Origin of the sequence: Peribacillus frigoritolerans (genome assembly GCF_040250305.1) — a bacterium.
Taxonomy (GTDB): domain Bacteria; phylum Bacillota; class Bacilli; order Bacillales; family DSM-1321; genus Peribacillus.
In genome coordinates, this window is sequence record NZ_CP158190.1 from 227,672 (window position 1) to 458,357 (window position 230,686).

General features: G+C 42.0%; 160 protein-coding genes, 12 tRNA genes, 15 rRNA genes, 3 pseudogenes and 4 riboswitches (2 of these 194 cut by a window edge). Of the genes and pseudogenes, 161 read left to right on the top strand and 29 right to left on the bottom strand.

The features are described from left to right. A protein-coding gene (gene nagE / locus ABOA58_RS01240; protein ID WP_350300920.1) for an N-acetylglucosamine-specific PTS transporter subunit IIBC crosses the window boundary here: on the top strand, positions 1 to 1,055 show its 3' portion. 856 nt of this gene lie to the left of the window's left edge; only the last 1,055 of its 1,911 coding nucleotides appear in the window; its start codon lies off the left edge, out of view; its stop codon occupies positions 1,053 to 1,055. Between the two features lie 56 nt (positions 1,056 to 1,111). On the opposite strand, the gene ABOA58_RS01245 is transcribed toward nagE, so the two are convergent. Genes ABOA58_RS01245 through ABOA58_RS01260 form a run of 4 tightly spaced genes read right to left on the bottom strand, consistent with a single transcriptional unit; the run spans position 1,112 to position 4,968 of the window. Further along, entirely contained in the window at positions 1,112 to 1,933 is an 822-nt protein-coding gene (locus ABOA58_RS01245) for an ABC transporter ATP-binding protein (protein ID WP_350300921.1), read from the bottom strand. Between the two features lie 15 nt (positions 1,934 to 1,948). Further along, positions 1,949 to 2,971, bottom strand: coding sequence for a FecCD family ABC transporter permease (locus ABOA58_RS01250; RefSeq protein ID WP_350300922.1), 1,023 nt, complete (start codon positions 2,969 to 2,971; stop codon positions 1,949 to 1,951). Continuing rightward, entirely contained in the window at positions 2,964 to 3,971 is a 1,008-nt protein-coding gene (locus ABOA58_RS01255) for a FecCD family ABC transporter permease (protein WP_350300923.1), read from the bottom strand. The genes ABOA58_RS01250 and ABOA58_RS01255 overlap by 8 nt, the downstream gene beginning before the upstream one ends. 22 nt (positions 3,972 to 3,993) lie before the next feature. Beyond that, positions 3,994 to 4,968, bottom strand: coding sequence for an iron-hydroxamate ABC transporter substrate-binding protein (locus tag ABOA58_RS01260; RefSeq protein WP_350300924.1), 975 nt, complete (start codon positions 4,966 to 4,968; stop codon positions 3,994 to 3,996). Between the two features lie 449 nt (positions 4,969 to 5,417). On the opposite strand from ABOA58_RS01260, the gene ABOA58_RS01265 reads away from it, so the two are divergent. The 10 genes from ABOA58_RS01265 to ABOA58_RS01310 all read left to right on the top strand — a co-directional run bounded on the left by ABOA58_RS01265 (position 5,418) and on the right by ABOA58_RS01310 (position 22,309). Further along, the gene (locus tag ABOA58_RS01265; RefSeq protein ID WP_350300925.1) at positions 5,418 to 6,287 is read left to right on the top strand and encodes an alpha/beta hydrolase; all 870 of its coding nucleotides are present in this window, start codon (positions 5,418 to 5,420) and stop codon (positions 6,285 to 6,287) included. A 210-nt stretch (positions 6,288 to 6,497) separates the two neighbouring features. Beyond that, complete coding sequence (locus ABOA58_RS01270) at positions 6,498 to 7,283, top strand: 2,3-dihydro-2,3-dihydroxybenzoate dehydrogenase (protein ID WP_350300926.1); 786 nt, start codon at positions 6,498 to 6,500, stop codon at positions 7,281 to 7,283. Positions 7,284 to 7,336: 53 nt separating this feature from the next. Next, positions 7,337 to 8,560, top strand: coding sequence for an isochorismate synthase DhbC (gene dhbC / locus ABOA58_RS01275; protein ID WP_350300927.1), 1,224 nt, complete (start codon positions 7,337 to 7,339; stop codon positions 8,558 to 8,560). Positions 8,561 to 8,582: 22 nt separating this feature from the next. Continuing rightward, positions 8,583 to 10,208 (top strand): (2,3-dihydroxybenzoyl)adenylate synthase, encoded by a 1,626-nt coding sequence (locus ABOA58_RS01280; RefSeq protein WP_350300928.1) that lies wholly within the window; start codon positions 8,583 to 8,585, stop codon positions 10,206 to 10,208. A 28-nt stretch (positions 10,209 to 10,236) separates the two neighbouring features. Further along, positions 10,237 to 11,151, top strand: a complete 915-nt coding sequence (locus ABOA58_RS01285) for an isochorismatase (protein WP_350300929.1) — start codon at positions 10,237 to 10,239, stop codon at positions 11,149 to 11,151. A gap of 30 nt (positions 11,152 to 11,181) precedes the next feature. Further along, the gene (locus tag ABOA58_RS01290; RefSeq protein WP_434547758.1) at positions 11,182 to 18,384 is read left to right on the top strand and encodes an amino acid adenylation domain-containing protein; all 7,203 of its coding nucleotides are present in this window, start codon (positions 11,182 to 11,184) and stop codon (positions 18,382 to 18,384) included. Then, positions 18,384 to 18,605 (top strand): MbtH family protein, encoded by a 222-nt coding sequence (locus ABOA58_RS01295; RefSeq protein ID WP_133352763.1) that lies wholly within the window; start codon positions 18,384 to 18,386, stop codon positions 18,603 to 18,605. The genes ABOA58_RS01290 and ABOA58_RS01295 overlap by 1 nt, the downstream gene beginning before the upstream one ends. Further along, complete coding sequence (locus ABOA58_RS01300) at positions 18,602 to 20,050, top strand: DHA2 family efflux MFS transporter permease subunit (RefSeq protein ID WP_350300930.1); 1,449 nt, start codon at positions 18,602 to 18,604, stop codon at positions 20,048 to 20,050. The genes ABOA58_RS01295 and ABOA58_RS01300 overlap by 4 nt, the downstream gene beginning before the upstream one ends. A gap of 47 nt (positions 20,051 to 20,097) precedes the next feature. Beyond that, positions 20,098 to 20,859 (top strand): 4'-phosphopantetheinyl transferase family protein, encoded by a 762-nt coding sequence (locus ABOA58_RS01305; RefSeq protein ID WP_350302761.1) that lies wholly within the window; start codon positions 20,098 to 20,100, stop codon positions 20,857 to 20,859. 103 nt (positions 20,860 to 20,962) lie between these two features. After that, positions 20,963 to 22,309 (top strand): MFS transporter, encoded by a 1,347-nt coding sequence (locus ABOA58_RS01310; protein WP_350300931.1) that lies wholly within the window; start codon positions 20,963 to 20,965, stop codon positions 22,307 to 22,309. 380 nt (positions 22,310 to 22,689) lie between these two features. Here ABOA58_RS01310 and ABOA58_RS01315 read toward each other — a convergent pair whose 3' ends face one another. Further along, complete coding sequence (locus tag ABOA58_RS01315; RefSeq protein WP_350300932.1) at positions 22,690 to 24,423, bottom strand: AAA family ATPase; 1,734 nt, start codon at positions 24,421 to 24,423, stop codon at positions 22,690 to 22,692. Positions 24,424 to 24,672: 249 nt separating this feature from the next. Here ABOA58_RS01315 and def point away from each other — a divergent pair, with 249 nt between their 5' ends. After that, positions 24,673 to 25,251, top strand: coding sequence for a peptide deformylase (gene def, locus ABOA58_RS01320; RefSeq protein WP_101225705.1), 579 nt, complete (start codon positions 24,673 to 24,675; stop codon positions 25,249 to 25,251). Between the two features lie 281 nt (positions 25,252 to 25,532). Here def and ABOA58_RS01325 read toward each other — a convergent pair whose 3' ends face one another. Then, the gene (locus ABOA58_RS01325; RefSeq protein WP_350300933.1) at positions 25,533 to 27,047 is read right to left on the bottom strand and encodes an MDR family MFS transporter; all 1,515 of its coding nucleotides are present in this window, start codon (positions 27,045 to 27,047) and stop codon (positions 25,533 to 25,535) included. Positions 27,048 to 27,176: 129 nt separating this feature from the next. Between ABOA58_RS01325 and ABOA58_RS01330 the strand changes: the two genes are divergently transcribed. The 4 genes from ABOA58_RS01330 (at position 27,177) to ABOA58_RS01345 (ending at position 31,819) form a co-directional block, all read left to right on the top strand. Beyond that, positions 27,177 to 27,656: a MarR family winged helix-turn-helix transcriptional regulator gene (locus ABOA58_RS01330; RefSeq protein WP_350300934.1), complete on the top strand. Its 480-nt coding sequence runs from the start codon at positions 27,177 to 27,179 to the stop codon at positions 27,654 to 27,656. Between the two features lie 189 nt (positions 27,657 to 27,845). Beyond that, positions 27,846 to 28,691, top strand: coding sequence for an iron uptake system protein EfeO (gene efeO, locus ABOA58_RS01335; protein WP_350300935.1), 846 nt, complete (start codon positions 27,846 to 27,848; stop codon positions 28,689 to 28,691). Beyond that, positions 28,692 to 29,978, top strand: coding sequence for an iron uptake transporter deferrochelatase/peroxidase subunit (gene efeB, locus ABOA58_RS01340; protein WP_350300936.1), 1,287 nt, complete (start codon positions 28,692 to 28,694; stop codon positions 29,976 to 29,978). It begins immediately after the preceding gene. An 86-nt stretch (positions 29,979 to 30,064) separates the two neighbouring features. Further along, positions 30,065 to 31,819 (top strand): FTR1 family protein, encoded by a 1,755-nt coding sequence (locus ABOA58_RS01345; protein WP_350300937.1) that lies wholly within the window; start codon positions 30,065 to 30,067, stop codon positions 31,817 to 31,819. A 42-nt stretch (positions 31,820 to 31,861) separates the two neighbouring features. On the opposite strand, the gene ABOA58_RS01350 is transcribed toward ABOA58_RS01345, so the two are convergent. Then, positions 31,862 to 32,287 carry a DUF4395 domain-containing protein gene (locus ABOA58_RS01350; protein ID WP_350300938.1) on the bottom strand — a complete coding sequence of 142 codons (426 nt, stop codon included), beginning with the start codon at positions 32,285 to 32,287 and terminating at the stop codon, positions 31,862 to 31,864. Between the two features lie 730 nt (positions 32,288 to 33,017). Here ABOA58_RS01350 and ABOA58_RS01355 point away from each other — a divergent pair. From ABOA58_RS01355 to ABOA58_RS01375, 5 genes are all read left to right on the top strand, one after another. Beyond that, a complete protein-coding gene (locus ABOA58_RS01355; protein ID WP_350302762.1) occupies positions 33,018 to 33,449 on the top strand; it encodes a MerR family transcriptional regulator in 432 nt (143 codons plus the stop codon). A gap of 189 nt (positions 33,450 to 33,638) precedes the next feature. Then, on the top strand, positions 33,639 to 34,937 hold the full coding sequence (locus tag ABOA58_RS01360; RefSeq protein ID WP_137019314.1) for a hemolysin family protein: 1,299 nt from the start codon (positions 33,639 to 33,641) through the stop codon (positions 34,935 to 34,937). Positions 34,938 to 35,253: 316 nt separating this feature from the next. Next, the gene (locus ABOA58_RS01365; protein WP_350300939.1) at positions 35,254 to 38,055 is read left to right on the top strand and encodes a response regulator; all 2,802 of its coding nucleotides are present in this window, start codon (positions 35,254 to 35,256) and stop codon (positions 38,053 to 38,055) included. Between the two features lie 28 nt (positions 38,056 to 38,083). Then, complete coding sequence (locus ABOA58_RS01370) at positions 38,084 to 38,917, top strand: CheR family methyltransferase (RefSeq protein WP_101225713.1); 834 nt, start codon at positions 38,084 to 38,086, stop codon at positions 38,915 to 38,917. 280 nt (positions 38,918 to 39,197) lie between these two features. Continuing rightward, positions 39,198 to 40,340 (top strand): PP2C family protein-serine/threonine phosphatase, encoded by a 1,143-nt coding sequence (locus ABOA58_RS01375; protein ID WP_350300940.1) that lies wholly within the window; start codon positions 39,198 to 39,200, stop codon positions 40,338 to 40,340. Between the two features lie 111 nt (positions 40,341 to 40,451). Here the strand turns inward: ABOA58_RS01375 and ABOA58_RS01380 are convergent, their stop codons facing one another. Both ABOA58_RS01380 and ABOA58_RS01385 read right to left on the bottom strand, forming a co-directional pair. Further along, positions 40,452 to 40,622, bottom strand: coding sequence for a CsbD family protein (locus ABOA58_RS01380; RefSeq protein ID WP_098866101.1), 171 nt, complete (start codon positions 40,620 to 40,622; stop codon positions 40,452 to 40,454). Positions 40,623 to 40,702: 80 nt separating this feature from the next. Beyond that, entirely contained in the window at positions 40,703 to 41,461 is a 759-nt protein-coding gene (locus ABOA58_RS01385) for an alpha/beta hydrolase (protein WP_350300941.1), read from the bottom strand. Between the two features lie 627 nt (positions 41,462 to 42,088). Between ABOA58_RS01385 and ABOA58_RS01390 the strand changes: the two genes are divergently transcribed. The 7 genes from ABOA58_RS01390 to ABOA58_RS01420 all read left to right on the top strand — a co-directional run bounded on the left by ABOA58_RS01390 (position 42,089) and on the right by ABOA58_RS01420 (position 53,753). After that, a 16S ribosomal RNA gene (locus tag ABOA58_RS01390) occupies positions 42,089 to 43,639 on the top strand. A gap of 176 nt (positions 43,640 to 43,815) precedes the next feature. Then, positions 43,816 to 46,748, top strand: a 23S ribosomal RNA gene (locus ABOA58_RS01395). Positions 46,749 to 46,812: 64 nt separating this feature from the next. After that, positions 46,813 to 46,928, top strand: a 5S ribosomal RNA gene (rrf, locus tag ABOA58_RS01400). 874 nt (positions 46,929 to 47,802) lie between these two features. After that, positions 47,803 to 49,353 (top strand): 16S ribosomal RNA (locus ABOA58_RS01405). Positions 49,354 to 49,529: 176 nt separating this feature from the next. After that, a 23S ribosomal RNA gene (locus tag ABOA58_RS01410) occupies positions 49,530 to 52,462 on the top strand. A 64-nt stretch (positions 52,463 to 52,526) separates the two neighbouring features. Then, a 5S ribosomal RNA gene (rrf, locus tag ABOA58_RS01415) occupies positions 52,527 to 52,642 on the top strand. Together the 16S, 23S and 5S rRNA genes form the textbook arrangement of a ribosomal RNA operon. Before the next feature lie 271 nt (positions 52,643 to 52,913). Continuing rightward, entirely contained in the window at positions 52,914 to 53,753 is an 840-nt protein-coding gene (locus ABOA58_RS01420; RefSeq protein ID WP_350300942.1) for a tyrosine-type recombinase/integrase, read from the top strand. 198 nt (positions 53,754 to 53,951) lie between these two features. Here ABOA58_RS01420 and ABOA58_RS01425 read toward each other — a convergent pair whose 3' ends face one another. Continuing rightward, entirely contained in the window at positions 53,952 to 57,080 is a 3,129-nt protein-coding gene (locus ABOA58_RS01425) for an efflux RND transporter permease subunit (protein ID WP_350300943.1), read from the bottom strand. 189 nt (positions 57,081 to 57,269) lie between these two features. Between ABOA58_RS01425 and ABOA58_RS01430 the strand changes: the two genes are divergently transcribed. From ABOA58_RS01430 to ABOA58_RS01450, 5 genes are all read left to right on the top strand, one after another. After that, positions 57,270 to 58,148, top strand: coding sequence for a TetR/AcrR family transcriptional regulator (locus tag ABOA58_RS01430; protein ID WP_350300944.1), 879 nt, complete (start codon positions 57,270 to 57,272; stop codon positions 58,146 to 58,148). A 129-nt stretch (positions 58,149 to 58,277) separates the two neighbouring features. After that, the gene (locus ABOA58_RS01435; RefSeq protein ID WP_350300945.1) at positions 58,278 to 59,171 is read left to right on the top strand and encodes a diacylglycerol/lipid kinase family protein; all 894 of its coding nucleotides are present in this window, start codon (positions 58,278 to 58,280) and stop codon (positions 59,169 to 59,171) included. A 128-nt stretch (positions 59,172 to 59,299) separates the two neighbouring features. Further along, positions 59,300 to 59,962, top strand: coding sequence for a hypothetical protein (locus ABOA58_RS01440; protein WP_350300946.1), 663 nt, complete (start codon positions 59,300 to 59,302; stop codon positions 59,960 to 59,962). A gap of 14 nt (positions 59,963 to 59,976) precedes the next feature. Beyond that, a complete protein-coding gene (locus ABOA58_RS01445; RefSeq protein WP_350300947.1) occupies positions 59,977 to 61,236 on the top strand; it encodes an efflux RND transporter periplasmic adaptor subunit in 1,260 nt (419 codons plus the stop codon). Between the two features lie 201 nt (positions 61,237 to 61,437). Next, a riboswitch (cyclic di-AMP (ydaO/yuaA leader) is annotated at positions 61,438 to 61,585 on the top strand. A gap of 173 nt (positions 61,586 to 61,758) precedes the next feature. Beyond that, a complete protein-coding gene (locus ABOA58_RS01450; protein ID WP_350300948.1) occupies positions 61,759 to 63,018 on the top strand; it encodes a cation:dicarboxylate symporter family transporter in 1,260 nt (419 codons plus the stop codon). A gap of 59 nt (positions 63,019 to 63,077) precedes the next feature. Here the strand turns inward: ABOA58_RS01450 and ABOA58_RS01455 are convergent, their stop codons facing one another. Then, a complete protein-coding gene (locus tag ABOA58_RS01455; protein ID WP_350300949.1) occupies positions 63,078 to 63,821 on the bottom strand; it encodes a class I SAM-dependent methyltransferase in 744 nt (247 codons plus the stop codon). Between the two features lie 214 nt (positions 63,822 to 64,035). On the opposite strand from ABOA58_RS01455, the gene ABOA58_RS01460 reads away from it, so the two are divergent. The 3 genes from ABOA58_RS01460 (at position 64,036) to ABOA58_RS01470 (ending at position 67,881) form a co-directional block, all read left to right on the top strand. Next, positions 64,036 to 64,818, top strand: a complete 783-nt coding sequence (locus ABOA58_RS01460) for a hypothetical protein (RefSeq protein ID WP_350300950.1) — start codon at positions 64,036 to 64,038, stop codon at positions 64,816 to 64,818. 445 nt (positions 64,819 to 65,263) lie between these two features. After that, positions 65,264 to 66,346, top strand: a complete 1,083-nt coding sequence (locus ABOA58_RS01465) for a D-alanine--D-alanine ligase (RefSeq protein ID WP_350300951.1) — start codon at positions 65,264 to 65,266, stop codon at positions 66,344 to 66,346. 152 nt (positions 66,347 to 66,498) lie between these two features. Beyond that, entirely contained in the window at positions 66,499 to 67,881 is a 1,383-nt protein-coding gene (locus ABOA58_RS01470; protein ID WP_350300952.1) for a UDP-N-acetylmuramoyl-tripeptide--D-alanyl-D-alanine ligase, read from the top strand. 51 nt (positions 67,882 to 67,932) lie between these two features. Here the strand turns inward: ABOA58_RS01470 and ABOA58_RS01475 are convergent, their stop codons facing one another. Next, a complete protein-coding gene (locus ABOA58_RS01475; protein WP_350300953.1) occupies positions 67,933 to 69,084 on the bottom strand; it encodes a PP2C family protein-serine/threonine phosphatase in 1,152 nt (383 codons plus the stop codon). Positions 69,085 to 70,427: 1,343 nt separating this feature from the next. Here ABOA58_RS01475 and ABOA58_RS01480 point away from each other — a divergent pair. The 3 genes from ABOA58_RS01480 to ABOA58_RS01490 all read left to right on the top strand — a co-directional run bounded on the left by ABOA58_RS01480 (position 70,428) and on the right by ABOA58_RS01490 (position 74,070). Then, positions 70,428 to 71,927 carry a DEAD/DEAH box helicase gene (locus tag ABOA58_RS01480; RefSeq protein ID WP_241594484.1) on the top strand — a complete coding sequence of 500 codons (1,500 nt, stop codon included), beginning with the start codon at positions 70,428 to 70,430 and terminating at the stop codon, positions 71,925 to 71,927. 213 nt (positions 71,928 to 72,140) lie between these two features. Next, on the top strand, positions 72,141 to 72,614 hold the full coding sequence (locus tag ABOA58_RS01485; protein WP_402843700.1) for a PH domain-containing protein: 474 nt from the start codon (positions 72,141 to 72,143) through the stop codon (positions 72,612 to 72,614). Further along, positions 72,607 to 74,070: a PH domain-containing protein gene (locus ABOA58_RS01490; RefSeq protein WP_350300955.1), complete on the top strand. Its 1,464-nt coding sequence runs from the start codon at positions 72,607 to 72,609 to the stop codon at positions 74,068 to 74,070. Before ABOA58_RS01485 ends, ABOA58_RS01490 begins: the two co-directional genes overlap by 8 nt. Positions 74,071 to 74,096: 26 nt before the next feature. Here the strand turns inward: ABOA58_RS01490 and ABOA58_RS01495 are convergent, their stop codons facing one another. After that, positions 74,097 to 74,687, bottom strand: a complete 591-nt coding sequence (locus ABOA58_RS01495) for a rhomboid family intramembrane serine protease (RefSeq protein ID WP_350300956.1) — start codon at positions 74,685 to 74,687, stop codon at positions 74,097 to 74,099. A 108-nt stretch (positions 74,688 to 74,795) separates the two neighbouring features. Here ABOA58_RS01495 and acpS point away from each other — a divergent pair, with 108 nt between their 5' ends. The 14 genes from acpS (at position 74,796) to ABOA58_RS01565 (ending at position 86,136) form a co-directional block, all read left to right on the top strand. Beyond that, on the top strand, positions 74,796 to 75,146 hold the full coding sequence (gene acpS, locus ABOA58_RS01500) for a holo-ACP synthase (protein WP_137020603.1): 351 nt from the start codon (positions 74,796 to 74,798) through the stop codon (positions 75,144 to 75,146). Between the two features lie 243 nt (positions 75,147 to 75,389). Then, entirely contained in the window at positions 75,390 to 76,394 is a 1,005-nt protein-coding gene (locus tag ABOA58_RS01505; RefSeq protein WP_350300957.1) for a LolA family protein, read from the top strand. 242 nt (positions 76,395 to 76,636) lie between these two features. Continuing rightward, positions 76,637 to 77,800 (top strand): alanine racemase, encoded by a 1,164-nt coding sequence (alr, locus tag ABOA58_RS01510; RefSeq protein ID WP_350302763.1) that lies wholly within the window; start codon positions 76,637 to 76,639, stop codon positions 77,798 to 77,800. A gap of 162 nt (positions 77,801 to 77,962) precedes the next feature. Continuing rightward, positions 77,963 to 78,244 carry a CopG family ribbon-helix-helix protein gene (locus ABOA58_RS01515; RefSeq protein ID WP_034306380.1) on the top strand — a complete coding sequence of 94 codons (282 nt, stop codon included), beginning with the start codon at positions 77,963 to 77,965 and terminating at the stop codon, positions 78,242 to 78,244. A 7-nt stretch (positions 78,245 to 78,251) separates the two neighbouring features. Beyond that, entirely contained in the window at positions 78,252 to 78,602 is a 351-nt protein-coding gene (locus ABOA58_RS01520) for a type II toxin-antitoxin system PemK/MazF family toxin (RefSeq protein ID WP_034306610.1), read from the top strand. 410 nt (positions 78,603 to 79,012) lie between these two features. Beyond that, positions 79,013 to 79,840, top strand: a complete 828-nt coding sequence (locus tag ABOA58_RS01525) for an RsbT co-antagonist protein RsbRA (protein ID WP_137020605.1) — start codon at positions 79,013 to 79,015, stop codon at positions 79,838 to 79,840. A gap of 2 nt (positions 79,841 to 79,842) precedes the next feature. Further along, positions 79,843 to 80,199: an STAS domain-containing protein gene (locus ABOA58_RS01530; protein WP_048682053.1), complete on the top strand. Its 357-nt coding sequence runs from the start codon at positions 79,843 to 79,845 to the stop codon at positions 80,197 to 80,199. A gap of 3 nt (positions 80,200 to 80,202) precedes the next feature. Beyond that, on the top strand, positions 80,203 to 80,604 hold the full coding sequence (locus ABOA58_RS01535; RefSeq protein WP_101225983.1) for an anti-sigma regulatory factor: 402 nt from the start codon (positions 80,203 to 80,205) through the stop codon (positions 80,602 to 80,604). A 9-nt stretch (positions 80,605 to 80,613) separates the two neighbouring features. Continuing rightward, positions 80,614 to 81,624, top strand: coding sequence for a PP2C family protein-serine/threonine phosphatase (locus ABOA58_RS01540; RefSeq protein ID WP_350300958.1), 1,011 nt, complete (start codon positions 80,614 to 80,616; stop codon positions 81,622 to 81,624). Positions 81,625 to 81,683: 59 nt separating this feature from the next. After that, a complete protein-coding gene (locus tag ABOA58_RS01545; protein WP_101225981.1) occupies positions 81,684 to 82,016 on the top strand; it encodes an anti-sigma factor antagonist in 333 nt (110 codons plus the stop codon). Continuing rightward, entirely contained in the window at positions 82,013 to 82,486 is a 474-nt protein-coding gene (gene rsbW / locus ABOA58_RS01550; protein WP_034306366.1) for an anti-sigma B factor RsbW, read from the top strand. The genes ABOA58_RS01545 and rsbW overlap by 4 nt, the downstream gene beginning before the upstream one ends. Next, a complete protein-coding gene (gene sigB, locus ABOA58_RS01555; RefSeq protein ID WP_101225980.1) occupies positions 82,464 to 83,252 on the top strand; it encodes an RNA polymerase sigma factor SigB in 789 nt (262 codons plus the stop codon). The genes rsbW and sigB overlap by 23 nt, the downstream gene beginning before the upstream one ends. Beyond that, positions 83,249 to 83,860, top strand: coding sequence for a PP2C family serine/threonine-protein phosphatase (locus tag ABOA58_RS01560; RefSeq protein ID WP_241663201.1), 612 nt, complete (start codon positions 83,249 to 83,251; stop codon positions 83,858 to 83,860). The genes sigB and ABOA58_RS01560 overlap by 4 nt, the downstream gene beginning before the upstream one ends. Positions 83,861 to 83,952: 92 nt before the next feature. Then, positions 83,953 to 86,136 carry a Tex family protein gene (locus ABOA58_RS01565; RefSeq protein WP_350300959.1) on the top strand — a complete coding sequence of 728 codons (2,184 nt, stop codon included), beginning with the start codon at positions 83,953 to 83,955 and terminating at the stop codon, positions 86,134 to 86,136. Positions 86,137 to 86,194: 58 nt separating this feature from the next. Here ABOA58_RS01565 and cmpA read toward each other — a convergent pair whose 3' ends face one another. Continuing rightward, a complete protein-coding gene (cmpA, locus tag ABOA58_RS01570; RefSeq protein ID WP_089364909.1) occupies positions 86,195 to 86,314 on the bottom strand; it encodes a cortex morphogenetic protein CmpA in 120 nt (39 codons plus the stop codon). A gap of 83 nt (positions 86,315 to 86,397) precedes the next feature. On the opposite strand from cmpA, the gene ABOA58_RS01575 reads away from it, so the two are divergent. From ABOA58_RS01575 to tsaD, 20 genes are all read left to right on the top strand, one after another. Beyond that, complete coding sequence (locus tag ABOA58_RS01575; protein ID WP_350300960.1) at positions 86,398 to 86,862, top strand: SprT family protein; 465 nt, start codon at positions 86,398 to 86,400, stop codon at positions 86,860 to 86,862. A gap of 147 nt (positions 86,863 to 87,009) precedes the next feature. Continuing rightward, a tRNA-Asn gene (locus ABOA58_RS01580) sits at positions 87,010 to 87,084 on the top strand. A gap of 7 nt (positions 87,085 to 87,091) precedes the next feature. Next, positions 87,092 to 87,182 (top strand) — tRNA-Ser (locus ABOA58_RS01585). Positions 87,183 to 87,199: 17 nt separating this feature from the next. Beyond that, positions 87,200 to 87,271, top strand: a tRNA-Glu gene (locus tag ABOA58_RS01590). 25 nt (positions 87,272 to 87,296) lie between these two features. Then, a tRNA-Asp gene (locus tag ABOA58_RS01595) sits at positions 87,297 to 87,372 on the top strand. A 78-nt stretch (positions 87,373 to 87,450) separates the two neighbouring features. Next, a tRNA-Gln gene (locus tag ABOA58_RS01600) sits at positions 87,451 to 87,525 on the top strand. Between the two features lie 9 nt (positions 87,526 to 87,534). After that, positions 87,535 to 87,610, top strand: a tRNA-Lys gene (locus ABOA58_RS01605). 9 nt (positions 87,611 to 87,619) lie between these two features. Continuing rightward, a tRNA-Leu gene (locus tag ABOA58_RS01610) sits at positions 87,620 to 87,701 on the top strand. Between the two features lie 59 nt (positions 87,702 to 87,760). Then, positions 87,761 to 87,846, top strand: a tRNA-Leu gene (locus ABOA58_RS01615). An 18-nt stretch (positions 87,847 to 87,864) separates the two neighbouring features. Beyond that, positions 87,865 to 87,941: transfer RNA gene (locus tag ABOA58_RS01620), tRNA-Arg, on the top strand. A 6-nt stretch (positions 87,942 to 87,947) separates the two neighbouring features. Beyond that, positions 87,948 to 88,024: transfer RNA gene (locus ABOA58_RS01625), tRNA-Pro, on the top strand. A 29-nt stretch (positions 88,025 to 88,053) separates the two neighbouring features. Beyond that, positions 88,054 to 88,127: transfer RNA gene (locus tag ABOA58_RS01630), tRNA-Gly, on the top strand. Between the two features lie 95 nt (positions 88,128 to 88,222). Continuing rightward, a 16S ribosomal RNA gene (locus ABOA58_RS01635) occupies positions 88,223 to 89,773 on the top strand. A 176-nt stretch (positions 89,774 to 89,949) separates the two neighbouring features. Continuing rightward, positions 89,950 to 92,882 (top strand): 23S ribosomal RNA (locus tag ABOA58_RS01640). 116 nt (positions 92,883 to 92,998) lie between these two features. Beyond that, positions 92,999 to 93,114, top strand: a 5S ribosomal RNA gene (rrf, locus tag ABOA58_RS01645). A gap of 66 nt (positions 93,115 to 93,180) precedes the next feature. Beyond that, a tRNA-Met gene (locus ABOA58_RS01650) sits at positions 93,181 to 93,254 on the top strand. Between the two features lie 180 nt (positions 93,255 to 93,434). After that, complete coding sequence (tsaE, locus tag ABOA58_RS01655) at positions 93,435 to 93,887, top strand: tRNA (adenosine(37)-N6)-threonylcarbamoyltransferase complex ATPase subunit type 1 TsaE (RefSeq protein ID WP_350300961.1); 453 nt, start codon at positions 93,435 to 93,437, stop codon at positions 93,885 to 93,887. After that, positions 93,887 to 94,579: a tRNA (adenosine(37)-N6)-threonylcarbamoyltransferase complex dimerization subunit type 1 TsaB gene (gene tsaB, locus ABOA58_RS01660; RefSeq protein WP_350300962.1), complete on the top strand. Its 693-nt coding sequence runs from the start codon at positions 93,887 to 93,889 to the stop codon at positions 94,577 to 94,579. Before tsaE ends, tsaB begins: the two co-directional genes overlap by 1 nt. Positions 94,580 to 94,601: 22 nt before the next feature. Further along, the gene (rimI, locus tag ABOA58_RS01665; RefSeq protein WP_101225599.1) at positions 94,602 to 95,054 is read left to right on the top strand and encodes a ribosomal protein S18-alanine N-acetyltransferase; all 453 of its coding nucleotides are present in this window, start codon (positions 94,602 to 94,604) and stop codon (positions 95,052 to 95,054) included. Further along, positions 95,051 to 96,064: a tRNA (adenosine(37)-N6)-threonylcarbamoyltransferase complex transferase subunit TsaD gene (gene tsaD / locus ABOA58_RS01670; protein WP_350300963.1), complete on the top strand. Its 1,014-nt coding sequence runs from the start codon at positions 95,051 to 95,053 to the stop codon at positions 96,062 to 96,064. The genes rimI and tsaD overlap by 4 nt, the downstream gene beginning before the upstream one ends. Positions 96,065 to 96,332: 268 nt before the next feature. On the opposite strand, the gene ABOA58_RS01675 is transcribed toward tsaD, so the two are convergent. Beyond that, positions 96,333 to 98,252 carry an ABC transporter ATP-binding protein gene (locus ABOA58_RS01675; protein ID WP_350300964.1) on the bottom strand — a complete coding sequence of 640 codons (1,920 nt, stop codon included), beginning with the start codon at positions 98,250 to 98,252 and terminating at the stop codon, positions 96,333 to 96,335. A gap of 132 nt (positions 98,253 to 98,384) precedes the next feature. Here ABOA58_RS01675 and moaC point away from each other — a divergent pair, with 132 nt between their 5' ends. Then, positions 98,385 to 98,891 (top strand): cyclic pyranopterin monophosphate synthase MoaC, encoded by a 507-nt coding sequence (gene moaC / locus ABOA58_RS01680; protein WP_350300965.1) that lies wholly within the window; start codon positions 98,385 to 98,387, stop codon positions 98,889 to 98,891. A 33-nt stretch (positions 98,892 to 98,924) separates the two neighbouring features. Beyond that, entirely contained in the window at positions 98,925 to 99,584 is a 660-nt protein-coding gene (locus tag ABOA58_RS01685; RefSeq protein ID WP_034306345.1) for a redox-sensing transcriptional repressor Rex, read from the top strand. 29 nt (positions 99,585 to 99,613) lie between these two features. Here the strand turns inward: ABOA58_RS01685 and ABOA58_RS01690 are convergent, their stop codons facing one another. Further along, entirely contained in the window at positions 99,614 to 99,826 is a 213-nt protein-coding gene (locus ABOA58_RS01690) for a YdiK family protein (RefSeq protein WP_034306342.1), read from the bottom strand. Then, a complete protein-coding gene (locus tag ABOA58_RS01695) occupies positions 99,823 to 100,548 on the bottom strand; it encodes a CPBP family intramembrane glutamic endopeptidase (protein ID WP_350300966.1) in 726 nt (241 codons plus the stop codon). The genes ABOA58_RS01690 and ABOA58_RS01695 overlap by 4 nt, the downstream gene beginning before the upstream one ends. Positions 100,549 to 100,882: 334 nt before the next feature. On the opposite strand from ABOA58_RS01695, the gene groES reads away from it, so the two are divergent. Both groES and groL read left to right on the top strand, forming a co-directional pair. Beyond that, a complete protein-coding gene (groES, locus tag ABOA58_RS01700; protein WP_101225604.1) occupies positions 100,883 to 101,167 on the top strand; it encodes a co-chaperone GroES in 285 nt (94 codons plus the stop codon). Positions 101,168 to 101,226: 59 nt separating this feature from the next. Beyond that, entirely contained in the window at positions 101,227 to 102,864 is a 1,638-nt protein-coding gene (groL, locus tag ABOA58_RS01705; RefSeq protein WP_101225605.1) for a chaperonin GroEL, read from the top strand. Between the two features lie 566 nt (positions 102,865 to 103,430). On the opposite strand, the gene ABOA58_RS01710 is transcribed toward groL, so the two are convergent. Further along, positions 103,431 to 105,890 (bottom strand): SpoIID/LytB domain-containing protein, encoded by a 2,460-nt coding sequence (locus ABOA58_RS01710; protein WP_350300967.1) that lies wholly within the window; start codon positions 105,888 to 105,890, stop codon positions 103,431 to 103,433. A 451-nt stretch (positions 105,891 to 106,341) separates the two neighbouring features. On the opposite strand from ABOA58_RS01710, the gene ABOA58_RS01715 reads away from it, so the two are divergent. Then, positions 106,342 to 106,662 carry a ribonuclease E inhibitor RraB gene (locus ABOA58_RS01715; RefSeq protein ID WP_350300968.1) on the top strand — a complete coding sequence of 107 codons (321 nt, stop codon included), beginning with the start codon at positions 106,342 to 106,344 and terminating at the stop codon, positions 106,660 to 106,662. 85 nt (positions 106,663 to 106,747) lie between these two features. Then, a complete protein-coding gene (locus ABOA58_RS01720; protein WP_350300969.1) occupies positions 106,748 to 106,903 on the top strand; it encodes a hypothetical protein in 156 nt (51 codons plus the stop codon). Between the two features lie 331 nt (positions 106,904 to 107,234). Here ABOA58_RS01720 and ABOA58_RS01725 read toward each other — a convergent pair. Further along, positions 107,235 to 107,312 (bottom strand): annotated as a pseudogene (locus ABOA58_RS01725) (IS6 family transposase); the annotation flags it as partial. Between the two features lie 199 nt (positions 107,313 to 107,511). Between ABOA58_RS01725 and ABOA58_RS01730 the strand changes: the two are divergent. The 9 genes from ABOA58_RS01730 to gnd all read left to right on the top strand — a co-directional run bounded on the left by ABOA58_RS01730 (position 107,512) and on the right by gnd (position 120,260). Beyond that, a complete protein-coding gene (locus ABOA58_RS01730) occupies positions 107,512 to 108,852 on the top strand; it encodes a sensor histidine kinase (protein ID WP_350300970.1) in 1,341 nt (446 codons plus the stop codon). Beyond that, entirely contained in the window at positions 108,849 to 109,484 is a 636-nt protein-coding gene (locus tag ABOA58_RS01735; RefSeq protein WP_350300971.1) for a response regulator, read from the top strand. Before ABOA58_RS01730 ends, ABOA58_RS01735 begins: the two co-directional genes overlap by 4 nt. 432 nt (positions 109,485 to 109,916) lie before the next feature. Next, positions 109,917 to 111,248, top strand: coding sequence for a peptide MFS transporter (locus ABOA58_RS01740; protein ID WP_350300972.1), 1,332 nt, complete (start codon positions 109,917 to 109,919; stop codon positions 111,246 to 111,248). A gap of 373 nt (positions 111,249 to 111,621) precedes the next feature. Continuing rightward, a complete protein-coding gene (locus ABOA58_RS01745) occupies positions 111,622 to 112,329 on the top strand; it encodes a hypothetical protein (protein ID WP_350300973.1) in 708 nt (235 codons plus the stop codon). 2,081 nt (positions 112,330 to 114,410) lie between these two features. Next, positions 114,411 to 114,632: a hypothetical protein gene (locus tag ABOA58_RS01750; RefSeq protein WP_350300974.1), complete on the top strand. Its 222-nt coding sequence runs from the start codon at positions 114,411 to 114,413 to the stop codon at positions 114,630 to 114,632. A 511-nt stretch (positions 114,633 to 115,143) separates the two neighbouring features. Further along, positions 115,144 to 115,875, top strand: a complete 732-nt coding sequence (locus ABOA58_RS01755) for a GntR family transcriptional regulator (protein ID WP_048687535.1) — start codon at positions 115,144 to 115,146, stop codon at positions 115,873 to 115,875. Next, positions 115,868 to 117,412: a gluconokinase gene (gene gntK / locus ABOA58_RS01760; protein ID WP_350300975.1), complete on the top strand. Its 1,545-nt coding sequence runs from the start codon at positions 115,868 to 115,870 to the stop codon at positions 117,410 to 117,412. Before ABOA58_RS01755 ends, gntK begins: the two co-directional genes overlap by 8 nt. Positions 117,413 to 117,430: 18 nt before the next feature. Further along, entirely contained in the window at positions 117,431 to 118,777 is a 1,347-nt protein-coding gene (locus tag ABOA58_RS01765) for a GntP family permease (RefSeq protein ID WP_137020236.1), read from the top strand. A gap of 79 nt (positions 118,778 to 118,856) precedes the next feature. Beyond that, positions 118,857 to 120,260, top strand: coding sequence for a decarboxylating NADP(+)-dependent phosphogluconate dehydrogenase (gnd, locus tag ABOA58_RS01770; RefSeq protein WP_350300976.1), 1,404 nt, complete (start codon positions 118,857 to 118,859; stop codon positions 120,258 to 120,260). A gap of 304 nt (positions 120,261 to 120,564) precedes the next feature. Here the strand turns inward: gnd and ABOA58_RS01775 are convergent, their stop codons facing one another. After that, the gene (locus tag ABOA58_RS01775; RefSeq protein ID WP_350300977.1) at positions 120,565 to 120,912 is read right to left on the bottom strand and encodes a hypothetical protein; all 348 of its coding nucleotides are present in this window, start codon (positions 120,910 to 120,912) and stop codon (positions 120,565 to 120,567) included. A 1,523-nt stretch (positions 120,913 to 122,435) separates the two neighbouring features. Between ABOA58_RS01775 and ABOA58_RS01780 the strand changes: the two genes are divergently transcribed. Next, entirely contained in the window at positions 122,436 to 123,128 is a 693-nt protein-coding gene (locus tag ABOA58_RS01780) for a coiled-coil domain-containing protein (protein WP_350300978.1), read from the top strand. Positions 123,129 to 123,165: 37 nt separating this feature from the next. Continuing rightward, a complete protein-coding gene (locus ABOA58_RS01785) occupies positions 123,166 to 126,351 on the top strand; it encodes a biotin/lipoyl-containing protein (protein WP_350300979.1) in 3,186 nt (1,061 codons plus the stop codon). Positions 126,352 to 126,653: 302 nt separating this feature from the next. On the opposite strand, the gene ABOA58_RS01790 is transcribed toward ABOA58_RS01785, so the two are convergent. Genes ABOA58_RS01790 through ABOA58_RS01800 form a run of 3 tightly spaced genes read right to left on the bottom strand, consistent with a single transcriptional unit; the run spans position 126,654 to position 130,553 of the window. Next, positions 126,654 to 127,868: a Ger(x)C family spore germination protein gene (locus ABOA58_RS01790; protein ID WP_350300980.1), complete on the bottom strand. Its 1,215-nt coding sequence runs from the start codon at positions 127,866 to 127,868 to the stop codon at positions 126,654 to 126,656. After that, positions 127,852 to 128,958, bottom strand: coding sequence for a spore germination protein (locus ABOA58_RS01795; protein ID WP_350300981.1), 1,107 nt, complete (start codon positions 128,956 to 128,958; stop codon positions 127,852 to 127,854). Before ABOA58_RS01795 ends, ABOA58_RS01790 begins: the two co-directional genes overlap by 17 nt. 26 nt (positions 128,959 to 128,984) lie before the next feature. After that, complete coding sequence (locus tag ABOA58_RS01800; RefSeq protein WP_434547780.1) at positions 128,985 to 130,553, bottom strand: spore germination protein; 1,569 nt, start codon at positions 130,551 to 130,553, stop codon at positions 128,985 to 128,987. Between the two features lie 652 nt (positions 130,554 to 131,205). On the opposite strand from ABOA58_RS01800, the gene pbp4b reads away from it, so the two are divergent. The 4 genes from pbp4b to ABOA58_RS01820 all read left to right on the top strand — a co-directional run bounded on the left by pbp4b (position 131,206) and on the right by ABOA58_RS01820 (position 136,746). Then, entirely contained in the window at positions 131,206 to 132,579 is a 1,374-nt protein-coding gene (pbp4b, locus tag ABOA58_RS01805) for a penicillin binding protein PBP4B (protein WP_350302764.1), read from the top strand. Positions 132,580 to 132,942: 363 nt separating this feature from the next. Then, positions 132,943 to 133,392: a hut operon transcriptional regulator HutP gene (gene hutP / locus ABOA58_RS01810; protein ID WP_095392619.1), complete on the top strand. Its 450-nt coding sequence runs from the start codon at positions 132,943 to 132,945 to the stop codon at positions 133,390 to 133,392. A 114-nt stretch (positions 133,393 to 133,506) separates the two neighbouring features. Further along, the gene (gene hutH / locus ABOA58_RS01815; protein ID WP_350300983.1) at positions 133,507 to 135,024 is read left to right on the top strand and encodes a histidine ammonia-lyase; all 1,518 of its coding nucleotides are present in this window, start codon (positions 133,507 to 133,509) and stop codon (positions 135,022 to 135,024) included. A gap of 324 nt (positions 135,025 to 135,348) precedes the next feature. Continuing rightward, positions 135,349 to 136,746: an amino acid permease gene (locus ABOA58_RS01820; RefSeq protein ID WP_350302765.1), complete on the top strand. Its 1,398-nt coding sequence runs from the start codon at positions 135,349 to 135,351 to the stop codon at positions 136,744 to 136,746. 678 nt (positions 136,747 to 137,424) lie between these two features. Here ABOA58_RS01820 and ABOA58_RS01825 read toward each other — a convergent pair. Both ABOA58_RS01825 and accD read right to left on the bottom strand, forming a co-directional pair. After that, positions 137,425 to 138,378, bottom strand: coding sequence for an acetyl-CoA carboxylase carboxyltransferase subunit alpha (locus ABOA58_RS01825; protein ID WP_350300984.1), 954 nt, complete (start codon positions 138,376 to 138,378; stop codon positions 137,425 to 137,427). After that, entirely contained in the window at positions 138,375 to 139,232 is an 858-nt protein-coding gene (accD, locus tag ABOA58_RS01830; protein WP_350300985.1) for an acetyl-CoA carboxylase, carboxyltransferase subunit beta, read from the bottom strand. The genes ABOA58_RS01825 and accD overlap by 4 nt, the downstream gene beginning before the upstream one ends. 720 nt (positions 139,233 to 139,952) lie before the next feature. Here accD and ABOA58_RS01835 point away from each other — a divergent pair. Together ABOA58_RS01835 and ABOA58_RS01840 are read left to right on the top strand one after the other, a co-directional pair. After that, complete coding sequence (locus ABOA58_RS01835; RefSeq protein ID WP_350300986.1) at positions 139,953 to 140,924, top strand: sporulation protein; 972 nt, start codon at positions 139,953 to 139,955, stop codon at positions 140,922 to 140,924. Positions 140,925 to 140,986: 62 nt separating this feature from the next. Continuing rightward, complete coding sequence (locus ABOA58_RS01840; protein WP_350300987.1) at positions 140,987 to 141,382, top strand: sporulation protein; 396 nt, start codon at positions 140,987 to 140,989, stop codon at positions 141,380 to 141,382. Positions 141,383 to 141,545: 163 nt separating this feature from the next. Here ABOA58_RS01840 and aspA read toward each other — a convergent pair. Next, positions 141,546 to 141,796, bottom strand: a pseudogene (gene aspA, locus ABOA58_RS01845) (aspartate ammonia-lyase); the annotation flags it as partial. Positions 141,797 to 143,014: 1,218 nt separating this feature from the next. On the opposite strand from aspA, the gene ABOA58_RS01850 reads away from it, so the two are divergent. From ABOA58_RS01850 to ABOA58_RS01905, 12 genes and pseudogenes are all read left to right on the top strand, one after another. Continuing rightward, the gene (locus ABOA58_RS01850) at positions 143,015 to 144,220 is read left to right on the top strand and encodes a quaternary amine ABC transporter ATP-binding protein (RefSeq protein WP_350300988.1); all 1,206 of its coding nucleotides are present in this window, start codon (positions 143,015 to 143,017) and stop codon (positions 144,218 to 144,220) included. A gap of 4 nt (positions 144,221 to 144,224) precedes the next feature. Further along, on the top strand, positions 144,225 to 145,952 hold the full coding sequence (locus ABOA58_RS01855; RefSeq protein ID WP_350300989.1) for a glycine betaine ABC transporter substrate-binding protein: 1,728 nt from the start codon (positions 144,225 to 144,227) through the stop codon (positions 145,950 to 145,952). 962 nt (positions 145,953 to 146,914) lie between these two features. Further along, positions 146,915 to 147,050: pseudogene (locus ABOA58_RS01860) on the top strand (thioredoxin-disulfide reductase); the annotation flags it as partial. Positions 147,051 to 147,103: 53 nt separating this feature from the next. Next, complete coding sequence (locus ABOA58_RS01865; protein WP_096340872.1) at positions 147,104 to 147,448, top strand: thioredoxin family protein; 345 nt, start codon at positions 147,104 to 147,106, stop codon at positions 147,446 to 147,448. Between the two features lie 289 nt (positions 147,449 to 147,737). Further along, entirely contained in the window at positions 147,738 to 147,902 is a 165-nt protein-coding gene (locus ABOA58_RS01870) for a hypothetical protein (RefSeq protein WP_350300990.1), read from the top strand. 42 nt (positions 147,903 to 147,944) lie between these two features. Then, positions 147,945 to 149,144: an FAD/NAD(P)-binding oxidoreductase gene (locus ABOA58_RS01875; RefSeq protein WP_350302766.1), complete on the top strand. Its 1,200-nt coding sequence runs from the start codon at positions 147,945 to 147,947 to the stop codon at positions 149,142 to 149,144. Between the two features lie 62 nt (positions 149,145 to 149,206). After that, positions 149,207 to 150,640: an MBL fold metallo-hydrolase gene (locus ABOA58_RS01880; protein ID WP_350300991.1), complete on the top strand. Its 1,434-nt coding sequence runs from the start codon at positions 149,207 to 149,209 to the stop codon at positions 150,638 to 150,640. Between the two features lie 220 nt (positions 150,641 to 150,860). After that, the gene (locus tag ABOA58_RS01885; protein WP_350300992.1) at positions 150,861 to 152,036 is read left to right on the top strand and encodes a MalY/PatB family protein; all 1,176 of its coding nucleotides are present in this window, start codon (positions 150,861 to 150,863) and stop codon (positions 152,034 to 152,036) included. Positions 152,037 to 152,099: 63 nt separating this feature from the next. Then, a complete protein-coding gene (locus tag ABOA58_RS01890; protein WP_350300993.1) occupies positions 152,100 to 153,545 on the top strand; it encodes a sigma-54 interaction domain-containing protein in 1,446 nt (481 codons plus the stop codon). Positions 153,546 to 153,769: 224 nt separating this feature from the next. Beyond that, complete coding sequence (locus tag ABOA58_RS01895; RefSeq protein ID WP_095679703.1) at positions 153,770 to 155,248, top strand: amino acid permease; 1,479 nt, start codon at positions 153,770 to 153,772, stop codon at positions 155,246 to 155,248. A gap of 98 nt (positions 155,249 to 155,346) precedes the next feature. Next, a complete protein-coding gene (locus ABOA58_RS01900; RefSeq protein WP_264640119.1) occupies positions 155,347 to 155,724 on the top strand; it encodes a RidA family protein in 378 nt (125 codons plus the stop codon). A gap of 96 nt (positions 155,725 to 155,820) precedes the next feature. Further along, positions 155,821 to 156,813 (top strand): D-cysteine desulfhydrase, encoded by a 993-nt coding sequence (locus tag ABOA58_RS01905; RefSeq protein WP_350300994.1) that lies wholly within the window; start codon positions 155,821 to 155,823, stop codon positions 156,811 to 156,813. Positions 156,814 to 157,864: 1,051 nt separating this feature from the next. Here ABOA58_RS01905 and ABOA58_RS01910 read toward each other — a convergent pair. Then, positions 157,865 to 158,047: a hypothetical protein gene (locus ABOA58_RS01910; protein WP_101225656.1), complete on the bottom strand. Its 183-nt coding sequence runs from the start codon at positions 158,045 to 158,047 to the stop codon at positions 157,865 to 157,867. 365 nt (positions 158,048 to 158,412) lie between these two features. Between ABOA58_RS01910 and ABOA58_RS01915 the strand changes: the two genes are divergently transcribed. The 23 genes from ABOA58_RS01915 to ABOA58_RS02025 all read left to right on the top strand — a co-directional run bounded on the left by ABOA58_RS01915 (position 158,413) and on the right by ABOA58_RS02025 (position 193,789). Next, complete coding sequence (locus ABOA58_RS01915; protein ID WP_350302767.1) at positions 158,413 to 159,327, top strand: nucleoside hydrolase; 915 nt, start codon at positions 158,413 to 158,415, stop codon at positions 159,325 to 159,327. Positions 159,328 to 159,765: 438 nt separating this feature from the next. Beyond that, positions 159,766 to 160,056 carry a WXG100 family type VII secretion target gene (locus tag ABOA58_RS01920; RefSeq protein ID WP_034306171.1) on the top strand — a complete coding sequence of 97 codons (291 nt, stop codon included), beginning with the start codon at positions 159,766 to 159,768 and terminating at the stop codon, positions 160,054 to 160,056. A gap of 95 nt (positions 160,057 to 160,151) precedes the next feature. Then, positions 160,152 to 160,391, top strand: coding sequence for an EsaB/YukD family protein (locus tag ABOA58_RS01925; RefSeq protein WP_053537134.1), 240 nt, complete (start codon positions 160,152 to 160,154; stop codon positions 160,389 to 160,391). Between the two features lie 71 nt (positions 160,392 to 160,462). Next, a complete protein-coding gene (gene essB / locus ABOA58_RS01930; RefSeq protein WP_350300995.1) occupies positions 160,463 to 161,812 on the top strand; it encodes a type VII secretion protein EssB in 1,350 nt (449 codons plus the stop codon). 30 nt (positions 161,813 to 161,842) lie between these two features. After that, a complete protein-coding gene (gene essC, locus ABOA58_RS01935; protein ID WP_350300996.1) occupies positions 161,843 to 166,324 on the top strand; it encodes a type VII secretion protein EssC in 4,482 nt (1,493 codons plus the stop codon). Further along, positions 166,317 to 169,244, top strand: a complete 2,928-nt coding sequence (gene esaA / locus ABOA58_RS01940) for a type VII secretion protein EsaA (RefSeq protein WP_350300997.1) — start codon at positions 166,317 to 166,319, stop codon at positions 169,242 to 169,244. The genes essC and esaA overlap by 8 nt, the downstream gene beginning before the upstream one ends. Continuing rightward, positions 169,231 to 169,713 (top strand): type VII secretion protein EssA, encoded by a 483-nt coding sequence (essA, locus tag ABOA58_RS01945; RefSeq protein WP_350300998.1) that lies wholly within the window; start codon positions 169,231 to 169,233, stop codon positions 169,711 to 169,713. The genes esaA and essA overlap by 14 nt, the downstream gene beginning before the upstream one ends. Positions 169,714 to 170,149: 436 nt before the next feature. Beyond that, the gene (locus ABOA58_RS01950; RefSeq protein ID WP_434547759.1) at positions 170,150 to 170,329 is read left to right on the top strand and encodes a hypothetical protein; all 180 of its coding nucleotides are present in this window, start codon (positions 170,150 to 170,152) and stop codon (positions 170,327 to 170,329) included. Between the two features lie 429 nt (positions 170,330 to 170,758). Next, positions 170,759 to 171,715 (top strand): AAA family ATPase, encoded by a 957-nt coding sequence (locus ABOA58_RS01955; RefSeq protein ID WP_350300999.1) that lies wholly within the window; start codon positions 170,759 to 170,761, stop codon positions 171,713 to 171,715. A 32-nt stretch (positions 171,716 to 171,747) separates the two neighbouring features. Beyond that, complete coding sequence (locus ABOA58_RS01960; protein WP_350301000.1) at positions 171,748 to 172,908, top strand: DUF58 domain-containing protein; 1,161 nt, start codon at positions 171,748 to 171,750, stop codon at positions 172,906 to 172,908. Continuing rightward, positions 172,905 to 175,109, top strand: a complete 2,205-nt coding sequence (locus tag ABOA58_RS01965; protein ID WP_350301001.1) for a DUF4129 domain-containing transglutaminase family protein — start codon at positions 172,905 to 172,907, stop codon at positions 175,107 to 175,109. Before ABOA58_RS01960 ends, ABOA58_RS01965 begins: the two co-directional genes overlap by 4 nt. Before the next feature lie 36 nt (positions 175,110 to 175,145). Next, a riboswitch (purine riboswitch) is annotated at positions 175,146 to 175,247 on the top strand. A 142-nt stretch (positions 175,248 to 175,389) separates the two neighbouring features. Next, entirely contained in the window at positions 175,390 to 176,946 is a 1,557-nt protein-coding gene (gene guaA, locus ABOA58_RS01970; protein ID WP_034306157.1) for a glutamine-hydrolyzing GMP synthase, read from the top strand. A 225-nt stretch (positions 176,947 to 177,171) separates the two neighbouring features. Continuing rightward, positions 177,172 to 177,273, top strand: a riboswitch (purine riboswitch). A 103-nt stretch (positions 177,274 to 177,376) separates the two neighbouring features. After that, positions 177,377 to 178,708: an NCS2 family permease gene (locus ABOA58_RS01975; protein WP_350301002.1), complete on the top strand. Its 1,332-nt coding sequence runs from the start codon at positions 177,377 to 177,379 to the stop codon at positions 178,706 to 178,708. 152 nt (positions 178,709 to 178,860) lie between these two features. Next, positions 178,861 to 179,703: a glucose PTS transporter transcription antiterminator GlcT gene (gene glcT / locus ABOA58_RS01980; protein WP_101225652.1), complete on the top strand. Its 843-nt coding sequence runs from the start codon at positions 178,861 to 178,863 to the stop codon at positions 179,701 to 179,703. Positions 179,704 to 179,916: 213 nt separating this feature from the next. Next, the gene (gene ptsG, locus ABOA58_RS01985; RefSeq protein ID WP_350301003.1) at positions 179,917 to 181,986 is read left to right on the top strand and encodes a glucose-specific PTS transporter subunit IIBC; all 2,070 of its coding nucleotides are present in this window, start codon (positions 179,917 to 179,919) and stop codon (positions 181,984 to 181,986) included. 379 nt (positions 181,987 to 182,365) lie between these two features. Next, positions 182,366 to 183,916, top strand: a 16S ribosomal RNA gene (locus tag ABOA58_RS01990). Positions 183,917 to 184,092: 176 nt separating this feature from the next. Then, positions 184,093 to 187,025 (top strand): 23S ribosomal RNA (locus tag ABOA58_RS01995). A gap of 64 nt (positions 187,026 to 187,089) precedes the next feature. Beyond that, positions 187,090 to 187,205: ribosomal RNA gene (gene rrf, locus ABOA58_RS02000) — 5S ribosomal RNA — on the top strand. Positions 187,206 to 188,101: 896 nt separating this feature from the next. After that, a complete protein-coding gene (locus ABOA58_RS02005) occupies positions 188,102 to 189,304 on the top strand; it encodes an MFS transporter (protein ID WP_350301004.1) in 1,203 nt (400 codons plus the stop codon). Between the two features lie 66 nt (positions 189,305 to 189,370). Continuing rightward, the gene (gene aroD / locus ABOA58_RS02010; RefSeq protein ID WP_350301005.1) at positions 189,371 to 190,132 is read left to right on the top strand and encodes a type I 3-dehydroquinate dehydratase; all 762 of its coding nucleotides are present in this window, start codon (positions 189,371 to 189,373) and stop codon (positions 190,130 to 190,132) included. A gap of 60 nt (positions 190,133 to 190,192) precedes the next feature. After that, complete coding sequence (locus ABOA58_RS02015) at positions 190,193 to 191,077, top strand: shikimate dehydrogenase (RefSeq protein ID WP_350301006.1); 885 nt, start codon at positions 190,193 to 190,195, stop codon at positions 191,075 to 191,077. Positions 191,078 to 191,345: 268 nt separating this feature from the next. After that, complete coding sequence (locus tag ABOA58_RS02020) at positions 191,346 to 192,551, top strand: MFS transporter (protein ID WP_350301007.1); 1,206 nt, start codon at positions 191,346 to 191,348, stop codon at positions 192,549 to 192,551. A 224-nt stretch (positions 192,552 to 192,775) separates the two neighbouring features. Continuing rightward, entirely contained in the window at positions 192,776 to 193,789 is a 1,014-nt protein-coding gene (locus ABOA58_RS02025) for a LacI family DNA-binding transcriptional regulator (protein WP_350301008.1), read from the top strand. A 115-nt stretch (positions 193,790 to 193,904) separates the two neighbouring features. On the opposite strand, the gene ABOA58_RS02030 is transcribed toward ABOA58_RS02025, so the two are convergent. Then, on the bottom strand, positions 193,905 to 194,462 hold the full coding sequence (locus tag ABOA58_RS02030) for a shikimate kinase (RefSeq protein ID WP_053533572.1): 558 nt from the start codon (positions 194,460 to 194,462) through the stop codon (positions 193,905 to 193,907). A gap of 753 nt (positions 194,463 to 195,215) precedes the next feature. Between ABOA58_RS02030 and ABOA58_RS02035 the strand changes: the two genes are divergently transcribed. The 16 genes from ABOA58_RS02035 to purD all read left to right on the top strand — a co-directional run bounded on the left by ABOA58_RS02035 (position 195,216) and on the right by purD (position 213,959). Then, positions 195,216 to 196,766: ribosomal RNA gene (locus ABOA58_RS02035) — 16S ribosomal RNA — on the top strand. Between the two features lie 176 nt (positions 196,767 to 196,942). After that, positions 196,943 to 199,875: ribosomal RNA gene (locus ABOA58_RS02040) — 23S ribosomal RNA — on the top strand. A gap of 64 nt (positions 199,876 to 199,939) precedes the next feature. Next, a 5S ribosomal RNA gene (rrf, locus tag ABOA58_RS02045) occupies positions 199,940 to 200,055 on the top strand. 578 nt (positions 200,056 to 200,633) lie between these two features. Then, positions 200,634 to 200,834, top strand: coding sequence for an NETI motif-containing protein (locus ABOA58_RS02050; protein WP_095390347.1), 201 nt, complete (start codon positions 200,634 to 200,636; stop codon positions 200,832 to 200,834). A 74-nt stretch (positions 200,835 to 200,908) separates the two neighbouring features. Beyond that, positions 200,909 to 201,010, top strand: a riboswitch (purine riboswitch). Positions 201,011 to 201,190: 180 nt separating this feature from the next. Then, the gene (gene purE / locus ABOA58_RS02055; RefSeq protein ID WP_101225050.1) at positions 201,191 to 201,679 is read left to right on the top strand and encodes a 5-(carboxyamino)imidazole ribonucleotide mutase; all 489 of its coding nucleotides are present in this window, start codon (positions 201,191 to 201,193) and stop codon (positions 201,677 to 201,679) included. After that, positions 201,663 to 202,823, top strand: a complete 1,161-nt coding sequence (gene purK / locus ABOA58_RS02060) for a 5-(carboxyamino)imidazole ribonucleotide synthase (protein WP_350301009.1) — start codon at positions 201,663 to 201,665, stop codon at positions 202,821 to 202,823. The genes purE and purK overlap by 17 nt, the downstream gene beginning before the upstream one ends. Next, on the top strand, positions 202,820 to 204,112 hold the full coding sequence (gene purB, locus ABOA58_RS02065) for an adenylosuccinate lyase (RefSeq protein WP_034306123.1): 1,293 nt from the start codon (positions 202,820 to 202,822) through the stop codon (positions 204,110 to 204,112). The genes purK and purB overlap by 4 nt, the downstream gene beginning before the upstream one ends. Positions 204,113 to 204,215: 103 nt before the next feature. Further along, positions 204,216 to 204,935: a phosphoribosylaminoimidazolesuccinocarboxamide synthase gene (gene purC / locus ABOA58_RS02070; protein ID WP_048680630.1), complete on the top strand. Its 720-nt coding sequence runs from the start codon at positions 204,216 to 204,218 to the stop codon at positions 204,933 to 204,935. Continuing rightward, positions 204,928 to 205,182, top strand: a complete 255-nt coding sequence (gene purS / locus ABOA58_RS02075; protein ID WP_034306118.1) for a phosphoribosylformylglycinamidine synthase subunit PurS — start codon at positions 204,928 to 204,930, stop codon at positions 205,180 to 205,182. Before purC ends, purS begins: the two co-directional genes overlap by 8 nt. Further along, positions 205,179 to 205,865, top strand: coding sequence for a phosphoribosylformylglycinamidine synthase subunit PurQ (gene purQ, locus ABOA58_RS02080; protein ID WP_048680628.1), 687 nt, complete (start codon positions 205,179 to 205,181; stop codon positions 205,863 to 205,865). The genes purS and purQ overlap by 4 nt, the downstream gene beginning before the upstream one ends. Further along, positions 205,849 to 208,068, top strand: a complete 2,220-nt coding sequence (gene purL / locus ABOA58_RS02085; protein WP_350301010.1) for a phosphoribosylformylglycinamidine synthase subunit PurL — start codon at positions 205,849 to 205,851, stop codon at positions 208,066 to 208,068. Before purQ ends, purL begins: the two co-directional genes overlap by 17 nt. Next, positions 208,053 to 209,468, top strand: coding sequence for an amidophosphoribosyltransferase (purF, locus tag ABOA58_RS02090; protein ID WP_350301011.1), 1,416 nt, complete (start codon positions 208,053 to 208,055; stop codon positions 209,466 to 209,468). The genes purL and purF overlap by 16 nt, the downstream gene beginning before the upstream one ends. 42 nt (positions 209,469 to 209,510) lie before the next feature. Then, positions 209,511 to 210,536: a phosphoribosylformylglycinamidine cyclo-ligase gene (gene purM / locus ABOA58_RS02095; RefSeq protein WP_241590148.1), complete on the top strand. Its 1,026-nt coding sequence runs from the start codon at positions 209,511 to 209,513 to the stop codon at positions 210,534 to 210,536. Then, positions 210,536 to 211,111, top strand: a complete 576-nt coding sequence (gene purN / locus ABOA58_RS02100) for a phosphoribosylglycinamide formyltransferase (RefSeq protein WP_350301012.1) — start codon at positions 210,536 to 210,538, stop codon at positions 211,109 to 211,111. The genes purM and purN overlap by 1 nt, the downstream gene beginning before the upstream one ends. Before the next feature lie 18 nt (positions 211,112 to 211,129). Continuing rightward, positions 211,130 to 212,665, top strand: coding sequence for a bifunctional phosphoribosylaminoimidazolecarboxamide formyltransferase/IMP cyclohydrolase (gene purH, locus ABOA58_RS02105; RefSeq protein WP_350301013.1), 1,536 nt, complete (start codon positions 211,130 to 211,132; stop codon positions 212,663 to 212,665). Between the two features lie 19 nt (positions 212,666 to 212,684). Next, a complete protein-coding gene (gene purD, locus ABOA58_RS02110; protein WP_350301014.1) occupies positions 212,685 to 213,959 on the top strand; it encodes a phosphoribosylamine--glycine ligase in 1,275 nt (424 codons plus the stop codon). A 49-nt stretch (positions 213,960 to 214,008) separates the two neighbouring features. Here purD and ABOA58_RS02115 read toward each other — a convergent pair whose 3' ends face one another. Beyond that, positions 214,009 to 214,275: a YgaP-like transmembrane domain gene (locus tag ABOA58_RS02115; protein WP_350301015.1), complete on the bottom strand. Its 267-nt coding sequence runs from the start codon at positions 214,273 to 214,275 to the stop codon at positions 214,009 to 214,011. 146 nt (positions 214,276 to 214,421) lie between these two features. On the opposite strand from ABOA58_RS02115, the gene ABOA58_RS02120 reads away from it, so the two are divergent. The 14 genes from ABOA58_RS02120 to ABOA58_RS02185 all read left to right on the top strand — a co-directional run. Then, positions 214,422 to 216,167 carry an adenine deaminase C-terminal domain-containing protein gene (locus tag ABOA58_RS02120; protein ID WP_350301016.1) on the top strand — a complete coding sequence of 582 codons (1,746 nt, stop codon included), beginning with the start codon at positions 214,422 to 214,424 and terminating at the stop codon, positions 216,165 to 216,167. Between the two features lie 43 nt (positions 216,168 to 216,210). Then, on the top strand, positions 216,211 to 217,248 hold the full coding sequence (locus ABOA58_RS02125; RefSeq protein ID WP_350301017.1) for a DUF3048 domain-containing protein: 1,038 nt from the start codon (positions 216,211 to 216,213) through the stop codon (positions 217,246 to 217,248). Positions 217,249 to 217,274: 26 nt separating this feature from the next. Next, positions 217,275 to 217,589: a YerC/YecD family TrpR-related protein gene (locus ABOA58_RS02130; RefSeq protein ID WP_034306094.1), complete on the top strand. Its 315-nt coding sequence runs from the start codon at positions 217,275 to 217,277 to the stop codon at positions 217,587 to 217,589. A gap of 215 nt (positions 217,590 to 217,804) precedes the next feature. Beyond that, positions 217,805 to 218,488, top strand: a complete 684-nt coding sequence (locus ABOA58_RS02135) for a heptaprenylglyceryl phosphate synthase (RefSeq protein WP_063235730.1) — start codon at positions 217,805 to 217,807, stop codon at positions 218,486 to 218,488. 61 nt (positions 218,489 to 218,549) lie between these two features. After that, positions 218,550 to 220,796: a DNA helicase PcrA gene (gene pcrA / locus ABOA58_RS02140; protein ID WP_350301018.1), complete on the top strand. Its 2,247-nt coding sequence runs from the start codon at positions 218,550 to 218,552 to the stop codon at positions 220,794 to 220,796. 101 nt (positions 220,797 to 220,897) lie between these two features. Next, complete coding sequence (gene ligA, locus ABOA58_RS02145; protein WP_350301019.1) at positions 220,898 to 222,904, top strand: NAD-dependent DNA ligase LigA; 2,007 nt, start codon at positions 220,898 to 220,900, stop codon at positions 222,902 to 222,904. 11 nt (positions 222,905 to 222,915) lie between these two features. Next, entirely contained in the window at positions 222,916 to 224,085 is a 1,170-nt protein-coding gene (locus tag ABOA58_RS02150) for a CamS family sex pheromone protein (RefSeq protein WP_350301020.1), read from the top strand. 351 nt (positions 224,086 to 224,436) lie between these two features. After that, positions 224,437 to 224,727 carry an Asp-tRNA(Asn)/Glu-tRNA(Gln) amidotransferase subunit GatC gene (gene gatC / locus ABOA58_RS02155; RefSeq protein WP_350301021.1) on the top strand — a complete coding sequence of 97 codons (291 nt, stop codon included), beginning with the start codon at positions 224,437 to 224,439 and terminating at the stop codon, positions 224,725 to 224,727. Positions 224,728 to 224,739: 12 nt separating this feature from the next. After that, positions 224,740 to 226,200, top strand: a complete 1,461-nt coding sequence (gatA, locus tag ABOA58_RS02160; RefSeq protein ID WP_350302768.1) for an Asp-tRNA(Asn)/Glu-tRNA(Gln) amidotransferase subunit GatA — start codon at positions 224,740 to 224,742, stop codon at positions 226,198 to 226,200. Between the two features lie 12 nt (positions 226,201 to 226,212). Further along, positions 226,213 to 227,640: an Asp-tRNA(Asn)/Glu-tRNA(Gln) amidotransferase subunit GatB gene (gene gatB / locus ABOA58_RS02165; protein WP_076372752.1), complete on the top strand. Its 1,428-nt coding sequence runs from the start codon at positions 226,213 to 226,215 to the stop codon at positions 227,638 to 227,640. Between the two features lie 153 nt (positions 227,641 to 227,793). Continuing rightward, positions 227,794 to 228,336: an RNA polymerase sigma factor gene (locus tag ABOA58_RS02170; protein WP_350301022.1), complete on the top strand. Its 543-nt coding sequence runs from the start codon at positions 227,794 to 227,796 to the stop codon at positions 228,334 to 228,336. After that, positions 228,333 to 228,800: a hypothetical protein gene (locus ABOA58_RS02175; protein ID WP_350301023.1), complete on the top strand. Its 468-nt coding sequence runs from the start codon at positions 228,333 to 228,335 to the stop codon at positions 228,798 to 228,800. Before ABOA58_RS02170 ends, ABOA58_RS02175 begins: the two co-directional genes overlap by 4 nt. Continuing rightward, on the top strand, positions 228,793 to 229,857 hold the full coding sequence (locus tag ABOA58_RS02180) for a hypothetical protein (protein WP_350301024.1): 1,065 nt from the start codon (positions 228,793 to 228,795) through the stop codon (positions 229,855 to 229,857). Before ABOA58_RS02175 ends, ABOA58_RS02180 begins: the two co-directional genes overlap by 8 nt. Then, a protein-coding gene (locus ABOA58_RS02185) for a LiaF transmembrane domain-containing protein (protein ID WP_350301025.1) crosses the window boundary here: on the top strand, positions 229,854 to 230,686 show its 5' portion. The gene runs 94 nt beyond the window's last position; 833 of the gene's 927 nt are visible here — the first part of the coding sequence; it begins with the start codon at positions 229,854 to 229,856; its stop codon lies off the right edge, out of view. The genes ABOA58_RS02180 and ABOA58_RS02185 overlap by 4 nt, the downstream gene beginning before the upstream one ends.

A 230,686-nucleotide genomic window follows, 5' to 3' on the forward strand; every position in this document is an offset into this window, starting at 1 on the left:
TAATACATGCCCTTTTAACAGGGGTCTCGCTGGCACTTGCTGTTATATTGGATATCCATCATGGTTTTGGATTCTCCGCAGGAGCGATTGATTATATCTTGAACTTTGGTATTGCGCAAAAACCGCTATGGTTAATACCGATTGGATTGGTATACGCGGCAGTTTACTTCGTGATTTTCTATTTTGTCATCAAGATCATGGATTTAAAAACACCTGGCCGTGAAGACGATGAGGAAGAAGTGGAAGAAGAAACTATTGTGAAAACAGGGGATAAATATACCGATATGGGATCGCTTTTCATTCAAGATCTTGGCGGTAAAGAGAATATAAAGCTAATTGATAACTGTGCAACACGCTTGCGTTTACAAGTGGCCGATTCAGGTAATGTGAATGAAGCAGCCTTAAAACGGCATGGTGCGCGCGGTGTCATGAAGTTGAATAAATCGAGTGTGCAGGTCATTGTTGGAACGAATGTTGAATTCGTTGCAAATGCAATGAAACAACTTGTCAAGAATGGCGTCGACCCAAGCCAAGTGAAAGCAGCTCCATCTGCACAAGTGGCAGAGGATATAGTAGAGGAAAACCAAGCTTTGGGTGCAAATGACTTTGTCCTTCCAATTGAAGGAACCGTTTTACCGATAGAACAAGTTCCCGATCAAGTGTTTGCCATGAAAATGATGGGGGATGGCTTTGCTATCGAGCCAGTCAACGGAAAACTAGTATCTCCAATCGATGGGGAAGTGCTAAGTATCTTCCCGACAAATCATGCACTGGGATTGAAAATGGATAATGGTCTGGAAATTCTGATCCATGTTGGTTTAGATACAGTTAAATTAAATGGAGAAGGGTTTACATCTCTTGTGCAAGAAGGTCAAAGAATAACAAAAGGAACACCTCTTTTGGAAATTGATTTAGATTTCATAAAACGGAATGCCCCATCAACGGTCACTCCTATTATATTCACTAACTTACCTGAAGGAACGGCAGTGAAATTGCAAAAGTCAGGGATCCAGAAACAAAATACACCAGATATCATCCAGTTGGAAAAACTATAAAACGTGTCAAAAAAGGGATGTCGACAATGTCGACATCCCTTTTTTATGCTGCATCTTTATTTGGATAAAACGGCTTCTTTATATACTTCTTGCTGTGATAAATTGTCATAACCAAAACAAACGGGTGCCCCATTGGCAGGATCTATCATAACCCTTGCATGAATACGAAAGACTTCTTCTAAAACGGGAGGTGTAATGATTTCGCTGGGGGTACCGATTTTAACGATTTCTCCTTCCTTCATCGTTATGATTTCATGTGAAAACCGGGACGCATGGTTAATATCATGCAGCACCATGACAGTCGTTATTTTTTGTTCTTTATTAAGTTTATCAACTATTTGCAAAACCTCTAGTTGATGAGCCATATCAAGGTAGGTGGTCGGCTCATCCAATAATAAAATCTCCGTTTTCTGTGCTAAAGCCATTGCTAGCCAAACTTTTTGTCTTTGACCACCGGAAAGATTTGTGATCTCCCGGTTTCTAAATGAAAGGGTTTTGGTGATATCCATGGCCCATTCAATCGTTTCTTTATCTTCTTTCGTTAATTTATTTACATTATTGCGGTGCGGATACCTTCCATATGAAATAAGCTCCTCTACCTTCAATTGGGCTGGTGCAACCGGGTTTTGGGGAAGTAGTGCCAAGTGCTTGGCAATTTGCTTCGTATGGATCTTATGTAAATCCTGACCTTGTAAAAAAACGCTTCCGCTCTTTTGTTTTAGAATGCGGCCTATCGTTTTCAGTAATGTGGATTTACCACAGCCATTAGGACCAATGATGGTAGTGACCAGGCCTTCTTTTATTTCCAAGTTCAAGTCTTTGAACACCGTGAATTTCTCGTAATTCGTTTCTAGATTTTCCATACGGAGAATACTCACTGATCATCTCTCCTTCTACGCTTTAGCTTTAATTAGTAAATAAAGAAAATATGGGACACCAATAATTGAGATGACGATCCCGACTGGCAATTCAGCGGGTGCAAAAACTGTTTTTGCGATAAAATCGGATGCAATCACCAGCAGTGCACCAATTGCTCCCGATACTGGGATGACCTGATTGTGATGGATACCTACAAGGTGCTTCGCTATGTGGGGAGCCATTAAACCTACGAATCCGATATTTCCCGATACGGAAACGGAGGCGCCCACCAATCCGATGCTGCAGAGTAAAAGGATGATCGTTTCCTTTTCTACAGAAACCCCCAAACTTTTAACACTCGATTCTTCCAACTGATACAAATCTAGTAAATACGCCTTTTTCTTAATAATCGGAATCAGGACCATCATCCATGGTAACATGGATGCGATGTATTTCCAGTTCGCATCATATATCGTTCCTGAGAGCCAAACCGTTGCCATTTCAAAATCGGTTGATTTCATTTTTAATGATAAATATAAGGAAAGGGCACCAAATGCCGAGCCTATGGCGATTCCGGTCAGTAAAAGGCGGCCCATGTCCAGGGTGCCTTTCTTCCAAGAGAAAAGGAAAATCAATAGGGCTGCCAAAAGCCCGCCCACCAAACCGAATAGCGGAAAACTCATAATGGAGAACCAGTCCGAGCCGCTGTTTTGACCTTGATAGAAAAACATGAAAATGACAATGGCTGTCCCAGCACCGGCATTAATACCGAGAATACCGGAATCGGCCAAGCCATTTTTCGTAACCCCTTGAATGACAGTCCCAGCAATTCCTAAGCTCACTCCCACCAAACCGGCGATCACAATGCGGGGGAGCCTGAAATCGAAGATGACCAAATCAAAATCGGAAACTGGATTCACCCTGAATAAGGTCTGAAGGACAGCTTTGACGGTCATGTCGAATGTACCGGATATCAAACTAAAATAACTTGTAATAACGATTAAACATAAAATGATGGTCATCGTGATGGTGAAGCGCCACCGAGTATTCTTATCCATTCTTTTCTCCTCCTCTCGTTCTTATTAAGTACAGGAAGAAAGGAATGCCGATCAGGGAAGTAACGACTCCTATGGGGGTTTCGAATGGATAATTAACAAACCGGCTCAAGACATCGCACAAAGCTAGAAAAACCGCACCGATTACCCCTGCACATGGAACGATCCATTTATAATCGATCCCAATTAAAAACCGGGTGATGTGGGGGATGATAAGTCCAACAAAACCGATTTTCCCTACAAGCGCCACTGCGATTCCCGTTAAGCAAATGACGGAAAGGAGGGCCACAGCTTTTACTATTTTTGTGCGCTGACCTAAATTGATGGAAATTTCTTCGCCTAAAGATAATATCGTAATGGATTTTGAGATGAATAGGGCGAGGATGATTCCCACCATTCCACACGGTATCGCCAATTTTAGTACATTGGGGTCGATCTGGTGCAACCTCGAGTTGTACCAAAAACTTACATTCTGGGAAATTTGGAAATAGGATGCTATGGCAGCAGAAATACTGCTTAAAAATGTCCCGATCACAGTTCCGATTATGGCTAATCGAACTGGTGATAATCCATTAGGAAGCAGCGACCCAAAACCAAAGACAATTCCGGCTCCCAATGCAGAACCTAACATTGAAAAGAGGATCATTTGGAATGAAGACATACCTGGAGTAAATACCATACAAAGTGTAATCACGAACGCAGAGCCATCCGTCACTCCCATGATTGAAGGGGATGCAAGATAATTTCTTGTCATCCCCTGCATGAGTGCTCCTGATATGGCTAAAAATGCCCCGACGAGAAGGGCACCCAAAACTCTAGGCAAGCGAGAAGCCATAATGATCGTATGGTCAACGTTACTAGAGTCATAGTGGAAAATGGCATTCCATACCGTTATGGAATCTATATTTTTGGCACCATATAAAATCGATAATACGATGGAGAAGCAAATCAATAAAGGTGCCATACAAAGAATTATTATTGGTAATGAATTTGTTTTTGCCATATCAATCAACGCACCTTACTGTTTATTTAGCTAATTCTTCCGTTGCAGCCTTCAGGAAAGCTGTTTTACTCCAAGCCGTTCCACCTTGAGCAAGAGGATCAACCGAGTTTACAAACACCTTATTTTCTTTTACTGCCGTGATGCTCTTCCAAATGGAGTTGTTTTCCAAATCTTTTAACGCTTCCGGTTTTTGTGCATTTTCACTTTCCGAGAATTGCAAGAAGACATAATCTGGGTCAAGTTCTGCAAATTTTTCTAATGAAATCATTTCTTGTGCTTTAATTGGCTTGATTTCTTCAGGGACGGTCAAGCCTAGATCTTTATAGATTACTGGGTTGAAATACACATCTTCAGGATATAGGAATAGGCTGCCGTTCCGGATTCTCACCACTAATGCCTTTTTATCCTTCAGCTTTTCACCGAGTTCCAGTTTTGCTTTTGCGGCGTCATCATTATAGGTTGTGATGATTTTTTCGGCTTCATCTTTTTTACCTGTAAGGCTGGCCATTAACCGCAAGTTGTCTTCCCAATTTGTCGAAATATGTGAATATGGGAATGTTGGCGCCACTTTTTCCAATTGTTCCGTCACATTAGCTGGAGATTTAGAAGACCACATGATCACATCAGGTTTCATCCCAAGAAGTGTTTCATAGTTCGGCTGCATTTTTTCACCGATCGATTTAGCACCTTCGAGGTCATTAGCCAAATATTCAGGTATTTCTCCACCTACAGTAACGACACCAGAAGGTTTAATCCCCAATATGGCTGCATCCTCCATTGATTCCAAACTAGCAGTGGCGATACTGGTGACTTTGGCTGGGATTGTATACTCCTTATCCAGATACGTGATGGTTTGGGTCTTTGCTTCTTTTTTCGCCGTATCTGTCACTTTGCTCTTCTGTGAAGCATCCTCGGAAGTCTTTTCGGCATTACCGCAAGCGCCAAGTCCTAAACTGAATACTGTTGCCATTCCAAGTACGAATAATTGCTTTTTCATTAGTTGATTCCCCTTTTTGAATATATTAAATGTCATTTATCGCTGCTTCATAGGATTGAAAAACAAATCCTTATTGGTAGAAAATCTATTTTCACTTCCTTTGCCCGTTGAAATTAACAGTAGCTTAACATAACGATGGGTGATATTGATAACGATTATCATTATCACTTTCGCATGTTATTTAATATAATATTAATTTTCTATTATTTCAAGAATAATTTTCCAAAGTAATGTCTTTGGTATGTCCAAAAGGCTTTGAAAAGCAGGGTAAAAAGGGATGGGAATGCTGCTTTTTGTAAAATGATAGGAAAAAATTATCGGTGTATGGTTGATATATCCATTGAGAAAGATTATCATTATCGATGTTGTGGTAATCTTTCTCAATTATATTCTTTTAAAAATCACCTGAATAAAATTACTAGTATTAGAGGTTGGGGGAATTCATTTAGATGATGCATAAAAAAATGGACAAAAGTGTAATGGACAAAACTGCTGCCAGTACAGAGGTTACGATCAAAGGAACTCAACAGTTTCCCATGCAGTCGAGTGCCGGGAAACGTGAATACCAAATCTTTGTATCAAAACCATTGGAAGAGCCGCCACCCTCGGGATATCCAGTCATTTATTTGCTTGATGCCAATTCGGTATTTGGAACGATGGTCGAGGCGGTACGGTTGCAATCTCGCCGGCCGGAAAAGTCAGGAGTGGTTCCCGCCATTATTGTAGGCATTGGTTATGCCACCAATGGACCATTTTCTTCTGAACGTTATTATGATTACACTCTGCCTGTTGCAGTTAGCGAGTTACCTGTAAGACCGGATGGAAGTCCATGGCCTTCGCATGGAGGAGCGGAAGACTTTCTGAAATTCATAGAAGAAGATTTAAAACCGGAAATCGATAAAAGGTATAAAGTGGATCACAATAGCCAATCGCTTTTCGGGCATTCCCTTGGCGGCCTTTTCGCTTTATATGTTCTTTTTGAAAAACCGTATGCTTTCCAAACATATATAGCTGGAAGCCCATCTCTCCATTGGAACAAAAAGTGGTTCCATGAGGAGGAGGAGAAGTTTCTTTCCCGATTGAATCAAGGAAATGGTGATATTTCCTTATTGCTTGGCGTGGGTGAACTGGAGGGCACCCATAAAAGCGGCATGAACGAAAATGCATTGGAGTTATCAAAACGATTATCCTTAAAGGAAAGCGGAGTTAATGTTCAATTCAAGGAGTTTGAAGAGGAAGGGCATCTTTCAGTTTTGCCGCCTTTGATTAACAGGGCCTTGCGTTTTGCTTTGAAGAGAAATGTGCCGGGTAAGAAATAGGTCTTTCTCAGTAAATCCGTGGAGGGCACTTGACCATTAAGTTATAAATATATATCATTACCTGTAGATTCCAATTGATAATGATTATCATTATTGATTGGTATTTTACTTTTTAAGCATTTGCTAAGGCCATGTACCGCCCCTGTTTGCAAGGGGATTGTATTTGGCTGCTATACATCGAATTCTTTGACTTGGAAAGGGAGTGTCAAGGTGGACTTTTTGGAATGTAAAGGGAAGGTTGCGCTTGTAACGGGAGGTGCTCAAGGTATTGGAGGTGCCGTGGTTCAGGCTTTAGCCAAGCTTGGCCTTATTGTGGCGGCCATTGATTATAATGCCGAAAAGCTTAATGAATACGTAAGTGAATTGAAGTCTCAAGGCTTGGAGGTATATGCCTTTCCAGCGGATGTGAGCGACAGTCATGCAATCGATCGCATTGTTGATGGAATTGAGAATGATATTGGTCCAATAGAGACACTGGTCAATGTTGCCGGAGTGTTGCGCACTGGAATGATCGAGTCATTCAGTGACCAAGATTGGGCTAAGACTTTCGCAGTCAACTCCACTGGTGTGTTTAATGTATCTCGTTCAGTGAGCAAATACATGGTGACAAGAAAAAGAGGGGCGATTGTCACGGTCGGATCGAATGCCGCAAGTGTCCCTCGAATCTCATTGGCTGCCTATGCGGCATCGAAGGCAGCTGCCGTCATGTTTACGAAGTGTTTAGGGTTGGAGCTGGCCCAATATAATATCCGCTGCAATATCGTTTCCCCCGGATCTACGGACACGGAGATGCAATGGTCCTTGTGGAACGACGAGAATGGTGCCGAAGCTGTCATAAATGGTATGCCTGAAGCATTCAAGGTAGGAATCCCACTGAAAAAAATAGCCATGCCTACTGATATAGTAGACGCTATCCTATTTTTCATATCCAATCAATCGAATCACATTACAATGAGTAATTTATGTGTGGATGGTGGCGCCACTTTAGGTGCTTAACACGACCATCCGCATGGAGTCTGAATATTAAGTGAATTTGGAGGGGTTTTAATATGATGAAGTTTAAAGGCGTTACTGCCGTATTGGAGAAACAGCTGTTGGAGGAGTATGAGGTTGGTGACTTTTTTCTTGCATCGCCATACCGAACAATATTGGGAAAAGGTTCCTTCATAACGGTTCCAAGAGATGACGAGAATGCAAATCAAATGAAAAGTCTCTCCGCAAGAGTGGCTGCTGCATTAAACAAGGCAAAAGAGGAAGGGCATGCCAATCCAGTGGTAACCGGTGCTGTACCATTCGATCATCAAAAGGACGCTCAACTTATTGTACCTGAAAACATACGTTCATCAGTCCCTTTGCAAGATAATCACACCAGCCTTTCAATGGAAACCAAGAAGCCAACTTATCAAATGGAATCGGTACCCGAACCTTCCCTGTATAAGGAGGGTGTGGAACGCGGCCTTACGTATATAAAAGGCGGCCATCTTGACAAAATCGTCCTATCAAGAACGTTGCATCTTACTTCATCAGAAACAGTGAATATCAATCCGTTACTTCATAATCTAGCTCAGCATAACAAGAATGGTTATACCTTTGCCGTGGATTTACCTCAAAGCGTAAAGAGGAAAGGTGATGCCCCCTGCTCGAAAACGCTGATTGGGGCTAGCCCAGAATTGCTTGTTTCAAGATCGGGATTACAGGTTTTGGCAAATCCTCTGGCAGGGTCCAGACCAAGGAGTGATGACCCTGTCGAGGATAAGCGGAGAGCGGACGAGTTACTTTCATCCTCTAAGGATCTGCATGAACATGCAGTTGTTGTCCATGCCGTAGCTGATGCACTGAGACCATTTTTCAAAACGATGGATGTGCCGGAAAAACCATCAGTGATACATACCGAAACCATGTGGCATCTGTCGACGGAAGTAAAAGGTGAGCTCAATGATCCCGCAACTTCGTCATTGGAGTTAGCGATTGCGCTTCACCCGACACCTGCTGTATGTGGATCACCGACTGACCTTGCACGAGAAGCCATCCAGGAAATCGAACCATTTGATCGTGGTTTTTTTACAGGAATGGTTGGTTGGTGCGATGCAGAAGGCGATGGGGAATGGGTCGTTACCATCCGGTGCGCGGAGGTAGAGAGACAAGTTCTTCGATTATTCGCTGGGGCTGGGGTGGTTGCAGAATCCAAACCAGAAGAAGAGCTTGCGGAAACATCAGCTAAATTTCAGACTATGCTGCGTGCAATGGGAATAGATGCAAAATCACTAAATTAAAGTGTGTGTGGAGGGATAAAGGATGTTAACAGGGTGTACTTCGTGGCCAAAGGAATTTGCGGATTTATATCGAAAGCAAGGGTGCTGGAAAGGGGAAACCTTCGGGGAAATGTTGCGTGAGCGTGCCAAGGTACATGGGGAGCGCATCGCCATTACAAGCGGGGAAAGAAACATGAGCTATGCGGAATTGGACAATAGTGCAGATCGGCTGGCAGCCGGATTTCAGGAACTGGGAATAAAGAAAAGTGATCGAGTGGTGGTCCAGCTGCCCAATGTAATCGAATTCTTTGAGGTTTGTTTTGCACTATTTAGATTAGGGGCATTGCCTGTATTTGCTTTGCCGTCGCACCGAAGCAGTGAAATTAACTATTTTTGCGAGTTTGCTGAGGCAGTTGCCTACATCATCCCGGACAAGCACGCCGGTTTTGATTATCGTGATCTTGCAAGAGGTGCAAAAAGCAAGAACGATACGTTGTTAAACGTGATTGTCCTGGGGGAAGAAGAAGAATTCGTGAATTTGGCGGATTTATATATCGATCCAACTAAGAATGAAACAAAAGTGGATTCATGTGACATTGCCTTTCTTCAATTATCAGGGGGAAGTACTGGATTATCAAAATTGATCCCAAGAACACATGATGATTATATATACAGTTTGAGGCTTAGCGCGGAAATTTGCCAAGTGGATATGAATAGTGTTTATCTCGCAGTTCTTCCTATTGCCCATAACTATCCACTTAGCTCGCCAGGTATTCTTGGTACCCTTTATGCAGGCGGCAGGGTAGTCCTTTCACCAGGTCCAAGTCCTGATGAGGCATTTCCGCTTATTGAAAAAGAAGGCGTGACGATTACGGCTCTTGTACCGCCTCTTGCTTTAAGGTGGCTTGATGCAGTATCTACCCGTGACCATGATTTATCCAGCCTTCAAGTGATTCAGGTTGGGGGAGCTAAGTTCAGTGCAGAAGCTGCCCGTCGGGTAACTCCCGCCTTCGGCTGCAAGTTACAGCAAGTTTTTGGCATGGCTGAAGGTCTAGTTAACTATACAAGATTAAACGACCCTGACGAAATCATCATCAACACACAAGGCAGACCGATGTCGGAATTTGATGAAATCCGAATTGTCGATGAGGAAGACCGGGATGTTCAACAGGGGCAAGTGGGACATTTATTAACGAGAGGGCCCTATACCATTTGCGGTTATTATAAAGCCGAAGAGCATAATGCGAAGGCATTCACCATAGATGGATTCTATCGAACTGGTGATTTGGTCAGCATGACCGAGTCGGGCTATATAGTTGTGGAAGGCCGTGATAAGGACCAAATCAATCGTGGCGGTGAAAAAATTGCCGCTGAGGAAGTTGAAAATCATCTCCTGGCTCATGATGGAGTACATGATGCAGCCATCGTTTCCATGACGGACGATTATCTAGGGGAGAGATCATGTGCATTCGTGATTCCGCGCGATCAGGCACCGACGGCAAGGGAACTTAAACAATTCTTGAAGGAGCGGGGGATCGCTGTCTTTAAAATTCCTGACCGGGTTGAGTTCATTGATTCCTTCCCAAAAACGCCGTTAGGTAAAGTGAGTAAAAAAGCATTGCGACAAATTATATCAGATAAACTTAACAGTCGAATTACGATGAAGTGAATAAAAAAAATCAAGAAGGAGTGATTTGATGGCTATTCCTGCTATCACACCATATGCAATGCCTGTTGAATCGGAGTTACCAAAAAATAAAGTTGCGTGGAAAGCGGATCCAAGGCGTTCAGTGCTTCTCATTCATGATATGCAACAATATTTCCTTAATTACTATACAGCAAGCGAATCACCGATCACTGAACTGGTAGCACATATTCAGTCCATAAAAAGTCGATGTGTGGAACTGGGGATCCCTGTCGTTTATACAGCACAACCTGGTAATCAAAACCCGGAAGATCGTGCACTGCTCACAGATTTTTGGGGTCCAGGACTTGATGATGATATCAATCAAACGAAAGTGGTAGATGAGGTCGCTCCAAGCGAAGATGACATTGTACTGACTAAATGGCGTTATAGCGCATTTAAAAGGACAAACCTTTTAGAAATGATGAAAGAACAAGGACGTGATCAACTGATCATTTGCGGGGTATATGCCCATATTGGGTGTTTGTTGACGGCAAGTGAAGCCTTCATGCAGGATATAGAACCATTTTTGGTATCTGATGCGGTGGCGGACTTTTCATTGGAAGAACATAAAATGGCGATTAAATATGCAGCTGAACGATGTGCTGTTACAACATCAACATCCCGTTTGCTTGAACAATTGAAAAGTGAAGAGCAATCATTCGCTGATCCCGTTGAGGAAAGTGATGAGCAAGGTTTAACATTGCAAGGCCTAAGGCATCAAATCGCTGATCTTCTGGGTGAATCCCCATCAGATATTGATGATGACGAGAATCTAGTGGATCTAGGAATGGATTCGATTAGAATGATGAGCCTTGTTGAGATCCTAAGGGGAAAAGGGGCAGAGATTAATTTCATGCAGATGGCTGAAAAACCGACAATCGCTGCCTGGTGGGAACTACTGTCTTCACAAAAGGCGTTAGCGTGACTGAGTCCAAAAAGAAGGAGGTAAAACGGAGTGCTTAATATTCAGGACCAAGATGTGCGCTGGCAATTGTCCGGCGCGCAATCAGGTATCTGGTTTGCTCAGCAGCTGGAGCCGGATAATCCGATTTATAACACAGGGGAATACATAGAAATCAATGGACGGATTGATATAGAACATTTTGAAAAGGCGCTGAAACAGGCGGTCATGGAGGCGGAGTTTTTACACGTCCGCTTTGGTGAGGATCATAGTGGACCGTTTCAGGTCAGCGGGAAATCGAGCGAAGTTCCTTTTGAATTCATCGATGTCAGTGGAGAGGAAAACCCACGGGAAAAAGCTATGCAATGGATGAAAAAAGACCTGGCTCAACCGATTGACCTGAAAAATGATCCACTCTTCAATCAAGCCTTGTTCAAAGTGGATTCAGATCACTTTTTCTGGTATCAGCGCATTCACCATATTGTAATGGATGCTTTTGGATTTTCACTTATCTCGCAACGAGTAGCCAAACTATATACGGCTCTTCAGAAGGGTCAGAAATTGGCGGAAGGTGCCTTCGCTCCTTTACATTTACTTCTTGAAGAAGATAAGGCGTACAGAAAATCCGAGAAGTTCGAACTTGATCGCCAGTTTTGGCAAGATCGTTTTGCTGATCAGCCAGAGGTCATGAGCCTGGCTGATCGAGCCCCTCGGACTTCTAAAGGATTCATTAGTCAAACGGGTTATCTATCATCTGCAGCGACAATATCTTTAAAAGCGAATGCAGATAAATATTCAGGAAGCTGGCATGAAGTGGTGATTGCAGTAACGGCCGTTTACGTAAATCGATTGACAGGCTCAAAAGATGTCATCCTGAGCTTACCGATGATGGGCCGGTTGGGATCTTCCTCATTGAACATCCCCAGTATGGTCATGAATCTGCTGCCACTCCGGTTGTCTGTACAGCCTGATATGAGTTTTCAAGAGTTAGTGAAGCAAGTGTCGAAGGAAGTCCGTACCATCCGCCGCCATCAAAATTACAGACATGAAGAATTGCGTCGAGACCTTAAACTGCTGGGTGATAACCAACGATTATTCGGACCTCAAATTAATGTTATGCCGTTTGATTATGGTCTGGACTTTTCAGGAAGTAAAGCAATCACACATAAGCTGGCAACAGGTCCTGTCGATGATTTGTCGGTTAACATTTATGACAAGTCTGATGGAAACGGACTAAGGATAGATTTAGATGCAAACCCAGAGGTATATACAATTGAAGATTTGAGTACTCACCATATGCGTTTCCTGAGTTTTCTTGAAAAGGTTGCTGCTGCAGAGAATGTCCAATCAATTGGGGAAATTGAACTGCTTTTACCTGAGGAACAGCAGCAAGTCCTGCTTGAATGGAATCGAACGGAAACAGAGCTTCCAACTGGACTTTTACCTGGATTGTTCGAGGACCAAGTGTTAAAAACCCCTGATTGGACAGCCGTAATCGATGAAAATACGGTTCTTACATATAAGGATTTAAACAGGCGGGTCAATCAACTGTCACATCTCCTTTTGGAGAAGGGGCTGGGACCTGAGAAATTCGCGGCTATAGCTTTGACCCGTTCGGTGGATATCGTCATTTCCATGTTGGCTGTGTTAAAAACCGGAGCGGCCTATTTACCTATCGATCCTGATTATCCATCAGATCGAATCGAATTCATGCTTGATGATGCCAGGCCAGCAGCAATCATAACTAGTAAAGGGATTTCCTCCAAACTAACTGATGCCAAAGGAACGGAGCGCATCGTGTTGGATGAGGAGAAGACCATTATTGCGCTGGGGAATCAGCCGGATAAAAATGTGGAGGATGAACAAAGGAATGGAACGATGTCCCCGCTTAACCCGGCTTATATGATTTACACTTCGGGTTCTACAGGGAAGCCAAAAGGTGTCGTGATTCAATCGGCAAGCCTTATCAATTTCCTTTATTCGATGCAAAACGAATTTTCATTGGATCATCGCGATCGGCTCCTTGCGGTTACAACCATTGCCTTTGATATATCCGGTTTGGAAATCTTCCTGCCGCTTTTGAACGGGGCAAGCTGTGTCATAGCTGCTAAGGAAACGATTCAAGACCCTAGAACTTTGTCCGAGATGATCGTTCAACATGAGATAAGCATCATGCAGGCCACACCAACGCTTTGGCATTCACTTGTGGCGAATTATCCTGATGTGATAAAGAATTTCAGGGTGCTGCTAGTAGGAGGAGAGGCACTTTCGATCAGCCTGACAAACGCTTTACATGAATTAGGATGTGAAGTGACGAATCTGTACGGGCCGACGGAAACGACAATATGGTCTTCATCAATTACCCTTGATCCGAACGAGAGCGGTATGCCCTCGATCGGCAAGCCCCTTTGGAATACACAGGTATATGTGCTGGATGCAGCTTTGAAGCCCGTTCCTAAAGGGACTGTAGGGGAGTTATATATTGCAGGTTTAGGGCTTGCACGTGGATATTTAGGCCGCCCGAATTTAACGGCTGAGCGGTTTGTCGCTAATCCGTATGGTCCAAAGGGTAGCCGCATGTATCGAACGGGCGATCTAGTTCGTTGGAGAGAAGATGGCTCATTGGATTATATCAGCCGGGCCGATCATCAAATCAAAATTCGGGGTTATCGTATCGAATTGGGGGAAATTGAAGCGAAACTTACCCAGCATCCTGACGTTGACCAGGCTGCAGTCATTGTTCGTGAAGATCAGCCTGGAGATAAACGTATCGTGGCCTATATCGTCCCTTCTTTGGAAGCGACACCGGAATCGGTTGAACTTCGGGAATTTGTAGGCAACGGTCTACCGGAATACATGGTGCCGTCCGCAATCATAACGATGGACGAGTTGCCATTGACCCCAAATGGAAAGCTTAACCGGAAAGAATTGCCTGTGCCTGACCTCACTGCACTTGTATCAGATCGGGCTCCGGGAACACCGCAGGAGGAAATATTGTGCGATCTTTTTGCCGAGGTTCTTGGTCTTTCCCGGGTCGGTATCGATGATAGCTTCTTTAATTTAGGCGGACACTCCCTTCTTGCTTCAACACTGATGGCACGAATCAGAGACACATTCGGAGTCGAAATAGGCATTGGTAAACTCTTTGAGACACCAACAGTTTCGGGACTTGTAAAACAGCTTTCCAATGGAAAAAGTGCAAGGTTACCTGTAAAGAAAGCCGATAGGTCGGAAACGGTGCCCCTTTCCTTTGCACAGAGGCGATTATGGTTCCTTCACCGTCTTGAAGGGCCAAGTCCAACGTACAATATTCCACTGGTTGTTGAATTGTCCGGTGAAATAGATACTAGGTCACTAGAGGCTGCGATCAATGATGTAGTCGAGCGTCATGAAACCTTACGTACGCTTTTCCCTGTTACCTTAGGCACTGCTCATCAATATGTGTTGGATACCTCCGAAGCACAAGTGGAATTGTTGGTATCGCACATCAAAGAGTCCGAACTTGAAGCGGAAATCGCTACAGCTGCGCGATATAGTTTCAATCTTGCAAAAGAACCGGCCATATGTGCCCAGCTTTTCACAATGGCCCCGGACAAGCATGTATTGGTTTTATTATTGCATCATATTGCAGGAGATGGATGGTCCCTGACACCGCTCACTCGCGATTTAACGGCAGCTTATGTGGCGCGATGTAAAGGTGAAGAACCTAACCTGCCTCCGTTGCCTGTACAGTATGCCGATTATGCTCTTTGGCAGGAAAGCCTTTTAGGGAGTGAGGGTGATGAATCCAGTTTAGCCATTGAACAAATGGAATACTGGAAAGAAACATTGGCTAATTTGCCAGATCAATTGGAATTGCCCACTGATTATCCGCGTCCCCTCGAAGCTAGTTATAGAGGTGATACCGTAGACTTTTCTATCAATCCTGAAATGCATCGTCGTTTACTGGATTTGGCCCGTGATAATGGCGTCAGCTTATTCATGGTCTTGCAATCTGGACTGTCGGCACTCCTCACTCGCCTTGGGGCAGGAAACGATATCCCTATCGGAAGTCCGATAGCAGGTCGAAGTGACGATGCTTTAAGCGATCTTGTAGGAATGTTCATCAACACATTGGTGTTACGGACGGATACTTCCGGTGACCCCACTTTCCGTGAACTTCTTGACAGGGTGCGAAGGGTTAATTTAAATGCCTATGAGCATCAAGACTTGCCTTTTGAGCGTTTGGTGGAAGTGATGAATCCAGTTCGCTCTCGATCTAGGCATCCATTATTCCAGATCATGCTGGCGCTGCAGAATACGCCTGATCCGAAATTGGAGCTTCCAGGGATTCAATCCAACCTGAAGTTATATGGCGTAGGCGCATCGAAGTTCGATATGACGATCGAATTACGTGAAGAGCATGCTGAAAATGGCAGTCCGGATGGGATAAACGGCTTCCTTGAATATAGTACAGATCTATTTAAGCGTGAGACCGCCGAGATGCTAATAAGTCGATTAATAAGATTGTTGGACGGCGCCATTTCGGAACCGGACCGGCAAATTGGACTTTTGGAAATAATGTCACCTGAAGAGCGCCAGGAAATCCTTGTGGATTGGAATGGAAGTTCCGAAGAAATACCGCATAAGTGCTTACCTGCATTACTGGAAGAACGGGTAAGCCAGTATCCTCACAATATTGCATTGGTATATGAGGACACTTCCTTGACTTATGAGGAGTTAAACAAAAAAGCGAATCAGCTAGCCCATCTCTTGATTGCTAAAGGTGTAGGGCCAGAGCAATTCGTTGCATTGGCCATGCCTAGATCATTGGAAATGGTTGTAGGATTGCTGGCTGTACTCAAGGCAGGAGCTGCATATTTGCCTTTAGATCCTGAATATCCAAATGATCGGTTAACGTTCATGCTGTCTGATGCTCAGCCTGCTTGTGTTCTAACGAGTTCGGGTGTAGCTTCCAAGCTTCCTGAGATGCATGATATCAGGCAAATCATAATGGATGAAGCCAGTACCATAGAAGAATTGGCAGATCATTCAATTCTCAATCCAACCGATCGTGATCGGATTAACCCGTTATCACCTTTAAATTCGGCATATATCATATATACTTCCGGATCCACCGGTTTACCAAAAGGAGTCGTGGTCCCGCACCAGAATGTAATCAGACTTTTTGGATCGACGGAACATTGGTACCATTTCAATTCCGAAGATGTGTGGACGATGTTCCACTCTTATGCCTTTGACTTTTCGGTTTGGGAGATTTGGGGAGCTTTACTTCACGGAGGCAAGCTTGTGGTCGTCCCTCATTCCATCAGCCGGTCACCGGAAGAATTTTTACAACTGCTTGTTAAAGAAGAAGTAACGGTACTGAACCAGACACCATCAGCATTTTATCAATTGATGCAGGCTGATCGTAAAATGCCGGCACTAGGGCAGGACATTAAATTACGCTTCGTGATTTATGGCGGGGAGGCACTTGAACTGAGCCGTTTGGAGGATTGGTACAGCCGCCATCCGGAAAATGCGCCATATCTCATCAACATGTATGGAATAACGGAAACCACCGTTCATGTCAGCTATCTTGAGCTTAATCGGAATATAACATCCATAAAAGCAAATAGCCTGATTGGCTGTGCCATTCCCGATCTGGGCGTGTATGTGTTAGATGCAGGCTTACAGCCAGTTCCTCCAGGGGTAGTTGGGGAACTTTATGTTTCCGGACCTGGTCTGGCCCGTGGTTATTTAGGCCGGCCAGGTTTGACGGCTGACCGTTTTGTTGCCAACCCATTCAGTTCAACAGGCAGCAGAATGTACCGCACCGGCGACTTGGCCCGTTGGCTTGTAGATGGATCTTTGGATTATATAGGCCGGGCAGATCATCAGATTAAAATCCGTGGATTCCGTATTGAATTGGGTGAAATCGAGGCATTGGTTGCTCAGCATTCCCATGTTGAACAAGTTGCGGTAGTGGTTCGTGAAGACAATCCGGGTGATAAGCGTCTGGTCGCATATGTCGTATCTGCGTCAAATGTCACCTTCGATCCGGCGCATGTACGTCAATTTGTTGCAAGCGGCCTACCGGATTACATGGTGCCATCAGCTTTCGTTGAAATGGGTGAATTGCCTTTGACACAGAATGGTAAGCTGGATCGCAAGGCATTGCCGGCGCCGGAATTCGGTTCCAATCAATCAGGGCGAGGACCGAGAACTCCGCAGGAAGAGATTCTGTGCGACCTTTTTATGGAGGTTCTCGATTTGCCCCATGTCGGAATAGATAATGGATTTTTTGATCTTGGCGGCCACTCGCTGCTTGCCGTCCATTTGATGAGCAAAATACGTGAAGCACTTGGCGTTGAACTGAGTATTGGTAACCTATTCGAGGCTCCGACTGTTGCGGGGCTCGCTGAACGGCTTGAAATGGGCACGAGCAAAAGTGCTTTGGACGTCCTGCTGCCGCTTAGGAAAAATGGGCCGGAACTTCCGCTGTTTTGTGTACATCCGGCTGGAGGACTAAGCTGGTGCTATGCTGGGTTGATGAATGCACTGGGGCCTGACTATCCAATCTATGGGTTACAAGCACGAGGAATATCACAGCGGGAGCAACTTCCGCAAACGCTGACTGAAATGGCGGCAGACTATATCAATCAGTTACGGACAATCCAGCCAGAAGGACCTTATCATCTATTGGGATGGTCTCTCGGAGGCAATGTCGTTCATGCAATGGCCACTCAATTGCAAAATGAGGGAGAGGACGTACGCCTGGTGGCAATCCTCGATTCATATCCAAGTCATTTCTTGCCAATGAAAGAGGCTCCGGATGATGAGGAGGCTTTGATCGCTTTGCTGGCATTGGGAGGTTATGATCCTGATAGTTTAGGAGACCAGCCATTGGATAATGCCAGTGCCATAGAAATTCTCCGTCGAGATGGCAGTGCATTGGCTAGTTTAGAAGAAGAAACGATTCTGAACCTTAAAGAGACATATGTAAATTCTGTTCGAATCATGGGTGAGTATAAACCTAAAACCTTTAAGGGGAATGTGCTGTTCTTCAGGTCGACGATCATTCCGGATTGGTTTGATCCCATTTATCCTGATACATGGAACCCATATATCCACGGAATGATTGAACAGCATAATATTGAATGCCGCCATAAGGATATGTGCCAGCCGGGACCGCTTGCTGAAATTGGCCAGGTTATCGCTAACAAACTATCCACTATGAAGAAGTTGGCAAAAAATAATGAAGGAGGACATATCTGATGACCAACCCTTTCGAAAATGAAAATGGCATCTACCATGTATTGATAAATGAAGAAGGTCAACATTCCCTTTGGCCCGCCTTTTTGGTTATTCCAGAAGGCTGGTCCGTCATATATCGGGAAGAAAGCCGGCAGGATTGCTTGGAATATATCAACAAAAATTGGACGGATTTGCTGCCCAATAGTTTAAAACTAGTTGCCAGCAGTGATGGAACAAAGTGAAATCCCGGATACAGCTAGACCCTAAAATAGTAGTGTGCATCGTTTATGTCATAGCGATGTTCATGGTTTCGATGGACGGGACGATTGTCAATGTGATCCTCCCGACAATCAGTAATGAATTTAACCTAGATCCTTCTTCAACCAGTGGCATTAATATTGGATATTTAGTTAGCCTGGCTGTCTTCCTTCCAGTAGCGGGTTGGCTAGGGGATCGATTTGGGACCAAGAAGATATTCTTGATTGCATTGGGTGTCTTTACGGCTGCCTCCTTTTTATGCGGCTTTGCCAATAATCTGCAAACCTTGAACTTGTTCAGGGTTTTGCAGGGGGCTGGAGGCGGGATCCTGACACCGGTGGGAATGGCGATTTTATTCAGAACGTTCTCTCCGGAGGAACGGCCAAAGGTTTCCCGTTCCCTTGTACTGCCCATTGCATTCGCACCAGCCATTGGTCCGATCGTTGGCGGGTTCTTCACAGAGCAGCTGTCTTGGCGTTGGGCATTTTATATAAATGTTCCTTTCGGAATTATGGTCCTGTTAATCGGTGTACTGTTTTTAAAAGAACATAAAGAGCCCAAGGCTGGCAGGTTGGACCTTCCAGGATTCCTGCTGTCAGCTGCAGGCTTTTCCATGATGATGTATGCAATGAACATAGGTCCATCCAAAGGATGGGAATCCCCCATTATCATGTACACAGGAATTATCGGTGCAGTTCTTGTTCTCTCATTTATTCTATTGGAGCTGCGAGTGGATCAGCCGATGCTTGATTTGCGTTTATTATCCGATCGATTGTTTCGGACATTAGGCATCATCTCATTATTTTCAATGGCCGGCTTATTGGGGATGCTCTTTGTGTTTCCGTTAATGTATCAAAGTGCGCTTCATGCTTCAGCATTGGAAAGCGGTCTGACGACATTCCCGGAAGCCATAGGTTTGATGGTGGCATCCCGGATGATGCCTTTGACTACAAAGAAACTGGGCATACATCAGGTGATCCGGATGGGGCTGCTTTGCACAATCATCATTTATACCTTGATTAGCCTCGTGGGGCCGACAGCCAACCCGTGGTTCCTTCGGGCCCTATTGTTTAGCGTCGGCGTATGCTTGGGACATACAGTTGTGGCCATACAGTACTCCACTTTCACTAATATCAACTCGGCTTCGATGGGGATGGCCGCCACATTGTTCAATGTTCAAAACCGGATTGGCTCTGCGATGGGTGTCGCCATCCTAGCCAGCATCCTGGGGGCAGTGGGCGCTGACACGATGGGAACGAATGGGCATGTTAACCTATCATCCTACCAATTCGCTTTCTTCGGTTCTGCCATTTTGCTCGTCATAGCCTTATTATTTGCGATGAGTTTAAGGAAGGATGATTTCAAGGCCATCATACCGAAACAGGATAGGGCTAATTCCCTTGATGTAAAACCGGTCAAAAGCGGGTAAGTTACTCATTCGGTTATTTTTTGAGGGAGGTCACTGGATTTTTGCCAGTGACCTCCCCTTCATTTTGCTGGCAGTTAGGGGAAGGGGCAGGAGAATTGGTTGAACTATATATATGTAAATTGCCTATAAAGAAAGAGGAGTCCGACTTAAATAAACTGCTTGTCCATGTTTCAACCGAAAGGCAACTTCGGGTGAAAAGGTTCGTCAAGTTGGATGATGCTTACCGCTCTCTAATAGGGGATTTGATGGTGCGGTTTGTTCTTAAAGAACGATACGGTTCGGTTAAGGAAGAACTGCGATGGAGGACAAAGTCATTTGGGAAGCCCTTTCTATCCGATTATCCATCGTTCCATTATAATATTTCCCATTCTGGTGAGTATGTGGTTTGTGCCGTGCATGATGCAGAGGTGGGAGTGGATATAGAGAAAATAGGGCCGTTTGAGTTACAGCTGGCCAAGGGTTTTTTTACGGAAGAAGAGTATAAGCAAGTATTGGAAGCAGAAGACGGACTTTCTTCCTTTTATGATATTTGGACTTTGAAGGAAAGCTATATAAAAGCAATAGGCAAGGGCTTATCCATACCTTTGCACAGCTTTAATGTGAGAAGGCATGGCATGGAAGACATTCACTTAACTGATGTACATGGCAATATACCAATAACGGACTTCACCTGTAGGCAGTATAAGGTAGACAGCGAGTACCGGCTTGCCGTCTGTGCATATCAGGTGAATGCCGAAAGTTTTAAGGATCACCACAGATCAGTCACTTTTCAACAAATATGTGAGGGTCTGAATATCACTCTGGAATGAGTGAACACGGATTAAAGTGGTTCAAAAGAAAATACGGTGGAATTCCACTGGCTTTCTGCGGCTTGGTCTGGCAGTGGAAACCATCGAATACGGAGGTTTGAAATTGCGGAATATTAATATAGCACACGTTATCGAGGATAGTAAATTTAACTCATTTCATCTTTCCGTTTTACTATGGTGCATTTTTCTCATTCTTTTTGATGGCTTTGATCTTGTAGTTTATGGAGCGGTCATACCGAGTTTAGTTGAAAAATGGGGTACGGCGCCAAGTGTTTTGGGCCTGATTGGAAGCTTAACTTTGGTAGGTGGCCTGATAGGTTCACTATTTTGCGGGATTTTAGCAGATAAAGTGGGCAGGAAGAAAGTGATCATTTCTTGTGTCGCACTTTTTGGCACATTTACATTATTGACAGGTTTTGCTCAAGGGCCGGTTGATTTTGCACTTTACCGGTTTACGGCTGGGTTGGGCCTTGGGGGGATTCCTCCATTGTTGGTCGTTCTTACTTCGGAATATTCACCTAAGTCGATTAAAAATATAATGGTGGGCGTCATGTTCAGCGGTTATTCGATCGGAGGCATTTTGGTGTCGCTATTAGGAATGAAAGTGATTCCGGATCTAGGTTGGCAGTGGATGTTTTTCATAGGTGCCATTCCGCTAGTATCGATACCCTTTTTAATTAAATACTTACCCGAATCCCTCTATTACTATGTTGAAAATGGAGAATATAAAAAAGCCAAAGCGATAGTGAAGCGCTTGGACCCATCCTATGTCCCTCATGAACATGATAGTTTCAGAAATGATTTAAAATCAGTGACGGGCGTCCCTGTAGTCAAGCTATTTGAAAACCGGCGAGGAAGAACTACCATCATGTTCTGGATTGCCTGTTTCATGGGATTATTAATGGTCTATGGATTGGGAACCTGGTTGCCTCAATTGATGGTTGAAGCAGGTTATCCACTAAAGTCCAGTTTGCTATTCCTTTTTTCCTTGAATATCGGGGCGATAATTGGGTCGATATGTGGAGGATGGTTAGCGGATCGGATTGGGTCGAAAAGAGTTCTCATCAGTTTATTTACGTTTGGCGCCATTTGTTTAATTATACTTGGTTTTAAACCTGGAACAATCGTTTTATACTTCTTGGTTGCGGTAGCAGGGGCGGCATCCATAGGATCGCAAAATTTAAACAATGCATATATTTCAACTTTCTATCCAACTTATATTAAATCCACCGCACTTGGCTGGGCACTTGGAATCGGCAGGTTCGGTGCTATTCTGGGACCTTCGATTGGCGGAGTATTAATAGAGTTAAAGTTGCCCATTTATATGAATTTCATCAGTTTTGCACTTCCAGCCTTAATTGCAGCAGCGGCAATAATTTTCATTCAGGATAAATACAACAGTTCGAGGATCTCCTTGGAGTTCCAACAACGGTACGAAAACATAGGTTGATAGAAGGCTAATGTTCGTTAGCATGATATGGAGGATATATAATGGCCAATTTCGTTTGCCAGATATGTGGTCGTGGATTTATAAGTTATAACGAAAATGCTAAATACTGTTCCCAGACATGTAAAGGGACAGCCTACATAAAATATGAATTAAAGAAATGTAGTCAATGCGGGAAGAAGTACAAACCAAGAAAGGCAAATAGCAAATATTGTTCTTTGGATTGCAGCAGCAAGGGCAGGAAAAGCCGTAAAGGATCTGGTTAATTTCCCAGCATTCATTTCTGCTTTGCGGATTGCTTCCATATATGGTAAAAAAAAAGAGCCTGTTTTATCGCAAACAGGCTCTGGATATTAGGTCTTAAGTCTCAGCGGAAAAGAGTGTTATGCATTCGAGCATATGCTGGTTATTTCTGCTGCATCAACGATACGCTGAACTTCAGATCCCTCAAGTGTCTCTTTTTTCAATAACTCTTCAACAAGCTCTTCATACTGTAGGCGATTCGAGTCAATCAACATTTCCGTTTCAGAAATCGCTTTCGTGAATAATTCCTGCATCTTTTGCTCCTTCTCGCCTTTATTAAAGGTGAGGGTGAATCCATCTTGAAGCATTCCGGTATCGACCATTTGTTCAAGTAGATGTTTCGCCTGCTGCACATCTCCGCCTACACCGATGCTGTGTTCACCTAAATACATTCTTTCCGCCACGCCGCCTGCTAAAATCATTTTGACTTGATCAAGCAATTCACTGGCTGTTGCCAGATGGAGTTCTTTAGGTATTGGCGCTACATACCCAAGGGCTTCCCCACGCGGAATGATGGTCGCCTTTCGAACGGAACCGGGCTTTGTCAAAGCCGCAATCAGGGCATGTCCACTTTCATGGATGGCCACGCGCCGTTTCGTATCCACATCATTCAAGGTACGTGATGTCGCTCCAAGTATCGTGCGGTCAATGGCGTAATCAAGATCCTGTTTACGAATCATATCCTGTTCATTCCTCAGGGCATGACGTGATGCAGTATCGAACAGGGAGCTTAAGTCAGCACCGGAGAAACCGGATGTACTTTCAGCCAACTCATCCAGGGAAGCAAGGACATCTGTCGCCAGACGCTTACCCTTCGTATGGATATTGATGATTTCCTTTCTTCCTTGTGTATCCGGAAGTGGAACTTGGAAAGAGAAATCGATCCTGCCCGGACGTAGAAATGCCTCATCGAGCATATCTTTCCGGTTGGTCGCTGCAATGAATAAAATCCCTTCATTTGGATGGCCTCCATCCAATTGCACAAGCAGTTCAGTTAACGTTTTTTCGCCTTCTTCCCCTCCATGAGCTTTCCTTTTACCAGCCAACGCGTCGACTTCATCGATAAAAATGACAGCTGGCGATTGCTTACGTGCATTTTGGAAAAGACTGCGGACACGGGCTGCACCGACTCCAACAAACATTTCGTTGAAGGCTGAACCGCTCGTTGAGAAGAAGTTTGCACCAAGCTCTTTTGCGATTGCCTGTGCAAGCAAGGTTTTCCCCGTTCCAGGGGGGCCGTATAATAAAATGCCTTGAGGCGGCTTAATTCCAATTTTAGCTGAACGTTCAGGTTCCTTTAGTGTAGTGAGTGTCTGTAGGATTTCCTGTTTGATTTCGGATTGCAAACCGCCTACATCATCCAAAGTTATCTCTGGCAGGGGCTTTGGGGTGGAAAGGCTTTGTTTTTTACTGCCGATCCGCAATCCGCCCTTTGATTTTTTCTGTATAATGACAGCGGTTGTGACGAGAGCCGCCATTAATCCGCCTAAAATCCATAATGCTGATTTATTAGTTGATGAAAAAGAATATTGAACGTTATAAGTTTCGACAAGTTTATTGATCATTTGACTGTTGGGAGGAATACTGGAAACGTATTCTCCATCTGGCGTGGAGATGTGAAGAGTGCCATTTCTTTTTTCTTCAATGGTGACAAGGGCTCCATTTTGGGCTTTAATCGTCTTTTCCACCGAGGAAAAAGGAATGACCATATCCTTTGACTGAGTAACAACATACCAACTGATTCCAGCAATTATCACAATGAGAGCCGTCAGGAACGGCAGCAATTTCGAAACTAATTTAGAGTTCGAGTTCAATTTTTCATCTCCTTTAAGAATATATATTCAGTATAAAATTTTTAAACATGTAATCTATAGGTCTTTATGCCTTAAATTAAAGGTAAATAATGTTAAAGTCAAGAAATAATGTTTATTACAAAAGTTTAAAGGGCTCGGAATTTAGAAATATTTAATCTAACCGGCATATTAGACTTTTTAAATGCGAAATGCTAAAGTGAAATGGTCTAAGTCATGAAAAAATAAAATGGTAGAAGAGTGTGAAGTTCTATGAGTAAATTTATAAAAGACTATATGATTACGATGAAGGATATCGTTAGAGAAGGTGATCCCATTCTGCGTCAGGTAACGGATGAAGTTAGCCTGCCGATTTCGGATGAAGATCGTGAAACGTTGGAATGCATGATGCAATACCTGAAAAACAGCCAGGACCCAAAACTCCAAAAGAAGTACAACTTACGTGAAGGAGTTGGGTTGTCTGCCAATCAGATAGGCTTGAATAAACGCATGTTCGTCATGTATTTTCCCGACGAAAAAGGGAAGCTGTTTGAATATGCCCTTGTAAATCCGAAAATCATCAGCCATTCTGCCACAATGATCTATTTACCGCAAAGTGAAGGCTGCCTTTCCGTCGACCGTGACATTAAAGGGTATGTACCGCGTTATGAACGGGTTAAAATCAAAGCTTTGGACGGTAATGGTGAGGAAATAGAGATGCGGCTGAAGGGCTTTGCTGCAATCGTGTTTCAACATGAGTTAGATCATTTAAACGGGATGATGTTTTATGACCGGATCAACACCGAAAATCCTTTCAAGCTTCCGGAAAACGTGGAAGTGAAAAGTCTGTAAGGCAAAAAGGCAAAGCGACATGCTTTGCCTTTTTCTGTTTTATGGCTGCAAAAGCATATCCTTTTCCATATGCTTTTGCAAATCACTGAGTATGGCCAGGTTCTGTTAGCTTAGCTAAGAGTTCGGATAATCTTCCCTAATATAAGAAATGCCTCTGGTTTAACTGTCTCCAAAACATACATTCTTCAAACTTGTAACCTCGGTATGATCTTTCAGCAATCTTTACTTCCTATATAGAAGGGAGATAACAAAAAGCGCTGCAAATGCAGCGCTTTTTTTGTTTATTGTAAGTATTCCTTTTTTGAAGGTGTTTCCACTCTTGTTTTTCCCATGAAGAATACAGTGATTGCTGCAAGACCGATCGGAATGAGAGCCAAGGTGAATATCAATGAAATCGAATCGGACATCGCATGAACGATTTTATCCAGGATAAAGTCCGGAATCTCGGCACGTGCGTCCGATTGGAAGAGCTGCCGTGGGTCCTCCATCAACCCGGCTGTATCCGGACTTCCTTGCATCCCTTTAAACGCATCCGTCATTTTACTTGTGAATACATTGTTCTGAATCGCTCCATAAATCGTTACTCCGAGTGTCATCCCAAAAGAACGGAGGAATGAGTTTGTTGAGTTGGCCGACCCCCGGAATCTAGGTTCCAAGTTGTGAATGGATGCTATAGGCAAAAGGGAGAAGGAAAAGCCCATGCCAAATCCAGTCAAAATCATGTACAAAGTTAATAAAGTCCTGCTGGTATCAGGGGTGATGGTTCCTAATAGAAGCATTCCTGCAAAATAACAGATGACAGAAACCGTCATTAAGTTGCGAAAACTTGTCTTTGTATTGAATATCCCGCCAACTGCACTGCCGAATACAGAACCAAGCATCATGGGAGTTAGGATCAATCCGGCATTTGTTGCGGAACCACCGTAAACTGCCTGCACGAAAATCGGGATATAGACGGTTAATATAATGAATGTACCGCCATAAAGAATGGCTAAGATCTGAGAAGTGGCAAATAATCGCCTTTTAAACAGCCATAATGAAATGATTGGATCTTTTGCCCTTTTTTCGAAAAAGAAAAATGAAACGAAGAAAATCACAAAACTGGCAAACAGTCCTATGATGGGAGAAGAACTCCAGCCATACTCCCCGCCCAGTTCGAGAGCGAACATTAAGCTGATAACGGCAATCACGAGTGTTGCTGCGCCACCCCAATCAATTTTTTGCTCTTGGGAGTTGGGTGACTCCTTGTAGTAATTCCAGATGAAAAATAAAGAAATGATCCCAATCGGAACATTGACGTAGAAAATCCAGTGCCAGCTGGAGTATTCAGTAATATAAGCGCCTAAAAGTGGTCCCAATACGCTTGATGCCCCAAACACAGCACCGAAAAGGCCAGTTAATTTTCCCCGTTTTTCAGGTGGGAAAATATCAAAAATGATCGTAAAGGCTATAGGCATCAAAGCGCCTCCGCCGATCCCTTGGATTGCACGGAAGATACTTAACTGGACTATGCTCTGGGCCATGCCACATAATGCGGAGCCGATTAAAAAGACTATAAGTCCAAAAATAAAAAACCTCTTTCTTCCATACATATCGGAAAGCTTACCGAATATCGGCATACTTGCCATCGTGGCGACCATATAGGCAGATGTCACCCATACAAACTTATCGAATCCGCCTAAATCAGAAACGATCGTTCCCATTGCAGTCGCAACAATCGTATTATCCATTGCTGACATCAAGATACCTAATAGTAATCCGGCAACAATGAATTTTTGTTTTTTTTGAGCGTTCATTTATTTTCCTCCTTCGTATCAACCAGCTCATGAATTTCCTTTACATGGTTGAAGGGTAAACGTTAAGATGAAACAAAACATTTATCTTGAAAATCAAGATAAATTTAAGTGTAAAAGGGGTGGCATTTTATGTCAAGTGATAATAGGGTGAATGCAGCTCTGTTAGAGAGTTTAACTCACAGATTGCAGCGGTATGGAATGAGATCCGTATTATTTCAACAAAATATGGCCCAAAAAATAGGGGTATCCCATACGGACTTAAAGAGTGCTGAAATATTGAATGAAACGGGACCGATTACTGCCGGTGAATTATCCAAAATTACAGGATTGAGCACGGGATCGGTTACGGCACTGATCAATCGCCTTGAGAAATCCGGTTATGTTAAAAGAGAACGAGATCAATTGGACGGAAGACGGGTAATGATTGCACCGATACCCGAAAGGCAGGAACAGATTAGATCGCACTATCAATCGCTTTCTATGGCCACCAAGGAGTTATGTTCATCTTATAATGAACAAGAGCTAATATTGATCAATCAATTTGTTGAGGATATCACAAAAATCATGGACAAAGAAAATGACAAATTAATGAGTGAGCGGGAAAGGTAGCCGGTGTATGTAGGCTGCCTTTTTTATTTTTAGCCAGCTGGTAGCTTCTTATCAATAATTAAAGGTGTAGAGTGAAATTTATTTAAAAGAGAATGAACAATGTCACGTTTCCATTAAAATATATATTGATAATGATTTTCATTATCTGCTAATATGAATCTACAAATCATTTCAAAGGGAGAATACACTATGAAAAAAGCAAAGGCGTCATTAGCGGTCTTACTATCAACCAGCCTATTATTTGGCTGTGCGCAGGAAAAGGAAGGAACTGAACCGGCAGATGATAATGCCAAAGAAGTGAGTGCGAGTAAGCTTGATGATGTATCTAGCGAGTACCGGGAATATGCCATTGGTGAAATAGAAGAGTTCGTAAACGCAACGGAAGAATTCACTACGGCCGTATCTGCCGGTGATATTGAAAAGGCGAAGGAATTATATGCACCAGCCCGCATGCATTATGAAAGAGCGGAACCTATTGCAGAAGTTTTTGGCGATCTTGATCCCAAAATCGATGCGCGTGAAGGGGATGTCAAAGATGAAGAATGGGGTGGTTACCACCGGATTGAGATGGGGTTATGGCAAGAAAATACAACGAAGGGCTACGAAAAGTATGCAGAACAATTAATGAGTGACGTCAATTTGCTTCGAGCCAAAGTTGAAACGGTTGAGGTAACACCTGATTTGTTGATCACGGGTGCGGTGGATTTATTGAATGAAGTTTCCACGAGTAAAGTGACAGGAGAAGAAGACCGATACTCCCATACCGACCTGTATGATTTCGTTGCAAATGTTGAAGGTGCAGAAAAGATCTATGAACTGCTTACTCCAGCGCTGAAAGAAAAGGATGCGAAGCTTGCTGGGGAAATCCAACAACGTTTTGACGATGTATACAGCTTGCTTGAAAAGCATAAAGAAGGGGATGGCTACATCTCATATACGGATTTAAAGGAATCTGAAGTCAAAGAGTTAAGTCAAGCAATTGATGCATTAGCTGAACCACTTTCGCAAATAGGAATTGTAACGGAGGAATCTTAATTGAAAGAACATACGCCTAAAGATGAAACCGGACTTTTTACAAAAAAAGTGAGTCGTCGAAATATGTTGAAAACGGCAGGAGTCGGTGGAATCGGAGTCGTGATAGGAGCATCTGGATTTGGCGGGCTGCTGACACTTTCTGAACAAAGGGCAAAGGGACAAACTAAGGATATAGTTCCTTTTTATGGAGAGCATCAAGCCGGTATTACCACTGAGGCGCAAGATAACCTTTACTTTGCATCATTGGAAGTAACCACAGATAAAAGGTCAGACCTAATCCAGTTATTAAAGGATTGGACAGAGGCTGCGGCTCAGATGACTGAGGGGAATTTGATTGGTGAAGCATCACTTAATACGAATATGCCCCCAAAGGATACGGGGGAAGCGAAGGAATTATCACCCTCCAATTTAACGATCACTTTTGGAGTGGGTCCGACCCTGTTTTCGAAGGATGGCAAAGATCGATTTGGTTTGAAATCGAAAAGGCCTGCAGAATTAAAGGATCTGCCTCAATTCCCTTTAGATGCTTTAGAAGAAGAATGGAGCGGTGGGGATATTTGTATTCAAGCATGTGCAGATGATCTCCAAGTGGCTTTTCATGCCGTCCGGAACTTAGTGAGGATCGGAAGAGGGAAAACGATCATTCATTGGGCACAAACAGGTTTCCAACGGACTAAGCAAGCCGATTCACAAAAAACGACACCGCGGAACCTTTTCGGGTTTAAGGATGGGACTGTCAATCCGGATACGAATAATGACAATGAAATGAATGAGCATGTTTGGGTGAAGGGTGAGGACGGTCCTGACTGGCTTGTTGGAGGCAGTTATATGGTGGTGCGCCGAATCCAGATGTACATTGAAGTTTGGGACCGGACAATATTGAAAGAACAAGAAAATACGTTTGGCCGTCATCGTGACAGCGGAGCCCCATTAGGAATGAAGAATGAATTCGATACCGTGGACCTCGAAGCTAAAGACCCAAATGGAAATCGGATCATTCCGGAAGATTCGCATATGAGTCTCTCCAGGGGGGACGGAAAAGCAAAAATATTGCGGCGTCCATATTCATATGCAGATGGAATGGATCCTAAAACAGGGAGCTTCAATGCAGGCTTGCTATTCATTTGTTTTCAGCGAACTCCAAGTAAACAATTCATTCCCATACAAGAGCGACTGGCGAAAAATGATAAGCTCAACGAATATATCGTTCACAGGGGCAGTGCCATATTCGCTTGTTTACCAGGTGTGAAAAAGGGTGGCTATATTGGGGATTCCCTTTTTGGATAAATATAATCACAATTGAGGACGTGAAAATCGCCAGCATGGATATTATCCAGTTGGCGATTTTAGTTCATGAATAAGGAGGGACCAGTATGACCGTTTCTAAATGGAAGAGTGGGATATTGGTTTTAATCGTCAGCCTTTTATTTCTTTCGACTGCTGTAAGGGTTGTTTCGGCGGGTGAAAACCATGATCAGCTTTTTGTTTATATTGGCGATAGTTTAATGAAGGTAAAATCCGGAGACCTTGAGGAAGTATCTAAAAATATCGATCTTTTCGAGAAAGATTGGCAAACGATAAAAACGGACAGCAAGAGTGCGAGGAAAGTCGACGAGAGGCTGTCTGCGGTAAAAAGTGCTGTGAGAGACCAAGCTTCCACAGATGAAATCAAGAAGCGATTATCGGCATTATCCAGTACTCTTGTTATTTATGATACCAACGAAAACCCTGTTGACAAGACGGACTATGAAGAACGGTTAGAAGCAATACTTCCTTTAATAGATAAGTTGGAAGCTTTGATAACTGAAGGTGACTTTGATCAAGCTAAAGTTCAATATACCAGCCTTCTGAGTCAATGGACCGACGCAGAGGTCATTGTCAGGGAGAAAAGTGTTGCTGCATATGGTGAATTTGAAACGAAAATGGCCTTTGTGCGGATAGCGATTACTCAAGACCCTCCTGATTCGGAAAAAGCCCAAAAAAATCTAACTGAATTGAAGGGCCTAATCGAGGATTTCCTTGCTGGTAAAGTTGAAGAAGGAAGCCAGGAGAATACCTATTCCCTTGGGGATGTAACGCAACTTTTACAAGGAAGTGCAACGGATATTGAAAAGGGTGACATCGATTCTGCCGTTGATCAGCTAAATGAAATCTTGACAATTTGGCCTAATGTCGAAGGCGAGGTCTCCACAAGGGACAGCAAGCTTTACAGCGATATGGAAACGAAAGTCCCGACCGCAATCAGCCTATTGCAATCGAAAAAGGTAAAGGCGGAGGAAGCGAAGGGAATCGTTTCCGATTTAAACACAAGGTTACGCCCTTTAATTAATGATACGGGTTATACGACATGGGATGCCGCTTTGATTCTTTTGCGGGAAGGGTTGGAAGCACTCTTGATTGTAGCTACATTGCTGTCTTTCCTAAAGAAAATCGGGCAAGCGGATAAACAAAAATGGATTTGGACAGGGGTTGGTGCTGGTTTAGTTGCCAGTTCCATATTGGCGGTCATAATCAATATCGTTTTCTCTCAGATCACAGCTGCGTCAAGCCGGGAATATATTGAAGGAGTCACTGGGATAATAGCTGTATCGATGATGTTGACAATTGGTCTTTGGCTTCATAGTAAATCGAATGTCCATGCATGGAACCGTTATATCGACAAGCAAATGAACCAAGCCATTGCGACAGGAAGCATCATCTCTTTCGCTTTGATCAGTTTTCTATCCATATTCCGTGAAGGGGCCGAGACGATTATCTTTTATGCCGGTATGGCTCCTTATATGGAATTGAAACAGCTACTGAGCGGGATTTTCCTTGCCTTCCTCATTTTAGTGGTAATTGGTTTCATCATGTTGCGCTATAGTGTGAAATTACCGATGACCCTATTCTTTAAAGTGGCAACGGTACTCATATATGCTTTGGCTTTCAAGATTCTTGGAGTCTCCATTCATTCACTTCAGGTTTCACAGGTGATACAGACAAATACGATCGGTTCCTTTCCGTTTGTAGAAACGATAGGTCTTTATCCAACAATGGAAACGCTGGTGCCGCAAGCTGCATTAATTTTGCTGATTGTATTGGCGACCATTTGGGTCAAAAAGAGTAATTCCTTACGTACAACCGAATAATATAATGGGACTGACGCATGTCAGTCCCATTTGTGTATGGTATTAGCGAATAGATCGGCGATAGGAATATTGCTTCCATTGATAAAGGATAAAGCAGCCGATACAGAATCCAAGGATGGCTATGAGAGAAGCCAATCCGACCATCAAGGTGAATATATAACCGGTAACATTCCAACCCAGTAAAAAAGATATGAATCCGAGTCCTAAGCAAACGACAGCTATGGCCTGGTTGAATTGTTGCTGTGAATGATCTTCAGGAATATAATCGGAGGGTTTCTTTTTAAGAAAGAGCTTGGCGAGACGCATCACTGGATTGAAATTAAAGAGAAGACCTAAAAGTCCTGCAGTTAAAGGAATCACTAATATCGACATTTGTCCCGTTAATAAGGCGGTGGCTACGCTTAACAAAATGACCCATTGATTCGTTCGTACTAAAGGGCGGGGAATGGAACGAATTTCACTCGTCATACTAATACCAACTTTCCTGATGTGTTTTATTTATATTTTATCTTTATTTTAATCACTTGTGAAGCCTAACAAAATAAAGCCAAAACCTTATTTATAATAATTTTAATTTAGTATTGATTATCATTACAAAAGTAGTATAATATGTATAACAAGCAAATAAAGTGAGGAGGACAGTATAAATGGTAGCAAAAGTTTGTGGAACATGCGGAACACCAATAAAAAAGCTCAAGCATTCTGCCCTTTGCCAATGCGGTCCTAAGATATTGAGCAATCAATTCTCAGTTAAAACAAAAAAATAAAATCCCGTGGAATAGATCATAAATTAAACCATTAATCGGTTTGAGTTTGTAGACAAAAGGGGTTCCATCTTAATTTTTAAACAAAGTTGATTGGAGCGGGTGTTCGAGACTCCTGAGGGATAAGCGTGTCCAAGGGAGACCCCGCAGGCGCAAGCCGAGGAGGCTCCCGGACCGCCCGCGGAAAGCGAGTGCCCTACGTTCCAATCAACGTTCATATTTTATACACTCTCAAAAAAATGCAGGCAATCTTAATTAATATCAAGTTTGTCTACAGTCTGAACCGATTATTCAATTAATCGGTTTTTGTTTTTCCAATGATGGGTAAAGAGGATAATAAATATTTTTCATTTCAATTAAATTAATGTACGATTAGGGAATAGAATAAAACGTCATGGAGGAAAAGACATACTTTCAGTTTGTCAAACCATCACGTGACGGTTAGGAGGGGTTATGTTGGGAACGAGACTTTAAAAATTGGCGAGTTGGCGGAAATGGCGAATGTTACGAAACGAACTGTAGATTATTATACGAACCTAGGCTTGCTTAAAGCAGAACGTTCCGCCTCTAATTACCGTTATTATTCAGTCGGTGAACTTGAAAGGCTCCGCCGTATCGAAGGATACAAAAGAGAAAACCTTTCATTGGAAGATATTAAAGAAATACTTAAAAAGGATAAGGAAGCCGCATCAGCAATTGAGGAAAAAGGTCTTCAACTCAAGAATAAAATGGGTGGCCTGAACGAGGAACTTCAGGAATTCATCAGCTTGATTGAAAAGGACGGAAAAAGTGAGCTTCTTTTAAAAAAACAGATATCCCGCGAAAGCATGGCCTTGATCCAATCATTGCTAGTGTTGCTGGCATGATTAATATTTATCCCTATAGTTTTATGCACAAAGGTGCATATTAACGATATAGGCTAAATGGTTTTGATAAGGCAAAAATCGCTTTTTGAAACGAAAATAACCATTTATACAGGAGGTGCTTGGGATTTTGCCGTACTTGTCTAATCCGCAGGTCAGAAGGATGGGCACAATATGGCTAACCCGCACATATTGGAGATATTTATAAAATTATTAGCAGTAGCTGTATTAATAGCATTAACCGCATTTTTCGTTGCATCGGAATTTGCAATCGTGAAAGTCAGAAGTTCCCGAATCAATCAGTTGATTGAGGAAGGGCATAGAAATGCCCTTGCAGCCAAGAAAGTGACATCACATATCGATGAGTACTTATCTGCCTGTCAATTGGGGATTACGGTAACCGCCTTAGGTTTAGGGGTATTGGGTGAACCGACGGTCGAGGCGATCTTAAAACCATTGTTCACTAAATGGGGATTAGAGGAGTCCGTAAGTCACATCATCTCGTTCCTGATCGCCTTCGGTTCTGTAACATTCCTTCATGTTGTTGTCGGCGAACTCGCACCGAAAACTGTTGCGATTCAAAAGGCAGAAGAGGTAACCTTGCTATTTGCAAAGCCGTTAATTCTCTTTTACCGCATTTTGTACCCATTCATTTGGTTACTGAATGGTTCTGCACGTCTCCTGACCGGCATGTTCGGTTTAAAGCCTGCATCCGAGTCCGAAATGGCCCATTCCGAAGAAGAGCTGCGCATCATTTTATCGGAAAGCTATAAAAGCGGTGAGATCAACCAATCGGAATACAAATATGTCAACCAGATATTTGAATTCGATGAGCGCATTGCCAATGAAATCATGGTTCCGCGTACGGAAATGACCGTTATCGAAAAGGGCATGCCATTATTGGAAGTTGTTGAACTGATTCAGGAAGAACAATACACAAGGTATCCGGTCATAGACGGTGATAAAGATAATGTCGTGGGAATGGTCAATATCAAGCGACTTTATACAGCGACGATTACAGAAGATAATGTAACGGCTTTGACGGTGGATTCCTTTGTGACACCCATTATCCGTGTTCTTGAAACGATCGCCATTCATGATTTGCTGCTGAAAATGCAGAAGGAACGGATCCATATGGCTGTTTTGACTGATGAATATGGCGGAACTGCCGGTCTTGTTACGGTTGAAGACATACTTGAAGAAATCGTCGGGGAAATCCGTGATGAATTTGACCAGGATGAACGTCCGCTCATTCAAAAGATTGATGAGGGGCATTATGTATTCGACGCAAAAACATTGGTTGAAGATGTCAATGATACCCTTGCGATCGATTTGCCGGAGGAAGATATCGATACATTGGGAGGATGGTTCCTGACCGGCAGATTCGAGATTGCTGTCGGGGATAAAATCGAATACGCCGGATATGAATTCACTGTAAAGGAAATGGACGGTCACCATGTTTTATATGTTGAAGTGAAGAAGATTAAATAAAACAGGATTACAACAAGAGCCGAAAGTGGAAACTTTCGGCTTTTATTATGTACGAACAAGTTTTTAAAAGTGGTCAAGGCAGACTGTTACTTAAATGGAAAATGAATTCATTTAAAATAACACAGTAGATAACAATTTTAGCTTGGAAAATGTTAAAATTGACTTTGAGCATTGAATCTATCTATATATCATTTTAAAGTTTCAAAGAATATAAGGGAAATTCTTCAAAAGTAATACTAATGATAGTATTAAGATTTATTTTGCAAAGCCGTTTATCGCGAGCTGGTATAAATAAGTATTGAAGGTGGGCGGAAAAATGGGTTTTAAGAAGAAGCAAATGTTAGGATTTGGTTTGATCTTGCTTTTCTTGGCTATTTTACTTTCTTTCATGATGGTCACGCTTAACAATTTAAAAAGCAGCATGACTGAAATAGTTGAAAATCGCTATGAAAAAGTTTCAGCTTCAATGGAAATCCGTCAGCTGTTTTCCAGGTCGGACCGTGAGATCCTGTTTGCAGCTAATGATGCAAACAAAGAAGAAAGAGCAGAGAGCCTCGAAATCATCAGCGAGAATCATAGTTTGATTGAATCAAAAATTGCTGGGTTATCAGGTTCGTTAAATAAGACGAAAGCAAAGCAATTATTGAAAGAGTTCGAGACTCAATATGCTTCTTACTCCATAACGGAGGCTGAGATCATCCAAAAGATAAAATCGGGAAACTCTTCGGATGATCTTTCAAGCCTGATGGAGGACCAAAGGGAAAAACGAACGAAAGTCATCAGTACAATGGATGAATTTAAGGATTACCAAGAAGGTGTCATGAAAGATACCTTAAACAATTCGAAACAAACCTATGAAGATATGATCGGTTTTGTAATCTTTGCGGTTATTCTCAGCATTTTGGTTATTTCCGTAACGGTTGTTTGGATGATTCGCAGTACATCGAAAGATCTGCAATCGATTACGAAGGTCATCAAAAATATCGATTATAAAAACTTATCGGTCATACCAAGAGTTCCGGTTCGGACTACTGATGAAATTGGTGATATAGCGAGATCGTTCAACGAAATGGCGGGATCGCTTGAAATCTATAATCAAAAAGAGAAAGATTTCACCGAAAAGATCAGTGAACAGAACTGGATCCAGACCCGTGTTGCAGATATAGCTACCATGTATCAGCGCATTGTTGATGTGGAAGTTCTGGCTGACCGGTTCATTACAAGACTGGCACCGATGATGGGAGCTTCAATTGGGGCTTTTTACGTCAAACGGGGCGAGGGAGTGGATATGCGTTTTGTGAAGCTTGCCAGCTTTGCGGGAGATGGCGAAGATTCAGGCAGACGTGAATTCCGTCTTGGTGAAGGTTTGATCGGACAATGCGCCCTTGAAAAGAAATCGAAAGTCATTGAAGATATCCCTGAAGATTTTCAAGTGGTTACGACAGGATTAGGGGAAGTCAACCCGAAAAGCATTGTCATTGCGCCGGTCGTTTTTGAGGATGAAGTGGTCGCAATGGTTGAATTGGCGAGTTTGGAGGCATTTACGAAGCTGCAAAAAACTTTCCTGAACCAGGTTCTTGATACTCTTGGCATCACGATTAATAATGTAGAGGGCCGGATGGAAATAGAGCGTTTATTGAAAGAATCACAAGCACAGACCGAAGAGTTACAGGCTCAATCGGAAGAATTGCAATCACAGTCAGAGGAAATGCAAGCCCAATCGGAGGAACTGCAAACACAGGCTGAAGAATTGCGAATGATCAATGAACAATTAGAAGAAAGAAATCGTGAAACTGAAGAAAAGTCGAAAGAGCTTCAAGTCGCAAAACTGAATCTTGAAAAACAAGCGGAAGAATTAAAGTTAAGTTCCAAATATAAATCCGAGTTCATGGCAAATATGTCCCATGAATTGCGGACACCGCTCAATAGTATCCTGATTTTATCAGAAATGCTTTCAGATCCGAATGATAGTAAATTAAATGAAGAGCAACAGGAATTTGCTCGTGTCATTAACTCATCAGGTCAAGATTTATTAACGTTGATCAATGACATTTTGGATTTATCGAAAGTCGAAGTCGGAAAGCTTGAAGTGGTCTTTGACGAAATGAATTTGAGTGAGCTTCCAGAGCAATTGCACCGTAACTTCGATCATGTAGCGAAGAAAAAGAACATTGACTTTATAATAGAAAAAAGTAAAAACGTTCCGGATATTTTCTTTACGGATGAACAGCGCTTCCAGCAAATTTTGAAAAACCTATTATCCAATGCATTTAAATTCACGGAAAAAGGCTCTGTGTCTGTCCAAATCAAAAAAGCTGATGAAGAAAATGTAGCACAATGGATACAGACAAAAGGAGCTAGCAATTGGGTTGAAATTAAGGTGACGGATACGGGCATCGGAATTTCGAAAGAGAAGCAAAAACTTATCTTTGAAGCGTTCCAGCAAGGTGACGGAGCTACAATGAGAAAATATGGCGGTACAGGACTAGGGCTATCGATTTGCCGGGAGTTCGCCAAACTTCTGGGAGGCTGGGTCATTGTTGATAGTGAGGAGGGGCAAGGCAGTACATTTACTTTCTTTATTCCAAGTATGCCAGAGGGCTTCAAAAATGTCGGCGAAGCAATGGCTGCTTCTCCAGAAGTGGCAGCAGCCAACCACGATGATTCTGCTGCGCCTTTTGACGGTCAGGGAGAACCGGATGTAGTTATAGTGGATGAAGAAGATCGGGATAAGGCCAAACCATTCTGCAATAAAACAGTACTGGTCGTCGATGATGATCACCGGAATATATTTGCTCTGAAAAATGCGCTGAAGCATGAGGGGATGGAAATCCTTACAGCTGAAAACGGCTATGAATGTTTGGAACTCCTTGAAAAAGGAAACAATATAGATGTTATTTTGATGGATATCATGATGCCAGGCATGGACGGTTACGAAACGATGACCAGAATTCGCGAGCAAAGTAAGTTCGAGGATCTTCCGATCATCGCGCTAACTGCGAAAGCGATGAAAGGCGACAGGGAAAAGTGCCTGAAGGCCGGAGCTTCTGATTATGTCAGCAAGCCTTTAAAATTGGATCAGCTGCTATCCGTCCTAAGGGTATGGCTGACTAATTGATTGATAGTACGGGTAAGGAAGGTTTTGCATGAAGGATACTTTAACGATTGAAGAAAGAGAAGATTTAGAAATCGAATTATTGTTAGAGGCCGTTTATTCCGTTTCGGGCTTTGACTTTCGCAAATATATGCGTTCTTCAATAAAAAGAAGAGTTGAAAATAGAATGAGACTGGACCATGTTCGCAGGATCAGCGGAATGATTGAAATGGTTTTATATGAAAAAGGGTATGTCGAGAAGCTTTTGAGAGATTTTTCTATAAATGTCACTGAAATGTTTCGCGATCCGGATTTCTTTAAAGCTTTTCGTTTAAATATTGTACCGCTCCTGAAAAAACTTCCTGAAATCAGAATTTGGCATGCGGGATGTTCAACCGGTGAAGAAGCCTTTTCCATGGCGATCATCCTCAAGGAAGAAGGTCTATATGATAAGGCGAGGATTTATGCCACTGATATGAATGATGAAGTCCTCCGTCATGCGGAAAAAGGAATACTGCCTTTAAATAGGATGCAGTCTTATACGAAAAACTATTTGCAAGCTGGAGGCAACCAGGAATTTTCGGAGTATTATACAACCGATTATCAAAATGCTTATCTTGATTCGAATCTCCTTAAAAACATTGTGTTTTTCCAGCATAATTTAGTTACAGATGGTTCGTTCAATGAGTTTCATATCATCATGTGCCGGAATGTGATGATTTACTTTACCGGTGAATTGCAGACCTATGTTAATCAGTTGTTTTATGACAGCCTTTGTAAAGACGGCTTCCTTGCGGTTGGCAGCAAGGAAACACTTCATACATCATCCTTTTCGGAAGATTATGAGGACTTTGACTCAAAGGAACGAATTTATCGGAAACTGTAAAAAGAAAGAGTTCGCATATAAGCGGACTCTTTCTTTTTAATTTAGTGCATTATTTTTTAATTTTTTTTGATTTATATGTTTAATGCATCGGAAGAAGGGGTATAAATAATGAGTTGGTCTCCATGTAGAATTACTGTCGTGGTTTATTATTATTAAAAGAGACTGAACTTCGTTATAATATAATAGGAAAATCCCTATTAAGGGAGCTTTACGAAAGTGCTGGTCCATATAAAAAAGATAAATGTTGCCGCTCGATATAAGCCAAAAGGGGAATGAAAGAATGACGATTTTAATCGTAGATGATAACCAGGTTAACCTTTTCGTTATAGAGAAAATTCTAAAACGAGCTGGCTATACGGATTTTCTATCATTAACTTCAGCTGTTGAGATGTTTGAATATTTACAGGTGGATAGTCCGCAACCTAAAGAGACTTCAGTTGATATCATTCTGCTCGATATCATGATGCCGGAGATCGATGGGATAGAGGCGTGCAGGAGACTTCAAAGCATTCCTCACCTTAGAGATATACCCGTAATTTTTGTGACCGCCCTTGAAGATTCAAACAAGGTTGCCGAGGCACTTGATGTTGGCGGAATTGATTATATAATGAAGCCTATCAATAAAATAGATTTACTTGCGAGGATTCGCGTGGGGTTAAGACTTAAATATGAAAAAGATTGGCATAAAATGCAGGATGAAAAAATCCGCAATGAATTGGATCTTTCCATGCAGGTTCAAAGCGGTTTATTAAGTGAACCCATTATAAATGACCACTTAACCATAAGGGCATCATACTTACCTGCGAATAAATTGGCAGGGGATATGTACTATTGGCACCGCATCGATGAAAATCGGTATGGGATCATCCTGCTGGATATGATGGGGCATGGCATATCCGCCTCACTTGTGTGCATGTTCATTTCCTCCGTATTGAGGGATGCCATCAGGATACATACGGATCCGGTGGCAGTAATAAACGAAATGAATCGCTGGATGAGTACCCTTAATAAAGAAGATAATCCAGTGCATTATTATTTTACCGCGATTTATATGGTCATTGATACAGAGCAAAAGACTGTGGAATATGTGAATGCCGGACATCCTCCGGGCTTTGCTTTAATGGACGATGGAAAAGTGGTCTCACTTTCAAAAGGGACATGTCCTGTTGGGTTCTTCACCGAAATGAAAATAGAGAAGTCCGTCATTCATTATGAAGAGAAGATTCAGCTCATGCTATTTACGGATGGAGTCATGGAAGCGATAGATCGAGAAGGGACGGAAGGGCTCGAACAAATAAAAGAAGCGGTCTCGACGAGATGGTTCGATTGTAAGGAATCTCCCCCTATCGATTTTTTGATGTCCCCGGAAATGCAGCAAGATCAACCTGATGATATGTGTGTTGTTGTTATTCAAGCAAATTGAACAAGGAAGAGGCGGCAGATTATCTGCCGCCTCTTCTCTATAATAGGGGGGTCACTTTTATAAGAATGAGAATGTGTTAAGAGAGTGAATCATGTATTCGGCTATTTGCAATTAACGGTCATTTTTTAATTTACCAATGCCATCTTGGAGATTGCCTTTTAATTTATCGACTTTACCTTCTGCTTGTAAGTGAGGATCATTTTTCGCGTTTCCGACTTGGTCTTTCGTTTCACCTTTAACTTTATTTACAGCACCTTTTACTTTGTCTGATAAACCGCTCATTATGTTACCTCCTTTTTCTTTATATACTGTATATACCCATGAAGTGTACCGATAAACCTGATTTATATGAAGAAAGGAGTTTAAGAAGCGATTATAGCCCTTTTACTTAACCTTTGAATGAACTGATATGACCGTTCAATGATATGATCTTTGTCATGATCCAACGAGGCCACATGATATGAATTTTCAAGGGATGCCATCTCCTTATCCCCGGACATGACTGTATCGTAAATCTGATAGGAACAAGAGTCTGGTACAACGTGATCTTCTGGAGAATGGAAGATAAGTATCGGGCACGAAACGTCTATTAGTTTTTGACTGGCATGTTCCATTATATCAAGCAATTGATTAATCGCTGTTAACGGAACCTGGTCATATGTGATTTCTTTAGTTGTATCGTCTTTTATGTCAGGTTTGCCCTCAGGAATGAAGCGTGGAACCGATTGGTTACGGTATATTTCATATTCAGGAACTTGGAGAGCGGCATTGATGGTGAGAATTCCATCACAAGCCACTTTTGTCGCTAAATCGAGAACAAGGGCGCCTCCCATTGATTGTCCGATGGCGAATACATGGGTGCAGGTTCTTTTTAATTTTGCATAAGCCATTTCAACATCTTGTATCCATTCCTGACAATGACTCGTTTCCATTTCATATTCATCCGTCCCGTGTCCCGCCAGTCGAGGAGCGAAGACAGTAAAGCCTTTGGCGGCGAATTTTTCACCTAAATACCTTACGCTTTGTGGCGTTCCGTTAAAGCCATGGCAAATAAGAATGCCGATAGAATTGCCGGGTAAGAAAAAAGATTCCGCACCTGGTATTACCATTGCTGCTGTCATAATCCCATCTCCTTTAATTAGCTATGTTTTATTGTATGAAAATAAAATTAACTATTCCGATTATTTTACTTGGTTATATAATAGCATAATGAAAAATGTGAAGTCAACTTGGTTATATGCCAAATTTCATCATTAAGAGGCATTAAAAAAGGATACAAGATACGTATTAGGTCTGTCCCTTGTGTGATTGGCATTCTACCATTATATAAGTACTGTCTTGCCATTGATGATAAACAGAAGAAGCTAATACGGTTGCATGGTATAAATAAAAAAAGGAAAAAAAGCGTTGACTTTAAACTGAAATGGGATTAATATAAATAAGCACCAACTAAGACAAACGAAAAACTTCATCGCTTTTGGCTGATTGCTGAAAGAAATAATAACTATTGACTTCTTACTATGAAAATGATAAGATGAAATGGTCGCTGAAAAACACAGCGATTTAAAATAAGTTAAAAACTTCGCAGAAGTTGACAACTAATCAATAAGATGTTATGATGAATAAACAGCCGTTCGTTAAGAACGATTGTGAAATTGCTCTTTGAAAACTGAACAAAACAAAGCGCCAACGTTAAATTTTTAAGTGAGCACACACTATCAAAAAAGCAAATGAGCAAGTCAAACATTTCTTCGGAGAGTTTGATCCTGGCTCAGGACGAACGCTGGCGGCGTGCCTAATACATGCAAGTCGAGCGAATCGATGGGAGCTTGCTCCCTGAGATTAGCGGCGGACGGGTGAGTAACACGTGGGCAACCTGCCTATAAGACTGGGATAACTTCGGGAAACCGGAGCTAATACCGGATACGTTCTTTTCTCGCATGAGAGAAGATGGAAAGACGGTTTACGCTGTCACTTATAGATGGGCCCGCGGCGCATTAGCTAGTTGGTGAGGTAATGGCTCACCAAGGCGACGATGCGTAGCCGACCTGAGAGGGTGATCGGCCACACTGGGACTGAGACACGGCCCAGACTCCTACGGGAGGCAGCAGTAGGGAATCTTCCGCAATGGACGAAAGTCTGACGGAGCAACGCCGCGTGAACGAAGAAGGCCTTCGGGTCGTAAAGTTCTGTTGTTAGGGAAGAACAAGTACCAGAGTAACTGCTGGTACCTTGACGGTACCTAACCAGAAAGCCACGGCTAACTACGTGCCAGCAGCCGCGGTAATACGTAGGTGGCAAGCGTTGTCCGGAATTATTGGGCGTAAAGCGCGCGCAGGTGGTTCCTTAAGTCTGATGTGAAAGCCCACGGCTCAACCGTGGAGGGTCATTGGAAACTGGGGAACTTGAGTGCAGAAGAGGAAAGTGGAATTCCAAGTGTAGCGGTGAAATGCGTAGAGATTTGGAGGAACACCAGTGGCGAAGGCGACTTTCTGGTCTGTAACTGACACTGAGGCGCGAAAGCGTGGGGAGCAAACAGGATTAGATACCCTGGTAGTCCACGCCGTAAACGATGAGTGCTAAGTGTTAGAGGGTTTCCGCCCTTTAGTGCTGCAGCTAACGCATTAAGCACTCCGCCTGGGGAGTACGGCCGCAAGGCTGAAACTCAAAGGAATTGACGGGGGCCCGCACAAGCGGTGGAGCATGTGGTTTAATTCGAAGCAACGCGAAGAACCTTACCAGGTCTTGACATCCTCTGACAACCCTAGAGATAGGGCTTTCCCCTTCGGGGGACAGAGTGACAGGTGGTGCATGGTTGTCGTCAGCTCGTGTCGTGAGATGTTGGGTTAAGTCCCGCAACGAGCGCAACCCTTGATCTTAGTTGCCAGCATTCAGTTGGGCACTCTAAGGTGACTGCCGGTGACAAACCGGAGGAAGGTGGGGATGACGTCAAATCATCATGCCCCTTATGACCTGGGCTACACACGTGCTACAATGGATGGTACAAAGGGCTGCAAACCTGCGAAGGTAAGCGAATCCCATAAAGCCATTCTCAGTTCGGATTGCAGGCTGCAACTCGCCTGCATGAAGCCGGAATCGCTAGTAATCGCGGATCAGCATGCCGCGGTGAATACGTTCCCGGGCCTTGTACACACCGCCCGTCACACCACGAGAGTTTGTAACACCCGAAGTCGGTGAGGTAACCTTCATGGAGCCAGCCGCCTAAGGTGGGACAGATGATTGGGGTGAAGTCGTAACAAGGTAGCCGTATCGGAAGGTGCGGCTGGATCACCTCCTTTCTAAGGATAATTACGAGAGCGCTTTTGTTTTGTTCAGTTTTGAATGAGTAATTCATTCAAATAGGAAAGACAAACATCACGATGTGATGGATTCTTTCTGCTTTGTTCCTTGAAAACTAGATAATAGATAGAAGGCAATTAATTTTTTTCAAAGCATCTGTAAGATCTTTTTTAACGGTTAAGTTAGAAAGGGCGCACGGTGGATGCCTTGGCACTAGGAGCCGATGAAGGACGGGACTAACACCGATATGCTTCGGGGAGCTGTAAGTAAGCTTTGATCCGGAGATTTCCGAATGGGGAAACCCACTGTTCGTAATGGAACAGTATCTTTACCTGAATACATAGGGTACTGAAGGCAGACCCGGGGAACTGAAACATCTAAGTACCCGGAGGAAGAGAAAGCAAACGCGATTTCCTGAGTAGCGGCGAGCGAAACGGAATTAGCCCAAACCAAGAGGCTTGCCTCTTGGGGTTGTAGGACACTCAACATGGAGTTACAAAGGAACGGGGTAAATGAAGCGATCTGGAAAGATCCGTCGAAGAAGGTAAAAACCCTGTAGTTGAAACTTCGTTCCCTCCTGAGTGGATCCTGAGTACGGCGGGACACGAGAAATCCCGTCGGAAGCAGGGAGGACCATCTCCCAAGGCTAAATACTCCCTAGTGACCGATAGTGAACCAGTACCGTGAGGGAAAGGTGAAAAGCACCCCGGAAGGGGAGTGAAATAGATCCTGAAACCGTGTGCCTACAAGTAGTCAAAGCCCGTTAATGGGTAATGGCGTGCCTTTTGTAGAATGAACCGGCGAGTTACGATTTCATGCGAGGTTAAGTTGATGAGACGGAGCCGCAGCGAAAGCGAGTCTGAATAGGGCGAATGAGTATGAGGTCGTAGACCCGAAACCAGGTGATCTACCCATGTCCAGGGTGAAGTTCAGGTAACACTGAATGGAGGCCCGAACCCACGCACGTTGAAAAGTGCGGGGATGAGGTGTGGGTAGCGGAGAAATTCCAATCGAACCTGGAGATAGCTGGTTCTCTCCGAAATAGCTTTAGGGCTAGCCTCAAGATGAGAGTATTGGAGGTAGAGCACTGATTGGACTAGGGGCCCCCAACGGGTTACCGAATTCAGTCAAACTCCGAATGCCAAATACTTATTCTTGGGAGTCAGACTGCGAGTGATAAGATCCGTAGTCGAAAGGGAAACAGCCCAGACCACCAGCTAAGGTCCCAAAGTATACGTTAAGTGGAAAAGGATGTGGAGTTGCTTAGACAACCAGGATGTTGGCTTAGAAGCAGCCACCATTTAAAGAGTGCGTAATAGCTCACTGGTCGAGTGACTCCGCGCCGAAAATGTACCGGGGCTAAACGTATCACCGAAGCTGTGGATTGACACCGTATGGTGTCGATGGTAGGAGAGCGTTCTAAGGGCGTTGAAGTCAGACCGGAAGGACTGGTGGAGCGCTTAGAAGTGAGAATGCCGGTATGAGTAGCGAAAGAAGGGTGAGAATCCCTTCCACCGAATGCCTAAGGTTTCCTGAGGAAGGCTCGTCCGCTCAGGGTTAGTCGGGACCTAAGCCGAGGCCGAAAGGCGTAGGCGATGGACAACAGGTTGATATTCCTGTACCACCTATACATCGTTTGAACGATGGGGGGACGCAGAAGGATAGGGTAAGCGCGCTGTTGGATATGCGCGTCCAAGCAGTTAGGCCGGAAACGAGGCAAATCCCGTTTCCATTAAGGCGGAGCTGTGATGGCGAGGGAAATATAGTACCGAAGTTCCTGATTCCACGCTGCCAAGAAAAGCCTCTAGTGAGATGTAAGGTGCCCGTACCGCAAACCGACACAGGTAGGCGAGGAGAGAATCCTAAGGTGTGCGAGAGAACTCTCGTTAAGGAACTCGGCAAAATGACCCCGTAACTTCGGGAGAAGGGGTGCTTTTTAGGGTGAATAGCCCAGAAAAGCCGCAGTGAATAGGCCCAGGCGACTGTTTAGCAAAAACACAGGTCTCTGCGAAGCCGCAAGGCGAAGTATAGGGGCTGACACCTGCCCGGTGCTGGAAGGTTAAGGGGAGAGGTTAGCGCAAGCGAAGCTTTGAACCGAAGCCCCAGTAAACGGCGGCCGTAACTATAACGGTCCTAAGGTAGCGAAATTCCTTGTCGGGTAAGTTCCGACCCGCACGAAAGGTGTAACGATCTGGGCACTGTCTCAACGAGAGACTCGGTGAAATTATAGTACCTGTGAAGATGCAGGTTACCCGCGACAGGACGGAAAGACCCCGTGGAGCTTTACTGCAGCCTGATATTGAATTTTGGTACAGCTTGTACAGGATAGGTAGGAGCCTGAGAAGCCGGAGCGCCAGCTTCGGTGGAGGCGTTGGTGGGATACTACCCTGGCTGTATTGAAATTCTAACCCGCGCCCCTTATCGGGGTGGGAGACAGTGTCAGGTGGGCAGTTTGACTGGGGCGGTCGCCTCCTAAAGAGTAACGGAGGCGCCCAAAGGTTCCCTCAGAATGGTTGGAAATCATTCGTAGAGTGTAAAGGCACAAGGGAGCTTGACTGCGAGACCTACAAGTCGAGCAGGGACGAAAGTCGGGCTTAGTGATCCGGTGGTTCCGCATGGAAGGGCCATCGCTCAACGGATAAAAGCTACCCCGGGGATAACAGGCTTATCTCCCCCAAGAGTCCACATCGACGGGGAGGTTTGGCACCTCGATGTCGGCTCATCGCATCCTGGGGCTGTAGTCGGTCCCAAGGGTTGGGCTGTTCGCCCATTAAAGCGGTACGCGAGCTGGGTTCAGAACGTCGTGAGACAGTTCGGTCCCTATCCGTCGCGGGCGCAGGAAATTTGAGAGGAGCTGTCCTTAGTACGAGAGGACCGGGATGGACGCACCGCTGGTGTACCAGTTGTCTTGCCAAAGGCATAGCTGGGTAGCTACGTGCGGACGGGATAAGTGCTGAAAGCATCTAAGCATGAAGCCCCCCTCAAGATGAGATTTCCCATGGCGCAAGCTAGTAAGATCCCTGAAAGATGATCAGGTTGATAGGTCAGAGGTGGAAGCATGGTGACATGTGGAGCTGACTGATACTAATAGATCGAGGACTTAACCAACGCTTTTTAAAAAATGAAATACCTTCTTATTATCTAGTTTTGAAGGAACAACGTTCCTCATATGTTTGGTGGCGATAGCGAAGAGGTCACACCCGTTCCCATTCCGAACACGGCAGTTAAGCTCTTCAGCGCCGATGGTAGTTGGGGGGTTCCCCCTGTGAGAGTAGGACGCCGCCAAGCCATTTAAAAAGATCCGCCATCCGGCTGGTCTTTTTTTGTTTTCATAAGGTCACGAAAAAAAGATGGCTGTTTTCGCATACAGTGTTGCTTTCTTGAACACATAACGACAAGACTGCTTGCTTTAAACGCTCTTGTCGTTATTTGATTTCTCTTCATATTGAATGTGATGATTTGTATCCTGTATTGGGTTTATATCGTCATCTTTAATTCCCGTTGTGATGTCATCATAAGGTGTGATCTATTTGAAGGTGCTGATTTCTTTTTAATCAGCCGATAACAAACAAAGCATATTACAGAAATAACAAATAAAGTATAAGCATATGCCATTTAATCACTCCTCAAAAAGATTACTTACTACTTTATCTCACTATATCCCATAATATTCCTTTGTTCAAAACCAACAAACTTTACGAAAACAGCTCAAAAGATAAAAAGCATTAAGGCTTTGTCGGGATGCCTTCAGCTCTGTCCGACTACCTTGAAACCAATCTTGATCTATCTTTGAGAAAAGGAATTATTTATTGTGAAATGTGTTGACTTTATGGTGGGAAAGGATTAATATAAATAAGCACCAATTAAAACAAACGAAAAACTTCATCACTTTTGGCTGATTGCTGAAAGAAATAATAACTATTGACTTCTTACTATGGAAATGATAAGATGAAATGGTCGCTGAAAAACACAGCGATTTAAAATAAGTTAAAAACTTCGCAGAAGTTGACAACTAATCAATAAGATGTTATGATGAATAAACAGCCGTTCGTTAAGGACGATTGTGAAATTGCTCTTTGAAAACTGAACAAAACAAAGCGCCAACGTTAAATTTTTAAGTGAGCACACACTATCAAAAAAGCAAATGAGCAAGTCAAACATTTCTTCGGAGAGTTTGATCCTGGCTCAGGACGAACGCTGGCGGCGTGCCTAATACATGCAAGTCGAGCGAATCGATGGGAGCTTGCTCCCTGAGATTAGCGGCGGACGGGTGAGTAACACGTGGGCAACCTGCCTATAAGACTGGGATAACTTCGGGAAACCGGAGCTAATACCGGATACGTTCTTTTCTCGCATGAGAGAAGATGGAAAGACGGTTTACGCTGTCACTTATAGATGGGCCCGCGGCGCATTAGCTAGTTGGTGAGGTAATGGCTCACCAAGGCGACGATGCGTAGCCGACCTGAGAGGGTGATCGGCCACACTGGGACTGAGACACGGCCCAGACTCCTACGGGAGGCAGCAGTAGGGAATCTTCCGCAATGGACGAAAGTCTGACGGAGCAACGCCGCGTGAACGAAGAAGGCCTTCGGGTCGTAAAGTTCTGTTGTTAGGGAAGAACAAGTACCAGAGTAACTGCTGGTACCTTGACGGTACCTAACCAGAAAGCCACGGCTAACTACGTGCCAGCAGCCGCGGTAATACGTAGGTGGCAAGCGTTGTCCGGAATTATTGGGCGTAAAGCGCGCGCAGGTGGTTCCTTAAGTCTGATGTGAAAGCCCACGGCTCAACCGTGGAGGGTCATTGGAAACTGGGGAACTTGAGTGCAGAAGAGGAAAGTGGAATTCCAAGTGTAGCGGTGAAATGCGTAGAGATTTGGAGGAACACCAGTGGCGAAGGCGACTTTCTGGTCTGTAACTGACACTGAGGCGCGAAAGCGTGGGGAGCAAACAGGATTAGATACCCTGGTAGTCCACGCCGTAAACGATGAGTGCTAAGTGTTAGAGGGTTTCCGCCCTTTAGTGCTGCAGCTAACGCATTAAGCACTCCGCCTGGGGAGTACGGCCGCAAGGCTGAAACTCAAAGGAATTGACGGGGGCCCGCACAAGCGGTGGAGCATGTGGTTTAATTCGAAGCAACGCGAAGAACCTTACCAGGTCTTGACATCCTCTGACAACCCTAGAGATAGGGCTTTCCCCTTCGGGGGACAGAGTGACAGGTGGTGCATGGTTGTCGTCAGCTCGTGTCGTGAGATGTTGGGTTAAGTCCCGCAACGAGCGCAACCCTTGATCTTAGTTGCCAGCATTCAGTTGGGCACTCTAAGGTGACTGCCGGTGACAAACCGGAGGAAGGTGGGGATGACGTCAAATCATCATGCCCCTTATGACCTGGGCTACACACGTGCTACAATGGATGGTACAAAGGGCTGCAAACCTGCGAAGGTAAGCGAATCCCATAAAGCCATTCTCAGTTCGGATTGCAGGCTGCAACTCGCCTGCATGAAGCCGGAATCGCTAGTAATCGCGGATCAGCATGCCGCGGTGAATACGTTCCCGGGCCTTGTACACACCGCCCGTCACACCACGAGAGTTTGTAACACCCGAAGTCGGTGAGGTAACCTTCATGGAGCCAGCCGCCTAAGGTGGGACAGATGATTGGGGTGAAGTCGTAACAAGGTAGCCGTATCGGAAGGTGCGGCTGGATCACCTCCTTTCTAAGGATAATTACGAGAGCGCTTTTGTTTTGTTCAGTTTTGAATGAGTAATTCATTCAAATAGGAAAGACAAACATCACGATGTGATGGATTCTTTCTGCTTTGTTCCTTGAAAACTAGATAATAGATAGAAGGCAATTAATTTTTTTCAAAGCATCTGTAAGATCTTTTTTAACGGTTAAGTTAGAAAGGGCGCACGGTGGATGCCTTGGCACTAGGAGCCGATGAAGGACGGGACTAACACCGATATGCTTCGGGGAGCTGTAAGTAAGCTTTGATCCGGAGATTTCCGAATGGGGAAACCCACTGTTCGTAATGGAACAGTATCTTTACCTGAATACATAGGGTACTGAAGGCAGACCCGGGGAACTGAAACATCTAAGTACCCGGAGGAAGAGAAAGCAAACGCGATTTCCTGAGTAGCGGCGAGCGAAACGGAATTAGCCCAAACCAAGAGGCTTGCCTCTTGGGGTTGTAGGACACTCAACATGGAGTTACAAAGGAACGGGGTAAATGAAGCGATCTGGAAAGATCCGTCGAAGAAGGTAAAAACCCTGTAGTTGAAACTTCGTTCCCTCCTGAGTGGATCCTGAGTACGGCGGGACACGAGAAATCCCGTCGGAAGCAGGGAGGACCATCTCCCAAGGCTAAATACTCCCTAGTGACCGATAGTGAACCAGTACCGTGAGGGAAAGGTGAAAAGCACCCCGGAAGGGGAGTGAAATAGATCCTGAAACCGTGTGCCTACAAGTAGTCAAAGCCCGTTAATGGGTAATGGCGTGCCTTTTGTAGAATGAACCGGCGAGTTACGATTTCATGCGAGGTTAAGTTGATGAGACGGAGCCGCAGCGAAAGCGAGTCTGAATAGGGCGAATGAGTATGAGGTCGTAGACCCGAAACCAGGTGATCTACCCATGTCCAGGGTGAAGTTCAGGTAACACTGAATGGAGGCCCGAACCCACGCACGTTGAAAAGTGCGGGGATGAGGTGTGGGTAGCGGAGAAATTCCAATCGAACCTGGAGATAGCTGGTTCTCTCCGAAATAGCTTTAGGGCTAGCCTCAAGATGAGAGTATTGGAGGTAGAGCACTGATTGGACTAGGGGCCCCCAACGGGTTACCGAATTCAGTCAAACTCCGAATGCCAAATACTTATTCTTGGGAGTCAGACTGCGAGTGATAAGATCCGTAGTCGAAAGGGAAACAGCCCAGACCACCAGCTAAGGTCCCAAAGTATACGTTAAGTGGAAAAGGATGTGGAGTTGCTTAGACAACCAGGATGTTGGCTTAGAAGCAGCCACCATTTAAAGAGTGCGTAATAGCTCACTGGTCGAGTGACTCCGCGCCGAAAATGTACCGGGGCTAAACGTATCACCGAAGCTGTGGATTGACACCGTATGGTGTCGATGGTAGGAGAGCGTTCTAAGGGCGTTGAAGTCAGACCGGAAGGACTGGTGGAGCGCTTAGAAGTGAGAATGCCGGTATGAGTAGCGAAAGAAGGGTGAGAATCCCTTCCACCGAATGCCTAAGGTTTCCTGAGGAAGGCTCGTCCGCTCAGGGTTAGTCGGGACCTAAGCCGAGGCCGAAAGGCGTAGGCGATGGACAACAGGTTGATATTCCTGTACCACCTATACATCGTTTGAACGATGGGGGGACGCAGAAGGATAGGGTAAGCGCGCTGTTGGATATGCGCGTCCAAGCAGTTAGGCCGGAAACGAGGCAAATCCCGTTTCCATTAAGGCGGAGCTGTGATGGCGAGGGAAATATAGTACCGAAGTTCCTGATTCCACGCTGCCAAGAAAAGCCTCTAGTGAGATGTAAGGTGCCCGTACCGCAAACCGACACAGGTAGGCGAGGAGAGAATCCTAAGGTGTGCGAGAGAACTCTCGTTAAGGAACTCGGCAAAATGACCCCGTAACTTCGGGAGAAGGGGTGCTTTTTAGGGTGAATAGCCCAGAAAAGCCGCAGTGAATAGGCCCAGGCGACTGTTTAGCAAAAACACAGGTCTCTGCGAAGCCGCAAGGCGAAGTATAGGGGCTGACACCTGCCCGGTGCTGGAAGGTTAAGGGGAGAGGTTAGCGCAAGCGAAGCTTTGAACCGAAGCCCCAGTAAACGGCGGCCGTAACTATAACGGTCCTAAGGTAGCGAAATTCCTTGTCGGGTAAGTTCCGACCCGCACGAAAGGTGTAACGATCTGGGCACTGTCTCAACGAGAGACTCGGTGAAATTATAGTACCTGTGAAGATGCAGGTTACCCGCGACAGGACGGAAAGACCCCGTGGAGCTTTACTGCAGCCTGATATTGAATTTTGGTACAGCTTGTACAGGATAGGTAGGAGCCTGAGAAGCCGGAGCGCCAGCTTCGGTGGAGGCGTTGGTGGGATACTACCCTGGCTGTATTGAAATTCTAACCCGCGCCCCTTATCGGGGTGGGAGACAGTGTCAGGTGGGCAGTTTGACTGGGGCGGTCGCCTCCTAAAGAGTAACGGAGGCGCCCAAAGGTTCCCTCAGAATGGTTGGAAATCATTCGTAGAGTGTAAAGGCACAAGGGAGCTTGACTGCGAGACCTACAAGTCGAGCAGGGACGAAAGTCGGGCTTAGTGATCCGGTGGTTCCGCATGGAAGGGCCATCGCTCAACGGATAAAAGCTACCCCGGGGATAACAGGCTTATCTCCCCCAAGAGTCCACATCGACGGGGAGGTTTGGCACCTCGATGTCGGCTCATCGCATCCTGGGGCTGTAGTCGGTCCCAAGGGTTGGGCTGTTCGCCCATTAAAGCGGTACGCGAGCTGGGTTCAGAACGTCGTGAGACAGTTCGGTCCCTATCCGTCGCGGGCGCAGGAAATTTGAGAGGAGCTGTCCTTAGTACGAGAGGACCGGGATGGACGCACCGCTGGTGTACCAGTTGTCTTGCCAAAGGCATAGCTGGGTAGCTACGTGCGGACGGGATAAGTGCTGAAAGCATCTAAGCATGAAGCCCCCCTCAAGATGAGATTTCCCATGGCGCAAGCTAGTAAGATCCCTGAAAGATGATCAGGTTGATAGGTCAGAGGTGGAAGCATGGTGACATGTGGAGCTGACTGATACTAATAGATCGAGGACTTAACCAACGCTTTTTAAAAAATGAAATACCTTCTTATTATCTAGTTTTGAAGGAACAATGTTCCTCATATGTTTGGTGGCGATAGCGAAGAGGTCACACCCGTTCCCATTCCGAACACGGCAGTTAAGCTCTTCAGCGCCGATGGTAGTTGGGGGTTTCCCCCTGTGAGAGTAGGACGCCGCCAAGCCATTTCAAAAGATCCGCCATCCGGCTGGTCTTTTTTTGCCGTTGTCAATCCTTAAGTATATTAAATCTGTTAAAAAGTAGAGAAGTAAAAAGGACCATAAGGAAGGTTATATGCAGTATACATGGTAGGGCATACTATGGATGCATATTAATTTTTACTTCTATCTGCATTATCCATATCTGATTAAGACAAAGGGACAGAATTCTTCGTTTCTATAGGGATATATGTTAAACTTAACGTAGTTCTGAAACTGTCATTGGGGGAATAGCCGATGGATACCTCTGCTAAAGATGAAATGATTTTTTCGTTTGCTGAATGGTTGAGAGACCAAGGCAAATCAGCTAATACGATCAAAACGTATACTGGTGTCCTTTCACAGTTTTGTGACCAGACACAAAAGATATTGATGGAGATTCATTCTGAAGATGTTCAGGGTTATCTTGATTATTTGGAAAATTGCAAGAAAAGCCCAGGAACTATCGAAAAACACTATATCGCCTTAAATGTTTTCTTTAAATTTTTAGGTAAACCGCAAGTAATGCTTTCTGTGGAACGTAAGGTTAAGGAGCACAAGCTTGAGGTACCTGAAACTTTAAGCATAAATGAACAGCAGATTTTGTTAAGAGATATAGAAGCAGAAGGAAATCTAAGAAACATTGCCATCGTCTACCTTTTGTTACATACAGGAATCCGTGTCTCCGAATTATGTGACTTAAATGGCCGCGACGTCATCATGGAAACAGAACGAAATTATATACTTGTCAGGAACGCAAAAGGTGAAATCGATAGATCCGTTCCACTTACAATATCGGCTATACAGCATGTACAAAATTATCTTTGTTCTTTAAAAGATAAAGCAGATCCGTTATTCATCTCAAGCTATAATCAAAGGATTACTCCGAGGTCAGTTCAATATATATTAAAAAAATACAATGTGCATCCACATAAACTGAGACATACCTTTTGCCAAAGGTTAGTGGATAATGGAATAGATATACAAACGATATCCAAGCTTGCCGGTCATAAAGATTTAAACGTAACGAAGCGTTATCTAAAAGAAAAATCGCTGGACCTGGCAAATGCGATAGACCAAACTTTCACCAAACATTAATCCATATAAATTAAAAGGGAAAGCGAGCTCTTTCCCTTTTTTGTTAATATAAGATTTTAAAACAAACGAATTTCCTTGGAAATGACGAACAGGACGTGACGTTGGGGCCTGTGCAGTTGTATTTATAAGAGCATATTGCATTGTTGAATCAAGAAAGAGGGGATTCCTAATATTAGGAATCCCCTCTTTTTTAATTCTTTACTTAACTGTTTTTTTCTTCTTTTTACCTATTTTAATTATGACTTCATATACTACCGGTACTATTACAAGTGTTAGCAATGTAGAACTCACAAGTCCGCCAATAACGGTAATTCCCAAACCTTGTGATATTAATCCACTGCCTTCTGCACCGATTGCCAGAGGTATTAAAGCTCCGATTGTGGCAAGGGCAGTCATCAGGATTGGGCGTAGACGGGTGGCTCCTGCCTCGAGTAAAGCTTCCCTGGTAGATAGCCCTGATTCTTCATTCTTGATAACACGGTCCACCAATACGATGGCATTGGTTACAACGATACCAATAAGCATCAGGACACCCATCATTGCCGAAACGCTGATGGTCTCACCTGCAACGAATAGCCCTGCCAATGCCCCGATTACCGTAAATGGTAAGGAGAAGAGAATGGCTATTGGTGCTAAACCACCATGGAAAGTAACGACTAGGACAAAGTATACGATAGCAACGGCCGCTAACATAGCGATACCAAGTTGAGTGAATGATTCTTGGATATCTTCAGTCACTCCGCCATAGTCTATAGTGACACTTGCCGGAAGGTCCAATTTATCAACTTCCTTTTGTACATCTGCTGTTACTGCTGCCACATCATCCGTTTTGATAGTTGCAGACACGTCGGCATAAATTTTTCCATCGCGGCGGCTGATTGTATCGGAAGCTTTGCCTTCTTCGATTTTCACAAGCTCTTTCAATGGGATTTCCATTCCCATTGGAGAAGAAATTTTCGTATTCTCAAGATCTTTTTTGTCTTCGAATGTCGTTTCTTTTGTCTCGACATATACTTTGACTTCTTCTCCATCTTTCTTAATGGTAGTTAAAGCATCATCTTTATTCGTATTGGCAATGGACATGCCGATTTGTGCAGCTGTCAGTCCAAGGTCACTTAGCTTTTCTTGATCTGCAACTAGAGTATATTGCTCATAAGCATCGGAAAGACTTGTATCAACATCTTTTAAATCTTTATTTTTCTTCATGATATTTTGAATATCGTCAATTACCGGTTCAATATCTTTTTGTGTATTTCCGTAAACAAATAGAGTTGTTTCGTTGCTTGATGTTGACGTGAATTCTTGTTGTTTCCATGTTCCAGGTGAATCAAGTTCAGTTAAATCTTTTATGACGGTTTCTTTTTTGTCCCCGAAATTCTCGGTGTCTTCATCATAGAGTACATAGAAGAGAGCCGAGTTACTCGAGCCACCCATCATGCCGCCCATCATGCTTTCACCAAGTGTGTATTGAACGGTCTTCACATCGTTTTTATCCATGAAGTATTTTTCTACTTTTTCTGTTTGCTTTTCAATATCCTCTTTTAACTCTCCAGGTGCGGGAGTGTATGTGACGATAATCGTTTTTTCTTCATCTGCAGGCATGAAGCTGACACCGATGCTTGGGATCAGGAATAAGCTGCCGACCAATAATACAATGGCTGTACCGAAAGTGATTAACTTATGGTTTAACGACCAATCCAGTGCTTTTCGGTAGAATGCCGATAGTTTGCTTGGTTTTTCTTCATGTGATTTTAATTCTTTTTTAGATAGTCCCTTTTTAAATAAAGAGTCTGCCATTGCCGGAACAAGAGTGATGGCGATTATTAATGAAGCGACTAATGCAAACACCATTGTTAAGGCAAATGGCATGAATAGTTCCCCGACAGGTCCTGTAACGCTTGCTAAAGGCAGGTATACGGCTACAGTAACGATTGTCGATGAAAGGATAGGGATGAACATTTCCTTAGTGGCTGATCGTATTAATTCGCCGCCTTTTAATTGTTCGCCTTTTAAGGCCATTCTTCTATAAATATTTTCAATGACGACAATGGAGTCATCGACGACTCGGCCAATGGCAACCGTCATTGCCCCAAGTGTCATGACATTCAAGGAAATATCCATTTGTTTGAGCACCAAAAGCGCTGCTAACAGGGATAATGGAATCGAAATGACGGAAATGAGAGTCGTTTTAAAGTTCCTAAGGAACAGCATGATAACAATGACGGCAAACAGACAGCCGAAGAGTGCCTTGCTGATCATGGTTTCAACAGAATCTTTAATCGGTTTAGCTTGATCGAGCGTAGTGTGTACACTTACGCCTTTAAACTCCTCTTTGAAATTAGATGCTTCTTCGTTTACTTCGTCTACGATTGCAACTGTATCGGCATCAGGCGATCTTGTAACCTGGATTCCAATCGATTCGCTACCGTTTGTTCTTGAAATCGATTCAGCCTTACCGGTGATTTTAACATCGGCAATGTCTGATAATTTGACATTTTGCAGTTGGGCAGGACCTGTTGCCATATCAGGAGTTGATTGATTGGTTTCCGGTCCGGTTTGTGCTGGCGTTCCTGTTTGAGAGCCGCCGGTTAAAGGTATCTTTATATTTTTCAGGTCTTTTAATGTGGAGATGTTTCCATCCACAACGATCGTTTTTTCTTTATCATCAAAGTTATATATGCCAAGCGGCATGTTGACGTTTGCGGCCTGGATAACCTTCTTTACGGTTTCTTCATCGAGCCCGTATTGAGCCATCTTTTCCTCGTCGAATACAAGGCTGCCTTCATTTACTTGTTGTCCGGAAATTGATACGGAAGTCACGCCGTCAATCCCTTCAAGTTTAGGCACCAACACCTCTTCGACGTTTTTTGTAAGAGCTGGTAAATCAGAACCCTTATCTGTTACACTGAGGGCGACGACAGGAAAAGCGTTTAATTCTAATTTTGAGACGCTTGGGGCATCCACACCCTCAGGCAGTTCTAATTTCTCTAAAGCTTCTTTCACTTCTTTTACAGCGTCGTCCATATCCGTATCATAATCATATTGTAATTGGACGGAAGAGGCATTAGCCATGGACGAAGAACTGACTAATTCTACTCCTGGCAAATTTGTTACTTTCTGCTCAATCTGGTCCGTGAGTTTATCTGCTACTTCTTCAGGTGCAGCTCCAGGATATACAGTGGAGATGCTTATTAAAGGAGTCGAGATGCTTGGAATGGTTTCTTGTTTCATGTTTAAACCTGAGTATAAACCAGCTGCAACGATGATGATCGTAAGCAACCAAATTGCCAATTTATTCTTTAATGAAAATTTAATTATTGAATTCAAGCTTGTACCCTCCATACATAAAATTGTGACTAATCGGTCACAAGCTCAAATATATAGTATATGGATTATGATTGCAACAGATAATATTCGTTAGCGTTAACGTTGTGATTTCAAGGGTTTTGGGATACAATTCGGAAGATGTGACCCACTGGTCACCAACGGATAATTTTAAGAGATAGGATGAATTTGATGAAAGAAAAAAATAAGATGATCATAGATAAGTCTGTAGAACTTTTCGCGGAGAAAGGCTATCATGCCACTTCCGTTCAGGAAATTGCTGAAAAATGTGGGATAGCAAAGGGGTCTTTTTATAATCATTTTAAGTCGAAGGAAGAATTACTGGTCTCCATTTTTAAATTTTATTATGAAGCGTTGACGGACTCATTGCTTGATCTTGAACTGGATGCTTCGTTGTCCAGTAAAGACAAGTTCATGAGGCAAATCACTGTTCACATTGAGCATATGACGGGAAATACCAACTTGATTCAAATGATGATGCAGGAACAAATGGTCCATATCAGCAAAGAACTAGATAGATTTTTACATTATATCCATGAAGAGGGCTTGATTTGGTTCAAGCGTAAAATCACTGAGTTATACCCGGGACTTTCGCCTGATCTTTTGCCGGATTGCACCATAATTTTGGATTCCCTTTTCAAAGGATATATCGGAATATTGATCAGGAAACAAAATGCTTTCGATGTGGAATTGTTACCTAGCTTCATATTGAACCGGATGGATTCAATTATCGCAAGCCTGCAGAACATGGAAGATCCATTATTGAAACAATTTCCCCTACCAGGATGCTCGATGCGGGATATGAGCCCAAAAGAGGAAATCCATTCGATCATCGTCAGGATGCTGGAAGTGGAAACACGTAAAGAAGAGGGCATGGATACACGTAAAAATACGGAAGCTTTAAAGGCGATCCAGGAAGAATTTTCAAAAGTTAGGCCAAGCCCCATCATCTTGGAAAGTCTTTTGTTATTTTTGGAAAAAAATGATAAAAGAAGTCCCTTGTCTTCAAAACTTATCTTAATGATGAAGGATTATTTGACAAGTTTATGAAGGCTTATCAGAAAGGGGCGTATAGCCTCTTTTTTTCATGATTCTTAATGAGTTTTAAAAGCGAGGGTTTAGGAAAAGGTAAAAGTGATGGGAAGAAAACAATTCTTTCTATAATATGGAGGCAAAATCATGCGATGGAAAAAGGGAATGCTGATTTATAATGAAAATGCCGGTAATGATAAACTCGAAAGGAATCTTGAGGGTTGTCTTCCAATAATAGCTCCGCATATTGATGAGTTTCTCATTATGAAAACGAAGGAAAAAGGCGATGCATGCCGTTTTTGCTTGGAATATGGTGAAGCCATGGATGTAGTTTTCGTTTTAGGAGGAGATGGAACGGTACATGAGTGTGTAAATGGCCTTTCGCCGCTTCCGAGGCGGCCGCTGTTTGGGATTTTACCTGGAGGGACTTGCAATGACTTCTCCAGAACATTAAAGATTCCTCAAAATGTTCGTCAAGCTGCAGAAGCATTAGTGAATGGCAAGGTTCGTTCAATTGATATTGGCCAGGCCAACAACGATTATTTTTCTAATTTTTGGGGAGTAGGGCTTATTTCAGATGCATCAAGCAATATTGTTGAGCAGGAAAAAAACAGGTTTGGAAAGATAGGATATTTATTAAGTGCTGTAAGGACGATTGGCGAGAATGCTCCCTTTTCCTATAAACTAAAATATGATGGGAATGTTATTGAAGGGGAAGCAGTTATGATTTTGGTTTTGAATGGTTGTTTTATCGGCACCAATTTATTGCCCTTTCCCATGATCAGTCCAGATGATGGACTCTTCGGCGTTGCCATCTTGGAAAATGCAAGCCTTGGTGCATTTTTAGAAATAATAGCGATGAAGCGTTCATGGACGCAAAATATGATCTCTGACTCTGGGGTGAATTATTTACAAGCCGATACCCTGACCATTGAAACCAAGAGGCCGCTTGATGTGGATATGGATGGAGAGAACTATAGACGAACTCCTGCACGCATTAAAGTCCTTGCCCAACATTTGTCAGTATTAACTCCAAATTAATATGGCGGATTAAATTTGAATGGGAATGATTATGTGTTTTTTTGTATATTCATTCCTTATTTCTGCAATTGTTTCCAAAATAAGATAAAATATATGAAGATATATCAATTTTTGCAGGAGGTCCACATATGGTGTACCAGGTCAGATTAATAAAGGGCCTTTTAGAGCCTCATCGGAGTCGTTATCAGCTTCAAAATGCAGAGGCAGTCACAAAGCTTGGATTGAAATTACTATTTTTATATTTTCTTAGTCTTATAGTATTCGCCATTGGGGGATATTTTGGCATTGGTTCAGAATCATTTTCCAAAGAAATCACGAATATGAGTGCCGAAGAATTCGAAGGAGCAAAGTTGCTGATTTTGAGCGGCAACATAATAACAGGCATAATCGACCCTTCCATATACATATTTTTATCAGCTCTATTCTTTTGGATCGTTACAGATATCCCATATATAAAATTAGTTATCGTTCAAATGATTCTTTTTGTCTTGCAATTAGTGGAAAAAATATTTCTGATTCCTCTATTCGTTTTAATGGATATAGGCAGCGATGCCAATCCTTTTTCGTTGGGGATCATCAGTCAGTATTTTCTCAGAAGTGATTATTTCATTCACTTTTTCAGCGAAATCACCATTTTTCAATTTCTTATTATTGCTTTGCAATATTTTTATTTAAAGGAGTTTTCAGAACGAAATAATTATTTGGTCCTTTTAATGATTGTTCTATTCTATCTGGCCACATGGTTTGTTAAAGCCTTTTTAGCATACATCCAAGTTGGCGTATTTGTATAAGGCGGGTGAAATGAATGAGCGGGAAATGGAAAATGGCGGCGGTCTCCATTGCGTCGGTAGTGTTAATAACCGTTAATTTATACCTTATTGAAAAAAAAGAAAGCAAAGTGGAACGAACTGTTTTCGTTGAAAACTGGACAAAGGTAAAAAAAGATACAATTACGGATACTATTCAAACAAATGGGGTAATTAAACCTGTAGAAGAGTATGATATCTATTTTGACACCAAGAAAAATGATTTTAAGAAATTCCTTGTTAAAGAAGGCGATGCGATTACGGCTGGCTCCTCGTTGTTTGAGTATACGACGACTGAACTTGATGCTCTTAAAGCGAATATAGAAGCAGAGAAAACGGAAGCTGAGGGAGAAATTGCAGGGATTGAGGAATACATAGGGAAGTTGAGGTCTTATCAAGGGAACCTGACCAGTAACCCTGAAAAAGCAGCCATTGATGAATCGGTGGAAAAAAACTTGAAAATTGATATAACAACAAGTTCCTCAGATCTTATTAAAAGTAACATTGAGCAAGAAATGTACAAGCAGGAACTGGAAAAAAACAGCTTGAATGAAAAAGTGAAAATGCTTGACGCTAAATTAAGTTCAATTGAGGGTCAGTCCGGTGCGATCATGTCGACGAGTGAGGCTGATGGTGTAGTTAAAAATATCAATAAAAACCTGAATAATCCCATTATATCCATTGTTTCGACAAATATGGCAATTGAAGGGGATTTCACCGAAGAGGAAATGAAAAAGGCTGAAGTGGGCATGACTATAAAAGCAAGTTCCTCTGATTCAAAAACGGCATTGAAAGGGAAGATAGGCCGCATCCATTCCTATCCCGCTGAAGAGCCGTCATTAAAAAAAGATAACAGATTTCCATTTCAGGCACTAATCGAATCGGAAGGTGAAGAAACGGAAGCTTTGTTGGTGGGATCCAAAGTGAACCTTACTGTAATAACCAATGAGAAAGCAGGTGTACCCTCCATTCCTATAGAGGCGGTACAATACCATAAACAGCCTTATGTTTACAAATTGACTAAAAAAGGCTATGTGGATAAACATTACATTACAAAAGGGCTTAAGGCTGAAGGGATGCAAGAAATCATAAAGGGACCGTCGGTGGGTGACGTCATCCTAATGGAGCCGGATGTGGCGAAGAACCATTCTTATTTTATTACCCCAATCCAATTTGAAAAAGTGAAAGCGGCAACTTATAAAAAATTCACCTCTAGGGAAAAAGTAAGATATCTGTTGCTTGGCATTTTGGAAAAATAACCGCTTCTTACATCAAGAGAGGTGATGTCAAATTAGTTCTTAATTATATATCAATATAACTTATATGATTAAAAATCGGGAAGAGTAATTATAGATACAATAGTCTTTAATGCAGAATATTCAGACATATTTAAAGATTTTTTCTAGAACTAATGCGAATTAATATTTACAGATTATCATTTTTAGTATAATATTTTATTATAAGTTAACTCGCTTAATCTTATTCCAAGAACGGGGGACCCATTTTTGTGGATTTTATCCGCTAGGGGTGAATTCAGAAATGAAAGGGCATTTGTGTTTCCAATTCCTAACCCGACAGCTAACCTCGTCAGCGTCTTTAAGGGAACATGTGTGAATATTCACGCCAATAAGAAATCGACACATGAAGTGTCTTTTTTTTCGGCGTAAAGACAGAGTTTTTCAAAAAAAGAAAAATTACTTTCTTTTTATTAGTATCTTGTTTCCCTTACCGAGACAAAAATGTTTTTGCATCAAAGACTTTATGGAAGGTGAGGAAAGTAAATGAAGAAATTCAAATTAAGTTTAGCTAGCCAAATTTTCATTGGTTTAATTCTAGGGATTATCGTTGGTGCCATTTTTTATGGTAATGAGTCGGCCCAAAGCTTTTTACAGCCATTCGGAGACATTTTCCTACGAATGATTAAAATGATCGTAGTGCCGATCATCGTATCCAGCCTTATCGTTGCAGTTGCCGGTGTAGGTGATTTGAAAGCGGTAGGTAAACTAGGTGCTAAATCATTATCATACTTTGTTGTTGTAACTATGATAGCGATTGCTGTTGGTTTAATTTCAGCGAATATTATCCAGCCTGGTGCTGGTGTGAATATGGATAAACTGGAACAAACTGATATCTCCACATATGTTGATACAGCAGAAACTAAGCAGCATGAATCGTTCGTAGATACACTCGTGCACATCGTACCATCCAATCCAGTTAAAGCAATGGTAGAAGGCGATATGCTAGCGATCATTTTCTTCTCCGTGTTGTTTGGACTTAGTATTGCGGCCATCGGTGAAAAAGGTAAACCAGTATTCCGTTTCTTCCAAGGTGTAGCTGAAGGAATGTTCTACCTGACTAACATGGTCATGAAATTCGCTCCTATCGGTGTATTTGCATTAATCGGTGTGACTATCTCCAAGTTCGGTTTGGAATCTTTAATTCCGTTAGGAAAGTTAGCGCTTTCTGTTTACGGAACAATGATTTTCTTTGTAATTGTCATCCTGGGTCTTATTGCAAAATTTGTAGGATTCAATATCTTTACATTGATTAAACTTCTAAAAGAAGAATTGATTCTTGCTTTCTCTACTGCAAGTTCTGAAGCGGTTCTTCCGAAAATCATGGAAAAAATGGAGAAAGCGGGATGTCCGAAACATATTGCTACATTTGTTATCCCGACTGGATACTCTTTTAACCTTGATGGTTCTACATTATACCAAGCGTTAGCAGCTATCTTCATCGCTCAAATGTACGGAATCGATTTAAGCGTGTATGAGCAAATTACGCTGATGCTAGTGTTAATGATCACATCCAAAGGGATTGCTGGTGTACCAGGTGTATCTTTCGTAGTTCTTTTAGCGACATTGGGAACTGTCGGTATTCCTATTGAAGGTCTAGCATTTATTGCCGGTATCGACCGTATTCTTGATATGGGACGTACAGTAGTAAACGTTATCGGTAATTCACTTGCGGCAATCGTTATCTCTAAATGGGAAGGTCAATTCAACCCTCCTTCCAAAAAAGAATTAGAACAAGTTTCTTAATACAAAAAATCCAGAGTGACATTTCACTCTGGATTTTTTTTGAATTAAAAAGTTCTACCTTATTTTTGGACGATCCAGAAGCGGCAATCGGAAGAGAAAGCGATGACATCATCGTTTTCATGGAATAATTCACTTCGATAAAAGCTTTCGATGACTGTAAACCGTGCTTCCTCCAGGCACTCAAGGACTTCAAGTTTAGTTGGGATATGGAGGTAAGTATCTTCCTGAAGCGTCTTTCCGGATGTGAAAATATCCCCAAATTCATAAAGCCTCTCATCTTGTTTACCAACACACCAAATCATTTCCTCTTGCTCCCAGAAGTTCAGGTAATTTTCGTTTTTATCACGGTCATGTGTTGTGAAAATGAAGAGTCCTTCAGGTTTTAAAATACGGTTGATTTCTTTTAAAGCCAATGTGCGGTTTTTTCGCTGGGGAATTTGCATTAAACCATTAAAAGCGAAGATTGCTTTATCGAATGATGTGTCGTTGAAAGGGAGGTCGGTTGCATCGCCAAGGAAAAAGGGTATGTCCAGGTTATATTCATGCCCTATTTTTTCGGCTTCATTAAGCATGGCAGGAGTCAGGTCGATTCCCGTTAGATTTTGGAATCCTTTTTTATATAGAGCGAAGGTGGTTCTTCCTGTACCGCATCCGATATCAAGGATTGCATCTTTCCGATTTAAATATTTTTCGAATGCATAATTCTCTGATTGCCACAGACCTAATTTTTTAGTTGCATCAGCATAAACGGAAGCGGCTCCATGAAAAGAATTAATGATAAAACCTTTTTCAATTTTATCCATGATTTAATCCTCCAAATCTTCATTCTTACTATAATATGGATATTTCTAGTTTGTCGAGTGTGTTCCTTAACATATTGGTTAATATGGAGTACATGTTTCGCATTATTCACATGGTGCTGATGATGATTAATATTGGGGGTTATATAACTTACGTGAAAACCCAAAAGTTTGGTAAAATAACATTATTGATTAAGAGCTCGGAGGGGGTCAGGTTATGAAGAATGATAGCAATGATATCTTATATATGTATATGCAGGCTTCCGAACGGTTTGTCCTTTTCAATGGACTCAATTTTCGTGAATTCGTCTATTCGCTGCCATATACCTTGGATTCCATCTTATTATTGAAACATGAATTCAATGGCGGGGAATACAATTTGAATGTCCTGCTAGAGAGTGCTTCATCTGAAGATATTGCGAAGCTAGTTAAAGAAAATGTCCGGGCATATGGAGATTTCTGTTGGATCGATTTTGAAGAAAGAGAAGGGTTGGATGAATTGGATGGAAGGGAAATAGCGGAACTATTATATTTAGGGCACGCAAAAACTCATCTGGATCCTCCGTTTTTCCGTAAATTGAATAATCAATTTGTGTACCTTGCCCAGGATGATGGCTGGTTCAATAAAATTTATTTTCGTTCTCTTTCGACATATTATAAGATGTTAGGAGGCCTGATTCCACTAAAGCTGGAGCTTTTAAAAGTAGAGAGGACTTGGCTTGGAATCAGAAAGAAAAGAGAGCTGACGGCGATTCCGGCAGAAATCATTTCTTCCTTGGCTCATATCCTGGCAGAGGGGCTCGTTTTTTCCTTTCGGCATGTTAAGTATACAAGAACGAAAATTGAGATACCGGCATGGGTCGTAGGGGATTATTTAAACATGGATGAAATGCATGATGACTTTTCAGGTAAAGATATTAAAGAGCCGGATGCCTTTATTATCTTCAATCGAAAAGAAAGGGTATGGGAAAGCGTTATTAAAAATACATCATTCTCCTGATTATCCAAACTTCCAAAGTTCGTGGAATGGATTATTTGACACCCTTGAATTTTTTTAGGTGTAAGACTTACCATCTCATGCATAAAAGATAAGAGAGGGCGACGCACAGGATGTGGCGGTTTTATCCTATGTTCCCCTGAATAGTAATCATTGGAAAAGCGCCAATGATGGAAGTTTCGCTTTACCCCGCATTAACAGGCTGTAAGGGAAGCGGTGGCAAATGTAATGAAAAAGAAATGTGGTGGGCCAACAGCCTGTAAACGCCCGATTGCGACGCACAGGATGTGCTAGCACAGGAGTTGCCACAGGATGTGGCGGTTTTATCCTGTGTTCCGCTGAATAGTAATCATTGGAAAAGCATCAATGATGGAAGTTTCGCTTTAACCATTTTAGTGTAAAGTGATACAATGAACATGGTTAAAAGAATATTGGAGGGTAATAACTCATGAAAACTAAACTTGGTTTGCTTTATGGTGGAAAATCTGCGGAGCATGAGGTTTCTATGCAGACGGCTTTAGCGGTCATTAAAGCTCTCGATTTAGCAAAGTTTGATATATATCCGATTTACATAACAAAAGAGGGTTCATGGATTAATGGACCGAAGTTAACAGGACCTGCCGAGAGTGTGGATGCATTGACATTTTCATCGGATAAATCGAGCTCACCCCTTGCCTTGCAGGCACATTCAACTGAAGAAAATAGTGAATCAACAGGGTATGACGTAATTTTCCCATTGCTTCACGGACCAAATGGAGAAGATGGGACCGTGCAAGGGATGCTGGAACTATTGAACCTTCCTTATGTAGGGAATGGCGTATTGGCTTCATCAGCAGGAATGGATAAGGTCATCATGAAAAACATTTTTGCCCAGGCGGGACTTCCTCAAGTCAAATACACATGGTTCATTCGTTCTGAATGGGAGAAGAATACTGAAAGTGCCATTAAAAAGGTAGCGGATGAATTGGGTTACCCTTGTTTTGTCAAACCTGCCAATTTAGGCTCCAGTGTCGGTATCAGCAAATGTAATGATGCTGATGAACTGGAAAAAGCGGTAGCGGAAGCTTTCCAATTCGATCGGAAGGTCATCATTGAAGAAGGGGTCGTAGCTCGTGAACTCGAGTTTGGAATACTTGGTAATGATGAACCGTCTTGTTCGGTGGCAGGCGAAATCATCCCTAAGAAAGATTTTGCCTTCTATGATTATTCAGCAAAATATGTTGACGGTAATTCTGCAATGGTCATTCCAGCGGAGATAACGGAAAGCGAGTATGCAGCTTTATCCGAAATGGCCATTACTGCCTTTAAGTCATTGGATTGCTCTGGATTGGTTCGCGCTGATTTCTTCTTAACGAATGAGGGGCAAATCTATATTAATGAAGTGAATACAATGCCTGGGTTTACTCCTTTCAGCATGTTTCCGTTATTGTGGAAGCACACAGGTGTCGACTATCCAGCGTTAATTGAAAAACTCGTGAAACTTGCCTTGGAACGTCATCAGGAAAAACAACAAATCAAATATACAGTTTGATCATGCAAGTAATGTATCAGTAAACTCCACAATCCATCAAGCATTGATTTGATGGATTCCAATCAGCAGGAACCGGTGCGATTTAAACTGGTTTCTGCTTCGTTTGGTTAATGGAGATCGATTAACGGTTCGATGAATGTAGGAGGAACAAAATGATAAAGAGAACGTTAAAACAAGTACATGAAATGGCAGAGGGATTGAATGATATCAGTCCATTCCAGTCCGAAGGAATTAATGGGGTTACCATCGATTCAAGAACGGTTAAGGAAGGATGTTTGTTCATTCCGCTTAAGGGTGAGCAGGTTGACGGCCATCAGTATGTCAAGCAAGCTTTAGAGCAAGGAGCTGCGGCTTCTTTTTGGCAAAGGGATGTTCCGAATCCTCCTGATGAGTTACCGATAATCATTGTCGAAAATACCGAGAAAGCACTTCAGCAATTGGCGCGTTCTTACCGTCAGCAGTTGAATATAAAAGTCATTGGGATAACAGGCAGCAACGGTAAGACGACTACGAAGGATATGACGGCTGCGCTGTTGGCCACTACCTATAAAGTTCATAAAACAAATGGGAACTTCAATAATCATTTAGGGTTGCCACTAACAGTGCTTTCTATGGCAGAGGATACTGAAGCGGCTGTGTTGGAAATGGGAATGAGCAGCCGCGGTGAAATCGAGTTCTTATCCAAAATGGCAAAGCCTGATGTTGCGATCATTACCAATATCGGTGAATCACACCTATTGGATTTAGGATCACGAGAGGAAATCGCGAATGCGAAGTTGGAAATTGTAGAAGGTTTGGCGAAAGATGGAACGCTGATATATCATGGTGATGAACCATTGCTCCGTAATCGGATCAAAAAGGATTTTCCTGATTTAAACGTAATATCTTTTGGACGTACGGAACAAAATGATTTATATCCACAGGCTATTAACCAAGGGGCAGACAGTACCACGTTTACAATCGCAAGCGGTGATAAGGAAACCAATTATGAGATACCCGTTTTAGGCAATCATAATGTTCTTAATGCGTTGGCAGCAATCTTGGTTGCTAAAGAATTCAATGTGGATGATTCAGCGATCCGTAAAGGTCTGTCGACCATTCAATTAACGAATATGAGGATGGAATTGGTCGAGGGCGCGAAAGGGCAGAAAATCATCAATGATGCGTATAATGCCAGCCCAACTTCAGTTAAGGCAGCAGTGGAGTTGGTTGAGGGCTTATCTGGATTCGAAAAAAAGATACTTGTATTGGGAGACATGTTGGAGTTAGGGCCACAGGAAAAAGACTTTCATTTGAAAATTGGTGAATTGATTTCCAGTGAGCGGATCGATAAGATCTTCACATATGGTCCTTTAGCCGAGTTTATTGCCAAGGGAGCGAGCAAGGCGTTTTCATCGGAGCAGGTTCGTCCTTTTCAAGATAAGCAGAAGCTTATAGAGGAACTAAAATCGTCCACACAGGAAAATGACATCATACTTGTTAAAGCTTCTAGGGGCATGAAGCTGGAGGAAGTCGTTCAAGCTCTGCAAAAATAAAAAAAATAGAAAAGGCCGTTTCTTCTTTTGAAACGGCCCTTTTTATCGTGCTTAAAAAAGTGTCCCGGCAATAATGCAGATGTCATCGTTAATGACTGAATGCCTCATCCTTGAGACCAATAGCTCCTGAAGAAGGTCTTGTGTATCGAGATGGACATTTTCGATGAATTCCCTTTCGATATGGTCAGATCGGTCAATGGCGGAAGGTAGGGGCGTTTTAGAGAGTCCATCTGTATAGATGATGAAACGGCTTCCAGGTTCATACTGAAAGACTATTTTTTGAATGGGCAATTCGGGAATCAGTCCGTTTGGGGTGGCTCCTTCGTTCAAATTGAGAATTTGATTGGTGCATGGGGAATACAAAAAAGCTGAAGGAAGTCCGTAATTCACATATTCGATGAGCCGATCCTTTGTATTCACGTATGCGATGAAGGCAGTAATGCGAGCATGGTTTTTGTTTTCCCGATTAACTCCTTGAAATAAATCCTGCATTAGTTTATCCAGTTCCTTTGTTATGAAAATGGGGTCTTTTACACGTTTGATAAGGTCGGGGATCAATGTGCGTATGGACATGTTTATAAGTGCTGTATGAATGCCCTTTTCGAATACATCGATCATTATGAAGCCGTATATCCTGTCATCAACCTCCGTCCAGTAAAATAAATCCCCTGACAGTTCACTTGAAGGCTGGGAAAGGCCTTTGACCTCTATATCTTCATTATTGATCGACAAAGGTAAACCTGAAAGTTGAATGCCCTTTGCAATTCTCAGGCTCCTTGCTGATTTTTGGTGTATCATTTCAAGCTCTTGCCCCTTCATTTTTGCCGAAAACAGTTGCATGCTGATGTTTCGGAGTGACTTTAATTTAATCCTGACTTCCACTGAATCGGCAGGGACCGCCATGGTTTCATAAAAGGTCTTTTCTGGTAAGGCCGGAGGGGTCTCCATTCCTGAAGTGCGTTTGTAAATGAATAAGATAGGGATTTCGTGAGATTCTGCCAAGGCGTACAAAGAAGTTTGCTGCCAAGAGTCTTTTGATATGTGTAAAGGTAAAACAAATAATGATTTCATTAAGTCTGTTGAATTCTTGAATAGATGACTTTGATTGAGTGGATCTTCCAAAAAGGTGACTTTCTTATTCATTTTCTTTAAGATTCGACCAAAATCCTTACATAAAGGAACATCTATTGTGAATATGTTCATATAACCCCCTGTTATTTTGTTGATAGGTCAATCATACTGCATTTAGACTTATTTGCTATAATTTTTAAGCAAAAAGATGGAATTTTCAAAAAAATAAATGCTCCCATATACCTGTAAATTCAATGAGAATTCATGATAAGTCCTTTTCTTTCCAACGGGGGGTAACCGTGGAAGGGTGTTCATCATTAAAACTAATCCTTCCTGAAAAAGGGTTGTTGAAACTATTTGATTTAAACACATATCATATATAAATGGATAATCGTTTTGTGAAAAATTTAAATGGATACAGTAAGCCGACAAGAGGCTGGAATGCTCTCATAACGAACCATGATTTTAACAGGACTAGATACCTGTTTTGTGAAATCCCCCTAACTAGATTTCTGAAACCACTGGAACGTTTTTCAAACTCGCTTTCTTCGAATTTGTCTAAGTTTGAATCCACTTACGATTAAATGGATATAGTAAAATGGTGATCCTATTGATGAAATATTCAGTCCATGTGTTTTTTTAAACGTATTGAATGAACGAGCCATATTCTTACTCAAAAGTGTCACGGCTGCATATTTAACAGGAAGAAATGACTAATTTCTTCATTTTTGAAACGGTCTAAAGTTTTTAGTAACTCTGAATGGGGCGATATCCTTTATTGCATTAACAGTTTGAAAATGGTAATATGAGATATGAGTTTAAATGTCTTATCATTGATGATTATTTAAAATTAATCAGGTTGAGGCAACAAAATTGTATGTTCTTACATGTTTCATGAGTTCATTCTTGAGATTATTTTAGATTTAATAGGCCTCGCGTCTGGTCATATATAAAAGCTGCTTCTCTTGGCGGCTTTAGTAGCTATTAGGGAATCAAGCCGCATTTTAGCGCTTTTCCACTTCTGCAAATCCTCAACGCACCGGGCCTGTTTTGTATAAGAATCTTGGCTCTCGTCAAGTTTTGTTCATACAGCCTTTTTAAGTCTGATGAATAATAGGTGCAGCAGCCCTCACCTGAATAAAACGGTGAAACATCCGTTTATGCTACTTTTAATTTTCCATATTGAATTTAATTTTGGTTACATGTACTTTTAAAAAGATGAGCGTATGTTAATGATAAGTCTACACGTGCGCGAAGTTAAAAATGCCAGTGAATGTCCGTACTGGTATATTTCCTTTTTAAAAAATCATATTGAGTTCATTTGAACTAAAAGGCAGACATACTTTTAGGTGATAATGATAAACTTTCTATAAGAGATAAAGTAGAACATCCGTCATGATGATGAGGATTTGAACTAAACATCTGTGCATGATATGCACGTGTAAATTTACGATATAAAAAGGAGTACGAAAACATTGACATTGTTTAGCGAATTAGGATTAGATAGAACGTCCATGAAATCAATAGAAAAAATGGGATTTGAGGAAGCGAGCCCGATTCAATCCCAAACGATACCTCTAGCACTTGAAGGTAAAGATATCATCGGTCAAGCGCAAACAGGAACAGGTAAAACAGCAGCATTCGGTATTCCATTGATGGAAAACATCGATATTAATAACGAAAACGTGCAAGGGATCGTCATTGCACCTACACGTGAGCTAGCCATTCAAGTTTCCGAGGAGCTTTTCAAGCTTGGTTACGGAAAACGCGCTCGTGTACTTGCGGTTTATGGTGGACAAGATATCGACCGTCAAATCCGTGCATTAAAGAAAAAACCACATATTATCGTTGGTACGCCTGGTCGTCTTTTAGACCATATCAAACGTAAAAATATCAAATTAGGCGGAGTTCATACTGTAGTACTTGATGAAGCTGATGAAATGCTTAACATGGGATTCATTGAGGATATCGAATCGATCCTTTCAACGGTTCCTGATGAAAGGCAAACATTGCTTTTCTCAGCTACAATGCCTGATCCAATCCGTAAAATTGCAGAAAGATTCATGCAGGAACCCGTTCTTGTACGTGTAAAAGCAAAAGAAATGACAGTGGATCGTATCGAACAATATTACTTGGAGTTAAAAGAAAGTGAAAAATTCGATACACTTGCACGCCTTTTCGATATTCAAACACCGGATCTAGCGATCGTCTTCGGACGTACGAAACGCCGTGTAGATGAATTGGCATCTGCATTGAATATCCGCGGTTATATGGCTGAAGGCATTCATGGTGACCTTAGTCAGGCAAAACGCCTTTCTGTATTGAAAAAATTCAAAGACCGCAGCATCGATGTGCTCGTTGCTACTGATGTTGCTGCACGTGGACTTGATATTTCAGGCGTTACTCACGTATACAACTTTGATATCCCTCAAGATCCGGAAAGCTACGTTCACCGTATTGGACGTACAGGACGTGCGGGTAAACATGGTATAGCCATTACGTTTGTAACACCAAGAGAAAGAGGCCAACTGCATGCAGTTGAACATACAACGAAAAAACGCATGGAGAAACTTAAGACTCCTACGTTAACTGAAGCGTTGGAAGGTCAACAAAAAGCAGTAACGGAAAAAATCCTTAATACAATCGAGAATGAGGATTTAACTTTATACCTTGGTCAAGCGGAAGAGTTATTGCAAAAACATAGCGCAGCGGATTTAGTTGCAGCCATGCTTAAATCGATGACAAAAGAACCGGATCAAACGCCTATCAAGTTAACGGAAGAATCTCCATCTCCAATGCGTCGCAATCGCGGAGGAAGCGGATCTTCTGGCAACAGACAGCGCAATGGCCGCAGTTCATCAGGCAGAAAAGATTACGGTAGCGGATCAGGGAAACGCCCGAGCACGAACCGTAAATCGAATGGTTACGGGAACCGTAGCACGAGCCAAAAAAGAGAAAAAACGAATAAAATTTAATTGAATTGGAAATGCCGCTCATTTGAGCGGCATTTTTTTATGTGCATCTCCAATGCTATGGTATCCGAATGGTAAAGGTTTTTTAGTGGAATGCTCAAACCCTTTGTTTGAAAAGGGGTTAATTTCCAGCATCTAATTATAGTATAATGGATGAAAGCAAGGATGGATGATGATGATTCAATTAGCATTACCTGTCCGGAAGAGGAGAAGCACATGGAACCTGAAAATCGTATATCGAATAAGGCCTTGACCGTATGGAAAATCAGTGGTCTTATAAGCTGTTCAATAACCTGGATTATAAGCATCGCTGTACTCGTGCTTACAATCATTTTTGATTGGACATATTGGGTGTTTGGAGCGTTGATCATAATTTCGATAATCCAATCCTATCTGGCCATCTTTCTGATTCCATCGGTGAAATGGAAGAGGTGGCGTTACGAAGTAAGAAATACTGAAATTGATATCCAAAGTGGTATTTTCGTTATTAAAAGAACACTAATACCCATGATAAGGGTCCAGCATGTTGAAACGAAGCAAGGGCCATTATTAAGAAAATACGATTTAGCCTCCGTTGAAATTTCCACTGCAGCGACCCTTCATGTTATTCCTGCCTTGGACCTTGCAGAGGCAGATGAATTGCGGCATTATATTTCGAGAATGGCAAGTGTGGAGGAAGAAGATGTCTGATCCTAAAAGGCTTCACCCCATAGCTGTATTGCTTAACATCATTAAATCGATTAAGGAGTTAGTCATCCCTTTTTTATTAGTGGTCGTCATTCCTGGGAAGAATGAAGGAATTCCTGGATGGATACAACCGCTGGTCATTGCCATTATTATACTTTTACTGATAGGCATTGCATTCCTTCAATGGTTACGTTTTACATATCGCATAGAAGAGGGCGAATTCAGAATTGAGTCCGGGGTATTCGTAAGGAAGAAACGGTATATAAAGTTTGACCGGATCCATAGCATAGATATATCAGAGGGCATCATCCAGAGGATATTCAGCCTGGTGAAGCTGAATATTGAAACGGCAGGCGGGTCTCAGGCCGATGCCGTATTATCAGCCATAAGCAAAAGTGATGCGGAACGAATCAATGCTTTTATAAGTGAGGAAAAAAAAGCGAAACATCCTTTTGATAAGGATAAAGAAGAAGTTGCGAATAAAGAATATGCAGCTAAATCGTCTTCCGTTTTTAAGCAGACTTTGCCGCAGCTATTCGTTATGGCTGCCACTTCGGGAGCGGTAGGTGTCTTCCTATCTGGGGCAATCGCTTTTATTTCACAGTTCGATGAAATGATACCTTTTGAGAGGATATTTAAGGATTATGAAGAGTTTATTGAAATGGGGACCATCATACTGACCTTGTTTGCCCTGGTGGCTTTACTGGTTGTTTATGTACTGGCCACATTAAGTATGGTAATTAAATATGCTTCCTTTACCGTGTTAAAAACGGATGAGGAAATCGTTATTTCCAGAGGGCTTCTCGAGAAAAGGCAGCTGACAATCCCTATCCATAAAATTCAAGGTATCCGGATCATGGAGAATTTGATTCGAAAGCCATTGGGATTGGCGACGGTTTATATTGAGTATGCGGGCGGCAGTTTGGAAGATAAAGATAGTCTATCCATCATGCTGTTCCCTTTAATCAGGAAGAGGCATTTACATGAAAAAATCCTGGAGATTTTACCGGTTTATGAAACAACCACTGAGATGACACCGATACCTAAGCGTGCACTTTCGCGGTATGTGTTTCGTAAGTTTCTGTACCTCATCCCGATCATCGGTGCCTTGGTATGGTTTTTCAGACCTTGGGGCTATCTTTCCCTTTTGCTTGTACCGTTGGCGATTTTTTGGGCTTACATGCAATATAGAGATGCAGGCTGGAGCATAGATGGAAATTTGTTGCTATTGAGCAGCCGTTTTTTCTCGAAGCAAACATTGATCATGCAAAGAAGCAGAATTCAATCAATCACATATAAAAAAAGTTGGTTTCAAAATCGAAAAGAATTAGCAACGATTTCAGCATCGGTCAAATCAGGAATCACCTCCCGGGTCGGCATGGTTGCTGATGTGGAAGAAAAGGATTGCCTAATAATTAAATCATGGTATTTACCTAAAAAAGCAGTCGACTCCCAATGATTGAAAGGAGGAGTCGGCTGTTTGTCCTACCATTTTTTTCTTAAATATAATGGAGCTGTTAAAAAGCCGGTTGCCAGTCCAGCCAAATGACCGATAACGTTGATCTGCGGTTGAATGAAGGTCATGATGACGGCAATTCCGGTCAGTGTATATACTGTATTTCTTTCGTTGTTCGTAAAATTGGTTTTATTGAAAAGTACAAGATATAGAAAGAATCCGAGTAAACCAAAAATTGCTCCGCTAGCACCTACGTGGTTATATGTAAGTGGGTTAATTAGAAATGTTGCGATATTGGCAAGGATACCTGTCGATAAAAAGAATATTGAAAACTTGACGGTTCCAAGTAATTTCTCTAGGAATGGACCGAAGATGGCAAGTGAGAATCCGTTAAACAGTAAATGTGTAAACGTGCTATGTAGAAAGATGGGGGTGATCAAACGCCACCATTGTCCATCAGCGATGTATAAGTTCACACCTGAGCCATAATAAAAGAGTACATTGCCGGGAAATATGGGGAAGAGGACAAGAACGAATACAATCATCATAATGAGAATGAGCACAGTAACAGCTCGATATGAATTTGCGTATTCGCGGAAGCCTTCTGTTCTTGTAAACATAAATTCCTCCTTATTATCGTTTTTAATTAAATACAATATTATCATTTTCAGGTAAAAGAGTCCTCCTAATGATATGCAGCTTATTAAATTAATAGAAGAGGTGTCAAAGTGATTAAAGGTATAGGCGTGGACATTACTGAGTTGGATAGAATGGAAACACTGATTAATCGGCAACCCCGTTTAAAGGAGCGTATATTAACAGAAAGGGAAATCTTGATTTTCGAAAAGTTAAATGGAAGAAGGAAGGTCGAGTATTTTGCAGGGCGTTTTGCGGCAAAGGAGGCTTTTTCAAAAGCAAACGGTACAGGGATCGGTAAGCACTTATCCTTTTTGGATATTGAAATCATATCGGATGATAAAGGAAAGCCGATGATTTCAAAGCCGTTTTCTGAAGGGGTCCATCTTTCGATTAGCCACAGCAGGGATTATGCGGTTGCTCAAGTCGTAATTGAAGGGTGAATGGAGTTTTGTCCAATCGGGTCATAAACCTTTAGGTTGTCTCATATACATTTAGTGCTATAGGGAGACAAGGCCCGGTAAAAGGTACATGGCAGAGTAGGTGCTCTCGAAAAGTTTTTAGCCGGATCGAGAATGGTTCCGTGTCTAAAATACCGAGGAATCTAAGACATCAGTCGAGCCAATGTCCGGATCCTGCCTTTTCCTCTCCCTTTTACGTTCAAATGACAAAAAGGGGTTGAAAAGATGAAGAAGATGGTAATGCTTTTTGCAGGGATCATGCTCTTGCTTGCTCTTTCTGCTTGCGGCCAAAAATCACAGAGTGACGTAGTGAGTGAATTGAATGAGAAGCTTGGCGAAATGAAGGGATATAAGGCTAACGCGAAGATGACATTGAAGATGGGGACGGAACCTCAAGTTTATAATGTGGAGATTTGGCATAAGGACCCTTCTTTTTACCGCGTAAATCTGAAAAATGAAGAGAAGGATCAAAGCCAGATGATTTTGAAAAATGATGACGGTGTATATGTTCTGACGCCAGCTTTGAATAAAAGCTTTAAATTTCAAAGCGAGTGGCCGGAGAACAGCAGTCAGGCCTATTTGTTCGAGTCGTTGGTGAAAGACATTACGGAAGATAAAAGTGCGACATATAAAGAAACGGATAAACATTATGTCTTTGAAACGAAAACACGCTACCAAAACAATAAGATGTTGCCATATCAAGAGATTACTATAAACAAAAAGGATTTATCCCCAGTCAGTGTAAAAGTCATGGACCCTGATAAGACCGCATTGGTACTAGTTGAATTCTCGAAAGTTAAGTTCGATACGACTTTTGATAAAGATTCATTTGATATGAAGAAAAACATGACAAGTGCACAACTTGAAGCACCCGTTATGGCAGAAGTCCAAAATGAAGGATTTGCAGTGAAATACCCTGAGAATATTGGTGATATGAATTTAACGGAAGAAAAAGAAATTACGACTGAAAAGGGAGAACGTGTCGTTTTGACCTATGAGGGTACAAAAAGTTTTACATTAGTTCAGGAAAAAGCTGAGGTAGTTCAAACTTCCGTTTCGACGAATGTGAATGGAGAACCGGTTGATTTAGGTTATACTGTCGGGGCCATGACAGGAAATACGATTGCATGGACTTTTGAAGGTGTCGATTATATGCTTGCATCAAAGGATTTGACACAGGAAGAGATGATAGAAGTCGCCCGTTCGGTTGGGGAAGAACCAGTCAAATAGGATTACATAACAAGCTGATGTTTCCCGTCTCCTTACGAAGGTTTCTTCTGGGTAGGATAGGCGGGGAAGCAGCTTGTTGACATTTTTAATCCTTCCAACTGATTTAGGCTGGCAGCTGGGAAATTAGAATCAAGGTGAAAAAGCACTTTATCTTTCTGTCGGTTGGTTATAGAATGTTCCTATAATGTAACGAAAACTTCGCTACTGGGAAGAATCTTAATGTGAGTGTAGGAAAGAAGGAAATGGTCTTGGAGACGAAAATATTTCATCGAGATACGTGGGCAGAAGTAAATTTGGATAAAATTTTTGAAAATATCTCTTCCATGAAACAAAGACTGGGAAATGGCGTTAGTCTTTTCGCTGTCGTTAAAGCGAATGCATATGGCCATGGGGACTATGAAGTGGCCAAAACGGCGCTTGAAGCGGGGGCGGATTTTTTAAGTGTCGCTTTTTTGGATGAGGCTCTTGCCTTACGAAAAAAGGGAATATTGGCTCCGATCCTTGTACTTGGGGCATCAAGGCCTGAAAGCGCAGCACTTGCTGCCAAGTATGGGATTTCCGTAACGGTTTTTGATGTAGCATGGTTGGAAAAGGCAAAGGATTTGTTGAAACCGGGACAAGTTTTGCAAATCCATGTAAAAGTGGATAGCGGCATGGGTAGAATCGGCATTCGTGATAAAGGTCAACTCATGAAAGTGGAAAATTTGCTTGAGAGGGAAGCTTGTTTCAATTTCCAAGGGATATTCACTCATTTCGCGACGGCGGATGAAATGAAGACCGACTATTATGAAAAGCAGCTTGCTACATTTAAAGGGATGCTTTCCGTAATGACTGGAAAGCCTGAATATATTCATGCAGCCAATAGTGCAGCTTCTTTAAGATTCACCGATCCTGAATGGAATGCAATAAGAATGGGGATTTCCATGTATGGATTGAGTCCTTCCGTGGAAATGAAGCCGATTTTGCCATACCCATTAAAACAGGCTATATCGTTGAGAACGAAGATGGTCGCGGTTAAACAGCTTGCTAAGGGTGAAAGCGTTAGTTATGGAGCGACATATACGGCTGAAGGTGATGAATGGATCGGGACTTTGCCAATCGGTTATGCTGACGGCTGGATCCGTAAGCTGCAAGGTCAGGAAGTTCTTGTGGATGGAAAAAGAGTACCCATAGTCGGGAGGATTTGCATGGATCAATGCATGATCAAGCTGCCTGGACCATACCCTGTAGGAACAGAGGTCACACTGATGGGGAATGATGGGGATGAATCGATTACTGTCGATGAGATAGCGGCAAAACTGGAAACGATCAACTATGAGATAACATGTATGATAGGAGCAAGAGTGCCCCGTGTTTATATAAAAGACAATCAGGTGAAACATGTACGCAACTTCATTTTGGAATGACCGGATTGTAAAAAAATCCTAAGATTGTGAATAAGATTTCCTTTATTATGCTGATAATAGGATTGAGAATAGAATATACTCTTTGCAGATAGGCATTTTAATGGTAATATTGAAAAGGATATATACAATAAAGGTGTGTAGTGATGGTGGAGGTGTATGTTTGTGTCTGAATCCAGCGCAACAAGAGAGATATTAATTCGATTACCTCAAAATTTTTTAACAGAGTTAGATGGGTATGCGAGTGAGGAAAATGTGAATCGCAGTGAATTTATTTATCGTGCCACAAAAATGTATCTTCGCGAACGTAAAAAGAAAGAGTTTCGTGAATCGATGAAACGCGGTTATATTGAAATGGCGGCCATTAACTTAACGATTGCTTCTGAAGCCTTCCAGGCTGAATTCGAGGCTGGTCATTGCGTTGAACGATTAGTTAGCGGAGGCTGAGCCATTGATTGTTGTTAAGCGTGGTGACGTATACTTCGCAGACCTTTCCCCGGTAGTTGGTTCAGAGCAGGGGGGGACCCGTCCGGTACTAATTTTACAAAACGATATTGGTAATCGCTTTAGTCCGACTGTGATCGTGGCAGCCATTACAGCTCAAATTCAAAAAGCGAAATTGCCTACACATGTTGAGATTAATGCAAAAAAGTACGGATTCGAGCGGGATTCCGTCATTTTATTAGAACAGATCCGGACAATTGATAAGCAGCGTTTAACTGATAAAATTACGCATCTTGACGAACCGATGATGCAAAAAGTCAATGAAGCTTTGCAAATTAGTTTAGGCCTCATTGAGTTTTAAAGAAAATTTTTCCCGTTAAACCGGGCGTTATTATAATACAAATCATTCTTGATATTATTTAGATGGCACGATCCCTGCAACTGTGGGGATCGTGTTTTTTTGTCAAATAACATTAACATATCCAAAAAGTATACAGCAGGAAATATGAAAAATTTGACGAATAAAAACATTATACAGTTAGATATTGGGTGGAACGTCATTGTTTTTTATAGTATCTCCCTAACTTTTCAGTAATTGATGTTTTTCTTGCCTGAATTTCGGGTATATAGTTATTTTGTAAATACCTAAAAAAAGCAAAAGTTAGTGGGGAAACTCAAAGGAAATCCAAATGGAAATAACATTACAGTTAGTTAACATCCTTGTGACGTAGACAGGGAAACAAGGCAATTGTGTTAGAATGGGAGGATATTATGAATCAATTGGTTTACGATTTTATTAAGCAAAATCAAGATTACATCCTTACTGAGTGGATGGGCATCATGAAGGAAAGTACGGACGAAAGATTAATTAAAGTCGTTTCAGATCGAATGTTCACGCAAACGAGCAGTGAATTTATAGATATGATCATCACGAACGTTGATAGTAAAAACAAGGAATTCACATTGAAGCTTTCAGATTTTGCCGAGAAAGTCGTCCAATTGGGATGGCCTCTCACTTTCGTCAATGAAGGACTTCATAAATTCACGTTGATTGTCATTAATGGAATGGTGGAAAAGGGTCTGGTTACTCCTGAAAACCAAGTCAATCTTGTTAACCATTTGGATAAATGGGCCACACCGATAAATAATGAAATAGTCAATATATATACTCAAACTTGGGAAAGAACTGTTTCCATGCAAAAAATAGCGTTGCAAGAACTTTCAGCACCGCTCATTCCTGTATTGGAAGGAATAACGGTAATGCCGCTGATTGGTACGATTGATACGGAACGTGCCAAACAGATAATGGAAAACCTGTTGACTGGCGTTGTTAAGCATAGATCTGAAGTTGTTCTTATTGATATAACGGGCGTGCCGGTCGTGGATACCATGGTTGCCCATCATATCATTCAAGCGGCGGAGGCAGTCCGATTAGTGGGCGCAAAATGTATACTCTGCGGCATCCGCCCAGAAATTGCTCAAACCATCGTTAATCTTGGAATTAATTTAAATGAAGTGATTACAAAAAATACATTGAAAAAAGGGATAGAAGTTGCGTTGGAATTAACGAGCCGTAAGATCGTAAAGGTGGAGGGATAAGTATGAGGATTCCGATATTAAAGCTTTATGACTGCTTGTTAGTCTCTATACAGTGGGAATTGGATGATGTGACAGCCCTTCAATTTCAAGAGGATTTACTGCATAAGATTCATGAAACAAGCGCGAATGGCGTTGTTATAGATATTACCTCAATAGATTTTATTGATTCTTTTATCGCAAAGGTTTTAGGCGATGTCTTTAGCATGTCTAAGCTTATGGGGGCCAAAGTTGTAATTACGGGGATCCAGCCTGCTGTTGCAATAACATTAATTGAACTGGGAATTAGTCTCGATGATGTTCTGACAGCATTAGACCTAGAGAAAGGCCTGGAGAAATTACAACAGGAATTGGGGGATTAAAGAATGGAGTTCCAATCCTGCGTAAAAATCATAAATGAATGGGACATCGTAGCTGCAAGGCAGCTCGGAAGAAATGTCGCTAAAGAGTTGGGGTTCGGTACTGTAGACCAGGCCAGGATCACAACGGCCATTAGCGAATTGGCCCGAAACATATACCTATATGCTGGACAAGGCAGTGTTAGCATAGAAAAGCTAAATATAAATGGGAAGTCAGGATTGAAAATCATTGCAGAGGACCAAGGGCCGGGAATTGAGGATATCCGCAGAGTCATGGAAGATGGATATACCACCTCAGGGGGACTGGGTGCAGGTCTTCCTGGAGCCAAACGTTTAATGGATGACTTTGATATTGATTCGATACCAGGTGAAGGGACTAAGATCATCGCTACGAAATGGCTCCGTTAGGGGGGGAATATGGATATTAGGGAGAACATGGAGAAAAAGTATCATGAGGCGCTTTCTACTTATCTTAAAGACCAAAATGAGCAGGCACTCTACCAAGGACAAAAGATTAGCCGCCTACATATCAAATACAATATATCTCCAGAAGAAATCATCAGTATGCATAAAAATAACTTAATGGAACTTTACCCGGACTTACCGGGGAAAGTATTGGATTCTTTCGATTTTCTGCTGGAAGTCATGATGGGCTACGGCATTGCATACCGTGAACATCAAAGCCTTAGACATCAACAGCAGGAACTGAAAACGGAAATCGAGATCGCGGCAAACGTTCAACATACTCTTTTGGAAACGGAAATTCCTGATATCAAAGCTCTTGAAATTGGAGCGATCAGTGTTCCGGCGAGACAGATGAACGGAGATTACTATCACTTCGTCCAAGATGAAAATGATCGTATAGGAGTAGGGATAGCAGATGTCATAGGAAAAGGGATTCCTGCTGCATTGTGCATGTCGATGATCAAATATGCGATGGACAGTCTTCCCGAGCATCGACATGAACCGAATAGTGTGCTTGAGAGTTTGAACCGTGTTGTGGAGCATAATGTGGATCCAAGCATGTTCATAACCATGTTCTATGGTTTATATGATCCGCATGACAGGCAATTTTCCTATGCTTCAGCCGGACATGAACCTGGCTTTTACTATGATGCCGCAACAGGTACTTTCAGCGATTTGGATGCAAAGGGCTTGCTGCTTGGAGTTGATAAAAAAACAAGGTATCGCCAATATGAAAAAACGGTGAATCGTGGAGACATGATCATTTTATTATCCGATGGAGTAACGGAGTGCCGGACGTATGATGGGTTCATAGAAAGGGAAACACTTATCGGTTTCATTAAAAAAAATATGCATTTGCAAGCCCAGGAAATGGTGAATAATATATTTAAACAATTGGAGAAAATGCAGAACTTCCAACTGAGGGATGATTTTACATTAATAATTTTAAAATCAAATGTTTAGTATTGTTTCTGCTGGGTATAGATATAGGAATGAAGAGGATTTGAAGAGGTGGGTCAAGGATGAATATAACTGTAGATGTTAATGAATTAAATACTGAATTTGTTGTAAAACTAAAAGGTGAAATCGATGCCTATACTGCACCGAAATTAAGGGAATCACTATTTCCGATTTCAGAGCAGGATAATGTTTCGATTACGATTGATTTAACTGAAGTCTCTTATATGGATAGTACGGGACTTGGGGTATTTGTCGGTGCTTTCAAAAGCGTAAGGGCACATAATGGCGAATTCACATTAGTTGGCTTATCAGAAAGGTTACGACGTTTATTTGATATAACAGGTCTTGCAGATATCATTGATATAAAAAGTGGTACAGAGGGTGGGTTAGAATGAGTCAAGTATATGATTACATCGAAATGAAAATACCTGCAAAACCAGAATTCATCGGTGTCATTCGTTTAACGCTTTCTGGGATAGGAAGCCGGATGGGATTTGCGTATGATGAAATTGAGGATTTGAAAATCGCTACCAGTGAGGCTTGTACAAATGCGGTACAGCATGCATATAAGGATTCTGAAAAAGGTGAAGTGAAAGTAAGTTTTGGCCTTTATCCTGACCGTCTGGAGGTCATGGTTTCCGATAGTGGCAAGAGCTGTAATTTCGAAGAAGTTCGTCAAGGACTCGGTCCATACGAAAATGGACAAAAAGTCGAACTTTTGAGAGAAGGAGGCTTGGGTCTTTACCTTATTGAAACTTTGATGGATGATGTTAAAATTCATCAGCATGATGGGGTTACAGTATTTATGACTAAGTTTTTAGAAGGAGAGCAGGTGGAGATGGATGCAAAAACAGTCTCAACCTAATCAGGCACAAAGAGAACAGGTAAATGAATGGATTAGAGCTTACCAGCAGAATCAAGATGATGAAGCACAGAGTAATCTAGTCATCCATTATAAAAGTTTAGTTGAAACAATCGCCCGCAAGTATGCGAAAGGGAAATCATTTCAGGAGGATATCTCCCAAGTCGGCATGATTGGTTTATTAGGTGCCATTCGACGATATGATGAATCTTTCGGTAAGAGCTTTGAGGCATTTGCCGTCCCTACTATAATAGGCGAAATCAAAAGGTTCCTTCGTGACAAAACATGGAGTGTCCATGTGCCAAGGAGAATTAAGGAACTTGGTCCGAAAATCAGGGTGACTGTCGAGGAATTGACGACAACTCTGCATCGTTCACCAAGAATAGATGAAATAGCCGATAGTATAGGCGTGACTGAAGAAGAAGTTTTAGAAGCGATGGAAATGGGAAAAAGCTATCAAGCTTTATCTGTGGATCATTCTATTGAGGCGGATTCTGATGGCGGTACTGTCACATTGCTTGATATATTCGGGAATGTCGATGAAGGTTTTGAAAAGGTCAATCAGCGGCTTGTGCTTGAAAAGGTGCTGCATGTTCTGAGTGACCGTGAAAAGATGATCATTCAACATACTTATTTAGAGAATTTAAGCCAGAAAGAAGCTGGCGATAAACTGGGGATTTCCCAAATGCATGTTTCAAGGCTCCAACGCCGTGCGATCAAGAAACTTCAAGAAGCCATTAATGCTGAAAACTCGGAGTTAATTCAGTGATCAAAGATATTCTGAGGGGAGAAAAAATAGAAGTCCTTGTCTCTCAATCGTCTAAAAACGGGATGGTTTATTGTGGTGATGATTACTTCTTTCTTCATACGAAAGAATACTTTGTGTGTGTCCTGGCAGATGGTCTAGGCAGCGGCAAAAATGCTTATGATTCCTCCCATGCCGTCATCGAGGAAGTTAAACGTAATCATGAGTTGGATGTAGAATCATTAATGGCGGTATGTAACCAGGTTTTGGTCGATAAGCGGGGGGCAGCCGTTTCGATTTTGAAGATATTTTATGATAAGAATGAATTTGTATACAGTTCAGTGGGTAACATCCGCTTTTTCCTGTATAATCCAAGCGACGATAAACTCGTTTACCCTTTACCTGTTACAGGGTATTTATCCGGAAGGAAACAAACATACAGGACGCAGAGCTACAAATATGAACCAAATGCAAAATTCATTCTTCATTCCGATGGTTTAGAACTTAAGGGAGCTAAATCTTTTTTAAAAAGGCTGGTCCCTATCGATAAGAACGCACAATGTATATTAAAAAGCAGTCCATTAACTGCAGATGATACAACTTTCATTTTAGGAAGCTTACTTTCGCCATAATTCGGAAGTGAGCTTTTTTGTATTGAATTCGCAACTTCATCACTCATTTGCTAGACTATACTTATTAGATCAAAAGGTTGGAGGTAAACATAATGATCGTTGTAGAAGATACATTGAAAGAACTGATTAAACAAATATCCAATGAGCTAACTTTGAAAAATCATCAAGTCCAAAACGTCATACAGATGCTGCAAGAAGGGAACACTGTCCCTTTTATCGCACGGTATAGAAAAGAAATGACGGGTTCACTTGATGAAGTTCAGATTCGTTCCATCATGGAAAGGTGGAATTATCTTGAAAACCTTGGCCAAAGGAAAGCGGAAGTTACGCGTTCAATTGGTGAACAGGGAAAATTGACGGAAGAATTAACGAAACAAATCGAGAAGGCAACAAAACTGCAGGAAGTCGAGGATTTATACAGGCCATTCAAGCAAAAAAGGAGAACGAAAGCGACAGTCGCTAAAGAAAAGGGTCTTGAACCACTGGCCAATTGGCTTCTGGAATGTCCAATGCATGCCAGTGTCAGTGAAAAAGCTGCAGAATTCATATCGGCAGAAAAAGAAGTTTCTTCTATTGAAGAGGCAATTGCAGGAGCGCAGGATATCATAGCTGAACATATTTCCGATGATGCAGAATTAAGGAAGTGGATAAGGGCTGAAATTTTCAAAGCCGGAAAAATGGTTTCAACTGTGAAAAATGAAGAGAAGGACGAGAAAAAAATCTTCGAAATGTACTATGAATATGAGGAGCCGGTTCAAAGAATCGTACCGCATCGTGTGTTGGCGCTGAATAGAGGTGAAAAGGAAGAGGTTCTGCGAATCTCCATTCAGCCCCGGACTGAAATCATCATTGGTCATCTTGAACGGAAAATCATTAAAAATAACAAATCTGAAGCCCAAGTTGTTCTTAAATCTGCGATTGAGGATGGACTTAAGCGTTTGATCATGCCTTCTGTAGAACGGGAAATCAGAAAAGAGCTGACGGAAAAAGCTGAGGATCAAGCTATCCATATTTTCTCTGAAAACCTGCGGAACCTGCTCTTGCAGCCTCCGCTTAAAGGGAAAGTGGTCCTCGCCCTAGATCCGGCATATCGGACTGGCTGTAAGTTGGCTGTCATTGATGAAACCGGAAAGGTACTCGATATCAGTGTGATCTACCCGCATCCTCCTGCTGCGAAACTTAATGCTGCCCGTGAAAAAACGATCGAAATACTTCAGCGGTTCTCGGTTGAAATCGTGGCAATCGGCAATGGTACGGCATCACGTGAATCAGAGCAATTCATCGCAGATATTTTGAAAGAAGTGAAAGGGAATATATCATATATAATTGTAAATGAAGCGGGTGCCAGTGTGTATTCAGCCTCGGATATTGCCCGTGAAGAGTTTCCAGATCTTCAGGTAGAACAGAGAAGCGCCGTTTCAATAGGAAGAAGGCTTCAGGATCCCCTTGCTGAACTTGTTAAAATTGATCCGCAATCCGTGGGGGTGGGTCAATATCAACATGATGTGTCCCAGAAAAAGTTAACGGAATCCCTCACCTTTGTAGTAGAAACAGCTGTTAACCAAGTGGGGGTGAATGTCAATACCGCTTCATCGTCACTTTTGCAATATGTAGCTGGTTTATCAAAATCGGTTGCTCAAAATATTGTGAAGAAAAGGGAAGTGGAAGGAAAGTTTTCAAGCAGGAAGGAATTAAAGAAGATTCCCCGGCTGGGTGCCAAAACTTATGAACAATGTATAGGGTTCTTACGTATCATTAATGGAGATGAGCCTTTAGATCAAACCGCGATACATCCTGAGAACTACAGTGCCGTGAATAAATTATTAAAGAAAATGGGATTCACATCTGATGATTTAGGCAGTGATGTCCTGAATGAAGAATTAGGCAAACTAAATCCGGCTGATTTGGCCGATGAATTGGCAATTGGGGAAATTACGATTAAAGATATCATAGATGATTTGATGAAACCGGGAAGAGATCCTCGGGATGAATTATCAAAACCACTGCTTAAGCAGGATGTACTAAAAATGGAGGATCTGCAAACTGGGATGGAATTACAAGGTACAGTGAGGAATGTTGTGGATTTCGGTGCGTTTGTGGATATTGGTGTTAAACAGGATGGACTGGTTCATATTTCTAAATTGAGCAACAGGTTTGTAAAACACCCATTGGATGTAGTAGCCGTTGGGGATGTTGTGACGGTTTGGGTCGAACTGGTTGACTCGCAAAAACAAAGGGTATCTTTAACGATGCTCGAGCCAAAGGATCAAAACTAGCCCATGGTAAGCTCCTTCTATAATAGAAGGGGTTTTTTTATATGGAACAAAGTTGAATTTATAACCGGAGGCTTTCTTTCTTTTGATAAAAAAACCAACATTGATTCAACATCTTCACTTGATAATAATCCTTTTCATAAAAGGCTTTGCGGATTTGATTCTGGAACCAATTAGGCATAGCTTTTCCTCCCTTAGTTTCCTATTGTATTATTAGTCTATGTTATAATGGGTTGTCATGTTACCAAGGAAAGGGAGGGGGAAATGGATAATCGGCAATTGCAAAAACTTGTTGAAGAAATATCGTTGAAAGACTTTGAAAAGGCCTTTAGACATCGAGCCAGTTTTAATCCACGTCTCCGAACAACAGGAGGCCGATATTTGCTCCGTTCACACAATATAGAAATCAATAAGAAGTATCTTGATGAACGCGGTGTGGAAGAAATGATTGGAATCATTAAGCATGAATTGTGCCATTATCATCTGCACATCGAGAAAAAAGGGTACCAGCATCGTGATGCGGACTTTAAGCAATTACTCAAAAAAGTGGGGGCGCCGAGATTTTGCGAACCGCTGCCATCTAACCAATTAAAGAAAAAGATGAATACTATCCAATATAAATGTGAAGACTGTCAGCAGGTGTATATAAGAAAAAAGCGAATCGACACTACCCGTTTCGTTTGTGGTAAATGTCGTGGAACATTGATTTACCAAGGGTTTAAGGAGTAAAAAACAAAAATATAAAAAATCATAAAAGAACCCTTGACTTTAAGTTGCAACCTCTTTATAATCATAAGAGTCGACAAGATAACAACTTGTTCTTAACGACAAACACTAAGGTCCTTGAGCGTGAAAAAGGAACCCAATTTTCATTATTCCGCAGTAGCTCAGTGGTAGAGCATTCGGCTGTTAACCGAACGGTCGTAGGTTCGAGTCCTACCTGCGGAGCCATTTTTTTGGGGAAGTACTCAAGAGGCTGAAGAGGCGCCCCTGCTAAGGGTGTAGGTCGCGTAAGCGGCGCGAGGGTTCAAATCCCTCCTTCTCCGCCAGCTGCATATTTTATCAAGGCCCATTGGTCAAGCGGTTAAGACACCGCCCTTTCACGGCGGTAACACGGGTTCGAATCCCGTATGGGTCACTTTCTTATATATAATCATAATACTGGTCCCGTGGTGTAGCGGTTAACATGCCTGCCTGTCACGCAGGAGATCGCGGGTTCGATTCCCGTCGGGACCGCCATTTTTTTTAAAAAACACTTGTTAAAATAATATTATTGTGATATAATATTATCCTGGCTGTTAATTAGTATTCGATTATTGGGCTATAGCCAAGCGGTAAGGCAACGGATTTTGATTCCGTCATGCGAAGGTTCGATCCCTTCTAGCCCAGCCATTTTATTTAGAGCCATTAGCTCAGTTGGTAGAGCATCTGACTTTTAATCAGAGGGTCGAAGGTTCGAATCCTTCATGGCTCACCATTTATTTTCGCGGGTGTGGCGGAATTGGCAGACGCACCAGACTTAGGATCTGGCGCCGCAAGGCGTGGGGGTTCAAGTCCCTTCACCCGCACTGATATTTTTCTTCTTGACATCAAGTTGAAAAGGTGTTAAACTTACAAAGTCGCTTTCGCGGTCGTGGCGGAATGGCAGACGCGCTAGGTTGAGGGCCTAGTGGGGGAAACCCCGTGGAGGTTCGACTCCTCTCGGCCGCACCAATAACATCATAGAAATTAGCGCCCGTAGCTCAATTGGATAGAGCATCTGACTACGAATCAGAAGGTTGTAGGTTCGACTCCCGCCGGGCGCACCATATTTACGGGAAGTAGCTCAGCTTGGTAGAGCACTTGGTTTGGGACCAAGGGGTCGCAGGTTCGAATCCTGTCTTCCCGACCATTCTTTCTGGTAATATTTTAAAATTAAATGCGGGTGTAGTTTAGTGGTAAAACCTCAGCCTTCCAAGCTGATGATGAGAGTTCGATTCTCTTCACCCGCTCCATTATTGCTCTTTGAAAACTGAACAAAACAAAGCGCCAACGTTAAATTTTAAGTGAGCACACACTATCAAAAAAGCAAATGAGCAAGTCAAACATTTCTTCGGAGAGTTTGATCCTGGCTCAGGACGAACGCTGGCGGCGTGCCTAATACATGCAAGTCGAGCGAATCGATGGGAGCTTGCTCCCTGAGATTAGCGGCGGACGGGTGAGTAACACGTGGGCAACCTGCCTATAAGACTGGGATAACTTCGGGAAACCGGAGCTAATACCGGATACGTTCTTTTCTCGCATGAGAGAAGATGGAAAGACGGTTTACGCTGTCACTTATAGATGGGCCCGCGGCGCATTAGCTAGTTGGTGAGGTAATGGCTCACCAAGGCGACGATGCGTAGCCGACCTGAGAGGGTGATCGGCCACACTGGGACTGAGACACGGCCCAGACTCCTACGGGAGGCAGCAGTAGGGAATCTTCCGCAATGGACGAAAGTCTGACGGAGCAACGCCGCGTGAACGAAGAAGGCCTTCGGGTCGTAAAGTTCTGTTGTTAGGGAAGAACAAGTACCAGAGTAACTGCTGGTACCTTGACGGTACCTAACCAGAAAGCCACGGCTAACTACGTGCCAGCAGCCGCGGTAATACGTAGGTGGCAAGCGTTGTCCGGAATTATTGGGCGTAAAGCGCGCGCAGGTGGTTCCTTAAGTCTGATGTGAAAGCCCACGGCTCAACCGTGGAGGGTCATTGGAAACTGGGGAACTTGAGTGCAGAAGAGGAAAGTGGAATTCCAAGTGTAGCGGTGAAATGCGTAGAGATTTGGAGGAACACCAGTGGCGAAGGCGACTTTCTGGTCTGTAACTGACACTGAGGCGCGAAAGCGTGGGGAGCAAACAGGATTAGATACCCTGGTAGTCCACGCCGTAAACGATGAGTGCTAAGTGTTAGAGGGTTTCCGCCCTTTAGTGCTGCAGCTAACGCATTAAGCACTCCGCCTGGGGAGTACGGCCGCAAGGCTGAAACTCAAAGGAATTGACGGGGGCCCGCACAAGCGGTGGAGCATGTGGTTTAATTCGAAGCAACGCGAAGAACCTTACCAGGTCTTGACATCCTCTGACAACCCTAGAGATAGGGCTTTCCCCTTCGGGGGACAGAGTGACAGGTGGTGCATGGTTGTCGTCAGCTCGTGTCGTGAGATGTTGGGTTAAGTCCCGCAACGAGCGCAACCCTTGATCTTAGTTGCCAGCATTCAGTTGGGCACTCTAAGGTGACTGCCGGTGACAAACCGGAGGAAGGTGGGGATGACGTCAAATCATCATGCCCCTTATGACCTGGGCTACACACGTGCTACAATGGATGGTACAAAGGGCTGCAAACCTGCGAAGGTAAGCGAATCCCATAAAGCCATTCTCAGTTCGGATTGCAGGCTGCAACTCGCCTGCATGAAGCCGGAATCGCTAGTAATCGCGGATCAGCATGCCGCGGTGAATACGTTCCCGGGCCTTGTACACACCGCCCGTCACACCACGAGAGTTTGTAACACCCGAAGTCGGTGAGGTAACCTTCATGGAGCCAGCCGCCTAAGGTGGGACAGATGATTGGGGTGAAGTCGTAACAAGGTAGCCGTATCGGAAGGTGCGGCTGGATCACCTCCTTTCTAAGGATAATTACGAGAGCGCTTTTGTTTTGTTCAGTTTTGAATGAGTAATTCATTCAAATAGGAAAGACAAACATCACGATGTGATGGATTCTTTCTGCTTTGTTCCTTGAAAACTAGATAATAGATAGAAGGCAATTAATTTTTTTCAAAGCATCTGTAAGATCTTTTTTAACGGTTAAGTTAGAAAGGGCGCACGGTGGATGCCTTGGCACTAGGAGCCGATGAAGGACGGGACTAACACCGATATGCTTCGGGGAGCTGTAAGTAAGCTTTGATCCGGAGATTTCCGAATGGGGAAACCCACTGTTCGTAATGGAACAGTATCTTTACCTGAATACATAGGGTACTGAAGGCAGACCCGGGGAACTGAAACATCTAAGTACCCGGAGGAAGAGAAAGCAAACGCGATTTCCTGAGTAGCGGCGAGCGAAACGGAATTAGCCCAAACCAAGAGGCTTGCCTCTTGGGGTTGTAGGACACTCAACATGGAGTTACAAAGGAACGGGGTAAATGAAGCGATCTGGAAAGATCCGTCGAAGAAGGTAAAAACCCTGTAGTTGAAACTTCGTTCCCTCCTGAGTGGATCCTGAGTACGGCGGGACACGAGAAATCCCGTCGGAAGCAGGGAGGACCATCTCCCAAGGCTAAATACTCCCTAGTGACCGATAGTGAACCAGTACCGTGAGGGAAAGGTGAAAAGCACCCCGGAAGGGGAGTGAAATAGATCCTGAAACCGTGTGCCTACAAGTAGTCAAAGCCCGTTAATGGGTAATGGCGTGCCTTTTGTAGAATGAACCGGCGAGTTACGATTTCATGCGAGGTTAAGTTGATGAGACGGAGCCGCAGCGAAAGCGAGTCTGAATAGGGCGAATGAGTATGAGGTCGTAGACCCGAAACCAGGTGATCTACCCATGTCCAGGGTGAAGTTCAGGTAACACTGAATGGAGGCCCGAACCCACGCACGTTGAAAAGTGCGGGGATGAGGTGTGGGTAGCGGAGAAATTCCAATCGAACCTGGAGATAGCTGGTTCTCTCCGAAATAGCTTTAGGGCTAGCCTCAAGATGAGAGTATTGGAGGTAGAGCACTGATTGGACTAGGGGCCCCCAACGGGTTACCGAATTCAGTCAAACTCCGAATGCCAAATACTTATTCTTGGGAGTCAGACTGCGAGTGATAAGATCCGTAGTCGAAAGGGAAACAGCCCAGACCACCAGCTAAGGTCCCAAAGTATACGTTAAGTGGAAAAGGATGTGGAGTTGCTTAGACAACCAGGATGTTGGCTTAGAAGCAGCCACCATTTAAAGAGTGCGTAATAGCTCACTGGTCGAGTGACTCCGCGCCGAAAATGTACCGGGGCTAAACGTATCACCGAAGCTGTGGATTGACACCGTATGGTGTCGATGGTAGGAGAGCGTTCTAAGGGCGTTGAAGTCAGACCGGAAGGACTGGTGGAGCGCTTAGAAGTGAGAATGCCGGTATGAGTAGCGAAAGAAGGGTGAGAATCCCTTCCACCGAATGCCTAAGGTTTCCTGAGGAAGGCTCGTCCGCTCAGGGTTAGTCGGGACCTAAGCCGAGGCCGAAAGGCGTAGGCGATGGACAACAGGTTGATATTCCTGTACCACCTATACATCGTTTGAACGATGGGGGGACGCAGAAGGATAGGGTAAGCGCGCTGTTGGATATGCGCGTCCAAGCAGTTAGGCCGGAAACGAGGCAAATCCCGTTTCCATTAAGGCGGAGCTGTGATGGCGAGGGAAATATAGTACCGAAGTTCCTGATTCCACGCTGCCAAGAAAAGCCTCTAGTGAGATGTAAGGTGCCCGTACCGCAAACCGACACAGGTAGGCGAGGAGAGAATCCTAAGGTGTGCGAGAGAACTCTCGTTAAGGAACTCGGCAAAATGACCCCGTAACTTCGGGAGAAGGGGTGCTTTTTAGGGTGAATAGCCCAGAAAAGCCGCAGTGAATAGGCCCAGGCGACTGTTTAGCAAAAACACAGGTCTCTGCGAAGCCGCAAGGCGAAGTATAGGGGCTGACACCTGCCCGGTGCTGGAAGGTTAAGGGGAGAGGTTAGCGCAAGCGAAGCTTTGAACCGAAGCCCCAGTAAACGGCGGCCGTAACTATAACGGTCCTAAGGTAGCGAAATTCCTTGTCGGGTAAGTTCCGACCCGCACGAAAGGTGTAACGATCTGGGCACTGTCTCAACGAGAGACTCGGTGAAATTATAGTACCTGTGAAGATGCAGGTTACCCGCGACAGGACGGAAAGACCCCGTGGAGCTTTACTGCAGCCTGATATTGAATTTTGGTACAGCTTGTACAGGATAGGTAGGAGCCTGAGAAGCCGGAGCGCCAGCTTCGGTGGAGGCGTTGGTGGGATACTACCCTGGCTGTATTGAAATTCTAACCCGCGCCCCTTATCGGGGTGGGAGACAGTGTCAGGTGGGCAGTTTGACTGGGGCGGTCGCCTCCTAAAGAGTAACGGAGGCGCCCAAAGGTTCCCTCAGAATGGTTGGAAATCATTCGTAGAGTGTAAAGGCACAAGGGAGCTTGACTGCGAGACCTACAAGTCGAGCAGGGACGAAAGTCGGGCTTAGTGATCCGGTGGTTCCGCATGGAAGGGCCATCGCTCAACGGATAAAAGCTACCCCGGGGATAACAGGCTTATCTCCCCCAAGAGTCCACATCGACGGGGAGGTTTGGCACCTCGATGTCGGCTCATCGCATCCTGGGGCTGTAGTCGGTCCCAAGGGTTGGGCTGTTCGCCCATTAAAGCGGTACGCGAGCTGGGTTCAGAACGTCGTGAGACAGTTCGGTCCCTATCCGTCGCGGGCGCAGGAAATTTGAGAGGAGCTGTCCTTAGTACGAGAGGACCGGGATGGACGCACCGCTGGTGTACCAGTTGTCTTGCCAAAGGCATAGCTGGGTAGCTACGTGCGGACGGGATAAGTGCTGAAAGCATCTAAGCATGAAGCCCCCCTCAAGATGAGATTTCCCATGGCGCAAGCTAGTAAGATCCCTGAAAGATGATCAGGTTGATAGGTCAGAGGTGGAAGCATGGTGACATGTGGAGCTGACTGATACTAATAGATCGAGGACTTAACCAACGCTTTTTAAAAAATGAAATACCTTCTTATTATCTAGTTTTGAAGGAATGAAAATTTCTTCTTGCATTTTGATTTCATACATGGTATGATAATAAATGTGCTAAAAAGATTAAATGTTTGGTGGCGATAGCGAAGAGGTCACACCCGTTCCCATTCCGAACACGGCAGTTAAGCTCTTCAGCGCCAATGGTAGTTGGGGGTTTCCCCCTGTGAGAGTAGGACGCCGCCAAGCTATAATCATTGTATTCTTTTTGAATAAATGGGAATACTATATTTATAAAAGAAGCATTTATACCGTCGCGGGGTGGAGCAGTCCGGTAGCTCGTCGGGCTCATAACCCGAAGGTCGCAGGTTCAAATCCTGTCCCCGCAATCATGAAAAAAACGAAACTTAGGTTTCGTTTTTTTGTTTTATCTGAAATTCGAATAATTATGTCCCTAACTTATTTGTTTCTTCTTTTGAAACAAGGTAAACTACATATAGAATGGTTTTCGTTCCATAATATTGCGTTTATATAGGACGTTTCCTAATAATGATAAAGGTGATTGATATATGCAACATGTTGAATGGATTTCTCAGAGTGAGGAAGAAACAGCGCAATTTGCGCATAGATTGGCAGAAAAGCTTTCCAGTGGAGATGTGCTGGCTTTAGAAGGTGACTTGGGTGCAGGGAAGACGGCATTCACAAAAGGGCTGGCTAAAGGATTAGGTGTTACCAGAATGGTGAATAGCCCTACCTTCACGATAATAAAGGAATACATGGGTCGCTTGCCTTTATATCATATGGATGTCTATCGGGTAAGTGAATCGGAAGAAGATCTAGGCTTTGATGAATATTTTGATGGTGATGGTGTGACTGTCGTTGAATGGGCCCATTTAATAAAGGATCACCTTCCAGAGGAAATCTTGAATATTTATATCTATCGCCTGGGCGATACCAGCCGGCGTATTGTTTTGGAAGCCAAAGGCGAACGATATGTAAAGTTATGTAAGGAGATTATTTGATGAAGGTTTTAGCTATAGATACATCGAATTTCACATTAGGGATTGCACTGGTAAACGAGAATCAAGTAATTGGTGAGTATACGACGAACCTAAAGAAAAATCATTCGGTGCGGGTAATGCCGGCAATTGAGACACTGCTGAGGGATTGTGATACTAAACCGAAGGAATTGACTAAGATTGTGGTCGCTCAAGGTCCAGGCTCATATACAGGGGTCAGGATCGGAGTAACGATAGCGAAAAGCTTGGCATGGACGCTTCAAATTCCCTTATCAGGTGTTTCCAGCTTAGAGGTTTTAGCAGCTAATGGACGTTATTTTAACGGGATGATCTCTCCCTTGTTCGATGCAAGAAGAGGGCAGATTTATACTGGATTATATGAATTGGAAAAGGATTCTTTAAAGACAGTCATTGAAGATTGTAATATTCTATCCTCTGAGTGGGCGAATCAATTGAAGGAATTAAATCGTCCTGTTTTATTTGTTGGTCAAGATGTGGACATCCATCGGGATGCAATTACGGATGCATTAGGGGAATTGGCTGTATTTGCTCCGGTACAGTCATATAATTCAAGGCCAAGCGAACTGGCCTTCATTGGTCTTGATAAGGCTGAAGTGGATGTTCACCAGTTTGTACCGAATTATATCCGCATGGCTGAAGCAGAAGCTAAGTGGCTTGAACAGCAGGGGAAATAAACAAGGAAAGCGACCGATTATTATGAGTAAAACATTGACGTTCCGAAAGATGAATACGGAAGATATCGACCAAGTGCTAAACGTGGAAAAGCAGTCCTTTACTTTGCCTTGGAGCCGGGAAGCTTTTTTTAATGAATTGAATCATAATCAATATGCTGTATACATGGTGATAGAGGATGAAGGTAAAATCGCCGGTTATTGCGGTGCCTGGATCGTCATTGATGAATCGCACATTACCAATATAGCGATATTGCCAGAATACCGAGGGCAAAAGCTAGGAGAAGCTTTGCTCAGGAAGATGATTGAAATCTCCATTTCGATGGGTGTGGTGAGGATGACGCTTGAGGTCCGTGTCAGTAATGCAGTAGCCATTTCGCTCTATGAAAAACTAGGTTTCCAAAAGGGCGGAATCCGTAAAAATTATTATACAGACAATCAAGAAGATGCTTATGTTATGTGGGTGAATTTTTCATGAAAAAAGATCAATTTATATTAGGTATTGAAACGAGCTGCGATGAAACTGCAGCAGCTGTCATAAAAAATGGTAGGGAGATACTGAGTAATGTCGTGTCTTCACAAATCGAAAGCCATAAACGTTTTGGCGGTGTCGTCCCTGAAATAGCTTCCCGTCATCATGTAGAACAAATTACGATTGTTCTTGAAGAAGCACTGCTGCAAGCAGGTGTGACATATGAAGACTTGGATGCCATTGCCGTTACAGAAGGCCCCGGCCTTGTTGGGGCACTATTAATAGGCGTGAATGCGGCGAAGGCTGTAGCTTTCGCACATGGAATACCGATTGTCGGTACGCATCATATCGCTGGTCATATCTATGCAAATCGGCTTATTCAGGAGATCGAATATCCTGCGCTTTCTTTAGTCGTTTCGGGAGGTCATACGGAATTGGTGCTTTTAGAAGAGCCGGGTTCTTTCAAGGTGATAGGGGAGACGCGGGATGATGCAGCAGGAGAGGCGTATGATAAAGTGGCTCGAACATTGGGGCTCCCTTATCCTGGCGGTCCTCATATCGATAGGCTTGCGCAAGAAGGCTCACCAACTTTAAAACTGCCTAGGGCATGGTTGGATGGCAGCTATGACTTTTCTTTCAGCGGGTTGAAATCGGCTGTGATCAACACTTTGCATAATGCAGAACAGCGCGGGGAAAAAATCGAACCTAAAGATTTAGCGGCAAGTTTCCAAGCAAGCGTGATAGAAGTGCTTGTAATGAAAGCTGTAAAAGCTGCAAAGGAATATAATGTGAAGCAGGTATTGCTTGCTGGAGGAGTTGCGGCAAATAAAGGCCTTAGGGAAGCATTAACTGAAGCTTTTAAGGATTTACCTATGGATATATCCATTCCACCCCTCTATCTTTGTACGGACAATGCCGCCATGATCGGTGCTGCTGGCAGTGTCATGTTTGAAAAAGGAAAACGATCTGGTTTGGATTTGAACGGAAATCCTGGATTGGATATAGAAGCATTTTAATTGACGAGAAGACAGGATCCCACAATTCGGCATCCTGTCTTTTTTATCGTATTATAAAATAATAGAATATTCTGTGGATAAAGTATTTTTGATCATCCTACTGCATGTGTATAAAGTGGTGTTTTTGTGGATAAGTGGATATGTTTCTGTGGATAATGTGTATAACTCAAATTATTGGCTAGTGAACGGTAAGTGGTTTGTTAACAAGTTTGTGGATAACTTTTTGATTTGAAGTGAAAAAGACCGAGTCGATTGACCCGGTCTTTTGTCATTCTTCCAGTTCAGCCCATTCTTCGAGCAGCTGGTCCAATTTTTCCTGTGCATTATCAAGCTTTGTTTGGACTTCCATCACTTTTTCGTGGTCCTGAAAAACATTTGGATCGCAAAGGAGGTCATTATATTCGCTTATTTCGGTTTCAAGACGCTCCATGGCTGCCTCGATTTCCTCAATGCGCCGTTTACGCTGGCGTTCTGCTTTTTTTGCCTCTTTATCAATTTTGTAATTTGTTTTTTCTACAGCTGCATCTAAAGTTTTAGCCTGATCCTGCTGTTCAAGAGCTTGGATTTCCGCTTGCTCCTGTTTCTTCTCTAAATAGTAATCATAATCACCGAGGAATTCTTCGTTGCCGTCTTTGGAGAGCTCTATCACTTTCGTTGCTATCCGATTTATGAAATAACGGTCATGTGAGACGAAAAGAATAGTTCCCGGATAATCGATCAATGCGTTTTCAAGCACCAATTTACTATCGAGGTCCAAATGGTTCGTTGGTTCATCAAGAATTAAAAAATTACCTTTTTGCATCATCATTTTGGCTAGAGCAAGCCGAGCCTTTTCGCCCCCGCTTAGTGTGGAAACGGTTTTCAAAACATCGTCCCCGCTAAATAGGAAATTACCGAGTACGGTGCGGATGTCCTTTTCCGGTTTAAGGGGATAGTCGTCCCATAATTCATTGAGTACCCGTTTATTGGAAACAAGGTTAGCCTGTTCTTGATCGTAGTAGCTGACTTCTACGTTCGTTCCAAAACGGAAATCCCCAGAAAGTGCAGGCAGCTTGGAAATGATCGTTTTCAATAAAGTTGATTTTCCAACTCCATTTGGGCCAACAAGAGCTATGCTCTCTCCTTTTGTCATCCGGGAATTTATATTCCTTGATACCGTTTCCCCTTCGTATCCGATAGCCAAGTCCTGGAGGTGGAGTACTTCATTTCCGCTTTGCCTTTCAATCTGGAAAGAAAAATTCGCGGATTTTTCATCACCTTGCGGCTTGTCCAATACGTCCATCTTTTCGAGCTGTTTGCGTCTGCTTTGTGCTCTTTTCGTGGTGGAGGCCCTTGTGATATTACGTTGGACAAAGTCGCGAAGCTTTTCGATTTCCCCTTGCTGCTTCTCGAACAGTTTCATGTCCCGCTCATAATCTTCGGCTTTTCCCTCTAGGTAAGAACTATAATTACCATGGTATTTTTTCATGTTATTCCGGGAAATCTCATATACCAGGTTTACTACTTTATCTAAAAAATAGCGGTCATGGGAAACAATGAGCACAGCTCCCTGGTACCCTTGTAAATATTGTTCAAGCCAAGATAGGGTTTCGATATCCAAATGGTTCGTCGGCTCATCCAGAATCAATATATCCGGTTTCCTTAAAAGCAGCTTTCCTAAAGCAAGCCTTGTTTTTTGCCCGCCGCTTAAAGTGGAGATTGGGGTAGAATAGTCAAAGTCAGCAAACTGAAGCCCATGCAATACGGAACGGATATCTGCTTCATATTGATAACCGCCCTTCTCTTTGAATGCCACCATCAAAGTGTCGTATTCATTCAGCACTTTTTGGTAAATCGTTTCGTTTTCAAAGACGTCAGGTCTGGCCATATCAGCCTCAAGGCGACGCAGTTCCTTTTCCTGCTCTATAAGGTCCGTGAATACGGTCAGCATCTCATCCCAAATGGTCAGTTCGGATTCCAATCCCGTATCCTGGGCCATATAGCCGATTGTGACGCCTTTTGGTTTGATAATTTCACCGCCATCATGGGAAAGGTGCCCGGCTATGATTTTTAGCAGAGTGGATTTTCCGGCGCCATTTCGGCCGACAAGAGCAATTCGATCTTTATTTTGAACTTCGAGCTTCATATTTGATAAAATAAGTTCAGCTCCATAATATTTCGATAGTTGATTGATTTGTAATAAAATCATAGATTTCACCTCAATTGATTATAGTTAGTGTAACGTATTTTAGTTATTATCGGCAACAGCTTGGTTCCATGGTAAACAAAAGCTGTTACATAAAGTGGAATAATAGTGTATGATTTAGGAGGGGTTACTTAAATGGGAGACTTAACGCATTTTAATGAACAGGGCAGGGCCAAAATGGTCGATGTGAGTGCTAAGCCTGAAACAACCCGGACGGCAGTGGCTCAATCGAGCATTTTATTGAATGATGAAATATATGAATTGGTCACGAATCAGAAAATGAAAAAAGGTGATGTACTGGCTGTTGCACAGGTTGCAGGAATAATGGCCAGCAAAAATACATCCAATATCATTCCGATGTGCCATCCCATTGCTCTGCAAGGGGTCAATATAGCCTTTGAGTGGGAAAAAGAAGAACAAGGATACAGGCTTAGGATTGAAACGGAAGCTAAGACAAAAGGAAGTACAGGTGTGGAAATGGAAGCGTTAACAGCTGCATCCGTGACTGCCTTGACAGTTTATGACATGTGTAAGGCCATTGATAAGGGAATGGTGATCGGGCCTACATTCTTAGTGGAGAAAACAGGCGGAGTTTCCAGTAACGATTATAAAAGACAAGTAAAACAAACAGATAGAGATTAAGTTGAAAAGCATGTGTGAAGGCGGGGAAGAACAATGAACCATGACCCAAAGATACCGCAGGCAACAGCCAAAAGGTTGCCATTGTATTATCGATTTTTAAAGAACTTACATTCCTCAGGCAAACAAAGAGTTTCCTCTGCAGAGCTAAGCGAAGCTGTAAAAGTGGATTCTGCCACCATACGCCGTGATTTTTCCTACTTTGGCGCGCTTGGGAAAAAAGGCTACGGCTACAATGTCAATTATTTATTATCCTTCTTTAGAAAAACACTAGATCAAGATGAATTGACCAAAGTCGCTTTAATCGGGGTAGGAAATTTAGGAACCGCTTTTTTAAATTACAATTTCATGAAAAATAATAATACAAAAATTGAAATGGCTTTCGAAGTTTCTGAAGAAAAAGTCGGCAAGCGAATAGCTGATGTGCCCATCTATCATATGGATCAAATCGATACACTATTGCAGGAAAATAATATCACTGCGGCTATATTGACAGTGCCGGCACAGGTAGCCCAGACGATAACCGATCGTTTAGTCAAAGCTGATATAAAAGGAATATTGAATTTTACACCTGCAAGGCTGACCGTGCCTCCATCAATAAGGGTTCACCACATTGACCTGGCCGTGGAGCTTCAGTCGCTCATCTACTTCCTGAAACATTATCCTGTTGTGGAAGAAGCCGCTTTGGAGGAATGAAAAAAACGCTGCATCTTTGCAGCGTTTTTTTATTTTTTCTTATTTTTTTGTGCGGCTTTAATCTTAAAGTGCAGCATGATCATGCGTAAGCCCGATCCAAAGTCAAGAGTCGCAATAAGGACAAGTATGTAGGCGAAGAGCCCCCATCCAGAAGAATTGACGGTTTGAATCGCGATAGCGGTAAAAAGAGCTCCTAAGCCTGCATAGATGATGCCCATGAATAAGGGTGATTGACGTTTCATAATAAACCTCCGATGAAGGCCTGTGCAGTATCTATCATCTTCTCTATATCCTCCCGATATACCACTTGAAGGATGATAACAAGCGTGTTCATCGCAATATGAGCGCTCATTGATACGAGAATGCGGCCTGTTTTTGCATAAAGGAAAGCAAAAGTGAAGCCCATTGCCGTATATAAAAGAAGATGTTCAAATTCACCATGCGCCAAGCCGAAAATAACTGAGCTGATTAAAGCTGAAATAAAGAAGTTAAAGCGTTTATGAAGTGATCCGAAAATGATTTTCCGGAAAATTAATTCTTCCAATATAGGTCCAATTACTGAAGTGACGAAAATGACCATGGGGACTTTGTAAATGAGTGAAATGAGTTGCTGCGTATTTTCAGATTCAGACTCCACCCCAAGCATCTGTTCAATGCTGCCGGCAATGCTTTGCGCAAAAAGAGCCATGAACACTCCTGCAATTGCCCATAATATGGACATGGAAACGGAAGTTTGATTTCTCGTGTCCAACTTTTCCCTCATATCTTTTCTCATTAAAAAAAGAATCAAGAATAAAGCAGCGAGAAAACTGAAAACTATCCAGTATGCTGCAGATTTCACTTGGAGTTCATCAGCCGGCATTCCGGTATAAGACCCGATCAGCATGAAAATGGGTACCCCAACAATACTGGATAATTGCATGGCAATATAGGTGATGATGACGAACCAATATTCTTTTTTCAAAAATGAAAACTCCTTTTATAGTCACCCATTCCGCTCGGAACGTTCCTGATATGGGGACAAGCTATAAACGCATACTCCAAAATGGTATCAAAAATTGAGGCAGAACACCACTTAAAGGTACCCCTAACGAAACATTTAAATAACTTTGTTAAGGAAATCATTATGCTAAAGTAGTTTACCCGTAATTTATCAGAAATTAATAAAAAATTTTCAATAAGATACTTGCAAAAAAGGCTCGGTTTATTTAATATTATAAATGTGTTAGCACTCGATGATGAAGAGTGCTAATAATCATGTAACAAATTATCAAGAGAATATGAGGAGGTTGTTTCACTTGTTAAAACCATTAGGTGATCGCGTTATTATTGAACTAGTTCAAACTGAAGAAAAAACTGCAAGCGGTATTGTTCTTCCTGATACTGCTAAAGAAAAGCCGCAAGAAGGTAAGGTAGTAGCAGTTGGTACTGGCCGTGTCCTTGAAAATGGCGAACGTGTTGCTTTAGAGGTTGCCCAAGGCGATCTAATTATCTTCTCAAAATATGCAGGTACTGAAGTTAAATACGAAAACACTGAATACTTAATTTTACGTGAAAGCGACATTCTAGCTGTTATCGGCTAATTATACATCATACTTAACTGAACGAAAATTTTCTTAAAATTTTAGGGAGGTACTTATAAATGGCTAAAGAAATTAAATTTAGTGAAGAAGCTCGCCGCTCCATGCTTCGTGGTGTGGACGCACTTGCAGATGCAGTTAAAGTAACGCTTGGACCAAAAGGTCGTAACGTGGTTCTTGAGAAAAAATTCGGTTCACCGCTTATCACTAATGATGGTGTGACGATCGCTAAAGAAATCGAATTGGAAGATGCATTCGAAAACATGGGTGCGAAATTGGTTGCTGAAGTAGCAAGCAAAACAAACGACGTAGCTGGTGACGGTACAACGACTGCAACGGTTCTTGCACAAGCGATGATCCGTGAAGGTCTTAAAAACGTAACAGCTGGTGCTAACCCAATGGGTATCCGTAAAGGAATCGAGAAAGCGGTCAATACTGCAATCGCAGAATTGAAAGCCATTTCCCAACCTGTTGAAAACAAAGAGTCAATCGCACAAGTTGCTGCCATCTCTTCAGCTGATGAAGAAGTGGGCCAACTGATTGCGGAAGCAATGGAGCGCGTTGGTAACGACGGCGTCATCACAATCGAAGAGTCCAAAGGTTTCACAACTGAATTGGACGTAGTAGAAGGTATGCAGTTCGATCGCGGATATGCATCTCCATACATGGTTACTGATTCAGATAAAATGGAAGCTGTACTAGAAAATCCATATATCTTGATCACAGATAAAAAAATCACGAATATCCAAGAAATCCTTCCTGTACTTGAGCAAGTTGTACAACAAGGTAAACCGCTATTATTAATTGCTGAAGATGTAGAAGGCGAAGCGCTTGCAACTCTTGTTGTGAACAAACTTCGTGGAACATTCAACGCTGTTGCGGTTAAAGCTCCTGGATTCGGTGACCGTCGTAAAGCAATGCTTGAAGACATCGCAGCTCTTACAGGCGGCGAAGTAATCACTGAAGAAATCGGACTTGACCTTAAATCTGCAACAATCGATTCATTAGGCCGTGCGTCTAAAGTGGTTGTTACAAAAGAAAATACAACGATCGTTGAAGGAGCTGGAGATACAGCTCAAATTCAAGCTCGTGTAAACCAAATCCGTGTTCAATTAGAAGAAACAACTTCTGAATTCGACCGTGAAAAATTACAAGAACGCCTTGCTAAATTAGCTGGTGGCGTAGCGGTAATCAAAGTCGGTGCAGCTACTGAAACAGAATTGAAAGAACGTAAACTTCGTATTGAAGATGCATTGAACTCCACTCGTGCCGCTGTTGAAGAAGGTATCGTAGCCGGTGGTGGTACAGCACTTCTTAACGTATACAATAAAATCGCTGAAATTCAAGCGGAAGGCGACGTAGCAACAGGCGTGAAAATCGTTCTACGTGCCATCGAAGAGCCTGTTCGTCAAATCGCTCACAATGCTGGACTTGAAGGCTCTGTAATCGTAGAGCGCCTTAAAGGCGAAGCAGTAGGCACTGGCTTCAACGCAGCTACTGGGCAATGGGTGAACATGATCGAATCCGGTATCGTCGATCCTACTAAAGTAACTCGTTCAGCTCTACAAAACGCTGGCTCTGTAGCAGCTATGTTCTTAACTACAGAAGCTGTCGTTGCTGACAAACCAGAACCTGCTGGCGCTGGCGGCATGGGCATGCCTGATATGGGCGGCATGGGCGGCATGGGCGGCATGATGTAATCATCGCTTAAATCCCTTAATATAGGGGTTTAACGAGGATTCATAATGAGTGCTCACCAAACATGTGAATATCTTTAAAGTTGAAGGCCTCCTACAGTTTACTGTGGGAGGCCTTTTCTTCAATATTTTTTGTCATATGAGCGTAATTGTTCATAGTAGTGTTTATCAGAATGCCCTAATCTTCTTGAATCTCATTTACGCCTCCCCCAGCTTCAATGTGAAGGGATGTATCTCCTCATAAAACAACCGCAATTTTTATTCACCTTTAAAATAATTCCCATATTTTTTCAGGTGCACGATTTCTTTTCACTAGCTGGGAAACTAATGTTTACCATGTTAGGGGAATCGCTGAGAACGGGAACTGATGATAAAAGAACGGCTAAAGGACGTGCAAGAGCAAAGGCCCAATGGTATAATAAATCACCAGAAAATTCCCATTTTGATCGATCTTTATTACCACAGTACAGTATCGGAAATAAATTTATAAAAGTAGACCATGACTTTATAGAAAATCATGGTCTTTTCAATGCTCTAAATTTTGATGCCCGTTTCACTGATCGAATTCGTTATCGGACGTTCGTTAGGTATTTTTCGTGCACATAACCTGTTCCCTTACCGTACTGAATTTTGTACCAAGAGTTGCTCTTATTAATTACGGTAACGATTTGGTTTTTCTTCAAAGAGCCAAGAACTTTCCCTGATGTGGATGGCTTGGAACGGACATTCAATTTCGTAGCATTGACCTTACCAGTCATATTCTTCGCTGCCGGTTTGTTTAATTTGTAGGAAGCAGTCGTTGACCGTTTGTTCTTGCTTGGATCTATCGCTGTAATGGTAAACGTATACTTTCCGTTCGATGCCTTTGATACATTCCATGATGCACTTTGGACACCGGAATTTTTATTAATATTATTGGTCAGTGTCGCCACGGTTTTGCCTTTTGCATCTTTTACTTGAACGGTTACCTTCGCCTTTTCGTTAATCTCATACTTCAAATCAACTTTACTCGTTTTTGGATCATATGAGGTTTTTATATTCTTAATGGAAGGTGCCGTTGTATCGGGTTTTGTTAATGTAAATGGAATCGTTGTTGAGCTTTTATTTTTACTGCTGTCAATCGTTGTAATTTCAAATGAGTACTTACCGTTCGAGACCTTCGATACATTCCACGATGTCCATTGGATACCGGCATTTTTCTCTACATTATGGATTGGAGCAGCTAGGATTTTGTCTTTTGCGTCTTTTACTTGAACGGTAACCTTTGATTTTTCATTGATCTCATACTTCAGGAAAACCTTATTCGTTTTTGAGTCATATGAGGTATTTGTATTATTAATAACTGGAGCCATTGTGTCAGGCTTTGTTAATGAAAATGGAACAGATGCTGAACTTGTATTATCACTACTATCAATCGTTGTAATTACAAAGGTGTATGTACCGTTGTTTACCTCTGATGCATCCCAAACAAGTAATTGCGATCCTGGTGGCTTTTCGTCCCCTTTAACAAGAGAAGCGATGATTTGCTCTTTTGCATCCTTAACTTCCACTGTCACATTCGCTTTTTCATTCGTATCAAAGGTTAATTTGACTTGTTTTGTTTTAGTATCGTAATACGTTTTTATATCATTAATTGTTGGTGCTGTTTCATCTTTAGGTGCAGGGTCCGGAACTGGTGTTGGGATTGGCGTTGGAATGACAGGTGCCGGTTCCGGCTTTACTGGTTCTACATCTTCAGGTTCTGGCTCATAAGCTTGTTTTAAGCTTGTCCCTTCATAATAGAAAGCAAGAATCTCACGATACGTTTTTCCCTGTTCGCCAGCCTTTTTCGCACCATACTGACTTAGTCCGACACCATGGCCAAAGCCCTTGCCTGAAACGTTAATCGTATCCCTTGCAGTATCCACTTTGTCTACTAAAAAGCTTTTCATGAAGCTCAAACCGATAATGTCTCTAATTTTCGAAGCCGTTACATCTTCTAATATTACACTTTGCTGTAGCGCTTTCCCCTTTTCTTTCACCATAAATTCAATCGTAATACTTCCTTTACTCACCCTGCCGCCACTTGTTGGTGCGTGAAGGGATAGGAAAGGGACAGCCGTAATTTTAATGTCTTTGCCGGTATATCCATTTTTCTGTAGCCATGCTCTTATATTAGAAATTACTGGTGTTTGTTCAGCTTCCTTCGTATTAGCCCACCATGTATCTGCTTTTGTAAGATCTAAGTTTGTAAGATCTATTTGTTGCTTTTTTACACTAAAACTCCAAACAGCTTGCGGATCATATGGATCGTCTTTGACCATTAAATATGGTAGCTCTGTACCAACCCAAACATTTTTGTTGGACTCGGTTTTCCCTCCATTGCTAGAGGAAAAAAGTGCATCTGAACCTATATGTAGTTTATCACCATAACCAATGACCTGACCTTCTGTTGCTTTGACAGCTTTTGTTGAGTTTTCGTGCCAAGTGTAGCCACCGTATACCTGGTAACTCATTGTGTCATCGGGCGTTCTGTTGATGTAGCTCATCGCATAGGTTCTTGCCGCAACAGCCTGTGCCTTTAGGGCTTCCTGATTCCATAAAGCCGGCATTTCAGCTGGAACAACCCCTTTTATATAATCTTCAAGACCAATTGAGTTATACGGACGGATGAATTTCCCATCTTCCATAATAAAACGGAAACTACCTAAGTATGTACGGCCATTAATAGAAAGTGGACCGTTCCCTGTTTCAGGTTTCACTTCAATCTCAGAAGCTTTGCCTATTTCTTTTGAATCTGTCAGAACAACAATGTCCGTACCGCTGACCCTCAACGTATACTTCTTGTTCGATTCTAGTTTTACATTTGCTAGATTCGTAGTGTACGTGACATCCGGTTCGACGGTAATCTCAGATTTGTTACCAAGATAGTCTTTTAATTTAATCTCAATGATCGGATCGGCTGCCGCCTTAACGGGTATTTCTGGAAGCAAAAATAGCATGAGAACGAGTGTAACAAACATCCATATTCCATTCTGTACCTTTTGCATTGAATAACCTCCTCTGAATTTAGAGAAATATCTAAATAATAGTATAACATCCATAAATATACACTAGAAGATATTTTACTATTGTAGAGGTCCCACCTAATCGCCATTACCAGTACTACCAGTAAAAGATGAAAAGACGGCATTCGAGTTATATTCATATGTTTTTTTAAAAAATCTTTAAATGAGTGAGAAAAGGCATTTTGTAATATTATTCCATATTTTCGTAAATTACTAATTTCTGATTGCGATGATATCCCATCGATTAATTTCGTAGGAGGGTTAAAAAGTTTAAAGCATTTTTCCTTTGATGGGACAACCGTATTAGATGGTGATTTAAGTGCATGCCTTGGAATTGAATATGTTAATTTTACAGATTATTCCCATAATAGAAAAGACTTCATGTATGATTGAATTAATTACAGTATAAATAAGGTATAAGGAGTTGTTACGAGTGAATTTTCCAAAAGATGAAGACGGTGAAGTGTTGGAGTTGCTTTATAAAAGTGGGGTTGATTTTAATCAAAACCATGTTGTAGATTTTTTTGTTGCTGTACCAAATCAAAAACTCGGAGAAGAACTTCTGATACAATTAAAAGGAAAAGAGTTTGATTGTGAACTAGAACAAGATGAAGAAACAAAAGAATGGACATGCTTTTGCTCGAAAGAAATGTTTTTAAAGTATGATGAAATAATAGAAGTGCAAAAACGCCTTGATGAATTAAGTAAGCCATATGGGGGATATACTGATGGTTGGGCAACATTTGGTGATTAAGGTAGATAAATGATTGATAAGAATTGATGTAGAAGCAGCTAAACTGCTTCTTTTTTTATATGCCTGTTTTTTTGGAGTTGTATAAATGAAGAAAAGTTTAGCAAGTGTATATCCGGAATCGGACAATGAATGGGACTATGAATTAAACGGGGATATAAAGCCTAATGATGTTCCACCAAAAGGAAGACAGCATGTAGGTAAAGATGCAAAGAAGAGCATCCAAGTTATTAGGATAAATTAGCATCTAGATCTAATGGAACAGGAGCCCCTGTAATATCAATTGATTTATGAGGCTATTTTATTTCACCTGATATGTGAATATCTTTAAAGTTGAAGGCCTCCCACAATTTACTGTGGGAGACCTTTTCTTTGATATTTGTATTTTGAATGTCCTAATCGTTGTTGAATTTTTTTAATTCCTGCACCATGTATGCGTATGCCTGAATGGATGCAACGTAATTTTCTTGTTGTTTTGCGGTGACTTCTTAAGAAGACGTTGTAACCGTATTGCAGGCAGTTTTTACACTAATAATTTGTTAGAAACAAAGATTCCTGGCATAGAACGGACTCGCTTTCCGGACTCTCTTATCCAACTCAGGAACATATTGATGGACCCAACACATAATGGTTGTGTGAGCTATGGATAAGCCAAAGCGAGAATAATAATTTTTAGAGATTACTTGCAAGTTGTTCGAGCATTAGAACCCATTTTTTATAATTTTCATAATTATGATGAATTGCGTATAATGAGATTATGCAAGGGTATACATAAATTTAAATAAATACGAAATGAAAGAATGGTTATCATTCTATTCTATAAGCAATTAATCTATAAAAGGTGAAATGATTATGATAGCTGGTCTTATGAAGTCTTGGACAATATGGATGAAAATTGGAGTAATTTTATTCGGGGTATTCTTACTGTCGTGGCTGGGTCCTGACGAAATCGGTCTTACGGATTTGCTTATTTCATTAAGAGAAGGTGAAGAAACAGGAAATAAGTTAATGCTTGCCGTTTTTTTGTTAATTTCTTTAAATACAGTTTTAGCTTTGTTTCATTATATTGGCGCACTGCTGTTGGGAGACGAAATCGGTGATCGTTTAAACCGTCCATGGTTAAAAATCATCATTCCTCTTATTGTTATTCCTCTCGACTATATCGTGATAAATGCTTATTATTCTTTAACATACTCATTTAGCGCATATGCGTTGTTATTGTTGTTAGCCATCTTATTATTGCAAGCCTTTGAAAAGGATAGGCTAAAGCCAATTATTAAAACGATTATTTGTTCGCAATTAATCTTTGGGATTGAATGGCTGAATGAGATTCCTTATTTATCCCAATATGGATTTGGCCAAGGGTCGATTTCAAAGGAATTAAAAGATATAGCGGTTCAAATTGGATTTGAGCAATCTTTAACATTGTACAGTTTAACTTTGTGTTTAATTTTTGTTATTAATGCTGTTATTTTAGCTGTGTATTTTTCATTAGCTGAACAAAGGTGGCGGATAAAGCAAGAGCTTCATTATGCGCAGTTAGAAGCAATGCAGTCAAGATCAGGACGAGAAGCACTATATCTGGTCCATGATTTAAAAACTCCTCTCACAGCAATTGAGGGGCTAAATTCTTTAATTAGTTTGAAAGTGGACGATTCTAAAATTAAAGAATATTGTCAAAGGATTTCATCATCGATTCATTCCGTTAGCGACATGATTTCCGAGATTTTATATGATGATAAAAAACATTGGTGCCGTATAAAAGATTTGGTTGAATACGTCGAAGCAAGCAGACTGAGCGGGACAAATCTTAATCTGAAGGTAGACTTTCAAACAGATCCTGAAATTAAAATTTTAATAAATAAAATCCGAATGACAAGGGCATTAGTGAATTTAATTGACAATGCTTACGATGCAGTGAATGGAATAGAAGATGGCCAGATTTTGCTTAAGGTAAAAACCTATGAAAATGAACTTTGGTTGGGCGTATCAGATAATGGGAAAGGGATTTCACCTAAAGAGCAGGAGAAAATATGGAAAGCTGGGTTCAGTACGAAATCGCATCCAGGGATGGGGTTGGCCTTCGTGCGACAAGTTGCTGAAGGACATGGTGCATCTTTAGAAATTGACAGCAAGCTTGGGCATGGGACAACAATTTGGATTAAACTAGCTGAGGGGAGTGTGTCAAGATGAACATTTTAGTCATTGATGATGATGCATCAATTCAATATATGCTAAGTGAAATTTGTGAATTTGCCGGCTGGAATGTAGATACGGCTAACAACGGAAAAGAAGGGTTAAATGTGTTTGCGGAAAAAGGAGCAGATGTTGTTTTAGTTGATTATCATATGCCGGAAATGGACGGAATAAAAACAGTGGGTGAGCTTCGTAAACTTAATGCCGATGTTCCGATTCTTGTATTAACAGTTGATGAACGACAGGAAATTGCTGATCGCTTTCTTGAAGCAGGCGCAACGGATTTTGCGTTAAAGCCTGTAAAAGCGCCTGATTTGATTTCAAGAATTCAACTGCATGCTCGCCTTGCAAAATTAACTCAATCAGCTCCGCAGCAAAAATCCAGTGAAGAAAAGGATGTATTTGTAACAAAGGGAATTAGTAAGAGAACACTTTGTCACGTTAGTGATTTTCTGCATTCTAATCGTGAACCTTTTTCTGTTGATACAATTTCTAAAGAAGTTGGTTTGGCTTATCCGACCGTCTATCGCTATATTATGCATTTACTTGATGAAGGAAAAGTGGAAACTATTGTGAGTTATCAAAAAATAGGAAGACCGAAAAATTTATATCAATGGATTGTTGACTAAGAAACTGCCTTAAAACAAGGTAGTTTTTTTTATTATAATGGGGGTCTCCGTTGCTGCACAGGCCGCTAATGCAATAGGACTTTTTTTCTTTTTTTTCTGTGTTTTTATATTTTCTGATAATATAAAATTATTTTACAACACTAAATATTCTTTGAAATTTAAATGCCTTCATTAAACATCTTCGAATAAAATGAATGAATTTATAAGTTAATGCTCATTTAGATTTTTGCTATTTGATTCTTTTTGCACCAGAATCAAAATAAAAAAATGTAAACGCTTACTGATGGTGGGTTGGATGGCATGCGTCGCCATCATCGTAAAGGCGTAGGTGGAACAAGATCAATCATTTGTAAATAAAAACCATGCAATTATTTGTGAATGTAACGATTGGTGGATGGTTCAATATTTAACCATATTTAGGGGGACTTTATTATGCAGGCACTATTAAAAGATGATGTTCAGCAGCCAAACCAGTCCAGGAAAAAGCATCCTCCAGGACTGTATATGCTGTTCGCGACTGAAGCATGGGAGCGCTTCAGTTATTACGGAATGAGAGCAATCCTTGTTCTTTACTTAACGGCAACTGTTGTAAACGGCGGGCTTGGAGTCGACAAATCTACGGCTATGGGCATATACGGATTCTTTACCGGGGCCGTTTATATTACGCCAATGATTGGCGGATACTTGACTGACCGTTTCATAGGCAGAAGATTGGCGATCACGATTGGCGGTATTTTAATGGCGCTTGGTAACTTTTCGCTATTCGCAAGTCAGAGTTTGACAGCGCTTTACATTGGTCTTGGTTTATTGATTATCGGTAATGGTTTCTTCAAGCCAAACATCTCGACAATTGTTGGTGATCTTTATGAAGACAACGATCCGCGTCGTGATGGAGCTTTCACCATCTTCTATATGGGTATTAATGTTGGGGCTTTCTTCGCACCATTAGTAGTTGGCCTTATGAGCTATAAATATGGGTTCTTGACAGCAGCAATTGGCATGATTGTAGGGCAGTTAGTTTTCAACTTATTAGGCAATCGCTATTTAGGTGATATCGGTAAAGAACCTACTGGCAAACCGGAAGTTACTGCTGGTCAAAAATCAGCTGCACCGTTAACGAAAAGAGAACAAAAACGTACAGCGGCCATCGTTATTTTGGCAGTCTTCGTTATTGCGTTCTGGGCCGCTTTCGAGCAGGCAGGAAGTTCATTGACATTGTATGCCAATGACCAAATTGATCGGAATGTATTTGGTTTTGAGATTCCAACTGCCTGGTTCCAATCATTGAACCCATTATTCATCGTGATTTTAGCGCCAATTATGTCTGCTTTATGGTACAAGCTTGGCAGCTCAAAACGCGGTGACTTAAAAACTCCAACGAAGATGGCTCTTGGTTTAGTCACTGTTGGTTTAGGTTTCTTAGTACTGCTTCCTGCCGTTATGTACACAGGAAACGATACAGCGCTGAAAGTAAACATCCTGTTCATGATTGTAACGTATTTCCTTCATACGTTAGCCGAATTAATGATTTCACCAGTCGGTTTATCAATGGTAAGCAAAATTGCTCCAATCAAGCTTGCCTCTCTTCTAATGGGAGTATGGCTGGCAAGTTCCGCGGTAGCTAATATGGTAGCCGGCCAGTTAGCTGCATATACGCAGTCTTTAGGTTACCTGGAAATCTTCAGTGTAATTGGCTTTGTAACAATTGGTTTAGGTATTGTATTGTTGTTTCTTTCGAAGCCAGTAGCAAAGCTTATGAAATAATGAGAAAAGGAGCTGACCCAAAAGGCATATAATGTGCCGTTTGGGTCGAGCTTTTTTTATTGTAAAAAAATAATAGAATCGGTCCAAACTGGAGGAGTCTCCACAGCGACCCAAACCAGAAAAGAACGATTCTCTGAAGTTTTACCAAGCGTCAGGCCCAACCAGATGTAACATCCACAATGGGTAAGGATAGATAGAGGCTATGAAAGAGAAGGAAGGTAAGCGAATAGATGATCTAATCCTATATGGAAACAGAAGAAAGGAAATCTTATCACTATCCCTAACGACTTCTGGATAGGCTATACTTATCTAGACAGAAAATTTAAGGTCAGGTAGACTACAGATACAACTAGTTATAGAAAAGAGGTCCGATATGCGACGCGATATACAACTGAATGAACGAGCTTTCTCTTCCAAGGAAGTGGCAGAAGAAGTGGGGATTGCAACTCCCACTGTTCGAAAGTATGGACAAATCTTAGAGCGGAATGGATATGAGTTTTTGAAAGATGGAGATCGACGTATCTTTGTTAAATCTGACATCGGAGCACTTATAGCGCTACGCGATACAGACAAGCCCCTAGACGATACAGCTAAAGACCTTGTATATCAACAAAAAGAAAGATTAGAAGGATCCAATGAAACACAGATAGCGATACCCGATACATATGAAAATTCACCCCACGACCCCAATCAATTAAACGAGGTCTTAATGTTTTTAGTCAATGAACTCGCAGCCACACGTGAAATGAATGTCCAACTGACAAACGATATGTCACAGCTTAAAACAAAGGTTTCCCGGCTCCAGCAAGATCATCATGTTATAAGTTCTAGTATTGGAAATTCAGCGCAAAGAACTAATTCTAAAATTGAACAATTAACTGAACAACAAAATACCCATTACGAAACATTGCTGGAACAAGAAAAACAAAAAAGTGAACTCTTACAAAAAGAAATACAAAATATGCGGGACGAACAGAAAAAAGAATGGAATTCACAAAATGAATTTAATAAACGTTTAGAAGAGGCTATACAAAAACGTTCCGAAAAATGGCGGGCGCTTTTCTCCATATTCAGAAAATAAGGTGACTGTTAAGGTTTATTGCCTAGCTGTGTATTGATTTGTGGAAGCAAATTATTGATGAAGAAACATTTGATAAATATTTTTTAAATAAATAATGATGGATAAAAGCATTGAGATACGAATCCATAAAACTTTTAAAAAATCATAGTGCCATATATGATTAGCGTAACTGAAAAACAGAATTAAGAAAGATTATTTCAACTTTACAGGATTTGGCACCTGTTATGTAAATGCTCGGCAATACCAATGTAGCGGACGTTCTACCAAAGGCTCAATTGAAATTCATTGGGGATTTGTTTAAGCGATATGTATCTAAAACAAAATAGGCAAGCAAAAAAGGCATGTTTGATAAAATGGGAGTTGAGGAGGTTGAAAACTTGCATTCAAAAACAAGAGTCATCCTTACTAGAGGTGCTCCAGACAGGGATTGACCGGCTCTTTTTTTGTGTGTTCGTATCGCTGGGCGATATAACTTGCATATAAATTCGACCCTTTAGGTTTAATAGAAAAGCGGCGTTGATGCAAACATGATATACATCCGAATGAACGAGTATTCTTTTCTTAGGAAGTGGAAGAAGAAGTCGGATGCACACCCACTGTTCAAAAGTATGGTCAAAACTTAGAACGAAACGGATATGAGTTTTTTAGATGGTGGTTGCCTATCTTTAATCAATCTGACATCGAAGCGCACATAGCGATACGCGATACGCGATACGGGCAAGTCCCTAGAGGGTACAGCTAAAGACCTTGTGTATCTACAAAAAGATAGATTAGAAGGAACCGATGAAACAGAGATAGCGATACCCGGTATAATGACAACTTAACCCATAATTCCAAACAAATAATGAGATTTTAATTGTTTTAACCAATAACTTGCAGCTACGCTTGTAATGAACGATCCACTGACAAACGATATGTCTCAGCTTAAAACAACGGTTTCCCAGCTCCAGCAAGATCTATGTCCTCAATAGTGTTCCTCAAGAAAGGGCCTTATCGGTTCTTTTTTTTGTATCGTATCGGTGGGCGATATAACGTGAAAATAAATCCACAGAACCTTCATCTTTAATAGAAAGGAAGGTCCGATATGCGACAGGATATACATCCGATTGAATGAGCATCCTCTTCCAAGGAAGTGGCAAAGAAGTGGAGATGCAAAATCATTATTCGAAAGTATGTTTAAAACTTAGAGCGAAGCGGATATCGATTGTTAAAATATGTAAATTATCATACCTTCGTTCAATCCGATATCGAAACGCTTAAAGTGTTACGCGATACGGGCAGCCCCCTAAACGATATAGCTAAAGACCCTTGCATCAAGAAAAAGTAAGATTAGAAGGCACCAATGAAACAGAGATAGCGATACCCGATACATATGACAATTTAACCCATGTTCTCATTCAATTAAAAGAGAGCTTAATTTTTTAACCAATGAATTCACAGCTACACGTGAAATGAACATCTAACTGACAAACGATATGTCACAGCTTAAAACTGAACAACAAAAAAACCATTACGAAGCATTACTTCAATAAGAAAAAGGATTCATTACCTTTATTTTAGTCTCCTTTACGATATTCAGGTGTTAATTTCCGTTAATAACTATTTAAACCTAAGGCAATTAAATCAAAAGTAGAAATTCCTTTGTTCCAACTATTCGGAGTCACTATTTTCAAATTTCAACAATTTCCCGAGAAATATCTACAAATTCTGAGTAGATATCGACAAAATAATACTCCTTATCGGACTTTTGCAAAAAGCTTTCTTTAGCAATAATTACTGCATTTAGCTTCTATATTATTTAGCCCTTACCAAGAGACAGGCCTCTAGAGTAAGAAGTTTTCTTTCCTGCTCCTATGAATTACAAACAAAAAAGCAGTGATCCCAATTTTCGGGATGCACTGCTTTTTTGTTTGTAGATATACTACGCATTCATAATTAGCTCGATAACTTCTTACCATTCCGTAAATCAAAATCAGCAAAATCCTGAACCCTTTCGATTATACCAACCAAGAAAATGTAGGAAGTGCTCCTGCGAAGGTTATACAAGCAATAGGGTAAGTGCAGGAGCAAAATTACCGCCCTTGGCCAGGAAGCCAATCACAATCGGAATAATAATTGATGCAGTACCACCAATGAAATTGAATGTACCTCCAGCAATTCCAATCAGCCGTTTTGGGGCAAACAATGAAACAAACACCCAGGTGATTGAAGCGGAACCGTTTCCAAAAAAGGCGATAATGAAAGCGTATGTGCTTGAGAAGAACACATCTTTCAGGACTAAAGAAATATACAGGGGTGAATGAGGGACAACCTACGATAGTACTGAAGGCAGCTAAATCGCCGCGAGTAGCGACCTGTGCTCGCTCGAACATCACAACAAGACCTAGAAGCAAGTCAAAGAGAACAAGGCAAGGCCGAAGACAAACAAGCGGGTTTATCAGTGATAGCTTTTTTTATAGGTAAATGAGGGCTATCTGGAAGGCAGCTAGATCCCCGCGGGTAGCAACCTATACTAGCCAACCAGTAACGTGCAATCTCTAATAGGGTACTAACCTCATCAACGGGCAAAGTCTGTCCAAAATGACGTTGGATTCATTCATTAGTTGTTCGGAGCAGCAGCTTAATCCCTTGGTTAACAGATATTACCACCCTGTGTTTCTACATTATTTTTGGCCCCAGAACCTTCTAAACTCCCAATAAACTTTGACTATATTAACGAGAATCTAGTTGAATTCAAAAAACTTGCATTACTAATTATTTTAAGATTATAATACTTGTATACAAGTGTACTTGAACTCTAATAGAGGTGAATATATGGCTGAATCAAAGGAATTTCTTTATCCTGTAAAATGGCTTTCAAAAGCTTCAGCTGGTGATCGTGTTACATCCGAGCTTAGAATGCGTATTATTTCGGGGATGATTGAAAGCGGTGCCATCCTTTCTGAAAATAAATTAGCTGCTGATTTTGGTGTAAGCCGCTCACCAGTTCGTGAAGCGTTAAAAATACTGGCCTCTGAAAATATCATCCGATTAGAAAGAATGGGTGCGGTTGTCATTGGTTTAACAGAAAAAAAGTATGCCGAAATTTATGATGTACGTATACTCATCGAAACGTTTGTATTTGAACGTCTAGTGAGGATGAACACGAATGAATTAGTAATGGAACTTAGTAAAATATTGGAAATGATGAAAGTGTCCATAAAATACCTGGATGCGGATGAGTTTTCCTATCAGGATGTCCTATTCCACGAAACGATCATTCGCTCCATCGATCATTCCTACATCCTGATGATCTGGGATAATTTAAAACCTGTAATGGAAAGTTTGATTCTTCTATCCATGCGCAGTCGTTTTAAAGAAAAGTATGAAGACTTTACACGGATCATAAATAATCATCAACTTTATATTGATGCGATCAAAACAAAAGATCGAGACATCATGATTAAGTCTTTACATGAAAACTTTGATGATGTTCAAGGAAAAGTTGAAGACTTATGGATGGCCCAACAGATGCTTTCAAAAGGAGTCGAACAAGAAAATGACTAGCTATATGTTAGGAGTAGACATCGGTACAACAAGTACAAAAGCTGTATTATTCACGAAAAAAGGCGATGTCATCCAGCAAGAGAATATTGGCTATCCTCTTTACACACCGGATATGACAACGGCGGAACAAGACCCTGAGGAGATTTTCCAGGCTGTTCTGAAAGCCTTTTCAAATATAACGAAGCAGCATCCAGATAAAAAACCATCATTTATTTCATTTAGCAGTGCGATGCATAGTGTTATAGCTATGGATGAAAATGACCAGCCGCTAACCGCTTGCATCACTTGGGCAGATAATCGCAGTGAAGCTTGGGCCCATAAAATAAAGGATGAATTAGATGGGCATGAAGTTTACAAGCGAACCGGAACACCGATTCACCCGATGTCACCATTATCCAAGATCACCTGGATCGTGAATGATCGCCCTGAGATCGCAACCAATGTTAAAAAGTATATCGGGATTAAAGAATATATCTTTAAAAAGTTCTTTGATCAATATGTTGTCGATTATTCCCTTGCTTCATCGATGGGGATGTTGAATCTCAAAAATTTGGATTGGGATGAGGAAGCCCTAAGAATTGCTGGAATAAGGCGTGATCAATTATCTGAACTCGTACCGACAACAAAAATCTTTAACAACTGTGACCCGGATTTAGCCAAACAGATCGGGATTGACCCAGAAACTTCTTTTGTCATTGGGGCAAGTGATGGTGTCCTTTCAAATCTAGGTGTAAACGCTATCCGGAAAGGTGAAATCGCTGTCACGATTGGGACGAGCGGTGCGATTCGGACGATTATTGACGAGCCGAAAACAGACGAAAAAGGAAGAATCTTTTGCTATGCCTTAACGGAAAAGCATTGGGTGATTGGCGGGCCGGTAAACAATGGCGGAATGGTCCTTCGCTGGATTCGCGATGAATTTGCTTCTTCCGAGGTGGAAACGGCTAAAAGACTCGGAATCGACGCTTATGAAGTCTTGACCAAGATTGCCGAACGCGTAAGACCAGGCGCTGATGGATTGTTATTCCATCCATATCTTGCAGGAGAGCGTGCACCATTATGGAATCCGGACGTAAGGGGTTCATTTTTCGGATTAACACTGTCGCATAAGAAAGAACATATGATTCGAGCGGCTCTAGAGGGAGTCATTTACAATTTATACACCGTATTTTTGGCCTTAACCGAATGCATGGACGGTCCCGTGACCCGAATTCAAGCTACGGGAGGCTTCGCAAGGTCGGCTGTTTGGCGGCAAATGATGTCAGATATCTTCGAATCGGAAGTCGTGGTTCCAGAAAGCTACGAAAGTTCGTGCCTCGGTGCTTGTATATTAGGGTTATATGCCACTGGTGAAATTGATTCCTTCGAAGTAGTTTCTGAAATGATAGGCAATACCCACAAGCACACACCGAAAGCTGATTCTGTAAAAGAATATAGGCAGCTACTGCCGATTTTCATTAACCTATCAAGGGTATTGGAAAACGAATATACACAGATTGCGGATTATCAAAGAAACTTAATAAATGCTGCAAAGTAAAGACATGGGGGGATTACAATGCCATTAGTTATTGTCGCTTTAGGAATTGTCGCTTTATTAATTTTAATAATGGGCTTAAAATTAAACACCTTTATTTCCTTGATCATTGTATCGTTTGGAGTGGCATTAGCACTTGGGATGCCACTTGACGGAATTGTCAAAACCATTGAAGCTGGATTAGGCGGAACACTTGGCCACTTAGCGTTAATCTTTGGACTTGGAGCGATGTTGGGTAAGTTGATCGCAGATTCAGGCGGAGCGCAACGCATTGCCATGACCCTTGTTAAAAAATTCGGTGAAAAGAATATTCAATGGGCTGTCGTGGCAGCGTCATTTATTATCGGTGTCGCATTATTTTTTGAAGTGGGCTTAGTATTATTGATTCCAATCGTTTTTGCGATTTCAAGAGAATTAAAAGTTTCGATATTGTATCTTGGTATTCCAATGGTAGCGGCATTATCCGTAACACACGGTTTCTTACCGCCGCACCCAGGACCAACCGTTATTGCTGGTGAATATGGTGCAGACATTGGTCAGGTTTTACTTTACGGCTTCATCATTGCGGTTCCAACCGTTATTTTAGCTGGACCAGTATTTACGAAGATAGCCAAAAGATTAGTACCTGAATCATTTACGAAAACAGGCAGCATTGCCTCTTTAGGAGAACAAAAATCATTTAAACTTGAAGATACACCTGGATTTGGGATCAGTGTATTTACCGCCCTACTTCCGGTTATATTAATGTCAATTGCTACGATTATCACTTTGATGCAAAAAACAATGGGATTTGAAGATAATGGTTTATTGGCAGCTATCCGTTTCATTGGCGAAGCAGGTACTTCCATGTTGCTTTCCTTATTATTTGCGGTCTATTCAATGGGATTAGCAAGAAAGATTCCAATGAAAGATATTATGGAATCTTGTACATCAGCGATTCTGCATATCGGAATGATGCTCTTGATCATTGGGGGCGGCGGAGCCTTCAAACAAGTATTGATCGACGGCGGTGTAGGTGACTATGTAGCTGAGTTATTCAAAGGAACATCATTATCACCGATCTTGCTTGCCTGGATCATCGCGGCAATCCTGCGTATTTCATTGGGATCTGCTACCGTTGCAGCCTTAACGACAGCTGGTTTAGTTATTCCGATGTTAGGTCAGACGGACGTTAATCTTGCTCTAGTTGTACTTGCTACCGGAGCGGGAAGTTTAATCGCTTCACACGTTAACGATGCTGGTTTCTGGATGTTTAAAGAGTATTTTGGTTTAAGCATGAAAGAAACATTTGCAACGTGGACTTTGCTTGAGACGATTATTTCAGTAGCTGGATTAGGATTTATTCTATTACTAAGCTTATTTGTATAGGCCTTTCCCGGCAGTAAATCCCCCACTTATGGCAGGGATTTACTGCCTATTATTCTTACATAGAAGGAGCAGAAATAAAATGTATAATACAATTGGTGTCATTGGTTTAGGGGTAATGGGCAGTAATATCGCGTTAAATATGGCTAGTAAAGGGGAAAAAGTAGCTGTCTATAATTACACAAGAGATTTAACCGATCAGCTTGTTGCTGAATTGGACGGTCAGTCAATCCATCCGTATTACGAAATCCAAGAATTTGTTCAGTCACTGGAAACTCCAAGAAAGATTTTTCTGATGGTGACTGCGGGTAAAGCGATCGACTCGGTGATCACTTCATTACTGCCTCATCTTGAATCAGGGGATATTATCATGGACGGCGGTAACTCCCATTACGAAGATACTGAACGCAGGTATGATGAATTGAAATCTAAAGGATTCAGTTATGTAGGAATTGGTATTTCCGGTGGGGAAGTCGGTGCGTTGAAAGGACCTTCAATCATGCCAGGCGGAGATAAGGCCGCCTATGAAAAAGTAGCTCCAATCCTGACAAAAATCGCAGCCAAAGTAAATGATGATCCTTGCTGTACCTATATCGGTCCAAAAGGAGCAGGTCATTTTGTAAAAATGGTACATAACGGGATTGAGTATGCGGATATGCAATTAATCGCCGAAGCTTATACGTTTTTAAGAGAAAAATTGCATTTAGAAGTTAATGAAATTGCTGACATCTTTGAAACATGGAATCAAGGCGAACTGAAAAGTTATTTAATCGAAATCACGGCCGAAATCTTAAGGAAAAAAGATGAAGTAACGGGCTTACCCTTGATCGATGTGATTCTTGATAAAGCAGGACAAAAAGGCACAGGAAAATGGACCAGCATGCAAGCGATTGATAACGGAATACCAGCATCGATCATTACAGAGTCTTTGTTTGCGCGCTACATTTCCGCTCTAAAAGAAGAACGGGTTCATGCGGAAAACATTCTAACAGGACCTGAGAACGTTCAGCAAAAATTAGATAAAAATGAGTGGATTGACTATATTAGGCAAGCATTATATATGGGAAAGGTTTGTGCATACGCGCAAGGTTTCACTCAATATAAAATGAGTTCTGAACTTAACGGCTGGGATTTGCCTTTAAAGGATATTGCGCTTATTTTCCGCGGCGGCTGCATCATTCGGGCTGAATTTTTAAACGTCATTAGCGAAGCCTATCAAGACCAGCCGAATCTGGCCAATTTATTGATTTCACCATATTTCGCTGAAAAGGTTGCAAAATACCAGGTGGGATTGCGAAAGGTAGTCTGTGAGGGAATAAATTCTGGCATCTCGTTTCCATGTTTAGGCTCTTCACTTACTTATTACGATAGTTACCGTACAGGCATCTCAAATGCTAACCTCCTGCAAGCACAACGTGATTATTTTGGGGCACATACCTATGAGCGACGTGATTTAGCAGGGGTCTTTCACACAAACTGGCAGTGATGGAAAGTGACAAAAGGGACAGTCATTTTTCAATGACCGTTCATTAATTGGAGAAGATACCTTGCTTTAAAAAGAGAGCTGCTTTGGCAGCTCTTTTTTTATGTAACAAAAGGGGGCCATCTAAATGTTAAAACAAAGTTGATTGAAATTGGTGTGAGAGACTCCTGCGGGAAAAGCATGTTAAGGGGAGACAACAAAGGCGCAAAGGCGCCGAGGGAGGACCGCCCGCGGAAAGCGAGTTTCTTGAGAGTAAATCAACGTTCCAATTGTACAGTCTGGGACCTCTAATTTAAGAGGCTGGAAGTTATGGAATTTTAATTGGTGTATTTAATTGATAATAATCCCTATATGATCGATAAGATACCATTTTTTTATTCTCATAATACCCATCCATTTGCAAAATTTTGGATTTGTTGGTTTCTAAATAATAATGATACCCTTCTGTTTCTAAACTATAGAAGGCATAGGAAATTCCAAGCATTTGTTTCTTGGTGACTTTTGTATCAGGGTGATGTTGTATAAAATCAGCCAATTGCTGTACAGATGTTGCTGGAATGTCTGCGGTATCAAATAATGTTTCCTTAATATTAGTCTTTATTTTATTCAAAGTAGTTTTTGCTTTATGTTTGATTTTTTTGGAATGTCTTTTCAAAAATATCACTCCTACTCTGTTATAGTTAAATGATTTAGGCTCTTTTCATAAAGATTGTTGTTTTTAAAACGAAACTATTTAAGGTTGATTGGAGCGGAAGTGCGAGACTCCTGCGGGAGCAGCGGGACAGGTGAGACCCTACAGGCGTTTACGCCGAGGAGGCTCACCGCCCGCCCCGCGGAAAGCGAGCATCTGGAGGGGAAATCAACCACACCGCACTACTTGGTAAATAGCAACAAAGTATGCGAAAACAGCCATGATTTATTATGTTATTTCCAATCAGCAAACGGAGTAAACGCAAATTTGAATCCTGGGAGAAATTCTACCAAAAGTGAAAAAATCTTGGTGAAAAGATTGACGGCAACGAATAATGTTTCTGGGGGAGGTTTAATACTCAGGTGAAGTGGTATATAAATGATAGCGGTTTATTCCCCTGCTGTGCCTTTATTAAGGGTCGGAGTTCTTTACGAAGAAAGAGTATCGTTTCATGAATGATGTCGACAGGTAGCACATATTCTTCTTTTGATTTATTACCAATTATTTCTGCATGAAAAAGGAGTGATATATCATGAGGCAAATGTGTATTTACTGTTTTAAATGGGCTGACATAGATACGATGACACCACTTTTTGAAGAAGGTAGAGATTTCGTCAATTATTATTGCGAGGATTGTGTTACTGCTGTTATGGATAATTTGTTTAAGCTCCCATACAAACATGTATGCGAACAATCAAGAACCCACTAGCAACAAAGTTAAGTGATTGCGCTGAAACAGCATAACTAGAGGGCCATCTCAAACGAGAAGGGCTTTTTTTGTTCGCGTTTGTCCTCTTCTTAATCGGAATAATGATATATAGTCCTTTTTAGATGAATGGGCGAAGGGTGTAACCATCGCTTAAATCCGTTAATATAAGGGTTTAACAAGGATTCATAAAATGTCTTTAAAGGTGAAGGCCTCCCATAGTTTATTGATGGGAGGCCTTTTCTTATCCAGTAAGCAGGCGGTTTCCCTAGTTATTCAACCCACTTAAACAATATGATCATACCGAATATTATTAAGTGGTACTCATAAGGTAGTATATCGGATTGAGGAAAATATGAATTCGGATTAGATAGTAACAATAAAACAGATAAAGAAACTAAAGCATTTAAGGGGAAGATTAACCTGTTAAAGGAATTCAACGTTTGTTATACTCTTGACGCAGATGTTAAGTGGGAGAAAATAAAAAAAGGATTGAGCAGTAAAAAAGAGGATGTTTTACAAGACGTCTTGAAAAGGATGGAGCACTGTGAGTATTTTATTGTGAAAAGTGATAGTAAGCATCATATTATCAATACTTCATTAATACGGTATATACGCATTTTTGAAAATAAGTAATCTCACTACTGCTTTCTTGGAATATAAGTTATGGTTGTATTCTCCTAACAGTCTATCTGGGAGGGGATTTTTCTATGGCAAAAAAACCTTTTCATACATATACAGAGCGAGTAGGTTTGGTTAACACTTTGAAAGGAGTGAAGAGATGAATAGAGAATTGGATGATGGTTTTATTGAGTCATTAATGGTTTCCCTTCAAGACGAAAGGGTCATTGAAAAGATAAAAGCAATAGCAGAAGCGGGCTCGTTTAGTCAAATGGGGGAATATAAGGAGCTGCTGAGAGAAAAAGAAAAAGAAATAGCAAGACTCCAACAAGAGATTGAGTCGAAGAAAGAGGAAATTAGTGAGTACCAAATAAAGATCACCCATCTAAATGAGAAGATGGAAGCCTATTTTACTGAATTGCAAAAGAGAAGAGCTGACTATCGGGAAGCGGAAGAACTTTACGAAGCTGTTCAACAATTATCCGAAACCACTAAAAGTTCGTTGAAAGGAATATTCAAGGGCGGGTCGGTGCAGGAATTCATCGTTTGTGGTGTGCAATATGAAAACATTTCATCTTTGTGGGATTTTATTAAAAACGAGATTATGGAAGGACGGGAGCAGGAAAGAGAGATTTTGCTCGCCCTTTTTCTTTATTTCTTTCAAGAATACGGTAAAACATACGATACCCCTTTATATAAAATACAGGAAGTGAAAAAGAATGAGGTCTTCAGGGAAGACTTGTACATAAGGGCCCTCAATAGCAAAATATCCGGGAACATTACGGACATCCTGCTGCCGGGTTATATAAGCATTAATGGTAAAACCATTAAAAAATCCGTTGTGAGAATCTAGCAGGCGAAAAAGAGAATGATATTAAAGGAGAAATACAATGACATCGATTATTATCCCAGAGATTGAAGAAGGCATTGAAAAAATCCTTCTTGTGCAATGGTATAAACAGCCAGGCGATTATATTACGGTGGGCGAAAGCTTAGCCAAATTCAGCTGTGAGGGCATCGAATTTGACCTCTTTTCAGAAAAAGAAGGTACCCTTAAAGAATTGAATGTAGCGGAGGACACTATAGTCAAGATTGGTGATCTGATATGTTATTTGGATTCTGGTGAAGCAATTTCAGAAGAATTATTAAAAGAAGTTGAAAAACAAGAAACGATAGAAGATAAAGAGCCGCTTGAGAACGCAACAAGCTTAGCTGAAAAAAACAACATAGACAGTTCCATATACTTAATGAATAAGAACGAAGAGCAGGTTCTATACTCACCTGATTCCCAAACCGTTCCGGTCTCTGCCATTTCAATGACTTATAAAGAAGTGAGATCTTTAATCAGCCATTTATATCAGAGTGCAGAAGAAACCTTCTTCAAGGATGAAGCGAGCTTCTTTCAAGACATTAAAAAGATGCTCCGTTCCAGATGGGTTTACATGAATAACGGGAATATTATATATGATCACAACATCGCAGCTTTATTTCCTTATAGAAAATACTATGAATTAATGGAAGAGGATTTTGACTACAAAAAGCATCTGGACGTTTCCGGTTTTAAAGGTGATGTCATGACACGGGAAGAAGCTGCGAAAAGTTTCAATACAACCGATCACCCTGTATATAAGAGAATACTAGCTTTAGATGATTACTCCGCGAGTAAAAATCCTTCCATTTCAAGGATATTTGCCAATCAAACGGCTAATTCTTCTAAATCGATAGCGTTTAAATCCAACGGGTACGACATTCAAAGCTTCGATGTAGTAAATCAAAAAAACAATTTGCTGGGAAAAGGATTTTTCGTTCCCGTTTTCCGTTTAAATGGGGAAAATGCCTTTGAAATCAATGACCGAATGGCTCTCCATCTCTGGCTGGAAAATCGATTAGTACCAGGTGGATTAAGTGCAGAACGCCAGAAGGAGTATGATTATTTGCTGGCATTGTATCAATTAAAGGATTTAGATCATGAAAGTTTTCTAAAAGAATTGCCATCGATCGCTATCGATTCCAAGACGTTTTATGAGAAGCTTTTAAAATCTGAAAAAGTAAGAGCTGATATTGATTCATATGATGAAAAGATGTTAACAGATCCAAACCGGGGACATTGGGATCTATGGCCTGTCCACTCTGATGAAAAACCTTTAACGATAAAACTGAACGAAGAAATAATGTCCAGAAACCCTAAAATGGATATCAGGGAGGACGGCATAGTTGGTATTGATTTTGGAACGAAAAGTACAGTGGTCGTCCATCAAGAAGAAAGTGATTTTACTCTTCCCATGCGTATTGGGGTTGGCTATCTTAACACGGAAGTTCAAGACTGGCATTATGAAAATCCAACCGTGATTGAGTTTATCGATTTAGAACATTTCCTGGAGCTTTATCAAGAAAAAGAAGGAAGACCTGATACAAGGTGGCAGGATGTGACGGTTTCCCACAATGCTCTTAACAACTTGATGAATGGAAAGAGTGACCATTATTATTCCATATTGAATAATCTAAAGCAGTGGGCTGGAGAAAAGAGAAACGAACTCCGATTGAAAGACAAGAGGGGATATGCCGTTGTACTGCGTTCCTTTTTGGACTTAACCGATCAGGAAATCAACCCCATCGAGTTATACGCCTACTACCTCGGTTTGTATATCAATAACCAGAACAATGGCATTTACCTCGATTACACCCTTTCTTTCCCGGTGACGTATGAAAAAGAGGTAAGGGAAAAAATTCTAAAGTGTTTTGAACGTGGGTTAAAAAAGACGCTTCCTATGCCGATTCAGCAGGATGAAGAATTAATGAAAAAGTTTCGTGTCACCGCTGGGGCGAGTGAACCTGCAGCCTATGCCGTTTGTGCGTTACAGGAATACGGGTTTGAACCGGAAGAGGATGAAAAAACGTACTATGGTGTGTTTGATTTTGGTGGAGGAACGACAGATTTTGACTTTGGGATTTGGCGTGAAGCGGACTTGAAAGAAAGCAGATATGATTATGTCATCGAACATTTTGCAGCGGGCGGGGACCGGTATTTAGGTGGTGAGAACATGCTGGAGCTTTTGGCGTTCCAAGTGTTTAAAAACAACCAAAGAGCAATGCGTGAGCTAAACATTCCTTTTACTCTCCCAGCAGAATGTGTGAAATTTCCCGGAAGTGAAACACTGATTAATCAGTCACAAGAATCGTATTTAAATACGAAACAATTGGTAGAAAAATTAAGGCCGCTTTGGGAAAGGCATGAACGGTATGAAGAACAGTTTGGAAAAGGCATGATCCGGGCAGACTTGTTTGACAAAGCCGGCCACGCAAAACTCAATGTGGAACTTTTGATCGATCAAGATGAAATGGAACAACTGATTGAGGAAAGAATCGACAAAGGCATTAAAAATTTCTTTGAGTCATTAAGGCGCGCTTTTGCCCGGTCAGAACACAGCAAAATTAATAAAGTGAATATACTGCTTGCGGGTAATTCAAGTAAATCCCCGGTCGTTATGAATCTATTTAATAAATGGATTGAAAGGGAAGTGCAGAACACTCAAAACTGGGGAGAAGTGTCTAATGATCTTTTTGAGATTCTCCCGCCACTGGGGACAGAAGGCGCTTATTTAAAGCAAGAAGAGAAAAACAGAGTGGTTAACCGAGATATAATAACCGCCCCTACAGGAAAAACAGGCGTTGCCTTTGGGCTTGTACAAAGCAGAAAAGGCGGAAGTATAAAAGTTATTGACCGCGATATGGTGAATGGTGAATCAAAGTTCAAGTATTTTCTTGGCATCGGGAGAAAAGGAAAATTAAAAACAATGATTGATCAAGAAGAAGAGTATAACAAATGGCATCTTTTCATTGATGCGTCAGAAGAAGATTTTGAAATTTATTACACAAGCCTGCCGGAAGCTAGTACCAACCAGCTTGATATTAAGCAGGCCCATAGGAAAAAGCTTCGAATTGACCATGTAGATGATTCAGCTTTTGTTTATATTCGAACCATAAGCCCGACTGTCATCGAATATGTTGTTGCAGATGAAGGCTCGATTATAAGTGGGGATTATTTATGTGAAATTACTAAAGTGGAATTAAGCTAATAAGATATGTTGAACGAAAAAAATTCGTAAACACACAACAGATCATTCAATTGTATGGGCTTTGATTGCTTCAATTGAATATATCAAGATTAAAGCTGCTATGTCCATTTGAGTGGTATATAAATAGAAGATCCTCGCTTGGTGCAGCGGTTAAGGTTTTATGCAGGACCTTGAGTGACTTTAAAGTTGAAGGCCTCCCACAGTTTACTGTGGGAGGTCTTTTCATGCTCATCGTATACGTATAAATAGTTTTCATTTCCAACAATTCAATGCTAGAAGCTCTAAGTGTTCATCCTGAGGATTCACTTCTTTGATCCTCCTGTTGTTCCATAATCATTAATAGTTAATTTCACATCGTAATTGATTGTAGCTTCACTAAATGTTTGGTCCCAATCCTTTTTGACCTTATTCCATACTTTGGGGTGCTCAATTCTCAATCGATTTCCGAAGCCAGCAACGTCCACTTGGTATTCTTTTTGCATTTTTTCTAAAACATTCCCCACCAAGCGTTTCACTTCTTTTTCAGATGATTTTTCTGCTTTTTTTAGAAATTCATTTTTAAAAGTATCTCCTGAAACTACCCAGTTTTCAGACAGTCTTCCCACAGATTCAATGTTTACATCAAAAGATATGTTGTTTCCTTTAACTCGTGGTAGGATACTGCTTTTCATGGTCTCTATTTCATATACAATCAGCTGACCGGTTTCTTTATCAAAGCTTTTCACTACCCCGCCTTTTCCCTTACCTGTTATCCATGTTACGCCCTCCAGTTCCTCTTCATTTAAAGTACCAGTCATTTTGTGTGTCTTTCCATCGATTACGGCAGCTCCGGCAAATTTGACTTGCCCTTCTGCTGATAGAACTTTTTGCATCAGAAAACTAGACCCTGATTTGATCTTGCTTTCTACTTTAATATGCGACATGGGGGGCAAAATCCTCGTTGTTCGATATGCATTTTCTACAATGCCAGCCAGACGGAACGCTGGAATTTCTCCTGCTTTCTTTGTTTCCAGTGTTTTGCTTGCTCTTCCTTTACTGATGAGCACAAGGCAGCTTGGTCTAACCTCACTTTCTCGTAGATTTTGATCAAGTAATTGTTCCAACTTATACGATCTTGCAAGATTTTCACCGATAACAACCACTTTCATATGGTGAGCGGTTACGGGTTGTTGACTTCTCAATGATAATTCACGAACCATTTGATGAAAGGAGTCTCCAGTTTCAGAAACATTAACATAAGATTTTTGTTGTGGACCGGATTGTTTCGTTGTCGAACTCGCTACCAGAGGAGTGATAAATTGATAGGTTGCAGTAATCAGGTTCCTTTTTGAATAACCCTCCCCTTGTTCGTTTAACTTTTTCTCAATGGTGGACTGCTTGGCTTTATCGAATGCCAAACCTATACCTAAACTTTGCTCTTCAATTTCATGACTGCTCCAACATCCTGTAAGGGATAAGAACAAAAAAACGGAGAGGGAAATGAAGAGGGGGCGTGTATTGCTATGTGATTGTTTCATATTTTTTCCCTCCCTTTATTCTTGAGATGATAAGCAGTAGAAGGGGGAGTAAACCGAATAAAAACATTGCGATATTGCCGACGAAATCTCCTTGCTTAAATAGGTCATTGATATTTTTCGGAATCATGGCAAGGATGTAGAGAATCGGAAGCAAACCAAACATGTATGGGTGAATGCTTTTTTTCGTAATTTGAGCCAGCCCTAAAGCGGCTGCAAAAAATGTGATCGTAAATGTGGCGAATATTTGCATGATCCAAACAACGAGCAATAAAGATTCAAACCGTTCAAAGATCAAACCGGCGACTTCAAAACTTCGGATAAGATCAAGTGTCGGCCATGTTCTCATGACCACTCCATCAACAGATAATGCCCCGATAACCATTACGACCGTTATCACGTAAAAAATTAATGGAATGGAAACTCCAACAAGCAGGGCTTTTACTGCTTTTTTTGGTGAATTCATAAATGGAATAAGCAGTAGCATGATTTCAGGCCCTGAAAAAGCGAGAGCCGTTGTTTTTACTCCTTTTAGTACAGGGACGATTCCTTCTCCTAATACCGGACGGAGATTATCGATCTCGAATATTTTAAAGCTCATGAAGGTAACAACCAAAAAAAGGATAACTGTCAAAGGTAAAATAATTTCAAAAAGACGGGCGATCGGATTAATGCCGCCGAAGATGAGATAAAGACTTACCCACATGAAAATCATGATAATTGCCCAAGTAGGCGTACCCTCCAGAAGTAAATACCTTATTACTTCCGCCATTGCACGGAGCTGAAAACTGGAAGTTGTAAGAAAGTAACATATTACAACTAAACTTATTAACCCACCCAGCCATTTTCCTACAATTGCATTGATGTATTGATAGAAGGTCTTTTCGGGAAACTGTTGGCTTAATTTGACCATGATCAGCCCCGCGGTTATTGTGATGACTCCGCCTAAAATAACGCTTATCCATACATCTGGTGTTTGTACCTTTTCCGTAGATGATCTGGGTAGGGTGAGTAATCCTGTGCCGAGTATGAAGTTGATGACAATGACAGCTGCTTGTGGAGTTGTAATTTTGTCTTTCGGGCTGAGAATCATTATTTAACCACCCTTTCACCGATAGGTTATCCTTTACGTATGGGGTTTTTTGTATGCAACATCTTTGGACGGCGTTTCATCATCATAAGTGGCATTCGCACTATCAGGTCTTTCCACTCACTTAAGCGATAAGGAACGGCTGGACTCAAGTAAGGCACACCAAAGCTTTTTAATTTCACTAAATGACTGACCATTAAAAGAAAAAAGAGAATGACCCCGTATAATCCAAATGTAGCAGCACAAATCATAGCTGGAAAACGCAGAATCCGTAATGTAATCCCAATACTATAGTGCGGAATGGAAAATGATGAAATGGCGGTTAATGCTACTACAATGACCAAAACAGGGCTAACGATCCCTGCCTGTACAGCAGCTTCCCCAATGATTAAACCGCCGACAATTCCCATTGCGGGACCGATTGGCTTAGGCAATCGCAGTCCTGCTTCCCTCAAAATTTCGATGGCTATTTCCATGAATAATGCTTCGATAAGTGCCGGAAATGGAACCCCGGACCTGGTTCCGATAATGGAGATGGCCAGTTTGGTCGGAATCAACCCTGAATGAAATGAGATGAAAGCTATATACAAAGACGGTGTAAAAAGAGCCAGAATAGCTGCGAGGTAACGAAGCATACGAATGAATGTGCCAGGAATCCACCTTTCATAATAATCTTCCGGTGATTGCAACATCATGCTCAATGTAACCGGAACGATCAAAGCGAATGGCGTCCCATCTAACAAGATGGCCACTCGCCCTTCCATCAAAGCAGCGATCACCCGATCAGGACGCTCTGTATTCTGTACCTGCGGAAAAGGACTAAGGTAATTATCTTCGATAAGTTGCTCTACATAACCTGATTCCGGCACACTATCAATATCAATTTTCTTAATTCGATTTTCCACCTCTTGCACCAATTCGGGATCAACAATATCTTTTATGTAAGCGACAACTAAATCTTTTTTTGAACGCTTTCCTACTTGGAATTTTACTAACGATAAATTCTCAATTTCACCACTGCACCTTAAAAAGGATGTATTATCACTCAATGATTCAGTGAAACCGACCCGTGGACCTCTGACTAATGCCTCTGATACCGGTTCCTCGATCGCCCTTGTTTTATGTTTTGCAGTTCCTAGGATCAGCGCGTCCAATGATCCATCAATTAAAAGGGCGGTAGCACCTGTTAGTACTTTAGATGCTAACTCTTTAATGGAACGGACAGCTTCTATTTCACTAATGGATAACACTTCATTTTTTATGAATTCTTTTGAAATGCTTCCCTTGAGGTAGGGAAGGTTCTGTTTATATTCTGCTGAAAAATCAACCATCAATGATGGCATGATATGCTTATCAATGAGATCTTTATCCGATAGTCCATCCACAAAAATGATAACTGACCGTATACCGGTTCGCCCTAGATTAAATTCCCGAAAATGCACATCCCAATTATGGCCAATTTCTTGCTTAACACATTCAAGATTAAAATTAAGATCATCTGTAAACTGATGTGTTGGATCTTGGGGGGGATATGCTTCTTGTTTGTCTTTTTCGTTACTTTTTCCTTTTTTACCAATCTTTGATATCCACTCTTTCATCATCATCACTCATCCTTTGAGGTGCGAAGCAAATTAAACAATTTGCTGATTAGATACGGAATAACAAACACAATGAAAGCCTGTATAAAAACCTGCCATTCTGGAAGGTAGGAAACAATTGTTTTCCACATTTTCATCACCCTATATTTGTCTCAGATAGCAGCTGAAATTCCTTTATTTCTCAAATAGTATTAATATCTTCTATGTTTCTTATGCAATGAAGTTAAAAAGCCATTAGCTGTATTTGCCATCAATTTATACTTCGCATAGTAGAGGAGAAACTCGACTTATCCGATTGACTCATTGATTATGGTGAACTTTAATAAACATTGGTTTTTCTTCTTTGAACTGGGGATGACTTATGCTCACGATTTGAAATATAATTTTAAAAATATCAATATCAAATTGAAATGATGATCGAAATGACATATACTGAAAATTGAGAATTATTTGTAAATAACATCCGATTTTGGGAAATATCCACATTTATCAACTTGAGAATAATATAACCCAATCGCAACCCGGAACATACACGATTAGTGCTTTATCGGATTGTGAAGCCTGGTGAAAAAGGAACGGAATGAATGAGATTATTATCTTTCGGTAAAGTTGCTCTTTATTTTCTAAAGTGATTTCAAAGGGGTGGAAAATGATGAATATATGGACAAGCTGCACAATTAGTTCAATTCTGGCACTTTCCTTACTAGCACCATCCGTGTCTTTTGCTAATGAAAATTCAAATCATGAAGCCGCTGTGAGTAAGGAGAATGCCGGCCAGTATCCAATATTAAAGAAAGCAAAAAAACCAGAAGAAGCGGGCTTTTCGTCTGAAAAGCTGGAAAAGGTGGATCAGCTTATTGAAATGGAAGTGGCAGCCGGTTTCCCCGGTGCTGCCCTGATTGTCATAAAGGACGGAAAGATCGTTAAAAATGAAAGCTACGGGTACAAACAGAAGTTTAATGAACATACACCTCTTAAGAAGTTTCAGAGAATGGAAAATGACACGTTATTTGACCTTGCTTCAAACACGAAGATGTATGCAACCAATTTTGCCATTCAGAAACTAGTCAGCGAAGGCAAGCTGAATATCCAGGCAAGAGTCCAGCAATACATTCCTGAATTCAAAGACACGGAGGAGGATGTAATCAAAGGAAAGGACAATCTGAGGATTATTGATGTTCTTCATCATACAGCAGGGTTTAGACCCGATCCGCAATACCATAATCCAAAGGTTTCGAAAGAACTTTATTCCCAGGAGCGGGACAAGACCATCGAGTTCATTTCCAAAACACCGCTCACATATGTACCTGGAACACAGAATGTCTACAGTGATGTCGATTATATGCTGCTTGGCGCAATTGTTGAAGAAATAACTGGTCAGCAGCTTGATGCCTATGTTGAAAATGAATTGTACAAGCCGCTTGGTTTGAAAAATACAAAGTTCAATCCTCTTCAAAAGGGCTTTAAGCCAAAGGATTTTGCCGCAACTGAATTGCTTGGCAACACCCGGGATGGCGTGATAGACTTCCCTAACATTCGCACATACACACTTCAAGGGGAAGTACATGATGAAAAAGCCTTTTATTCGATGGGAGGCGTTTCAGGGCATGCCGGTCTTTTCTCCAATACGGAAGATATGGCTGTCCTTCTGCAGGTGATGCTGAATGGCGGGGGATACGGTAAACATATGTTGTTTGATCAAGAAACCATCGATGAATTCGTCGCACCTTCCGAGATGAATCCTACATATGGGCTTGGGTGGAGACGAAATGGCGATGCAAGCATGGAGTGGATGTTCAGTCCTCATGCGAGTGACGGTGCCTACGGCCATACTGGATGGACCGGGACAGTCACGATCATTGATCCGGAGATGGATTTAGGGATTGTGTTACTAACAAATAAAAAGCACTCTCCGCTCGTTAACTCTGTAGCCAATTCCAATCAGTTTTTTGGCGACCTCTTCAAAACAGGAAGCTATGGAAGTGTTGTAACTGCTATTTATGAAGCATTGGAAACGAATGAATGAATGTATATTTCCCATAAAGTTTAAGGCCTCCCATTTGTTCATGTTGGTAGGACTTTTTTCTTGTTATCATTATGGCAGGATGTCTGGATTTCTTTTATCTCCAATCAACATTTAATATTTTGGTGAAGTACAGAAAAATTTCAGAAAAAAAGCCCATTTTCAGGACGTTTATGAGGATGGGCTTTTTTTGCAGTTTTCAAAGAATATTGATGAGAACTGTACGGGCAGAAACCGGCTTTCGGGAGTGATGAATCATCCCCTAAAAGAACTATTTTAAAAAATATATTGACCGAACAGCTTGTATCCGCTTACAATGATATTTAGTTATTAGTGTATTTAGAAAATTGTAAAAGAGGTACCTGCATGACAAAGGAATTCGACAGAAGAATCGGGCGCCATGCAATCATGTACGCGTTTGCGAACGAAGAGGAAGAAGTCATATTGACGAATGACCTTAAGCGGATGGATTGGCTTTATGGAAAAGGTAAAGTCGGTTCAATGGAGCTGCAGAAAATAGTTGCGGCCATTGAGACATCAGCGAAAAGGCTTGGATTAGTCAATCCCGATATGTATCGTGAAATGCATGCGCTGTATCATGCGATCATCGAAGCACTCCAAGGAGTGACACGCGGCCAAGTTGAGCTTGGCGGTCTTTTGAGGACTGCGGGCCTTCGGTTTGCCATCGTTCGGGGCAGGCCGTTTAAAAACGGGGACGAAGGTGAATGGATTGCTGTAGCCGTGTATGGAACGATTGGAGCACCGGTACGGGGATTTGAACATGAAGCCGTTGGCTTGGGAATTAACCACATTTAAATAATTAAAAGCCTATAGTTATTTAGTGAAATAGGGGGCTGTATTGAAAGACTGGATAAGTCTGTCAATACGGCCTCCTTTTGTTTGTTTAAAAAAAGAATAGGGGTGCATGAAATGATTATGTTAACGGGCCAAACTTTAACGATTGAAGAAGCGAAAAAAGTATTGTATGGGGAGGCATTTGTCACGGCTTCTGCCGAGAGTGTCAAGAAAGTGGAAAAGAGCCGGGAAGCGGTTGAAAATATCGTGAAGCAAAAGAAAGTCATCTATGGCATCACAACAGGTTTTGGGAAATTCAGCGATGTATTGATTGATGCAGAGGACGCAGAGCAGCTACAGTGGAATTTGATTCATTCCCATGCTTGCGGAGTCGGGGAGCCGTTTCCTGAGGTCGTTTCGAGAGCTATGGTCCTTCTCCGTGCCAATGCGCTATTAAAAGGTTTTTCCGGCGTCCGTCCTATCGTCATTGAACGTTTGATCGATCTTTTGAATGCCCATATCCACCCGGTCATCCCTCAGCAAGGTTCTCTTGGGGCAAGTGGGGACTTGGCGCCGCTTTCGCATTTGGCGCTAGTATTGATGGGAGAAGGGGAAGTGTTTTATAAAGGAGAGCGAATGGAGGCCATCGCAGCTTTATCGAAAGAAGGCATTCTTCCTCTGACACTTAAAGCAAAAGAAGGTCTGGCATTAATTAACGGAACACAGGCCATGACTGGGATGGGCCTCGTAAATTACATTGAAGCCGAACAGCTGGCACATCAAACTGAAGCGATCGCTTCACTGACGTTAGAAGGTTTACGCGGCATAGAAGATGCCTTTGATGCCGATGTTCATCTAGCACGAGGCTACCGCCAGCAAACAGAGGTCGCGGAACGGATTCGTCGCATGATCAACGGCAGCCAGCTCATCACCAAACAAGGAGAACTGCGGGTACAGGATGCTTATTCGCTCCGCTGCATTCCGCAAGTGCATGGGGCATCATGGCAAACACTTGATTATGTAAAAGAAAAACTGGAAATCGAAATGAATGCTGCGACGGATAATCCGCTTATTTTTGACGATGGGGAAAAGGTTATTTCAGGGGGGAACTTCCATGGCCAGCCGATTGCATTTGCGATGGACTTCATGAAAATCGCTGTTGCCGAGCTTGCGAACATTTCAGAGCGCCGCATTGAGCGACTCGTCAATCCTCAGCTGAATGATTTACCGCCATTCTTAAGTCCGTCACCTGGCTTGCAGTCGGGAGCGATGATCATGCAATATTGTGCCGCTTCACTAGTTTCTGAGAATAAAACACTCGCACATCCTGCAAGTGTTGATTCCATTCCATCTTCAGCGAACCAGGAAGATCATGTAAGCATGGGAACGATTGGGTCCCGACACGCGCATCAAATCATTCAGAACGTACGCCGCGTTTTGGCGATTGAGCTCATTTGTGCCTTGCAGGCGGTGGAATACCGCGGAACAGAAAAGATGGCTCCGTTTACAAAAGAGTTGTATACGGAAGCCAGAAAGCTCATTCCAAGCATTACACAAGATCGTATCTTTTCTAAAGATATTGAAGCAACGGCAAGCTGGTTACATCAAATCGATTGGAATTCATTTATTCATAGGAGTTTACCTACAACATAATATGAAGTGCGGAATATCCGAATGAATGTTAGGCTTATAGCCCTTTGAACTGGGTTTTAAGCCTAACATCGTTATTTAAATGCTACATAGATCCCAGAAATCCAAAAAGGTCTCGGCATTAAAGAAAATGACCTTGAAATAGTAATAAATGCAGGAAGTGACCATTGATGGAATGATCGGCTTTACCTATTCGTGCTAGATTAAAAATGCATTTTTGGAGGGGAATCTAATTTGGAAAATCGGCAATTGCAACCACCTGTCATAAATGAAAAAAACCAGCCGTCAAATACTTTACAAAGGAAGCTGAAAGCGCGCCACCTTACGATGATATCGCTAGGCGGTGCAATTGGTACAGGGCTGTTTCTCGGAAGCGGGCCGGCCATTCACTCTGCAGGACCTGGCGGTGCTTTGGTCGCTTACGCCGTAATTGGTATAATGGTTTATTTTATTATGACAAGCCTTGGGGAACTGGCATCATTTATGCCAGTCAGCGGAGCTTTCAGTACCTATGCTACGCGTTTCATCGACCCAGCATTAGGGTTTGCGCTTGGTTGGAACTATTGGTTCACTTGGGCGATGACACTTGCCGCGGAACTATCTGCCGCAACGATGGTAATGAAGTTTTGGTTTCCTGACAGCTCGTCTTTTTTATGGAGTTCTTTGTTTTTAGTTTTGATATTCTTATTGAATTACGTATCCGTTAAAGGGTATGGCGAAGGGGAATATTGGTTTTCCCTCATTAAAGTGGCAACCATCATCATTTTTATCGTTGTCGGAATATTGATGATATTCGGGATTATGAACGGAGAGGCGATTGGTTTTAAAAACTTCACAGTTGGTGACGCTCCGTTTGCCGGTGGTTTTTTGGCTACATTGGGTATTTTCATTGCTGCTGGATTTTCTTTTCAAGGTACAGAAATAGTCGGTGTGGCAGCCGGTGAAAGTGAAGACCCGGCAAAAAATGTACCTCGTGCAGTTCGCAGCATTTTTTGGAGAATCTTCCTCTTTTACATCCTGGCCATACTTGTTATTGGACTGATCGTTCCTTATACGAATGGCAGTCTGCAAGGACACACGATCATGGTTAGCCCATTTACGATGGTGTTTGAAAAAGTGGGACTGGCATTCGCTGCTTCCGTGATGAATGCCATCATTTTGACAGCCGTATTATCCGCTGGAAATTCGAGTCTTTACGTGACGAGCCGAATGTTGTACTCAATGGCAAAAGAAGGACTGGCACCGCGTATTTTTGGGAAGCTTAACAAGCGCGGCGTTCCCATTTGGGGACTGGTTGTCACTTCACTTGTAGGGATGCTGGCCTTTTTTGCTTCCGTTTTCGGTGATGGAGTTATTTATATTTGGCTAATGAATGCGGTTGGAGTCACTGGATTTATATTTTGGCTAGGTATAGCGGCGAGCCATTACCGGTTTAGAAAAGCTTATATTGCTCAAGGGTATTCACTGGACGATCTTCCCTATAAGTCAAAGTGGTTTCCTTTCGGACCGATATTTTCCTTTGCTCTTTGTTTTTTCGTTTTATCGGCGCAAAACTATCAGGCCTTTATCGGCGCTGAAATTAACTGGGCCAGTGTGTTCGCTGCCTATCTTGGCATCCCATTCTTTCTGGTAATGTGGCTTGGATATAAGTTCATTAAGAAAACAAAAGTAATTCCGCTAAAGGATTGCAAAATTGATTTTGATGAACATAGGAATGCAAAATAGACATAAGACTTCTTTTAATAATTTATTTGGATTAATTATTAATAAATACAACTTTCTATGTTAAGAAAGTTAGCAGCCTTTAAATGACAAGGTTCCTTACCGCCAAGAAACAAAATAAACAATAATTTGAAGTGATGAAAAAATGATCATCTGTTCCAGTCGATTAAGCCGAAGTAACAGTTGGAGATGATTGAATCAATACGCACTATATCAATTTCATTTTAGGGATATTCCTTTTTTAAGAACTGGTAGTATCCCATTATCCCCCTACAAGTAGAGTGACAAAATGTCCTTAATAATCTACCTGGAGGGGATTTTTTTATGGCGGAAAAGGGACAAACATTTAAAACATATACAGTAGAATTAAAGCGTGAAGTCGTTCGATGAAGTTGGAGAGGTTCATTGAATTTATGCTTTGTTTAATAGGAAAGAGACTTACCTAGATATAGATTAATTAACGGTTTTGTAAAACAGAGATAAGCCCTTCCAAAAGGGTTTGGAGGGTTACTTGGCATGGCCATGAATAATGTAACAAAAGGATATATAATGATTCAGGGTAATTGGGGAGGAAAGACATTGATAATATATTTTGTCTTACAAAATATATGAAGGTATTGTTGAGTCTATCGTCTATATGAAATGGTCTATGAACATGTTGGAAAATAATTGTTCATCAACTTATTTAAATGTCCTTTCCTCCATATACTCACCAATTTTGCGGAACTTATCAAAACGTTGTTGGCGTAGAATGCCTTTATCTAATTGACCAAGTTCTTGTAATGCTTTTCGTAATGTTTCTTTGATAAATTGCGATTGAAGTGGGATGTCAATATGTGCTCCTCCAACAGGTTCTTTGATGATCTCATCAATCACCCCTAGCTCCATCAAGTCCTTAGCCGTAATTTTCAATACTTCAGCTGCTCGTTTTGCTTGTGTGGCATCCTTCCATAACACTGCTGCTGCTCCTTCAGGTGAAATAACCGAATAAAATGTGTTTTCTAGCATGTAGATTCGATTGCCAATCCCTAGAGCCAACGCACCACCACTCCCACCTTCACCAACTACAAAGCAAATGATTGGTACTCCAAAACTAGCCATTTCACGAAGATTATGGGCGATAGCTTGAGATTGTCCACGTTCTTCGGCTTCACGTCCTGGGAAGGCTCCTGGCGTGTTAATAAATGTTACGATGGGGCGATTGAACTTATTGGCTTGTTGCATAATTCTTAGGGCTTTTCTGTAGCCTTCAGGTTGCGACATGCCAAAACGGCGATAGATATTGTCTTTTGTATTTTGACCTTTTTGATTTCCTAAAACAGTTATAGGCATTCCTTCGAAGGTAGCTATTCCTGAAACTAATGCAGGGTCTTCCCCATAAAGTCTGTCACCATGAAGTTCAATGAAGTCATCAAAAATATGGTGGATAAAATCTAAAGTAGTAGGGCGTTGTTGAATTCTAGATAATTGAATTTTATCCCAAACTTCCATATTCTCATTAAGATGAGTTTTGATTTCATTGACTTTTTGCTCAAGATTTTTTAATACTTCGTTAAGGTCAAGATTATGCTTTGTAGACACCTCTTTCAGTTCAGCAATTTGATTTTCCAGTTGTTTTAATTCTTGCAAATTCATCGTTTAAAACACTCCCTGAAATTGAGATGATGGATTTTTAAAATGGTTGTTAATGATTGTTTTAATTCACTCCTATTTACAACCATATCCAGTTGCCCATGTTCCAATAAAAATTCAGAGGTTTGAAAATTCTCTGGAAGTTCTTCTCTTATAGTCTGTTCAATTATGCGTCTTCCTGCAAAGCCAATTAAAGCTTGTGGTTCGGCAATATTGATATCACCTAATGAAGCGAAACTAGCAGAAACTCCACCCGTTGTAGGATTGGTTAAAACGGATACGAAAAGAATTTTTTCGTAGTTTAGTTGTTCTAAAGCAACACTTGTTTTTGCCATCTGCATGAGACTAAGAATTCCTTCTTGCATGCGAGCTCCGCCGCTTGCTGAAAACAATATAAATGGTTTTCGTGTTTTTAATGATTCCTCAATGGCTCTTGTGATTTTTTCACCGACTGCTGATCCCATGCTTCCCATACGGAAACGAGAATCCATGACACCAATCACAACCGGATAGCCACCTATGGAAGCTTCCCCAGTAATAACCGCATCATTTAATGCAGTCTTATTCTTATCAGAAATTAATTTATCTTTATATTCAGGGAAGTTCAACGGGTCAACGGAAATTAAACGTTTATTGAATTCCGAAAAAGAACTACTATCTGTAAGCATTGAAATGCGGTCATATGCTGTAACGGGGTAGTGATATTGGCACTTCGGACATACATTCAATTCTATTTTCATAAGAGATTCATCATAGGTTTCCCCACATGATTTACAAGTAAAAGGGATGGGAGTTAAGCTTTTGTCTATTTCAAAAAAAGAGTTCGATTCTATTTTTTCTCTTTTTAATGGATACATCTTCATCAATCCTCCTGTGGTAAGGCCGCTGTATTACAAGTTACGCTCACCATTCTTTAAAATATGGAGCGTGATATTTAGCTTTTCTTAAAAAGTTTTATACAAGCAGAAATCATTCTAGAGAATAAAGATTTTATTTGGTGGGTGCTTCATTATGAAATTATCTATTCCTGTATGAATGCATTTTTACCTGGAAAATCAGAAACTTACGATTTTATTGACGGGAATTACAAAGGCTTGTATACAAACCGAGTATACAAACATTAAAGACTTCTTATTATCTTTCTATAAAGGGGATAAAGGTTACTTAGCTTTAACAGAACGGTTGTTTGAAGTGTATGAGCGTAATCATTATTTATCGCTCACCATTATTCCAATTCTTAGAAAGAACGATTTACCAAATAGCAAATCGTCATTTAATAAAGCTAATACTTCCATTAGTTGGTGTAAGCTCATAATATGCAATTACTAATATAATTGAATGGGCTCATTCTTACTTGGATAATATTTTATTGGTTTATCAGATTGTAAATAGATAAAGATTAATAGTTTTTTTAATCTAAAGGGGCAGTTAGGAACACATAATATTCAAGAGGACAATATTAGAAAAATGGAAGGTGAATGAAACTTTAAGAGCTATATATTCGTATAAACTGATGGGTTCAACCGAAAGTGAAATTATCATAACAGACTAAGCAAATTAAAGGAGGAATGAACCAAATGTTTAAGAAGTTTATGGCTAAGTTAGGGAAAGGTGCAGCAACTGTCGATTTACGCTACGAAAACCGTTCTTATTATGCTGGTGAGACACTAAAAGGGGAAGTAATTTTACATGGCGGAGAAGTGGAACAACAAATTAACCAGTTAGCAGTTGGCTTCATGATTAAAGTGAGGACAAAACACGGGGAAAGTGTCACGAAAAAAGTGTCATCTGTACCTTTAAGCGGTCCGTTTACCATTAAGGAAAAGGAAGAGAAACATTTTGATTTCACTTACAATATCCCCCAAGATCTTCCTCTGACAAGAGGTTCGATTTCTTACTTTTTCGATACTCACTTAGATATTCAAGGTGGATTGGATCACATTGATGTAGATGCATTGGTCCTTAAGGCTCCAAAGGAACTAGAAGCCATTTTCAACTCACTTGGTAAGTTGGGTTTTCGGGAAAAACCTACTTCAGGAAAAGTGGATGCGTATGGACAGGAATTCTCATTCTTTCCTACTGCTCAATTTGCCGGCCAGGTCAATGAATTAGAGATACGGGTTTCTTCGAAAGAAGATGTAGAGCAGGTGTTTATGGAAATCGATTGTCGAAATGGGCATCAAGAAATTGAAGCCAAACGGGAAATTGTTATTGATCATAGACTGTTAGAGGAACATCAAGAGCTTACCCATTTTTTACAAGAGCAAATTTCAGAGGTTGTGGAACAGCCTCAATTGTTCACGCGTCCATTTTCTTACCATGATCAATATTCACATACAGGAAATAAATTCAGTGGTGTTGGGGGCATGGTTGGAGGATTAGCCGCAGGAGTATTGGGTGGAATGCTGCTTAGCGAAATGATAGATGGTTTGGATATGGATGAAATGTTTGAAGGGGCTACTGATGCCCTCGGCGTAGAAGAAGAAATGTTTGATGTGGATGAACAGTTTGAAGATTTTGGTGGTTTTTTCGGTGATGGGGACGAGTAACTTAAATACCAAACATTAATCATTTTTAAGTGTTGTAGTAAAATTCCAGGAGGGAAAACAACTTGTTGTTGAGAAGATATCTGTCACAATTAGGAGTAGGAAAAGCTGTAATCGACCTTAAATTGCCTAAGGTAATGTATGGACTGGGAGAACGGATAACAGGTGAATACTACATAATAGGAGGAATCTGTGAGCAAAAAATAAAACGGTTGGAGTGTGACTTAGTGCAGCTAGACAAGGTGAATAATGTGCAACGGATCTTTGACACCACAACCATACTGACAACAAAATTTATAGAGGAGAAGCAGGAAATCCTTATTCCATTTTCATTCCAGTTGCCGGTTTCCGCTGCCCTGTCATCAGAGCACATATCCTACCGATTTAACACGAGGTTGTTTTTTGATAAAGGAGTAATAAGCGAGGACCAGGACATAATTCAAATAGTAGACCAAATCTAAGTTCCTTAGGATTATAACGGCAACAACTTCACCAGGGGTGAAGTTGAAAAAAAGAATGTACTCATAAATTGTTTGATTAGCCACATAATCTCCAAGTTAACAGGAAATCTCTATTTTATATTTCTTAACAAAACCTAAAGTACTTTCAAATACTTGTTATATCTTATGTTCTCGACAATGGATGCGCACCTGCAATCTCGGGATGAATCATTTCATAAGGATTCAAAATGCCATCCAGTTCCTCTTTTTCAAGAACCCCATGCTTCATACACAACTCACGGACTTTCCTGTAGCCACAGCTTCGCGAGCAAAATGGAAATCTGTCTCGTAGCCGATATGAGGACTGATTGCCGTGATGATACCGACGTTGGTTTCCACATTTTCTCTCAGGTTCTCTTCATTTGCAGCAATACCACAGAAAGAATCTATAAGTAATAGAAATTATGAATTGGTAAGTGAAAATGAGGGTTTTGTTTAACAAGAAATCTAGTGATGTTAGGATATTCATTTGGGGAAATACGGTTGTTACGTGCCGGATTTTAAAATAACAAAAAATAGTGGAAATAAAATCTTGATAATGAACAGTAAAGCAATAGAGGTGTAGCGATTGGTCACACCGGTTTAGTAAAAATACATGTTAGTGATGGACTGTATTTTTTTATTGAATATCTTTTGCAGCATTGAAAGCTTGTACAGCCAAAGAAGCTCTGTGAACGGATTAATTGAAAGAAGGCAATCCACTAACTAAAGTAGCCATATATCGTTTTTTTTTGTACTTCTGGTTTTGTCCTCGAAGAGTATTCGATTGTAAGATTATTTCCCATTTAAAAAAAATGATAAATCGTTTGTCCGAAAATATGTTTCGATGTCCCGGTTTTGCTTTAACCGTTGATAAATCAATGTTTTTAGAGGGGTGGTGCCACTTTCATAAGGTGCACTATCTTACCGTATATACACAACAATTCCGCCCCACATCATTTGAATTTATATTCATTCTTTGTTAAGGTAATGAAGTACTTTAGGGATACAGGTTCATTCCGTGTGCTGGGACTGGACAAAACTCTAAAAAAAAAACCATTATATTTCAGTTGGTATATGCTGTGCCTGTTAGTTTCCTCAGTTGTATTGCACCTCTTTTCCCTGCAAGCTCAAATTAGACACATTGGGAATCCCATAATCATATTTCTATGCGTTTTGGTGTTATACTGCACTGCAAGTATCATTCCACCTGGTTAAGGAAATGAAATACATTAGAGGGTAGTCGTAAGTCCATCTGGACAAAACTCTAAGTGGAAATCGTTTATATTACAGTTGGTATATGTTGTGCCTGCTTGTTTCCTCAGTTGTGATTGCACCTCTTTTTTCCTACTTGAAATGCTCAATTTATCACACATAATATAATCCAAGTAAAGAAGTACTTCTTGGGAATAATAAATATAGATTATTTTTCTATGCACGTTATGCCCTGTGCACTGAATAAGTGTCACTTCCGCTTTTTTTGAAGAAAAAGCATTAGGGTAGAATTTCGGTTATTTCAAGATACTTGTGCATTAATAATCATCACTCGCATAAAACGGGGGAATTCAGCAAAACTGAATATCATATGGGCAACTATTAGAATGAGGTGACTTGATGAAGCCGAATGTAGAAGTCAGAAATGTCTCGAAAATTTTTGGCAAATCTCCAAAAGCAGCAACAGACTTATTGAAGCAAGGCAAAACGAAAAAAGAAATCTTGAAGGAAACGGGACAAACGGTCGGAGTGAATAATGTTAATTTCGAGATTTATCCCGGCGAGATTTTTGTCATCATGGGCCTATCAGGAAGCGGGAAATCCACTTTGATCCGCATGTTCAATCGTTTGATCGATCCCACTTTGGGTGAAATCTTAATTGATGATGAAGATATCGTGAAGATGAACGCGGCCCGGTTAAGGGAAGTCAGACAAAAGAAAATAAGCATGGTCTTTCAGAACTTTGCTTTATTTCCGCATAAAACGATATTGGAAAACGCTGAATTCGGGCTCGAAATTAAAAAAATGGATCCGGCAAAACGTCATGAAAATGCGATGAAGGCTCTTGAGGCCGTTGGATTGAAAGGCTACGAAAATCAGATGCCATCACAGCTTAGCGGCGGTATGCAGCAAAGGGTTGGGTTAGCCCGGGCACTCGCCAGTGATACGGATATCCTACTGATGGATGAAGCCTTCAGTGCCCTTGATCCATTGATTCGTAAGGATATGCAGGATGAACTGATTCAAATCCAAGATCAGTACAAAAAAACGATCATTTTCATTACCCATGATCTTGATGAAGCATTAAGAATCGGGGATAGAATTGCCCTTATGAAAGATGGAAGTGTAATTCAATTGGGTACCCCTGAACAAATCATGATGAATCCGGCCAATGAATTCGTCGAGAAGTTTGTGGAAGATGTTGATCTATCAAAAGTATTGACAGCGTCTCATGTGATGATACGCCCAGAGAAGATTGCGGTGGACAGAGGCCCGAGGGTTGCCTTGGAAATCATGCGCAAACAAGGGTATTCCAGCATTTTCGTTGTGGATAGGAAGCAGAAGTTATTGGGGGCCGTGACTGCTGAACAGGCACGTCAGGCAATGAGTAATAACCAATCGATCTCTGAAGTGATGACAACCGATATCCCAACTGTAAAAGAGGATGAATTACTTGGAAACCTCATGGATGTGATGGCGACTTCAAGCTTGCCAATTTCAGTCATCGATGATCAGAACAGAATTAAAGGAATTCTTCTCCGCGGTGCCGTTATTGGTGCTTTGGCCGGAAATAAAGATTCCTTGAATGAAATGGAGAGTGAATAATTCAATGAATATGCCGAAAATCCCACTAGGAGCATGGGTCGATTCTTTAGTGGATTGGATTACCATTGTATTTGCTGGATTATTTACATTTATAACGAATGTGATTGAGGGTTTATTGAATATCTTGGTCGATGTAATGAGTGCAGGACCTTCGATCATTTTAATCATCGTCCTGACCCTTCTGGTTACCTATACAAGCAAATGGACATTGGGATTATTTACATTAATCAGCTTACTATTGATTGATAATCTTGGTTATTGGGAATCAAGCATCCAAACACTGGCGATCGTTATTTTGTCAGGATTCCTCACCATATTGATTGGGATACCGATCGGAATATGGTGTGCCCAAAATAAAACCGTGCGCAATATCGTAACCCCAATCTTGGATTTCATGCAAACGATGCCTGCCTTCGTTTATTTGATTCCTTCGATTTTATTCTTTGGAATAGGGGTAGTGCCTGGAATCATCGCGTCATTCATTTTCGCGATCGCACCGACAATCCGAATGACCAATCTTGGGATTCAGGAAGTGCCTAATGATTTGATAGAGGCATCTGATGCATTTGGTTCAACCAGCAGCCAAAAGTTATTCAAGGTACAAATACCATTGGCTACTCCAACGATTATGGCGGGAGTTAACCAAAGCATCATGCTGGCATTATCCATGGTTGTTACAGCCTCATTGGTTGGAGCACCCGGACTTGGGGCGGATGTCTACAGGGCTGTCAGCCAAATTAATGTGGGGCAAGGATTTGAAGCAGGATTATCCATCGTAATCATTGCAATCATACTCGATCGTATCACGCAAAACCTTCGTAAGCCAGCTTACGAGCATATCGTTAGCAGGAAAATCATTTTTACGATTTTGGCTTTACTTTTTGTGGGTACTGCACTATTCAGTACTTTTACAAAAGAAAAAGCAGTGGACGGGGATCAAAACAGTCTTGCTGCCAAAGCCAATTATGAAATCATCGGAATTGAACCTGGAGCAGGAATAATGAAGTTGACTAAAACGGCTATAGATGATTATAAGCTGGATGACTGGAATGTGGTTGAAGGGTCATCGGCAGCGATGGTTGCAGAATTGAAAAAAGCAATTGATAAAAAAGAACCGATCGTCGTTACTGGATGGTCACCGCATTGGATGTTCTCGACATATGACTTGAAATATCTCGAAGATCCGAATGGATCCTTCGGCAAGGCTGAAAACATCAATTCCATTGCCAGAAAAGGACTTGAACAGGATGCGCCTGGTGCCTATAAAATTCTTGATCAATTCTACTGGGAAACAAAAGATATGGAAGATGTAATGGTCAAGGTTGCTGATGGGATGTCTCCTTCAGAAGCAGCAGAAGAATGGATAAAGAAAAATCAGGACAAAGTGTCCAAATGGACCCAAGGTGCACAATCAGGAAATGGTGAAAAGATCAAACTGGTTTATGTTGCCTGGGACACTGAAATTGCCAGTACCAATGTGATTAGCAAAGTGCTGGAGCAGAATGGCTATGATGTAACATTAAGTCAGGTTGAAGTGGGGCCGATGTTTGCTGGCGTAGCAAACGGAAGTGCGGACGCAATGGTGGCTGCATGGCTTCCGGGAACACATCTTGAATACTATAATAAGTACAAAGATGAAATGGTTGACCTTGGACCAAACTTAAAAGGAACAAAGCTTGGTCTGGTCGTACCGGATTACGTCGATATTGATTCGATTGAAGACTTAAAATAAGAAAAAAGAAGAAATTTTGTATTATCCCCTACAGGTAGACTGAGGAAAAAGAGGACATGATAAAATGTTCTTAACAGTTTACCTGGGAGGGGATTTTTCTATGGCAAAAAATGGGGCGAAGAATTAATGCGAGAAGTCAATCGTTTGTAGTTGGATGAGGGATAGTCATATTGTCAGCCTCGTGAGCGATTTGGTTTAAAAAGTGATACGCAAAAAGCAGGTGTCCAATAAAGCTTTTTAAAGATAAACGTGGTGTATGGAAGATTAAGAAGTGTCGCTAAAAAATAACAAAAAATGAAGTAAAGGTACGTAATAAATCTTCCGTCAGAGTTAGCCACAAATTCTGTTCATGTAAGACCTATCCAGCTCTCTTTTGAGCCTGGCTTAGGACTGAACTGAAGGACGGCAGTATATACATCCAGTTTTAAATTCTATAATACCAGTAACGTTAAATCGCCTAAATAAATTGAAGGCGATTTTTTTCTTTCATCAGAAGTAACACATTAACATTGTTTATGTATCCTATTTCTGTTAACCGAAGCGAAAATAAAAATTCTTGTTAACCGCTATGTTAAAGAACCATTTTATTTTATTACAGGTGCAAAAATAGTTCCTATTCCTAAGAAGGCTTCAAGCTTGATGAGAAAGTCTTTTTAAGAGGAATGGTGGCAAAATTGAGAATTTATAAAGTGTGGGGGGTGCAAAACAAGCGGTTTTACAGGAGAAATTAGTTGGCATGATTTTTGCTTATATAAATAAGAGTAAATCAAGAAAGGAGGGAGAGCTGAATAGCCAACTATTCAGCTTTGTTGGTAAGAGTCTCAGGAGAGAAAATGACGACTATTGAAGTACTACTCTCCATTGTTTCAGGAACTATTGTCGGATTCGTACTTGGTTTGCTCGGCGGATGTGGATCAATTTACGGGACGATACGGAATATATCATCGTGAATCCTGGTACAAACAAATATTCCTGGTGTATTTTACCTGCGGGGATGTTCAAGATCATAAATACGGCCAAGCAATTACTGCTGCAGGAAGTGGTTGTATGGCTGCTCTGGATTGCGAAAGATATCTTGATGCAAGAGCGATCAAGTAATGGAGAGACAATCAGTATAACATTGAGAACAAAATATAGGGAGGATTGTAATTATGAAAGAGATCAAAACTAAGCAAGAGTTTGACGAGGCAATTTTATCAACAAAACCAGTTGTTGCCAAATTTTATGTTGAATGGTGCCCAGACTGTCAGAATACCAATTTATTCATGCCAATTGTAGAAGAAGCGTATAAAGAAAAAATAGATATGATCGCAGTAAATCGAGACCATTTTCCTGAACTATTAGAGAAGCTAGATGTGTATGGAATCCCAAGCTTTATTGCTTTTCAAGAAGGGAAGGAACTTAATCGCTTTGTAAGTAAAATCGGAAAAAGCCAGGAAGAGGTTGAACAGTTTCTCAATCAAATCGTAGAAGAAAGTGGAAAATTAAAAAGATAATCATTTACTAGTATTTAATTGGGAGGGCGCTATCCAAAAAGATTTCGGTGCCGCCTCCATACAAATCCAATACTGAAACTCAATTAGAGCTGCTCTACTTTGTAACGTTAATCAGAGACCCGCATCAATCTGAAGCCAATAAATATTGATAGTTACTCAATATTTATTGGCAATATATTCAAAATCACCGGTTTTATCAACTTATTTTTTGCATAGGAACTATACAGCGTTTAGGGCTAGAAGAGAAGAATATATAACTTTTAATATAACTTTTTTGCTTTAGGGGATTATGCTCGCATTTGTTGGATGGGGATTTGTCGGCGGAACAGTCAGAACTTGGCTGGCAGTGCTCTTAAGCAAACAGCAGCGTACGCTCCATTATGTATTTTCCGGTGTTGTTATGTTGGTCTCCATTTACATGCAAATCATTAATGCTGGAGTGTTAGATAGGTGAGCTACTTTATAAAATTGAGATGAGGAGATTAGAATGGCAAATATGAAGAATGAGACACATTACAAAATTTTGATTGTAGGAGGGGGCAGTGCCGGAATTACGGTTGCAGCCCGTCTCCTGCGTGAATCTCGCACTCTGAGCGGAAACATTGCCATCATTGACCCTGCGACGAAACATTATTATCAGCCATTATGGACACTTGTGGGAGCTGGCGAAGCTGACAAAACTGTGACACAAAGGGAGGAAGCATCCGTTATTCCGAGCGGAGCCGTGTGGGTACAGGATGCGGTTACCACATTTCAGCCGGATGAAAATGCTGTTGTAACAGCATCCGGAAAGAAACTGCACTACGAATATCTAGTTGTCGCTGCCGGGATTCAAATTAACTGGCATGAAATCAAGGGGTTAAAAGAGAGTATTGGAAAGAATGGGGTATGTAGTAATTACTCTTATGATTATGTTGATAGCACTTGGGAGGCGATCAGAAACTTTAAGGGGGGGACTTCCATTTTTACCAATCCGAACACGCCGGTAAAATGCGGTGGAGCTCCTCAAAAGATTATGTATTTGGCAGAAGATTATTTCAGAAAATCAGGAGTTCGCCCGCAATCTTCGGTTATTTTTGTTTCAGGTAGCCCATCCATATTCAATGTGAAAAAATATGAACAGGCACTAAATAAAATAATTGAACGAAAAGAAATCGAGACATGTTTTATGCATCATCTCATTGAAATTGATGGTGACAAGAAACGAGCGACATTTGAAAATCTGACCACAAAAGAGCATGTGGATATGCATTATGACATGATTCATGTGGTACCACCGATGAGCGCCCCTGATATTATCAAGAATAGTTCGCTCGCAGCTAGTAATGGTTGGCTGAATGTAGATAAATATACGCTGCAGCATGAACACTTTGACAATATATTTGGCATAGGGGATTGCACAAACTTGCCTACGTCAAAAACAGGGGCTGCAATTCGCAAACAAGCGCCCGTGCTTGTGCAAAATTTACTTCATCGGATGCGTGCCAAACAAATGGTTCATAAATATGACGGCTATACATCATGTCCACTTGTTACTGGATACGGGCGGCTTATACTGGCTGAATTCAATTATGATTTAAAGCCGCAAGAAACCTTTCCTATCGATCAATCCCGTGAGAGGTTCAGTATGTATGTATTGAAGAAAAACTTGCTTCCCGTTATGTATTGGAACGGGATGCTTAAAGGTATGATGTAATAACATTTCTAATAGGCATAACAAAACAAAAGTAAGTAAGACCCTTAAAAGGAGGATGATTTATGCTACTCAAGTATTTTTATGATGAGAAACTGGCTCAAGCTTCATACCTTGTGGGATGTCAGGCTACTGGCGAAGCGATCATTGTTGATCCGTCACGTAATATAGAACCTTATATTAAAACGGCTAGAGCACATGGTGTACGGATCGTGGGTGTAACGGAAACGCACATCCACGCGGATTTTTTATCTGGTTCACAGGAGCTAGCTTCAAGGCTTGGGGCCACATTGTATTTGTCTGATGAAGGAGGGGCGGACTGGAAATATGAGTACGCAACTGGGTATGAACACTGCTTTCTAAGAAATGGAGATGTATTTTCTATTGGAAATATGAATTTTGAGGTGGTACATACACCGGGACACACACCTGAACATATATCGTTGCTCGTAACAGATGGGGGTGCATCTACCAAGGATCCGCTCGGCATATTTACCGGAGATTTTGTATTTGTGGGTGATGTGGGGCGTCCCGACTTATTAGAAAAAGCCGTAGGGGTACATGGTTCCTCAGAAAAAATGGCACGCATGATGTTTCGGTCATTGCAACAGTTTAAAAACTTTCCAGACTATCTGCAAGTATGGCCAGGGCATGGAGCGGGCAGTGCCTGTGGAAAAGCGCTAGGTGCAATCCCGTCGTCAACCATCGGATATGAAAAACGGACAAATTGGGCATTGCAATATGATAATGAGGATCGCTTTATAGAAGCGCTGTTGGCTGGACAGCCGGAGGCCCCCCCTTATTTTTCAATGATGAAGCGGTTGAATAAAGAGAGAGCGCAGCAAATTCGTAGGATGGCAACACCACATCATATGGAGGTTTCAATAGATATTGTGCAGGAATGGACGGAACAGGGAATTGTCATTGATACGCGTCCAGCCAGTGAATTTGCCACCAAGCATATACGAGGGGTAATTAATATCCCTTATAACAAATCATTTGTAACTTGGGCGGGATGGTTGTTGGATTATGACCAGCATATATATCTTCTAGCATGCAATGCTGATGTGGCAGATATGATAAATGATCTCCAGTCCATTGGATTGGATCGCGTCATTGCAACAATGGAACCATATATCATTGAGCAGGCTGGCGAATCTGGTTCACGCGTTATGAAATATGAAGAAGTGACAATGGACATGATAGATGACGCAATTCAAACAGAAAGCATATATGTGCTTGATGTCCGAAGCATGGGCGAATGGGAGAAAGGCCATATTCCGCAGGCGAAGCATGTGATGCTTGGTCATTTACAGGAACAGGTACACAAAATTCCGCATGGTAAACCAATTTTGGTTTATTGCAAAACTGGCGGAAGATCCGCCATCGCTGCAAGCCTACTACAAGTTCATGGTTTTAAAGAAGTACAAAGCCTTGCAGGCGGTTATGAAGAATGGAGTAAACAGAAGAAGTTGCCACCCACTAGAGGTGCTAAATGAAATCTTTGAATTTTATCATCCATGCGAAAATTTTACCATGATTGCAAATGTGTAAATACTTATGATGAGAGGGTTTTTAAAAAATGTCCGCGGTATTAGGGGATTCAACCAAGGAATTCTATAAAAATAAGGAGATTTTATAAGAGAAATGGGTTGGCATGACAATTGCATATATAAAGAGGCAAGGTACACAAGCAAACATGAGAAGGAGAGATACTCGATGAAATATAATTTTGACCAAGAAATCCGTCGACTGAACACTGACTGCGAAAAGTGGGATGATCTTGAAAATCATTTTGGCGTAAAGGATGTTATACCGATGTGGGTGGCCGATATGGATTTTCAGTCTCCTCAACCTATCATCGAAGCATTAAAACAACGTGTGGAGCACGGTGTTTATGGCTACACGCTTAGACCGGACTCGTACATGGAATCCATTGTTGGTTGGCTGAAAAGAAGACATCGATGGTCCATTGAGAAAGAATGGATTACCCACAGCCCAGGAGTGATTCCAGCCCTATCGTTGGCGATTCAGTCCTTCACGCAGACAGGGGACAAAATAATTATCCAACCTCCTGTATACCATCATTTTGCTCGTGTAGTCCAAGCGAACGGCCGTGAAATTGTAAACAACCCGCTTAAGCTTGAAAATGGGCGTTATTCCATAGATTTCGAAGATCTAGAGGCAAAGATAGATTCATCGGTAAAAATGTTGATTCTGTGTAGTCCTCATAACCCGATCGGAAGGGTATGGAGCAAAGAAGAATTGACGAGATTGGGACAGATTTGTATGAAGCATAACATTCTCGTTGTCGCAGATGAAATTCATTTTGACTTTGTTTATAAGACACATACTCACATTCCTTTTGCCTCTATATCAGAAGAGTTTGCGAACCATTCTCTTACCTGTATTGCGCCAAGCAAAACTTTTAACCTGATGGGTGTACAGACGTCAAGTATCATTATTCCAAATCAGCAACTGCGCGATAGGTATGATCGAGAACTGAATACATTATCTATTGGTTCGCCGAACATATTTGGCGTTGTTGCGTTAGAGGCTGCTTACCGACACGGAGAAGAATGGCTGGATCAGCTTCTTGAATATTTGCAGGAGAATTTGGAGTTCACTCTGAATTACTTCAGCAAAAACATCCCGCAAATCAAAGTCATCCAGCCTGAAGGCTCATATCTTGTATGGCTTGATTGCCGGGAATTGGGAGTTGAAGAAATGGATCAATTTATGCTGCGCCGAGCAAGGGTTGCAATGAATGAAGGGCAGATTTTCGGTATGGAAGGTGAAGGGTTTATGCGGCTCAATATTGCTTGTCCACGTTCGATGTTGAAAAATGCTCTGGGTGGCATAGAAAAAGCTGTCTCCTCTTTGTGCAAAGCGTAGAAATTTATTTTATAATAAATTTATTTTATTATTTCATAAAGCGCAATAGCAGAGGAGGATAATATGGCAGGCTTTATCGGCATGCAGCAGTTTATTCAAGATTACGCTGAGAACACAGCAGGAATCCTTGGTCTGGATATAACCGTGCTTGATGAAAAGGGCGTTCGTATTAGCGGAACTGGCTACTATAAAGATCTCATTGGCAAAACGGCTCCGGAAGGCTCCTTTTTCAGAATGATATTGGAAACAGGGGAGCCTGGAGTGGTTTACGATGTGAAAAAAGATGAGTCGCAGTGTAGGAGTTGTAAATTCGTAAATCAATGCAAAGAACTCGCTACCATCGGGTTTCCTATTGTAAAGCAAGACAAACCAGTTGGCGTCATCGGCATGATTGGTTTTTCCCATGAACAAAAGGAGAAAATGATTATAGAATCAGAGAATCTGATCCAGTTTCTACGCAATGTTAGTACATTGTTAGTCAATAAATTAGCAATGCTGGACCCTGATAAAGAACCGGGTTGCAAAATTCAGGAAGAGATACCGATCCCCCAAAAAGCTATTTCTTTTGAAAACATTCTTGGTAAAGATTCCGGGCTTCAAGATGTTATTAAAAAAGCTAGACGGATTATAAACAGCCCATCCACTGTTTTGATAAGGGGAGATAGCGGTACGGGAAAGGAATTATTAGCCAAAGCGATTCATTTTGAAAGCAAGCGCCGAATGCATTCATTTGTGGCAGTAAATTGCGCAGCCATACCTGAGAGCTTGTTGGAAAGTGAGTTGTTTGGTTACGAGGGCGGATCATTTACCGGCTCGAGTCGGAATGGGAAAATGGGGAAATTTGAATTAGCGCACAAAGGAACCATTTTTCTTGATGAAATTGGTGATATGCCGCTTTTCTTGCAGCCAAAGTTATTACGGGTTTTACAAGAAAGAGAGATTGAAAGAATCGGTGGAAAAAAAGCAATCGAGATTAATGTACGGGTGATTGCAGCCACTCACCGAAACTTAGAGGAAATGGTGCGAAACGGTACCTTTCGCGAAGATTTATATTATCGTCTCAATGTCCTCCCTCTCCATACCAAACCTTTGAGAGAACGGCGTGATGATATAACTTTGTATCTCGAACATTTCATTCATAAACATTGTAAGGTCATGCAAAGGTATCCACTTAGACTTGACCCCATGCTGGAGCAATGGCTTATACGCTATGATTGGCCGGGGAATATACGTCAGTTGGAAAACGCCGTAGAATATATGGTCAATATGGCTGAATCAGATATAGTCGAATTCCATGATTTACCTGAATATCTGTTTCAACATGATCATCTCTCTGCCGATTGTAGAGGGTTAAGTTTGGAAGAAATGATTTCTGAATATGAAAAAGAAGTAATCCAGAACTATTTTCTGACTGAAAAATACCGAAATGATAAAGAACAAATTGCCCGGGAACTAAAGATTAGCCTGTCTACTCTTTATCGCAAGTTGGAAAAATACCAATTATGTTAACTTCTTAAAAGATTTCTATTTTACTCATTTAAAGTTACTTGAAATGAGAGAGTGCTCATATCAATTTCTCGCCTGAGTTTTTTGTGAGGACAAAAGCAGAAGGTAGAGGTATTTTAATAATTTACTGAAAGTTCTCTAAATAATCAAATAGATTATTCAAAAGAACAGCCAGATGAGCCTTGCATACAAAGTATTTGAACTATGAGTAAAAAGGGGGATACACTATGGGGAAATTAGAAGCAGAGATAAGTAACACCCTAGAAGAGCGAAATTCAAAAGGATCATTACAAAGGAAGCTGCAATCCAGACATTTAACGATGATGGCTATAGGTGGCGCTATTGGAACTGGATTGTTTGTATCCAGCGGATCGACGATTAGCACTGCGGGGCCGGGAGGAGCGCTTGCTGCATATATTCTGGTAGGAATCATGGTCTATTTTGTCATGAATAGTTTAGGAGAGCTATCGGCCTTCTTACCGGTCCCGGGGGCTTTTGACATCTATGCCTCAAAGTATATTGATCCTGCGTTAGGCTTTGCGTTAGGTTGGAACTATTGGTATACAACCGCGATAACGGTTCCTGCAGATTTGGTGGCCTCTACTCTTATTATGAAGTATTGGTTTCCGGACTCACCTTCTATCTTGTGGAGCGCACTTTTTCTGGGTTTGTTGCTAATCTTAAATGTTTTATCAGTCAAGGCATATGGGGAAAGTGAATACTGGTTTGCCGGTATTAAGGTCATCTCGATCATCGTATTTCTCGTTATTGGGGTTGCCATGATTTTTGGAATTATGGGAGGACATACGGTTGGGTTCAGTAACTTTACCCAAGGAGATGCTCCTTTCCATGGCGGGCTTGTATCTATCTTTAGTGTTGTGCTCATCGCGGGCTTTGCATTCCAAGGAACTGAGGTGATAGCGACGGCAGCCGGTGAAACCGAAAATCCATCGAAAAACGTACCGAAAGCAATTCGGTCAATCTTCTGGCGAATCCTTATTTTCTACGTGTTGACGATTTTTGTTATCGGTTTGATTATCCCTTATACGGATTCAAACCTGCTTAAATCCGGCGTTCAAAATGTATCTATCAGCCCCTTCACGCTTGTTCTTCAGAGAGCTGGGTTGGCATTTGCAGCTTCCGTCATGAATGCAGTGCTTCTTACGTCTGTTTTATCAGCAGCAAATTCAGCAATGTATGCTTCTTCACGTATGCTATGGGCACTGGCGAAAGAAGGAAAGGCACCACGAATCTTTGCACGGCTTAACAGGAAGGGAATTCCCATGTGGGCCCTTTGTACAACTGCTTTTATAGGACTTGCCTCTTTTTTGGCTTCCCTTTTTGGAAATGGTTCAGTTTTTATTTGGTTGGTAAATGCTTCAGCCCTTACCGGTTTTATCAAATGGTTCGGGATTGCCGTTAGTCATTACCGCTTCCGTAAGGCCTATGTAGCCCAAGGCAGAGATCTAAATGAATTGCCGTTTAAAGCCAAATGGTACCCGCTGGGCCCGGTTATCACGCTGTTATTTTTTGTGGTTTTCATTTTTGGGCAGACTCTTTTTTATGGAGATCAAATTAGCTGGGCAGAAATTATCGCCACGTATATAGGTCTTCCTATTTTCTTGCTTCTCTGGCTTGGTTATAAAATCATTAAGAAAACAAAAATAGTTCCTCTGATGGAGTGTGATTTTGAGCGCAAAGAATAAGAGGGAAGGCTTGTGATGAATGTAAGCGTTTTATTCAAAGGGGAATTAAATTCTATTCCGTATTAATAGTATTACCAAAAAAAAAAGAGGTGGTTTATATGATAATAGAAGCAATCATAACAAAAGAAGCCCCAAAGGCTATCGGTCCTTATTCACAAGGTATTAAGGCAGGAAATATAGTGTACACTTCAGGGCAGCTCCCAATTGATCCTGAAACTGGAGAAATGCCTGATAATATTGAGGAGCAAACAAGGATGTCATTGGAGAATCTTAAGAAGGTTTTAGAAGCGGCGGGATCAAGCTTACAGCAGGTAATAAAAACAACGGTTTTTTTAAGCGATATGAATCACTTTGCCGTGATGAATCATGTATATGGAGAGTTTTTCTCTGATAATTATCCAGCAAGAAGTGCGATTGAAGTTGCTCGTTTACCTAAAGATGCTTTTATTGAAATAGAAGCGTTGGCTATTATTTAATTATATATAAATGAAAAGGGAAGGCAGATTGATATTCTACTTTCTTTAATGTAAATATGGCCAGTCTTAAACAGAAAATTTCTGAGGAGTTTTAATATGAATTTAGCACAATTTCCTAGACAGCGATATACACCAACAGATACACCCATTGAGAAATTACATCATTTTTCCGAAGTTCTTGGTGGCCCTTCTATTTATCTTAAACGAGATGATTTACTTGGTCTGACGGCTGGGGGAAATAAAACAAGAAAACTAGAGTTCCTTGTTGCAGATGCATTGGATAAAGGTGCGGATACGTTAATTACATGTGGAGGCATTCAGTCAAATCATTGCCGCTTGACACTGGCTGCTGCGGTTAAAGAGAAAATGAAGTGCATACTTGTGTTGGAAGAGGGTCTTTCAAATTCTGAACCAGATTTTAACGGTAACTATTTTCTCTATCATTTATTGGGCGCTGAACAAATCAAAGTCGTGCCTAATGGAGCTGACTTAATGCAAGAAATGCAGAAAATAGCAAAAGAGGTAACAGAGAATGGACATAGTCCTTACATCATTCCGGTTGGGGGATCCAATGTCATTGGTGCAACGGGATATGTTGCTTGCGCCCAGGAGATCTTGGCACAGTCCTTTGACCAAGGAATTGATTTGAAAGCTGTTATTTGTGTAAGCGGAAGTGGAGGAATGCATGCGGGTTTGGTAGCCGGGTTTCATGGAAACCAAAGTGGAATATCAGTAATTGGAATAAACGTAAGCAGAGGAAAAGCTGAACAAGAGGAGAAAGTTTATCAGCTAGTTAAAGAAACTTTAGCACACATCGGCATTCCAAATTCAATTCCTCGTGAGGCCGTTACATGTTTTGATGAGTATGTCGGGCCGGGTTATGCTTTGCCTACACCTGAAATGGTGGAAGCTGTCAAGCTTATGGCAAGAACCGAAGGGATTTTGCTGGATCCGGTATATACGGGTAAAGCGGCAGCGGGGCTCATTGATTTAATACAAAAAGGCACCTTTAAGCCGGAGGATAACATCCTATTTTTACATTCTGGCGGCGCCTCATCGCTATACGCGAATACTTCTCTCTTTTATTGAAATTTGATTATTATATGGTGATAGTGTGAATCAAAAAAACAATAAAAATAGAAGGCAAGGGTAATATCCGGTTCTGGTTCTAAGATTCATTTATTTGAAAGAGGTATTTAGAATCAGTCCCATGCAGCCATAACAAATAGTTGATGAATGAACTTCATCTGATTTGGTATAGACTTGAACAATGTTTTCTCCTGCTGTGGGATAGAATATGATGAAAATTATCCCGTAAAAAGACTATTAAATAAGGTTTGTTTTGGTGCATTCGTCAAAAATGAGCTGGATGAAAATTTCCGGCTCATTAGAATCACAGTTTTCAAGAAAACATTCACCATAATGTACATGTCCTTTCCTTCCACATATTCAGTTTTCAGTCATTGGTTCAATCCCATCGTCTTCCAATAGAAAAGCTCCATTTGGCTAAGCTGCTTAAAGCTTAACCAAATGGAGCTTTTAAAGGGTATGTGGGATATCCTTTTTTTTTGTAAATGTAGTATATCTCTTGTTAAAATTTAATTCTATAATCGATATACGTTTTTTCTTTGTTTGGCATTTTATCGACAACTGGAGATTACATACGGAAAAACAGTTGTTTTTTTCTTTTCTTTTCATCAAATGCTAAAAGTCTCATCCAATAATTGATAAATGACAAGCATTAGAATGACATCGTTCCCTGTTGCTTTGTATTTAACTTGCTGTTCTATTCCAAATTAATGGCCATTAACCGTCATCAACATCTGATTGTAATCACTTACAAGTTCATCCCATAACAGTGGACCGCTAGTAGACCCTACAGCAATAGATTTATTCTTTTGAACCTAAGGATAAATAATATGAGAAGCGATAAAATGGGTTATCCTATAGCGATTTAAAAATTCTTTTGACCATTATGTCCGTTTGAAGATTTTCCATGTCATCTATTAAAAATAAGTATTCATAGCTTCCTGCCTTAACAGTTGCGAAAGAGCCAATCCATTAGGAGAAGCTCCCTTATAGTATTAGTATATTCAGTCAGAAATGAAATTCCCTCGTTTTTTAAATAGGCCGTTGGGGATCAATGGATGGAAACGAATTTATTCCTCAATTCCTCTTCCGTTACTTCGATCTTTCCTTTCAAATCTTCAGCCAGTAATACATAGCTTTTCACGCCAATGAATTCTGAATGTGATATTAAAAAGAATTTTGTTCCTTTTTTATACGCAGAAGGATCATCTTCAATCAATTTAAACATTTTCATCCTTTTTCCACCTTGGATATCATATTCGTAACGCATGTATTCATAACTGCCTTTTGAGTAGACTTAATTGCATCGAACAAGTTGAAAAGGAATTAGTTCACTACTAAGATACAACTTCTTCTTTTCACTTTTTATATCATTGATATTTATGGGCGGTCAACTATTTTTACTGGTAGAAACAAGAACCAGCTGGCATTGTCATTTGTTTGCGAATTATGATTATTCCTAACTTTCTGTGGAAGTGCCTATCGTTGAATGTTAAAATTCAGTTGGAAACAGTGATTCTTTATACATATGAAAGAGAAAAGAGAGGCATTGAATTTGTTAAAAAGGCTCTCAAAAAGTGTTTGGAAGGTGTGGAAATATTGAAACCGATCATATTTGATGTAGATACTGGGATTGATGATGCCATGGCGATGGCATATGCTTTAAATTCCCCTGAATTGGAAGTGCTCGGATTTACCACTTGCTTTGGTAACGTGCCCGTTGTTGAATCAACCCGCAATACGCTTGCCGTTTTGGAGAAATTAAATAGGCGCATTCCGGTTTTTGAAGGTGCTGACCAAACTTTGGTGCGCGGAAGGAAGAAGAGGTATCCCAAGCATGTACATGGGGAAGACGGGTTAGGAAATACCCTTCGGTTTGAACCAACCATCAATGCAGCACAAGGAAATGCAGTAGATTTCATTATCGATCAAGTGCAAAGCCGACCGCATGAAATCACGATTATTGCAGTTGGACCACTGACTAACATCGCATTGGCGATTAAAAAAGCCCCAATGACCATGTCCTTAGTAAAAGACGTCGTTATTATGGGCGGTGCCGTAAACGTACCAGGAAATGTAACCCCTTATGCTGAAGCGAACATAATATCAGATCCTGAAGCAGCACATCAGGTATTGACTTCAGGACTGCCAATCACCCTAGTGGGGCTTGATGTGACGCTGCAAACATATCTGCTGAAATCGAAGCTTGATGATTGGCGTGCCACTGGTAAGGAAAGCGCCGAATTTTTAGCGGAAATGACCGATTATTATATGAAAGCATATGAAAACTCTCATCCAGGTTTGGGCGGTTGCGCCCTTCATGATCCGCTTGCAGTCGGGGTAGCGATTGATTCAAGTTTTGTGAGTGCAGAATGGATGAACGTCAAGGTGGTGACCGAGGGTGAAGAAACAGGCAGGACAATCGGTCAAAAGGATGGCGAACCAAGAATCCGCGTCTGTACGAATGTGGAAGGTGCTCGGTTTGTGAAACATTTCTTGGAACGGGTTATATGATATTGAATCATGTATTAATTATTAAGGCTGTCTCTTTTCCCAAAACCTTTGGGAAGAGATGGCCTGTTTCTGTTGAATAAATAGATCGGAGTCAGGCCGAATTATTATAGTGGCATTCAAGCTTTAATCAAACGTTTGATTAAAAGGAAAGTCTAAAGTCACTATTATTATGATGAAAACCATATTATTGGGTTGTGGTTCGGAAATATTGGGTATAAGGAACTTTTTTTACCATAAATAAGTAAAATTTTAAAAAATATTTAAAAAATGGGTTTGGAAATATGAAAAAACAGGTACATAGACTTTTGTAATGCCATATTTAGGGTTTTTTGCATAATCATAATTTACCATTTTTCGACTTTGTGGTTATTTATATGGCAGAAAATGTATGGTTCTATTAAAATGTACTATATAAGATAAAAGGAGGAGTTTTTTTCTATGTCACAAATTCGCGTAACACCTTCAGAACTGAAAGATGTAGCCAGACAATATGATAATGAGAGCCAACAAGTAACGGATATGATTGGTCGTTTAGATAGAATGAGAGATCATTTAACTGGTATTTGGGAAGGTTCTTCCAGTGAGGCTTTCGTAGGCCAGTACGAAGAATTAAAGCCTTCATTCATGGATATGGCTCGCTTGTTGAATGAAGTTTCTCAACAATTGAATAAATCAGCTCAAATCCTTGAAGACACAGATAATCAGATTGCTAGTCAAATTCGCGGATAATCATTAGGTCAATGAGATAAAGAAATTTCTAGGAAAAAGCGCCGCGACTCTTTATGAAGATCGTGGTGCTTTTTTGCTTTAAAGAGGTGGTTTCCATATATATTCAACTAACGATTGATTTAAACAGGTATACAGGGGAAGTATTTGATTTGCAAGTGTCGAATTACCGCTCCATCAAAAAGGTTGTGGAAATCATATGGCAGGTAAAGGATATTGCCAGTGCACCTAAAGAAGGCTATTGGGTGCGGGTCCAGAATAAAGAGTTCGTATGTTCAGGTTATGAAACCCTGCTTGATAGCGGAATTACGACGGGGGACCGCCTAGAGATCCTCTAATGGATTAAGTGTGGACTCTTTATAGGAAAAAAGTCTAAAGCCCTTTAGCAGGGGTAAAGGAGTTACATAAAATGGATGAGAAAAAATCCTCATATCTGGAGAAAAAAACAGAAGCTGCAATGATGAAGGATGATAATGGGCATTTGTTCGTTTTCCAACGGGCAAAATTATCGATGCAAGACCCACTGGAATTACAGCTTATTCATGAAGCGGATGATGCTCTCCAGAAACATATAGAAGTGACAGAGGACGAGGTGCAGATCAGAGTAAATCCACCAGCCTCTTTTTTTGTTTTTTCCAAAGCTAAAGATAAAAATCCATTGAGTAGATGGTTATCGTCTTATCAAATCTTGAAGAAAATCAGGAATCATGAATTGAGTCGCCTGCAACTTGTCGTTTGTCCGGAAAATATCGTTTTTGATTCAAGCTTGACCCCATATTTCCTGCATTATGGCGTAAAAGACAGTTTGCCTCCTTATGAGCATAATCAGGATGAGCTGTTTAAAGAAACGAAGGCAACGATTTCAGCGCTTGTGGATGGGCAGTATGCATTCGAAGAGTATCTGCTTTACCATAAAACCCTGAAACTATCGAGCGAATCACAAAGCATATTGGCAGCGGGGACTTGGGATGAGCTTTCCACGGTCATTCAAAATCGGATAGATGCTTTAGAGAAGGAAGAAAAAGCATTTGTGCATATCCCTGAAAAGAAATGGAAAACGGGCCGTTATACACTTTGGGGTACGGTGATCGTTCTAGTGCCGCTGCTATTGTTTACGATTTACACACTATTCTTCTCCCAACCTAAGCAGGATGCATATGTAGAAAGCGGTGAAAGCTTTTTAAATCAAAAATACAGTGAAGTCATTGACCGGTTGGAGAACTACGATCCGAAAAATATGCCTTATGTCGTTCAATATGAACTGGCGAAGTCCTACGTCGCTTATGAACCGTTGGGTGATGTCAGGAAGAAGAATGTAGAAAATGCAATCACTTTGCAGACTGATAGCCAGTATCTCTTATATTGGATTTATATAGGCAGGGGCATGAGTGAAGACGCGATTGATTTGGCGAGAATCATGGAGGATCGTGAATTGATTATGTATGGACTCGTAAATCTGAAAGAACAGATTAAGTTGGACGATAACCTTTCCGGGGAAGAAAAGGAAACGCAAATTAAAGAAGTCGATACGGAGCTATCCCAATATGAAAATGAACTAAAGGAATTGAAAAAGCAATTGGAGGAACAGCAAGATGAGAACCAGCCTTCAACAGAGTCTACTTTAGAGGACAAAGGCGAAACGGAAGCAAAGCCTGCTGTAAAAGAAGAAGCGGAAAACGAACCTGCTTCTGGTGAGAAAGAGGAAAGTAAGGATTCCTCCAATAAATCATCTGAAGAAAAAGAGAAAAGCAAAGAGTGAGCAATGGGCCTTTTGCGGAGGTGAGATTTAATGAGTTTATTATGGATTTATTCTAAGGGAAACTACCAATCCTATACGATCAAGGATAATCATAACGGTCCAATTACGATTGGGCCATCAAAGCAGGATACGATCACCATATATTCCATTACCTTTGAACATGGTCCTATCAAGCTGAATAAACCTGAAGGACTTGATGGATATGAGGTGTTTAGAGAGGACATGAAGCTTGGTGATATAAAGCCATTCCAGAGCTTCACCTTTCATGAAGGAGAAGAAAAGGTCGAGATTTATTATACGGCTGGGGAATTGGAAGAAAGCCTCTATTATATAGGCAACTTGAAAGAAATCACTTTATCGGCCAAGGCGGGAGCGACTATCCGTAAAGAAGGGCCCGTTTCCGGCAATGGGGTTTCCTTTGTGCTCCATAAAGGGCAGTGGCTACTCATGCCAAAGGAAAACTGCGGGATATTCCTGAATGGTGAAAGAGTAACGAAAGCTGTTCCCATTCAAAATGGTGATCTGATTTGCTGGCCGAATATGGTGCTGAGGTTGATTGAAGGCGACTTATTGATGATTCATAGTGCCGAGAGCTATGAAACATCTTTAGCTAAAATGAAGAAGCCAATCTCTGAAATGAAAAAAAACTATCCACAATTTCGCCGGACACCAAGGATGATCTACGAATTGCCGGATGAGAAAGTGACGATATCTTTTCCGAGCCAAGAATCGGAAGATAATAATAGAGGGTTATGGCTGATCCTTATGCCGCCTTTAATGATGCTAATCGTCATGGGGGTCATCACGGTCATTCAGCCTCGGGGCATTTTCATCATCATATCGATTGTTATGTTCACAACGACTTTAGTTACCTCGACGGTACAATACTTTAAAGACAAAAAGAAGCAAAAACTCAGAGAAGAAAAACGTCAACGTGTATATACAAGGTATTTAGAGCAGAAGAGGGAAGAACTGCAAGAGCTGTCTGAAAAACAAAAGAATGTGCTGTTCTATCATTACCCTTCCTTTGAAAGGATGAAGCTGCTGACTGACAGCATTAGCGACCGTATATGGGAGCGAACTTTGGAAAGTGAAGATGCTCTGCATTTTAAAATCGGAACGGCGACCATACCATCAAGTTATCAGGTGTCGGTAAATAGCAGTGATATGTCCAATCGGGATATAGATGATTTACTTGAGCAGTCGCAGGAACTTGTGGATGTATACAAAAACCTGGATGATCTTCCGTTATCGATCGATTTATCAAGCGGATCGATGGGCCTGGTCGGAAAGGAATCGATTGTTAAACGGGAGCTGCAGCAACTGATTGGGCAACTGGCCTTTTTTCATAGTTATCATGATGTTCGCTTTGTGGCCATTTTTCCGGAAAAGGATTATCAGGAATGGGAATGGATGAAATGGCTCCCTCATTTTCAATTGCCGCATGCCTATGCAAAAGGCTTTATATATAATGAGCAGTCACGTGACCAGCTGCTGACCTCGATTTATCAGCTATTGAGGGAAAGAGATTTGGATGAGAACAAAGGGAAGGTGAGATTCACTCCCCACTTTGTCTTTATTGTCACGGATCGTAATTTAATTGCGGAGCATGTCATATTGGAATATTTAGAAGGTAAAACAGACGATTTAGGCATCTCGACGATTTTTGCAGCGGATGCAAAAGAGAGTTTGACGGAAAATGTCCATACACTAGTGAAGTATATCAATGATTTTGAGGGTGAGATTCTCATCCAGCAAACGAAGGCCGTTCATACTCCATTTACACTTGATGCACATTCAAAAGAAGGGAATGAGCGTTTTGCACGTACGCTGCGTTCACTTGATCATCAAAAAGGCATGAACAATTCCATACCAGAAACGGTATCATTCCTGGAATTATTGAAAGCTCGTGAAGTGGAAGATCTGCCTATCGGCCAAAACTGGCGGACCAATCAGTCTTCCAAATCCTTGGCTGTTCCCATTGGATTGAAAGGGAAAACGGATAGGGTTGAATTGAATTTGCATGAAAAGGCGCATGGCCCCCATGGTTTGGTTGCTGGAACGACAGGATCGGGAAAAAGTGAATTACTGCAAACCTACATCCTTTCATTAGCCGTTCATTATCATCCACATGAAGTTGCCTTTTTGCTCATTGATTATAAAGGCGGGGGAATGGCACAGCCATTCAGGCAGATTCCGCATCTGCTGGGAGTCATTACGAATATTGAGGGGAGCAAGAACTTCAGTGCAAGGGCACTAGCCTCCATCAATAGCGAATTGAAGAAACGCCAGCGCATGTTTGATCGATACGAAGTCAATCATATCAACGATTACACGGATTTATACAAAGAAGGCAAAGCGGATGAACCGTTACCGCATTTATTTTTGATATCAGATGAGTTTGCGGAACTTAAAAACGAAGAACCTGATTTTATCCGCGAATTAGTGAGTACGGCGCGAATTGGACGGAGCTTGGGAGTTCATTTAATTCTTGCTACACAAAAGCCGGGCGGTGTTATTGATAACCAGATTTGGAGCAATGCCCGCTTTAAAATTTCCTTGAAAGTGCAAGATGCCAATGATAGTAAGGAAATTCTTAAAAATAGCGATGCGGCAAATATTACTGTCACCGGACGGGGATATTTGCAGGTAGGAAATAACGAGGTTTATGAATTGTTCCAGTCTGCGTGGAGCGGTGCACCATATTTAGAGGATACGGTTGGATCTGAGGATGAAGTGGCACTAGTCACGGACCTTGGACTTGTTCAAATCTCAAATGTAACGGAACAAACCACTAATAAGAGGAAAGAAAAGATTAGTGAAATTGAAGCCGTGGCGGACCGAATTGTGGCGACACAGGAAGAAATGGAGATTAAGAAGTTGGCAAGCCCATGGCTGCCTCCTCTTTCAGATCGCTTATCGAGAAATGCTGAAAGAAGCCTGACGATGAATCAAATCCACCTGGGAATGAAGGATGAGCCCGAATTGCAGAGCCAGACAAATTATGTCTATAACTGGATTGAAGATGGGAATGTTGGTGTTTTTGGTTCTTCCGGGTACGGCAAGTCAACCACCGTATTGACACTTCTCTTTAGTTTTGCAGATCAATTCAGTCCTGAAGAATTGCATTATTATATTTTCGATTTCGGGAATAGCGCTTTACTGCCAATGCGCCAGCTGCCTCATACTGGGGAATACTTTAGGTTCGATGAGCTAAGGAAAATCGAAAAATTCATGTTATTCATGAAGGCGGAAATGGAAAGGCGTAAGCAGCTTTTTTCAGAAAAGGAGCTTAGTAACATAAAGCTTTATAATGCATTAGTGGAAGATAAATTGCCGATTATTTATATCGTGGTAGACAATTTTGACTTAGTGAAAGATGAGATGCAGGACCAGGAAGCGCAATTCGTTCAGTTTGCACGTGATGGACAATCACTTGGAATATTCATGATTTTAACGGCAACGAGAATCAATGCGATTCGCCAGCCGTTAATGAATAGTCTTAAGACGAAGGTCGTCCATTACTTAATGGACAGTTCGGAACAATATTCGGTTTTGGGAAGAACCCCTTATGAAAATGAACCTGTTCCGGGAAGGGCGTTAGTGAAGAAGGACCAAACCTATCTCACGCAGGTTTATCTTCCAGCCGATGGAGCGGATGATATAGCCGTTTTGGAAGAAATGAAACAGGCCGTGGCAGATCATAAGGTCAAATATAAGGAAATGGCCAAGCCGCCGGCGATTCGGATGTTACCGGCACGTCTTGATTCCAGCAGCTTCAAGAGTTACTTCTCACAAGCCATTAAGAAGGATTCCATTCCAATCGGTCTTTCAGAGGAAAGCGTTACGCCTGTTTTGTTGGAGTTGAATTCCAATCCATTCCTGCTTGTCGTAGGACAGTCACGTAAAGGGAAAACGAATGTCCTTAAAGTGCTGCTGGAATCGTTGCTTACACAGACAATAGGGGAAATTGGTTTATTTGACGGAGTGGATCGTGGCCTATCTTCTTATGCCTTAGAGGAAAAGGTGCGCTATTTGGAGACAAAAGATCAGATAACCGAATGGCTCGATCATATCACTGGAATATTTGAAGAACGTGAACGAAGTTATCTAGCGGCATTGGAAATGAAACCGATGAAGCAACTGGAATTCCCAACGATCATGTTTGTCATAGATAGCATCTCAAGGCTCCAACAAACGATCGACGGCAGGATTCAGGATAGGATCAGCGGTTTGATGAAACAATACAGCCATCTTGGGTTTAGTCTGATTGTCGCTGGAAATGCCAACGACTTCACCAAGGGATATGATTCGTTGACAACCGAATTGAAACAAGTCAGACAAGCTGTTTTGCTTATTAAAAAATCGGACCAAAGCTTGTATACCCTCTCTTATTCAAGAAAAGAAGAAGAAATACAGCCGGGTTACGGATACTTTGTGTTGAATGGCCAGGAGAGTAAAATCCAAATTCCACTAAGTGAAGAAAGAAGGAGAGTGCAAGAGAGTGTCTGAAAAAATAAAACCGATGCTGTTAATCGGTAAAATACTGGTGATCTTAGCGCTGCCAATCCTGTTTTTTTCTTATATTGGTCAAAATCCAATGAAAAAGACAGAAACGGCTTCTCGTGAAATCGCCATTGTTAATGAAGATAATGGCACTGAATTTAACAATAATCCCATTTATATGGGCTCAGAGCTTGTTACTACACTGGACAAGGATTCTGAATATGAGTGGTTTGTGGTAAATAGGAGTACGGCGGAAAGTGGACTTGCAAATGAAAAGTATGATGCAGTCATATATTTTCCATCCGATTTCTCAGAGAATATTTATACATTCGATGATGAACAGCCTATCAAGGCGGGGATTAAGTACAAGGTACAACCTAGTTTGAATGCAGAGAACATGGAAAAGGTACAAAAGGAATTAGAGAAGACAAAGAGCAAAATGAATAAGCATATTTCAACACAGTATTGGAGCTATGTTTCCCAATCAGTCGAGGACATCCGTAAGAAGTTCGATAATGTCCTTGCTAAAGAAATCGCTTTTCAAAACACGATGTATGAGTTTTATACTCCAAGCTCGGAAAGCCTTGCCGGCGAAATCAAGCAGCATAAGGACATGCTTGAAGGAGTTTTTGCCGAGACGAAGGATGCTGGCAAAACAAGTAATGAAACAATGGATGAAATAGGGAACACGAAGACTCAAATGGCTTCCTTTGTGAAAGATGTAGTTTCTTTTGAGGAATATCAAAAAGCTCAAAGTATCCTTTTTGAGAAAACCTCTGCCCAAAATCAGCAGCTTGTCAAGGAGAGTGTACAATCATATGACAAGGTGCTGAATGAGGGCAACCAAACAATACCTGAGATTCAGCAAGGGATGAATACGAAATACAGTCTTAATGATCAAGGCATTAGTGAGAATGTTGGAATCATGCAGCAGAAGCTCGATTCCAGCAGTAATGAATTGGAACAATTTTCAACAAGCATGAAGGATAAACAAGTAGAACAAATTACGAAAATCACTCAAGATCAACAAAGCTCGATTGAACAATTGAAACAATCGGAAGAGGCTGGTCTTGATAACCTTCAGTCTACCTTGCTTGCGCAAAGAGGGAATCTTGCAAGCAGCTCTGGTGATGGGGAGGTTATTGGTGAAGGAACGAAGCCTATGGAAGATATTGAAACGGAAACGGGAAAAGGTGAATCGGTTGCCGCACCTGAAAAGAAGGATCCGATTGATGAACTGTCACTGCAGGTATTGCTGGATCAAATCACTGGGATTAACACGGCACTTGAAAGTTTGGTGCCGGCAGAAGGAAGTGAAGGAGCTGCTGAACAAATCAACATCCTTACAGCGGAACTCCAAGCGGAAATCAATAATCTCAGCGGAACGGTAAACGGCAGAACGGGAAATTATAACCAAGTGATCACGGAGTTTAATACACTGGTAGATTCATATAATGATCTGCTGACGCAGTTTACGCAATTACAAGCTGATTATAATGAACTCGGCACGAATTATAAGGATTTAGGTGACCAATGGAAAAAGTCACAGGAAGATATTCAAAAATTACAGGATATCCAAAGCATGACAATCGACGAGGCCATTGCAGAAATCAAGACTCTCGAACAATCACTTCTTGAAAAGGTGGGGGGAGAAAGGCGAGCGGTGCTGGTGAAGGCCTTTGAAAATCCTATCACGAATCGGGATTCAACTACCCTCCTTGCCTATTACGGTTCACTCTCATCTTATGGTGAATTGGCTGAAAGAGTCACGGAAGCAAATGTAGATAAGGTATTTGCAGCCAATATAAAAGAATTGGAAAACTTGAAAAATGGGGTTTCCGGAAACGTAGATGAAGAAGCGAAACTCGTTAAAGCCAGTTTAGCAGGAGTCAATGAGAACTTCGGAATGTTCTCAGATTCCATTATTGGTTATATGAAAGAATATGATGCTAACGTTGAAACGGGGCAGAAAGCTACTTTAGCTGAATTAGCGGCAATTACCGGCAAGGCCCAAGAAGTGTCTGCCAATTTGTCAGATCATATGGAAGTTCCTGAAATGGAGGCCGAACAGCCAGTTAACCTTGATGGAGAAATGTTTGTATCACTTCAAGACAATACGGCAACAACTGTCGGCTTCATTTCCGAGCTTGTCAATTCTGTAGCGGAACGGCAGGACACTGTCACGAAGGATACAGCAGACCTGCAAGCGAAAGTGGGGTCAGTACAGGAAAGGGCCGATCAGCTTAATGATAATTGGTCCCAAAATGTAGACTCGACCGTAAAAATAAAGACGGACGTCTATAGTGTCTTGAATAACACTCTAGTCGATGATCAGGAGAACGGATATGTGTACGAATATTTAGCAAATCCCGTACAAATCAGCGGGGAAGTCCTGCATCAGGAAAAGGTTAATATCCCGCCGATCGTCATGTTGGTGATCATACTCATATCTGGGTTATTGATCGGTTTCTTCCTGCATCATTATGAAACCATTCCAATGATGGTCCATGCGGCCTTGTTTGCCTTATTGAATCTGATCGTAGGTTTAATCATCAGCATGTATGGTTTGAAGATCTATCCACTGGGAGATATGCAGGAGATTAAATGGACCGTTTTCACCGTCCTGCTTTTATTCTTCTGTTCAGCGTTTACCCGGCTTGCCTTCTCGATTGGGCCGTTTGTCGGTGCTATCCTGGTGATTGGTTTGATCAGTTTCTTTACCATTCCATTATTGGATTTAATCATGCCTAATTTCAATGTAGACCACCCGGTTGCAGATGTATATATGTCCATTCAATTCGGAAATCAGTCGGCATTCATTCCGGCTAGTATCATCTTGATTGTGCTGACGCTTATTGCAACGATCATTCCATATATAGTGAAGCGTCTTACAGAAAGAAGAGCAATGGCCCATGAAGTGGAATAAATACGTAATGCCTGTCTTGCTCATCCTGTTTTTTAGCCATGCACCTCATGGCGGGGCGGAAGATGAACCCATGGTGGAGCCCAATGAATATCAAGAAAACGATATTGATATTCAAACTGAGTATTTCCATGAAGAAGGATTGTTGGATCAGAAGCGGAAACTGCCTGAAGAACAAAAGGACCTCACTTTTGAAAGAGGGAAATATGATGTCATTGACTCGGTGGAGGACTCATTGTTTCTGTCTCCGGTAACGGGGAATCAAAATAATACCATCGCTTCAAAAGCGGATCAGCTTGGATTATTCTCGGAGGTCGACGTTCGAACGAGAAGCAAAGAAGAAACAGAGCCTTCCCTTAATTTTGACCTGACGATATTGCTTGGCATCGTTTTGGCACTTTTGGTCGTTTGTTTGTTTTTTATCCTTATCCCGAAAATGGGGAAACTGAATGGAGAGGTTAAACGAAAATGAAAAAAGCCCGATTCCTGGCATAAGTCAGGAATCGGGCTTTTTTGCTACATATCCATAACGGTTTTAATAAGCCCTAAAAGAAGGGCGGCTGCGAAGATCAAAATGAAGAATTTTTTATACATGATCAGTACCTCTTATATCTTATGAGTGGATTGCATTCATTTTAGCATAAACAGAAAAAGAATATACAGATCAGAGGGGCGTGACTTGCCCTAAAGACCGGAGAGGGAAATTATGAAAAGGTGGATAATTGGAGTTTGCCTGCCGTTTTTTTATGGCTTGTACAATTTGGACGTTGATTTCCGCTCAAGAAACTCGCTTTCCGCGGGCGGTCCGGGAGCCTCCTCGGCTTGCGCCTGCGGGTCCCTCAGGAGTCTCGTACCTTCCTCTTGTTATAACATATAGAAACCATATACCTGAGGACTGGCGACCATATGTGTCAGAAGCACATCATCTGCGTAAACATCAAGATGTAAAACCTAAATATCCAAAACGCAAAGAAACGATTAAGCATGTATTCGCTGATGAAAATGAAAGCATGGTATTCGTTGGAATACTATTAGGGGACTTAAAATATTGTCGATACAGACGCTGCTTATTTTCGCTTTCAATATGACAAGGACCAAAAATGGCTTAACATAGTCGATCGTAGAGCCCAATTCTCTTAACTGCCAAAATTGGAATTTCAAAAGGGGTTCGGAATTTTTTAATTCCGAACCCCTTTTGTCTGTAAACTGCGATGCGCCGATTTATCGGCACATCCTATCGGTTAATTGAACAAGTCAGGATAAACAGTCTTTGCTGCGAGTTCAACAGCGTGACATGACATTTTCGTTCAACAAATGGACGTCATCGTTGGTTCATATTCACTTAGCAACAGTTTAACATTCCTATTTCATTAAGTAGCATTAATATTTTTAATACAAATTCGTTTATGGTTTACCGATTATCTAGTAAACTTACAATGTAAGGTTTAATTGGAGCTTAATGTAAATAAGTGATATAGAGAAGGTATGAAATAGATGTGAATCCCGGGAGGTAGAGAATGATTTATAAGCAGGTCAATCAAAAACTGGAAATGGTTCTAAGGAATATCGAAAAGGTGATTATTGGAAAACGGGATATAGCGGAACTAAGCATCGTGGCACTCCTTTCTGGCGGACATGTCTTATTGGAGGATGTTCCGGGCGTCGGAAAGACAGTCATGGTAAGGGCACTGGCAAAATCAATAGGTGCAAGCTTTAAGCGAATTCAATTTACACCTGATTTACTTCCTTCTGATGTTACCGGTGTTTCGATCTTCAATCCTAAGGAACAAGAATTCATTTTTAGGCCAGGTCCGATAATGGGACATATTATTTTAGCCGATGAAATTAACCGGACCTCGCCGAAAACTCAGTCTGCATTGCTTGAAGCCATGGAAGAGGCAAGTGTGACGATTGATGGTGTCACAAGAGGATTGGAGAAGCCGTTCTTCGTAATGGCGACGCAAAATCCGATCGAGTACGAGGGAACATATCCGCTTCCGGAGGCTCAATTGGATAGATTCCTATTAAAAATGAAAATGGGCTATCCCGGTGTGGAAGAAGAGATAGAGGTTCTTCATAGAGCTCAATACACGGCACCGCTTGAGGAGCTGGAATCCGTCATCACCTTGAATGAATTGATAGAATTACAGGCTGAGGTAAAAGCGGTGATAGTGGATGACACAATAAAACGATACATTGTTGAATTGGCGAATCAAACACGTTCGCATGAAGGGGTCTATTTAGGGGTGAGCCCGCGTGGATCGATAGCATTGATGAAGGCAGCCCAGGCTTACGCGCTGATCCAGGGCAGGGACTATGTCCTGCCGGACGATGTTCAATATTTAGTTCCATTCGTATTTTCCCACCGGCTTATTTTGAAACCTGAAGCGAATTATGATGGCTTCGATGCTGGAATGGTGATACATGAAATTGTCGCGACAACACAAGTGCCAGTGAAGCGGGCTGTGACCTAATGCGCAAATTCATCAACATTTTAAGAGGAAATATGAGTGTGATCGGACTTGTATTACTCATGACCGTTTCCTTTTGCTATGCCATGTTTCAAGGCGGTTTTGTCAGTTGGTTCATTTTTTATTCATTTTTGCCGTTTTCTGTGTACGCTTTGATTCTGCTGTTTTATCCGCTGCATGATTTTACCGTTGAGAGAAAGGTCAATAAAAGGGAATGCCAGGCCGGCGAATCTGTTGAGATAGCATTGACGTTTACCCGTAAAAATCGGCTGCCCCTATTATTCATGGTGGTAGAGGAGGAATTGCCTCAGAAGATGGAAGATAGGGGACTCCAAAGGAAAATAATTATCTTTCCGGGATTCAAGCGTACCTTCAGCATGTCATATACCTTGGGAAATTTGCAGCGCGGAGAGCATTCGTTTCAATCGATCCGCTTTTGGATTGGGGATTTTTTCGGGCTAGTCGAAAAGGAAGCGATATATAGTTCACCTTTGAAAATAACTGTTTTTCCTCGTTATCATGAGCTTGCCTACAGTGATCTTGATCGAGTGTTCAATCAGGGGGCAGTGGTTTCAGCAAAGAAAACACAACGGGAACATTCAGTTGTCTCCGGGGTAAGGGAATATCAGCCAGGCGATCAGCTGTCATGGATTAACTGGAAGGCGACGGCTAGAACGAGTGAAATCATGACGAAGGAATTCGAAGTGCAGAAAAACCGGGATATATTCATCATGCTTGATGAAAAGCCGTCGGATTTATTCGAAGAATCCATTGAAATGGCTGCTTCCATTGCACACGCCCTGTTAAAGAAAGGCATGGAAATTGGGTATGTGAGCAGGAGATCGAGGTTAATCATACCGGCAGCAGCGGGCAATAACCAGAAACGAAAGATTTTTAACCGACTTGTTAAAGAAGAGCCGAGAGTGGCAAACGATTTGAACGAAAATGCCAGGAAGGGAATTCTTCCGGCAAATGCTGCTGTGATATTCATCGTTTCAGACTTAACCTTAGAAAAGGTGGACATATTGAGTGCTTTCCGGCCTAAACAGGGATTAATGTTATGTATGAAGAAACAGGCGGATCTTACTGATGAGGAAAGGCTGTCAAGCTCTGCAGCTGTTTCGAGGGGGATAAAGGTCAGCTTTTTTGAACATGGCCAACTTAAGTCTGACAGATCAGAGGTGATGGCGAAATGAATGTCACCACCGAAAAGTTGGAAAGCTTCATGCACGTACTCATGTATGTATTTGGTCTGTTGTTGATTACTGAATGGTTGAGGCCTGTCGATAAACTCACAGATACAGGTAATATCATCATTTTTATCGTATTTTTGCTCTATTCCCTGCTACTGCATTATTTCCGCATACATTGGTCAATCCGGTTTATTCTCATTAGTGCTTATATAATGATTTCATTACAGTTCCTCCATTCAAAAGGCGCTTTATTTCAATTATCATGGCTGAAAGAAGGATTCCTAGCGGATTTTACGGCCAATCTTGGTTTTATATATGATGGTAATTGGGAGTTGATCACAAATCCATTTCGAACGTTTCTATTTTTTGTCCTTCTGTGGCTTGTAACGTATTTGATTCATTACTGGGTGATGGTAAGACAAAGCATTTTTTTCTTTTTTATGTTAACGGTGATTTTTATATCTGTACTTGACACATTCACTCCCTATGTGGGGGATAAGGCAATGATTAGAATCATCATCATCGGGTTCTTGATGCTAGGCCTGCTGTCCCTGCTGCGACTTACGATACAGGAGCGGATCAAGTTTTCGATGGCTTCCGTCAATAAGTGGATCTTAATGCTGACCGGCATGATATTGGTGAGTGTCCTTGTCGGTTTCACTGCCCCAAAGCTCTCTCCGCAGTGGCCTGACCCAGTGCCTTATATTACCTCTTATTCTGATAAAGCGGGGAAAGAAGACGGTGGTTCGAAGCGTAAAAGTGTCGGATATGATGAAGACGATTCGGATCTTGGCGGATCGATAGAGCCGGATGGTTCCATCGTTTTTTATAATAATGCTCCTGCAGGACATTACTGGAAAGTCGAAAACAAGGATATTTATACCGGTAAAGGGTGGGTTTCCATACTGGAAACGGACTTTCACACTTTTTCCAACGGGCAGGACATTGCATCTTTAGATATTTACGACGTTCCTGAAGTGGTGACGACAGAAGAAATGACGGCAAAAGTGTCCATGACGGAATCATATTCCCATATCCTTCATCCGCAGTCCGGGTATTTAAAAAAGATTGAGGGCAAAAACGGGATGGATTTCAAATATTATGAGGGTATGGACAAAGTAATTTCTGAAAAGGATAATGGCGAACGACTGTCCATGAAAGAGTATGAGCTGGTCTATGATATGCCGAGTTTTGATATAGCTGAGTTAAGGAAAGTAACGGAACCTGACGATTCAATGGATTTATTAATGGAAAAGAACACGCAGCTTCCAGAGGGAATGCCAAACCGGATATATGAATTGGCATCCCAGCTTACAAGGAATGAAAAGAATTGGTACGATAAGGCAAAAGCCATTGAGGATTATTTTGACGGGCATGAATTCATTTATTCTAAGGACGATATTCCGTATCCTGAGAGCAACCAAGATTATGTCGATCAATTTTTATTCGAGACACAGATAGGGTATTGTGATAATTTTTCAAGTGCAATGGTCGTTTTACTCCGTGCTGCCAATATACCTGCCAGGTGGGTAAAGGGCTACACGGAAGGGGAAAAATCAATCCTTGATGGCGAATCCGTTTATAAGGTGACCAATAATAATGCACATTCCTGGGTCGAGGTTTATTTTTCAGGGATAGGCTGGGTTCCCTTCGAGCCGACAAAGGGTTTCAATGGGGAAGTTGAATTTTACGATTCGGAATTGAAACAGGAAGCGATCAAGAAGCCTGAAGAAACTCCAAATAATGAAGAGCAAACAAAGAAAGAGACCAGGGAACGCCAGGATACACCCGATAGGGAAACTCAATCATCCGAGAAAACTGGTATCAGGAACATGGATGGGTTCTTAAAATGGACTGCCAGCTCATTGTCAGGTGCATTGATTCTCGCTTCTATTGGTTATTTCTTCAGAAGGAGGTGGATTCCTCATCTGCAGATACTTCGTTATAGAAGGAAAACCGGTGCTCATTTCTCGACAGCCTATTTAATTTTATTGAAACAATTAAAACGAGCTGGTTTAGTTCGTCCGGAGGGGCAAACCCTAAGGGAGTACGCCGCCTATGTGGATGCAGTGTACGATACGGATGAGATGAGTGAATTGACGGCTGGATACGAGTTAATGATATATCGTGGAGACGTGGAAGATGGCGAATGGAAGCACTTTCAAAAAGGTTGGGAAAGCTTAATGAGAAAAACTAGCTCTTGACCAGGTTTTTATTATATTGATACAATAACAAAAACTAACTTAAACTAATATATCCTTCATATATCCTCGATAATATGGATCGAAAGTTTCTACCGAATCACCGTAAATGATTTGACTATGAAGGCGGATTTTAACAGGAAAGCTGAAAATCTGCCTTCGTCTATACTTTTTCTGTATTTTTGAGGGTGGATTTTTAGTTTTTCTTTTTTTATGATAATATTTTTTATAAGAAATTATCACTCGATTTTATGAGTGAATTACATTGATAGAGGTGACGTTTGTGCCGGGGAAAACAGAATTGCAAAAAAACCAGGAAATGATCGTAGTACTTGATTTCGGAAGCCAATATAATCAATTGATCACTCGTCGTATCCGCGAATTTGGTGTGTACAGTGAGCTTCATCCTCATACAATTACTGTAGAAGAAATCGAGAAAATGAACCCAACGGGAATCATTTTCTCAGGGGGTCCGAATAGTGTTTATGATGCAAATGCATTTGGTTGTGATGAACGCATATTCGAAATGGGCCTTCCGATTTTCGGTATTTGTTATGGCATGCAGCTTATGACTAAACATTTTGGCGGTAAGGTGGAACCAGCGAAAAACCGGGAATACGGAAAAGCGACACTTGCCATCCAAAATGAGTCTAAGTTATTCAGTGACCTGCCGAAAGAACAAATCGTCTGGATGAGCCATGGTGATTTAGTTGTGGAAACGCCTGAAGGTTTCCAAATTGATGGGACGAACCCGTCTTGCCCAATTTCGGCTATGAGTGACGAGTCACGTAAATTGTATGCCGTGCAATTCCATCCTGAAGTCCGTCATTCCGTATACGGTAATGACATTTTGAAAAATTTCGTATTCGGCGTTTGTGGCTGCAAAGGTGACTGGTCAATGGAGAACTTCATTGAAATAGAGATGGAGAAAATCCGCCAAACGGTCGGAGATAAAAAAGTGTTATGCGCATTGAGCGGCGGTGTGGATTCATCCGTTGTTGCTGTATTGATCCATAAAGCGATTGGCGATCAGCTGACATGTATTTTCGTTGATCATGGATTACTTCGTAAAGGGGAAGCCGAAGGTGTAATGGAAACATTCAGGGAAGGTTTCAATATGAACGTAATCAAGGTCGATGCAAAAGAACGTTTCCTATCGAAACTTGCTGGCGTTTCAGATCCGGAACAAAAACGGAAAATCATCGGTAACGAGTTCATCTACGTATTCGATGACGAAGCAACGAAGCTTGAAGGAATTGATTTCCTTGCACAGGGTACACTTTACACAGACATTATTGAAAGTGGTACGGCCACTGCACAAACAATTAAATCGCATCACAACGTTGGCGGTCTGCCGGAAGATATGCAATTTAAATTGATTGAGCCTTTGAACACCCTGTTCAAGGATGAAGTGCGTGCACTTGGTAGTGAAATGGGCATTCCGGATGAAATCGTTTGGCGTCAACCATTCCCGGGTCCAGGTTTAGGTATTCGTGTATTAGGTGAAATTTCAGATGAAAAACTTGAAATCGTTCGTGAATCTGACCATATCTTACGTGAAGAAATTAGAAAGAATGGTTTGGAACGTGAAATTTGGCAGTACTTTACGGTGCTTCCTAACATTCGAAGCGTAGGGGTAATGGGCGACGCGCGTACGTATGATTATACAATCGGGATCCGTGCGGTTACATCCATTGACGGAATGACTTCCGATTGGGCAAGAATCCCTTGGGATGTACTTGAAATCATCTCAACGAGAATCGTTAATGAAGTAAACCATGTAAACCGTGTAGTTTATGATATTACGTCTAAGCCACCTGCAACGATCGAGTGGGAATAGTAGATTAAAACCATCCAATCAGTGAAGGAATTAACCTTCACTGATTTTTTTTGTTGAAATAGTATTTGAAAATGTAGATTACTTACATTTTACGTATGTTGGCGAAGATATAGCCATAATAATTAAGGAATATATAGCGAAACGCGAACATTGCCTAAAATTACATAAAAAATATTCGTTTGATATATTGACGATTATTTTGGTGACTGATACACTATACCTATAATAATAAAAAAACATAATTGTCGTATAATATTGGGGATATGGCCCAAAAGTTTCTACCAAGCTGCCGTGAACGGCTTGACTACGATGTGGAAGATTGGCGTGTATGGATAAACCGCCACTTCTTTACATGACCGCAGTCAAGCCCCGTTCGTAAGCGAATGGGGCATTTTCTGTTGGCACGATTTTATGATAGGGGAGACTCATAATGAAAAATTATTTTCGGTTTAACGAGCTGGGAACTAATTATCGCCGTGAAATACTTGGTGGACTAACTACTTTCCTTTCAATGGCATATATCCTGGTTGTAAACCCTGTAATGCTGACTTTACAAAGCATCGAGGACTATCCGGATGAATTGAGAATGGACTACGGAGCGGTTTTTGCAGCGACCGCCTTGTCTGCCGCAATCGGCTCGATATTGATGGGACTCATAGCCAGGTATCCAATCTCGCTCGCTCCAGGTATGGGTTTGAATGCTTTCTTCGCTTTTACCGTTGTGCTTGGCTTTGGAATTCCTTGGCAGACTGCTTTAACAGGAGTTTTGATTTCAGGTATTATCTTCGTTTTGCTTTCCCTATCGGGAATACGTGAGAAAATCATTAATGCAATTCCAGTCGAATTGAAATACGCAGTTGGTGCCGGTATCGGTTTATTCATTACTTTTGTAGGGTTTCAGAATGCTGGAATCATCACGAATGATGACAGCGTTCTTGTTGGACTGGGAGACTTGACATCAGGTAATACATTATTGGCTGTGTTCGGGATTGTCGTAACCGTCATTTTGATGACGAGAGGTGTCAAAAGCGGCGTGTTCATAGGGATGGTCATTACAGCCATTGCAGGGATGATCTTTGGACAAGTTCCGGTGCCGGAGAAAATAATCGGTGCCGTTCCTAGCATAGCGCCTACATTTGGGGTTGCGTTCGATGCCTTTGGAAATCCCGGTGATCTCTTCACTGGTCAAATGTTAATCGTGATACTGACCTTCTTGTTCGTAGCGTTCTTTGATACAGCCGGTACGTTGGTGGCTGTCGCGCAACAAGCTGGTTTGATGAAGGATAATGTTCTTCCTAGAGTGGGAAAAGGATTACTTGCTGATTCATTATCCATCGTTTCTGGTGCAATTCTTGGTACATCCACCACGACATCTTATGTAGAGTCTACATCAGGTGTTGCCGCTGGTGCTCGAAGTGGTTTTGCGGCTGTAGTGACAGGATTGCTGTTTGTCCTATCCCTATTCTTCTTCCCGCTTCTATCGGTGGTGACATCTGCGGTGACTGCGCCGGCATTGGTTATAGTCGGGGTATTAATGGCATCATCACTTAAAAATATTGACTGGCAAAAGTTCGAAATTGCGGTTCCGGCCTTCTTTACGGTTATCATGATGCCTATGACATATTCAATTGCGACAGGTATAGCTTGCGGATTCATCTTCTATCCGATCACCATGTCAATGAAAGGGAGAGCTAAAGAGGTTCACCCAATCATGTGGGGTCTTGGAGTCGTTTTCCTACTATATTTCATTTTCTTGAAGTAATAATGCAATAAGTAAGGAGAGTCCTGATTTCGGGGCTCTTCTTTCATGTTGTAAGAGAAAGCTCATATCGTGTATAGTAAAAGGACTAAGTACTAAGCACTTTATCCTGTATGGGGCATAGGGATGACTTTGAGAAAAAAAGAGGGAGAAAAATGAATGGTTTTATCGTTGAAAAGGTTTTGAACAATAATGTGGTGATTGCCACGCATCCGTCGTATGGAGAAGTCGTTTCTATTGGGAAGGGTTTAGGCTTCAACCGAAAGAAAGGCGAAGAGTTAAGTCCGGAACTTGCGGAGAAGACGTTTGTCCTGAAAAATGTCAAGGAACAGGAAAGTTACAAAAAACTTTTGCCGCAGATCGATCAAAATCTTCAAGCTGCCATTATAGAATCCATTCATCTCATTAACGACCGAGTAACTGGAAAACTCAATGAACATATACATGTCGGTTTAACTGATCATTTATTGTTCGCCCTTCAGCGTGTTTCACAAGGAATGACTATTAAAAACCCATTCTTGAAAGAAACGATAACCCTTTATCCTTTTGAACATGATATTGCTGTTGATGTAGTAGAATTAATTCAAGATAAGACAGGCATAGGCCTGCCCCAAGGGGAAATCGGTTTTATTACGCTTCATATTCATAGCGCAATATCAAATAAAGACTTATCGGAAGTCAATCAGCATTCGCAGTTAATCTATCAGCTTATCCAAGTTGTTGAAGAACAGCTCAACGTACAAATTAATAAGGATAGCATTGATTATTCACGTTTGGTCCGTCATTTAAGATTCATGATAGACAGGGTGTTGGCTGGCGAAAAAGTAGAGGAACCCGAAAAAATAGCAATGCTATTGAAAGAAGAATATCCTTTGTGTTACAATATCTCTTGGAAGCTAATAAAGATTATGCAGCAGAAATTAGGCAGACCGGTTTGTGATGCGGAAGCTGTCTATCTAACGATGCATATCCAACGATTACAAAAGAAAATTAAATAAACATACATTAACTTACGTGTTACTGATTCGATCAGGCATAAGTGAGGAGAATGATTGTCATGAAAGAGGGTATTATATACCTGAATTTTCATTTCAATCCTATCTTTGCTTATGCCTTTTTTGTATTTGAATTCTGATGCGTGGGAAGATGAATACCATCGTAAATGTAACCGTTTTATTAGCATGGAATAACAGTAAAGAGGAGGAAAACCTATGTTTAAGAAGTTGTTTGGTGTTTTGCAAAAAATCGGAAAAGCTTTGATGCTTCCTGTAGCCATTTTACCAGCGGCCGGAATTTTGCTTGCGTTTGGTAATGCATTGCAAAACGAAACTTTGTTGGATATCGCCCCGTTTCTTGCGAGTGGCGGAGTGGAAATGGTCGCATCGGTAATGGAGAATGCCGGGAATATTATTTTTGGGAATCTTCCCTTGTTGTTTGCTGTGGGGGTCGCAATTGGGTTAGCTGGCGGAGATGGTGTTGCCGGACTGGCTGCGATTATCGGGTTCTTGATTATGAATGTAACGATGGGAACTGTTCTTGGCATTGACGCTGCCGACATTGAGAACAATAGTGCGGTGTATACCAATGTTCTAGGAATACCGACGTTGGGAACAGGTGTGTTCGGCGGTATTATTGTCGGTGTCATGGCTGCTGTTATGTATAATAAGTTTTATGAAATTGAACTGCCTTCTTATTTAGGATTCTTTGCAGGTAAACGTTTTGTACCCATTGCAACAGCTGCAAGCGCAGTTATTCTTGGGTTACTGATGATTTTGGTTTGGCCGACGATTCAATCGGGGTTAAATTCATTTTCCGAAAATATGTTGGGTGCTAACCTGACTCTGGGAGCTTTCGTGTTTGGGGTTGTAGAACGTGCGCTGATTCCTTTTGGATTGCACCATATCTTCTATTCTCCATTCTGGTTCGAATTTGGCAGCTATATCCCTCAAGCAGGGGGAACGCCAGTCAGAGGAGACCAAGCCATCTTCATGGCGCAAATTAAAGATGGTGTACAGAATTTAACGGCCGGTACCTTCATGACTGGTAAATATCCATTCATGATGTTCGGGTTACCAGCTGCGGCTTTGGCCATTTATCATGAAGCAAGACCGGAAAGAAAGAAAATAGTCGGGGGATTGATGGCTTCTGCAGCACTTACATCTTTCCTGACCGGGATTACTGAGCCACTTGAATTTGCCTTCTTATTTGTGGCACCGGTACTTTTCGGGATTCACTGTCTGTTTGCAGGTCTATCATTCATGACCATGCATTTACTGGACGTGAAAATCGGGATGACGTTCTCGGGTGGTTTAATCGATTACGTACTGTTTGGTTTAATCAATCCGCAAACCAATGCATGGATCGTTATACCGGTTGGCTTGGTCCTTGCGGTTATTTATTACTTTGGATTCCGATTTGCGATAAGGAAGTTTAACCTTAAAACTCCTGGCCGTGAAGTGGAAGAGGATGAGGAAGAGGGCGGATCTGCAAATACAGCTGGAAGTCTGCCAGGGGATATCTTGGATGCCATGGGCGGAAAAGAAAATATTTCTCACCTGGATGCTTGCATTACCCGTCTTCGTGTATCAGTCAATGACATCGGTAACGTTGATAAAAATAGGCTGAAGAAACTTGGTGCCGCTGGAGTTCTGGAAGTGGGCAATAACATCCAGGCAATCTTCGGACCTCGTTCAGAAACGATCAAGGGGCAAATGAAAGATATCATCGATGGAAAAAGGCCTCGTAAAGTAGAAGCATCTCCTGAAGAGGGTGTAGAAAAGCAAATCGAGGATGTCATCCCGAAACCTTTACGGACGGATGAAGTTTCCGAGCGCTTTGTTTCTCCTATTAAAGGGGAATTAAAACCGATCACGGAAGTGCCTGATGCTGTTTTTGCTGAAAAAATGATGGGGGATGGATTTGCCATTGTACCTGAGGAAGGGTTGGTTGTTTCCCCTGTAGACGGTACGATCGTTAACCTATTCCCGACTAAACATGCAATAGGTATCGTTTCCGAAGCTGGTCGTGAAATCTTGATACATGTCGGGATCGATACAGTTAAGTTAGAGGGCAAAGGTTTCGAAGCACTAGTCTCTCAAGGAGATAAAGTGACAAGCGGACAGCCGTTGCTCAAAGTTGATATAGAGTATGTCAAAAACAATGCCAGCTCTATCATTACGCCAATCGTCTTTACGAACCTTTCCGAAGGTGAAAGTGTGAAGATCGAAAAGGCAGGAAATGTAGATAGAGAAGAAGCGGACGTAATCTCCATCAATAAATAATCATTAATAACAGGAGGGTGGCTATAATCAGCTGCCCTCCTGTTTTGATAATTCAATGGCAGGGTTTGGCTTCTATAGAAAGAAAGTGTGTATTATATAGAAGAAGTTGGCTTATAAAAAAATGAAGGGAATTTAAAAGATTGCATTGACTTATCTAAATGCAAGTGATAATATATTAAATACACCGCTTGAGACAAAAGAAAAACAAGTAAATGATAATTTGTTGTTGACTTTATGTTTGGAAGGTGTTAGACTAATTAAGTCGCTGAAAAAAGCGATGAGAAATATTGCTCTTTGAAAACTGAACAAAACAAAGCGCCAACGTTAAATTTTAAGTGAGCACACACTATTAAAAAAGCAAATGAGCAAGTCAAACATTTCTTCGGAGAGTTTGATCCTGGCTCAGGACGAACGCTGGCGGCGTGCCTAATACATGCAAGTCGAGCGAATCAATGGGAGCTTGCTCCCTGAGATTAGCGGCGGACGGGTGAGTAACACGTGGGCAACCTGCCTATAAGACTGGGATAACTTCGGGAAACCGGAGCTAATACCGGATACGTTCTTTTCTCGCATGAGAGAAGATGGAAAGACGGTTTACGCTGTCACTTATAGATGGGCCCGCGGCGCATTAGCTAGTTGGTGAGGTAATGGCTCACCAAGGCGACGATGCGTAGCCGACCTGAGAGGGTGATCGGCCACACTGGGACTGAGACACGGCCCAGACTCCTACGGGAGGCAGCAGTAGGGAATCTTCCGCAATGGACGAAAGTCTGACGGAGCAACGCCGCGTGAACGAAGAAGGCCTTCGGGTCGTAAAGTTCTGTTGTTAGGGAAGAACAAGTACCAGAGTAACTGCTGGTACCTTGACGGTACCTAACCAGAAAGCCACGGCTAACTACGTGCCAGCAGCCGCGGTAATACGTAGGTGGCAAGCGTTGTCCGGAATTATTGGGCGTAAAGCGCGCGCAGGTGGTTCCTTAAGTCTGATGTGAAAGCCCACGGCTCAACCGTGGAGGGTCATTGGAAACTGGGGAACTTGAGTGCAGAAGAGGAAAGTGGAATTCCAAGTGTAGCGGTGAAATGCGTAGAGATTTGGAGGAACACCAGTGGCGAAGGCGACTTTCTGGTCTGTAACTGACACTGAGGCGCGAAAGCGTGGGGAGCAAACAGGATTAGATACCCTGGTAGTCCACGCCGTAAACGATGAGTGCTAAGTGTTAGAGGGTTTCCGCCCTTTAGTGCTGCAGCTAACGCATTAAGCACTCCGCCTGGGGAGTACGGCCGCAAGGCTGAAACTCAAAGGAATTGACGGGGGCCCGCACAAGCGGTGGAGCATGTGGTTTAATTCGAAGCAACGCGAAGAACCTTACCAGGTCTTGACATCCTCTGACAACCCTAGAGATAGGGCTTTCCCCTTCGGGGGACAGAGTGACAGGTGGTGCATGGTTGTCGTCAGCTCGTGTCGTGAGATGTTGGGTTAAGTCCCGCAACGAGCGCAACCCTTGATCTTAGTTGCCAGCATTCAGTTGGGCACTCTAAGGTGACTGCCGGTGACAAACCGGAGGAAGGTGGGGATGACGTCAAATCATCATGCCCCTTATGACCTGGGCTACACACGTGCTACAATGGATGGTACAAAGGGCTGCAAACCTGCGAAGGTAAGCGAATCCCATAAAGCCATTCTCAGTTCGGATTGCAGGCTGCAACTCGCCTGCATGAAGCCGGAATCGCTAGTAATCGCGGATCAGCATGCCGCGGTGAATACGTTCCCGGGCCTTGTACACACCGCCCGTCACACCACGAGAGTTTGTAACACCCGAAGTCGGTGAGGTAACCTTCATGGAGCCAGCCGCCTAAGGTGGGACAGATGATTGGGGTGAAGTCGTAACAAGGTAGCCGTATCGGAAGGTGCGGCTGGATCACCTCCTTTCTAAGGATAATTACGAGAGCGCTTTTGTTTTGTTCAGTTTTGAATGAGTAATTCATTCAAATAGGAAAGACAAACATCACGATGTGATGGATTCTTTCTGCTTTGTTCCTTGAAAACTAGATAATAGATAGAAGGCAATTAATTTTTTTCAAAGCATCTGTAAGATCTTTTTTAACGGTTAAGTTAGAAAGGGCGCACGGTGGATGCCTTGGCACTAGGAGCCGATGAAGGACGGGACTAACACCGATATGCTTCGGGGAGCTGTAAGTAAGCTTTGATCCGGAGATTTCCGAATGGGGAAACCCACTGTTCGTAATGGAACAGTATCTTTACCTGAATACATAGGGTACTGAAGGCAGACCCGGGGAACTGAAACATCTAAGTACCCGGAGGAAGAGAAAGCAAACGCGATTTCCTGAGTAGCGGCGAGCGAAACGGAATTAGCCCAAACCAAGAGGCTTGCCTCTTGGGGTTGTAGGACACTCAACATGGAGTTACAAAGGAACGGGGTAAATGAAGCGATCTGGAAAGATCCGTCGAAGAAGGTAAAAACCCTGTAGTTGAAACTTCGTTCCCTCCTGAGTGGATCCTGAGTACGGCGGGACACGAGAAATCCCGTCGGAAGCAGGGAGGACCATCTCCCAAGGCTAAATACTCCCTAGTGACCGATAGTGAACCAGTACCGTGAGGGAAAGGTGAAAAGCACCCCGGAAGGGGAGTGAAATAGATCCTGAAACCGTGTGCCTACAAGTAGTCAAAGCCCGTTAATGGGTAATGGCGTGCCTTTTGTAGAATGAACCGGCGAGTTACGATTTCATGCGAGGTTAAGTTGATGAGACGGAGCCGCAGCGAAAGCGAGTCTGAATAGGGCGAATGAGTATGAGGTCGTAGACCCGAAACCAGGTGATCTACCCATGTCCAGGGTGAAGTTCAGGTAACACTGAATGGAGGCCCGAACCCACGCACGTTGAAAAGTGCGGGGATGAGGTGTGGGTAGCGGAGAAATTCCAATCGAACCTGGAGATAGCTGGTTCTCTCCGAAATAGCTTTAGGGCTAGCCTCAAGATGAGAGTATTGGAGGTAGAGCACTGATTGGACTAGGGGCCCCCAACGGGTTACCGAATTCAGTCAAACTCCGAATGCCAAATACTTATTCTTGGGAGTCAGACTGCGAGTGATAAGATCCGTAGTCGAAAGGGAAACAGCCCAGACCACCAGCTAAGGTCCCAAAGTATACGTTAAGTGGAAAAGGATGTGGAGTTGCTTAGACAACCAGGATGTTGGCTTAGAAGCAGCCACCATTTAAAGAGTGCGTAATAGCTCACTGGTCGAGTGACTCCGCGCCGAAAATGTACCGGGGCTAAACGTATCACCGAAGCTGTGGATTGACACCGTATGGTGTCGATGGTAGGAGAGCGTTCTAAGGGCGTTGAAGTCAGACCGGAAGGACTGGTGGAGCGCTTAGAAGTGAGAATGCCGGTATGAGTAGCGAAAGAAGGGTGAGAATCCCTTCCACCGAATGCCTAAGGTTTCCTGAGGAAGGCTCGTCCGCTCAGGGTTAGTCGGGACCTAAGCCGAGGCCGAAAGGCGTAGGCGATGGACAACAGGTTGATATTCCTGTACCACCTATACATCGTTTGAACGATGGGGGGACGCAGAAGGATAGGGTAAGCGCGCTGTTGGATATGCGCGTCCAAGCAGTTAGGCCGGAAACGAGGCAAATCCCGTTTCCATTAAGGCGGAGCTGTGATGGCGAGGGAAATATAGTACCGAAGTTCCTGATTCCACGCTGCCAAGAAAAGCCTCTAGTGAGATGTAAGGTGCCCGTACCGCAAACCGACACAGGTAGGCGAGGAGAGAATCCTAAGGTGTGCGAGAGAACTCTCGTTAAGGAACTCGGCAAAATGACCCCGTAACTTCGGGAGAAGGGGTGCTTTTTAGGGTGAATAGCCCAGAAAAGCCGCAGTGAATAGGCCCAGGCGACTGTTTAGCAAAAACACAGGTCTCTGCGAAGCCGCAAGGCGAAGTATAGGGGCTGACACCTGCCCGGTGCTGGAAGGTTAAGGGGAGAGGTTAGCGCAAGCGAAGCTTTGAACCGAAGCCCCAGTAAACGGCGGCCGTAACTATAACGGTCCTAAGGTAGCGAAATTCCTTGTCGGGTAAGTTCCGACCCGCACGAAAGGTGTAACGATCTGGGCACTGTCTCAACGAGAGACTCGGTGAAATTATAGTACCTGTGAAGATGCAGGTTACCCGCGACAGGACGGAAAGACCCCGTGGAGCTTTACTGCAGCCTGATATTGAATTTTGGTACAGCTTGTACAGGATAGGTAGGAGCCTGAGAAGCCGGAGCGCCAGCTTCGGTGGAGGCGTTGGTGGGATACTACCCTGGCTGTATTGAAATTCTAACCCGCGCCCCTTATCGGGGTGGGAGACAGTGTCAGGTGGGCAGTTTGACTGGGGCGGTCGCCTCCTAAAGAGTAACGGAGGCGCCCAAAGGTTCCCTCAGAATGGTTGGAAATCATTCGTAGAGTGTAAAGGCACAAGGGAGCTTGACTGCGAGACCTACAAGTCGAGCAGGGACGAAAGTCGGGCTTAGTGATCCGGTGGTTCCGCATGGAAGGGCCATCGCTCAACGGATAAAAGCTACCCCGGGGATAACAGGCTTATCTCCCCCAAGAGTCCACATCGACGGGGAGGTTTGGCACCTCGATGTCGGCTCATCGCATCCTGGGGCTGTAGTCGGTCCCAAGGGTTGGGCTGTTCGCCCATTAAAGCGGTACGCGAGCTGGGTTCAGAACGTCGTGAGACAGTTCGGTCCCTATCCGTCGCGGGCGCAGGAAATTTGAGAGGAGCTGTCCTTAGTACGAGAGGACCGGGATGGACGCACCGCTGGTGTACCAGTTGTCTTGCCAAAGGCATAGCTGGGTAGCTACGTGCGGACGGGATAAGTGCTGAAAGCATCTAAGCATGAAGCCCCCCTCAAGATGAGATTTCCCATGGCGCAAGCTAGTAAGATCCCTGAAAGATGATCAGGTTGATAGGTCAGAGGTGGAAGCATGGTGACATGTGGAGCTGACTGATACTAATAGATCGAGGACTTAACCAACGCTTTTTAAAAAATGAAATACCTTCTTATTATCTAGTTTTGAAGGAACAATGTTCCTCATATGTTTGGTGGCGATAGCGAAGAGGTCACACCCGTTCCCATTCCGAACACGGCAGTTAAGCTCTTCAGCGCCGATGGTAGTTGGGGGTTTCCCCCTGTGAGAGTAGGACGCCGCCAAGCCATTTCAAAAGATCAGCCATCCGGCTGGTCTTTTTTTGCGTTAAGAACAAAATTATGGAGCCCTGTTATTTATATATAGAAGCTGTTACATCACCATTGAAAGGGGCTGAAATCGAAAATTGTTTATCCTTTTAAATTTAAACCGTTTTGACCATCTTAACTTAGGATATAAGCGAGATATTAGTACTGCCTGCTTAGGTAATGGGTTATTAAAATCGATTGCAAATAACTGGATAATTGGTTTTAAATAAGCAGCAGCACATATATTTTAGCTAAAAAGAAATTTATTCAGAAACTGGTAACTAAAAATGTGGGGAATATCAAAATAGAAGGAAGCCCTCATAAAGGATAAAATAATTGGTGCCTCTGCAAATAAAAGGTATTCTTCCAACTTGTATGAACACTAACAAATCCAAGGTATGGCTGAACTTTTAAGGTGAATGAGATCCAAAATGAGACCTTCGGAATTTAAAAATAATACGTATGAGGAATCGCTCTATGGTCATTAAGGACTGCTTCATGAGTTTGACACAATTAAATTAGCGCAGTATAATAATCCAGTAGAACGATATACTAAATAAATTTAACTAATTAAATCTAGCATAAGTGTTAATTCAATACCTTTTGAATTTAGAACCTAATCGGTTTTTAGTAGAACGATATACCAATACTGAAATTTTGGTAGAACGATGTACTAATAATTAAGATTAGTAGAACGATATACTAGTTAGGTGAAAAGTTAGTAGAACGATGTACTAACTAAAGCCGGTTTACTTATTGTTTTATTTAGTACGTAATTTTGTTCTTGAATTTATGGTATGGGGCAAGGGGGCAACTTCTGAAAGGCTTAAGAATCAAATTGCATTTCGATAACTTTTTAAATAGGGGTGTGTTTCATGAAAAATCCATTTATAAAAATGGCCACAGGTTTATATATTAGCTATTTTATTTTAGGCATGATCAATATTATCATTGGATCAAATATGGAAAATTTGTCCGAGCAATTAAATACAAGCGCCTCAGGGATAAGTTACTTGGTTTCTGCTATAGGAATCGGTAAGTTAGTTTCCTTGTTTTTCGCGGGTAGACTGTCGGATAAATTAGGAAGGAAACCATTTGTCGTTTCAGCATCTTTTATCTACCTGATCTTCCTTATAGGCATACCTTTGGCTCCTAACTATACATTGGCATTTATATTTGCTGTATGTGCTGGTATTGCCAATTCATTTTTGGATGCAGGTACGTATCCAGCACTTATTGAGGCTTTTCAAAAGAAAGCTGGTTCCGCTACCGTATTAGTAAAAGCGTTCGTTTCAATCGGTGCCGCACTTCTTCCATTTATCATGGCGTTCTTTATAGCTAGAGATATGTTTTACGGGTATACATTCTTCTTAATGGCTGCTGTATATCTTGTTAATGGTTTTTTCCTGCTTAAGGTTTCATTCCCGGATCATAAAGCTCAAAGCCAAACTCAGAATGATGAACAGGCTGTGCCGGTTCAACAGCAATTCCTCTCAAAACCGAAGTTTGCTCAGGAAGGTTTGGCAGTCATACTATTAGGCTTCACATCAACTGCTTTATTCATGCTGGTTCAAGTCTGGCTCCCGAACTTCGGACAAGATGTATTGGGGCTAACCCAAGCAAAGGCTGTTCAATTGCTTAGTTACTATAGCATTGGCTCCCTTGTTTCTGTCATTTTGCTAGCTGTTCTATTGAATAAAGTAATTAAGCCCATTACCGTCATGATTATCTATCCGGTCATTGCAGCATTATCTTTATTGTCACTCATTTACATCCAGCAACCATTTATGACTGTTTTGAGCGCTTTCTTCATTGGGCTTTCAACTGCAGGGGTGTTCCAATTAGCCATGACGATAATCACAGAATTCTTCCCAGCCAATAAAGGGACGATTACTTCATATGTAAACATTGCAGCTAGTTCAGCCTTTATCATCATACCTTTCGTTACAGGTATCATTTCTAAGAGCGCTGGTTTAACTGCAGTCTTCTTATTTGATGTGGCAATTGCGGTAGTTAGTATCTTATTGGCCGTATTTGTTGCCTATCGATATAAAAAGGTAATTAAGGTTTCCGATTAAACGGTCTAGCCGAACATCAGTGGGGCATGAACCCCACTGATGATAATGATAAAAGGGGGAAACATCATGCAAACAATCACGATCAAAGACGTAACGATCGGAGAAGGGGTTCCAAAGATCATCGTTCCTCTAATGGGGACAACTGAAGAAGAACTGCTTAAAGAAGTTGAAACGGTAAATGCGCTACTGCCGGATATCATTGAATGGCGAGTAGATGTCTTTGAACAAGTCGAAAGCTTAGAAGCCGTTTCAGATATGATTTCAAAACTTAGAAGTGCTGTTCCCAATACTTTGCTGCTTTTCACTTTTAGAAGCCATAAAGAAGGCGGAAACAAGGAAATCAGTGATGTTTATTATTTCCAACTTCTTCATACAGCAATTAAAACGAAGAATATTGATCTTGTCGATGTGGAGTTATTCTTTGAGGAATCATCAGTGAAGGAGACAGTAAAGGTAGCTGAGGAAAATGGCGTATACGTAGTGATGTGTAACCATGATTTCGATAAGACACCAGCAAAAGAAGAAATCATTTACCGATTGCGTAAAATGCAGGAATTTGGCGCCCATATTCCAAAAATCGCTGTTATGCCCCACACGGTTGGTGACTTACTCGTTTTATTAGATGCAACTTACACGATGAAAACAAAGTATGCCGATCGCCCATTTATTACGATGTCAATGTCGGGTACAGGCCTGGTCAGTCGATTATCAGGTGCGGTGTTTGGATCTGCTTGTACATTCGGTGCTGGAAAAGAAGCATCTGCCCCAGGACAAATTCCTGTTACTCAATTAAGAGATGTATTAGAGATCATTGATCAAAATATTTAACTCATAATTCCTTCCAATAAGGAATTTATATAAAACTTAAAAAATCAGGGGGAATAGAACATGGAAAATCTAGGACGAATCAATGGGAAAACAGAATTAGTAGGATTGCTGGCAACACCTATCGGACATTCTTTATCACCTGCCATGCATAATTTAGCTTTCGATAAATTAGGCTTGAATTGCGCCTATTTAGCATTTGAGGTTGGAAATGAAGAGCTGGAAGATGCAGTCAAAGGGATGCGTGCATTAAATGTAAAAGGATTTAACGTATCCATGCCTAATAAAATGAAGATCCTTCCATATCTTGATGAATTGGCTGACAGTGCTAAATTTTCTGGGGCCGTTAATACAGTTGTCAATGTCGATGGAAAGTTCGTAGGGCACAGCACTGATGGAATGGGATATACTCGGAACCTAAAAGAACATGGTATTGATATTAAAGGCAAGAAAATGACTCTTATCGGTTCTGGCGGGGCTGCTACTCCAATTGCCATTCAATCTGCGCTGGAAGGTGTGGCGGAAATCAGCATTTTTGCTCGTGATGATGCATTCTTCCCGCAAGCAGAAGAGAATGTACGAATCATCAATGAAGATATGAAGCACTTAAATGTGAAAGCCAATGTATACCCTCTTGAAAATGTTGAACAATTAAGAGCTGAAATCGCAACTAGTGATATTTTGGCAAATGGAACCGGCGTTGGCATGAAACCACTTGAAGGCTTAAGTGTCATTCAAGACGAATCAATGCTGCGTCCTGATCTAATCGTAACAGATGTTGTTTACATCCCACGAAAGTCTAAACTAATGGAACAAGCTGAAGCTGTGGGTGCTACAGCTATTAATGGTCTTGGGATGATGCTTTGGCAAGGTGCGCTAGCCTTTGAATTATGGACAGGTCAACAGATGCCTGTTGATTTCATCAAAGAGCAATTGTTTGCAGAATAAAATGATTCCACTCTGGAGATTGTTCTCCAAATAGAGGTTTTTTCATATTCGATTGCATCATTCGTTAAATGATTACAAAAATTTGGTGCAGAAACCTCGGAGCTAAGAAATGCAGGGAGTGAAATCCCTTGTTTTTCTTAGCGTTTTTTTTTGAAAAGTGGTTTTCATGTAAATGGATAACATAAAGGGGAGGCTTTAATGTAATTACATTGTGCATTAAGGTGTTATATGGGAGAAACACAACGTGATTTATTATAGGGGTGTAATAATGAAAAATCAGTATTTTAAAGCGGCATCTGGCTTGTATATTAACTATTTTCTGCTGGGGATGGTTAATATAATTCTCGCCTCGAACATGCCCTCTTTAACAGAACAATGGGATACGGACTCTACTGGCATCAGTTATCTTATTGCAGCAATAGGAATAGGCAGATTACTCACGTATGGTCTCTCGGGAGTATTATCAGATAAATTTGGAAGAAAGCCATTAATCATGGTCTCTTCGGTTATAATGGGCGTTTTTTTAATTGGGATTCCATTTTCCCCCACTTATGAAATGGCCTTTGTATTTGCCTTACTTGCGGGGATTTCCAACTCAGCCATGGATGCTGGTACATATCCGGCGCTAACTGAAATGTTTCCTGAAGCTGCTGGTTCCGCGAGTGTTATGGTTAAGGCTTTTGGCTCGCTTGGTGCTACCATCCTGCCATTCATCATCTTGTTTCTTACTTCGAACCAATTATTTTACGGGTTTGCATTTTTAGTACCGGCTGTCATCTATTTCATGAATATGTTTTTGGTTTTGTCTGCTTCATTTCCAAGCAAATCCGAAGCTGTCAGTCAAGAGGAGGATTTGCATAGTAACAGGTTCATAACGGAACCTAAATTTTGGAGCGAAGGAGTCGCACTAATCATAATTGGGTTTACATCAACTGCGTTATTTACAGTTTCGCAAATCTGGTTACCGAGTTTCGGCCAGGAAGTCGCAGGGATGCCATCTTCAAGTGCCATTAAATTATTGAGCTATTATAGTGTTGGATCACTGATTTCCGTCCTGCTATTATCCATCTTATTAAACAAATGGATTAAGCCCGTGACGGTGATATTGCTTTATCCAATGATTACTTTAATTACGGTAATCATCATATTAACGATTCATTCACCTATTGTCTTAAGTATTAGCTCCTTTTTCCTTGGAGCCTCGACAGCTGGGATCTTTCAATTATCCATTGCAATAATGACTGAACTCTTCTGGAGAAAAAAAGGAACTGTAACAGGGATCGTTGCGACGGCATCCAGTTTGGCGAGCGTCATTTTACCAATTGCAACGGGCTTGATCGCTAAGAGTGGGGATATATCGCATATATTTCTTTTTGATTGCTTTATTGCTACTATAGGAATCCTGGCTGCAGCTTTTGTATATTACCGGTATAAGAAATTGACACAGCACCAGACCATATTTAACCATGGCTAATAAATATGAAGGATTACTTAAAACTCCATCTTCTAGAACTAGGGTGGCGTTTTTTTTTGGACTAATGAATAGTGGATATAGATGTATTGGAGTGAGTATTAATCGATGGTATGCCCATGTTCCAAAAGCAAGGGTGTAATAATGACAGTAACTATATTATTATTATAGTAAGAACATGATAATAATAAGTACATCAAAAATACATTCAAGATGGTGATTGAACTATGAAACAATCCAAAAAAGGGCGGGTCACGCTGCAACAGGTAGCGAAACATGCTGGGGTTTCTACATCCACTGCTTCCCTTATCGTTCGCAATAACCCTCGAATATCGGAAGCGACGCGAAAAAAGGTATTAAAATCCATGCATGAACTGGGTTATGTATACGATAGAATCGCAGCCAACTTAAGGTCGCAGAGTTCTGATACTGTAGGAATCATTATTACCGACATATCAAACACCTTTTTTTCTGAATTCCTGATAGGCGTTCATGACGCATTGGATGAGGTCGGGTATACAGTGTTGCTGGGAACTACATTCGACTCGGTTGCCAAGCAAGACCATCTCCTTTCAACTATGATGGAACATAGGGTGGGAGGCCTGATTCTTTGTCCTGTCTCTGAAAGCTCACAAGATACAATTGAACGGTTAAATGAAATTGACACGCCAATGGTCCTTGCTGTTAGGGAACTACCTGGAGTGAATAGCGACTATGTAGGCATAGACTATCCAGAAGGAGCCAGGATGGCTGTTGATCATCTCCTTGGAAAGGGACATAAAAGAATTGCGCTCCTTGGTGGCATTAAGGAATCTTCTACTTGGATAGAGAGAATGGAGGGATACCGTGAAGCTCTTTCAAGAGCGGGATTGGAAGTGGATGAATCGCTGGTTATAGATAGTGCCCCTACACGGGAGGGAGGGCTTGAGGCTGTTCTGAAAGTACTTGAGAATCCTAATCCGCCTACCGCGATTTTTTGCTTTAGCGACTTAATTGCCTTCGGTGTTATGCAAGGATTAATGATGAAAGGAATTACTCCTGGAAAAGATATAGATATCGTAGGGTTCGATAACGTTCCAGTCGCAGAAATCTATCATCCTCCGCTAACAACCATTTCCTCATTCCCTAGACGTATTGGGAAAGAGGCAGCGAATCTCCTGTATCAGCAAATGGAGAAAATAGAACGTGAACAACAGCGAATCATATTGAATCCAGAACTGATTATTAGAGAGTCTTCCTAATAAAGAAAAATAAAAAGGTGATTAGTTAACAGGAGGTTAGGTACCGCTGTGCCCTTTTCATCTTTTCTATTATTCTTTTATTGGGAACATTGATTACATATCAAAAAGGTTTGCCTTACTTAAGCGGTTCATAAATATCCCAGGCCACTTTCAATGAATCGACTATAAAGTCTGCCACTTCATCAACATCTAGATCATTGGTATTCACTTTTGAATGATGATAGGAGTATATTTCCTGTCTCGTGTAAAAGAGTTCTTCGATTTCTTCAAGGGACCGGCTTTGTAAAACAGGTCTACTATCAATAAGCAATCCTATTCTCTCTTTCCAGTATTCCCAAGATAAGTCCAGGTAAAAGACAATGCAATTGGATAAACAGATATTCCGTATATCCTCTTGTAAAAATGCCCCGCCTCCAACTGAAATGATTTTCAATTGTTGTTGACTAAGGCTTTCAATCACACTTTTTTCTTTTTCGCGAAAAGCTTTTTCCCCAAACTTCTTGAAGATTTCCGTAGTGGGCATATTGAATTCCTTTTCAATTTCTTGATCTATATCAATAAAGTCCCTGTATAATTTCCTTGCTACTTTCTGTCCGATCGTCGTCTTTCCTACCCCCATAAAGCCAATAAAAACGATACTTTGCATCCTCAAAGATGTGTTTTTATTAATCATTTATAAATCCCTCTCCCAACTATTTTTTATAATGATTAAAAGTCTCTCCTGAAATTTTTAAAATATATATATTATAGTACAAGAAAGTAAAATTGTAAAAAAATTTTTTAATATTTGGACAATGGGCCCTGTGATTTATCGGTTTAAATGTTTAAAACTCTACCCGGAAGGAGCATTCAGTTTTCGGTATTCGATTTATGCATCTATCCAGGTTGTTATTGCTTTACCTATCACTTGCAGTTTTATGGATTTCGCCAAAGTCATTACTTAGTTGAAGGGGAATTAGTAGTTCAAATGGATGGGATAATTGATATTCCTGGATTATATGTTTTAAGCGGAAACCAAGGTGTGACAGGCACATTTATTCCTTTATATAGTTGATTAAATCATTTAAAAAGAAAATGTATGAAATGGGTTGACTTAATGGTAGGAAAGGATTAATATAAATAAGCACCAACTAAGACAAACGAACAACTTCATCGCTTTTGGCTGATTGCTGAAAGAAATAATAACTATTGACTTCTTACTATGAAAATGATAAGATGAAATGGTCGCTGAAAAACACAGCGATTTAAAATAAGTTAAAAACTTCGCAGAAGTTGACAACTAATCAATAAAGTGTTATGATGAATAAACAGCCGTTCGCAAGAACGATTGTGAAATTGCTCTTTGAAAACTGAACAAAACAAAGCGCCAACGTTAAATTTTAAGTGAGCACACACTATCAAAAAGCAAATGAGCAAGTCAAACATTTCTTCGGAGAGTTTGATCCTGGCTCAGGACGAACGCTGGCGGCGTGCCTAATACATGCAAGTCGAGCGAATCAATGGGAGCTTGCTCCCTGAGATTAGCGGCGGACGGGTGAGTAACACGTGGGCAACCTGCCTATAAGACTGGGATAACTTCGGGAAACCGGAGCTAATACCGGATACGTTCTTTTCTCGCATGAGAGAAGATGGAAAGACGGTTTACGCTGTCACTTATAGATGGGCCCGCGGCGCATTAGCTAGTTGGTGAGGTAATGGCTCACCAAGGCGACGATGCGTAGCCGACCTGAGAGGGTGATCGGCCACACTGGGACTGAGACACGGCCCAGACTCCTACGGGAGGCAGCAGTAGGGAATCTTCCGCAATGGACGAAAGTCTGACGGAGCAACGCCGCGTGAACGAAGAAGGCCTTCGGGTCGTAAAGTTCTGTTGTTAGGGAAGAACAAGTACCAGAGTAACTGCTGGTACCTTGACGGTACCTAACCAGAAAGCCACGGCTAACTACGTGCCAGCAGCCGCGGTAATACGTAGGTGGCAAGCGTTGTCCGGAATTATTGGGCGTAAAGCGCGCGCAGGTGGTTCCTTAAGTCTGATGTGAAAGCCCACGGCTCAACCGTGGAGGGTCATTGGAAACTGGGGAACTTGAGTGCAGAAGAGGAAAGTGGAATTCCAAGTGTAGCGGTGAAATGCGTAGAGATTTGGAGGAACACCAGTGGCGAAGGCGACTTTCTGGTCTGTAACTGACACTGAGGCGCGAAAGCGTGGGGAGCAAACAGGATTAGATACCCTGGTAGTCCACGCCGTAAACGATGAGTGCTAAGTGTTAGAGGGTTTCCGCCCTTTAGTGCTGCAGCTAACGCATTAAGCACTCCGCCTGGGGAGTACGGCCGCAAGGCTGAAACTCAAAGGAATTGACGGGGGCCCGCACAAGCGGTGGAGCATGTGGTTTAATTCGAAGCAACGCGAAGAACCTTACCAGGTCTTGACATCCTCTGACAACCCTAGAGATAGGGCTTTCCCCTTCGGGGGACAGAGTGACAGGTGGTGCATGGTTGTCGTCAGCTCGTGTCGTGAGATGTTGGGTTAAGTCCCGCAACGAGCGCAACCCTTGATCTTAGTTGCCAGCATTCAGTTGGGCACTCTAAGGTGACTGCCGGTGACAAACCGGAGGAAGGTGGGGATGACGTCAAATCATCATGCCCCTTATGACCTGGGCTACACACGTGCTACAATGGATGGTACAAAGGGCTGCAAACCTGCGAAGGTAAGCGAATCCCATAAAGCCATTCTCAGTTCGGATTGCAGGCTGCAACTCGCCTGCATGAAGCCGGAATCGCTAGTAATCGCGGATCAGCATGCCGCGGTGAATACGTTCCCGGGCCTTGTACACACCGCCCGTCACACCACGAGAGTTTGTAACACCCGAAGTCGGTGAGGTAACCTTCATGGAGCCAGCCGCCTAAGGTGGGACAGATGATTGGGGTGAAGTCGTAACAAGGTAGCCGTATCGGAAGGTGCGGCTGGATCACCTCCTTTCTAAGGATAATTACGAGAGCGCTTTTGTTTTGTTCAGTTTTGAATGAGTAATTCATTCAAATAGGAAAGACAAACATCACGATGTGATGGATTCTTTCTGCTTTGTTCCTTGAAAACTAGATAATAGATAGAAGGCAATTAATTTTTTTCAAAGCATCTGTAAGATCTTTTTTAACGGTTAAGTTAGAAAGGGCGCACGGTGGATGCCTTGGCACTAGGAGCCGATGAAGGACGGGACTAACACCGATATGCTTCGGGGAGCTGTAAGTAAGCTTTGATCCGGAGATTTCCGAATGGGGAAACCCACTGTTCGTAATGGAACAGTATCTTTACCTGAATACATAGGGTACTGAAGGCAGACCCGGGGAACTGAAACATCTAAGTACCCGGAGGAAGAGAAAGCAAACGCGATTTCCTGAGTAGCGGCGAGCGAAACGGAATTAGCCCAAACCAAGAGGCTTGCCTCTTGGGGTTGTAGGACACTCAACATGGAGTTACAAAGGAACGGGGTAAATGAAGCGATCTGGAAAGATCCGTCGAAGAAGGTAAAAACCCTGTAGTTGAAACTTCGTTCCCTCCTGAGTGGATCCTGAGTACGGCGGGACACGAGAAATCCCGTCGGAAGCAGGGAGGACCATCTCCCAAGGCTAAATACTCCCTAGTGACCGATAGTGAACCAGTACCGTGAGGGAAAGGTGAAAAGCACCCCGGAAGGGGAGTGAAATAGATCCTGAAACCGTGTGCCTACAAGTAGTCAAAGCCCGTTAATGGGTAATGGCGTGCCTTTTGTAGAATGAACCGGCGAGTTACGATTTCATGCGAGGTTAAGTTGATGAGACGGAGCCGCAGCGAAAGCGAGTCTGAATAGGGCGAATGAGTATGAGGTCGTAGACCCGAAACCAGGTGATCTACCCATGTCCAGGGTGAAGTTCAGGTAACACTGAATGGAGGCCCGAACCCACGCACGTTGAAAAGTGCGGGGATGAGGTGTGGGTAGCGGAGAAATTCCAATCGAACCTGGAGATAGCTGGTTCTCTCCGAAATAGCTTTAGGGCTAGCCTCAAGATGAGAGTATTGGAGGTAGAGCACTGATTGGACTAGGGGCCCCCAACGGGTTACCGAATTCAGTCAAACTCCGAATGCCAAATACTTATTCTTGGGAGTCAGACTGCGAGTGATAAGATCCGTAGTCGAAAGGGAAACAGCCCAGACCACCAGCTAAGGTCCCAAAGTATACGTTAAGTGGAAAAGGATGTGGAGTTGCTTAGACAACCAGGATGTTGGCTTAGAAGCAGCCACCATTTAAAGAGTGCGTAATAGCTCACTGGTCGAGTGACTCCGCGCCGAAAATGTACCGGGGCTAAACGTATCACCGAAGCTGTGGATTGACACCGTATGGTGTCGATGGTAGGAGAGCGTTCTAAGGGCGTTGAAGTCAGACCGGAAGGACTGGTGGAGCGCTTAGAAGTGAGAATGCCGGTATGAGTAGCGAAAGAAGGGTGAGAATCCCTTCCACCGAATGCCTAAGGTTTCCTGAGGAAGGCTCGTCCGCTCAGGGTTAGTCGGGACCTAAGCCGAGGCCGAAAGGCGTAGGCGATGGACAACAGGTTGATATTCCTGTACCACCTATACATCGTTTGAACGATGGGGGGACGCAGAAGGATAGGGTAAGCGCGCTGTTGGATATGCGCGTCCAAGCAGTTAGGCCGGAAACGAGGCAAATCCCGTTTCCATTAAGGCGGAGCTGTGATGGCGAGGGAAATATAGTACCGAAGTTCCTGATTCCACGCTGCCAAGAAAAGCCTCTAGTGAGATGTAAGGTGCCCGTACCGCAAACCGACACAGGTAGGCGAGGAGAGAATCCTAAGGTGTGCGAGAGAACTCTCGTTAAGGAACTCGGCAAAATGACCCCGTAACTTCGGGAGAAGGGGTGCTTTTTAGGGTGAATAGCCCAGAAAAGCCGCAGTGAATAGGCCCAGGCGACTGTTTAGCAAAAACACAGGTCTCTGCGAAGCCGCAAGGCGAAGTATAGGGGCTGACACCTGCCCGGTGCTGGAAGGTTAAGGGGAGAGGTTAGCGCAAGCGAAGCTTTGAACCGAAGCCCCAGTAAACGGCGGCCGTAACTATAACGGTCCTAAGGTAGCGAAATTCCTTGTCGGGTAAGTTCCGACCCGCACGAAAGGTGTAACGATCTGGGCACTGTCTCAACGAGAGACTCGGTGAAATTATAGTACCTGTGAAGATGCAGGTTACCCGCGACAGGACGGAAAGACCCCGTGGAGCTTTACTGCAGCCTGATATTGAATTTTGGTACAGCTTGTACAGGATAGGTAGGAGCCTGAGAAGCCGGAGCGCCAGCTTCGGTGGAGGCGTTGGTGGGATACTACCCTGGCTGTATTGAAATTCTAACCCGCGCCCCTTATCGGGGTGGGAGACAGTGTCAGGTGGGCAGTTTGACTGGGGCGGTCGCCTCCTAAAGAGTAACGGAGGCGCCCAAAGGTTCCCTCAGAATGGTTGGAAATCATTCGTAGAGTGTAAAGGCACAAGGGAGCTTGACTGCGAGACCTACAAGTCGAGCAGGGACGAAAGTCGGGCTTAGTGATCCGGTGGTTCCGCATGGAAGGGCCATCGCTCAACGGATAAAAGCTACCCCGGGGATAACAGGCTTATCTCCCCCAAGAGTCCACATCGACGGGGAGGTTTGGCACCTCGATGTCGGCTCATCGCATCCTGGGGCTGTAGTCGGTCCCAAGGGTTGGGCTGTTCGCCCATTAAAGCGGTACGCGAGCTGGGTTCAGAACGTCGTGAGACAGTTCGGTCCCTATCCGTCGCGGGCGCAGGAAATTTGAGAGGAGCTGTCCTTAGTACGAGAGGACCGGGATGGACGCACCGCTGGTGTACCAGTTGTCTTGCCAAAGGCATAGCTGGGTAGCTACGTGCGGACGGGATAAGTGCTGAAAGCATCTAAGCATGAAGCCCCCCTCAAGATGAGATTTCCCATGGCGCAAGCTAGTAAGATCCCTGAAAGATGATCAGGTTGATAGGTCAGAGGTGGAAGCATGGTGACATGTGGAGCTGACTGATACTAATAGATCGAGGACTTAACCAACGCTTTTTAAAAAATGAAATACCTTCTTATTATCTAGTTTTGAAGGAACAACGTTCCTTTTATGTTTGGTGGCGATAGCGAAGAGGTCACACCCGTTCCCATTCCGAACACGGCAGTTAAGCTCTTCAGCGCCAATGGTAGTTGGGGGTTTCCCCCTGTGAGAGTAGGACGCCGCCAAGCCATTTATTAAGATCAGCCATTCGGCTGGTCTTTTTTTGTATTGCAATATTTTCAGCTTTCAGGCAGGAGTGACGTAAATTAACATCTAATCGACCTGAAGCCTAACTTTTTCGACCTAAAATGAAATAAATCGACCCACAGGCTAATTAATTCGACCTAAAATGAAATAAATCGACCCATAAGCCAATTAATTCGACCTTCGTTAAATCCTCTCAAATTACAACAGCTGACTTATAAAATCGTTCTTACTTGAATTGAAATAGTTCGCGAGAGCAAGATACGAATATGGAGCAGAGTTTAATTTCAAGAATCAGGCTATGGTAATTCAGAGGGGAAGAAGGGTAGGATATTGAAGGGGATGTATAATTTATGGGTGCAGGTGCTTTTACGGAAGAAAGGAATATCATAATCTGAGACATTATGGAATTTCCAGTATAAAGTAATCGATTTTATTTACATGCATTGTTGTCTTTACTTATTCTTTTCATTATAATAGGAAGAATTTATTATTGATAATATGCAAGTTGGATGGGTAAGGAAGAAGGCAGGTAAAATAGAACCATGAAGGGATCGGTATTGTGAGTAAAAAGAGTAAGGAAAAGTTTGAAGTTATCGAAGGCGAGACGATCGATGCATGTTTAGATCGAATTAAAGCGGCAGGTTACTTTCCTGTAAGGCGAACGGAAGAGCCTATCTTTGCCGAGAGAATCGAGAATGGTAAAGTCCATTATGTGCCAGTTGATCGAAAAATTGTATTCGAAGCAAAGTTAATCGAGTAAAACACGAACGATTAATTAATATCATGTAAAAATATTCGATTTTAACTTGACATTAAAATGGCCGGAAGGTAAGATGAAGTTACATTAATACATCTCATATAATCATGGGGATATGGCCCAAAAGTTTCTACCTGATGACCGTAAATCATCGGACTATGAGAAAAGCATCTGACTATTTCGGAAACTAGCCAAGTCTTTTTGTGATTTTCAAAAGGGCTTTCTTTTCCGGACAGGTTGCTTTCTCGATGAGGAAGCAACCTGTCCGGTTTTTTAATTTACATGTTATAGATAAAAATGATAAGCGTCCGTCTGCATACCCGGGACGCCATAATATGAGTGTTGGAGGGAATGATGATATGAAACCGCAAGTTGGGGTTATTATGGGAAGTGTCTCGGATTGGGAAACGATGAAATACGCTTGTGAATCATTGGAACAGCTTGAGATTCCCTATGAAAAAAGAGTCGTTTCCGCCCACCGGACGCCGGATTTACTATTTGAATATGCAGAGAGTGCAAAAGATAGAGATATTAAAGTGATTATTGCCGGAGCAGGCGGGGCTGCACATCTTCCAGGTATGACCGCCGCTAAAACGATTGTCCCTGTGATAGGCGTGCCAATACAGTCGAAGGCATTAAATGGGATGGATTCGTTATTATCGATTGTTCAAATGCCTGGTGGCGTACCGGTTGCAACGGTTGCTATCGGAAAAGCGGGCGCAGTCAATGCCGGTTTGTTTGCGGCTCAAATATTAGCAGCTTTTGATTCTGACATTGCTGATAGGTTAGAGGCTTTACGAGACGAAACGAGAGAAAAGGTGTTACAGAGCAGTGAACAACTTAAATAATACAATCATTTTACCGGGACAGACCATTGGAATAATCGGCGGAGGACAATTGGGCAGGATGATGGCCTTATCGGCTAAGGCATCGGGCTTTAAAATAGCGGTCCTTGAGCCGACTGCAGAAGGCCCATGTGCTCAAGTGGCGGATATTGAAATCATTGGTGCTTATGATGATATCGAAGCATTGAAAAGGTTGGCTGACGTCAGTGATGTCATAACATATGAGTTTGAAAATATCAGTTCAGAAGCACTGGATTGGTTAAAGCAACATTCATTTCTTCCACAGGGCTCAGAATTATTAAAGCTGACACAGGATAGGCTGACGGAAAAAAAAGCCATATCAGATGCAGGAGCTTCCGTTGCTCCATATCAGGAAATACAGGATATTTCAGAAATTTACCTTCATATAGAGAAATTAGGGTACCCTAGTGTGTTAAAAACGACGCGGGGCGGTTATGATGGAAAAGGGCAGTTGGTCATTAAGGAAGAAGCCGACATCAAAAAGGCTGAATCCCTGCTCAAAACAGGTATATGTGTGCTGGAAGCCTGGATTCCTTTCGTAAAAGAAATATCCATTATCGTGACGCGTAAGGCAGATGGCGAGACAAGTCATTTTCCGATTGCAGAAAACATTCATGTTGAAAACATTCTTCATAAAAGCATTGTTCCCGCCCGTATTAGTCAACAAGCTGAACGGAAAGCTATTAATGAAGCTTTACAGCTTGCAGAGAAACTTGATTTGGTGGGGACATTGGCGGTCGAGATGTTTTTAACCGCTCAGGATGATATCATCATTAATGAATTAGCGCCAAGACCTCATAACTCAGGTCATTATACAATGGAAGCATGTGAGACTTCACAGTTCGAACAGCATATAAGGGCTGTCTGCAATTGGCCGCTCGGAAATACGGAGTTATTGAAGCCTGTGGTAATGATAAACATCCTAGGTGAGCATGTCAGGCCCTTAATGGATGAAATTCCGACGCTTTCAGATTGGAAGGTTCACCTTTACGGTAAGAAAGAAGCCAAGCTTAAGCGGAAAATGGGTCATGTGAATATTTTACGTCCAACGATTGAGGAAGCTCTTTTGGAAAGTGATCGAAGCAAAATATGGAATCAACAGGTTGAAACGGAGGAAGTAAAATGATTGAACGTTATACCCGCCCAGAGATGGGAAACATTTGGACAGAAAAGAACCGCTTTAATGCGTGGTTGGAAGTTGAAATCTTAGCTTGTGAAGCATGGTCTGAGCTAGGTGTCATTCCTAAAGAAGATGTGAAGCTTCTTCGTGAAAATGCTACATTCGATGTAGACCGTATCAATGAAATCGAAAAAGATACACGCCACGATGTTGTTGCTTTTACACGTGCGGTTTCTGAAACGTTGGGTGAAGAACGGAAATGGGTCCATTACGGACTGACTTCCACTGATGTGGTGGATACAGCTCTTTCATATGTGATAAAGCAAGCGAATGAGATACTTGCCAAGGATTTAAATAACTTCGTGGAGATCCTGAAAAATAAAGCGAAAGAACATAAATACACGGTTCAAATGGGACGTACACATGGAGTTCATGCTGAACCGACCACTTTTGGGTTGAAACTGGCTCTTTGGTATCAAGAAATGAAACGCAATGTCGAACGTTTTGAAGAAGCTAGAAAGAACATTGAGGTTGGGAAAATCTCTGGAGCTGTCGGAACTTACGCGAACATCGACCCGTTCGTTGAAAAATTCGTTTGTGAAAAGCTTGGCCTTGAAGCAGCGCCAATTTCAACACAAACATTGCAGCGCGATCGCCACGCACATTATATGAGCACATTGGCTTTAATTGCGACATCAATTGAAAAATTCGCAGTGGAAATTCGCGGCTTGCAAAAAAGTGAAACACGCGAAGTGGAAGAATTCTTTGCAAAAGGACAAAAAGGATCTTCGGCAATGCCTCATAAACGGAATCCAATCGGTTCTGAAAATATGACGGGTATGGCTCGTGTCATCCGCGGTTACATGATGACAGCATATGAGAATGTGCCATTATGGCATGAACGTGACATTTCGCATTCTTCTGCTGAGCGCATCATCTTGCCGGATGCAACGATCGCATTAAACTACATGCTGAACCGTTTCAGCAACATAGTGAAGAACTTGACCGTTTATCCAGAAAATATGAAACGCAATATGGACCGTACGCTTGGGTTGATTTTCTCACAACGTGTGCTGCTTTCCCTTATCGATAAAGGACTTGTCCGTGAAGAAGCTTATGATACGGTTCAGCCGAAAGCGATGGAAGCATGGGAGCTTCAGGTTCCATTCAGAAGCCTGATCGAAAAGGATGATAAAATCACAAGCTTGCTTACGAAAGAAGAACTTGATGATTGTTTCGATCCTACACATCACCTGAAAAATGTTGATGTAATCTTTGATCGTTTAGGTTTATAAAAGTGAAGGCGGCAAACATGGCACCTCTAAACGGTGATATGTTTGCCAAGCCTGATCAATGGCAGGAAGATTCATAATATTCACAATGTGGGGGTCTGGACAGATGGAAAAACGAGAATTGTTGTATGAAGGAAAAGCGAAACAGATTTTTGCAACGGACAACAGTGAAATAGTTTGGGTGGAATACAAGGATTCGGCAACAGCATTCAATGGTGAGAAGAAGTCAGAGATTGCCGGAAAAGGTAAGTTGAATAATCAAATTACTAGCTTACTATTTTCAAAGCTTGCCCAAGAGAATATCCCGTCCCATTTTATTGAAATGCTTTCCGAACGGGAGCAACTGGTCAAAAGGGTATCCATCATTCCGCTAGAAGTCGTTGTCAGAAATACGGCTGCCGGCAGTTTTTCTAAAAGAACTGGCATTGAAGAAGGCCAGCCGCTCAAGAAAACGCTGATTGAGTTTTACTATAAAGACGACGAGCTCGGCGATCCTCTGTTAACGGAAGACCATATTGAAGAATTGGAACTTGCAAGCAAGGAAGATGTAGCGATTTTAAAAGAAAAGGCACAAGAAATCAGTATCGTCTTAACGTCTTTCTTTAAAGAGTTGGACATTAAATTGATTGATTTTAAATTAGAGTTCGGCAAAACCCCGAATGGAGACATTCTGCTGGCAGATGAAATTTCACCTGATACCTGCCGATTATGGGATATTAACACGAACGAAAAATTAGACAAAGATGTATTCCGCCGTGATTTAGGAAGTTTAACAGATGCTTACGAAAAAATACTAGCAAAGTTGGAGGGCACTCAACATGTATAAGGTTAAAGTATATATCACACTACGCGAAAGTGTATTAGATCCACAGGGAGCGGCAGTGCAACAATCACTTCATAGCTTGACTTATAACGAAGTTAGTGATGTTCGAGTGGGGAAATACATTGAACTTACAATTAAGGATACGGATCGTGATTTAGATCAACTTGTGAAGGAAATGTGTGAAAAACTATTGGCCAATACGGTAATTGAAGCTTACCGTTATGATGTTGAGGAGGTTATCACCCAATGAAATTTGCTGTCATAGTTTTCCCTGGCTCCAATTGTGATGTCGATATGTACCATGCGATAAAGGATGCATTGGGGGAAGAAGTGGAGTATGTTTGGCACTCTACAGACAATCTAGATCAGTATGATGGGATTCTCCTTCCTGGAGGTTTCTCTTATGGAGACTATTTACGCTCTGGAGCAATTGCACGCTTTTCGAATGTAATGGCTGAAGTCGTAAAAGCGGCACAAGCAGGAAAGCCTGTCTTGGGTGTCTGCAATGGTTTTCAGATTTTACTTGAAGCAGGACTTTTACCTGGAGCGATGCGCCGTAATGAAGGCTTGAAATTCATTTGCCGCAATGTAGGACTGAAGGTTGAAAATAACCAATCGATGTTCACGACAGGATATGAATTAAATGAAACGATTACGATCCCTGTGGCACATGGTGAAGGGAATTACTACTGCGATGATGAGACATTGGCTGAATTAAAACAAAATAACCGCATCTTGTTCACGTATGATGGTGAAAATCCAAACGGAAGCTTGGAGCAAATAGCGGGAATTACAAATGAACAAGGAAATGTCCTCGGAATGATGCCTCATCCCGAACGTGCTGTTGATTCGCTGCTTGGCAGTAAAGACGGCTTAAAGATTTTTCAATCCATCGTGAAAAACTGGAGGGAATCACATGTTATTACAGCTTGAACCAAGTCCGGAAAAAATTAAATCGGATCGATTGTACGCAACAATGGGACTATCCGATGATGAATTTGCAATGGTGGAGAAAATCTTAGGCAGACTGCCGAATTATACGGAAACTGGATTGTTTTCGGTTATGTGGTCAGAGCATTGTTCATACAAAAATTCAAAACCCATCTTAAGGAAATTCCCGATTACAGGGGAGAAAGTGCTGCAAGGTCCTGGTGAAGGAGCAGGTATCGTTGATATCGGTGACGATCAGGCTGTCGTTTTTAAAATAGAAAGTCATAACCATCCTTCGGCAATTGAACCTTATCAAGGTGCTGCTACTGGTGTCGGCGGTATTATCCGTGATGTTTTCTCCATGGGTGCCCGTCCAATCGCGATGTTGAACTCGCTTCGCTTCGGTGAGCTAGATAATGATCGTGTGAAATATTTATTTAAAGAAGTGGTTGCAGGGATTGCAGGATACGGGAATTGTATCGGCATTCCGACTGTCGGCGGAGAAATTCAATTTGATCCATCGTATGAAGGAAACCCTCTAGTCAATGCCATGTGTGTCGGTTTGATCGACCATAAGGACATAAAAAAAGGCCAAGCGCATGGAGTGGGCAACACAGTGATGTATGTGGGTGCCAAAACAGGACGTGATGGCATTCATGGAGCAACATTTGCATCTGAAGAGCTATCAGAGTCTTCTGAAGAAAAACGCCCAGCCGTACAAGTAGGCGATCCATTCATGGAGAAACTGCTTTTGGAAGCATGCCTTGAATTGATTCAAAATGATGCCCTTGTCGGCATTCAGGATATGGGAGCAGCGGGTCTTACAAGCTCATCTGCCGAGATGGCGAGTAAAGCTGGCTCAGGAATAAAAATGAACCTTGATTTGGTACCGCAGCGTGAAACGGGAATGACAGCATATGAAATGATGCTTTCTGAATCACAAGAGCGGATGCTGATCGTTGTCACTAAAGGACGCGAGCAGGAAATCGTTGACTTGTTTACGAAATATGACCTAGAAGCGGTTGCTGTTGGAGAAGTAACGGATGATAAAAACCTAACACTTTCCCATCAAGGTGAAATCGTTGCTGAAGTTCCTGTTGATGCACTGGCTGAAGAAGCTCCGATTTATCACAAGCCATCTGCAGAACCGCAATATTTCCGTGACTTCCAAAGCATGACGGCAGAAGTGCCGGTCATTGAAGATTATACAGAAACATTGGTATCACTATTGAAGCAACCGACAATTTCGAGCAAGGAATGGGTCTACGACCAATATGATTACATGGTCCGCACGAATACAGTCGTTTCACCTGGATCGGATGCGGCGGTAGTGCGTGTACGGGGTACAAATAAGGCTCTTGCCATGACGACGGATTGCAACTCCCGCTTTATTTATTTAGATCCTGAAACAGGCGGCAAAATCGCAGTGGCTGAAGCTGCCCGTAACATCATTTGCTCGGGTGCTGAACCTTTAGCGATCACGGATTGCTTGAATTTTGGAAATCCAGAAAAGCCTGAAATATTTTGGCAATTGGAAAAAGCGGCAGACGGTATGAGCGAAGCGTGCAGAAGCTTAAGTACTCCTGTAATTGGCGGAAATGTCTCCCTTTACAATGAAACGAATGGTGAAGCGATTTACCCGACGCCTGTAGTTGGGATGGTTGGACTAGTCAGTGACCTTCAACACATCACTACACAAACATTTAAAAATGAATCCGATTTGATTTACGTGGTCGGTGAAGCGAAAGTTGAATTCGGAGGCAGTGAATTACAGAAAATGCTCGAGGGTAAAATCTTTGGACGCGCTCCAGAACTTGATTTGGCCGTTGAACAAAAACGTCAGCAGCAAATTCTGACGGCAATCCAAAAAGGACTTGTTGCATCTGCCCATGACCTTTCGGAAGGCGGTTTGGCAGTGGCTTTAGCAGAATCTTTATTCTCTGCTAGTAAACTTGGGGCTAAAGTGAATATATCCGGCGAACCGGTATCTGAATTATTCAGTGAAACGCAATCACGATTCCTACTGTCCATCAGTCCTGAAAACCAAACGGCATTTGAAGGGCTGGTTGAAGATGCGAGATTAATAGGCTCAGTAACGGCTGATAATAAATTAGTCGTGGCAACAAGTGATAGCAAAGTATTGGAAGCGGACGTTGAAGATTTACAAACAGCTTGGAAGGGAGCCATACCATGCTTGCTGAAATAAGAAGCCTAAACGAAGAGTGTGGTGTTGTTGGAGTCTGGGGACATCCCGATGCTGCACAGCTTGCTTACTACGGTTTGCATAGCTTGCAACATCGTGGTCAAGAGGGAGCGGGCATCGTCGTGACGGATGGTGAGCAGATGTCCATTTCTAAGGGCGAAGGACTTGTCACAGAGATATTCACTGCCGAAAAAATGCAGGCACTTTCCGGTAGCGGTAAAGCGGCAATCGGCCATGTCCGTTATACAACGGCAGGCGGCGGAGGGTATCAAAATGTTCAGCCTTTCCTGTTCAATTCGCATACAGGAGGGCTGGCCCTTGCTCATAATGGGAATATCGTCAATGCCCATCAATTAAAAGCACAGCTTGAAGGACAAGGAAGCATTTTTCAAACGACATCTGATACGGAAGTTCTGGCACATCTGATTAAACGCTCCGGCTACTCGGATGTAAGAGATTCCGTGAAAAACAGTTTAAGCATGCTGAAGGGAGCCTATGCTTTTGTCATCATGACCGAAAATCAAATGATCATGGCAAGAGATCCGCATGGCTTCCGTCCGCTTTCCTTGGGGAAAATAGGCGATGCATATTTCGCTGCATCAGAAACATGTGCACTTGATATTGTAGGTGCAGAATTCATCCGCGATATTGAGCCGGGTGAACTCGTTGTCATTAATGATGAGGGAATCACATCCGAATACTTTTCGCTTTCCAGCCAACAGGCAATGTGCACGATGGAGTATGTGTATTTCTCCCGTCCGGATAGCAACATTGATGGTATCAATGTTCATACGGCACGAAAAAACCTTGGCAAGCAAATGGCAATGGAAACCAAAATTGAAGCCGATGTAGTTACAGGTGTACCTGATTCCAGCATCTCGGCAGCGATTGGCTATGCTGAAGCTGCAGGCATTCCATATGAAATGGGTTTAATAAAAAATCGTTATGTTGGCCGGACTTTCATTCAGCCATCACAAAGTCTGCGTGAACAAGGCGTGAAGATGAAACTATCACCTGTAAGAGGGGTAGTGGAAGGCAAGCGGGTCATAATGGTTGATGATTCAATCGTCCGTGGGACAACGAGCAGAAGGATTGTCCGCATGTTAAAAGATGCCGGAGCGAAAGAAGTGCATGTAGTAATCAGCTCACCACCGATCAAGAATCCATGTTTTTATGGCATAGACACGTCCAAAAAGGAAGAACTGATTGCGAGCTCTAAATCGGTGGAGGAAATAAGGGAAATCATCGGTGCTGATTCCTTAACTTTTTTAAGTGTCGAAGGTATGGTCGAAGCTATTGGACGACCGTTTCCTGGAGAAACGCGCGGTTCATGCCTAGCTTGTTTCACCGGAAATTATCCGACTGAAATTTTTGAATACGAACGAGAAAAAACAAAATGTTAATCAAGTCGGCAATGATGATTGATTTTCGGAGGAGGATTTCAAATGGCTAATGCATATAAACAGGCTGGTGTGGATATTGAGGCTGGTTATGAAGCGGTAAATCGAATGAAAAAACATGTAAAGCGCACATTTCGTCCAGAAGTAATGAATGGTCTGGGCGGTTTCGGCGGCATGTTTGATTTATCTTCCTTGAACCTTAAAGAACCTGTGCTCATTTCTGGTACGGATGGAGTGGGTACAAAACTTTTGTTGGCGTTCATGATGGATAAACACGATACAATTGGAGTGGATTGTGTAGCTATGTGCGTCAATGATGTTGTCGTTCAAGGTGCTGCACCTTTATACTTTTTAGATTATATTGCATGCGGTAAAGCAGATCCTGAACGAATTGAAATGATCGTCAAAGGAATTGCAGATGGCTGTGAGCAGGCGGGCTGTGCTTTAATCGGCGGAGAAACGGCTGAAATGCCAGGCATGTATGAGACGGAAGAATACGATGTGGCAGGTTTTACTGTAGGTGCCGTTGAAAAATCACGTCTGATTACCGGTGAAGCGATCTCGGCGGGGGATGTCGTCATTGGACTCGCTTCAAGCGGCATCCACAGTAATGGGTATTCCCTTGTTCGTAAGATCCTTCTTGAGGACTCAGGTATGGGGCTTCATGACTTCGTACCGGAACTGGATTGCAAGTTGGGAGAGGAATTATTAAAACCGACAAAAATCTATGTGAAGTCCGTTTTATCGACGTTGGAAAAATTTGAGGTTAATGGCCTTGCTCATATCACCGGTGGAGGATTCATCGAGAATATTCCGCGTATCCTTCCTGAAGGATGCGGTGTTGAAATCGAGCTTGGAAGCTGGGAAATTCCAACCATATTCTCATTCCTTGAAGAAAAAGGGAACCTTGTAAAAGAGGAAATGTTCAATATCTTCAATATGGGTATTGGAATGACGGCCGTCGTCAAAAAAGAAGTGGCATCGGATGTGCTGGCCCACCTAAAGTCTTGCGGTGAAGAAGCCTCAGTTATTGGAACGATCGTGGATGGAAATGGAGTGTCGTTCAAATAATGAAACGCCTTGCTGTCTTTGCATCAGGTAACGGTAGTAATTTTCAATCAATTGCTGAAGCAATAAAAAGTGGAAAGTTGGAGGCGGAAATCTGTCTTGTCGTTTGCGATCGTGAAGACGCATATGTGCTTGAGAGAGCAAAGCTTGAGAATATTGACTCTTTCTCCTTTTCAGCAAAGAATTACTCCAACAAGACTGAATATGAAACGGAAATCCTGGAAAAACTTCGCCAGTATGAGATAGAATTCATCATTCTTGCTGGTTATATGCGTTTGATCGGTCCGACATTATTACAAAAGTATTCACAGAGGATTGTGAACATCCACCCTTCACTTCTGCCTAGTTTTCCAGGCAAGGATGCAATTGGCCAGGCTTTTGATGCCGGAGTGAAGGAAACGGGGGTAACGGTTCATTATGTGGATGATGGAATGGACACAGGACCGGTCATTGCCCAAAAAGCAGTGCCAATTCTTGAAGGGGATACGAAAGACATCCTTCAGAAAAGGATTCAGGAAATGGAGCATGACCTGTATCCGTCAGTTTTGCAGGAGCTATGCCACAAGAAACTTACTTAATGGAGGGACCAACATAACATGAAGAAACGTGCATTAATTAGTGTATCGGATAAAACAGGTATCGTAGAATTTGCTCAAGGATTAATTGAAGCAGGTTTTGAAATCATTTCTACAGGCGGTACCAAAAAAACGCTTCTGGAAAATGGTATTGAGGTTATTGGAATCAGTGACGTCACCGGTTTCCCGGAAATATTGGATGGACGTGTTAAAACGCTTCACCCGAATGTCCATGGAGCAGTGTTGGCAAAACATGATGACAAAAATCACGCAGCACAGCTTGCGGAACATAATATTGAACCGATTCAACTTGTCTGTGTGAACCTATATCCATTCCAAGCGACTATCTCCAAACCGGAAGTCACTGTGGAAGATGCTATTGAAAACATCGATATCGGTGGACCGACAATGCTTCGTTCTTCTGCTAAAAACCACGAATATGTGACTGTTATCGTTGATTCCAATGATTATCCTACCGTATTGGCTGAGCTGAAACAAAACGGCGGGGTAGCAAAAACCACGAATCGCCGCCTGGCTGCAAAAGTTTTCCGTCATACGGCAGCATATGATGCAGTTATTTCAGAGTATATGACAGAGCTTGCCGATGAAGAAAATCCTGAATCATTGACTGTTACCTATGAATTGAAACAGTCACTTCGTTATGGGGAAAATCCACATCAAAAAGCCGCATTCTATAAAAAACCGCTTGGTTCCGTTTTCTCAATTGCAGAAGCGAATCAATTACATGGAAAAGAACTTTCATACAACAACATCAATGATGCTGATGCAGCACTTCAAATCGTTAAAGAATTCAATGAGCCGGCTGCAGTTGCAGTCAAACATATGAATCCTTGCGGCGTCGGTGTCGGTGCGACCATTTTGGAAGCATATGAAAAAGCTTATGAGGCAGATTCCACCTCCATTTTCGGTGGGATCATCGCTTTGAACCGTGAAGTCGATAAGGCAACTGCGGAAAAGCTTCATGAAATTTTCCTTGAAATCATCATTGCACCTGGGTTTACACAAGAGGCAGTGGAAGTATTGACAAGCAAGAAAAACCTACGTTTATTAACGATCGATTTCAACGCGGTTAAAAAGCCTGAACGTAAATTGACATCCATTGAAGGCGGATTACTTATTCAAGATCGGGATGCACATAGCTTAAAGGATGCAGAGGTAAAAGTGGCAACGAAACGTGAGCCTACCCCTGAAGAATGGAAAGCCATGGAACTTGGCTGGAAAATCGTGAAACATGTCAAGTCGAATGCAATAGTGGTTTGTAACGATCAAATGACATTAGGTGTTGGCGCAGGTCAAATGAACCGTGTTGGAGCTGCAAAAATTGCTCTTGAACAAGCTGGGGAAAGAGCGACAGGAAGTGCATTGGCATCAGATGCTTTCTTCCCAATGGATGATACTGTAGAAGCGGCAGCAAAAGCGGGCGTCACGGCAATCATTCAGCCTGGTGGATCTGTTAAAGATGAGGATTCAATCAAGAAAGCTGATGAATATGGGATTACAATGGTGTTTACAGGAATTCGTCACTTTAAACATTAATCAAAAACGAGGTGCGATAATGAATGTACTAGTAATTGGCCGGGGCGGCAGGGAGCATGCCATAGCCCGCAAACTATTTGAAAGTAAACGGGTTGGGACTGTTTTTGCAGCACCGGGAAATCCAGGGATGACCGATGTGGCGACTCTTGTTCCAATTGATGAAAACAATCACGGGGAATTGGTTGCCTTTGCCAAAAAGAATGCAGTTTCATTAACGGTGATCGGGCCTGAAACCCCATTGTTGAATGGACTTGCCGATGATTTTACGGAGGCAGGATTACAGGTGTTTGGCCCTAATGGCCGTGCTGCAGTCATCGAGGGAAGTAAATCCTTTGCTAAAGATTTAATGAAGAACTACAGCATTCCGACAGCGGAATATGAAACATTCTCTGATTATGATTCAGCAAAGGCATATATCGAAAAAATGGGTGCCCCCATCGTCATAAAAGCGGATGGTTTGGCTGCAGGAAAAGGTGTCGTAGTTGCCATGACGATGGAAGAGGCGTTAGACGCCATCCATGATATGCTTGTCGGTGCAAAGTTCGGGGAAGCATCTGCCAAAGTCGTTATTGAGGAATTCCTTGATGGCGAGGAATTTTCATTGATGGCATTCGTTAATGGGGAAAAAGTGTATCCGATGGTCATTGCTCAGGATCATAAGCGGGTTTTTGATGGAGATCAGGGTCCGAACACAGGTGGAATGGGTGCATACTCACCAGTGCCGCAAATTTCCGATGAAATGATTCAGACTGCAGTCGAAACGATTCTTAAGCCCACGGTAAATGCGATGATTTCTGAGAATCGGAGTTTTACAGGAATATTATATGCCGGGTTGATCGCCACTGAAAAAGGCACAAAAGTCATTGAGTTCAATGCTCGTTTTGGCGATCCGGAAACGCAAGTTGTTTTACCGCGCCTAAAAACAGATTTCGTAGACACGCTTGAAGCGGTTCTTTCTGGAGAGGATTTACAACTTGAATGGCATGAAGAAGCCGTGCTTGGAGTGGTCGTCGCAGCCGATGGATATCCAGGGGAATATAAAAAGGGATCTATCATTAAAGGCTTGGAAAAGATTAATCCGAAAGCCCATGTTTATCATGCTGGAACGGCTCTCAATAATGAAGGGAACTTCATCTCGAATGGCGGACGTGTACTTCTGGTTGCTGCAAAAGGGAAAGATTTGGCCTCTGCCCAAGCTGAAGTATATAAAGAGTTAGGGCATATTGAGAAAGACGGCTTATTTTGGCGAACGGATATTGGCTACCGAGCAATAAAATACAATTTTTCATCATAATATAAAGAAGCTGACTCTAAGCGGAGTCAGCTTCTTCTTTAGAAAAAACTTAATATGATTCAGATTGATTAGATTCATTTTCCTGTTTTGGTTCACTTTTCATCAAGTTCTGTCCGTTTTCCATCGCATCGACGACAGGACAATAGCGGAGTATGCCTTCGCCTATTTTCATGGCAGAAAGCATCACCACGATTATGTAAGATTGGTTTTTCCATGGTTTTTTCACCATTTTAGCCATAGCCCATGTTAAAAATGTAAAACCACAGGTAATTCGCATTAATGCATTTATTATACTGATATTTTGTTTAAACTTCATTTAAAGTCCATCCCTTCACAAAAATTTAACAATATTCTGGATAACAATACTGTTCTAATGGGGCAAGTATGTTACTATGAAATAAAATTGGATTGAAAATGGTTTTTTTCATACATCTGTTTCTAATAACTTATGGGGGAATGTTTATGCTTGAACAGCGCTATAGATGGAAAAATAAACATCTTAGAGAACATATAGATGTGCTGGATGGCAATAGGGCACCACACATTCTGCTTAAAAATACGACTTATTTAAATCAGGCATTACGAAAATGGGTGAAGGCGAATATATGGATATATGAGGATCGCATCATATATGTTGGCGATAAGCTTCCTGATAATATAGACCGCTGTGAAATGGTAGACTGTACAAACCAGTACTTGGTCCCGGGTTATATTGAGCCGCATTCACACCCTTCTCAATTATATAATCCCCTTTCTTTTTCACGTTATGCATCTCATTTTGGCACAACGACATTGATCAATGATAACTTGCCGTTTCTATTGCAGTTAGATAAAAAGAAAGCGTTTTCTCTTTTGAAAGAATTACGTAATATTCCTGTAACAATGTATTGGTGGAGCCGTTTTGACGGACAAACGGAATTGATCGATGAAGATATGGTCTTTTCCCATGGAGCCGTTAAATCATGGCTGGAGCATGATGCCGTATTACAGGGCGGGGAACTTACTGGATGGCCGAAGCTTCTCGATGGGGATGACATGATGCTGCACTGGATTCAGGAAGCCAAGCGAATGAGGAAGAAAATAGAAGGACACTTTCCAGGTGCCTCAGAGAAGACTTTAGCAAAAATGACCTTGTTCGGCGCCGATTGTGATCATGAGGCAATGACAGGTGATGAGGTCATGTCGCGCTTGCTGCAAGGCTATTATGTATCATTAAGACATTCTTCGATCCGGCCGGATCTTCCTAAGATGATTTCTGAAATCCATGAACTCGGTATTGATCATTACGACAAATTCTTTTATACGACAGATGGATCGCCGCCTTCTTTTTATGAAGATGGATTCATAGATTGTTTAATAAAGATTGCAATAGAGCATGGTGTTCCGGTCATCGATGCTTACAATATGGCAACTATCAACATCGCACGATATTATAATATTGAATACCTTCATGGCAATATTGCCACTGGAAGGGTAGCGAACATCAACTTCCTGACCGATGTAAAGGAACCCGCACCGGTTTCGGTAATGGCAAAAGGGAAATGGGTTAAAAGGGATGGTGAAATCATTCCAGATAAACAGGAAATCCAATGGAATGATTTCGATTTTAAACCGCTCGATCTTGATTGGGATCTTAGTTTAAAGGAAGATTTTGAATTTTCCATGCCGTTTGGAATTGAATTGGTCAATAATGTAATTACGAAACCGTACTCGCTTGCCAATGATGTTGGTCATGAAGAACTGAACTTTGAGGATGATGAATGCTTTTTCATGCTTATCGATCGGGAAGGGAAATGGCGCATCAATACGATATTAAAAGGGTTTGCGGACAAATTATGCGGCTTCGCCGGCTCTTATACAAATACAGGTGATATCATACTGATCGGTAAAAGGAAAAAGGATATGCATTTGGCATTTAACCGGCTGAAGGAAATCGGCGGTGGAATCATTTTAACGGAACAAGGCAAGGTGATCCATGAACTTCCTCTGAAATTAAAGGGAGTCATGTCCACCAAGGAGGTTCCTCAACTGATAGAAGAAGAAAATGAATTGAAACATTTGCTGCGTGAGAGAGGTTATCGCTTCGCCGATCCTGTGTACACCCTTTCATTCTTTTCGACAACCCATCTGCCATATATAAGGCTAACCCAGCGAGGAGTATATGATGTAATGAATAAAACTATACTCTTTCCTACTATAATGCGTTAAAATATAAGAGAAGAAATGGCTAATAAATCAGAGGAGTGGAAAGATGAACCTTAAGAGAGTTCTTTTCATCGTTATTGCTATTTTACTGCTGGCAGGCTGTTCGACGAAAGAAGATCCTGCATCGGATGACAATAAGCCGAAAGACCAAGCTGTCATCAAAAATACAGATGTGAAAAATGAACCTTCCAATGAGTTTCCACTAACAGGTATAGCCACCGATGCAGGCAGTGAGCGCAGGGCTGCAGCAGTGATGATTAATAATCATCCGGAAGCACGCCCACAATCGGGCCTCTCAGAAGCCGATATGGTCTACGAAATGCTCGCAGAAGGTGACATAACCAGATTTTTAGCTATCTTCCAAAGTGAAATGCCAAGCCAAATCGGTCCGATCCGGAGTGCAAGGGACTATTATATCGAATTGGCTAAAGGCCTTGATTGCATCTATGTCTGTCATGGGAACAGCCCCGAGGCAAAAACCATGCTGGACAAAGGGTATATTGATAACTTGAACGGATTATATTATGATGGTACTTTGTTTCAACGTTCGGCAGATCGAAAAGCACCGCATAATTCCTACACCTCCTTTGAGGATATCCAAAAAGGTGCGAAGGAAAAGGGATATGAGTTGAATGGTGCACCGGCGCCTTATGCTTTCCTTACAAAGGAAGAGGCAGCTGGACTTCAAGGGGAACCGGCATTGAAAACCGAGGTTTCCTACGGATCAGACGAGTATGATGTACAGTATGAATACGAAGCCACGGAAGAGAAATATAAACGTTATTCGAATGGAAAGCAAACAGTCGAGCATAAATCGAATAAACCTATTTTACTGGATAATATATTGATCATTGAGGCTGTTCATCAAGTGATCGACGATAAAGGGCGTCGTAAAATCGACTTGAAAAGTGGCGGAAATGGTTATTTACTTCAAAAAGGAAAAGCGAATGAAGTAGAATGGGTTAATAAGGATGGTCGGATTATACCAGTGAAAAACGATAAAGAAGTAGGGTTGATTCCAGGGAAAACTTGGATCAATATTATTCCGGATGAACCTGGTTTAGTAGGAGACGTCTCATTTTGATACCCATGAAATTGAGGGGGAGTAACATGCAAATTGATAAGTTAAGGGGAAAAGAAACGGATCAGCTGTTTAAGTCGATCCTTTCCTTGCGTGATTTGGACGAATGCTATCGATTTTTTGATGATTTATGCACAGTTAATGAAATTTCATCACTGGCACAGCGTCTTGAAGTAGCCCGCATGCTTGAAGAAGGAAAAACCTATCATAAAATCGAAACGGAAACGGGTGCAAGCACAGCTACTATTTCCAGGGTCAAACGCTGCTTGAATTACGGAAATGATGCTTATTCCATGGCACTTAACCGTATTAAGGATAACGTTGAGGAAACAACTGAATCCTAATCGATCAAAATAAAAAGCCGGGGAATTCATTTCCCGGCTTTTTATTTTGAGTTCAGGACTCTCTTTGCCGGCTGTCTTTCAACCGTATCCGTGTTATATTGGATTTTAGATTCAGAGGTTCCATTTGGTAATAACATTTTATCGATACTTCTCTTTTTTAATGAAAAATCTTAATGCTATAATGGTGTAATGGGAAGTGTGAATGGAGGATTATAATGTACGATTTTCGCGAGTGGAAACATGTTTTCAAACTCGATCCAAATAAAGAAATAAGTGATGAGGCCCTAGAGAAAGTCTGTGAATCCGGTACTGATGCAATCATGGTCGGGGGAACGGATGGAATCACGCTAGAGAATGTGCTTCATTTAATGGCACGTGTCAGACGATATACCGTCCCATGTGTGATGGAAATTTCTTCTGTTGAAACGGTGACGCCAGGGTTTGATTTATATTTCATTCCGAGTGTCCTGAATAGCACCAACCCGGATTGGATGATGAAACTGCATCAGCAAGCAGTCAAGGAATACGGATACCTTTTGAATTGGGATGAAATTTTCGTTGAAGGGTACTGTATCCTGAATCCTGAGTGCAAGGCGGCCCAGTTGACGAAAGCCAATACCGATTTGGATATGGATGATGTGGGTGCTTACGCGATGATGGCAGAAAAGATGTTCAACCTGCCGATTTTTTATTTGGAATACAGCGGTGATTATGGCGATGTCCAGATGGTGGAAGCGGCCAAAGAGAGTTTGGAGGATACCGTACTATTCTATGGCGGTGGGATAAAATCTGTTGAACAGGCCAAAGAGATGTCCAAAATTGCGGATGTCATCGTTGTCGGCAATGTGATATATGAAGATTTGAAAGTGGCACTTGCAACAGTTTCGGCAGTTAAATGAAAACATGTAATAATTATAGTATACTAAAACAGAAACGAATGTTCGTATAGGTGGTGTGATAATGCAATATTTAGCGGAAAAATTACTAATAGGTTTGAATGAACAGCAACAAAAAGCAGTGAAAGCAACTGATGGCCCACTTTTAATCATGGCTGGGGCAGGAAGTGGAAAGACGCGTGTGCTGACTCACCGAATAGCTTACTTGATGGTCGAGAAGGAAATAGCGCCTTGGAACATCCTTGCAATCACGTTCACCAACAAAGCGGCACGTGAGATGAAGGAGAGGATCCGTGCCATACTTGGCGGTGCGTCCGAAGATATCTGGATTTCGACTTTCCACTCGATGTGTGTCCGTATTTTACGAAGAGATATCGACCGTATCGGATTTAATAGGAACTTCTCGATATTGGATACGACGGATCAGCAATCGGTCATAAAACAAATCATGAAAGACCGTAATATGGATACAAAGAAATATGATTATCGTGCCATTTTAGGTAGCATCAGTTCAGCGAAAAATGAATTGGTCGGGCCGGAAGAGTACCTGAAGACGGCGTCTGATTACTTCACTAAAGTAACTGCCGATGTATATACAGAATACCAAAAACGGCTACGTAAAAATTCAGCGCTCGATTTCGATGATTTGATCATGATGACGATTCAATTGTTCCAACTCGTACCTGAGGTGCTTGAATATTATCAGCGTAAATTTCAATACATTCATGTTGATGAGTACCAAGATACGAACAGGGCTCAATACATGCTTGTTAAACTACTGGCTTCACGCTTCCGTAATCTCTGTGTTGTCGGAGATTCCGATCAATCGATCTATCGTTGGCGCGGTGCGGATATTGCGAATATCCTTTCATTTGAAAAGGATTATCCGAATGCCAACATGATTTTCCTTGAACAGAATTACCGCTCGACGAAAAAGATTCTTGCAGCGGCGAATAAGGTCATCGATAACAATCAAAACCGGAAGCCGAAAAATCTTTGGACCGAGAATGCAGATGGCAATAAGATATTCTATTACCGTGCGGACAATGAACAAGGGGAAGCGCAATTCGTAGCCGGAAAGATAAATGAGTTAGTCCAGGATGGCAGCCGGAAATATTCAGATATAGCAATACTTTACAGAACAAATGCACAATCACGTGTCATGGAGGAAGTTCTGCTTAAATCCAATATAAATTATGCAATAGTCGGGGGCACCAAGTTCTATGACCGTAAAGAGATTAAGGATTTACTTGCCTATCTTCGCCTTATTGCGAATCCTGATGATGACATCAGTCTTCGCCGTGTAATCAATGTACCAAAACGCGGAATTGGTGCAACTTCAATGGACAAAGTGGCAGATTATGCAGATCAATATGATGTTTCCATTTATAAAGCACTGGAATCTGTGGAAATGGTAGGGATAAGCGGGAAGGCTACCAAAGCGGCAAGGGAATTCCATACGCTGATCACTAACTATACAAATCAGCAGGAGTACTTATCAGTGACGGAACTTGTGGAGGAAGTCATTAAGAAAACCGGTTACCGTGAGATGCTGCAGGCAGAAAAAACGATTGAATCACAAAGCCGCCTTGAAAATATAGATGAGTTTTTATCTGTTACGAAAGCATTCGAAGATAACAGCGAGGACAAATCTTTGGTGGGCTTTTTGACTGACCTTGCGTTGGTTGCCGATATAGACCAACTTGACGAGAATACTGAAGAAGCTACAAATACGGTAACGTTGATGACGCTGCATTCAGCGAAGGGACTTGAATATCCGGTGGTCTTTCTATTGGGCCTTGAAGAAGGGGTATTCCCTCACAGCCGCTCGCTTATGGATGAAGAGGAGATGGAAGAAGAACGCCGTCTGGCTTATGTGGGAATTACAAGGGCTGAAAATGAACTATTCATAAGCAATGCCCAAATGCGGACATTGTATGGACGGACGAGCATGAATCCCGTTTCACGTTTCATTAGTGAAATACCAGAGGAACTTCTTGAAGATCTAAAACCGAAACCGGCCCCTAGAGCTAGGCAAACACCTTTCAGTTCTTCGAGAACCGGATCTCCTTCAACTGCTTCAACAAGAAAAGTGCCTGCCTTCGGAAAAGCTGTTTCTGCGCCATCCGCAACGGGCGGTGAAGAGATCGGCTGGGCTGTCGGTGACCGTGCCTCCCATAAAAAATGGGGTATAGGAACCGTGGTGAGCGTAAAAGGGGAAGGCGAAGGGAAGGAATTGGATATAGCCTTTCCAAGTCCAATCGGCATCAAGCGCTTATTGGCGAAATTTGCACCAGTTGAAAAAGCTTAAGATTAATATGTTTCCACTGGTAAAGAATAGGGATATCTGACTTTAGACACCGCTCTTCTATAAGAAGTGCGGTGGAGTCTTCTTTAGAAAGGATTGAACGTATGGACTTACAAGCTGCAGAGAAGAAAGTTCTGGAACTGCAAACGTTGTTGAACCAATACAGCTATGAATATTATGTGATGGACCAGCCATCAGTACCTGATGCTGAATATGATCGTCTGCTCCGTGAACTTATTGAGTATGAGGAGAAATTTCCGGAACTGCAAACGGCGGACTCACCGACACAACGGGTCGGTGGCGCCATTTTGGATATGTTTGAAAAAGTGGAGCATACCACACCAATGCTTAGTTTAGGCAATGCCTTCAATGAAAGTGACTTACGGGATTTTGACAGAAAGGTCAGACAATCTGTAGGTGACGATTTTTCCTATGTATGTGAATTGAAAATTGATGGACTTGCCGTCACTCTTCAATATGAGAATGGATATTTCGTAAGAGGGGCAACCCGTGGAGATGGAACGATCGGTGAAGATATTACCGCTAATTTAAAAACGATCAAGTCGATTCCATTGAAGCTGCGGGAGCCGGTTGCCATAGAAGTGCGCGGTGAGGCTTTCATGCCAAAAAAATCATTCGAATCATTAAACAAGGCAAAGGAAGAACGCGGTGAGGAACCATTTGCAAACCCAAGAAATGCAGCTGCCGGCTCGTTAAGGCAGCTTGACCCAAAACTTGCTGCGAAACGGAACTTGGATATTTTCCTTTATGCGATTGCCGATTTGGGCGAAACAGGGGTCCGTTCCCACAGTGAGGGTCTTGATTTATTGGATCGACTCGGGTTTAAGACGAATCGGGAAAGAAAAAGATGCTCGAATATAGAGGAAGTGCTGGCCTATATAGTAGAATGGACGGAACAACGTCCGAACTTAGCCTATGATATTGATGGAATTGTCGTAAAGGTGGATTCCCTTGAACAGCAGGATGAATTAGGTTTTACTGCAAAAAGTCCGCGATGGGCGATTGCTTATAAATTCCCAGCTGAAGAAGTCATTACAACCCTAAGGGATATCGAGCTGAATGTTGGCCGTACGGGTGTATTGACCCCGACCGCCGTTTTGGATCCCGTTCGGGTAGCGGGTACCACTGTACAGCGGGCTTCACTTCACAACGAAGACTTAATCCGTGAAAAGGACATCAGAATCGGAGATCAAGTGGTCGTGAAAAAAGCGGGTGACATCATTCCAGAGGTAGTCAATGTACTGGCAGAGCGCCGTACAGGGGAAGAAGTCGAGTTCCAGATGCCGACTGAGTGCCCGGAATGCAGCAGTGAACTTGTCCGGCTGGACGGGGAGGTTGCTTTACGCTGCATCAACCCGAAGTGTCCTGCACAAATACGGGAAGGCTTGATTCACTTTGTTTCCCGTACAGCAATGAATATAGACAGTCTTGGTGAAAAAGTGATTAGCTTGTTATTTAAAGAAGAACTTATACAAGATGTGGCTGATATTTATAAGCTTACATACGATCAACTGATTGCTTTGGAAAGGATGGGGGATAAATCCGTCAATAAACTTCTTCAAGCGATTGAAGCTTCAAAGACCAACTCGTTGGAAAAATTACTATTCGGGCTGGGCATTCGCCATGTTGGTTCAAAAGCTGCCAAGACGCTTGCGAGGGAATTCGGGACGATGGAAGCCTTAAGCAAGGCGAGCCGTGAAGAACTAACGGCCATTAATGAAATAGGCGATAAGATGGCTGATTCCATCGTAGCTTATTTTGAATTGGAAGAAGTCCATGCATTATTGAATGAGCTGGATGCAGCCGGTGTGAATCTTACTTTCAAAGGGCAAAGAGCTGTTGCTATAGAAGATATCGACTCCATTTTTGCTGGTAAAACAGTCGTTTTAACGGGAAAACTGCATCAGTTAACACGTAACGAAGCAAAAGAGAAATTAGAGGCGCTAGGAGCTAACGTTGCTGGAAGTGTCAGCAAGAAAACCGACTTGGTCGTAGCTGGCGAAGATGCCGGTTCCAAACTGGCAAAAGCTGAAAGCCTAGGCGTCATGGTATGGGATGAAGAGAGACTGATTGAGGAACTAAATAAATAAGAGGTGTAGCTATGAGGAAACTCTCTATTTTGGGGATGATTCTTATACTGCTTCTTGCTGGATGTGCGCCTAGTTTTGAGGATAAGCAAGAGGTAGTCCAAGACTCCAAAGACAAAAAAGAAACGGCAATTATTCCGAAGTATAAAATTTCGGAAGAATATTATCAAACAATCCTACCGTTTGAACCATCAAAAGCACGCGGTTTGGTCGTATCCAATCTAAATACCCGATATGACATTGAAGAATTCGAAAATGGATTGATGCGGTTGGCCCAAACCCAATTCGACCCGGAAGATTACCTGTTTCAAGAGGGGCAAATACTAAATAGTTCCGAGATATCTTCTTGGCTGAACAGAAAATATACCGATAGTCAGTTGAAAGAAAAGGACATGAAAGCCTCCAAGAATCTTGGCTTGAATCCGGTTGATCCAGGTAAAGGTGACATTGATAAGCGGAATGAAGATAATCCGATCTATCTTGCCCATGTTTTAGAACATAATTACTTGGTAAAAACAAAAGATAATTCAGTGAGCCTTGGCGGAGTTGTAATAGGTCTTGCGCTGAATTCAGTGCATTACTATCAAAAAGAGGCATTTGGTGCCACATATGAAAAGAAAATCGATAGTAAAAAGCTAAAGCAAGAAGGGGAGAAAATTGCTGCAGAAGTCTTAAAAAGGCTGCGTAAAAAGGACAAGCTGAAAAATGTTCCGATTACGATTGCCTTATTCGAGCAAAATGAAAAATCTTCAGTGGTCCCTGGGAATTTCATTTCCTATACAAATATCGATAAAAACTCTGACAACATTGGAAAATGGACGGACTTGAACGAAGAGTATTTCCTATTTCCTTCAGCTGGTGCTGAAAAAAAATACCGTGATGACGTCAATACTTTCACGAACTTTAAAGAAGATGTTGAAGAATACTTCCCTAACTTTAACGGAGTCATCGGCAGGGCGTTCTATATGGATGATCAATTGCAAAGTCTGAACATCGATATCCCCATTCAATTTTATGGGAACTCTGAAGCCATCGGCTTTACCCAATATGTTGCTGGGCTTATAATGGAACGTTTCCCGAACTATATTGCCGTACAGGTATCCATTACCTCTGTAAATGGACCTGAAGCGCTCATAGTCCGTGAAGCAAATCAGGACGAACCAACCGTGCATATATACGAATGAAAAAAGATGAAGCTTAACGGCTTCATCTTTTTTGTGTCCCGCTTTTAAATGGGAATGTATCCTAAATAACCTTTAACCAGGAAGTAAACCCTTCCATTTTAAGGAGCAACTGCTTTTAAAAAGGGAACATTTGTCGAATTTTAAAGGACTTATTGTCATTTCCCCGGAAATTCCGGCAGCTTTCCCATATTTCCCGGAAAATATCTCTTTTTCCTTATGAAATAATTGAATTTCGACATTGTATCTCTTGTTGCTTTACTGTGTAATAGTTTGATATGATTTAAACGATGATTATATGGAGAAAAGCGACGAAATTCAGTCGATTTGGATATTTTTTCGGAGGTGAAGAGAATGTCACGTATTTCTATGGAACAAGTTAAACACGTTGCCCATTTGGCTCGTTTGGCCATTACGGAAGAAGAAGCACAACAGTTTCAGCATCAGCTTGACCAAATGATTTCATTCGCGGAGCAGTTGAATGAGCTTGATACGGATCAAGTAAACCCGACTTCTCACGTTTTGGATATGAAGAATGTTATGCGCGAAGATGTCGCAAAACCGGGATTGCCAGTAAAAGAAGTAGTTAAAAATGCACCGGATAGCAAAGATGGATATATCCGTGTACCATCTATAATTGAATAAGGAGGGACAATGATGTCGTTGTTCGAACAAAAGGTTTCTGAGCTTCATGAACGCTTACATAAGAAAGAGATAAGTGTCACTGATCTTGTTAACGAATCGTATAAGCGAATCGGACAGGTAGAGGACAAGGTGAAGGCATTTTTGACACTTGATGAAGAAAACGCCCTCAATCAAGCAAAACGATTGGATGATCAATTGGTAAAAGGCGAGAACGAAGGCGCTTTATTTGGTATGCCGATCGGAGTGAAGGATAATATTGTCACTAAAAATTTGCGTACGACTTGCGCGAGCAAAATTTTGGAGAACTTTGATCCAATCTATGATGCAACCGTTGTTCAAAAGCTACAGAAGGCAGAAACGGTTACGATCGGGAAATTGAATATGGATGAGTTTGCGATGGGTTCTTCCAATGAGAACTCCGCGTTTCAGGCAACACGCAACCCTTGGAACACGGAATATGTGCCAGGCGGTTCTTCGGGTGGTTCAGCTGCATCTGTCGCTTCTGGTGAAGTCCTATTCTCTTTAGGTTCCGATACGGGTGGATCGATCCGCCAACCAGCGGCATATTGTGGAGTTGTCGGCTTAAAACCTACATATGGACGGGTTTCCCGATACGGACTTGTAGCATTTGCGTCTTCACTGGACCAAATCGGTCCGGTTACAAGAACTGTTGAAGACAACGCTTATTTGCTTGAAGCGATTTCAGGTGTGGATCCAATGGATTCGACCTCTGCTAATGTTGACGTGCCGAATTTTGTGAATTCATTAACAGGCGATGTTAGAGGATTGAAAATAGCTGTGCCTAAAGAATATCTTGGCGAAGGCGTTGGGGAAGAAGCACGTAATTCCGTACTTGAAGCGTTAAAAGTATTAGAGGGGCTTGGAGCTGAATGGGAAGAGGTATCCTTGCCGCATTCCAAATATGCTTTAGCTGCCTATTATCTGCTATCTTCATCGGAAGCTTCGGCTAACCTTTCACGTTTTGACGGTGTGCGTTACGGACACCGTACAGACAATGCAGAAACACTTATAGAAATGTATAAGCAAACCCGTGCAGAAGGATTCGGTGACGAAGTGAAACGCCGTATCATGCTTGGAACTTTCTCCTTAAGTTCAGGTTATTATGATGCTTATTATAAAAAGGCTCAAAAAGTACGTACGTTAATCAAAAAAGACTTTGAAGATGTCTTTGAAAAATACGATGTCATCGTTGGACCGACTACACCTACGCCTGCATTTAAAATTGGTGAAAAAGTCGACGATCCATTAACGATGTATGCGAATGATATCTTGACGATTCCAGTCAATCTTGCTGGTGTACCGGGTATATCCGTGCCATGTGGATTCGCAGCGAATGGGCTTCCGCTTGGACTGCAAATGATTGGGAAGCATTTTGATGAAAGCACGATTTACCGCGCGGCTCACGCATTTGAGCAAGCAACAGATTTTCATAAACAATTTCCTAAGCTGTAAGGGGTGAAAAAAATGGACTTTGAAACGGTGATTGGTCTAGAAGTACACGTAGAATTAAAAACGGATTCTAAAATTTTCTCAGCGAGCCCAAATCATTTTGGTGCCGCTCCAAATAGTAACACGACTGTAATCGACCTAGGCTACCCAGGTGTATTGCCTGTCGTCAATAAAAAGGCTGTTGATTTTGCAATGAAGGCTGCAATTGCCCTGAATTGCGAAGTGGCGGAAATTACGAAATTCGACCGGAAAAACTATTTTTACCCGGACAATCCTAAAGCATACCAAATTTCACAGTTCGATCAGCCGATCGGTGAGCATGGTTGGATTGAGATTGAAGTGGGCGGCAAGAAAAAGAAAATTGGCATTACCCGCATTCATATGGAAGAGGATGCTGGAAAGCTGACACATAAAGGGAACTATTCACTTTGTGATTATAACCGCCAAGGTACGCCTCTAGTTGAAATCGTATCCGAGCCGGATATCACTTCCCCGGAAGAAGCTTATGCATATCTGGAAAAATTGAAATCCATCATTCAATACACCGGCGTTTCCGATTGTAAAATGGAAGAAGGCTCACTTCGCTGTGATGCCAACATTTCCTTGAAACCTGTCGGCCAAAAAGAATTCGGTACGAAAACCGAATTGAAAAACTTGAACTCATTCAACTTCGTCCGCAAAGGGTTGGAGCATGAAGAAATCCGCCAAGCGGAAATCTTGAATGAAGGCGGCATAATCGAACAGGAAACACGCCGGTTTGATGAAGCTACAGGCAGAACGGTACTAATGCGAATTAAGGAAGGCTCCGATGATTATCGTTACTTCCCGGAACCGGACTTATTGACGATCCATATCGATGAAGAATGGAAAGCGCGTATCGCTGCCGAGATTCCGGAACTTCCGGATGCCCGGAAAAAACGCTATGTCGAAGAATTTGGCTTACCGGAATATGATGCAGCCGTTTTAACGGTAACGAAAGAAAGTGCTGATTTCTTTGAAGCGACAGTCGCTTCAGGCGCGGATGCAAAACTGGCATCTAACTGGATCATGGGCGAGGTTTCCGCTTTCTTGAATGCAGAAGGTAAAGAGCTGCATGATGTCAAATTGACTGCTGAATCGTTGGCTGGAATGATCAAGCTTATTGAAGATGGCACAATTTCTTCTAAAATCGCTAAAAAAGTTTTCAAAGAATTGATTGAAAACGGCGGGGATGCAGAAACGATCGTCAAGGAGAAGGGACTAGTCCAAATTTCCGATGAAGGCGCATTGCGTACAGCCGTTGAAGAAGCATTGAATAATAACCCGCAATCAATTGAAGATTTTAAGGCCGGTAAACAAAAAGCAATCGGCTTCCTTGTCGGGCAGATCATGAAAGCAACAAAAGGACAAGCCAATCCACAGCTTGTTAATAAAATTTTGGTGGAAGAAATCAATAAACGTTAATATTGACCGTATCACTTTTAAAGTGGTACGGTTTTCTCTTGATTAAGTGTGAAAAAGCCGGAAATATTTTTGATTTTTTTTGAGTTATCTGTAGGGGTAACTCCTTTTTGTGCGTCTATTACATGAATGACTAAAAGGAAAGGAGGAAGAGAAGTGTCGGATGAGTTAGTTGAGAAGGTAAGGGCTGGGAATGATCATGCATTCCGAATGTTGATTGAAACATATAAACAGACGATTTATAGGACCGTCTATTCCGTCTTGCGGAATCAAAAGGATGCAGAAGATGTTACCCAGGAAGTCTTTATCAAAATCTACACCTCTCTTCCTCAATATAAGAACCAAGGTTTCAAAACCTGGATTACCCGAATTGCGGTCAATCATGCAATCGATCTAAAGAGAAAGAGGGAACGCCAAAAGGAAGAATTACAGGACGAACATTCATCGGAAGTTAATTTGGGCTTAACTGATGATGTCGAGGCCGTATTCTTTCGGAATGAAAGGCGAAAGCAAGTATTACGGAAGCTGAATGACCTTCCAGAGGGATATCGGGAAGTTGTATATAGCTATTACATAAAGGAAAAGACATTCAAGCAAATTGCAGAGGAACAGCATATTCAAGTGAAATCTGTCGAGGTAAAGCTATATCGGGCAAGAAATTGGATGAGAAAACATTGGAAAGAGGAGGATTTTTCATGAATCATGTTCCTGAAGCAGAATGGGTTGCATATTTGGCAGATGAAATACCAGAGGCTCTAAAAATTGAATATGAAAATCATCTATACTCCTGTGACAAGTGTTTGTCTGCCTATATGGAAGCGATGGAAAAAGAAGAAAATAGTCTGGACATCGAAGGATTTGATATTGCAGGTCCGGTCATGGACTCGATAAGCCGATTGAAAGAAGGTTCTGGTGAAGAGGCTAAGCAACACCGAAAAGAAAAATCACTTCGGACGATTACAAGACATTACCTGATTGCGGCAGGGTTTACGATTTTATTGATGGCAGGCGGAGTATTTCAATCATTGACGGAGTACGTGGATTCTGTGGAATCAAGCAGCGGAAAGGAAACGCAGTCCTTAACCGATGGGCTTATTGATAAAACATTTAATTGGATGGACACAATCGAGAAGAAAAATAAGGAGGGGTTTAGAAATGAATAAAAGTCCGGTATTAGCTTTTTTATTATCGTTTCTGCCAGGTTTCGGACATTTTTACCTAGGAAGAAAATATAAAGGGTTATTTTATTTTCTTGCCACGGCTGGATTGGGGCTTGGAGGTCTACTTCTTTCGTTGATCAGTCAATCGGATGCGTTTCTGGCTTTTTCCGTTATTGGAATGGTGTTTTATTTCATCAGTATATTTGATTTGGTGGTCACCTCACTGAGAAATCCTAAAAGTGAAGAGAATGTAGGGGCCGATCAGCCGGAGGCGGAAAGATTTTATGTAATCATCCTTTCATTCGTTCCAGGATTAGGGCATTTTCAGCTGGGTCTCATGAATCGGGGACTCATTTTTCTCATCGGCTTTTTAGGCCTTGGCATCATGGTGGTATTCATCAGTGTGATGACACAAATGGAAGGTCTGTTAATATTCATGGCATTATTGCCTGTTATCTGGATTTACAGCTTTTTTGATTCTGTTCAACAGCTGAATAAAAAGCAAAGAGGTGAGGAGCTTATCGATCGGACCGTTTTGGAAGATTTCGAGGAGAGAAGGGAATCCGGGAAGAAGAGTAAATCGGTTGCGACTTTATTCGCCATTTTTCCTGGTGCAGGTCACTTATATTTGGGGCTGCAAAAACGTGGGATTCAATTGATGGCAGGCTTTTTATTCGCCATTTACATACTGGATTTACTCCGGTTAGGTTTCTTCTTTTTCCTTATCCCGATTATCTGGTTTTATAGTTTTTTTGATGGATTACAAAAAGCCTCGAAAATGGAAGAGGGTCCAGTAGAAGATACACCCATCATTTCGGGTATGGTCAATCACCAAAAATGGCTAGGATTGGGGTTGGTGGGAATTGGAATCTATTTCTTGGCCAGTAATATAATCGTCCCGGCCATTGCCCCTCATTTGGATGAATGGATTGGAAGCAACTTGGAGTATTGGTTTAGAGATTATTTTCAAAAAGGACTTGTATGCATCCTTCTTATAGGCGGGGGAATCAAATTGCTGTCGGGAAGTAAAAAAGGGAGAGTCGAGGAGGAGACAAAATGAGAACATGGAGAGTCGGAACGATTTCAATGGGGATCTCCCTGGTTGGTTTGGGTTTGGTTTTACTCGTTTCTCAAATTGCGGATATGAATTTGACGACGATTCTGCTATCGTGGTGGCCGTTGCTGTTCATTATCTTGGGTGCAGAGATTCTCTTTTATATTTATTTTTCCAGAAAAGAAAGTTCTTTTGTAAAGTATGATATTCTTAGCATTCTTTTCGTGGGATTGCTTGGAACGACGGGAATAGTTTTAATTCTGCTTACATCCAGCGGATTGATGGATCAAGTTAGGGCTGCCGTTAATAGTGAAGAGAAAACGGTCAATTTGCCTGGTTTCAATCAAAAGGCAGGGGAGGGCATACATAGAGTTGTCCTGGACACTGGCTCATACCCATTGACAATTGAAAGTGGTAAGGACGAGGAAGTTTCCGTTTTTGGAACATATGGTGAGCGGGTACTGGAAGATGCTGATTCGTTGTTGAAAAAGGCGGAAGATTATTTACTTGTTGAGAGAAATGGTGATACTCTTTATATTAGCTTCAAGGATTTACCGAGTCAAAATGGACTTTTAGACAGTGGTACAAGGAATCTTAAGGCAACCCTTATAATCCCTGCTGAGTTGGCAGTGGAGATAGACGGACAAAGTACCGATCTTGTCTTGAAGCCTAGAAAGCTCTTGAATGACTGGAGTGTGAAGGACAGCGGAAATCTAAGTGTAGTCCTTCAGGATAATAGTGATATCAAGATAGATGCCAGAGGGGTCGAGGAACTTGAAGGCCCTGAGAGTGGCTGGAAGATGACTGAAGTGAAAAAAGGAACAAGTGATGAAGG

Excerpts from the sequence above, each read along its gene's own strand:
- ABOA58_RS01250 (WP_350300922.1), bottom strand. The coding sequence starts at position 2,971 with ATGGATAAGAATACTCGGTGGCGCTTCACCATCACGATGACCATCATT.
- ABOA58_RS01255 (WP_350300923.1), bottom strand. The coding sequence starts at position 3,971 with ATGGCAAAAACAAATTCATTACCAATAATAATTCTTTGTATGGCACCT.
- ABOA58_RS01260 (WP_350300924.1), bottom strand. The coding sequence starts at position 4,968 with ATGAAAAAGCAATTATTCGTACTTGGAATGGCAACAGTATTCAGTTTA.
- ABOA58_RS01265 (WP_350300925.1), top strand. The coding sequence starts at position 5,418 with ATGATGCATAAAAAAATGGACAAAAGTGTAATGGACAAAACTGCTGCC.
- dhbC (WP_350300927.1), top strand. The coding sequence starts at position 7,337 with ATGATGAAGTTTAAAGGCGTTACTGCCGTATTGGAGAAACAGCTGTTG.
- ABOA58_RS01280 (WP_350300928.1), top strand. The coding sequence starts at position 8,583 with ATGTTAACAGGGTGTACTTCGTGGCCAAAGGAATTTGCGGATTTATAT.
- ABOA58_RS01285 (WP_350300929.1), top strand. The coding sequence starts at position 10,237 with ATGGCTATTCCTGCTATCACACCATATGCAATGCCTGTTGAATCGGAG.
- ABOA58_RS01295 (WP_133352763.1), top strand. The coding sequence starts at position 18,384 with ATGACCAACCCTTTCGAAAATGAAAATGGCATCTACCATGTATTGATA.
- def (WP_101225705.1), top strand. The coding sequence starts at position 24,673 with ATGAGTAAATTTATAAAAGACTATATGATTACGATGAAGGATATCGTT.
- ABOA58_RS01325 (WP_350300933.1), bottom strand. The coding sequence starts at position 27,047 with ATGAACGCTCAAAAAAAACAAAAATTCATTGTTGCCGGATTACTATTA.
- ABOA58_RS01330 (WP_350300934.1), top strand. The coding sequence starts at position 27,177 with ATGTCAAGTGATAATAGGGTGAATGCAGCTCTGTTAGAGAGTTTAACT.
- efeO (WP_350300935.1), top strand. The coding sequence starts at position 27,846 with ATGAAAAAAGCAAAGGCGTCATTAGCGGTCTTACTATCAACCAGCCTA.
- ABOA58_RS01345 (WP_350300937.1), top strand. The coding sequence starts at position 30,065 with ATGACCGTTTCTAAATGGAAGAGTGGGATATTGGTTTTAATCGTCAGC.
- ABOA58_RS01350 (WP_350300938.1), bottom strand. The coding sequence starts at position 32,287 with ATGACGAGTGAAATTCGTTCCATTCCCCGCCCTTTAGTACGAACGAAT.
- ABOA58_RS01365 (WP_350300939.1), top strand. The coding sequence starts at position 35,254 with ATGGGTTTTAAGAAGAAGCAAATGTTAGGATTTGGTTTGATCTTGCTT.
- ABOA58_RS01370 (WP_101225713.1), top strand. The coding sequence starts at position 38,084 with ATGAAGGATACTTTAACGATTGAAGAAAGAGAAGATTTAGAAATCGAA.
- ABOA58_RS01375 (WP_350300940.1), top strand. The coding sequence starts at position 39,198 with ATGACGATTTTAATCGTAGATGATAACCAGGTTAACCTTTTCGTTATA.
- ABOA58_RS01380 (WP_098866101.1), bottom strand. The coding sequence starts at position 40,622 with ATGAGCGGTTTATCAGACAAAGTAAAAGGTGCTGTAAATAAAGTTAAA.
- ABOA58_RS01385 (WP_350300941.1), bottom strand. The coding sequence starts at position 41,461 with ATGACAGCAGCAATGGTAATACCAGGTGCGGAATCTTTTTTCTTACCC.
- ABOA58_RS01420 (WP_350300942.1), top strand. The coding sequence starts at position 52,914 with ATGGATACCTCTGCTAAAGATGAAATGATTTTTTCGTTTGCTGAATGG.
- ABOA58_RS01430 (WP_350300944.1), top strand. The coding sequence starts at position 57,270 with ATGAAAGAAAAAAATAAGATGATCATAGATAAGTCTGTAGAACTTTTC.
- ABOA58_RS01435 (WP_350300945.1), top strand. The coding sequence starts at position 58,278 with ATGCGATGGAAAAAGGGAATGCTGATTTATAATGAAAATGCCGGTAAT.
- ABOA58_RS01440 (WP_350300946.1), top strand. The coding sequence starts at position 59,300 with ATGGTGTACCAGGTCAGATTAATAAAGGGCCTTTTAGAGCCTCATCGG.
- ABOA58_RS01445 (WP_350300947.1), top strand. The coding sequence starts at position 59,977 with ATGAGCGGGAAATGGAAAATGGCGGCGGTCTCCATTGCGTCGGTAGTG.
- ABOA58_RS01450 (WP_350300948.1), top strand. The coding sequence starts at position 61,759 with ATGAAGAAATTCAAATTAAGTTTAGCTAGCCAAATTTTCATTGGTTTA.
- ABOA58_RS01455 (WP_350300949.1), bottom strand. The coding sequence starts at position 63,821 with ATGGATAAAATTGAAAAAGGTTTTATCATTAATTCTTTTCATGGAGCC.
- ABOA58_RS01460 (WP_350300950.1), top strand. The coding sequence starts at position 64,036 with ATGAAGAATGATAGCAATGATATCTTATATATGTATATGCAGGCTTCC.
- ABOA58_RS01465 (WP_350300951.1), top strand. The coding sequence starts at position 65,264 with ATGAAAACTAAACTTGGTTTGCTTTATGGTGGAAAATCTGCGGAGCAT.
- ABOA58_RS01470 (WP_350300952.1), top strand. The coding sequence starts at position 66,499 with ATGATAAAGAGAACGTTAAAACAAGTACATGAAATGGCAGAGGGATTG.
- ABOA58_RS01475 (WP_350300953.1), bottom strand. The coding sequence starts at position 69,084 with ATGAACATATTCACAATAGATGTTCCTTTATGTAAGGATTTTGGTCGA.
- ABOA58_RS01485 (WP_402843700.1), top strand. The coding sequence starts at position 72,141 with ATGGAACCTGAAAATCGTATATCGAATAAGGCCTTGACCGTATGGAAA.
- ABOA58_RS01490 (WP_350300955.1), top strand. The coding sequence starts at position 72,607 with ATGTCTGATCCTAAAAGGCTTCACCCCATAGCTGTATTGCTTAACATC.
- ABOA58_RS01495 (WP_350300956.1), bottom strand. The coding sequence starts at position 74,687 with ATGTTTACAAGAACAGAAGGCTTCCGCGAATACGCAAATTCATATCGA.
- ABOA58_RS01505 (WP_350300957.1), top strand. The coding sequence starts at position 75,390 with ATGAAGAAGATGGTAATGCTTTTTGCAGGGATCATGCTCTTGCTTGCT.
- alr (WP_350302763.1), top strand. The coding sequence starts at position 76,637 with ATGGTCTTGGAGACGAAAATATTTCATCGAGATACGTGGGCAGAAGTA.
- ABOA58_RS01525 (WP_137020605.1), top strand. The coding sequence starts at position 79,013 with ATGAATCAATTGGTTTACGATTTTATTAAGCAAAATCAAGATTACATC.
- ABOA58_RS01530 (WP_048682053.1), top strand. The coding sequence starts at position 79,843 with ATGAGGATTCCGATATTAAAGCTTTATGACTGCTTGTTAGTCTCTATA.
- ABOA58_RS01535 (WP_101225983.1), top strand. The coding sequence starts at position 80,203 with ATGGAGTTCCAATCCTGCGTAAAAATCATAAATGAATGGGACATCGTA.
- ABOA58_RS01540 (WP_350300958.1), top strand. The coding sequence starts at position 80,614 with ATGGATATTAGGGAGAACATGGAGAAAAAGTATCATGAGGCGCTTTCT.
- ABOA58_RS01545 (WP_101225981.1), top strand. The coding sequence starts at position 81,684 with ATGAATATAACTGTAGATGTTAATGAATTAAATACTGAATTTGTTGTA.
- rsbW (WP_034306366.1), top strand. The coding sequence starts at position 82,013 with ATGAGTCAAGTATATGATTACATCGAAATGAAAATACCTGCAAAACCA.
- sigB (WP_101225980.1), top strand. The coding sequence starts at position 82,464 with ATGCAAAAACAGTCTCAACCTAATCAGGCACAAAGAGAACAGGTAAAT.
- ABOA58_RS01565 (WP_350300959.1), top strand. The coding sequence starts at position 83,953 with ATGATCGTTGTAGAAGATACATTGAAAGAACTGATTAAACAAATATCC.
- cmpA (WP_089364909.1), bottom strand. The coding sequence starts at position 86,314 with ATGCCTAATTGGTTCCAGAATCAAATCCGCAAAGCCTTTTATGAAAAG.
- ABOA58_RS01575 (WP_350300960.1), top strand. The coding sequence starts at position 86,398 with ATGGATAATCGGCAATTGCAAAAACTTGTTGAAGAAATATCGTTGAAA.
- tsaE (WP_350300961.1), top strand. The coding sequence starts at position 93,435 with ATGCAACATGTTGAATGGATTTCTCAGAGTGAGGAAGAAACAGCGCAA.
- tsaB (WP_350300962.1), top strand. The coding sequence starts at position 93,887 with ATGAAGGTTTTAGCTATAGATACATCGAATTTCACATTAGGGATTGCA.
- rimI (WP_101225599.1), top strand. The coding sequence starts at position 94,602 with ATGAGTAAAACATTGACGTTCCGAAAGATGAATACGGAAGATATCGAC.
- tsaD (WP_350300963.1), top strand. The coding sequence starts at position 95,051 with ATGAAAAAAGATCAATTTATATTAGGTATTGAAACGAGCTGCGATGAA.
- ABOA58_RS01675 (WP_350300964.1), bottom strand. The coding sequence starts at position 98,252 with ATGATTTTATTACAAATCAATCAACTATCGAAATATTATGGAGCTGAA.
- moaC (WP_350300965.1), top strand. The coding sequence starts at position 98,385 with ATGGGAGACTTAACGCATTTTAATGAACAGGGCAGGGCCAAAATGGTC.
- ABOA58_RS01685 (WP_034306345.1), top strand. The coding sequence starts at position 98,925 with ATGAACCATGACCCAAAGATACCGCAGGCAACAGCCAAAAGGTTGCCA.
- ABOA58_RS01690 (WP_034306342.1), bottom strand. The coding sequence starts at position 99,826 with ATGAAACGTCAATCACCCTTATTCATGGGCATCATCTATGCAGGCTTA.
- groL (WP_101225605.1), top strand. The coding sequence starts at position 101,227 with ATGGCTAAAGAAATTAAATTTAGTGAAGAAGCTCGCCGCTCCATGCTT.
- ABOA58_RS01710 (WP_350300967.1), bottom strand. The coding sequence starts at position 105,890 with ATGCAAAAGGTACAGAATGGAATATGGATGTTTGTTACACTCGTTCTC.
- ABOA58_RS01720 (WP_350300969.1), top strand. The coding sequence starts at position 106,748 with ATGAAGAAAAGTTTAGCAAGTGTATATCCGGAATCGGACAATGAATGG.
- ABOA58_RS01730 (WP_350300970.1), top strand. The coding sequence starts at position 107,512 with ATGATAGCTGGTCTTATGAAGTCTTGGACAATATGGATGAAAATTGGA.
- ABOA58_RS01735 (WP_350300971.1), top strand. The coding sequence starts at position 108,849 with ATGAACATTTTAGTCATTGATGATGATGCATCAATTCAATATATGCTA.
- ABOA58_RS01740 (WP_350300972.1), top strand. The coding sequence starts at position 109,917 with ATGCAGGCACTATTAAAAGATGATGTTCAGCAGCCAAACCAGTCCAGG.
- ABOA58_RS01745 (WP_350300973.1), top strand. The coding sequence starts at position 111,622 with ATGCGACGCGATATACAACTGAATGAACGAGCTTTCTCTTCCAAGGAA.
- ABOA58_RS01755 (WP_048687535.1), top strand. The coding sequence starts at position 115,144 with ATGGCTGAATCAAAGGAATTTCTTTATCCTGTAAAATGGCTTTCAAAA.
- gntK (WP_350300975.1), top strand. The coding sequence starts at position 115,868 with ATGACTAGCTATATGTTAGGAGTAGACATCGGTACAACAAGTACAAAA.
- ABOA58_RS01765 (WP_137020236.1), top strand. The coding sequence starts at position 117,431 with ATGCCATTAGTTATTGTCGCTTTAGGAATTGTCGCTTTATTAATTTTA.
- gnd (WP_350300976.1), top strand. The coding sequence starts at position 118,857 with ATGTATAATACAATTGGTGTCATTGGTTTAGGGGTAATGGGCAGTAAT.
- ABOA58_RS01780 (WP_350300978.1), top strand. The coding sequence starts at position 122,436 with ATGAATAGAGAATTGGATGATGGTTTTATTGAGTCATTAATGGTTTCC.
- ABOA58_RS01785 (WP_350300979.1), top strand. The coding sequence starts at position 123,166 with ATGACATCGATTATTATCCCAGAGATTGAAGAAGGCATTGAAAAAATC.
- ABOA58_RS01790 (WP_350300980.1), bottom strand. The coding sequence starts at position 127,868 with ATGAAACAATCACATAGCAATACACGCCCCCTCTTCATTTCCCTCTCC.
- ABOA58_RS01795 (WP_350300981.1), bottom strand. The coding sequence starts at position 128,958 with ATGATTCTCAGCCCGAAAGACAAAATTACAACTCCACAAGCAGCTGTC.
- ABOA58_RS01800 (WP_434547780.1), bottom strand. The coding sequence starts at position 130,553 with ATGAAAGAGTGGATATCAAAGATTGGTAAAAAAGGAAAAAGTAACGAA.
- pbp4b (WP_350302764.1), top strand. The coding sequence starts at position 131,206 with ATGAATATATGGACAAGCTGCACAATTAGTTCAATTCTGGCACTTTCC.
- hutP (WP_095392619.1), top strand. The coding sequence starts at position 132,943 with ATGACAAAGGAATTCGACAGAAGAATCGGGCGCCATGCAATCATGTAC.
- hutH (WP_350300983.1), top strand. The coding sequence starts at position 133,507 with ATGATTATGTTAACGGGCCAAACTTTAACGATTGAAGAAGCGAAAAAA.
- ABOA58_RS01820 (WP_350302765.1), top strand. The coding sequence starts at position 135,349 with ATGATATCGCTAGGCGGTGCAATTGGTACAGGGCTGTTTCTCGGAAGC.
- ABOA58_RS01825 (WP_350300984.1), bottom strand. The coding sequence starts at position 138,378 with ATGAATTTGCAAGAATTAAAACAACTGGAAAATCAAATTGCTGAACTG.
- accD (WP_350300985.1), bottom strand. The coding sequence starts at position 139,232 with ATGTATCCATTAAAAAGAGAAAAAATAGAATCGAACTCTTTTTTTGAA.
- ABOA58_RS01835 (WP_350300986.1), top strand. The coding sequence starts at position 139,953 with ATGTTTAAGAAGTTTATGGCTAAGTTAGGGAAAGGTGCAGCAACTGTC.
- ABOA58_RS01850 (WP_350300988.1), top strand. The coding sequence starts at position 143,015 with ATGAAGCCGAATGTAGAAGTCAGAAATGTCTCGAAAATTTTTGGCAAA.
- ABOA58_RS01855 (WP_350300989.1), top strand. The coding sequence starts at position 144,225 with ATGAATATGCCGAAAATCCCACTAGGAGCATGGGTCGATTCTTTAGTG.
- ABOA58_RS01865 (WP_096340872.1), top strand. The coding sequence starts at position 147,104 with ATGAAAGAGATCAAAACTAAGCAAGAGTTTGACGAGGCAATTTTATCA.
- ABOA58_RS01870 (WP_350300990.1), top strand. The coding sequence starts at position 147,738 with ATGCTCGCATTTGTTGGATGGGGATTTGTCGGCGGAACAGTCAGAACT.
- ABOA58_RS01875 (WP_350302766.1), top strand. The coding sequence starts at position 147,945 with ATGAAGAATGAGACACATTACAAAATTTTGATTGTAGGAGGGGGCAGT.
- ABOA58_RS01880 (WP_350300991.1), top strand. The coding sequence starts at position 149,207 with ATGCTACTCAAGTATTTTTATGATGAGAAACTGGCTCAAGCTTCATAC.
- ABOA58_RS01885 (WP_350300992.1), top strand. The coding sequence starts at position 150,861 with ATGAAATATAATTTTGACCAAGAAATCCGTCGACTGAACACTGACTGC.
- ABOA58_RS01890 (WP_350300993.1), top strand. The coding sequence starts at position 152,100 with ATGGCAGGCTTTATCGGCATGCAGCAGTTTATTCAAGATTACGCTGAG.
- ABOA58_RS01895 (WP_095679703.1), top strand. The coding sequence starts at position 153,770 with ATGGGGAAATTAGAAGCAGAGATAAGTAACACCCTAGAAGAGCGAAAT.
- ABOA58_RS01900 (WP_264640119.1), top strand. The coding sequence starts at position 155,347 with ATGATAATAGAAGCAATCATAACAAAAGAAGCCCCAAAGGCTATCGGT.
- ABOA58_RS01905 (WP_350300994.1), top strand. The coding sequence starts at position 155,821 with ATGAATTTAGCACAATTTCCTAGACAGCGATATACACCAACAGATACA.
- ABOA58_RS01910 (WP_101225656.1), bottom strand. The coding sequence starts at position 158,047 with ATGAAAATGTTTAAATTGATTGAAGATGATCCTTCTGCGTATAAAAAA.
- ABOA58_RS01920 (WP_034306171.1), top strand. The coding sequence starts at position 159,766 with ATGTCACAAATTCGCGTAACACCTTCAGAACTGAAAGATGTAGCCAGA.
- essB (WP_350300995.1), top strand. The coding sequence starts at position 160,463 with ATGGATGAGAAAAAATCCTCATATCTGGAGAAAAAAACAGAAGCTGCA.
- essC (WP_350300996.1), top strand. The coding sequence starts at position 161,843 with ATGAGTTTATTATGGATTTATTCTAAGGGAAACTACCAATCCTATACG.
- essA (WP_350300998.1), top strand. The coding sequence starts at position 169,231 with ATGAAGTGGAATAAATACGTAATGCCTGTCTTGCTCATCCTGTTTTTT.
- ABOA58_RS01955 (WP_350300999.1), top strand. The coding sequence starts at position 170,759 with ATGATTTATAAGCAGGTCAATCAAAAACTGGAAATGGTTCTAAGGAAT.
- ABOA58_RS01960 (WP_350301000.1), top strand. The coding sequence starts at position 171,748 with ATGAGTGTGATCGGACTTGTATTACTCATGACCGTTTCCTTTTGCTAT.
- ABOA58_RS01965 (WP_350301001.1), top strand. The coding sequence starts at position 172,905 with ATGAATGTCACCACCGAAAAGTTGGAAAGCTTCATGCACGTACTCATG.
- ABOA58_RS01975 (WP_350301002.1), top strand. The coding sequence starts at position 177,377 with ATGAAAAATTATTTTCGGTTTAACGAGCTGGGAACTAATTATCGCCGT.
- glcT (WP_101225652.1), top strand. The coding sequence starts at position 178,861 with ATGAATGGTTTTATCGTTGAAAAGGTTTTGAACAATAATGTGGTGATT.
- ptsG (WP_350301003.1), top strand. The coding sequence starts at position 179,917 with ATGTTTAAGAAGTTGTTTGGTGTTTTGCAAAAAATCGGAAAAGCTTTG.
- ABOA58_RS02005 (WP_350301004.1), top strand. The coding sequence starts at position 188,102 with ATGAAAAATCCATTTATAAAAATGGCCACAGGTTTATATATTAGCTAT.
- aroD (WP_350301005.1), top strand. The coding sequence starts at position 189,371 with ATGCAAACAATCACGATCAAAGACGTAACGATCGGAGAAGGGGTTCCA.
- ABOA58_RS02015 (WP_350301006.1), top strand. The coding sequence starts at position 190,193 with ATGGAAAATCTAGGACGAATCAATGGGAAAACAGAATTAGTAGGATTG.
- ABOA58_RS02020 (WP_350301007.1), top strand. The coding sequence starts at position 191,346 with ATGAAAAATCAGTATTTTAAAGCGGCATCTGGCTTGTATATTAACTAT.
- ABOA58_RS02025 (WP_350301008.1), top strand. The coding sequence starts at position 192,776 with ATGAAACAATCCAAAAAAGGGCGGGTCACGCTGCAACAGGTAGCGAAA.
- ABOA58_RS02030 (WP_053533572.1), bottom strand. The coding sequence starts at position 194,462 with ATGATTAATAAAAACACATCTTTGAGGATGCAAAGTATCGTTTTTATT.
- purE (WP_101225050.1), top strand. The coding sequence starts at position 201,191 with ATGAAACCGCAAGTTGGGGTTATTATGGGAAGTGTCTCGGATTGGGAA.
- purB (WP_034306123.1), top strand. The coding sequence starts at position 202,820 with ATGATTGAACGTTATACCCGCCCAGAGATGGGAAACATTTGGACAGAA.
- purC (WP_048680630.1), top strand. The coding sequence starts at position 204,216 with ATGGAAAAACGAGAATTGTTGTATGAAGGAAAAGCGAAACAGATTTTT.
- purS (WP_034306118.1), top strand. The coding sequence starts at position 204,928 with ATGTATAAGGTTAAAGTATATATCACACTACGCGAAAGTGTATTAGAT.
- purQ (WP_048680628.1), top strand. The coding sequence starts at position 205,179 with ATGAAATTTGCTGTCATAGTTTTCCCTGGCTCCAATTGTGATGTCGAT.
- purL (WP_350301010.1), top strand. The coding sequence starts at position 205,849 with ATGTTATTACAGCTTGAACCAAGTCCGGAAAAAATTAAATCGGATCGA.
- purF (WP_350301011.1), top strand. The coding sequence starts at position 208,053 with ATGCTTGCTGAAATAAGAAGCCTAAACGAAGAGTGTGGTGTTGTTGGA.
- purM (WP_241590148.1), top strand. The coding sequence starts at position 209,511 with ATGGCTAATGCATATAAACAGGCTGGTGTGGATATTGAGGCTGGTTAT.
- purN (WP_350301012.1), top strand. The coding sequence starts at position 210,536 with ATGAAACGCCTTGCTGTCTTTGCATCAGGTAACGGTAGTAATTTTCAA.
- purH (WP_350301013.1), top strand. The coding sequence starts at position 211,130 with ATGAAGAAACGTGCATTAATTAGTGTATCGGATAAAACAGGTATCGTA.
- purD (WP_350301014.1), top strand. The coding sequence starts at position 212,685 with ATGAATGTACTAGTAATTGGCCGGGGCGGCAGGGAGCATGCCATAGCC.
- ABOA58_RS02115 (WP_350301015.1), bottom strand. The coding sequence starts at position 214,275 with ATGAAGTTTAAACAAAATATCAGTATAATAAATGCATTAATGCGAATT.
- ABOA58_RS02120 (WP_350301016.1), top strand. The coding sequence starts at position 214,422 with ATGCTTGAACAGCGCTATAGATGGAAAAATAAACATCTTAGAGAACAT.
- ABOA58_RS02125 (WP_350301017.1), top strand. The coding sequence starts at position 216,211 with ATGAACCTTAAGAGAGTTCTTTTCATCGTTATTGCTATTTTACTGCTG.
- ABOA58_RS02130 (WP_034306094.1), top strand. The coding sequence starts at position 217,275 with ATGCAAATTGATAAGTTAAGGGGAAAAGAAACGGATCAGCTGTTTAAG.
- ABOA58_RS02135 (WP_063235730.1), top strand. The coding sequence starts at position 217,805 with ATGTACGATTTTCGCGAGTGGAAACATGTTTTCAAACTCGATCCAAAT.
- pcrA (WP_350301018.1), top strand. The coding sequence starts at position 218,550 with ATGCAATATTTAGCGGAAAAATTACTAATAGGTTTGAATGAACAGCAA.
- ligA (WP_350301019.1), top strand. The coding sequence starts at position 220,898 with ATGGACTTACAAGCTGCAGAGAAGAAAGTTCTGGAACTGCAAACGTTG.
- ABOA58_RS02150 (WP_350301020.1), top strand. The coding sequence starts at position 222,916 with ATGAGGAAACTCTCTATTTTGGGGATGATTCTTATACTGCTTCTTGCT.
- gatC (WP_350301021.1), top strand. The coding sequence starts at position 224,437 with ATGTCACGTATTTCTATGGAACAAGTTAAACACGTTGCCCATTTGGCT.
- gatA (WP_350302768.1), top strand. The coding sequence starts at position 224,740 with ATGTCGTTGTTCGAACAAAAGGTTTCTGAGCTTCATGAACGCTTACAT.
- gatB (WP_076372752.1), top strand. The coding sequence starts at position 226,213 with ATGGACTTTGAAACGGTGATTGGTCTAGAAGTACACGTAGAATTAAAA.
- ABOA58_RS02175 (WP_350301023.1), top strand. The coding sequence starts at position 228,333 with ATGAATCATGTTCCTGAAGCAGAATGGGTTGCATATTTGGCAGATGAA.
- ABOA58_RS02180 (WP_350301024.1), top strand. The coding sequence starts at position 228,793 with ATGAATAAAAGTCCGGTATTAGCTTTTTTATTATCGTTTCTGCCAGGT.